Source organism: Dyadobacter frigoris (genome assembly GCF_005280585.1).
GTDB classification, from domain to species: domain Bacteria; phylum Bacteroidota; class Bacteroidia; order Cytophagales; family Spirosomataceae; genus Dyadobacter; species Dyadobacter frigoris.
On record NZ_SZVO01000009.1, the window covers coordinates 115,344 to 346,029 of the forward strand.

General features: G+C 41.0%; 192 protein-coding genes and 1 pseudogene (1 of these 193 running past the window's edge). 106 read left to right on the top strand and 87 right to left on the bottom strand.

What is annotated here, in order from left to right; translation table 11 throughout:
* The first annotated feature begins 24 nt into the window (after positions 1–24).
* The 8 genes from FDK13_RS35490 to FDK13_RS19405 all read left to right on the top strand — a co-directional run bounded on the left by FDK13_RS35490 (position 25) and on the right by FDK13_RS19405 (position 5,909).
* Entirely contained in the window at positions 25–195 is a 171-nt protein-coding gene (locus tag FDK13_RS35490; protein WP_170982848.1) for a hypothetical protein, read from the top strand.
* Positions 185–667, top strand: coding sequence for an RNA polymerase sigma factor (locus FDK13_RS19375; protein ID WP_137341665.1), 483 nt, complete (start codon positions 185–187; stop codon positions 665–667). The genes FDK13_RS35490 and FDK13_RS19375 overlap by 11 nt, the downstream gene beginning before the upstream one ends.
* A 12-nt stretch (positions 668–679) precedes the next feature.
* A complete protein-coding gene (locus tag FDK13_RS19380) occupies positions 680–1,273 on the top strand; it encodes a hypothetical protein (RefSeq protein ID WP_137341666.1) in 594 nt (197 codons plus the stop codon).
* Between the two features lie 136 nt (positions 1,274–1,409).
* The gene (locus tag FDK13_RS19385; RefSeq protein WP_137341667.1) at positions 1,410–2,387 is read left to right on the top strand and encodes a YeiH family protein; all 978 of its coding nucleotides are present in this window, start codon (positions 1,410–1,412) and stop codon (positions 2,385–2,387) included.
* Between the two features lie 40 nt (positions 2,388–2,427).
* Positions 2,428–3,321: a LysR family transcriptional regulator gene (locus FDK13_RS19390; RefSeq protein ID WP_137341668.1), complete on the top strand. Its 894-nt coding sequence runs from the start codon at positions 2,428–2,430 to the stop codon at positions 3,319–3,321.
* Between the two features lie 100 nt (positions 3,322–3,421).
* Complete coding sequence (locus FDK13_RS19395) at positions 3,422–4,480, top strand: c-type cytochrome (protein WP_170982849.1); 1,059 nt, start codon at positions 3,422–3,424, stop codon at positions 4,478–4,480.
* Between the two features lie 24 nt (positions 4,481–4,504).
* Positions 4,505–4,966 (top strand): DsrE family protein, encoded by a 462-nt coding sequence (locus tag FDK13_RS19400; protein ID WP_137341669.1) that lies wholly within the window; start codon positions 4,505–4,507, stop codon positions 4,964–4,966.
* 25 nt (positions 4,967–4,991) lie between these two features.
* On the top strand, positions 4,992–5,909 hold the full coding sequence (locus tag FDK13_RS19405; RefSeq protein ID WP_137341670.1) for a substrate-binding domain-containing protein: 918 nt from the start codon (positions 4,992–4,994) through the stop codon (positions 5,907–5,909).
* A gap of 51 nt (positions 5,910–5,960) precedes the next feature.
* Here FDK13_RS19405 and FDK13_RS19410 read toward each other — a convergent pair whose 3' ends face one another.
* The 4 genes from FDK13_RS19410 to FDK13_RS19425 form a co-directional block, all read right to left on the bottom strand.
* Complete coding sequence (locus tag FDK13_RS19410; RefSeq protein WP_137341671.1) at positions 5,961–6,980, bottom strand: GlxA family transcriptional regulator; 1,020 nt, start codon at positions 6,978–6,980, stop codon at positions 5,961–5,963.
* Position 6,981: 1 nt separating this feature from the next.
* The gene (gene gap / locus FDK13_RS19415) at positions 6,982–7,977 is read right to left on the bottom strand and encodes a type I glyceraldehyde-3-phosphate dehydrogenase (protein ID WP_137341672.1); all 996 of its coding nucleotides are present in this window, start codon (positions 7,975–7,977) and stop codon (positions 6,982–6,984) included.
* A 165-nt stretch (positions 7,978–8,142) separates the two neighbouring features.
* On the bottom strand, positions 8,143–8,547 hold the full coding sequence (locus tag FDK13_RS19420) for a response regulator (RefSeq protein ID WP_170982850.1): 405 nt from the start codon (positions 8,545–8,547) through the stop codon (positions 8,143–8,145).
* Positions 8,548–8,771: 224 nt separating this feature from the next.
* On the bottom strand, positions 8,772–11,159 hold the full coding sequence (locus tag FDK13_RS19425; protein WP_137341674.1) for a TonB-dependent receptor: 2,388 nt from the start codon (positions 11,157–11,159) through the stop codon (positions 8,772–8,774).
* A gap of 125 nt (positions 11,160–11,284) precedes the next feature.
* On the opposite strand from FDK13_RS19425, the gene FDK13_RS19430 reads away from it, so the two are divergent.
* From FDK13_RS19430 to FDK13_RS19450, 5 genes are all read left to right on the top strand, one after another.
* Complete coding sequence (locus FDK13_RS19430) at positions 11,285–12,739, top strand: sensor histidine kinase (RefSeq protein WP_137341675.1); 1,455 nt, start codon at positions 11,285–11,287, stop codon at positions 12,737–12,739.
* On the top strand, positions 12,736–13,428 hold the full coding sequence (locus FDK13_RS19435; RefSeq protein ID WP_137341676.1) for a response regulator transcription factor: 693 nt from the start codon (positions 12,736–12,738) through the stop codon (positions 13,426–13,428). The genes FDK13_RS19430 and FDK13_RS19435 overlap by 4 nt, the downstream gene beginning before the upstream one ends.
* Positions 13,429–13,536: 108 nt before the next feature.
* Positions 13,537–14,619, top strand: a complete 1,083-nt coding sequence (locus tag FDK13_RS19440) for an alkene reductase (protein WP_137341677.1) — start codon at positions 13,537–13,539, stop codon at positions 14,617–14,619.
* Positions 14,620–14,664: 45 nt separating this feature from the next.
* Positions 14,665–15,165, top strand: coding sequence for a cupin domain-containing protein (locus FDK13_RS19445; RefSeq protein ID WP_137341678.1), 501 nt, complete (start codon positions 14,665–14,667; stop codon positions 15,163–15,165).
* A gap of 68 nt (positions 15,166–15,233) precedes the next feature.
* Positions 15,234–16,247 carry a helix-turn-helix domain-containing protein gene (locus FDK13_RS19450; protein ID WP_137341679.1) on the top strand — a complete coding sequence of 338 codons (1,014 nt, stop codon included), beginning with the start codon at positions 15,234–15,236 and terminating at the stop codon, positions 16,245–16,247.
* Here FDK13_RS19450 and FDK13_RS19455 read toward each other — a convergent pair.
* Entirely contained in the window at positions 16,232–16,756 is a 525-nt protein-coding gene (locus FDK13_RS19455; protein WP_137341680.1) for an FUSC family protein, read from the bottom strand. The two genes, FDK13_RS19450 and FDK13_RS19455, sit on opposite strands and share 16 nt — an antisense overlap.
* Before the next feature lie 215 nt (positions 16,757–16,971).
* Between FDK13_RS19455 and FDK13_RS19460 the strand changes: the two genes are divergently transcribed.
* From FDK13_RS19460 to FDK13_RS19490, 7 genes are all read left to right on the top strand, one after another.
* On the top strand, positions 16,972–17,658 hold the full coding sequence (locus FDK13_RS19460) for a hypothetical protein (protein WP_137341681.1): 687 nt from the start codon (positions 16,972–16,974) through the stop codon (positions 17,656–17,658).
* On the top strand, positions 17,621–18,679 hold the full coding sequence (locus FDK13_RS19465; RefSeq protein ID WP_137341682.1) for a sensor histidine kinase: 1,059 nt from the start codon (positions 17,621–17,623) through the stop codon (positions 18,677–18,679). Before FDK13_RS19460 ends, FDK13_RS19465 begins: the two co-directional genes overlap by 38 nt.
* Positions 18,633–19,406 (top strand): LytR/AlgR family response regulator transcription factor, encoded by a 774-nt coding sequence (locus FDK13_RS19470; protein WP_137341683.1) that lies wholly within the window; start codon positions 18,633–18,635, stop codon positions 19,404–19,406. The genes FDK13_RS19465 and FDK13_RS19470 overlap by 47 nt, the downstream gene beginning before the upstream one ends.
* 420 nt (positions 19,407–19,826) lie before the next feature.
* Positions 19,827–20,228 carry a hypothetical protein gene (locus tag FDK13_RS19475; RefSeq protein WP_137341684.1) on the top strand — a complete coding sequence of 134 codons (402 nt, stop codon included), beginning with the start codon at positions 19,827–19,829 and terminating at the stop codon, positions 20,226–20,228.
* Positions 20,229–20,295: 67 nt separating this feature from the next.
* Positions 20,296–23,322, top strand: a complete 3,027-nt coding sequence (locus FDK13_RS19480) for a sensor histidine kinase (RefSeq protein ID WP_137341685.1) — start codon at positions 20,296–20,298, stop codon at positions 23,320–23,322.
* Positions 23,323–23,325: 3 nt separating this feature from the next.
* Positions 23,326–24,132: a LytR/AlgR family response regulator transcription factor gene (locus FDK13_RS19485; protein WP_137341686.1), complete on the top strand. Its 807-nt coding sequence runs from the start codon at positions 23,326–23,328 to the stop codon at positions 24,130–24,132.
* A gap of 253 nt (positions 24,133–24,385) precedes the next feature.
* Positions 24,386–24,859, top strand: coding sequence for a DUF6252 domain-containing protein (locus FDK13_RS19490; RefSeq protein ID WP_137341687.1), 474 nt, complete (start codon positions 24,386–24,388; stop codon positions 24,857–24,859).
* A gap of 150 nt (positions 24,860–25,009) precedes the next feature.
* On the opposite strand, the gene FDK13_RS19495 is transcribed toward FDK13_RS19490, so the two are convergent.
* The 7 genes from FDK13_RS19495 to FDK13_RS35495 form a co-directional block, all read right to left on the bottom strand.
* Positions 25,010–26,560 (bottom strand): sulfatase family protein, encoded by a 1,551-nt coding sequence (locus FDK13_RS19495; RefSeq protein ID WP_137341688.1) that lies wholly within the window; start codon positions 26,558–26,560, stop codon positions 25,010–25,012.
* 273 nt (positions 26,561–26,833) lie between these two features.
* Positions 26,834–29,989, bottom strand: a complete 3,156-nt coding sequence (locus FDK13_RS19500) for an efflux RND transporter permease subunit (RefSeq protein WP_137341689.1) — start codon at positions 29,987–29,989, stop codon at positions 26,834–26,836.
* A gap of 66 nt (positions 29,990–30,055) precedes the next feature.
* Positions 30,056–31,195 (bottom strand): efflux RND transporter periplasmic adaptor subunit, encoded by a 1,140-nt coding sequence (locus FDK13_RS19505; RefSeq protein WP_137341690.1) that lies wholly within the window; start codon positions 31,193–31,195, stop codon positions 30,056–30,058.
* Between the two features lie 22 nt (positions 31,196–31,217).
* Positions 31,218–32,585 (bottom strand): TolC family protein, encoded by a 1,368-nt coding sequence (locus FDK13_RS19510; RefSeq protein ID WP_137341691.1) that lies wholly within the window; start codon positions 32,583–32,585, stop codon positions 31,218–31,220.
* Between the two features lie 72 nt (positions 32,586–32,657).
* On the bottom strand, positions 32,658–33,314 hold the full coding sequence (locus FDK13_RS19515) for a TetR/AcrR family transcriptional regulator (protein WP_229216109.1): 657 nt from the start codon (positions 33,312–33,314) through the stop codon (positions 32,658–32,660).
* A 168-nt stretch (positions 33,315–33,482) separates the two neighbouring features.
* The gene (locus FDK13_RS19520) at positions 33,483–35,195 is read right to left on the bottom strand and encodes a sodium:solute symporter family protein (protein ID WP_137341692.1); all 1,713 of its coding nucleotides are present in this window, start codon (positions 35,193–35,195) and stop codon (positions 33,483–33,485) included.
* A complete protein-coding gene (locus FDK13_RS35495; RefSeq protein WP_170982851.1) occupies positions 35,192–35,335 on the bottom strand; it encodes a hypothetical protein in 144 nt (47 codons plus the stop codon). The genes FDK13_RS19520 and FDK13_RS35495 overlap by 4 nt, the downstream gene beginning before the upstream one ends.
* 423 nt (positions 35,336–35,758) lie before the next feature.
* On the opposite strand from FDK13_RS35495, the gene FDK13_RS19525 reads away from it, so the two are divergent.
* A complete protein-coding gene (locus FDK13_RS19525) occupies positions 35,759–37,240 on the top strand; it encodes a porin family protein (RefSeq protein WP_137341693.1) in 1,482 nt (493 codons plus the stop codon).
* 86 nt (positions 37,241–37,326) lie between these two features.
* On the opposite strand, the gene FDK13_RS19530 is transcribed toward FDK13_RS19525, so the two are convergent.
* Positions 37,327–38,100 carry a TspO-related membrane protein gene (locus tag FDK13_RS19530; protein ID WP_137341694.1) on the bottom strand — a complete coding sequence of 258 codons (774 nt, stop codon included), beginning with the start codon at positions 38,098–38,100 and terminating at the stop codon, positions 37,327–37,329.
* 339 nt (positions 38,101–38,439) lie between these two features.
* Here FDK13_RS19530 and FDK13_RS19535 point away from each other — a divergent pair, with 339 nt between their 5' ends.
* Together FDK13_RS19535 and FDK13_RS19540 are read left to right on the top strand one after the other, a co-directional pair.
* Positions 38,440–39,096 (top strand): RNA polymerase sigma factor, encoded by a 657-nt coding sequence (locus tag FDK13_RS19535; RefSeq protein ID WP_137341695.1) that lies wholly within the window; start codon positions 38,440–38,442, stop codon positions 39,094–39,096.
* A gap of 149 nt (positions 39,097–39,245) precedes the next feature.
* On the top strand, positions 39,246–40,382 hold the full coding sequence (locus FDK13_RS19540; RefSeq protein ID WP_229216111.1) for a BamA/TamA family outer membrane protein: 1,137 nt from the start codon (positions 39,246–39,248) through the stop codon (positions 40,380–40,382).
* Between the two features lie 18 nt (positions 40,383–40,400).
* On the opposite strand, the gene FDK13_RS19545 is transcribed toward FDK13_RS19540, so the two are convergent.
* Positions 40,401–41,459, bottom strand: coding sequence for a tyrosine-protein phosphatase (locus FDK13_RS19545; protein ID WP_220417388.1), 1,059 nt, complete (start codon positions 41,457–41,459; stop codon positions 40,401–40,403).
* Positions 41,460–41,769: 310 nt separating this feature from the next.
* Between FDK13_RS19545 and FDK13_RS19550 the strand changes: the two genes are divergently transcribed.
* From FDK13_RS19550 to FDK13_RS19605, 12 genes are all read left to right on the top strand, one after another.
* On the top strand, positions 41,770–42,375 hold the full coding sequence (locus tag FDK13_RS19550; protein WP_137341696.1) for an RNA polymerase sigma factor: 606 nt from the start codon (positions 41,770–41,772) through the stop codon (positions 42,373–42,375).
* A gap of 159 nt (positions 42,376–42,534) precedes the next feature.
* Complete coding sequence (locus FDK13_RS19555; protein ID WP_170982852.1) at positions 42,535–43,554, top strand: FecR family protein; 1,020 nt, start codon at positions 42,535–42,537, stop codon at positions 43,552–43,554.
* A 36-nt stretch (positions 43,555–43,590) separates the two neighbouring features.
* Positions 43,591–47,205 (top strand): SusC/RagA family TonB-linked outer membrane protein, encoded by a 3,615-nt coding sequence (locus tag FDK13_RS19560; RefSeq protein WP_229216112.1) that lies wholly within the window; start codon positions 43,591–43,593, stop codon positions 47,203–47,205.
* 51 nt (positions 47,206–47,256) lie between these two features.
* On the top strand, positions 47,257–48,714 hold the full coding sequence (locus FDK13_RS19565) for a SusD/RagB family nutrient-binding outer membrane lipoprotein (RefSeq protein ID WP_137341698.1): 1,458 nt from the start codon (positions 47,257–47,259) through the stop codon (positions 48,712–48,714).
* A 57-nt stretch (positions 48,715–48,771) separates the two neighbouring features.
* Positions 48,772–51,819, top strand: a complete 3,048-nt coding sequence (locus tag FDK13_RS19570; RefSeq protein ID WP_229216114.1) for an amidohydrolase family protein — start codon at positions 48,772–48,774, stop codon at positions 51,817–51,819.
* Between the two features lie 171 nt (positions 51,820–51,990).
* A complete protein-coding gene (locus tag FDK13_RS19575; protein WP_137341699.1) occupies positions 51,991–52,938 on the top strand; it encodes a hypothetical protein in 948 nt (315 codons plus the stop codon).
* A gap of 79 nt (positions 52,939–53,017) precedes the next feature.
* The gene (locus FDK13_RS19580; RefSeq protein ID WP_137341700.1) at positions 53,018–56,053 is read left to right on the top strand and encodes an amidohydrolase family protein; all 3,036 of its coding nucleotides are present in this window, start codon (positions 53,018–53,020) and stop codon (positions 56,051–56,053) included.
* Positions 56,054–56,068: 15 nt separating this feature from the next.
* Entirely contained in the window at positions 56,069–57,616 is a 1,548-nt protein-coding gene (locus FDK13_RS19585; RefSeq protein WP_137341701.1) for a M20/M25/M40 family metallo-hydrolase, read from the top strand.
* Between the two features lie 59 nt (positions 57,617–57,675).
* Positions 57,676–58,863, top strand: a complete 1,188-nt coding sequence (locus FDK13_RS19590; protein ID WP_137341702.1) for a pyridoxal phosphate-dependent aminotransferase — start codon at positions 57,676–57,678, stop codon at positions 58,861–58,863.
* A 121-nt stretch (positions 58,864–58,984) separates the two neighbouring features.
* Positions 58,985–60,079 carry an AEC family transporter gene (locus FDK13_RS19595; RefSeq protein ID WP_137341703.1) on the top strand — a complete coding sequence of 365 codons (1,095 nt, stop codon included), beginning with the start codon at positions 58,985–58,987 and terminating at the stop codon, positions 60,077–60,079.
* Between the two features lie 176 nt (positions 60,080–60,255).
* The gene (locus FDK13_RS19600) at positions 60,256–61,368 is read left to right on the top strand and encodes a serine hydrolase domain-containing protein (RefSeq protein WP_137341704.1); all 1,113 of its coding nucleotides are present in this window, start codon (positions 60,256–60,258) and stop codon (positions 61,366–61,368) included.
* The gene (locus tag FDK13_RS19605) at positions 61,313–62,830 is read left to right on the top strand and encodes an OmpA family protein (RefSeq protein WP_170982853.1); all 1,518 of its coding nucleotides are present in this window, start codon (positions 61,313–61,315) and stop codon (positions 62,828–62,830) included. The genes FDK13_RS19600 and FDK13_RS19605 overlap by 56 nt, the downstream gene beginning before the upstream one ends.
* Positions 62,831–62,999: 169 nt before the next feature.
* On the opposite strand, the gene FDK13_RS19610 is transcribed toward FDK13_RS19605, so the two are convergent.
* Positions 63,000–64,349, bottom strand: coding sequence for a peroxiredoxin family protein (locus FDK13_RS19610; protein WP_137341706.1), 1,350 nt, complete (start codon positions 64,347–64,349; stop codon positions 63,000–63,002).
* 134 nt (positions 64,350–64,483) lie between these two features.
* Positions 64,484–64,732 carry a hypothetical protein gene (locus FDK13_RS36160; RefSeq protein ID WP_229216115.1) on the bottom strand — a complete coding sequence of 83 codons (249 nt, stop codon included), beginning with the start codon at positions 64,730–64,732 and terminating at the stop codon, positions 64,484–64,486.
* Between FDK13_RS36160 and FDK13_RS19615 the strand changes: the two genes are divergently transcribed.
* Together FDK13_RS19615 and FDK13_RS19620 are read left to right on the top strand one after the other, a co-directional pair.
* Entirely contained in the window at positions 64,704–66,233 is a 1,530-nt protein-coding gene (locus tag FDK13_RS19615; RefSeq protein WP_229216116.1) for a tannase/feruloyl esterase family alpha/beta hydrolase, read from the top strand. The genes FDK13_RS36160 and FDK13_RS19615 overlap by 29 nt on opposite strands.
* 57 nt (positions 66,234–66,290) lie before the next feature.
* Positions 66,291–66,911, top strand: a complete 621-nt coding sequence (locus FDK13_RS19620) for a hypothetical protein (protein WP_181956149.1) — start codon at positions 66,291–66,293, stop codon at positions 66,909–66,911.
* Between the two features lie 56 nt (positions 66,912–66,967).
* Here the strand turns inward: FDK13_RS19620 and porV are convergent, their stop codons facing one another.
* The gene (porV, locus tag FDK13_RS19625; RefSeq protein WP_137341708.1) at positions 66,968–68,068 is read right to left on the bottom strand and encodes a type IX secretion system outer membrane channel protein PorV; all 1,101 of its coding nucleotides are present in this window, start codon (positions 68,066–68,068) and stop codon (positions 66,968–66,970) included.
* Positions 68,069–68,430: 362 nt separating this feature from the next.
* Here porV and FDK13_RS19630 point away from each other — a divergent pair, with 362 nt between their 5' ends.
* The 3 genes from FDK13_RS19630 to FDK13_RS19640 all read left to right on the top strand — a co-directional run bounded on the left by FDK13_RS19630 (position 68,431) and on the right by FDK13_RS19640 (position 72,647).
* Entirely contained in the window at positions 68,431–69,645 is a 1,215-nt protein-coding gene (locus tag FDK13_RS19630) for an alpha-amylase family protein (protein ID WP_137341709.1), read from the top strand.
* A 36-nt stretch (positions 69,646–69,681) separates the two neighbouring features.
* Complete coding sequence (locus FDK13_RS19635) at positions 69,682–71,955, top strand: glycoside hydrolase family 20 protein (RefSeq protein ID WP_137341710.1); 2,274 nt, start codon at positions 69,682–69,684, stop codon at positions 71,953–71,955.
* A gap of 71 nt (positions 71,956–72,026) precedes the next feature.
* On the top strand, positions 72,027–72,647 hold the full coding sequence (locus FDK13_RS19640; protein WP_137341711.1) for a DUF2306 domain-containing protein: 621 nt from the start codon (positions 72,027–72,029) through the stop codon (positions 72,645–72,647).
* Between the two features lie 162 nt (positions 72,648–72,809).
* On the opposite strand, the gene FDK13_RS19645 is transcribed toward FDK13_RS19640, so the two are convergent.
* Both FDK13_RS19645 and FDK13_RS19650 read right to left on the bottom strand, forming a co-directional pair.
* Entirely contained in the window at positions 72,810–73,919 is a 1,110-nt protein-coding gene (locus FDK13_RS19645; RefSeq protein WP_220417389.1) for an AI-2E family transporter, read from the bottom strand.
* A gap of 43 nt (positions 73,920–73,962) precedes the next feature.
* A complete protein-coding gene (locus FDK13_RS19650; protein WP_137341713.1) occupies positions 73,963–74,769 on the bottom strand; it encodes a transglutaminase domain-containing protein in 807 nt (268 codons plus the stop codon).
* Positions 74,770–74,985: 216 nt separating this feature from the next.
* Here FDK13_RS19650 and FDK13_RS19655 point away from each other — a divergent pair, with 216 nt between their 5' ends.
* The 3 genes from FDK13_RS19655 to FDK13_RS19665 all read left to right on the top strand — a co-directional run bounded on the left by FDK13_RS19655 (position 74,986) and on the right by FDK13_RS19665 (position 79,058).
* Positions 74,986–76,464 carry a hypothetical protein gene (locus FDK13_RS19655; protein WP_137341714.1) on the top strand — a complete coding sequence of 493 codons (1,479 nt, stop codon included), beginning with the start codon at positions 74,986–74,988 and terminating at the stop codon, positions 76,462–76,464.
* Between the two features lie 80 nt (positions 76,465–76,544).
* Positions 76,545–78,380 (top strand): cytochrome c peroxidase, encoded by a 1,836-nt coding sequence (locus tag FDK13_RS19660; protein WP_137341715.1) that lies wholly within the window; start codon positions 76,545–76,547, stop codon positions 78,378–78,380.
* Positions 78,381–78,479: 99 nt separating this feature from the next.
* Complete coding sequence (locus FDK13_RS19665; protein ID WP_137341716.1) at positions 78,480–79,058, top strand: phosphatase PAP2 family protein; 579 nt, start codon at positions 78,480–78,482, stop codon at positions 79,056–79,058.
* A 39-nt stretch (positions 79,059–79,097) separates the two neighbouring features.
* Here the strand turns inward: FDK13_RS19665 and FDK13_RS36165 are convergent, their stop codons facing one another.
* Together FDK13_RS36165 and FDK13_RS36660 are read right to left on the bottom strand one after the other, a co-directional pair.
* Positions 79,098–79,298 (bottom strand): hypothetical protein, encoded by a 201-nt coding sequence (locus FDK13_RS36165; RefSeq protein WP_229216135.1) that lies wholly within the window; start codon positions 79,296–79,298, stop codon positions 79,098–79,100.
* Positions 79,299–79,305: 7 nt separating this feature from the next.
* Positions 79,306–79,779 carry a hypothetical protein gene (locus tag FDK13_RS36660; RefSeq protein WP_374756106.1) on the bottom strand — a complete coding sequence of 158 codons (474 nt, stop codon included), beginning with the start codon at positions 79,777–79,779 and terminating at the stop codon, positions 79,306–79,308.
* Positions 79,780–80,169: 390 nt separating this feature from the next.
* On the opposite strand from FDK13_RS36660, the gene FDK13_RS19675 reads away from it, so the two are divergent.
* From FDK13_RS19675 to FDK13_RS19690, 4 genes are all read left to right on the top strand, one after another.
* Positions 80,170–80,700: a hypothetical protein gene (locus tag FDK13_RS19675; protein ID WP_137341717.1), complete on the top strand. Its 531-nt coding sequence runs from the start codon at positions 80,170–80,172 to the stop codon at positions 80,698–80,700.
* A 551-nt stretch (positions 80,701–81,251) separates the two neighbouring features.
* Complete coding sequence (locus FDK13_RS19680; protein WP_229216119.1) at positions 81,252–81,650, top strand: LytR/AlgR family response regulator transcription factor; 399 nt, start codon at positions 81,252–81,254, stop codon at positions 81,648–81,650.
* 166 nt (positions 81,651–81,816) lie between these two features.
* A complete protein-coding gene (locus tag FDK13_RS19685) occupies positions 81,817–82,677 on the top strand; it encodes a sugar phosphate isomerase/epimerase family protein (RefSeq protein ID WP_137341718.1) in 861 nt (286 codons plus the stop codon).
* A 140-nt stretch (positions 82,678–82,817) separates the two neighbouring features.
* Positions 82,818–83,630 (top strand): sugar phosphate isomerase/epimerase family protein, encoded by an 813-nt coding sequence (locus FDK13_RS19690; protein ID WP_137341719.1) that lies wholly within the window; start codon positions 82,818–82,820, stop codon positions 83,628–83,630.
* A gap of 52 nt (positions 83,631–83,682) precedes the next feature.
* Here the strand turns inward: FDK13_RS19690 and FDK13_RS19695 are convergent, their stop codons facing one another.
* From FDK13_RS19695 to FDK13_RS19710, 4 genes are all read right to left on the bottom strand, one after another.
* Positions 83,683–84,699 carry an MBL fold metallo-hydrolase gene (locus FDK13_RS19695; RefSeq protein ID WP_137341720.1) on the bottom strand — a complete coding sequence of 339 codons (1,017 nt, stop codon included), beginning with the start codon at positions 84,697–84,699 and terminating at the stop codon, positions 83,683–83,685.
* A 50-nt stretch (positions 84,700–84,749) separates the two neighbouring features.
* Positions 84,750–85,082: a Rossmann-fold NAD(P)-binding domain-containing protein gene (locus FDK13_RS19700; protein ID WP_137341721.1), complete on the bottom strand. Its 333-nt coding sequence runs from the start codon at positions 85,080–85,082 to the stop codon at positions 84,750–84,752.
* Positions 85,082–85,609 carry a Crp/Fnr family transcriptional regulator gene (locus FDK13_RS19705; RefSeq protein WP_137341722.1) on the bottom strand — a complete coding sequence of 176 codons (528 nt, stop codon included), beginning with the start codon at positions 85,607–85,609 and terminating at the stop codon, positions 85,082–85,084. The genes FDK13_RS19700 and FDK13_RS19705 overlap by 1 nt, the downstream gene beginning before the upstream one ends.
* A gap of 131 nt (positions 85,610–85,740) precedes the next feature.
* On the bottom strand, positions 85,741–86,517 hold the full coding sequence (locus tag FDK13_RS19710) for a 3-hydroxybutyrate dehydrogenase (protein WP_137341723.1): 777 nt from the start codon (positions 86,515–86,517) through the stop codon (positions 85,741–85,743).
* Between the two features lie 140 nt (positions 86,518–86,657).
* On the opposite strand from FDK13_RS19710, the gene FDK13_RS19715 reads away from it, so the two are divergent.
* Genes FDK13_RS19715 through FDK13_RS19725 form a run of 3 tightly spaced genes read left to right on the top strand, consistent with a single transcriptional unit; the run spans position 86,658 to position 92,488 of the window.
* Positions 86,658–88,034 (top strand): ligand-binding sensor domain-containing protein, encoded by a 1,377-nt coding sequence (locus tag FDK13_RS19715; RefSeq protein ID WP_137341724.1) that lies wholly within the window; start codon positions 86,658–86,660, stop codon positions 88,032–88,034.
* Positions 88,031–90,916, top strand: coding sequence for a hybrid sensor histidine kinase/response regulator (locus FDK13_RS19720; RefSeq protein ID WP_262711823.1), 2,886 nt, complete (start codon positions 88,031–88,033; stop codon positions 90,914–90,916). Before FDK13_RS19715 ends, FDK13_RS19720 begins: the two co-directional genes overlap by 4 nt.
* Before the next feature lie 12 nt (positions 90,917–90,928).
* Positions 90,929–92,488: a glycoside hydrolase family 32 protein gene (locus tag FDK13_RS19725; RefSeq protein WP_220417390.1), complete on the top strand. Its 1,560-nt coding sequence runs from the start codon at positions 90,929–90,931 to the stop codon at positions 92,486–92,488.
* A gap of 16 nt (positions 92,489–92,504) precedes the next feature.
* Here FDK13_RS19725 and FDK13_RS19730 read toward each other — a convergent pair whose 3' ends face one another.
* Positions 92,505–93,254 carry a DeoR/GlpR family DNA-binding transcription regulator gene (locus FDK13_RS19730; RefSeq protein ID WP_137341726.1) on the bottom strand — a complete coding sequence of 250 codons (750 nt, stop codon included), beginning with the start codon at positions 93,252–93,254 and terminating at the stop codon, positions 92,505–92,507.
* A 69-nt stretch (positions 93,255–93,323) separates the two neighbouring features.
* Between FDK13_RS19730 and FDK13_RS19735 the strand changes: the two genes are divergently transcribed.
* The 6 genes from FDK13_RS19735 (at position 93,324) to FDK13_RS19760 (ending at position 98,804) form a co-directional block, all read left to right on the top strand.
* Complete coding sequence (locus FDK13_RS19735) at positions 93,324–94,475, top strand: MFS transporter (protein WP_220417391.1); 1,152 nt, start codon at positions 93,324–93,326, stop codon at positions 94,473–94,475.
* Positions 94,476–94,658: 183 nt separating this feature from the next.
* A complete protein-coding gene (xth, locus tag FDK13_RS19740) occupies positions 94,659–95,429 on the top strand; it encodes an exodeoxyribonuclease III (protein WP_137341728.1) in 771 nt (256 codons plus the stop codon).
* Positions 95,430–95,456: 27 nt separating this feature from the next.
* Positions 95,457–95,900: a DoxX family membrane protein gene (locus FDK13_RS19745; protein WP_137341729.1), complete on the top strand. Its 444-nt coding sequence runs from the start codon at positions 95,457–95,459 to the stop codon at positions 95,898–95,900.
* Positions 95,901–96,297: 397 nt separating this feature from the next.
* The gene (locus FDK13_RS19750; protein WP_137341730.1) at positions 96,298–96,588 is read left to right on the top strand and encodes a hypothetical protein; all 291 of its coding nucleotides are present in this window, start codon (positions 96,298–96,300) and stop codon (positions 96,586–96,588) included.
* 127 nt (positions 96,589–96,715) lie between these two features.
* Positions 96,716–97,186, top strand: coding sequence for an Hsp20/alpha crystallin family protein (locus FDK13_RS19755; RefSeq protein WP_137341731.1), 471 nt, complete (start codon positions 96,716–96,718; stop codon positions 97,184–97,186).
* 406 nt (positions 97,187–97,592) lie between these two features.
* On the top strand, positions 97,593–98,804 hold the full coding sequence (locus FDK13_RS19760; RefSeq protein WP_137341732.1) for an inositol-3-phosphate synthase: 1,212 nt from the start codon (positions 97,593–97,595) through the stop codon (positions 98,802–98,804).
* Positions 98,805–98,959: 155 nt separating this feature from the next.
* On the opposite strand, the gene FDK13_RS19765 is transcribed toward FDK13_RS19760, so the two are convergent.
* Positions 98,960–99,688: an ankyrin repeat domain-containing protein gene (locus FDK13_RS19765; protein WP_137341733.1), complete on the bottom strand. Its 729-nt coding sequence runs from the start codon at positions 99,686–99,688 to the stop codon at positions 98,960–98,962.
* A gap of 126 nt (positions 99,689–99,814) precedes the next feature.
* Positions 99,815–100,723, bottom strand: a complete 909-nt coding sequence (locus FDK13_RS19770) for a ThuA domain-containing protein (protein ID WP_137341734.1) — start codon at positions 100,721–100,723, stop codon at positions 99,815–99,817.
* A 186-nt stretch (positions 100,724–100,909) separates the two neighbouring features.
* On the opposite strand from FDK13_RS19770, the gene FDK13_RS19775 reads away from it, so the two are divergent.
* From FDK13_RS19775 to FDK13_RS19785, 3 genes are all read left to right on the top strand, one after another.
* Positions 100,910–101,665, top strand: a complete 756-nt coding sequence (locus tag FDK13_RS19775; RefSeq protein ID WP_137341735.1) for an MBL fold metallo-hydrolase — start codon at positions 100,910–100,912, stop codon at positions 101,663–101,665.
* A 229-nt stretch (positions 101,666–101,894) separates the two neighbouring features.
* Positions 101,895–102,653, top strand: a complete 759-nt coding sequence (locus FDK13_RS19780; RefSeq protein WP_137341736.1) for an oxygenase MpaB family protein — start codon at positions 101,895–101,897, stop codon at positions 102,651–102,653.
* Positions 102,654–102,749: 96 nt separating this feature from the next.
* Complete coding sequence (locus FDK13_RS19785; RefSeq protein ID WP_137341737.1) at positions 102,750–102,995, top strand: hypothetical protein; 246 nt, start codon at positions 102,750–102,752, stop codon at positions 102,993–102,995.
* A 147-nt stretch (positions 102,996–103,142) separates the two neighbouring features.
* Here the strand turns inward: FDK13_RS19785 and FDK13_RS19790 are convergent, their stop codons facing one another.
* The 3 genes from FDK13_RS19790 to FDK13_RS19800 all read right to left on the bottom strand — a co-directional run bounded on the left by FDK13_RS19790 (position 103,143) and on the right by FDK13_RS19800 (position 106,032).
* Entirely contained in the window at positions 103,143–103,550 is a 408-nt protein-coding gene (locus FDK13_RS19790; RefSeq protein WP_137341738.1) for a cupin domain-containing protein, read from the bottom strand.
* 609 nt (positions 103,551–104,159) lie between these two features.
* On the bottom strand, positions 104,160–104,999 hold the full coding sequence (locus tag FDK13_RS19795) for an oxidoreductase (protein WP_137341739.1): 840 nt from the start codon (positions 104,997–104,999) through the stop codon (positions 104,160–104,162).
* An 88-nt stretch (positions 105,000–105,087) separates the two neighbouring features.
* A complete protein-coding gene (locus tag FDK13_RS19800) occupies positions 105,088–106,032 on the bottom strand; it encodes a helix-turn-helix domain-containing protein (RefSeq protein WP_137341740.1) in 945 nt (314 codons plus the stop codon).
* 150 nt (positions 106,033–106,182) lie between these two features.
* On the opposite strand from FDK13_RS19800, the gene FDK13_RS19805 reads away from it, so the two are divergent.
* The 13 genes from FDK13_RS19805 (at position 106,183) to FDK13_RS19865 (ending at position 126,221) form a co-directional block, all read left to right on the top strand.
* The gene (locus FDK13_RS19805; protein ID WP_137341741.1) at positions 106,183–107,061 is read left to right on the top strand and encodes a helix-turn-helix domain-containing protein; all 879 of its coding nucleotides are present in this window, start codon (positions 106,183–106,185) and stop codon (positions 107,059–107,061) included.
* 238 nt (positions 107,062–107,299) lie between these two features.
* Positions 107,300–108,139, top strand: coding sequence for an SDR family oxidoreductase (locus tag FDK13_RS19810; RefSeq protein WP_137341742.1), 840 nt, complete (start codon positions 107,300–107,302; stop codon positions 108,137–108,139).
* 159 nt (positions 108,140–108,298) lie between these two features.
* Entirely contained in the window at positions 108,299–109,330 is a 1,032-nt protein-coding gene (locus tag FDK13_RS19815; RefSeq protein ID WP_137341743.1) for an SDR family NAD(P)-dependent oxidoreductase, read from the top strand.
* A gap of 126 nt (positions 109,331–109,456) precedes the next feature.
* Entirely contained in the window at positions 109,457–110,278 is an 822-nt protein-coding gene (locus FDK13_RS19820) for a helix-turn-helix domain-containing protein (RefSeq protein ID WP_229216121.1), read from the top strand.
* 557 nt (positions 110,279–110,835) lie between these two features.
* Positions 110,836–112,062, top strand: coding sequence for an enolase C-terminal domain-like protein (locus FDK13_RS19825; protein WP_137341744.1), 1,227 nt, complete (start codon positions 110,836–110,838; stop codon positions 112,060–112,062).
* Positions 112,063–112,088: 26 nt separating this feature from the next.
* The gene (locus FDK13_RS19830; protein WP_137341745.1) at positions 112,089–112,856 is read left to right on the top strand and encodes an SDR family NAD(P)-dependent oxidoreductase; all 768 of its coding nucleotides are present in this window, start codon (positions 112,089–112,091) and stop codon (positions 112,854–112,856) included.
* 6 nt (positions 112,857–112,862) lie between these two features.
* On the top strand, positions 112,863–113,219 hold the full coding sequence (locus FDK13_RS19835; RefSeq protein ID WP_137341746.1) for an L-rhamnose mutarotase: 357 nt from the start codon (positions 112,863–112,865) through the stop codon (positions 113,217–113,219).
* Entirely contained in the window at positions 113,216–114,505 is a 1,290-nt protein-coding gene (gene fucP, locus FDK13_RS19840; protein WP_137341747.1) for an L-fucose:H+ symporter permease, read from the top strand. The genes FDK13_RS19835 and fucP overlap by 4 nt, the downstream gene beginning before the upstream one ends.
* Positions 114,502–116,232, top strand: coding sequence for an alpha-L-fucosidase (locus FDK13_RS19845; protein WP_137341748.1), 1,731 nt, complete (start codon positions 114,502–114,504; stop codon positions 116,230–116,232). Before fucP ends, FDK13_RS19845 begins: the two co-directional genes overlap by 4 nt.
* Positions 116,233–116,283: 51 nt before the next feature.
* Positions 116,284–117,630 carry an alpha-L-fucosidase gene (locus FDK13_RS19850; protein WP_137341749.1) on the top strand — a complete coding sequence of 449 codons (1,347 nt, stop codon included), beginning with the start codon at positions 116,284–116,286 and terminating at the stop codon, positions 117,628–117,630.
* Positions 117,631–117,896: 266 nt separating this feature from the next.
* Positions 117,897–120,950: a SusC/RagA family TonB-linked outer membrane protein gene (locus tag FDK13_RS19855; RefSeq protein WP_137341750.1), complete on the top strand. Its 3,054-nt coding sequence runs from the start codon at positions 117,897–117,899 to the stop codon at positions 120,948–120,950.
* Positions 120,951–120,959: 9 nt separating this feature from the next.
* Positions 120,960–122,528, top strand: a complete 1,569-nt coding sequence (locus FDK13_RS19860) for a RagB/SusD family nutrient uptake outer membrane protein (protein ID WP_137341751.1) — start codon at positions 120,960–120,962, stop codon at positions 122,526–122,528.
* A gap of 144 nt (positions 122,529–122,672) precedes the next feature.
* Positions 122,673–126,221 (top strand): VCBS repeat-containing protein, encoded by a 3,549-nt coding sequence (locus tag FDK13_RS19865; RefSeq protein ID WP_170982854.1) that lies wholly within the window; start codon positions 122,673–122,675, stop codon positions 126,219–126,221.
* A gap of 5 nt (positions 126,222–126,226) precedes the next feature.
* Here FDK13_RS19865 and FDK13_RS19870 read toward each other — a convergent pair whose 3' ends face one another.
* From FDK13_RS19870 to FDK13_RS19880, 3 genes are all read right to left on the bottom strand, one after another.
* The gene (locus FDK13_RS19870; protein ID WP_137341753.1) at positions 126,227–127,090 is read right to left on the bottom strand and encodes an AraC family transcriptional regulator; all 864 of its coding nucleotides are present in this window, start codon (positions 127,088–127,090) and stop codon (positions 126,227–126,229) included.
* 198 nt (positions 127,091–127,288) lie between these two features.
* Entirely contained in the window at positions 127,289–127,672 is a 384-nt protein-coding gene (locus FDK13_RS19875; protein WP_137341754.1) for a T9SS type A sorting domain-containing protein, read from the bottom strand.
* 382 nt (positions 127,673–128,054) lie between these two features.
* Entirely contained in the window at positions 128,055–129,401 is a 1,347-nt protein-coding gene (locus FDK13_RS19880; protein ID WP_137341755.1) for a Gfo/Idh/MocA family protein, read from the bottom strand.
* A gap of 243 nt (positions 129,402–129,644) precedes the next feature.
* Between FDK13_RS19880 and FDK13_RS19885 the strand changes: the two genes are divergently transcribed.
* Positions 129,645–129,941: a helix-turn-helix domain-containing protein gene (locus tag FDK13_RS19885; protein ID WP_137341756.1), complete on the top strand. Its 297-nt coding sequence runs from the start codon at positions 129,645–129,647 to the stop codon at positions 129,939–129,941.
* 154 nt (positions 129,942–130,095) lie between these two features.
* Positions 130,096–130,317, top strand: coding sequence for a hypothetical protein (locus FDK13_RS35850; protein ID WP_220417392.1), 222 nt, complete (start codon positions 130,096–130,098; stop codon positions 130,315–130,317).
* A gap of 114 nt (positions 130,318–130,431) precedes the next feature.
* Here the strand turns inward: FDK13_RS35850 and FDK13_RS19895 are convergent.
* A pseudogene (locus FDK13_RS19895) lies at positions 130,432–130,611 on the bottom strand (helix-turn-helix domain-containing protein); the annotation flags it as partial.
* A gap of 373 nt (positions 130,612–130,984) precedes the next feature.
* Between FDK13_RS19895 and FDK13_RS19900 the strand changes: the two are divergent.
* The gene (locus FDK13_RS19900) at positions 130,985–132,859 is read left to right on the top strand and encodes a M1 family metallopeptidase (RefSeq protein WP_137341758.1); all 1,875 of its coding nucleotides are present in this window, start codon (positions 130,985–130,987) and stop codon (positions 132,857–132,859) included.
* 164 nt (positions 132,860–133,023) lie between these two features.
* On the opposite strand, the gene FDK13_RS19905 is transcribed toward FDK13_RS19900, so the two are convergent.
* From FDK13_RS19905 to FDK13_RS19915, 3 genes are all read right to left on the bottom strand, one after another.
* Entirely contained in the window at positions 133,024–133,455 is a 432-nt protein-coding gene (locus FDK13_RS19905; protein WP_229216122.1) for a hypothetical protein, read from the bottom strand.
* A 595-nt stretch (positions 133,456–134,050) separates the two neighbouring features.
* Positions 134,051–134,491, bottom strand: coding sequence for an SRPBCC family protein (locus FDK13_RS19910; protein ID WP_137341759.1), 441 nt, complete (start codon positions 134,489–134,491; stop codon positions 134,051–134,053).
* Between the two features lie 61 nt (positions 134,492–134,552).
* Positions 134,553–135,038 carry an SRPBCC domain-containing protein gene (locus FDK13_RS19915; protein WP_137341760.1) on the bottom strand — a complete coding sequence of 162 codons (486 nt, stop codon included), beginning with the start codon at positions 135,036–135,038 and terminating at the stop codon, positions 134,553–134,555.
* A 130-nt stretch (positions 135,039–135,168) separates the two neighbouring features.
* Here FDK13_RS19915 and FDK13_RS19920 point away from each other — a divergent pair, with 130 nt between their 5' ends.
* The 6 genes from FDK13_RS19920 (at position 135,169) to FDK13_RS19945 (ending at position 144,321) form a co-directional block, all read left to right on the top strand.
* Complete coding sequence (locus tag FDK13_RS19920) at positions 135,169–136,149, top strand: GlxA family transcriptional regulator (RefSeq protein ID WP_137341761.1); 981 nt, start codon at positions 135,169–135,171, stop codon at positions 136,147–136,149.
* A gap of 282 nt (positions 136,150–136,431) precedes the next feature.
* Positions 136,432–136,854 (top strand): hypothetical protein, encoded by a 423-nt coding sequence (locus tag FDK13_RS19925; RefSeq protein WP_137341762.1) that lies wholly within the window; start codon positions 136,432–136,434, stop codon positions 136,852–136,854.
* Positions 136,855–137,540: 686 nt separating this feature from the next.
* Positions 137,541–140,828 carry a SusC/RagA family TonB-linked outer membrane protein gene (locus FDK13_RS19930; RefSeq protein ID WP_229216124.1) on the top strand — a complete coding sequence of 1,096 codons (3,288 nt, stop codon included), beginning with the start codon at positions 137,541–137,543 and terminating at the stop codon, positions 140,826–140,828.
* Positions 140,829–140,858: 30 nt separating this feature from the next.
* Positions 140,859–142,289 (top strand): SusD/RagB family nutrient-binding outer membrane lipoprotein, encoded by a 1,431-nt coding sequence (locus FDK13_RS19935; RefSeq protein ID WP_137341763.1) that lies wholly within the window; start codon positions 140,859–140,861, stop codon positions 142,287–142,289.
* A 220-nt stretch (positions 142,290–142,509) separates the two neighbouring features.
* Positions 142,510–143,220, top strand: a complete 711-nt coding sequence (locus tag FDK13_RS19940; protein ID WP_137341764.1) for a sugar transferase — start codon at positions 142,510–142,512, stop codon at positions 143,218–143,220.
* Positions 143,221–143,247: 27 nt separating this feature from the next.
* Positions 143,248–144,321 (top strand): glycosyltransferase, encoded by a 1,074-nt coding sequence (locus FDK13_RS19945; RefSeq protein WP_137341765.1) that lies wholly within the window; start codon positions 143,248–143,250, stop codon positions 144,319–144,321.
* Here the strand turns inward: FDK13_RS19945 and FDK13_RS19950 are convergent.
* From FDK13_RS19950 to FDK13_RS19970, 5 genes are read right to left on the bottom strand one after another with little or no spacing between them, the layout of a single operon-like run.
* Positions 144,300–145,397 carry a glycosyltransferase family 4 protein gene (locus FDK13_RS19950; RefSeq protein WP_137341766.1) on the bottom strand — a complete coding sequence of 366 codons (1,098 nt, stop codon included), beginning with the start codon at positions 145,395–145,397 and terminating at the stop codon, positions 144,300–144,302. The two genes, FDK13_RS19945 and FDK13_RS19950, sit on opposite strands and share 22 nt — an antisense overlap.
* 18 nt (positions 145,398–145,415) lie before the next feature.
* Positions 145,416–146,366 (bottom strand): GNAT family N-acetyltransferase, encoded by a 951-nt coding sequence (locus FDK13_RS19955; RefSeq protein WP_137341767.1) that lies wholly within the window; start codon positions 146,364–146,366, stop codon positions 145,416–145,418.
* Positions 146,359–147,360 carry a polysaccharide deacetylase family protein gene (locus tag FDK13_RS19960; RefSeq protein ID WP_137341768.1) on the bottom strand — a complete coding sequence of 334 codons (1,002 nt, stop codon included), beginning with the start codon at positions 147,358–147,360 and terminating at the stop codon, positions 146,359–146,361. The genes FDK13_RS19955 and FDK13_RS19960 overlap by 8 nt, the downstream gene beginning before the upstream one ends.
* Positions 147,357–148,529: an amidohydrolase family protein gene (locus tag FDK13_RS19965; RefSeq protein ID WP_137341769.1), complete on the bottom strand. Its 1,173-nt coding sequence runs from the start codon at positions 148,527–148,529 to the stop codon at positions 147,357–147,359. The genes FDK13_RS19960 and FDK13_RS19965 overlap by 4 nt, the downstream gene beginning before the upstream one ends.
* The gene (locus FDK13_RS19970) at positions 148,516–149,268 is read right to left on the bottom strand and encodes a class I SAM-dependent methyltransferase (protein WP_137341770.1); all 753 of its coding nucleotides are present in this window, start codon (positions 149,266–149,268) and stop codon (positions 148,516–148,518) included. The genes FDK13_RS19965 and FDK13_RS19970 overlap by 14 nt, the downstream gene beginning before the upstream one ends.
* A 178-nt stretch (positions 149,269–149,446) precedes the next feature.
* Here FDK13_RS19970 and FDK13_RS19975 point away from each other — a divergent pair, with 178 nt between their 5' ends.
* From FDK13_RS19975 to FDK13_RS19995, 5 genes are read left to right on the top strand one after another with little or no spacing between them, the layout of a single operon-like run.
* Positions 149,447–150,949, top strand: coding sequence for a B12-binding domain-containing radical SAM protein (locus FDK13_RS19975; protein ID WP_137341771.1), 1,503 nt, complete (start codon positions 149,447–149,449; stop codon positions 150,947–150,949).
* A gap of 11 nt (positions 150,950–150,960) precedes the next feature.
* On the top strand, positions 150,961–151,710 hold the full coding sequence (locus tag FDK13_RS19980; protein ID WP_137341772.1) for a class I SAM-dependent methyltransferase: 750 nt from the start codon (positions 150,961–150,963) through the stop codon (positions 151,708–151,710).
* The gene (locus tag FDK13_RS19985; RefSeq protein WP_137341773.1) at positions 151,707–152,756 is read left to right on the top strand and encodes a radical SAM protein; all 1,050 of its coding nucleotides are present in this window, start codon (positions 151,707–151,709) and stop codon (positions 152,754–152,756) included. The genes FDK13_RS19980 and FDK13_RS19985 overlap by 4 nt, the downstream gene beginning before the upstream one ends.
* Positions 152,756–154,222, top strand: a complete 1,467-nt coding sequence (locus tag FDK13_RS19990) for a B12-binding domain-containing radical SAM protein (RefSeq protein ID WP_137341774.1) — start codon at positions 152,756–152,758, stop codon at positions 154,220–154,222. Before FDK13_RS19985 ends, FDK13_RS19990 begins: the two co-directional genes overlap by 1 nt.
* On the top strand, positions 154,219–155,043 hold the full coding sequence (locus tag FDK13_RS19995; RefSeq protein ID WP_137341775.1) for a class I SAM-dependent methyltransferase: 825 nt from the start codon (positions 154,219–154,221) through the stop codon (positions 155,041–155,043). The genes FDK13_RS19990 and FDK13_RS19995 overlap by 4 nt, the downstream gene beginning before the upstream one ends.
* A gap of 3 nt (positions 155,044–155,046) precedes the next feature.
* Here FDK13_RS19995 and FDK13_RS20000 read toward each other — a convergent pair whose 3' ends face one another.
* The 8 genes from FDK13_RS20000 to FDK13_RS20035 all read right to left on the bottom strand — a co-directional run bounded on the left by FDK13_RS20000 (position 155,047) and on the right by FDK13_RS20035 (position 164,583).
* Positions 155,047–155,967: a nucleotidyltransferase domain-containing protein gene (locus FDK13_RS20000; protein WP_137341776.1), complete on the bottom strand. Its 921-nt coding sequence runs from the start codon at positions 155,965–155,967 to the stop codon at positions 155,047–155,049.
* A gap of 111 nt (positions 155,968–156,078) precedes the next feature.
* The gene (locus tag FDK13_RS20005) at positions 156,079–157,347 is read right to left on the bottom strand and encodes an O-antigen ligase family protein (protein ID WP_137341777.1); all 1,269 of its coding nucleotides are present in this window, start codon (positions 157,345–157,347) and stop codon (positions 156,079–156,081) included.
* A complete protein-coding gene (locus FDK13_RS20010) occupies positions 157,316–158,449 on the bottom strand; it encodes a DUF1972 domain-containing protein (RefSeq protein WP_137341778.1) in 1,134 nt (377 codons plus the stop codon). Before FDK13_RS20010 ends, FDK13_RS20005 begins: the two co-directional genes overlap by 32 nt.
* On the bottom strand, positions 158,406–159,599 hold the full coding sequence (locus tag FDK13_RS20015; protein ID WP_137341779.1) for a glycosyltransferase family 4 protein: 1,194 nt from the start codon (positions 159,597–159,599) through the stop codon (positions 158,406–158,408). The genes FDK13_RS20010 and FDK13_RS20015 overlap by 44 nt, the downstream gene beginning before the upstream one ends.
* Positions 159,589–160,611 (bottom strand): glycosyltransferase family 2 protein, encoded by a 1,023-nt coding sequence (locus FDK13_RS20020; RefSeq protein ID WP_170982855.1) that lies wholly within the window; start codon positions 160,609–160,611, stop codon positions 159,589–159,591. Before FDK13_RS20020 ends, FDK13_RS20015 begins: the two co-directional genes overlap by 11 nt.
* Positions 160,604–162,271, bottom strand: coding sequence for a hypothetical protein (locus FDK13_RS20025; RefSeq protein WP_137341781.1), 1,668 nt, complete (start codon positions 162,269–162,271; stop codon positions 160,604–160,606). The genes FDK13_RS20020 and FDK13_RS20025 overlap by 8 nt, the downstream gene beginning before the upstream one ends.
* Before the next feature lie 85 nt (positions 162,272–162,356).
* Positions 162,357–163,772, bottom strand: a complete 1,416-nt coding sequence (locus tag FDK13_RS20030; protein ID WP_137341782.1) for an oligosaccharide flippase family protein — start codon at positions 163,770–163,772, stop codon at positions 162,357–162,359.
* Complete coding sequence (locus tag FDK13_RS20035; RefSeq protein WP_137341783.1) at positions 163,762–164,583, bottom strand: glycosyltransferase family 2 protein; 822 nt, start codon at positions 164,581–164,583, stop codon at positions 163,762–163,764. Before FDK13_RS20035 ends, FDK13_RS20030 begins: the two co-directional genes overlap by 11 nt.
* 276 nt (positions 164,584–164,859) lie before the next feature.
* Here FDK13_RS20035 and FDK13_RS20040 point away from each other — a divergent pair, with 276 nt between their 5' ends.
* Positions 164,860–165,426 (top strand): RNA polymerase sigma factor, encoded by a 567-nt coding sequence (locus tag FDK13_RS20040; protein ID WP_137341784.1) that lies wholly within the window; start codon positions 164,860–164,862, stop codon positions 165,424–165,426.
* A gap of 109 nt (positions 165,427–165,535) precedes the next feature.
* On the top strand, positions 165,536–166,918 hold the full coding sequence (locus FDK13_RS20045) for a sulfatase family protein (RefSeq protein ID WP_137341785.1): 1,383 nt from the start codon (positions 165,536–165,538) through the stop codon (positions 166,916–166,918).
* Between the two features lie 12 nt (positions 166,919–166,930).
* On the opposite strand, the gene FDK13_RS20050 is transcribed toward FDK13_RS20045, so the two are convergent.
* From FDK13_RS20050 to FDK13_RS20070, 5 genes are all read right to left on the bottom strand, one after another.
* Complete coding sequence (locus FDK13_RS20050) at positions 166,931–168,913, bottom strand: M1 family metallopeptidase (protein WP_137341786.1); 1,983 nt, start codon at positions 168,911–168,913, stop codon at positions 166,931–166,933.
* Between the two features lie 158 nt (positions 168,914–169,071).
* The gene (locus tag FDK13_RS20055) at positions 169,072–170,532 is read right to left on the bottom strand and encodes a SusD/RagB family nutrient-binding outer membrane lipoprotein (RefSeq protein WP_137341787.1); all 1,461 of its coding nucleotides are present in this window, start codon (positions 170,530–170,532) and stop codon (positions 169,072–169,074) included.
* 5 nt (positions 170,533–170,537) lie between these two features.
* Positions 170,538–173,876, bottom strand: a complete 3,339-nt coding sequence (locus tag FDK13_RS20060) for a SusC/RagA family TonB-linked outer membrane protein (protein ID WP_137341788.1) — start codon at positions 173,874–173,876, stop codon at positions 170,538–170,540.
* Between the two features lie 513 nt (positions 173,877–174,389).
* Positions 174,390–175,088, bottom strand: a complete 699-nt coding sequence (locus FDK13_RS20065) for a LytR/AlgR family response regulator transcription factor (RefSeq protein ID WP_137341789.1) — start codon at positions 175,086–175,088, stop codon at positions 174,390–174,392.
* On the bottom strand, positions 175,085–176,752 hold the full coding sequence (locus FDK13_RS20070) for a histidine kinase (RefSeq protein ID WP_220417393.1): 1,668 nt from the start codon (positions 176,750–176,752) through the stop codon (positions 175,085–175,087). Before FDK13_RS20070 ends, FDK13_RS20065 begins: the two co-directional genes overlap by 4 nt.
* A 109-nt stretch (positions 176,753–176,861) precedes the next feature.
* Here FDK13_RS20070 and FDK13_RS20075 point away from each other — a divergent pair, with 109 nt between their 5' ends.
* The 4 genes from FDK13_RS20075 (at position 176,862) to FDK13_RS20085 (ending at position 180,473) form a co-directional block, all read left to right on the top strand.
* Entirely contained in the window at positions 176,862–179,264 is a 2,403-nt protein-coding gene (locus FDK13_RS20075) for a TonB-dependent receptor (RefSeq protein WP_137341791.1), read from the top strand.
* A gap of 402 nt (positions 179,265–179,666) precedes the next feature.
* Positions 179,667–179,801, top strand: a complete 135-nt coding sequence (locus FDK13_RS36665) for a DUF6922 domain-containing protein (protein ID WP_374756107.1) — start codon at positions 179,667–179,669, stop codon at positions 179,799–179,801.
* Positions 179,802–179,978 carry a hypothetical protein gene (locus tag FDK13_RS35500; protein WP_170982856.1) on the top strand — a complete coding sequence of 59 codons (177 nt, stop codon included), beginning with the start codon at positions 179,802–179,804 and terminating at the stop codon, positions 179,976–179,978.
* Positions 179,979–180,077: 99 nt separating this feature from the next.
* Complete coding sequence (locus FDK13_RS20085) at positions 180,078–180,473, top strand: DoxX family protein (RefSeq protein ID WP_137341792.1); 396 nt, start codon at positions 180,078–180,080, stop codon at positions 180,471–180,473.
* Here the strand turns inward: FDK13_RS20085 and FDK13_RS20090 are convergent.
* The 6 genes from FDK13_RS20090 to FDK13_RS20115 all read right to left on the bottom strand — a co-directional run bounded on the left by FDK13_RS20090 (position 180,434) and on the right by FDK13_RS20115 (position 185,355).
* The gene (locus FDK13_RS20090; RefSeq protein WP_137341793.1) at positions 180,434–181,852 is read right to left on the bottom strand and encodes an exonuclease domain-containing protein; all 1,419 of its coding nucleotides are present in this window, start codon (positions 181,850–181,852) and stop codon (positions 180,434–180,436) included. The two genes, FDK13_RS20085 and FDK13_RS20090, sit on opposite strands and share 40 nt — an antisense overlap.
* A gap of 109 nt (positions 181,853–181,961) precedes the next feature.
* On the bottom strand, positions 181,962–182,345 hold the full coding sequence (locus FDK13_RS20095; RefSeq protein ID WP_137341794.1) for a hypothetical protein: 384 nt from the start codon (positions 182,343–182,345) through the stop codon (positions 181,962–181,964).
* Between the two features lie 286 nt (positions 182,346–182,631).
* Positions 182,632–183,939, bottom strand: a complete 1,308-nt coding sequence (locus FDK13_RS20100; RefSeq protein WP_137341795.1) for a tetratricopeptide repeat protein — start codon at positions 183,937–183,939, stop codon at positions 182,632–182,634.
* A 124-nt stretch (positions 183,940–184,063) separates the two neighbouring features.
* Entirely contained in the window at positions 184,064–184,522 is a 459-nt protein-coding gene (locus tag FDK13_RS20105; protein ID WP_137341796.1) for a serine hydrolase domain-containing protein, read from the bottom strand.
* A gap of 72 nt (positions 184,523–184,594) precedes the next feature.
* Positions 184,595–184,834 (bottom strand): hypothetical protein, encoded by a 240-nt coding sequence (locus FDK13_RS20110; RefSeq protein WP_137341797.1) that lies wholly within the window; start codon positions 184,832–184,834, stop codon positions 184,595–184,597.
* A gap of 281 nt (positions 184,835–185,115) precedes the next feature.
* Positions 185,116–185,355: a hypothetical protein gene (locus tag FDK13_RS20115; protein ID WP_137341798.1), complete on the bottom strand. Its 240-nt coding sequence runs from the start codon at positions 185,353–185,355 to the stop codon at positions 185,116–185,118.
* A 269-nt stretch (positions 185,356–185,624) separates the two neighbouring features.
* On the opposite strand from FDK13_RS20115, the gene FDK13_RS20120 reads away from it, so the two are divergent.
* The 3 genes from FDK13_RS20120 (at position 185,625) to FDK13_RS20130 (ending at position 191,632) form a co-directional block, all read left to right on the top strand.
* Entirely contained in the window at positions 185,625–188,213 is a 2,589-nt protein-coding gene (locus FDK13_RS20120) for a hypothetical protein (protein ID WP_137341799.1), read from the top strand.
* A 431-nt stretch (positions 188,214–188,644) separates the two neighbouring features.
* Positions 188,645–190,285, top strand: coding sequence for a TldD/PmbA family protein (locus tag FDK13_RS20125; RefSeq protein ID WP_137341800.1), 1,641 nt, complete (start codon positions 188,645–188,647; stop codon positions 190,283–190,285).
* 12 nt (positions 190,286–190,297) lie between these two features.
* On the top strand, positions 190,298–191,632 hold the full coding sequence (locus FDK13_RS20130; protein ID WP_137341872.1) for a TldD/PmbA family protein: 1,335 nt from the start codon (positions 190,298–190,300) through the stop codon (positions 191,630–191,632).
* Between the two features lie 92 nt (positions 191,633–191,724).
* Here FDK13_RS20130 and FDK13_RS20135 read toward each other — a convergent pair whose 3' ends face one another.
* The 6 genes from FDK13_RS20135 to FDK13_RS20160 all read right to left on the bottom strand — a co-directional run bounded on the left by FDK13_RS20135 (position 191,725) and on the right by FDK13_RS20160 (position 195,682).
* Positions 191,725–192,075 (bottom strand): DUF6970 domain-containing protein, encoded by a 351-nt coding sequence (locus FDK13_RS20135; protein WP_229216126.1) that lies wholly within the window; start codon positions 192,073–192,075, stop codon positions 191,725–191,727.
* Between the two features lie 195 nt (positions 192,076–192,270).
* A complete protein-coding gene (locus FDK13_RS20140; protein WP_137341801.1) occupies positions 192,271–193,029 on the bottom strand; it encodes an SDR family NAD(P)-dependent oxidoreductase in 759 nt (252 codons plus the stop codon).
* Positions 193,010–193,303 carry a hypothetical protein gene (locus tag FDK13_RS20145; RefSeq protein WP_170982857.1) on the bottom strand — a complete coding sequence of 98 codons (294 nt, stop codon included), beginning with the start codon at positions 193,301–193,303 and terminating at the stop codon, positions 193,010–193,012. Before FDK13_RS20145 ends, FDK13_RS20140 begins: the two co-directional genes overlap by 20 nt.
* Positions 193,266–193,418, bottom strand: a complete 153-nt coding sequence (locus FDK13_RS20150) for an SDR family NAD(P)-dependent oxidoreductase (protein WP_137341803.1) — start codon at positions 193,416–193,418, stop codon at positions 193,266–193,268. The genes FDK13_RS20145 and FDK13_RS20150 overlap by 38 nt, the downstream gene beginning before the upstream one ends.
* Before the next feature lie 48 nt (positions 193,419–193,466).
* Positions 193,467–194,048 (bottom strand): TetR/AcrR family transcriptional regulator, encoded by a 582-nt coding sequence (locus tag FDK13_RS20155; protein WP_137341804.1) that lies wholly within the window; start codon positions 194,046–194,048, stop codon positions 193,467–193,469.
* Positions 194,049–194,224: 176 nt separating this feature from the next.
* Positions 194,225–195,682 (bottom strand): sulfatase family protein, encoded by a 1,458-nt coding sequence (locus FDK13_RS20160; protein WP_137341805.1) that lies wholly within the window; start codon positions 195,680–195,682, stop codon positions 194,225–194,227.
* A gap of 495 nt (positions 195,683–196,177) precedes the next feature.
* Here FDK13_RS20160 and FDK13_RS20165 point away from each other — a divergent pair, with 495 nt between their 5' ends.
* Positions 196,178–196,972, top strand: coding sequence for a hypothetical protein (locus FDK13_RS20165; protein ID WP_137341806.1), 795 nt, complete (start codon positions 196,178–196,180; stop codon positions 196,970–196,972).
* On the opposite strand, the gene FDK13_RS20170 is transcribed toward FDK13_RS20165, so the two are convergent.
* Positions 196,958–197,887: an HAD hydrolase family protein gene (locus tag FDK13_RS20170; RefSeq protein WP_170982858.1), complete on the bottom strand. Its 930-nt coding sequence runs from the start codon at positions 197,885–197,887 to the stop codon at positions 196,958–196,960. The two genes, FDK13_RS20165 and FDK13_RS20170, sit on opposite strands and share 15 nt — an antisense overlap.
* A gap of 581 nt (positions 197,888–198,468) precedes the next feature.
* Positions 198,469–198,678, bottom strand: a complete 210-nt coding sequence (locus FDK13_RS20175) for a DUF6965 family protein (protein ID WP_137341808.1) — start codon at positions 198,676–198,678, stop codon at positions 198,469–198,471.
* Between the two features lie 458 nt (positions 198,679–199,136).
* On the opposite strand from FDK13_RS20175, the gene FDK13_RS20180 reads away from it, so the two are divergent.
* Positions 199,137–199,508 carry a hypothetical protein gene (locus tag FDK13_RS20180; protein ID WP_137341809.1) on the top strand — a complete coding sequence of 124 codons (372 nt, stop codon included), beginning with the start codon at positions 199,137–199,139 and terminating at the stop codon, positions 199,506–199,508.
* Between the two features lie 60 nt (positions 199,509–199,568).
* On the opposite strand, the gene FDK13_RS20185 is transcribed toward FDK13_RS20180, so the two are convergent.
* The 4 genes from FDK13_RS20185 to FDK13_RS20200 all read right to left on the bottom strand — a co-directional run bounded on the left by FDK13_RS20185 (position 199,569) and on the right by FDK13_RS20200 (position 203,535).
* Positions 199,569–200,336, bottom strand: a complete 768-nt coding sequence (locus FDK13_RS20185) for a PIG-L deacetylase family protein (RefSeq protein ID WP_220417394.1) — start codon at positions 200,334–200,336, stop codon at positions 199,569–199,571.
* Between the two features lie 49 nt (positions 200,337–200,385).
* Positions 200,386–201,009: a hypothetical protein gene (locus tag FDK13_RS20190; protein WP_137341810.1), complete on the bottom strand. Its 624-nt coding sequence runs from the start codon at positions 201,007–201,009 to the stop codon at positions 200,386–200,388.
* A gap of 587 nt (positions 201,010–201,596) precedes the next feature.
* A complete protein-coding gene (locus tag FDK13_RS20195; protein WP_137341811.1) occupies positions 201,597–202,784 on the bottom strand; it encodes a hypothetical protein in 1,188 nt (395 codons plus the stop codon).
* A 208-nt stretch (positions 202,785–202,992) separates the two neighbouring features.
* Positions 202,993–203,535: a hypothetical protein gene (locus tag FDK13_RS20200; RefSeq protein WP_137341812.1), complete on the bottom strand. Its 543-nt coding sequence runs from the start codon at positions 203,533–203,535 to the stop codon at positions 202,993–202,995.
* 396 nt (positions 203,536–203,931) lie between these two features.
* On the opposite strand from FDK13_RS20200, the gene FDK13_RS20205 reads away from it, so the two are divergent.
* The 3 genes from FDK13_RS20205 (at position 203,932) to FDK13_RS20210 (ending at position 209,338) form a co-directional block, all read left to right on the top strand.
* Positions 203,932–207,765 (top strand): hypothetical protein, encoded by a 3,834-nt coding sequence (locus FDK13_RS20205; protein ID WP_137341813.1) that lies wholly within the window; start codon positions 203,932–203,934, stop codon positions 207,763–207,765.
* Positions 207,766–208,436: 671 nt separating this feature from the next.
* Positions 208,437–208,724 (top strand): carboxypeptidase regulatory-like domain-containing protein, encoded by a 288-nt coding sequence (locus tag FDK13_RS35855; protein ID WP_229216134.1) that lies wholly within the window; start codon positions 208,437–208,439, stop codon positions 208,722–208,724.
* Positions 208,631–209,338, top strand: a complete 708-nt coding sequence (locus FDK13_RS20210; RefSeq protein ID WP_229216127.1) for a TonB-dependent receptor plug domain-containing protein — start codon at positions 208,631–208,633, stop codon at positions 209,336–209,338. Before FDK13_RS35855 ends, FDK13_RS20210 begins: the two co-directional genes overlap by 94 nt.
* Before the next feature lie 156 nt (positions 209,339–209,494).
* Here FDK13_RS20210 and FDK13_RS20220 read toward each other — a convergent pair whose 3' ends face one another.
* From FDK13_RS20220 to FDK13_RS20265, 10 genes are all read right to left on the bottom strand, one after another.
* A complete protein-coding gene (locus FDK13_RS20220; protein WP_137341815.1) occupies positions 209,495–210,304 on the bottom strand; it encodes a T9SS type A sorting domain-containing protein in 810 nt (269 codons plus the stop codon).
* A 56-nt stretch (positions 210,305–210,360) separates the two neighbouring features.
* Positions 210,361–210,933, bottom strand: a complete 573-nt coding sequence (locus tag FDK13_RS20225) for a hypothetical protein (RefSeq protein ID WP_137341816.1) — start codon at positions 210,931–210,933, stop codon at positions 210,361–210,363.
* Between the two features lie 130 nt (positions 210,934–211,063).
* On the bottom strand, positions 211,064–211,711 hold the full coding sequence (locus tag FDK13_RS20230; protein WP_137341817.1) for a T9SS type A sorting domain-containing protein: 648 nt from the start codon (positions 211,709–211,711) through the stop codon (positions 211,064–211,066).
* A 79-nt stretch (positions 211,712–211,790) separates the two neighbouring features.
* Positions 211,791–212,075 carry a colicin immunity domain-containing protein gene (locus FDK13_RS20235; RefSeq protein WP_137341818.1) on the bottom strand — a complete coding sequence of 95 codons (285 nt, stop codon included), beginning with the start codon at positions 212,073–212,075 and terminating at the stop codon, positions 211,791–211,793.
* Positions 212,076–212,134: 59 nt separating this feature from the next.
* A complete protein-coding gene (locus tag FDK13_RS20240) occupies positions 212,135–212,473 on the bottom strand; it encodes a DUF1493 family protein (protein ID WP_137341819.1) in 339 nt (112 codons plus the stop codon).
* A 20-nt stretch (positions 212,474–212,493) separates the two neighbouring features.
* Positions 212,494–212,814, bottom strand: coding sequence for a DUF1493 family protein (locus FDK13_RS20245; protein ID WP_137341820.1), 321 nt, complete (start codon positions 212,812–212,814; stop codon positions 212,494–212,496).
* A complete protein-coding gene (locus tag FDK13_RS20250) occupies positions 212,804–213,301 on the bottom strand; it encodes an STM2901 family protein (RefSeq protein ID WP_137341821.1) in 498 nt (165 codons plus the stop codon). The genes FDK13_RS20245 and FDK13_RS20250 overlap by 11 nt, the downstream gene beginning before the upstream one ends.
* Before the next feature lie 130 nt (positions 213,302–213,431).
* Positions 213,432–213,716 carry a hypothetical protein gene (locus FDK13_RS20255; RefSeq protein ID WP_137341822.1) on the bottom strand — a complete coding sequence of 95 codons (285 nt, stop codon included), beginning with the start codon at positions 213,714–213,716 and terminating at the stop codon, positions 213,432–213,434.
* A complete protein-coding gene (locus FDK13_RS20260; protein WP_137341823.1) occupies positions 213,713–219,919 on the bottom strand; it encodes a TreTu family toxin in 6,207 nt (2,068 codons plus the stop codon). The genes FDK13_RS20255 and FDK13_RS20260 overlap by 4 nt, the downstream gene beginning before the upstream one ends.
* 658 nt (positions 219,920–220,577) lie before the next feature.
* Positions 220,578–221,303 carry an NUDIX hydrolase gene (locus FDK13_RS20265; protein WP_137341824.1) on the bottom strand — a complete coding sequence of 242 codons (726 nt, stop codon included), beginning with the start codon at positions 221,301–221,303 and terminating at the stop codon, positions 220,578–220,580.
* A 230-nt stretch (positions 221,304–221,533) separates the two neighbouring features.
* Between FDK13_RS20265 and FDK13_RS20270 the strand changes: the two genes are divergently transcribed.
* Both FDK13_RS20270 and FDK13_RS20275 read left to right on the top strand, forming a co-directional pair.
* Positions 221,534–224,989 (top strand): ThuA domain-containing protein, encoded by a 3,456-nt coding sequence (locus FDK13_RS20270; protein ID WP_137341825.1) that lies wholly within the window; start codon positions 221,534–221,536, stop codon positions 224,987–224,989.
* A gap of 165 nt (positions 224,990–225,154) precedes the next feature.
* Positions 225,155–225,529: a hypothetical protein gene (locus tag FDK13_RS20275; RefSeq protein WP_137341826.1), complete on the top strand. Its 375-nt coding sequence runs from the start codon at positions 225,155–225,157 to the stop codon at positions 225,527–225,529.
* A 221-nt stretch (positions 225,530–225,750) separates the two neighbouring features.
* On the opposite strand, the gene FDK13_RS20280 is transcribed toward FDK13_RS20275, so the two are convergent.
* The 3 genes from FDK13_RS20280 to FDK13_RS20290 all read right to left on the bottom strand — a co-directional run bounded on the left by FDK13_RS20280 (position 225,751) and on the right by FDK13_RS20290 (position 227,491).
* Positions 225,751–226,092 (bottom strand): hypothetical protein, encoded by a 342-nt coding sequence (locus tag FDK13_RS20280; protein WP_137341827.1) that lies wholly within the window; start codon positions 226,090–226,092, stop codon positions 225,751–225,753.
* 149 nt (positions 226,093–226,241) lie between these two features.
* Positions 226,242–226,862, bottom strand: a complete 621-nt coding sequence (locus tag FDK13_RS20285; RefSeq protein ID WP_137341828.1) for a Crp/Fnr family transcriptional regulator — start codon at positions 226,860–226,862, stop codon at positions 226,242–226,244.
* Positions 226,863–226,903: 41 nt separating this feature from the next.
* Positions 226,904–227,491 carry a porin family protein gene (locus FDK13_RS20290; protein WP_170982859.1) on the bottom strand — a complete coding sequence of 196 codons (588 nt, stop codon included), beginning with the start codon at positions 227,489–227,491 and terminating at the stop codon, positions 226,904–226,906.
* A 406-nt stretch (positions 227,492–227,897) separates the two neighbouring features.
* Here FDK13_RS20290 and FDK13_RS20295 point away from each other — a divergent pair, with 406 nt between their 5' ends.
* The 4 genes in view from FDK13_RS20295 to FDK13_RS20305 are tightly spaced (at most 10 nt apart) and all read left to right on the top strand, a layout consistent with a single transcriptional unit that may run on beyond the window.
* Positions 227,898–229,256 carry a TolC family protein gene (locus FDK13_RS20295; protein ID WP_170982860.1) on the top strand — a complete coding sequence of 453 codons (1,359 nt, stop codon included), beginning with the start codon at positions 227,898–227,900 and terminating at the stop codon, positions 229,254–229,256.
* 7 nt (positions 229,257–229,263) lie between these two features.
* Positions 229,264–229,623 (top strand): hypothetical protein, encoded by a 360-nt coding sequence (locus FDK13_RS35860; RefSeq protein ID WP_220417396.1) that lies wholly within the window; start codon positions 229,264–229,266, stop codon positions 229,621–229,623.
* Positions 229,512–230,324 (top strand): efflux RND transporter periplasmic adaptor subunit, encoded by an 813-nt coding sequence (locus tag FDK13_RS20300; protein ID WP_220417397.1) that lies wholly within the window; start codon positions 229,512–229,514, stop codon positions 230,322–230,324. Before FDK13_RS35860 ends, FDK13_RS20300 begins: the two co-directional genes overlap by 112 nt.
* Positions 230,325–230,334: 10 nt before the next feature.
* Positions 230,335–230,686: the 5' portion of an efflux RND transporter permease subunit gene (locus tag FDK13_RS20305; RefSeq protein ID WP_137341831.1), read on the top strand. 2,777 nt of this gene lie beyond the right edge of the window; only the first 352 of its 3,129 coding nucleotides appear in the window; its start codon is at positions 230,335–230,337; its stop codon lies beyond the right edge, outside the window.

Sequence of the window (230,686 nt, forward strand, 5' to 3'; positions counted from 1 at the left end):
TTCTTTTGAAAGCACAACATAAAAATGCTTCATAAACCTGAAAATCAGGTTTATGAAGCATTTGCTTTTTCTAATCCTGAAATCATTATCCAGCGGACTTCCAATCGGTTATTTTCAAAAAATATTATTTTCCATGTGATTTTTCCGGCCTTTTCTTCACTAATTGAGCGTAGTCACTTTCAGGATGGAAAATAAGAAAGAATTTATCGAAATCATTCAGCAAAATGAAGGCCTCATTTTTAAGGTGGCGCGGGTATATACCAACACGAAGGAAGATGAGCGTGATCTTTATCAGGAAATTATTTATCAGTTATGGAAATCTTTCGCATCGTTCAGAAGGGAATCTAAACTAAGCACCTGGATGTATCGTATAGCACTGAATACCGCAATTGCGCAGTTGAACAAAGAAAAAAGAAAAGGATATCAGATTCCGATCGATGAAATTTTGCTCAACAAAAGTGATGTGCCTGACACGCTGGCGGACGAACGAAGCGAAGTTTTATTTGCCCACATCAAAAGACTAAGTGATCCGGAAAAGGGGATAATCCTGCTTTATCTGGAAGGAAAAAATTACGAAGAAATCGCGACCATAACCGGATTTACAGCTACAAACGTGGGTACGAGACTGGGAAGGATCAAGCAAAAATTAATGTCTCAGATTAACTAAAATAACACTGTTATGGAATTGGAAGAAATGAAGGCGCTATGGGGAGAAATGTCCAGGGAAATGGAAAAGCAGAAAAAATTGACGGACTCAGTTATTGTTAAAATGACAGAATCAAGATATCACAATAAAATAAATAAAATCGTACTGCCAGAGGCCTTTGGGGCGCTTCTTTGTTACGCACAAGCAATATATATTGTACTCAATTTTCAGAAGCTTGATGGTTGGTACTTAATGATTTGCGGGATTGCAACGACTTTGATATTATGCATAATGCCGGTCTTGTCGTTTCAGGCTGTTCGTAAACTTCGCTCGGTCGATATTTTGACGAACAATTATAAGGAATCTCTACTGCAATATTCAAAAGGGAAAATCCGGTTTGTGCAGTTTCAAAAACTGAATTTTTATCTGAGTGCTTTACTTCTCGTCGTTATTCTGCCTGTGATGGTTAAGCTTCTTGGAGGAGGCGATCTTTTCAAAACATCGTATTTGATGTATTGGTATGTCGTTGGGTTTCCATTCTTTTATTGGTTTACAAAATGGGTTTTTAATTATTATGTCAGGACTGCGGCCCATGCCGAAAATGTGTTAAAAGAATTACAAGATTAATTATTGACACGGTATTATTGAAATTGTCTCTTTAAGAAAAGGCATAGGCGATAACTTTTTGTTATTGCCTATGCCTTTTTATGATAAAAACCTGACTGAAATTTCCATGACCTTTGCCTATCAAAACCTAAGAATTATGGACAATCACAAACATATAAGCGGTAATTATTCGGGATTGTTATTAAACCTGGCGGAAGGTCGGCGGAAAGTAATTTTTATCATTTGTACTGTGCTTTGTCTGACCCCTTTTGTCAGTCCGGCGGTTGCGCTTGTGATGGGACTTGTTGTGGCGCAGTTCAGCGGCCATCCGTATTTGCATCTTAATCATAAAGCAACACATTGGTTATTGCAGCTTTCGGTAGTGGGCCTGGGTTTTGGAATGAACGTGCACAGCGCTATTCGGGCTGGAAAAGAAGGCGTTTTATTTACAATTGTTTCGATAGTTCTAACACTCGGTATTGGTTATAGCCTTGGCAAGTTTTTTAAGATTGAAAAGAAAACTTCCTTTTTAATTTCATGCGGCACAGCCATTTGTGGCGGGAGTGCAATTGCGGCTGTTTCTCCGGTAATCAAGGCAGAAGAAAAACAGATTTCAGTGGCTTTGGGATGCATTTTTATTCTTAATTCAGTTGCCCTGGTTATTTTTCCAATTGCAGGCCATTATTTCAATTTGTCGGAAACACAGTTTGGAATGTGGTGCGCTTTGGCGATACATGATACCAGTTCTGTTGTTGGCGCGGCCAGTAAATATGGCGGTCATGCTTTGGAAATAGCGACTACTGTAAAGCTGACAAGAGCGCTCTGGATTGTTCCGGTAGCATTTGTTTCAGGCTTTATTTTTAGAAATAATGCAGGCAAAATAAGCATTCCTTATTTTATCGGTTTCTTCCTGTTGGCTATGATTGCCAATACCTATATTCCAGAAATCGCAGCTTTGAGGCCGTTTCTAATCTACATTTCGAAGGCAGGTCTTACATTTACTTTATTTTTGATAGGAGCGGGGTTATCGCGAAAAGTTTTAACTTCCATTGGCTTTAAGCCGTTGCTCGCCGGACTTTTATTATGGTTGCTAATATCCGCTTCGGCTTTGTATGCTGTGATTCATTTGGTATAATTACAGGTTATTAATCTGTTTTAGAAAACGATCCCAGCTCATGATCTTTGATTTCCGGTTACAGGTATTTCACACAGTTGCCCGGCGGCTTAATTTTACAAAAGCTGCGTCAGAATTGTTTATTTCCCAGCCGGCTGTTACAAAACATATTCATGAACTCGAAAGTCAGCTTAAAATAAAACTTTTTGAAAGAAATGGTTCGAAAATAAAACTGACTCAGGCAGGTGAAATTCTGCTTTCTCATGCCGAACAGATTTTTGAAATCTATCGCAACATCGAGTTTGATATCAACAGTCTTGCAAACAGGCAAAGCGGAATACTACGGTTAGGCGCAAGTACGACCAACGCCCAATATGTTTTACCGCCGATTCTGGCCGCTTTTCATAAAAAGTTTCCTGAGATACAAATCACATTAACCATCAATAATACCGAGCAAATTGAACAGGCTCTGCAAAATAAAGAAATAGACCTGGGAGTTATTGAAGGGTATTCCAAGAATTCGGGCATAAAGTATACCGAATTTTTAAAGGATGAAATTGTGCTGGTGTCCAGTACAAAAAATCCGCTGGTGCAGTCAGGTTCGGTTAAACCTGAGCAATTAAAGCAGATTCCTCTGCTGCTCAGAGAGCCGGGATCAGGGACACTTGAAGTGATTAGCCATGCTTTGAAAGTCGCCGGGATTAATATTTCAGAGTTGAGCAGTGAAATGCAGCTTGGTGGAAGTGAAAGTATGAAACTTTATATGCTGCATTCCAATTGTATGGCTTTTCTTTCTGTCCATGCAGTTTTGAAAGAGTTACAAAATAAGGAATGTTATATTGTTGACGTCGAGGGACTTAACATTGAGCGTTATTTTTACTTTGCGATATTACACGGTCAGCCGGAAGCTTTGCCGGAATTATTTATCAGGTTTGCACGCCATTTTGTTAAGTAAATGAGCTAGTAGAATCGGTACAATTATGATTTTGTTTATAAGATAAAAAAAGAAAATATAAGCTTGAAACCACAATCAGTTGCTTTTAAACTAAATTGTTATGAATAAGTTATTGAAAAAAAATCCGCAAAAAAAACGGATTCAGGTGACGACTTTAAAGATAGTCTCCGGACTTGCGGGCTTTTTTCTTTGCCTTATAATGCTATTTAATTTTTCCGGATTTTCCGGTCAAATTTCGGCAGCGATAACCGGTTCAGGAAATGGTTTGAAAAAACCTTCTTTTAAGATTTTGAAACAACAGGAAATGTGGCAGCCGCCCAAAATTGAAAATATTCCCAAAACACCGGAAGGGAAATTGATCCTTTATGGCCGGGATCTGATCGCGAATACTGCACAATATTTGGGGCCAAAAGGAAGCGTGCGGCATATCAGTAATGGTATGAATTGCCAGAATTGTCATCTGAATGCGGGTACCAAAATCATGGGGAATAATTATGCAGCTGTGTATTCCACGTATCCTAAATTCAGGGCAAGATCGGCTAGCCAGGAAACGATCATCAAACGGATTTCTGACTGTTTCGAGCGGAGTTTGAATGGCAGCAAACCGGATAGCAACAGTAAGGAAATGCGGGCTATGGTAGCTTACATGAAATGGCTGGGCAAAGGCACTGCAAAAGGCGAAACTCCCGAGGGGACAGGACTTGAAAAATTGCCGTACCTTAACCGTTCGGCAAATCCTGAAAACGGCAGAATTATTTATAAAGCAAAATGTGAAAGTTGTCACGGAGTAAACGGCGAAGGGATTCCTAACCCGGATAAAATCACTTTTATTTATCCACCTCTTTGGGGAAAGAGCAGCTACAACGACGGAGCAGGACTTTTCCGGATTTCTTCCTTCGCAGGTTATGTAAAAAACAATATGCCTTTCGGAGCAAATTATGAAAATAAAATTCTAACCGATGAAGAAGCCTGGGATCTTGCGGGATTTGTGAATTCGCAGCCACGACCACACAAAGACCAGAAAAATGACTGGAAGGATATTACCAGAAAGCCCATCGATTTTCCTTTTGCACCTTATGCGGATGATTTTTCAGAAAAGCAACATAAATTAGGACCGTTCCAGGCTATTGCTGCCGCTCAAAAGCAAAACAATAAATAGTACTTAACCTTTAAAATAAATTATATGAAAACGATTAAAACCTTATTTTGTCTGGCCGTTATGTTTCTGTCGGTGAGTGCTTTTGCTCAGACTTTAAAAGTGAATCCAGCTGATTTTCATGGTGCGGCCGCCGATAAAAAGTCTTACAAAGTTGTCTACCAGTTGAATACAGATGATGAAAAGGTTATTAAGGCAACCATGAAGAATATTAACAATGCCCTGGAAGATCCGCGTTTGAAAGGAAAGCTGGAAGTGGAGCTCGTAGTGCATGGAGGAGGCGTAGCAGTTTTCAAAAAAGATCAGCCTTATGAAACGCAATTGAAAGAACTTCAGGGAAAAGGAGTGATTTTGGCGGAGTGTGAAAATACCATGCGTGAACGCAAAATCAGCCGGGACGAATTATTTGATTTTATATCCTATGTCCCAAGCGGAAACGGTGAAATTATCATCCGCCAGCAACAAGGCTGGGCTATTGTCCATCCTTAATTTGTTTTCATTATAATGTAAAGCCATGAAAAGGTTTCTTTTTAATATTTCAACTATTATTGCTTTGACAAGTTTTAATCAGGTTTTTGCGCAGGATTACCGCTTCGATCCGCCGTGGAACAAGCCATGGTCTGATGGGCTCAATTTTACCATTCCGGGGATTGATAATGTGCCGGATTTGTATGGGGATATCGTTGATCCGCAACTTGTTGTGTTCTTTGCTGGCAACCAGTTTATGGTTGTTGATGATCTTTTGACAGCTTTTAAAAAGCAATATCCCGAGTATACCAGAATATTTGTTGAAACGTTGCCGCCAGGAATTCTTGCCAAACAGATCAAAACCGGATCGGTGACGATTGGTAATATGCGCATCACACATCAGCCAGATGTATACACGGATGGAAAACAGAAAATTGTGGAACTGACGGATATGTTCAGCCGTATTGAGCCTTATGCGAAAAACCGTCTGGCGATTATGGTACAAAAGGGAAATCCGAAAAGGGTTAAAGGGTTATCTGATTTAGGACGAAGAGATGTACTGGTAAGTATGCCAAATCCGGAGTGGGAAAGTGTAGGAAAGAAAATTGAAGAGGCTTATGTAAAGGTGGGCGGAGAGCAACTTCGAAAGCAGATTATGGTAGAAAAAGTCAACGACAAATCAACTTATCTGACCCAGATTCATCATCGACAAACGCCTATGCGGATTTTGTACGGGAAATCCGAAGCCGGACCGGTTTGGTTTTCAGAAGTTTATTACCAGCAAATGCTCAAACATCCGGTGGAAGCGGTTGAAATTCCTGAAAAAGAAAATATCGAGGTTATTTACACAGCGGGACTGATGAAAAACGCTCCGCGTCCGAAAGCTGCAAAAGACTTTATGGATTTTCTGGTTAGTGAAAGGGCAAAAGCTATTTATAAAAACTACGGTTTTACGACAGAATAGATCGGAAATCTATCTCCTGTTGAATTGAATTTTTCAATGGGGGATAGCTGATCAAACTTCGATTTCGTTTTTGGTTGTTTTAAAAGAGCGCCGGTAATCGCTTGGTGTTACCATAAGGTTTCGAAGGAAAATTCTCCTCATGGATACAAGGCTAACAAGTCCGGTCTTTTCTGCAATCTGTTCAATATTCAAATCGCTTTCTTCAAGAAATTTACGGGCCATTTCTACACGGAATTTTTCTACGAATTTGGCAGGTGTTAAACCTGTTTCCTTCAAAAAAACTCTGGAGAAATTCCTTGGACTCATATTACTTTGGATTGCGAGCTGTTCCACGCTCAAATCTTTGTTCAGATTTGAAACCATCCATTCATGAATTTTACCAATCAAATTATGCGCTGATTCTGGCTCAGGCAATAAGTCTGCAAACTGGGTTTGAAACCCTGGTCGTTTGAGATATAAAACCAGATGCCGGGCAACGGAGACCGCGATTTCCCTTCCGTAATCTTCTTCCACCAAAGCCAGGGATAAATCAGTGGCGGAGGACACGCCGCCAGAAGTATAAATATTTCCATCTTTCACAAATAGCTGCGAGGAATTGACAAGTATGTCAGGAAAATCGTTGTGCAATCTTCCGCCCTTTTCCCAATGCGTGGTGACGTTTTTGTTGCTTAAAAGACCAGCTTTGGCCAAAGCAAATGTTCCGATACAAATGGAACCGATTCGGCGAACTTTCGGATAAATTTCTGAAAGCCATTGATAAAAATCCGAAGTTTCTATAACCGGATTGTCAAAATTATAACCAGCTATCAAAAGCGTATCAATAGGCTGGCTAATGTCTTCGATTTTAAACGGAGAACTAACACCGATCCCTGATCTGGTCACTACCTGATCGGACCGATCCGCGGCTACCACCATAACTTTGTAAGCATTTTCAATACCGGTTTTTTCATAAAGCACTTTAGATGCCTGAAAAAACACATCACCCGGACCTGCAATTTCCAGTAAGGGCAGGTTCGGGAATGCGACAATTACAACAAGTTTTGAATGCTTCGGTACTTGCAGTTCATTCACTTTATTTGGAAGTGTTTATTATTTCTGAAACCAGTTCAGAAATACGGTTTGAAATTCCTACTTCATTGTCATACCAGGCAACCACTTTTACTATTTTTCCGATACTTCTTGTCAGTGTTCCATCAACAATGGATGAGTGTGTATTCCCCAAAATATCAACTGAAACGAACTGTTCTTCCGTATATTCAAGAACTCCATTCAATTCGTTCGATGCATGTTTTTTCAACACATCATTAATTTCATCGGCGGAAACCTGAGTTGCTAAATTTAGCGAAAGATCCACAATAGAGCCATCGACAACAGGAACTCGGTATGAAAAACCATCCAATTTACCTTTTAAACCTGTCAACACATCACCAATTGCTTTTGCCGCTCCGGTTGTGGTTGGTATTATGGATTGGCTGGCAGCTCTCGCTCTACGCAAATCACGGTGAGGCGCGTCCTGCAAAACCTGATCCGCCGTGAAAGCATGAACCGTGCTCATGTAACCTGATTCAATTCCAAATTCTTTATCCAGAATGTAAAGGATCGGGGCGATGGCATTGGTTGTACAGGATGCTGTGGAGTAAATATCGTCATCACCAGTAATGATATCATTATTGACACCACTTACGATTGTTTTGACACCACCCGATGCCGGAGCGGTAATCAACACTTTTTTTGCACCTGCGTTAATATGCGATTGTGCATGTTGCCGATCAGTAAACCTTCCGGTTGATTCAATAACGACATCAATTTCAAGATTTTTCCACGGTAGTTTTTCCGGATCTTTCTCGCTTAGCAGAATAATATCCTTTCCGTTTACCTTAATGCTGGTGCCATCTTCCGAAACCTGTCCGGGAAAGTGGCCGTGTGACGAGTCATATTTAAGTAAATGAGTGAGCGTTTTTATGTCAGTCAAATCGTTGATCGCTACTATTTCAACATTTTCCTTGTTTTGTAATGCGCGCAAGGTCATGCGCCCAATTCTTCCGAAACCATTGATTGCAATTTTCATTTTGTTAGCTTTTTATTACTACGAAATTGATTCTCTTTTAGAACCTGATCAGGTAACAAATGTAACTGATTTGGGAGTTGTCTGAAATGACAAAAAATATACAAATTCAGCCAATTTGGTTGAGTCTATTTGAATCTTCCCTTGGACTTTATTTTGCAGAAGGTGTTAACATACACAATTATGGCTTGTATTGTCAAGGATCCGTTCCAGCATCAACGGAGTTAACGGCTTGCATAGATATCCCCGAACAGAAGAATAAGTTTTCGCTTTTTCAATGTCATTGACGTCCTGTGATGAGCTGGATATATAGATTAGAGGATGGTAATTACTTATTTTTAACTCCTGCAGTATGTCCAGAAAATCCCATCCGTTTGTAATGGGCATATTAATGTCAAGAAAAATCAATTCGGGCAGGCTCCAAACTATTGAACGATGCTGAGCGATGAAGTCAATGGCTTCCTGACCGTTGCTGAAATGCGATATTTGAGAATCCGGTACAAGTTTCTTAATGAGTTTTTGAGCAAGAAAACTGCAAATCCGCTCGTCGTCAATAATGCATATTTTCATCATAAAATTAAGAGGTAACGTAACCGGTTGAGTAAATCTTACTTCCTTAAAAATCGTGCCATTTATATGATTATTGAAAAGGTAAAACATTTTTAAGTTAAATATGATGATCAGCTACTTTGGAAACCAGGGTTACATTTCCCAATAATATACTGCATCCGGTTTAATAATTACACCTGTGTTTCTAAGTATAATGCAAAAAAAATATTTGTTTATCAGATTTAAACTCAGTTGGCTCTTCTTTTTTCTTCTTCACTCGCTGTCGTTCTCTTGCGGGCGGCAGCTAAGGTTTTACCCAGTTTGTAAGAAAAGCTTATTGTAAAAGTACGCGTATCATTTTTTTGATAAATACCATTATTCTGTCCCTGATTATTGATCACAATTCTGTACGGATTGCCCAGCAGAATATCAGAAGCGCTCAGCCGGATTGTTCCCTGTTTGTTGAATACCGGTTTGCTGATTCCAATGCTTAAATCGTAAGTTCTCGCAAGAAGAAGTGTTCCCTGTTGCACAGCGCTGTTGTACCAGGCACTCATTTCTGCCTTCAATCCGCTGTTATTATCTATGGTAAAAGCGTGATCGGTTCTCAGATAAAAGTAAAATTGTTTGTCATTGTACGTATTCCCCGGCTGATTTGAGCTTTGTTTTCTGAAATATCCCTGTGCGGTATTATTGATTTCCCACCGCGAAGCCGGGTGATGAACGGACGACAGCTCGGTACCAATGTCGCGAATGCTGCCAATATTTTGCTGGGTATCATAAAATGTTTTGGTATCATTATTCTGGACCGTAACATTGCTGGCCATATCTTTTGTTGTCGTATATATGACGGAGAACGTATAATTTTGGTGAAGTGTGTAACTAATTTGGAGATTGTTAATGATCGCCGGTCTCAAAAAAGGATTTCCACTTTGGTAGTTATAAGGGCTCGAATAATTTTTTGCAGGGTTTAACTGTCTGTAATCGGGACGTTCAATTCTTTTGGAATAAGCAAAACCAAACTCGCTATTTTCGGAAGCTTTGTAGGTCATAAATACTGTCGGAAATATGCGCAGGTATTTTTTCACATTGATAGAATCCAGAGAGTGTGAGAATCCTCTCGTGCGGGTATATTCTGCACGTAACCCACCTTTGAAATTCCATTTACCCAAAACACCGGACATATTTGTATAAGCTGCCGCAGTATTTTCAGTGTATTGAAAGCGGTCGCTTCGGGTCGGATCCAAAACCGGCATAACATCAGGAGTGTTGTAAAAATCAAACTGGTTTTCACTGATAATGCTGGTATACTTTATACCGGATTCCATCGTCCAGATTTTGCCAAGAGTATAGGCATAATCTACTTTTCCCGACCAGATATTTATTTTTTGTGTAGAAGGAGAGGAAGTTTTATACGGAGCAAAAGCCAAACTTTCATCGGGCAAATACATGAAGTTATTCAGTTTTTGTACATTGTCCTTTGAGTATGGAGCGTAGTCAACATCGATGTTCAGACTTCTACCCATACTATCCGGTTTTATCTTATAATTCAGGTTGAAACTATATTGATTGGCATGTCCACGGCTATTACTCAATGTGTTTAGCACCGAGTCCGCTTTTGAGTTATGGTTATTATAAATATTAGTTATGGCAGTTCCGTAACCAACATTTGCAGCATTATTACCTGTAATGAGCACCCCTGCAACCTGATTGGCTGTCAGATTGTAATCGGCTCCTACGGTGTAATTACTGATCTTACTTTTGAGCACACTGATCTTATTCAGATCCCAGTAAGCGTATGAAGACGGTGTCTGATAAATCGTGTACAGATTTAAATCACGCTCGATGGCTCGGTCAGAATAACCGTAACTTCCAAAAATATTAAGCTTGTCTTTACGATAATTAAAAACACCGTTACTCGCATACCGGTTCATCTGACCACGTGTATACCCACCACTCAAACTGGCATTAAAACCATCTGTTTTTGCCTTTTTTGAAATAATATTGATGACCGCGCCACCTTGTGCTTCGTATTTGGAAGATGGATTTGGCATTACTTCTATTTTGGAAATATTATCAGACGGAATACCTTGCAAATAAGCCGAGAGGTCATCGCCAGATAACCTCACAGGTTTTCCATCCATGTATACTGTAACTTTTTTGTTGTTCGCTTTTACGCCGCCATCATTACCGGTTTGCACACCGGGAGCTTTACTTAATGCATCCCAGGCTGTACCACCGCTGGCCAGGATACTGTTTGCCACGTTGAAGACAACTCTGTCTATTTGTCGTTCAATGGTTGGTTTTTTGAAAACAATGGAAACTTCATTCAGTTGCAGATCATCATTCTGCAACTGAATGCTCAGACTATCCTTTGGCATAGTAAAAGCACGTAATACAGATTTGTAGCCTATCAGTGAAACCGCAAGGTCATACGGCGACTGATTCAGATTTGTCAGTGTGAATTTACCCATATCAGCCAACTGGCTTGTTAGCACCTGCCCGTTTTGTGAAAGTGTTATCGTGGCCGCATCCAATGGCTGCCCTTTTCCATCGTTGACAATTCCTGTCAGGTTTTGCTGCGCAAATAATGGATAGGAAAGCAGCAGCATTAGAATGTTCAGTATCGTTTTCATGTCTATTTTAGATTATGGCACAAACCTACTTCGCTGCTTCCTAAACGGGGGTTAAGTTGAGTTAAATAGAGTTAAATCGTATCTTGACAAGATGGCAGCAAATAAATTATGAGCAACTTCACAGCATGAAATGGTTTAAAGCAAAATATACCTATGTACTGATCGTGCTTTCGTTGCTGCTGAGCGGCGGTTTGCAGATTGTGTGGCTGCAACAGCTTTTTTTTGCTCAGCAAAAACAGCTCAAAGAAGATATAGAACAGTTTGTGAGCAAAACGGCGCAGACCAACATGTATTACAGTATTACCTATTTTGAAAATCCGGGAAATCTTCGGCACATCAAACAGCTGTTTTTATCTCCGCAGTGGGAACAGCTTCGGAGGGCTTTTGATAATATGAAAATGGACAACCTGAGTTCCACAGCCAGTATTTCAATTGACGATGACAGTACCTCGGTAAGTATGCATTTCAGCATAAAAGATATGCCTGTAATTAGAAAACACAGAAGACCTGTTGTGAAAGATACAGGAAAAACACCCGGGGAGCTGAGAATAAGTGATAGTTTATCGCTGGTGGCGATGAAAAAAAAGCTGGAAAAAGGCTTGCGGGAAATTGGAATAACCTCTGCTATCTATGATAATATTTATGTGTACGATAGTAATGAAGTGTACAAGAGCAATGTCCCAAAGCAAGTGGTTCCTGCTTTTGTTAGCGGCAGGTATCTTTATAACATACAAAATATTTACAGATACCAATTGATTTTACCAGCTATCGACAATGTGGTTTGGTATCGGATGCGGTACTACTTGGCTTCGTCTTTACTGATGATAATACTAACCTGCACTGCCTTTTATTTTATATTGAGACTATTGCGAAACCAGCAATTGTATGCCGATGCGAAGGCGGATTTCACCAGCAACATGACGCATGAATTTAAAACACCCATTGCAACGGTATCGTTAGCAATTGAATCAATCAAAAAATATAACCTTATCAATAATCCCGAAACGCTGCAAAACTATCTTGATGTCAGTCAGCATGAACTGAAAAGGCTGGATCTGATGGTGGAAAAAGTATTGAATATCAGTAATGGAAATGAAGTGGAACAGCCTCTCAAACTGGAACTTTATGATGTGCAATCAGGCTTGCAGCAGGTGATTTCGTCCATGAAACTGCAATTGTTAAACAGCCACGCGAGGATCCATTTTGACGCCTCGGAAGAACCTTGTTTTGTGTTTGGAGATCCGGTTCACTTGACCAATATCTTTTATAACCTGATTGACAACGCGATCAAATATTCAGGAAATGACCTGGCGATGGAAATCAGCTGCAAATGTAATCCCGAAAAGGTAACACTCATTTTTAAAGATAGCGGTCCCGGTATTGACCCGATCTATCACAACAACATTTTTGAAAGGTTTTTCAGGGTTCCGGCAAAGGGAGATATCCATGACATTAAAGGATCAGGATTGGGGCTTCATTATGTTAAACAAATGGTAGAAAAACATGGCGGAACGATCAAAATCAAAAGCGAGACCGGCAGCGGAGCCAATTTTATCATTACTTTACCCGCAGCCTCATGAGTTTAAAAGTATTGTATGTCGAGGATGAGCCGTTTTTGTCCCGCATCGTCAGCGATGGATTAACGAGCAGCGGATATAACGTTCAGCTTGTAGCAGATGGAAATCTGGTGATGGACGTCTATCTTTCTTTCAAACCGGATATTTGTATTCTGGATATCATGCTGCCTTCGAAAGATGGTTATACTTTGGCCAAAGAGCTAAGGGAAATCCAGCCAGATCTTCCAATTATCTTTTTATCTGCAAAAGTTTTGACCGAAGATGTTGTAAAAGGCTTTAAATCCGGCGGCAACGATTACCTGAAAAAACCATTTAGTATGGAGGAATTGCTCGTACGGTTGGAAGCATTGCTGCATCGTTTTGGTAGGGAAGTAATCAGTCAAAACGTTCAAAATAGTAAGATTTATTCCTTTGGAAATTGTGAGCTTGATACCGTTCAGCAGAAATTGAAAACATCATCCGGAGAGCATTCTCTTTCTTTTAAAGAATCCGCGCTGCTGGAAATGATGATCCTGCGAAAAAACGATGTGCTGGAACGACAGGAGGCACTATTGAAAATCTGGGGTGACGATAGCTATTACAATACCCGAAGTATGGACGTGTTTATGACCCATATCCGGAAATTGTTAAAGGACGAGACAGACATTCAGATTATGAATTTGAGAAGTATAGGGTATAAGCTGATCTGTTGATTATCACATCCCGCCGACCGGACTATTTATAAGACTTATAGGGCTATTTTAAGTCTTGATTTGGGCTGAAATTTGTGGGGTTGAATTTAATCTCAAAAGAATCAAGCAATGAGCAAGCTGTTAGCACCTTATAATAAAAACGGATTTTCACTAAAAAATCACCTCGTGATGGCGCCTATGACCAGAAGCCGGGCTATTGATAATATTCCAAATGATTTGATGGCGGAGTACTATGCTCAGCGGAAGGGAGCGGGATTGATCATCACAGAAGGAACTTCACCTGCGCCCGAAGGTTTGGGGTACCCGCGTATTCCGGGAATATTTTTGGATGAACAGGTAAGTGGCTGGAAAAAAATCACCGATGCTGTTCATCAAAATAATACTAAAATTTTTGTGCAGTTTATGCATACCGGCCGCATCGCCCATGTTGACAATTTGCCCGCTGGAAGTGAAGTTGTCGGTGTTTCTGACCTTAAAGCCAACGGCCAGATTTTTACTGATAAATCAGGAATGCAGGATCATTCTCAACCCAAAGCATTAACAACAGAAGAAATAAAAGCTCTTGTTTTAAGTCACGTAAAAGCTGCCGAAAATGCTGTTAAAGCCGGTTTTGATGGTATTGAACTTCATGGAGCCAACGGTTATCTGATTGAGCAATTTTTAAATCCAAATGTAAATAACCGTACCGACGAGTACGGAGGAAGTTTGGAAAGCAGGTCGTCTTTTGTGATTGAGATCGCTGAGAAAATGGCAGATGCAATTGGAAAAGAAAAGGTCGGTATTCGTTTTTCACCTTTTTCAAACATGGGTGATCTGGCCGATTATGATCCAAATGAAGTACATCAAACATACACTTATCTGGCCGAAAGGCTGAATCAGATCGGAATTGCCTATATTCACTTAGGTGTGTCGCCAAAAATTCCCAGGGAAACACTGGATGCCATCCGAACAAATTTTAACGGAACGATTATTATCTGTAACGGTTTAACGCCTGAAAGTGCTGAACAAATGTTGGTTGAGGAATCTTTTGATCTGGTAGCTTTTGGCCGTTCATTTTTAGCTAATCCTGACCTTGATAAAAGAATTGAAACAAAAGCAAATTTAAGCGAAGTTGATTTTTCGACGGCTTATACGCCAGGTGCAAAAGGGTATACGGATTATCCTTTTTTATCTGAAAATATAATTGCTTAGTGCATCAGGTATGAATTAATTATTGATCAATAAAACATCAACAAAATGGAAGAGTTAAAAAAGCCTGCGCAAATTGTAACGCCTGATGACGGAGCTATTATTTCTGTGGTCGGTGATACGTACCGGATCGTAATTTCGGGTAAACAAACCGCTGGCGCTTTTGCGATCATTGATATGCTGGTTCCTACTGGCGGCGGCCCCGGCCCACATGCACATACAGATTTTGACGAATCTTTTTATGTGCTGGATGGAGAAATTGAGGTGAAAACCGAGAACCAGAATTACATTGCCAAAAAGGGAGATTTTGTTCATATTCCAAAAGGAGGGCTGGTACATTGTTTTAAAAATAAATCAGAAGAAACCGCCCGGCTTTGGTGCACGGTTGTCCCCGCCGGACTGGATGAATTTTTTCTGGAAGCCGGAAAACCTGTGAAAAAGGGAAAATTCCTCCCTGCAGCGCAACCCGGTGAAGATGAAAAAAAGGTGCTTAACGCATTGGCTGAAAAATACGGACAGAAATTGTATCCGCCTGACTATCTCGATTAATATCAGGATTTTTTATAAAATTAACCGGTTGGATATGGGGAAATATTCAACCGTATTTTTAAATTATTATGGCTGTCGAGTTTGAATTTACTGCTGGTAAAAACTTCCACTTTACCTCTGCTTTTGCCAGTCGTTTTGATGCTGTGGTAAAAGAAGAACGCGTGTATTTGCCTGATACGCTTGGCGATGGATTTATTCAGGAGGTTTATCCAAAAGCGGGTATTTCACTTTGTATCCATAATTATGTTCTGAAAGAGGAGTTTGTATTGAAACGGCTGACTTCTTCATCGGATGATATACTCACATTCAAATTTGATTGCCGGACGGATTTCAAAAGTAACGGATCGGAAAACGGATCTTTTTTTTCTGGAAAAAATACTTGTGAAGTCGAGTTCAGTACTGGTAATTTTTTTACGGAATTAATCATTCCAAAGGAAATTAAAATCAGTTTTCTAGTCATCAGCATTTCCCGGCAGACACTTCTTGATTTGCTTCATTTAGAGGAAGGTTGTCCTATTGAAAAGCTTTTAAAACATAACAAATCCTTTGTGCTGCATGAAGAAATGAACTTGCAGATGCAAAGCACACTGAAAGAAATTACCAAGATTGATGAGACTACCAGACTGGCAACTTTGTTGTATCAGATCAAGGCACATGAGCTTATTTATCAGTTATTTGCAAAGTTGATTTCGCGCTCCGAAAGTAAAATGATTCCGGTTGATCAGGCGGATGCCGACCAGATTTACCTTGCCAAAATGCTTATTCTAAAAGACCTTAGTGTTCCTCCTGAGCTTGGCAAACTGGCTGAAAATATTGGTATGAGTCTGACTAAAATGAAACAGCTTTACCGACAGGTTTTTGGCGACAGTATTTATAATTATTACCAGACCGCCCGCATGAACGAAGCGGCGCGGCTGCTTCAATATCTATCGGTTTCAGAAACGGGTTACCGACTCGGTTTTTCCAATCTGAGTCATTTTGCACGTTTGTTTGAGAAATTTCATAAAGTAAAACCCAAACGTTTTAAAGATGACCTCAAAAATGAAAGAACGGGAAAAGTCGTATATCAATCCGTATCCTGAACAGAATCAGAAGTGTTTCCCTTTCTGACTTTTTGGATAATTTGCGTTGATCCTGATATCGAAATGTGGAATAAATAGGTGAGAACCACGCCAATAATACAACCTACTGCAACGCCGCCTGCACGTTCCAATGCTATTTCCCAAAGATATTGACCGGGCTCATGCATTGTAATGATCAGCACCGCAATCATCGCCGAACGGGTAGCGGCCTGTAATTTCAACAACTCACAAAAGGCAATGGAAAGTGCAATACCCGCGCAAATCATCGTCAGATTGATCGCATGAATATTAAGTAAAATCAGTCCGGTTGCAGCGCCGATGAAGTTTGCTTTGATGCGTGTAACAGCCAGATTCATAGCATCTTTTCGATCCGGAGCCAGTACCAATAAAATTGAAAAGAGCGCCCAGGTTCCCACAATTGGGTATAGCAGATAAATGTAATAGCCAATCGCAGTACCAATCAGGCACTTCAAAATATATAAAAGCTGATCCTTCAATTTTTCTGACACGGACTGTTTTTGTTAAATTTGAGCAAATGAAAGTCTTTTCGCCTGACAGATAAAACTACGAATTAGCTTCCAAATTCCTGTTCAATTTTTCGATTTAACATCTCAACTTTATTGAATTCCTGATCCTGTTCAGCGGTAAATTTCCTCATTTGTCGGAATGTGATTTTTGTTTACTGACAATTGCGGTTGATTTGGTAAACAGAAATAATCAACCCATGGAAAAATTACACCTTGCCAATCTTACACTGCACGTCATTGCGGGAAGCACTGCGCTGTTAACCGGTTTTGCTGCCGTTTTCGCAAAAAAAGGTTTAGGAAAGCATGTTTTATTTGGAAAATACTTCATGTGGATGATCGTGGTCGTCATCATTACAGGACTTTTCGGTGTGATTGTTTTCAACCGTAACAGTTTTCTTCTGGTTATTACATTACTCAGCGGCTATAATTGTTTTAGCGGAATCCGTTCGCTAAAACTACGTGGCCAAAAACCGGAAACATTTGATTATGTTATTCCCTTACTGGTTATGATTTCTGCGGTTTATTATTTGTATTATCTGAATTCTAACGGTTTATACTGGTCGCCGGTGATCATTTATTCAACGCTAGGCGCTTTATTTCTGGTTTCAGGTTACGACCTTTGCAAATGGTTTATTCCCGTACATTTCCTGGAAAAGGCCATCATGTACGAACATGCCTATAAAATGATCAGTGCTTTGAGTGCTATTTCGTCTGCATTTAGCGGCACCGTTTTTCCGGATTACAAACCGTACAGCCAATTTCTCCCTTCGGTTGCCGGTATGATTTACATAATCATTACCTTCATTCTTCTGTCAAAAAAATCATTTATTTTTAAAACTAAAACCATTGTCCGGCACACAAATCAGGATGCATCCCGCGCTTAAAACTTTGCTGATCTGTCTTTTGATCGGGTTTGCTTTTGGTATGTACTTATATTTCACTTACGACCAACGGCCTGAGCGTATCGCAATTTCCGTACTTTCCACGTCTTGCATCGGTTCTTTGATGATGCTTGTCATCACGTACAGGAATTTTTTTACAATGGTCACTTCAGTCCAAAGTTTTAAGATGATCATTATGATCAGCTTGTTGATTTTGGCTGCACTGGCAGGTTCTGAAATTATGTTTTTTGTGCAGTCAATTTTATGGAAGGATGGGAAGTATCAATGGTTTGGCGGAGGAAATATTTATGTGTTGAATATTCTGATTGTGCTGGTTACAGGCATACCGATTTATGTGAGTGAAGAATGGAAGAGTCTTCTGAATTCTCAGATTTTAAATCAGCAATACCGTGTTTTGGAGCTGGAACAGCAAAAAACTGCTTTTGAACTCGAACTTTTACGCGCGAAAGTAAACCCGCATTTTCTTTATAATGTACATAACACGATTGCAGGGCTTATCTCGAAAGATCCGGCCAAAGCCGAGGAAATGGTGTTGCTTTTATCGAAATTTTTCAGATTTACACTCAACAAAAACAGCGCCACTTTTCATTTGGTAACGGATGAAATTGCCATTATCCGCACATATCTGGATATGCAGAAGATACGTTTTGGAGAACGGATGAACTATAAAATTAACGTCGATCCCGATGCATTATCTTTACAAATACCATCTTTTATCTTGCAGCCTATCGTAGAAAATGCTGTAAAACACGGCATTGAAAAACGGGCAGAAAATGGATTTGTTAAAGTTGAGATCGAACTAGATGAAAATACTATGCTGATCACCATTTCTGATTCCGGACCTGAGTTGTCAGCGACTCCCGGTTCTGGAATGGGCCTGCAAATGGTAAGAAGCAAGCTGGGTTTGCTATACCCCGGAAATTTCACGATGGAATTAAATAACAAACCAGAAAAATATGTCCGGATTACTATCCCAAAAAGAAATCAGAACGTTGTTGGTTGACGATGAAGATATTGCGGTTTATCGTCTGAAAAAAACACTGGAAGCGTATCCGCAGATTAAAATAATCGGGGAGGCAAAAGATGGAAAAACAGCCGTCAGACTAATCAACGATCAGCGCCCTGATCTCGTTTTTCTTGATATTCAAATGCCGGAAATAAATGGTTTTGAAGTGTTGAATTACCTTGATTATTTACCCCTGATTGTTTTTGTAACAGCTTATGAAGAATATGCAATAAAAGCTTTCGAGAAAAATTCGCTGGATTATCTGCTAAAACCGGTTGAAGACGAGCGGCTTGCGATAACCATTAAAAGAGTATTGGAAAGTGATACTGGCGGAGATGATATTTTGCAAAAAATCAAAATGCTGATCACTGAAAATAAGCCAAAAGATATTATTACAACTATTCCGGTGAAGACAGGGAATAAGATAACTCTGATTCATGTTTCGGATATCTGTTTTTTTGAGGCAAAAGATAAATACGTTTATATCCATACGCACGAGGGCGAAAAGCTTGTCGATTACCCTCTTGGATATTTGCAGGAACGCCTTCCTGAACAATTTCTTCGCGTTCACCGAGGTTTTATTATCAATAAACTGAAAATCCGGGAGATCCATAAATACTTCAAAGGAACGTATATTTTAGTGATGAATGATCCAAAAAGTTCAAAAATAAAAAGTGCGTATTCTTATTCTGAAGAGATTCGGGCGAAGTTATTGCTGGTTTGAGGTGTGGTTTTTGTTTTAGAATTAGCGGGTGTCATCATTTTTTTTCCTCCCAAATATCAACTTATCCCCACCGGTTTCTATAATCCTGCCCCCGTTTGTCAATCTGTAAAATTCAGATCAGGATTCCGTGACATTTTTAAAGTGAATTTCAACCACTAATTAATAACTGCGTATGGCACGGGGCGAACACTTTACAAATAGAAATAGTATTAAAACAGTCAGGGAAGGTCTTAGGAGATTTTTGGAAAGAGGCTTCGACTGGATTGCTTTGTTAATTATCACTTTGATCATCCTTTTTAGTCTCGTCTTTTTCTGAAATTTCACACATTCTCAACACTTATTATGAAATCACTTCTAACATTCCTAGCCTTTAATGTAGTCCTTTTGATTTGTTGTTATGAGAAAAAATGTGCGGGCTCTATGAATGAAGCAACACATATTGAGCCTGTTAACGCGGTGGGCACTTTTACGGCAGAGTTTGGGACTGATAAAAGCCGCGATTCAAAAAGGCATACTCGAATGCACATTGTGATAATGAATGGTTTTGTCAAAGGATATTATTCCGAAGCGGGTTTAACTGAGCGCATTGATGTTGTTGGCGCATTAAGCAGTCGGAGTGAAATGATTCTAATTGAATCACAAAGGGGCGAAATAACGCGGACATTTCAAGGTAAATTTAAAAAGAAGGGAAAAGAGCTAATACTTCTTTCCGGTATTTGGCAAAGTGCAAATAACACTATGCTTACGAGGTTAACTGAGAATAAAGTTATGCCAGATTCTGATCATCCGCAAGCATTTTCATTAATCAGTAAAAAGCAGTAAATCTTGACTTTAACCTGTTTGCGGGTTATAACTTATAGCGTAATTATATCAAATCAATAGTTGGTTTATGAGGTATTTACAGGTATTCCTGCTGTTGTTTTTTACCTCGGGGCAGCTCTGTGCCCAAATGCCATCTCTGACTCTGGAACATTTGACAACAAAGGAGGGGCTTCCATCCAATGAGGTCTGGTCGCTGACTAATGACAAACAGGGGTTTTTGTGGATTGGTACCGGCAGGAATATTTGTCGCTATGACGGTTACAGTTTTTTAAGGCTCGATAGTCTGAAATTAGGATATTGCTCAGGAGTTTCAACCGACTCAAAAGGTAATATTTATACCTCCAATGATACCAGAGGTTTATGTAAAATCGATGCAAAAACACTGACTGTCACCACGCTGGCAACAAACAATTATGATGATTCTGATCCAAACAATGACCTGCACGAACAAGGGATGGTGGACAGCCATGATCAGGTCTGGGTTTGCGACTATACCTCGGTAAAACGATATAATCCTGCAACCGGGAAGCTTCACCGATATACCTTTCCCCAAACTGCTTCGGGCGGTGATATTTATCAGTATGCCAGCTTTTTTGAAGATGCAAAACGGACACTTTGGATCGTTTCAGAAATTGGTCTTTATCGCTATGACCGAAATGCAGACAAACTTGTCTGTATGCTTGGGAATGCAGCGGTTTTAGCAAAAAATAGGATACCGATACGCCTCTCAAAAGCCTGTGAGGATAGCAATGGGAATCTTTGGATAGGCGGCTACGAATACGGCCTGGTGCGTTTTTCTCCCGCCGATCAGTCTTTTAGTATACGAAAAACAGGTTTTGAACATAACCACGTTATTTGTGTCCAGGAATCACAGGACGAAAATGGTCGGAAACTCCTTTTTGTTGGTACAAATGACGGGATCAGTATTTTTTATCCGGATCGTAATGAACTCTACAATTTGCCTGAATTTTATAATAATGGAATCCGGGTCAAAACGATGTATGAAGACAAAGTAAACCGGATTCTTTGGATAGGAACCAGTGACGGTGTCTACAAGTACCGGTATGGCAATGCCGGAATTCGTACCATTGCGATTCCTGCGGGTGTGGTGAGGCTTCCGGTTCAGATTACTGCGATTTTACCTGCGCCGGATGAAACCTTTCTTTTAGGCCTTTCTCATTCGGGCGCCCTGATCTGGAAACCTTCTGAAAATTTCTTCAAATTATTGCCATATCCTACCGACGCGCTCACACAGCAAATGCGATGGATTCAGGGTCGGCCTTATGCTTTTACAGATAAGGGCGTTTTTACCGCCGATCTGAAAAAGGGAAACTTTTCAGTCTTTTCACCAGCATCGGCTTTATTTAAAAATACAGATTTCAGAGATGGATTGCTGGATAAGAAGGGCCGTTTGTGGATTGCCAATTTGAATGAAGGTTTGAAAGTAATTGATCCGTTTACGAAACAGGAAATTAAATTATGGTCTGCCAAACAAGGCCGGAAATTATTAAATCTGACTTATCTGAAGGCGATCCTTGAAGGCGTTGATGGGCGGATCTGGGTAGCGACTTGCTCGCGCGGGTTATTCTTTTTCGATGAGAAGGCGGGAGAATTCGTAAATATTGAAACGTTGCCGGAAAATAAGGGAAAAATAATCGGGGGAGATTGTATCAATGGTATGCAAAAGGGGCCAAACGGCACGATTCTGATTTCCAGCTGGGGAGGCGTTTCGAAAATTTCCTATACTGGTGAGATTTTAAGCACATTTGAGTTTAAAACAGATGCGCTCAATGATACCTATTGTGCTAACATCGCTGAAATGCCTGGTGGAAATCTTTGGTTCAGTACCAATGAGGGCATTCACATTGCTAACCCTAAAACTCATGATATCCGGTACCTGACAACGATTGAGGGACTAAAAAGCAACGCTCCGGTAGGATTTTATCGCGGCGCAGGCAATGAGCTTTTTTTGGGGCATACCAATGCAATTAATATTTTAGATATCAATCAGTTGAATACCAGTATGGTAACGCCAAGGGTTATAATCAGTTCGGTTGAAATAAAAGGCAAAACTTTACACCAGGATCTGACCAAAGAAATCATTCTTGACCCTGATGAAAATGCGATAACCTTCAATTTCTCAACATTGAATTTTGAACCCGCTTCTAAAAATTTATTCAGTTTTAAACTCGAAGGCTTTGAAGCTAACTGGATTGATCTGGGCAATCAGCATACGGTTTCTTTTACCAACCTTCCGGCAAAATCGTACCGGTTGCTGGTAAGAAGCAGAAATAGTTCTGGTAAAATAAGTGATAAACCACTCATTGTTCAGTTCCGGGTTGAGCCTTATTTTATCAATACCTTGTTTTTCAGGACACTGATCGGATTAGCCATAGCGGCTATGATCGTAGCCATGATGCGGTGGCGCGTCAATACACTTGCAGAGCGGAACCGGCTTGATCTGCAAATAGCGGAATGGCGGCTTAAAGCGCTGCAATCGCAAATGAACCCTCATTTTTTATTCAATTCACTCAACTCAATTCAAAATTATTTGTTGACAAACAGGGGTGTGGAAGGAGCAAAATATCTGTCGAAATTCTCAAAACTGGTTCGCCGGATCATGGAGAATTCCAACCACCAGTATCTTTCCTTTGAGCAGATCATTGATACGCTTCGTATGTATGTAGAGATAGAATCTTTTCGATTCAATCATGAATTCAGTTATATTTTTGAAATTGAAGATAATGAAGTGTTGCTGGATGCACACTTGCCGCCGATGCTTTTGCAGCCTTATGTTGAAAATGCTATCTGGCATGGTTTGATGCCAAAAGAAGGCGAGAAAAAGTTGAAGATAACCGGTAGCATTCGGGATAAACATATTGTTTGCACCATTGAAGACAACGGTGTTGGACGAACTTTTGCGCCGCGCACGGAAGGCCATATTTCGCGTGGAGAGGAAATGACCAAAGGGATTTTTGAATCCCTGCGCCATAAAGATAGTGACGCGAAAATTGAATTTACAGATTTATTTGATGCTGATAATCAACCTGCCGGAACACGGGTAAGCATGAAAATTCCACTTGAAAATGTATAACATATGAAACAAGATTTACGCGCTGTTATCATTGATGATGAAACCAACGCCCGCGAAGCGCTGTCTAACCTGCTCAGGTTGGTTTGCCCCGAGGTTGAAATTTGTGGTGAAGCAAAAAATGCTGATCTGGGTATTGAAGTGATAAAGGAGCAGAAACCTAATCTTGTTTTTCTTGATATTCAAATGCCGGGAAAATCAGGATTTGATTTACTGGCTTCTTTTGAAAAAGTGGATTTTGGTATCATTTTTACTACGGCTTATCAGGAATTTGCCATTCGTGCATTCCGTTTCAGTGCCATAGATTATCTTCTCAAACCGATTGATCCTGATGAATTACAGGCAGCCGTTGAGAAATATAAATCCCAGACCGCCGGCTTAAACCCACAGCAGATTCAGATTTTACAGCAGCAACTGGACACTCCGGGAACTGTGCGTCTGGTTAATCGTCAAAAGAATGATAACCAGCGTATTGCACTGCCAACAGCAGAAGGAATTCACTTTGTACAGATGACAGACATTATTCAATGTGAATCGCTTGGGTCATATACCAAATTTCACCTGATTAAAGGACCCGCCATTGTTGTTTCCCGACTTTTGAAAGAATATGAAGAGATTCTGGATAACTATTATTTTTTCCGTGTCCATCAATCCAATATCATCAACCTGGAACATATCAAGCGTTATGTGAAAGGAGACGGGGGACAGGTCTGGATGAGCGACAATACTGAAATTGAAGTATCGCGCCGGCGAAAAGAGGAATTTTTGTCTTTATTGTCAGATTTTTATGTCAATTCAGGGAAATTAAAATAAGATCCCGGGTTTATTTGTCGTTTATCGAAAGCGTAATGTTTCAAATTAACCAACAGATTTACAGTACTTTTTCAGCCATTTGTATATCATTTCTCACCGTGTTTAAAGTAAAACCTGCCTAACATATATTCTGAAATTTGAGGGCTTAATGTTGTATTAGTTTTGAAATGTCAAAGGGAAACAAAGACAAAAACACTACGGTTTTCTTGTCATTTCCCGGGTTCTCATCCTTAACAAACAACTTTATAGTGTTATGAAAACTTCTTCAATTTTAGTACTTTTTGTTATGATTTGTCTTGCAGGTTTTACGTCTTGCAGTAAAAAATCTGATGACGTCACACCAGATCCGGCCGCTACGGTTGGATTCAAAGTGAAGGTGGACGGAAATAATTATGCACCGGATTATGCCTATGCACTGGCGAGTTTTCCGGGTGCAAACGGTTATTACGCCATTTATGGAATGGATAGTAAAACCAGCGATGTCGTTGCTATTGCGCTTCCAAACTCGGCGGTAGAAGGAACTTACCCAATCAATGAAGTTAATTTTGGCATCATCACAATCAGCAAAGAAGATTTTTCAACCATTAACGGAGGAAGTGGCAGTGTAACCATAACCAAAAAAACAGCCACAAACCTGGCGGGCACTTTTAGTTTCATAGCCTATGACGCGTCTGGTACTAAAAAAAGGACTTTAACGGAGGGCAGTTTCAACGTAAATGTGCGATAATATTCCAAAAACACTTCATTCAGACTAAATTTTTTGAGGCTGCCGTAAGGTGGCCTTTTTTTATTTTTCTGGTTGGTTAGATACGAATCAGATGCTATCCGCAATCAATACGCTATTTTGAAAGGACAGATTTAAAATTAGGGATTTTACCTAATTACGTCCCCCCGGCCTGGTAAAACCATTTACATTTTGCTTATTCAATTCATCTTTCAATTTCCTGGCAATATCGGGGAATTGCTCAACCAGATTTTTACTTTCGGTTGGGTCCTTGCTAAGGTCGTATAGCTGCGATTTTAAATCCGAAGTCGCTGATTCATCTTTCGACCAGCCACCACTGCCTTGTCCGTCAACATATTTCCATTTTCCGCTTTTGATCGCAAACATTCCGTTTATGGAGTGATGTACTATACTTTTCCTTCCGGACTTAGCGGTATGATTTTCGTGAAGTATCATTGAAAAATCAAAACTGTCCTGTGCGGCATTGTCAGGAATTTTCTGGCCAGTGATGGAAGCGAAAGTTGCCAGAAGATCGGTCAGACATATTGTTTCGTTAGTAATTTGATTTGACTTAATGGTGCTTGGCCAGCTTGCAATGAAGGGAACGTGGTGCCCGCCTTCCCAAATATCTGATTTTTGTCCCCTGAAAATGTAGTTGGCCTGGTGGGTAGGATATATTTTTTTATCACCCGGTTTCCAGTCGGCCCCGTTGTCGGAAGTAAAGATGATCAAAGTGTTTTTGGTCAGGCCCAGACTGTCGAGCGTACGAAGCACCTTTCCAACAACATGATCAGTATGTGCCACGAAATCACCATAAATTCCAGCCTTGGATTTATCTTTAAACTGTGCCGAGGGTAGCCAAGGTGTGTGTGGACTTGTTAAAGGCAAATACAAAAAAAATGGTTTTTTCTTTTTTGCAGAACTTATCAAAAATTCAGAGGCCTTATCAGAAAATTGATCGAGCGTTTTTTCTATTTTGAAATTGGTAGAAGCTTTTCCTTCCCGCCAGAAAACGCCTCGGGGAGAATTTCTTCCTTCCAATTTCACAATTCCTTTTTCTGAGGGTTTTCCATTTTCAAAATAGATATACGGCGGGATGTCCAGCGACGATGGAATAACGTAGCTATAATCAAAACCAAGATTATTAGGGCTTTGAAGAAGCGGCTGTTCCACGTCAATACCTTCACCTGTCGGCCAGCCGTTTGTGGTATCAACCTTGTTGATTGCGGAGTTATCTTTATTATTGGCAAAGCCCAATCCAAGATGCCATTTTCCGATCACAGCTGTATTATAGCCAGCTTTTTTTAGTAAATCAGCGATAGTAAATCTTTCATTTTCAATCAAAGGAGCTGAATAGCCACCTAGTACTCCTTTTTTTAATGACGAACGAAAAGCGTATCGGCCAGTAATCAGGCCATAGCGGGTAGGGGAGCATACAGCGGATCCGGAATGGGCATCGGTAAATTTTATTCCATTGCCAGCAAGTTTGTCAAGGTTGGGTGTTGGGATCTGAGAATTTGGATTGAATGATTTTATGTCTCCATAACCCATGTCATCGGCAAGTATGACCACGATGTTAGGTGTTTGTCCCTCTAAATTTTCTGCACTTTTCTCTTTGTCAGTAAAAGCCAGTAACATGCTTAAAATGCAGCCAAATAATGCAAACATTAATTTTTGTCCCGAAGTCCATCGTATTGAATTCATATTGAAATCTATGTAATCTACCAATTTTATATTGTAATAATAGTACTTAATTGTCAGAAAACCTGTGAAATCAATCTTACCCGGACAAATAAAAACTCAGGACTATTTCGCAAATGGATGGAAAACCCGCTTTTCTTTGGAAAGATAAAACCTGTTTTGCTCCAAATATCGGCAGGAATTATTGCTACGGATTTCCAAATCATTCCCTCAAAACCAAATCAGGCGCGAATGCTAATGCACCCGCGCCTGATTTGGTTATATAAAGCCTGACTTTTAAATCAATCTCGACTCACGATCCTCTCTCTTTTTCTTTTGTTTGTAAGCAATTTTTTCAATCGCTACAAAAAGGACAGGTACTACAAAGATCGCCAGAGACGTTGCTGCAAGCATCCCTCCGAATACCGTCCAACCGATGGTTTTACGTGATTCGGCTGCTGCACCACTTGCGAATGCCAGAGGAAGTACCCCAAGAATAAAGGCAAGAGAGGTCATAATGATTGGCCGCAAACGAAGCTGAACCGCTTCCAGTGTTGCCTTCACCAGTTCCATTCCACCATCAACCCGCTCTTTTGCAAATTCCACAATAAGAATCGCGTTTTTGGCCGCAAGCCCGATCAGTGTAATTAGACCGATCTGCGCATAAATGTTATTGGTAAGATTTGGTAGCAATGTCAGCGTAATGATCGATCCCAATGCTCCGATCGGTACTGCGAAAAGTACAGAGAATGGAATTGACCAGCTTTCGTAAAGCGCTGCAAGGAAAAGGAATACAAAAACGATTGATATTGCAAAGATTGTTGTCGTTGCATCACCCGCTTTTATTTCTTCCGAACTCATACCCGAAAATTCATAACCATAACCATCCGGAAGCGTTTCTGCTACTTCTTTAAGTGCCTGGATCGCCTGGCCGGAACTGAAACCGGGTTTTGGTACTCCGTTAATCTCAACAGACCGGTAAATATTGTAATGGGAGATAAGCGCAGGGTTTTCTACCACTTTGCTGGTAATGATCGCCGATAACGGAATCATATTACCTTGAGAGTTCCTGACATAAAATTTATTAAGCTGATCCAGATTTGAGCGGAAACTACTGTCGGCCTGCACCATTACGCGGAAGTTACGTCCGTAAAGGTTAAAGTCATTTACATACGTACTACCCAAAAGTGTAGACAGTGTATTGAAAACATCGTTGACCTGAACACCAAGCTTTTTAGTCTTGTCGCGATCTACATCAATCTGGTAAGAAGGTGTTTTTGCGTTAAAGAAAGTATAGGCCATTCCGATTTCGGGACGCTGATTTACAGCAGCCAGGAATTTCTGAGTAACACCTTCAAACTTTTTGATATCGTCGGTACTTGTTGTTTGTTGAAGTTCAAACGTAAAACCCGATGTTTGACCAAGACCAGGAATCGCAGGTGGAGCAATGGCAAGCACCCTTGCCTCTTTAATATCCGCGGTGTTTTTCTGAATTTGTTTAATTACAGCCTGCACGTGGTGCTCAGCTCCTTTCCGATCAGCCCAAGGCTGAAGCGTAACAAACATGGTACCTACGTTGGATTTGTTCGAAAAGCTGATAACGTTAAGACCTGCAAGTCCACCGACCGTTTTTATTTCCGGGATTGCCTGCACACGCTTCATAACTTCCTTAATCATCGCAATGTTACGGGTCGTTGAAGCACCTTCCTGCATTTCATAGGTTACAAAAAGACGTCCTTCATCTTCAACCGGAATAAAACCGGAAGGTTTGTTTTTGAACAAAAACACAAGTCCAACAATCAGACAAACCATCATGATAATCACGTAAGGTGTTCCTTTAATCCATTTGGAAACTCCTCTCGTGTAAGCGTGTGAAACGCGGTCGAACCACTTGTTGAATTTGTCGAAGAATTTTTCAAGCCAGTTCTTTTTCTCGTTTGCACCTTTTGTTGGTTTAAGCATCATCGCACAAAGTGCTGGTGTCAATGAAAGGGCTACAAAGGCTGAAAGAAGTACAGAAACCGCAATGGTAATAGCGAACTGCTGATAAAGACGACCCACAATACCGGGTACAAAACTTACCGGAACGAATACAGCTGCAAGAATAAGTGCGATTGCAATAACAGGACCTGATATCTCATCCATCGCTTTCTTGGTTGCAGCTTTGGGTGACATTCGGCCGTGGTCAATATTATGCTGTACGGCCTCGACCACCACAATCGCATCATCCACCACAATACCGATGGCTAGTACGAAGGCGAAAAGTGTCAGCGTATTGATCGTAAATCCAAAAGGAATAAAGAATATAAATGTTCCGATCAAAGATACCGGAATCGCAAGGATAGGAATCAATGTGGCGCGCCAGTTCTGAAGGAAAAGGAATACCACGATTACCACCAGAATCATCGCTTCGGCAAATGTATGTAATACTTCTTCAATAGAAACCCGTACAACAGAAGCGGTTTCAACAGGGATTACGAAATCAATATCTTTTGGAAACGTTTTCTTCATCTCCGCCAGTGCTGCCATAATGCCATCATAGGTATCAAGTGCATTGGCACCCGGCGCCTGGTAAATCAAAACAAAAGCTGCCGGTTTTCCGTTAACAAAAGCATTGGCATTATAATCAAATTTACCAAGCTCTACACGTGCCACATCTTTCAGATAAACGACACTTCCTTCGGTAGGAGACGAACGTACGATAATATTGTTAAACTGTTCTTCGGTATTCAAACGGCTATTGGTAAGTACACTATATTCAAAAGCCTGCGCAGTTGGCTGAGGAGTTGCTCCCACGGTACCTGCTGCAATCTGAAGGTTGTTTTCTGCCAGAGAGGCGGTAATATCCGAAGGCGTCATATTTAAGTTCGCCAGCTTTTCGGGATTCAGCCAGATACGCATACCAAAGTCATCCGCACGCGAAACAATATCACCTACACCTTTTACACGCTGAATTCTGTCTTTCAGATAAATGTTGGCATAGTTACCAATAAACTGGGCACTGTGCGTTCCTTTTGGGGAATACAAAGCAACGGCAACCATAATGGCCGGTTGTCTTTTACGTACTGTAAGACCCAATCTTTTTACAACATCCGGAAGCGCAGGTTCAGCCACACTCACACGGTTTTGCACGTCAAGAGCGGCAATGTTAACGTCAGTACCAATATCAAAAACAACGTTAATACTACTTTGTCCGCTGCTTGTACTGTTCGAAGACATATAACTCATACCGGGCGTACCATTCACCTGCGTTTCAATAGCGGTAGTTGTGGTCTGCTCGACCGTCTGGGCGTCGGCCCCGGTGAAGACACCTGAAATGGTCACCGTCGGCGGCGTTACGTCCGGATACTGTGCAACGGGCAGCGTTGTTAATGAAATAAGGCCTACCAGTACAAGTACGATTGAAGCAACAATCGCTGTAACAGGCCTTTTTATAAAAATATCTGCAATCATTTTTTTAGTATTTAAGGAAGTCAGAAGGAGGCTGACATAAATAATATCAAGTCCTGTTTATCTATCTTATTTTTTTGCAGGGGCTGCTGCTGCTGCCGGCGGTGTTCCCGTAGAAATGGTTGCTCCTTCACGTAGATTCTGAACGCCTTCAACAGCAATTTTTTCTCCTGCTTTAAGACCTTCTTTTACAATAATGTTCGTGCCAATTGGCTCTCCTAACGTAAGTTTCCGCTGACTAACTTTACTGGAATCGGCTGCTACATATACGAAAAATTCACCCAACTGCTCAGTAACTGCCTTGTACGGAATTAGTACGGCACCTTTTGAAGCAGTATTTAAAACTCTCACCGTCCCTGTCATGCCGGTACGAAGCATATTATCTTTATTCGGGAAAGTTAAACGTGTTTTGATCGAACCTGTCTGAGGATCAACGGCACGGTCGATCAAAAGAATTTTTCCCGGATAAGGATATATCTGTGTTCCAAAAGCAATAGTGAAAGTTGAATCAGAAGATTTTGCGTTTTTTAGAAGATTTGTAAAACGATAGATTTCTTTTTGGTCAACATTGAAATCAACTGCAAGCTGTCCATCGGTAGAAACTGTGTTCAAAACCGTTTGTCCCGCTGTTACTGCCGCACCTGCTTTTACAAGTGAAATACCGATCACACCATCAAACGGAGCGAAAACTTTGGTATAACGAACGCTTGTGTTCGCTGCTGCAATGCTGGCTCTGGCTGCATCTTCCTGTTTTTTTGCTACTTCAAGTGCAGCATCAGCATTGTCTACAAGCTGTTTTGCAACTGCATCGTTTTTATCAAGTTCATGATAACGATCCGCATCTTTTTGTGCCTTAACCGTGTTTGCTTTTTGTACGTTCAAAGTGGCAACTGCCTGATCGTAATTAGCAGAATAAAGCTGAGCATCTACTGTGTAAAGCAATTGTCCCTTTCTTACTCTTGCTCCATCCTGAAAATGAATGCCTGTGATAAAACCAGTCACCTGAGGGCGAAGCTCAACTACATTCAGAGCCGTTACGCTGGCAGGGTATTGATCATGATAGACTGCATCCGTGGATTTTACTTCTTCCAAAGTTACATTAACCGCCGGTGGACCTTGCTGACCGGCCTGTTCGTTCTTTTTTGCACAGGAAACCATTACCAAAACTGATAATGCCGCTGTATAATATTTTGTTGAATTTAAAAACATGGTATCAAAGGGATTTCAATAATTAATAGTTTAACTGGCCCAGGGCTTTTTGTACGTCGATCTTATTGGCTAACACCTGATAGAGTGCGTTGTAATAATTAATTCTGGCCAGACGAAGATCGGTTTCAGAGGTAATTACTTCCAGATATGTTTTGATACCTGATTTATATTGAAGCTGGATCACATCATATACTTCTTTTGCCAGGTCAACATTGTCTTTCTGAGCCAGCAGTGTAGCGAGACTCCCTTTATAATACCCAAGGGCATTGGCATATTCAGAATTGACATTATTTTTCAGGTTCGTTATGTCAAGATTGGTTCTCTTTAACTGCCACTCTGCAGAGTTGATATTATACTTTCTTTTTCCACCTTGAAACAGGGGTAAGCTTAAAGTTACCGTAGCGAAAGATTGAGGATAGTTATTGTAGTAAAGATCTCCAAACTTGTTGTTCTGGTAGTTTAAGTTATAAGCTCCGTTGGCCGCAATCGTTGGAAGGAAACTCATTTTGTTATAACTAAGATTGGACTCCTGAAGTCTTTTCTGTGTTGTCAAAAGTTGATATTCAATTCTGGAATTCACATCCGGTCCCTGAATGGTATCAATCAACATTTCTCTTTCCATTTGAAGACTGTCGTAGCTGATCTTTAATTCTTTTTCAACCGGATAACCCATCAGTGATTTAAGATATTCGAGTTTTCCCTTCAAAATATCCTCGTTGCTTTTCTTGGATGCCTTGGTATTGTTAAGAGAAATCATCGCTCTTTTGTAGTCAATCTTGTCCGTCACACCCGATTTGTACTGGTTCTTTGCATCCTGAAGACTTCTTTCCAAACGAACAATATCTTCCTGGGAAACATAGATTTGCTGCGAAGTTGCCAGCACGTCATAAAACGCTTTGGAAACATTTACTGCAAGATCAACTTTGTTTGCCGTTGTAGTCTGGCTCGCCTGAAGCTGTACATCCCCGCGGGTTCTTTTGGCAAGAAGCACATCACGGTTGAAAATTGCCTGTGAAAGCGTAAACTGGGCAGCAGAAGTATTATTCACACCAAGTTTTACAGGGTTTCCTGCAATAATACTCGTCTGAATTAAAAAGTTGTGCTGCAAATTGTAATTGAAATTGATTTGCGGATACCAGTCAGCCAGTTTTGTTTTAACTGTATTTTCTGTAATACGTTCATCAATAACAGATTGGCGAATTAATGGCTGGTTTTTCATAGCATACTGGATTATTTCTTCCAGCGTTCCGTTTGAAATCGAACCTTGCTCAGTGCCTTCCGTTGCAGTGATGACCTTAAACTGGGCAGCTGCAAATAGGGGCGAAAGTAGCAAAAGTGTAATACTAAGTGCTAAAAGCCTTATCGTTTTAGCGTTATAATAACAATTCATGAAAAAGAGAACGTTAATTGGATAATGATAAAAATGGTGTTAAATGCATTCAGGGGTTAGTCTATTTTAGCTCTAACCGTCAATTGTGTGGTTTAATTCCTGAACAAGCGTGAAGCGAAAAAATTTTTTGAGGTGAACACTTAAATTTTGCCTAAGATGATTTTCCAATTCCTCCTGCGTAGCATTTTGAAGGCCGTGGACTTTTCGGTAAAAACGCTGCGTACTAATTGCTTGATTGATAGTGCCGAAAAGTGTCGTTGAAAGCATCAATACATCGACATCACTTTTAAATTCGCCGGTCTGCTGCCCTTCCTGAATGATTTTTTTCATCGCAGCAAGGTTGTTGCTCTTCATTTCATCCAGCAGATCAGAGATTATCACAGTTCGGGAATCACCTGCCAGCTGCTCGCGTAAAACAATGTTGTGAAAGCAGTGTTTTTCTATCAAACGGTTAAGAACCCAATCGATCATCAGGTTTACTTTCTGGACTGGCGACAGATCCAGGTCTTTTAAAAGATTATCAAGTTTTGATATAAACTCGTGCGAACGAAGGGCAAAAAGTGCTTCAATGAGTTTTTCTTTTGAACCGAAATAATAGGATATCATCGACACATTTACCTCTGCTTCCTGGGAAATATCTCGGATGGAGGTGCCGGAAAACCCTTTTTCGGCGAATAGCTTTTCGGCTACTTCAATAATCTTTAACTGCTTTGGATTGTATTTCATCATGGCTTTACCGGCACTTTATAGTACGCAAATGCCAGGTAACAGGGCAAAGGTAGACGAATAAAAAATTAAATCAAACGTTTGTTTGAAAAAATCAAACACTTATTTGATTAATAGAAATTAATATTTGTATAAGACAAATTGGAGGAAAAATAATGAATTGAATAAATATTATACCGCAGTTTCAGGGGTTGGATTGTTGTCAGATTGGGGCCATATTTTTTCAATAATAAAAGCAAAACCAATAACAAGCACGCAGCCAATTAAATTGAGCCATAAAAATGCGGTAAGATCTTTCCAATAACTGAGCACGACAAAAATTTCACCTAATACTGCCGCATAAAAAACAGCCCTGCCGCCAATCGTTTTGAAATAAAATGCGACCAGAAAAATTCCCAGAATAACACCGTAAAACAAAGAACCTAAAACATTAACTGCCTCAATCATACTACCCAAACGGCTTGCATACTGGGCAACAACAATACAGAAAATCCCCCAGAAAAAAGTAGCCCAGCGTGAAGCTTTTACATAATCTATATCTTCATTATCCTTGTGGTACATCCGCTTATAAATATCCATAACTGTACAGGAAGCCAGTGAATTGTAGGCCGCAGCAACCGAACCCATTGATGCCAGAAGAATAACAGCAATCAAGAGTCCGAGCATCCCGACCGGCAAATAATCAATCACAAAACGAAGAAAGATATAATTTACATCATTCACTTCTCCGCCATTGGCTTTGGATAAAAGCGTTTGTGCTTTGCCACGAACTTCTTTTACCTTGTTTTCGTCAGCGGCCAAAATGGTACGTGCTTTATCCACTGCTGCCTCATCTTCTTTGTTAAGCGCGCTTGTCAGAGCCAGTACGTGCGGCCTCTTTTCTTTTTGGATTAATGCGTGCTGATCTTCAAGCGTTTTGAAATCCTGGGCAAATTCGGTTTTTCTGATTTTATCTACTTCTACCTGATTGAAAAATAAAGGCGGATTGGTAAATTGATAAAAGGCGAAAACCAGTACCCCAACCAAAAGAATCAAAAATTGCATCGGTATTTTTAACAATCCGTTCATAGCCAGGCCAAGTTTGCTCTGACCTTCCGAGCTTCCGGTAAGATATCTTCCAACCTGCGATTGGTCTGTTCCAAAATAGGAAAGCTGCAAAAAGAAACCTCCGATAAGACCCGACCATACATTATAACGGTTGTTCAAATCAAAACTGAAATCGATCAGATTGGTTTTTCCCATTTTCCCGGCAACATGCAGCGCGTCGGAAAAAGAAACATCATCCGGTAAAAGTTTTACAACCATAAAACCGGCAATGACCATACCCACGGTAACAATACCCATTTGCTGCAAATGCGTATGCGAAACAGCCTGCGCGCCACCTGAAACGGTGTAAAGCATCACAATTCCACCTGAAATAATATTGGTAAGTGTGATATCCCAGCCAAGAATTGATGACAAAATCAGCGAAGGCGCGTAAATGGAAAGTCCTGTGGAAAGCCCTCTTTGTAAAAGGAAAAGAAAGGAAGTCAGCGTACGGGTTCTCAGGTCAAAACGGCCTTCCAGAAATTCATAGGCGGTAAATATTTTCAGCTTGCCAAACTTGGGTACAAAGGTGATACAAAGCACAACCATCGCCAGCGGCAACCCGAAATAAAACTGCACAAACCGCATCCCGTCCGTATAGGCCTGTCCCGGTGCTGAAAGAAAGGTAATGGCACTGGCCTGAGTTGCCATCAGTGACAAAGTGACGTGATACCAGGGAAGTGATTTATTGGCAAGAAGATAGGAATCAATACTACTATTTTCACGGCTTTTGTAAATACCGTAAGCGACAATAAACGTAAGCGTTAAAGAAAGTACAATCCAGTCAAGATAGCTCATTCGAAGTGGGTCATAAACAGATAAAAAAGAGCAATAAGCACTACCAATGTAGCAATCAGCAGTTTGTAGAGCTGTGGCCAAGAACTTACAAATGGTGGTAAACCATCACGGTCCGGGTCAGTGCTTTCTTTTTTATCCATTATAAAGGTTCAGGGTTTTGTTTGACAGCAGTTTTTACTGTTTTGCAAAAATAGAACGGTTTTTTGTTTGTTTTAGCATATAAATCCTGATGAGCAGGTCCATTAGCATTTGTTAACAAGTTGTAATGTAAAATGCCAATCGCCATTTCTCCATTACTGAAACGTCAATATTTGAGATCATTGTTTGATTGTAGAAAAGATTGGTCAACGAAATCAAAATCGTTGTCTTTCATGGTCAGCTGTTCTTTTTTCGCCACAATTGTTATAAAAACATGGTTTAACGAGTTAATTAAGCCTTTTTTTGGACATATAAAGTAGTAAACAATTGGATCTTCTTAGTTTATTCACAGTTTTACTCAGCTTGTTTCAATTGGTGACTTAGGTATAGTTGTTTGGTCTTATTGGCAAATCAAACAACTAAAAATGAAAAATTTATCGGTTATCATCATTACATTATTTAACTTATCCATGAGTGCCTACGCTCAGGAAATAAGTAAAGATTCGCTTCAATCGCTGAAAGACGAAAAGAAAAATATTGAAATCAGTAAAAGTATTAACGATCGTAAGACGGAACTTGCTAAAAACCAGAACAAACTGCTTCAAAAAAACCAGGAAGTAGAAAAAACGGCTGTGGATGCACAGAAGGCTGCAGACGACAATAATGCTTTAGCAGCCAGGTTAGGGAAAGATCCCCAAAATAAAAAACTCGCCGGCGAAGCGAGCAAGGCAGCTCGTCAGGCAGAAAGAAGTGCAAAAAAAGCAAGGAATGCGGCGGACGATCAGCAGAAGCTAACAAAAGATATAGCGTCACTTCAAAATAAAATTGCAGAAAATGAGGCAAAACTAAGCGTACAATCATCAGTTGCAAGTACAGATTCTCAACCGGTGACTACTACGAAAGGTACTCTTTTACAACCTGCTGTGAATGGTGCTGTGCAAAACACTGCGCCAGTATCTCCAATACAGCCTGCAATGGAAAATTTACGAGTGGCCCCTCAGGTAATTACACAAAACATCAATGTAGATTCGCTTCGGTCTGTGCAAGGTGCTCAGGGAATTGCTCAGAAAGTAGTTGAGTCAACCTACAAAAATTATCCGCAACAGTCCGGGCAGCCTTCTATTATTATTAACAACATCATTATCCCGTCAGATTATGAAAGACCAAAAGCCGCGACGCCTGTTCAAAACCCAGAAATGGCTCAAATGAGTGCACGGGAAAGAGAGGATTATGAAGATTATAAAGCTTGGAAAAAGCAAAGAAGTCGTTTTACTGACAATCGGGAGCAGAATTTCAATAATGAACCGCAGCCAATGCCTTCTCAAAATGACAAATTAACTTTTAAAGAACGTTTTGGAGAGAGGACGCCAAGAAATTCTGGTTTATGGGTAATCCCGGTAGTTGGTATCCATGCATCAAGTTTCAAGGCTGATTTTAGCGATGGAAAAGCAGATGGTCGTATTGGTTGGAATGCCGGTCTTGATTTTAGAATACATGAAAAAAGGTTTTTTATCCAGCCGGGTGTGCATTATTTCAGCTCTTCAATGCGAATCAGTACAGAAGATAGTTTGTCAAATGCGCCTTTGCTTTCAGGTCCAAGACTTCACTTCCTGAAAGTTCCGTTGCTGCTTGGGTTTTATTTAACCAAAGCAAATAAGGGATTCTTCAAAATGAACGTTAAAGCGGGAGCAACGGGTTCATACGTCCTTGCCGTCGATAAAAGCGATAAAAGACAGTTTGACAGAGATAATATTGAAGACTTTTCCTACGGTTTAAATGCTGGTTTGGGACTGGAATTCGGTCTGATCACATTGGATATCTCGCATGAGTGGGGGATGAATACTTTGTTTAAAGACAGCAATAACAAAAACAATGTGTTGCGAGCAACGATTGGTTTGAAGCTTTAATTTAAGTTTAAAAAAATAAAAATGCCCTGAGTAATGATTACCCTCGATCATTATTCAGGGCATTTTTATTGGTAAGAAATTCTTATTTACATGATAAAAGCATTTCCCTTGTTCTTATAACTTTGCGCTCCGCAGCTGATAAAAATAATAATAGAAGCAATGATAGCCGTATATGCCACAGATTTATTTACCTCCCAATTTGCAACAGCTACTGCAATCAGTGCCCAGACTCCAACGGAAGCAGATTCACGCAGGTTCCTGTTCCAGGTTACAAATAAGTTGATAGCCATCGCTGCCAAAATCATAATGATCGTCCAGTTTTCGGCAGAAATCCCAAATCCATCCCACTGTATTTTGGTAAGGTAAGCTGCAATATTCGCTATAATGGCAACGGTGATCCAACCGAAATAAATGGCAAACGGCCACCATTCCAGTGCAACCCGTTTGAAAGTGATCAGATCAAATTCCATACGCGTGCGGACTACAATGCTGCAAAGGGAAAGTAAAAGAGCGGTCATAATAATGACGGAAGCGCCGGTGTAATCATAAAGCCAGGTCAGAATCCACAAGCAATTGGCGACACAGGAAATCACAAACATCCATCCGATTTTCTCAACCACGGCGGGTGTTTCCTTTGTGTTAAAGAGTCCCTGACTCTGGTAAATAGCAAACGCAATTAAGCCGCTATAAATAAGTCCCCAAATTGAAAATGCGTAACCGGCCGGTGTAAATAAATTCTGGTATTTAGCCGAAACGCTGGCCATTGTACTATGATTGAAAATACCTGTATTGGACAGGTAATTCATAATAATTGTAATAATCAGGGCGATGATATTGGATAGTTGAAGAGTCTTTTTCATACGGAGATTTTTGAGAATTAATGATATGCCGCGGAATTGAATCCTATTTTGTAATAGTACGTACAAATAAACAACAAGCCAAAAAAGGATACTTTTTCACTATTAAAATTGTACCGAACGTAATATTTGTAATAAAAGCGATCGGGAATTCAGGGGTGAAAAATGGCTCTTTATCCGGTTTTTCTTTCTCTTGGTCAGAGCGGTTTTCTTTTATTGACGCTAATGATTCCCTTTGTAGCATTGAAATGCCAGACTTAACGCTCCCGTAAATTATAAACTTTTTTATGATTAAATTTTTTACAAAAAGAAACCGTAAGCATGGTCCTAAATTTGTGAACAATGAATATTATCAATTTTAGAAACAATCATAAAAGCAGCTCAAGCAGCGACGAGCAAAATTTTGAATCCATTATAGCGGGCTGTATTGCGCAAAACAGTCAGGCGCAGCGGCTTCTGTACAAGCAATATTTTGGGTATGCCAAAAGTATTTGCTTGCGCTACACGTCCTGTTCCGAAGAAGTGGATGAAGTTTTGAACGAAGGTTTTTTAAAGGTTTTTACGCATTTGAAAGAATACGATTCCACTTATCCGTTCAAGGTCTGGATCAGGACTATTATGATCAATACCGCTATCAGCTATTACCGGAAACATAAAAAACATAATGAAAAACGGGCTTCCTATGAGGATGCGCCGTATCTCGGATTTGAAGAAGATATTGTTAGCCAGATTACCGCTGAGGAAATCCTTTTGTTGATCCAAAAGATCAAACCAAAATATAAAAATGTATTTCTTTTGTATGTTGTCGATGGTTATAATCACCGGGAAATTGCGGATCTGATGGAAATGAATGAAGCTACGGTACGATCGCATTATGTACGTGCCCGTGTACAATTACAGCAATTAATCAAACAAAATTATCCGCATCTTTTCCCGGTTGACTGGTCTGCAAGAATTGCGCAGGACAGATATTCAGAAGTGATTCAGGCGGTTGGCTGATACCTTAAAATGTTTTTTGCTGAAAAGTATTCTGGTTTAATTAACCCTGCACCTGCTTTTCATTTCACTTTTCCTGGATGGATTATATACACTAAACGCATGGCTTAATTTTTTTAGTAGGAGTAAAAACTACTCAAACTAAAAAACTCTTGAAGCTAAGATACATTTGCCTGTTTTTATTAACATGTATTCCGGTTGAAGAAATTTTCGCACAGAATAAGCCTGGGTTTATAAAACGATTTATACAGAAATCCGTTTCCGATACCACATCGCCGGGGAAATCAAGTTTCCGGATTTATCCTACGTTGGCCTATGCGCCCGAAACGAGTTTTGAATTTGGATTTTCATCGCTTTTCCTCTTTCAGGCAAAACAAGATTCGCTTAACCGGCTGAGTGAAGTACAAGCTTTCACTTTTGTAACGCTGGAAGCTCAATATGGTATCTGGCTTGATAACGCCATTTACGGAGACAAGGACAAATGGTTTATTTTAGGAAGAACACGTTTTCAGAGGTTTCCTCTATTGTATTATGGAATAGGACCTGAAACAAACGGAAAAGAACCGGCATTAATTGATGCCAATTATATTCTGCTGAAACAGCGCGTATTAAGAAAAATAATTCCAAATCTTTTTCTTGGGCCGGAAGTTGATTATCAGCAATTATACAATACGAAATTTAACCAGCCCGATGGGCATGACGTTTATGAACCGCCATTAGGAAGTCATGGTACCAGAAATCTTGGTTTGGGTGCGGCACTGGTTTTTGACAACAGGCATAATGTCCTCAATGTCAGAAAAGGCTTGTTTGGGGAAATTTCATTTCTAAAATATAATCAACGGCTCGCCAGCGACTATAAGTTTTACGGGTTTAATGTCGACGTACGTTCTTCTCATAAAACCAATGACCGGAATGTTTTGGCCTGGCAGTTGTATGGTAATTTTATGACGGGCGATATTCCTTTCAATCAGCTCGCCTTAATGGGCGGGGAAATGATCATGCGCGGTTTCTATACCGGACGTTATCGTGACAAAAATATGCTGGCTTTCCAGACCGAACACCGCTGGCTTCCTTTCAAATTTAGTAAACGGATAGGAGGGACGGTTTTCGCTGCCGCGGCAGTGGTTGCTCCACAGGTTAACGAGTTCAGCTGGAAACATATCCGGCCATCAGGAGGCGTAGGATTAAGGTATTTACTATTTCCAAAAAAAGATATTTTCCTGAGACTGGATGTTGGTTTTACAAAGGAAGGGCCTGGTTTTTATCTTTTTACGGGAGAAGCATTTTAATGAAGAAAAAGAAATTGGCTAGTATGTCAATTTCCTGATCAGCTCATTTCTTGTTTTATCATCAATTTGCAATTCATTTTTGATGAAACTGTCCATGCCTCCGTACTTTTTATCAATCACCTCAAAAGTTGCATTGAGATAGCGCTCGTCCACTTTCATAAAGTTTTCGATCACTTTTGTATTGATGTGACGTTTAACCAGTTTTGCCAGTTTCACTTTACCCAGCATTTTTTCAATCTTATCTTTCCTGTAATAGTTAGAAAGAAGATACTCATCCAGAATGGTTTGTCGGTCTACTTTCAGAATGGAAAGAATTAAAGCAGTTGTCATTCCCGTACGATCTTTTCCGGCAGAACAATGATATAAAACCGGTTCATCCGATGTCAGAATTTGTTGAAGAAGATTACGAACCGTCGGAAGATTTTCCGAAACGCATCCTTTATAGAGTTCCAGCGTCAGTTCGATTGATTTTTCTTCGGAAATTTCACCGTTTAAAACTCTGCTCTTCAATTTAGTCAATAAATCGCCATTATCCTTCACAGTAGAAAAATGGACGTACTTAACATTTTCTGGCAACTGATCTTCTTTTCCTTTTATTTCATTTGCCGTTCTAAGGTCATAAACCGTCTGAATACGCAGATCGTTAAATTTATGGAATTCGTTTTTCTTCAACCCGGCCAGATTATCAGAGCGGAATATTTTCCCCCAGCGAACCGTTTTTCCTTCCATCGTTTTAATCCCACCGATATCGCGGAAATTGATCACATTTTTAAAATCAATGTGCCGATTGGAAATGGTTATCGTATCTTTTTTCGAAATTAAATTGAAGTATGGTCTGGTCTTATAATTTTTCAACAAAACAGGATCATCTGTTTTATTCCACTTAAATATCTCAGATATATTTTGAAGATTGATTTCTAAAACTTTGTTTTTATCAAAATGTAGCGTGTAATTGTTCCGGTAGTTTTCCAGGTAATTCTCCTCTTTCAGCGATTTTTCAGCGTAAGACTTTGGAAGCTTAACACTGCAAGACGAAAACAGAAGCACAAAATAAAATAAGAGAAACAGATTCTTCATCCCGGAAATAGCAGTGAGTTATCACCAAATGAAGTCTTTTTTTGAATAAATAATTCCATCAGATAAGTAATGTAGTCAACAGGATACAAATTGTGGCTTGCTGGCAAGTGATTTGGCACCGTAAGGTAATCGTTTCTTATATATAGAAAATATACTTTTTAAATTGGATTATATGAATATAATTTATATTAAATTCTGAGTTATGATTCATATTTAAAATTAAATTCGGTTCTTTATGTAAAAGAAGATGTTCTATATTGGAATAACCGGAAATTTCATTCCATTGGTCGCTAAATAATAGAATTGAAAATTGAAAAACGGCATTGAAGATATTGAGCTATGGAAATCGTTTAAAGATGGTCAGCAGACTGCTTTTTCACTTCTGTACCGCCGGTATGTCACCGTTTTATATAAATATGGATTGAAAATTACACCGGATAATGAACTTGTTGAGGATGTGATCCAGGATCTTTTTGTTGATTTGTGGAAATCAAGAGAAAATTTGACAGATCCGGATTCTGTAAAATATTATCTTTTCACGGTGCTCAGACGAAAGATTGTCCGCTGCATTAATTCTTCGGGTAATACAGAGCAGCTTGACGATGAAAATCAAAAGCACGTTATTCACGTCGAGTCGGTTGAACATCTCATTGTTAATGAGGAAGAATCAGGAATTTTGGTTAGCAGCATTCAACATGCAGTTTCTAATTTACCGGCACGCCAGCAGGAAGTTATCAATCTTCGTTACTTCCATAATTTCTCCCATCCGGAAATTTCTGACATGATGGGAATTTCTCTTCAATCTGTTCATAACACGCTGCAAAAAGCGATGAAATCTTTACAACAGCAGATCAATCCAAAACTGGATCTGATTATCGTTCTGAGTATGTTTTTTTATTCTGATCTGAATCTTTAATTAAAACCACAAATTCAGGTTTTTTGGTACTTATCGAGGTTTTAATAATAATTTAAGAACTAAATCAATAAAACAGTAAAATTATCTCTGGTGATTGGGGTAATGTGTGATATTTTATTGCTCTGTTTAATTGGAAGTCAAAATAAACATTGGTTATGCATGGATTATTCCCAATTTAAAGCAAGTGGCCTGGCTGCCGATGATTTTTTCTGCAAATGGGTTCTTTCTCCTGATATTGACACGGACGCCTTTTGGATGAGCTGGCTGGGAAGCCACCTGGAACTAATGGCACAGGTGGAATTAGCAAGGCGGATGGTGCTTGAAATGGCTTTGGAATCGGATGAAAATATTTCGGAGATTGTCATTGACAGAATGTGGGATAATATTGTAGCGCGTACTAATGAGGTTCCGCTCAAAAGTCCATTTAATTTTAGCAGATGGTTGATGCCGGTCGCGGCCTGCATCGTTTTTACGATAATTGCGTTTACAGTATATCGTTACCATTTTGACGTGTCTCACAGCTACACAACCGCCAATGGAGAGACCAGGAGAATACAACTTCCGGATGGGTCGATGGTAACCTTAAATGCGAATTCAAAACTGGATGTACCCGGCGGCTGGCAAAGACCGGATCACAGAGAAGTATGGCTGGAAGGTGAAGCATTTTTCAAAGTTAGAAAACAAAAAGAAGATGGAAGCCTTACAAAATTCACGGTACATACCAATGATGTAAATGTTGAAGTAAAAGGAACGGAGTTCAATGTAAATACAAGGAAACAGCAAACGGGAGTTTTACTTTCAGAGGGAAAAGTGGAGCTGTTTCTTAATAAATATGGCCAGGGTGATGAAGTAGTACATATGAACCCGGGCGATCAGGTTGATTTTTCAACAAAAAAACAAACACTGGTAATCCGCAGAATCGAGGATCCGGTTTCTGTTTATTCCTGGAAAGATAACCGGTGGACATTTGATAAAACGCCGCTTTCGGATGTCGCATCGCTGATTACGGATACATATGGAATTAAAGTACGCATCCAGGGAGAGTGGGTTTCGCAGCAAAAAGTGACAGGAATTATTCCTTCCGATAATCTGGAAGACATTCTTGCCTCGCTGGAAAGTATCCTGCACGTAAAAATTGATCAGCAAAACAAAGAAATCACGATTAAAAGAGAGCAATAGAGTTTATAGTAAATCTTCGTATTAAAATATTAACAAATGGAAAAAAAATACTTATTCCTAATGGGATTGCTATGTCTTTTTCGGCCTTGTGCTCCGGCTTCTGGCCAGATGATGGCTTTTTCAAAAAGTAAGGAGGCACCTTCGGCGGTACGGCAGACGCAAACCCTGCAGCAAGTGCTCAGAAACCTGGAATCCAAGCATGCTATTTATTTTATGTACGAAAGTGATAAAATAAAGGAAATGCCGGTCGACTCAAAAATGATGTCGGGCGAAAGCATTGAAACGATGCTGGACAGAGTATTGAAATCAAACGGTCTGGATTATAAAAAACATGGCAAAATCTACGCGATTTTTCCAAAAGACAGCAGTTCTAAATCAGGTAAATCGTCGGGGGCTAAATCAACAGGTATTTTTCCTTCCGGGGAATCAAATTCAGAAACTTTGCAGCAATCGGTTGAATCAACCCGCCAGACTGCCGATGATATTAAAATTACGGGAAAGGTAACTGATGATAAAGGTGAGCCCGTTCCTGGTGTCAATATATTAATTAAAGGTTCACTTGCAGGAACTACTACGGATGCCGATGGAGCTTACTCCATTAATGTGCCTTCCAAAGAAAGTGTCCTTATCTTTTCTTTTCTTGGTTTTGTCTCCCAGCATATTACAGTGGGCAATCAGGCCATGCTTGAAGTGAAATTGGCTACCGATACAAAAATGCTTAGCGAAGTGGTTGTTACGGCGCTAGGGTTTAAGGAAGCGGCTGACCGTCTGGGCTCTACAAGTAGTAAAGTGAGCGGTGAAGCCATTGCAAAATCAGGGGAAACCAGTCTTATTAACGGTCTTGCCGGAAAAGCAGCCGGTGTTCAGATTTCCCGCGCTTCGAGTGATCCGGGTGCTGCTTCATTCATCCAGATACGCGGACAAAATACATTAACAGGAAATACGCAGCCATTGGTAGTTGTAGATGGTATTCCAATCAGCTCCACAACCGAGGGAGGAACTTCGGGCGGGGTTTCGCCACAGTCGCGTTTGAATGACATTAACCCGAATGATATAGCTTCCATGCAAATCCTGAAAGGTGCTTCTGCTGCTGCTTTGTGGGGATCACGCGCTGCAAACGGGGTTATTTTGATCACAACAAAAAGAGGAGCGGAAGGGAAAATGAATATTTCCTTTACTTCCACGTATTCGGCTGATCAAATAAACGCATACCATCCATTTCAGGGAAAATTCGGTCAGGGTTCTGCCGGTATTTATAATCCAAATGGAGCCAATGCCTGGGGAGATAAAATCGATTCGAGAGCGGGTGGTGCGGATGATGTAAACACAACCGGCCAGTATTTTGAGGCTCAGGACGGAACAAAATATTACCCGATCATCAAGAAAAATTCAAAAGACGTTTACAATCAATCCAATTATGATAAAGTTTTCCGTACCGGAAGTTATTATGACAATGCGCTAAGTCTGAGCGGTGGAGATCAAAAAACTACTTTCTTTTTCAGTATTGGTGATGTTCGCCAGAAAGGTGTACAGCGTGGTAATAGTACTTACAACCGTACAACGCTTCGTTTTAACGCGGAAAGAAAATTCAATGATGTGGTTCGTCTTGCAGTAAGCGCGGCGTATACCAAAAGTTATTCCGACAGAATTCAGCGTGGTAACAACCTTGCCGGTGCTATGGTGGGTTTGGCGCGTAACCCGGCAGATTTTGATATTTCTGATTATAAAGGAAGTTATTATTCTTCGCCAACGGCCTCTCCGATTTTGAACAGACAGCGCGGATACAGAAGTTATCTGGGTGCGGTAATCAACCCTGCCAATAATAATGCACTTTGGTCTTTGTACGAACAGCAAAATTCGACAGACGTTAGCCGGTTTATGAATAGTGCTGAATTAGGAATTAAACCTGCAAAGTGGCTTGACATTATTGCCAGAGCTGGTTTGGATACTTATTCTGATGAACAGATTAGCTATTTTCCAATCAATGATATTACAGGTGCAGGAACAGGTTCTTTCCAGGATCAGATCACAGGTGAATCGCAGGTTAACGGAGATTTGCTTGCACGTGCCACAAAAGATTTCGGCAGCAATTTTACATCGACTTTTGTAGTTGGATTCAATGTGAACAATCGTAAATATAGCAATCTTGGAGCAACGATTACTAACTTTCTGGTTGCTGATGCACCTGCCAACTTTGCCAATGCCACCGCTTTGAACAGAACCCCTGTTAATAAGAAAACAGAGGTAAGGACGATCCGCAGTTATGCAACGGCAAGTTTCGCAGCTTATGATGCCTTGTTTTTAAACCTTTCCGGTGCAGCAGAATCGGCGTCGTCTTTCGGAGCTTTATCTGAAAAAACGTTCTATTACCCATCTGCGGATGTGGCCTGGCTTTTCACCAAACTTAAATTTATTGAAGATAACCGTGTGATCAATTTTGGTAAACTTCGGGCATCTTACGGCGTTGTGGGTGTGCAGCCGCTGCCTTACCGTTCGAACACCGTGTTTTCTTCAACGGTTTACACGGCTAATCCATGGGGAGATAATCTGGTTGGTTCGCAGTTCGGCAATGGTGCTTACAGCCAGGGCAGTTCTATGGGTGATCAGTATTTGAAACCAGAGCGTAAAACAGAATACGAAATCGGACTTGATCTTCGCTTTTTCGAAAGCAGATTGCGTATGGGACTTACCTATTATAACAACAAAATCAGAGATGTACTTGTGCCGGTAACGCTGGCACCAACGACGGGATTTGCTACAAAATACACCAATGCAGCTGAATTACAGAACAAAGGTATGGAAGCGGATCTTACGTATGATGTGATCAAAAAAGGATCTTTGACCTGGTCACTTCGCGGGAATTTCACCCGAAACAGGAGTAAAGTACTCGATCTTGCAGGAACTCAGTCGCTGTATCTGGTAGGTGGAATTGAAAATTTCCTGGATGCACGTGCCGTAGTTGGACAGCCCACAGGCGTTTTCTGGAGTAGCAAGTATGCTTTGAATGATAACGGAACGAAAAAACTGGACGCAAACGGATTCCCTACTGCTGATCCTGTAACAGGTGTTGTTGGTAACCCGAATCCGGATTGGATCGGTGGTTTTGGAACCAGTCTTTCTTACAAGAAATTCTCTTTGGATGTTTTGTTTGAAACGTCTCAGGGTGGAGATTATTTTAGCGGAACAAGAGGTGTAATGTATAACTTCGGAACGCACGGGGATACTGGCAACGAAGTTACCCTGACACAGGATACCAAAAATTATGCAGGCAAAACGTTGGCAGCAGGAAGTACGGTTCGTGGTAATTTGAAAGATTTTGGCGCAGGTCCGGTGTTGATGGACGAAAGCTGGTACACAACGCTTGGAAGTGGATTTGGTTCGTTGAAACAACAATTTGTTGAAGATGGCAGCTGGACACGTCTTCGTCAGCTTTCACTTTCTTACCGTTTGGATTCTGAAAAATTCAGAAAGATTACCAAGCTTCAATCGATTGAATTCTCTGCAACCGGACGTAACCTTTTCTTGTGGACAAAAGTGGTAGGGATCGATCCTGACACCAATTTATCAGGAACGCCGGCTGGCCGTAATATGGATTATTTCAACTCTCCAGGAACAAGATCTTACATCTTCTCTCTGAAAGTGAATTATTGATCAGCGTTACTAACTGATTCATTTGACCCAAAATATTAAACAAAGCATACAATGAAAAGAGCTAAAATAATCAGGATGGCAGGACTTTTCCTGATGGCAGGAATGATTTCCTGCGAATCCATGGTCGATAATCTTAACACGGATCTTAACAACCCAACCGATGCTTCGGCAACTTTGTTGCTGACAGGTGCTCAGCTGGGAAATGTATCGGTGCAGGAAGGTCACCTGGCCCGTGTTGCTTCGATGTGGTCAGGCTATTTTACCGGTACTGACCGTCAGTATAAAGATATTTACAGCTATAATGTTACCGGAGCATCTTTCAATGATGTGTGGCAATTTGTTTACCAGGGTGTGGTTGGACAAATGAAGCTGGTTATTGATAAATCTGCGGCAACCAATAACAGACTTGTTCAGGGTATCGCGAAAATTACAGAAGCGAATGCACTTGGAACTGCTGTTGCCTGCTGGGGAGATATTCCTTTGAAGGAAGCTGCTGATATTACCAAGTTTCCAAATCCTGCTTTTGAACCACAAATTCAGGTTTATGGTGAATTGCAGGCTTTGCTTGACGAGGCGATTGCCGATCTTGAATCAGGTATTGGAACGTCTCCGGGTGTTGCCGACATTCACTTTGCCGGTGATGCATCCAAATGGAAGGAAGCTGCGTACACTTTGAAAGCCAGATATTACATGGAAACAAAGGAATACGCATTGGCCGCTACGGCTGCTGAAAAAGGTATTACTACCGCAGCAAGATCCTGGATGATGGTGCACGGAACGACGCTGAATGTAAATGAAAACCTGATGTATGCATTTATCGCGAGAAACCGCGTGGGTGACATCAATTCTTCACTTGCACTGGCTCCAAAGTTTTTGAACCCTGCCAGTGCGACCTACAAAGGCAATGCAAAAACGGATGAGACAGCTCGTTACAATCACCATTTCATCACGTTGAGTACTACGGGCGTTGTCATTCCTGTTTCACCAAATACGAACAGCACGACAACTTCCCGCGGATTATTCGGACAATCTGCTCCATATCCAATGGTTACGTATTCTGAAAATTTGTTAACTGCTGCTGAATCTCAGGCACGTACAACTGGTTTTGCTGCCGGTTTGGCAAAACTGAATATCTACCGTGCTTACCTGAATGCGGGTGGTGATTTAGATGCGACTTACAAAACAGGAACTTACAAGTACAAATACGAAGCTTACGCAACAGAAGATTTTGCATCAGGCGGTATGCTTAACAAAGATGGAATCACTGCAGATCAGGCTTTGTTGAGAGAGATTTTGCTGGAACGTTATGTTACTTTCAACGGACAGATCATCGGGTTCAATGATCTTCGCCGGACCAGAACGGAATCAGTTGGTGTGAAACTTACGCCAAGTGCCGGATCGGTATTACCTGAAAGAATGATTTATAGTGAAGCGGAAGTAAACTCAAATACCAGCGCACCAAATCCGGTACCAGGTGTTTTTGTCAAAACAGCCGTAAACGCCAAGTAAAATTAAAATAGCCTGTCCATCCGGACAGGCTATATTTTGTTTAAAACAGAAACAGCGATGATGATGAACCTGCCGAATTCCTATTCCCTGATATCGTTTCAATCCTTTTCAAAAAGATTTTTTAAAACAATTCCGCTGTTACTTTCGGTTTTGCCGGTTAGTGCTGTTTTTGCGGAAACGTTACCAAAATTTACCGCTGATTCTGTTAAAGTAACCCTGACAGAAGGTACCAACATTGCCCTGACTTTATCGCCGGATAAAAAGACAATTGTCATGGATTTACAGGGCACAATTTACAGTGTTCCTTTCCAGGGCGGATTGGCAAAAGCATTAACAGATCCGATGGGTGACTGCCGACAGCCTGTCTTTTCACCAGACGGCTCCAAAGTTGCTTTCCAGGCTTTCTGGGATGGTAACTTTCATATTTACACGGTTGATAAAAATGGCGGAACGCCGGTTCAGATCACGTTCGGAACATTTGATGACCGCGAGCCAGGTTATTCACCGGATGGAAAAAAGATTATTTTTTCTTCCGATAGAAGTGGTAATTACGATGTATGGGAACTGGAACTTGCTTCCGGTGAACTGAAACAACTTACCACAGACGCAGGAAATGACTTTTTCCCTTCCTATTCTTCCGACGGATCACAAATCGCTTATGTTTCTGAAAGAAGTGCAGCACCGGGAATCTACATCATGGATCCCAAAGGAAAAGAAAAATTGTTCCTGACAAGTAAAGGAAAACTGGCCTCGCCAATCTGGCATCCAAAAGAATCCAGAATTGTTTTCAATAATTTCAATGAAGGAAAAAGTTTGCTGGATATGGCCAAAGTGGGCGGCGGCGACTGGGAGACTTTATCAGAAAATTCAGAAGACGTTTTTCCATTCAAAGTAGCCTGGATTTCGGATACTGAATATCTGTATACTTCCGATGGTTTAATCAAAAAAAGAAAGCTGGGAGATAAGTTAGTCAGCACAATACCTTTTCAGGTTCAAATCAATTTGTCACATGAAAAGTATAAATTGAAAGTCTACGATTTCAATTCCGTTGCTAGTAATAAAGTAAAAGGAATCCGTGGTCCGGTGGTTTCTCCGGATGGAAATTCTGTTGCGTTCACCGCTTTGGGTGATATGTGGCTTTTGAAAAAAGGCTCAGACAAACCGGTTCAATTAACCAATGATTCTTTTATAGAAATTGATCCTGCTTTTTCCTCAGACGGCAAACAATTGGCCTATGTCTGCGATAGAAAAGGGAATATGGATTTGTATGTCAGGGATTTAGCATCGGGAAGTGAAAAGCTGGTTTTAAATGCTGCGGATAATATTACTTTCCCTGCCTGGTCGGCTGACGGTTCCAAAATCGCTTATTATCAGAAGGATCCTGCTGCTTTTGGTCGCTATTCTTTAAAAATGATTGAGCTGTCATCTTCGAAAGAATCGGTTTTGTACGCGCCTCTTTTTGACGGATCGCAGCCAAGCTGGTCTGCTGATGGAAAATATGTGGTGATTTCCGCTTTACAGCCTTATTCATCGCGTTACCGCGAAGGTGTCAGCAAATTTCTTGTGATTTCTACGGTTGATAAAACCTTTAAATTTATCACACCGATCAACGAAAGAACATTTTCAACAAGAGGGAAAAATGGCCCTTACTGGTCGCCGGACGGAACGAAATTTGCGTTTTCAATGGACGGTGTTTTGTGGACAGTTGCGGTGGATAAGGAAGGAAATCTTTTAAACGCACCAAGAAGATTAACCAACGAACTGGCAGAAAATCCTAGCTGGACGGGCGATTCCAAAAGTATCGTTTACATGGCGACGGATGTGCTAAAAAAGATTTCGCTTGCTGACGGTTCTGTTTCAATGATACCAATTGATTTAAACTACAAAATAAAACAACCGGCTGGACAAGTTGTCGTTCATGCCGGAAAGGTTTTTAACGGCCGTTCAAAAGAGTATCTGACCAATGTTGATATTATCATCGTTGGAAATAGAATACAGAAAATCGAGCCGCATAAAGCAGGAAGGACAGGAAAACTGATCGATGCTTCAAAACAAACGGTTATTCCGGGATTGATCGAAATGCACACGCACCAGACTGCTGCGGCTGGTGAACAATTGGGCCGTCTTTGGTTGGGCTACGGCATTACCACAATCCGTGAACCAGGAGGAGATCCGTATGATGTAATTGAAAGAAAAGAATCCTGGGCAAGCGGCAGAAGAGCCGGTCCGCGTAACTTTTATACTGGTGGAATTTTGGACGGCAGCCGGATTTATTACGGTATGAATGTTGGAAACGTAGCCGGCGCACAGCTTGAACTCGAACTGGAAAAGGCGCGCCGATTGGGTTATGATATGATGAAAACCTACGTGCGTATGACGGATGCCATGCAGCAGCGGGTTACTGTTTTTGCACATAATCTTGGAATTCCGGTTTCATCTCACGAAATATATCCGGCTATGAAATATGGTGTCGATGCGGTTGAACATATGGGTGCAACGAGTCGCCGCGGGTATTCTCCAAAATTATCTGCGCTGAATAATTCGTATCAGGATGTGGTTGAACTTTTAGTGAAATCAGGAATGAATATCACACCCACTGCATCACTTCAGGGTGGACTTCCCGTATTGGTACAAAAGGATGCTGCTTTTTTTGATAACAAACAATTCAAAGCATTTTATAATGAAGATGCTGTGAATGAGATCAAAAATATGACCTCACTTCGCCTGAAAGGCAATCCGGTTTTTGTGTCTTCTTTTGGCAATATTCAGAAAACGGTAAAAGCGATGATTGATCAGGGCGGACATGTGACGCCGGGTACGGATTCGCCTATTATTCAGCCAGGATTAAGTTACCATGCAGAATTGCAATCATGGGTTGACGGCGGGATTTCTCCTTTCGAAACATTGCGTTCTGCTACACTTTATTCGGCGGAAGCATTGGGTGTTAGCAAAGATTTAGGAACATTGGAAAAAGGCAAATTGGCTGATCTGGTGGTTATTGACGGTGATCCATTGAAGAATATCAAGGATGTTTTGAATGTTACCACGGTCATTCGAAATGGAGAGGTTTTTCCGATAGAAGTTCTTTTAAAAAAGGTAAATTGATGGAGCGTTAGAATTTGATTATTACGGTGCGTTGCACCTTTGCCTTTTGAGTTTGCCTGTGTTCCTACAAATATTTCGGTGCTCCGCACCTGATCGAAAAGGTGCAGAGTACCGAAATATTTGCGGTTCGCCGTGCGGTAGATAGAAAGCACCGAATTTTATCCGTCAAAGGTGCAGCGCACCGCAATATTTGTAGATGAGGGACATGAATTTTATCCGTCAAAGGTGCAGCGCACCGCAATATTTGTAGATGAGGGACATGAAGTTTATCCGGTAAAGGTGCAGCGCACCGCAATATTTGTAGATGAGGGACATGAAGTTTATCCGGTAAAGGTGCAGCGCAGCGAAATATTTGTAGAGGAGGGACACGAAGTTCATCTAATAAAGGTGCAGCGTACCGAAATATTTGTAGAGGAAGGACATGAAGTTTATCCGGTAAAGGTGCAGCGCACCGCAATATTTGTAGATGAGGGACATGAAGTTTATCCGGTAAAGGTGCAGCGCACAGCAATATTTGTAGAGGAGGGACACGAAGTTCATCTAATAAAGGTGCAGCGTACCGAAATATTTGTAGAGGAAGGACATGAAGTTTATCCGGTAAAGGTGCAGCGCACCGCAATATTTGTAGATGAGGGACACGAAGTTTATCCGGTAAAGGTGCAGCGCACAGCAATATTTGTAGAGGAGGGACACGAAGTTCATCTAATAAAGGTGCAGCGTACCGAAATATTTGTAGAGGAAGGACATGAAGTTTATCCGGTAAAGGTGCAGCGCACCGCAATATTTGTAGATGAGGGACACGAAGTTTATCTGGTAAAGGTGCAGCGCACCGCAATATTTGTAGATGAGGGACACGAAGTTTATCCGGTAAAGGTGCAGCGCACCGCAATATTTGTAGATGAGGGACACGAAGTTTATCCGGTAAAGGTGCAGCGCACCACAATATTTGTAGATGAGGGACATGAAGTTTATCCGGTAAAGGTGCAGCGCACCGCAATATTTGTAGATGAGGGACATGAAGTTTATCCGGTAAAGGTGCAACGCACCGCAATATTTGTAGATGAGGTACACGAAGTTTATCTGGTAAAGGTGCAGCGCACCGCAATGACTAACCATTAATTACCCAAAAACGAAATAGATTTTCAAAACCCATTTCAACCATTTTAACATAAAAAATTAAAAATTAAATCAGAAAAAAATGGTAAAAGCCGCACGGTTACTCAGGTCTTTTTCAAACAAAAAACACATCAATCGTTTCCTGGCAATTACAGTGCTTTCAGGAGCTTTGGTATTCAATAGTAATCAGGTTAACGCTGCTGTTGCCGCTGATTCTATCAAGGTGACATTAACGGAAGGTACCAACATGGCCACCGATTTATCTCCTGATAAAAAGCTTATAGCCGTTGATATTCAAGGAACTATTTGGAGCATTCCTATCGAGGGCGGTGATGCAAAAGCGTTGACAGACGGTATGGGTGACGATCGCCAGCCACGCTGGTCGCCGGATGGAAGCCGTGTTGCGTTTCAGTCATTTCGTGACGGATACTATCATATCTGGGCTGTCAACAAAGACGGTTCGGGATTAACACAATTGACGTACGGCGTTTTTGATGAACGTGAACCGGAATGGTCACCGGATGGGAAATTTCTTGTTTTTTCATCAGACCGTGGTGGCAATTATGATATCTGGAAAATGGATCTTGCTACAAGAGCCATGACACAATTGACTAACGATCCGGCTAACGACTATTTCCCTGCTTACGCCAATGACGGAAGCAAAATCACCTTTGTTTCCGAACGTCCCTCGGCACCCGGAATTTACATTTTAAGTGCAGACGGTTCGCAGAAACTGGTAGTAAAAAATGCGGCAAAACTTGCCGGACCTTCTTTTAACCCGGATGGAACGCATATTTATTTCAATGTATTTACCGGCGGTTTCAGTAGTCTTGATGATGTTGAAGTTTCAACCGGTACTGCGAATACGTTGACACCAAAACTGGAAGACGTTTTTCCATTCCGAGCCAGCTGGATTTCTCCACAGGAATATCTGTACAGTGCAGACGGGAAAATCAAACGTGTAAAAGTGGGTGAAAAAACGGCTCAGGCTATCGCTTTCAAAGCAATAGCTACGGTGACAAAATCATCTTACACAAGAAAAACATACGATTTCAACAGTGGCAAACCGAAAACGGTAAAAGGAATAAAAGGACTTAATGTTTCGCCGGACGGGAAAAGTTTTGTCTTTTCTGCGTTGGGTGATCTTTGGATCTTGCAAAAAGGAACAACTACTCCGAAACAGTTAACAAAAGATGCTTTCCTGGATGCCGATCCCACTTTTTCTCCGGACGGAAATACCATAGCATTTCTTACCGACCGTTCAGGCGCGATGAATCTTTGGCTGCACGATGTGAAAACAGGAAAACAAACGCAGCTTGCCAAGACGGAATACGATGTCAATTATCCAATTTTCTCACCAGACGGAACTAAAATCGCTTTTTATCAGGCAGATTCTAAAAACTCCTGGGGCAGAGGAACACTTCAAACAATCGAGGTGAAATCGGGAAAGATTGAAAAGATCCACGAATCACTATTTGTACCAAGTCAGCCAAGCTGGTCGGCAGATGGAAAGACGATCGCTCTTTCAGGACTGGAAGTTTATTCAACCCGATACCGTGAAGGAATTAACAAGATTTTGTTGGTATCGCTTGACAAAAAGCCGGACCGTTTTGTCTCTCCGGTAGCCGAGCGTTCTCTGGGTATGCGCGCTAAAAACGGACCAGCCTGGTCGCCGGATGGTAAATCGATGGCTTATGTGCAGGATGGTTTGTTATGGATCATTGCGGTTGATCCTTCCGGAACAATTGTAGGACCGCCAAGAGGATTAACCCATGAATTATCGGAAGTGCCAAGCTGGACGGGCGACTCAAAAACGCTGGTTTATATGGCCACGGATACAATCAAAACAATCCGTGTATCTGATGGAAAAGTGGAGTCGGTACCAATGAATTTCAAATGGGATTACAAGCAGCCGAAAGAAACGATCGTGATCCATGCCGGAAAAGTTTTTGACGGAAGAAATAAGGAATATGTCAAAAATGTTGATATCATCATTGAAGGAAACCGCATCAAGGAAATCCTTCCGCACAAAGCCGGTCGCGCTGGAAAACTGGTAGATGCTTCGGACAAAACGATCATTCCCGGACTTTTTGAAATGCATACGCACCAACATGCGATGGGTGGCGCAAAACTGGGCCGTTTATGGCTTTCGTATGGTATCACTTCTTTGAGAGAAACCGGTGCTGATCCGTATGATGCTTTGGAAAGAAAAGAATCCTGGGATGCCGGGACGCTGACTGGTCCGCGTGAATTTTTTACAGGTGGTCTGACTGATGGAAGCCGTATTTATTACGGTTTGGCCAACAGCGTACATTCTACGGCGCAGCTTGATCTCGAACTGGAACGCGCTTCAAGACTGGGTTATGATATGATCAAAACTTACGTGCGGATGCCTGATATTTTGCAGCAGCGTATCACCAATTATGCGCATAAAATCGGCATTCCGGTTTCTTCCCATGAGATTTTCCCTGCGATGCGTTACGGCGTGGATGCGGTTGAGCATATCGGCGGTACAAGTCGCCGTGGCTATTCTCCGAAGATTTCTCAAATGAATTTTACCTATCAGGATGTTACTGAACTTCTGGTGAAATCACAAATGAACATTACGCCGACAGCTTCGTTGCAGGGTGGATTTTATGCCATGGCCGCAAAAGATCCAAGCTACTATGAAAACAGGCAATTCAAAGTTTTCTATTCAGAAGAATTCAGAAAAGGTTTGAAAGACGGCGCTTCACAAATTGAGAAAATGTTTCCGGGATATCTGGCCAATTTTGGTACGATTCAAAAAACGGTTAAAAACCTGATTGCAAGCGGCGCGAGAGTTACAGCCGGTACCGATAGTCCATTTATTCCTTATGCTATGAGCCTTCATTCCGAGCTTCAATGCTGGGTTGACGGAGGTATTACACCGTTTGAAACATTGCGTTCGGCTACATTATGGTCGGCAGAAGCAGTAGGTGTAAGCAAAGATCTCGGTACGCTTGAAAAAGGAAAACTGGCTGATCTGGTTATCGTTGACGGTGATCCGCTTGTAAAAATCGAAGATGCCTGGAATGTGAAACACGTAATGAAAAACGGAATTCTTTTCTCACTGGAAGATCTTTTAAAACAGCCTTAATACTTACTAAATACGATGGTTTTAAAATCGATAAAAAAATCAACAACGGCTGCACTACTTTTTGCTTTGTCAGTAGGCAGCGGACAACTTAGTGCTCAGAAAATCCCGGCGGAAAAAAGTGATGCTATCATTTCAAAACTGATGTATCCGGCTTTGGAAGAACTTAAAGATTATGTTTCAATTCCTAATGACGCGCTTGTTGCTGAGGATATAGACAAAAATCTGGCATGGTCCGAGAAAGCTTTTGCCAAACGTGGTTTCAAAACCGATATCCTGAAAACGGGAAAACTGCCTCTTTTTTCAGCAGAAAAAACTTATCCGAAAAACACCAAAACGGTTCTGTTTTATTTCCATTTGGATGGACAGGCAGTTCGCCCGACAGAGTGGTTTCAGAAAGATCCGTACATGACGGTTTTGAAAGAAAAAAGCGCAGATGGAAGCTTCAAGGAAATTGACTGGAATTTGTTGAAAGACGGTAAGATCAACGATGAATGGCGGATTTTTGCCCGTTCAACTTCGGATGATAAAGGCCCTATTGTGATGCTTTTACAGGCACTGGATATTCTGGCAGCACAAAAACAACAGCCTCCATTTAATGTAAAAGTCGTTCTGGATTGTGAAGAAGAAAAAGGATCTCCGGGATTGAAAGCGGCTTTGGCAGAATACAAAACCCAGCTGATGGCAGATTTTCTGATCGTTATGGATGGTCCGATGCACGCAACAAACCGGCCAACATTGACTTTTGGCTGCCGTGGTGGTACTGGTTTTTCGCTTACAACCTACGGCGCAATTACCCAGCAGCATAGCGGTCACTTCGGGAATTATTCTCCCGATCCAACATTCAGTCTTGCTAAAATCATTTCAACGATGAAAGATGATGATGGAAGAGTTTTGGTTGACGGGTTTTATGATGGAATTAAATTCGATGCCGAAGCTGTAAAATTAATGGCTGCCGTTCCGGATAATCTTCTGGAAATTAATGACCGTTTACAAATTGCCGAGGCGGAAAAAGTTGGTAAAAATTACCAGGAATCTATGCAGTATCCTTCACTGAATATAAGAGGTTTAAAAGCTGCTGTGACAGGAAAAGGCGGTGGGTCGATTATTCCGGAAGAAGCACTGGCAGAATTTGGAATTCGTCTCGTGCCGGAAACCGAGGGCGCTCATATGACTTCGCTTGTTAAAAAACACATTGAAAAACAAGGTTATACCGTCGTTGATCATGTGCCTACAAAACAGGAGCGTATGGCGCATAAAAAACTGGTATTTATGAGTAATGGCGGTGCAGGAAGTCCGGCATTCCGTACCGAAGTAAACTCGCCGATTGGTAACTGGCTAAGAAAATCGGTGACTGAAAATTTTACAGAACAACCTGTAATTATCCGCATTATGGGCGGCTCAGTTCCTGTTGTCCCATTTATTCAAACGCTCGGCGTTCCGGCAGTGATTGTGCCGATGGTCAATATGGATAACAATCAGCATAGTCCAAATGAAAATCTACGGATTGGAAATTTGAGAATGGGTATCAAAACCTGTCTTTCAATCCTGACCACACCGATCTGAGTTCCAAATTGATTTCAAAAAAGCTTTACAAAAGTGTCTAACGTTTAAAATAAACAAAAATGAATCAGAAAATTGACCGTCGCAATTTGTTGAAATCAGGCCTGATGGCTATCGGTGGAATGACACTGGCTCCTCATTTGAGCTTTGGTGGTGCATTCGATGACATGCCTTTAACGCTTGATCCCGAAAACCGTATTTACCGCAGCCCAATGGTTCGCGAGCATTTTCTTGACAAAAAACCGGATCTTTCCAAAATGATCCGTCTGGGTTCTAACGAAAATCCTTACGGCCCGCCAAAGTCTGCTCAAAAGGCAGCTTGTGATTCCGTAGTGGGTGGAAACCGTTACGCATGGCAGGAAATGTTTGATCTTGTTGATAAAATCGCAAAAAAAGAAGGCGTTTCCAAAGAATCGATCATGATGGGGCCAGGCTCTTCTGATCTTTTGGAAAAAGTGGCTTTGGTGCTTTTCATGCACGGTGGAAATATCGTTTCTGCTGATCCTTGTTATATGTCACTGATTCAGGTTGCGAAATCTGTTGGTGCAACATGGAAAGCAGTTCCTGTAAGAGAAGACCATTCGCACGACTTGAAAGCGATGGAAGCAGCTGTTGATAAAGACACAAAACTTATTTACATATGTAATCCAAACAATCCGACTGGCGCTATTACATCTGGTAAAGAATTATTGGATTTCTGCTCACGCGTTTCTGAAAAAGTGCCGATTTTCGTAGACGAAGCGTACATCGAACTAGCCGTTGGGGCGGATACGCAAAGTATGGTTTCGCTTCTTCAAAAAAATAAAAACGTGATCATCGCGCGTACATTCTCGAAAATTATGGGAATGGCCGGAATTCGTGTTGGATATATGGCTGCTCAGCCTGCATTCATCGCTGAAATTGAGAAAATCACACGGGGTGGAATGGGTATTTCTTATACTTCAATCGCCGCTGCTTCTGCTGCAATGGATGATAACGAATTCCAAGGCATGACCCGCAAATTGAACCACGAAGCAAAGACTTATTTATATGCAAACCTGGATAAAATGGGTTACAAATACATCCCGTCTTATACCAATTTCGTAATCTTCCCGATCAAAATCGCAGGGAAGGAAATGCTTTCTAAAATGACTGCAAAGGGAATTGTTGTACGTTCTTTTGATATTCAGAACAAACCTTGGTGCCGTGTGAGTATCGGTACAATGGACGAAATGAAGAGCTTCGTAAGTGCGCTTGGAACAATAAGCTAAGCTTAAATCGTATAGCAATGGCTGGTTTTTTATTGTTTTTCGCAAACTGCAATTTCAAAACCAGCCATTTTATTTTAATTTTTATTCGCCGGTTAATTTTCCGGTCTAGTCTCGTCTTATTATGAGTGACGCCTTACAAAAAACCATTACACTTCTACTACTTATCGCATTGGGACTTCTTCTTCGGGGGAAATTCAAAAGTAAAGATCAGACCAACGGCATCAAGGAAATCATTCTTTCTGTGGCTCTGCCTTCTACGATCTTTATTTCACTGATGAAAATTGATGTGGATTCTTCCATGATCATAATTCCGCTGGTAACACTGGTTTTCAATTTCCTGATGTTCTTTTCTGCTCCCGTCGCTTTTGCGCTTTTTGGTATTGAAAAAAATAGTCCAACAGGTCGCACGCTGTTGATGCTTATTCCATCTTTGGCACCCGGACTTTCCTGTTTTCCTTTTATAGCTGAATTTTTAGGTGAAAAAAGTCTTGCGATTGCTGCATTAGCCGATGTTGGAAACAAGTTTTTCGTGCTTATTTCGCTTTACATTCTGGCGATGAATATGTTTTTGAAAAACAGTCACGACACAGAAACCAAAATGGGAGGGAAGCTTAAAAGTCTTTTTGGCAACATGTTGCAGGAGCCTATCAATGTGCTGATCATACTGGCGCTTGTGCTTCTTGGTTTTGATATTAATTACAAAACACTACCCTTTTTTCTGACTGAAATTTTTGACAAAACGAGTGCCATGATGACACCGCTTGTACTGCTTTTTATCGGTCTTGCCGTACAGCTTAAAGAAGGAAAAAAAGCGATCGTGACCAGTATTCTGCTTTTCCGTGCAGGTAGTACGATGCTGATCAGTGCGGCGATGATTTTTGTTCTGAATATTTCAGATCAGTCCATGATTTTACTTGCTATTGTGATTCCGTTAAGTGCTGCAAGTTTCTGGCCGCTGGCACATATTTCTGCCTTTAATCTAAGAGAAGACGCCTTAGGTTTATCTAAGGAAAAAAGAACTTTTGATATGGAACTAGCTGTGTTGCTATTGGCGTTTTCCCTGCCTTTTTCGACGATTCTCATTCTTGGTATTTTGTCGACGGGCGCTATGTTTACGCATCTTAGTACTTTAATCATTGCCGGTGTCGTGCTGATTGCTCTGGGCGGATTACCAAATCTTTTTGGCCGGTTTGCACTGAAAAAGTCTAATGCCTGATTTTGAGCATATGGTCATATTTTAATCTTGTTAAATCGGTCTGACGTTTGGTCTTTTTTCGCATCACCAGCTGATTTTTAAAGCCTCATCATTGTAAGTCAAGGTGCTGTTACGTTTAGGTAATAGCACCTTTGCTTATTTCACAGGAAAGCAAGGATTTGTGCTAACTTGCATGAATGAAATATGGAATCTACATTTTCTTGCTTGCGGTTTTTCAAATAAACTTTTGTCTGGGACAAAATACAGCTTCTATTCGGGACGTACTGGACAGCACCAACAAAATTACACCTTTAAGTGCGAATATTTTAATCACTAAAAACGGTCAGCGTATTTTTGAAAAAAGCTACGGTTATGCCGATGTTGAAAAGCAAAAGTTATTGACGGCGGATAACTCTTTTCAGCTCGCTTCAATATCAAAGCAGTTTACTGCTTATGGCATAATGATCTTGAAAAACAAAGGTATCATCCAATATGACAGCCTTGTTGTGAATTATCTTCCGGAGTTTCCTTACCGAAATATCACTGTTCGACATCTTCTTAATCACACCTCGGGTTTACCGGATTTTTGGAATAAAATCAGACCAAATCTGGATACAAACCGTTCCAACGGCAACAATGATGCGCTTCAATATTTAATCAAAAATCATCTTCTGCTGCAATCTGAGCCTGGAAGCCGGTTTGAATATTGCGATATCGGTTATGATTTTCTGGCAACAATTATTGAACGATTATCAAAAAAAACCTACGGGCAGTTTCTGGAACAGAACATTTTCAAGCCTTTGAAAATGAATGATACTCATGCCTATCTGGTCACGGATATTAGGAGAATTCAAAACAGTAAACTTGCAATAGGCAATGTTTGGGATCCGGCTCAAAAGAGATTCTTGTATGCTCATATCCAGTCGAAGTATAATTTCGTTTTTTATCTGGGCGATTTTTATGGCGATGGCTCGATTGTCTCTACGGCCCGGAATCTGGCATTATGGGACCGGGCATTGACAAATTGTGTATTATTACCTTGCGATGTTCAGGAGGAATCCATGAAGCCTTACTTATTTGAAGGAAAACCAGTGATAGACAAGAATGGTAAGCCCGTTAATGTTGGTTTTGGCTGGTTCTTTTTTCAAACACCGGCTTTGGGGACAGTGATCACACATGGCGGAGGACATCCTGGTAATCAGCATAATATATACCGTATACCTGAAAAGAATATTGCATTTATTTTCTTATCCAATGCTGAATCAGACGATCATCAGAAACTTGTTGACAGGATTTTGCAGCTTTTATAAGTTGAGCATACGCGTTATCAAGCTACTAATAATGTCGGCAGGTTTTCGGTATTATGGGTTTGTATTTCTTTTATGCTCTATCAATGTAGCCCAGGCACAAACCCTCCGCGTCTGCTACATTCCGGATTCCCGTTCAACCTATCAGGATCACGGTTACACATTTGATGGGCAATATATGGCTGGGAGTGGCGCGTCAAAACTTTTAAATGCGGACAATTTTGGTAGTAACGGGATTGTAAAACAGGAGGTTGTTCTCGTTGCTTTGAAAGATATTCCAATTTCACCGGCCACTATTTCAAAGGCGAATTGTGGTGCTGTTTTTGTTGGTATGTTTTATAATCCGCAAAGTCCGGAAGTCATAAAGGTTTCAGAACTTAATGCAATCCGGGAGTGGTCTTTGCAGAAAAAGGAGAATCTGGCAGTGATTTGTGAATCACATGCGGCCGCTTGGGGATACGAACGAATGGATAGTGAATCCAAAATAAGCACAGCAACTGCGGACGGAGAAAAAACGAAAATTTTTGACGGTCCTTTTGGAAAAGTTTCGCGATTCGTACAAGGCGGCCACGCGATTGGCTGGTTAAAAGGCGGTGCGCCGGTCATTCTTTCAAAAAATGAACAAGGCAATACGTCGGTGGCTTATGACAAGGTAACGGGCGATATTATTTTGGGTGATGTTGATATTCTTACTTCACTTGGTGGAATTTCTCCCGGCAAGTCCATCAACAACGACAATGATATTCTTTTTGCCAATATCTGGGCTTATGCCATGGATCTGACAAAGAAGCCTTTGCCAAAGGGCAAGGTGAAATTATCTTTCCAGGTTTTTGATAAGATCACTTTCAAGAAAATTGTTGCCTCGGTTGTGATCACTGATAAAGCTATTGCCAGTACTGAAATTGACACAGATAGCTCTGGCTCGGCTACTGTGTTATTGACAAGCAATCAGGTATACCGGTTTCAAATTAGATTCGCAGGCTATCAGGATTACTTTACTGAGAAATATATAAGCGATACCACAAGTGGTGCATTTGATTTTGCACTTACTCCGAAAGCTCCAAAAGTGGAAAAGATTGAAAAGCCGGGACAGACAGAAAAAACGGAAACGATAGAAAAAATTAATAAACCGCTTGTCTTAAACCACCTGTTTTTTGAGCAATCAAAGTTCAATATTTTGCCGGCATCTTTTGGTGAACTTGACTCACTGGCCGACCGCTTAAAGTCGGAGCCTAATCTGAAAATCGAGCTGCGCGGGCATACAGATAAAATTGGCCCGGCGGATAAAAATCTTATATTATCTTTTGACCGGGTTAAGGCGGTTAAGCAATATCTGGTGAGCAAGGGAGTCGATCCAATCCGGATACGGACAAGAGGTTTTGGAGATACGCAGCGTGTTTATTTGGGGCAGGATAAAGAACTCAGAATGAAAAATCGGAGGGTGGAAATTGTTTTTGTGCGGTGAAGTTTAAGGTAATAAATCGCGTAAAGCTATATTCATAATTTACGTAATTCCACTGATTTTGTAAAAATCTCGATTATATAATTGTTTTCAATTCCGGTAATATTATGATATTGTGGGAATTGAATCCGATGATATTATGTAAATGGGTAATAGATCAGATCTGGCTAGTTTACAATTTACCCAATTCCAGTAGTTTCTTCTTCAACTCTTCATTGTGCAGGTTTCTGGCAACAATTTTGCCATCAGGACTTATAATCAGGTTATATGGAAACCCTTGAATGTCATAGATTTCAACGAGTTTGTTTGTACTGTCTGAAATGATTTGTGTCCAGGATAACGGATTGCTTTTCAGGAATTTAGAGAGTCTTGCAGGGCTGTCAAGACAGGCAATGCTAATAAATTCAATCTTCTTCTTGTTGATGATTTGATACGTTTTTTGAAGATCCGGTAATTCTTCCACGCAAGGTTTACACCAGGTTCCCCAAAAATCAACAAAAATATACTTGCCCTTGTAATCGGAAGTTTTGATGATTTTCCCGGTTTGAAATTCTTTGCTTTCAAAGGGTTTAAACAGATACCCAACCTGTGTGGAATATTGTTTTTTATCATTCCTTATAACTTCCAGCTGCAAAGTGTTATGATTAGGATTAACACCTTTATTACGATAGGTGACCTGACTGGATAAATCGCCTACGGAAAGCAATTCTTTTTTCCCAATCCCATCAAAAAAGCCGTATTTTTTGACAGAGTCGACTTTATTTATCAGCACAATTTCAGGAGTTTCGTAATCGGGCGCGCTGAATCCCCTTCTTACAGCAAGTTCGTAAACCCGGCCATCATGCTTTAAAATGGTTTGAGCATATTGTGGGATGCTGTATACATAATCCCGATTTTCCGGCTGACCAGGCACATGTTTTACAATCATAGGCAACCGTCTTAACTCTATTTTTCCTTCGCTGAATATTTCATAGGATACATTCGTAATCTTAGAATAGTTACGCATAGCAGGCCCGAAATTGGCAGTTTCAGGATAAAACGGATGCTCATCTTTAAAATCAAGATCATTGTTGGTGTCTATCATGACAGCCACTTTTCCGGTTTCATCAATTCCTCTGACTACGTAGACGAAACAATTGATTGGTTTTTTTGAAAGATATTTTTCATCCGGCGTCCATTCCCAGGATTTTTGTAAATCCTCATATGTTTTTTGATTAATGTTTCCGGCGTAAAAATTCTGGTAAACCAGCTGTCTCATATCGAAATTGACCATTGATTTAACAACAGTTTTCCAGTTTGATGGAATTCCTGTCACCGGTAAATAAGTTTTTACCCATATAGCTCCTCCTGGATTATCAGCAGTATATTCAGGTGAAATGAGTCCATAATCGGCTTGAAACGGGCCGAAACCGTCGACAATTGTTAGCGGCAGACTTACGATTTCGCCAACCTGTTCAGACTTAGGATTGCAGGAAAATAAAACGGTAAAAATGGTCAGGATATATATTGTTGTGAATTTCATTATCAGCCAGTTAACCGTGTTATGACGTAATGAGGAAATGCGAATGCTATAATAATATCAAAATTGTCCAGCTAATTTTATGGATCACATTAATATATACATAATTCTGCTTTGAGTCATTAAGAATAATAAATTTATTCCTTTACTTTTTTAACAATAGTAGTCCCAAGTTGAAAACCGCTTTTGTTTTTCATACCAGAAAAACGCTGCCCTATGTTTAAATTCAACCCATTTCGCTCCTCCCTATTACTATTTTTAGCCATTAATTTATTTCCCGTCTTTTGTTCTCGTATAACATTTGCACAGCAAATACCTTCCATAAGCTCCAAGGATCCCGATTGCCACTGCCAGGACTTGGCAAAACAGGCTTTTCCTGATGCCATAATTACAGCGGCTGAATGTGTTGCATCCGGAAGTTTTACGCCAAAAGGGGCCTCTGCACCAATTACTGATTTGCCGGCATTTTGCAGAGTTGCCGCCACCTTAAAACCTACATCGGATTCGAATATACGTATTGAAGTGTGGCTGCCTGAGAAAGGGTGGAACGGAAGATTTCTTGGCACAGGCAACGGGGGAGGAGCAGGTGCTATCGGTTACGGTGTGCTGGCCAATGGTTTGAAACGTGGTTTTGCAACTGCAAATACCGATATGGGAACTTCACCGGGTGCCAATGAAATCATTGATCATCCCGAACGCTGGACTGATTTTGGTTACAGGGCCACGCATGAAATGACGGTAATAGGAAAAGAGATTACAAAAGCTTATTACAAAAAATCTTTTCACCATGCCTATTTTGCCGGCTGTTCTACCGGCGGGCAGCAGGCACTGATGGAAGCGCAGCGTTATCCGGGGGATTATAACGGCATTCTGGCTGGCGCGCCAGCCAACAACCGGACACATCTGCATACCGGTTTTGTCTGGAATTATAAAGTAACCAACCAGATTCCGGGAAGTTTTCTTCCAAAAGAAAAAATAGATTTAATCACAAACGCAGTTCTGAAAGCTTGCGGTGGAAAAGATGGCGGAGCGCCAGGAGATAATTTTCTGACAGATCCGGGCGCATGTAATTTTGATCCCAAAACACTTCCTGTCTGCGCGGATGCGACCGATCAAAAAAGTTGTTTGACGCAAACACAATTCACAGCCATTTTACAAATTTATGCCGGACCGAAAAATCCCCGAACTGGTGAAAGGATTTATACGCCACTTCCGATGGGCTCCGAGAATTCGGCACTTGGGCTTGATTATCAGCAAAATCCCAATCAGGCTCCTTCTGCCCTTTTTTATCAGTACAAATGGGTTTCCGGACCTCAGTTTGATTACAGCACATTTAATTTTGACAGTGATCAGCGGCGGATGGATTCAATTCTTGCACCGATTTTGAATGCAAATAATCCTGATCTTGCACTTTTGAAAAAGCGTGGAGGAAAGATTTTGATGTATGCCGGCACGGCCGATCCTCTTGTACCGTATCAGGACGCAGCGTATTATTATGACCGTGTCATGGAAAAACAGGGTGGATTAAAACAAACCCAAAACTTCTTCCGTTTTTTTCTTTTACCGGGAATGGCGCATTGCGGCGGAGGGCCGGGTTTGAACGATTGCGGTCAGCATTTGACGTTTTCTGTTCCTCGGGACGGTGAACATGACGTGATGACGGCTTTGATTAACTGGGTTGAAAAAGGAACAGCACCGGAAAAAATTATTGCGACGGCTTTCAAAGGCGCTGATTCAAAAAACGGAATCCGTTTCCAGCGGCCGGTTTTCCCTTATCCAAAATTTCCCAAATATGTCAGTGGAGATGTTAATTTACCGTCAAGTTTCAAAGCTGCTCAAAATAGAAATTCTCACATTTTAGCTCCGGCGGATAAGTATTTGCGGTAAGGATGCGGTCGTTTTGATAAATAAAAATTACCTTTTGAATGAACAAATTATCGATCAATGAAAAAACTATACACACAGCTGAAAAACAAATTGCCGGTTTTGATTTTAACTCTTTTTTCCTTCCAGGCTTTTTGTCAAACGGCGCCACCTGCTCCGGTAACAGATTCACTGAAAATGGGATTGAAATTTAAAACAGCGCCGATTTATGCCAGGTTCATGCCATTTGCTATTTACACAGGTCCGGGCATCACAACCGACCGGATCGCACAGATGATCGAAGTTGGTAAAACTTTCAATGTTATCGATGTGGGTATTGCTTTTGGCCGCAACTCGCTCAGGCCGGATACTTCTTTATTTTTGGAAGGAAAGGTGACCATGGATGTTTGTAACATCGGAATTTTTGCCAATGAAATGACGATTGGTGCCGGCCGGGTTTTTGACAATAAAGGAAGCCTGATGCTGGAACTTTCTTATAATTTGTTTGCACAGCTTTCAAAGAATTTCGGAATTGGACTTACCACCGGATATTATGATTTTAGCAACCAAACATATGGAAGTTCCAAAACCTTTTTTGGGGTTTTCGTCCGATATGGATTGCAAAGAAGTGACTCGGGGGGAATTCTAGGTTTGGGAAGAGCGCGACCCGGTCGTCCTGGTCATCGGGGACATGGGAGATAAGAACAGCCGGGAAGAAATCAATCTTACCGGCTGTTCTTTGTAAATTATAGACTGACTCAAATTTTGCCAAGGTAGGCCGATATGGTAAAACGCATGGTTTCGGAATAGGGACTTCCTTTGACAACTGGTATCATGTAAGAGAAATCAGCACCGTAATTCTTCAGGATCAAAAGTCCGGCACCGACGGTTGCATATTTAAGATTCGTTTTATTTTTACTTTCGGTATGGTATCCGGCCCGTAAAGCAAAAGCAGATTTATACCAATATTCACCTCCAAAAGAAAGCGCTACTTCTTCGAGTTCTTCCTTTAACCCGCCTGGTGCATCTGAAAATGATTTGATCATGCCTTGAAAAGCGGACTGATTGTTGACATTCAAAGAATTCGTAGGAATCAATAACTTGCTGGCATCAACGATAAAATTGAAACGATTCGATACATTTGGAGAAATGGAAACTCCGCCGCCAAGTTTAAAGGTTGTAGGAATATATCCGCTTCTATAAGCAGGTCCATAACTTACCTTACCTCCCAGGTTGGAAAGTACAGCACCAAATGTGTAGGTAAGGTTTTTTCCATTCGGATCATTAATAATTTGTTTTCGGTAAAACGCGCTGATATCGGCCGCAATGACATTACTGGTTTCCACCGCTGTGCCCGATACGAAACCTTGGCCAGCCAAGTTGGACGAAATATATTTCATCGTCAGACCCATCGAAAAATTTCTACCAAGCTGCCGCGCATAAGTGGCGTTTAAAGAAATATCGTAGGGGTGTTTGGAATCTGTCGAATAACCGCCGCCATCTTTATAATAATTTACAGACCCGGCAATGGCCTGTCCTTTTCCAATCTTTTTATAAACACTTGCATAGCCAAGCCACAAATTATCGACAAGTTTTGGTAACCATGGCGTGTAAGAAACAGATGCACCAAAATCCCTTTCTGCAAAAGTAAGTTTGGCAGCATTCCAATACGTGGCGTTTGCATCCGGACTTGAAGCAACGCCGGTTTCACCCATAGCCGAACTGCGCGCGTCGGGTGAAATAATTAAAAACGGGACAGGAGTGTAAGGGATGGCTGCGCCATTTCCGGAAATTTGGGCAATCAATTTAGTGCCGGTCAAAAAAACAAACAGGCAGCCGCTGAGCAATGGTTTTTTCATGTCTAATGTGTTTTCGTTAGAGGTGATTTACGGAATTTATTCAGAGAAAATCAAGCCGTTTTCCAAGGGAAATAGGTGACTTTGTTGAAATTTTTTTGAACAGGAAGAGCTAATAAACTTATTACCTGTACTTTATTTTGGAACGTAACCGTTAGTGATTTATTATATACATAAGTTTAAAAAGTAGGATAAAAATCAGTTGGTTCTTTAATTTTTGAAAAAATAATAGGCCGGAAATCTTTTTCAGCGTACTGAATATACAAGTGGTAACTTTTAGAATTACCACTAAAAATCATACATCTGCTCACCAAGTTTTTTATCCTATGCGTTTTTTCAGATCAATCCATTGCCTAATAGTCGTATTGACTTTACTGACGTCCTTACAAGTTTCTGCCCAAAAGAAAAAAGAGGAATTTTTGATCAGTATTTATTCTCCTCCGCCGGCTAAATTTCTTAACGACAAGCAGTATCAAGTGTTGAAAGATGCTTATGTTGATATACTGCTTAATATCGGTCCGGGTGTTAAAAGTGACAAAGAAGGGAATTTGCAGACGCTTGATCTGGCACGCAAATATGGATTTAAGGTTTACGTTTTTGACGGACGGTTAAGTCTGGGTGATGATAAGATCCGGGAAATGGTGAGCGATTATAAAGCACATCCGGCGCTGGGCGGCTATTATATCACGGATGAACCTGATTCTGCACGATTGAAATCGGCTGTTGATCTAATGAATAAAGTGAAAAAACTGGACCCGGAAAAAGACGCTTATATCAATCATTTGCCTGACTGGGCTGTGAATAATTATGAGCACGGATTTCTGGAACGTTACATTAAGCTTGCCGGGAAGGAAAATATCAACTATCTGGCCTACGATAATTATCCTTATAAAAGAAAGCAAAAGCTTGAAAAAACGTATTTCAACAACCTGGATATTATCCGTCGGGTTGGATTGAAGTACAATATAAAAACTTCCTCCTGCCTGCAATCTTTCGGTATGTATGTCAGTGGAGTGGAAGAGCTGAGACGGCCCAAAGCTGACGAAATACGAATGAACGTATATTCCAATCTGGCATATGGTATAAAGAATCCTGTGTGGTATCCTTACTGGACGCAGGATAATATGAGTAGCATAACGATGTCACTTTGCGTCATTGATTCTGCCGGTGTGAAGACGGATATGTATGAGCCTTTCAGGCAGATGAACGGAGAAATGAAACGGCTTGGCAAAACGCTGATTAATCTGGACGCGCAGGAAGTGTATCATACAGGCGATAGTTTGTGGCTTGGGACGGTCAGGCCGCCAGCAGATTTTATCCTTAAAATTCAGGATGAAAAGGCAGATTTTATTCTCAGCCGTTTGGTAGCAAAGTCTTCCGGGGAGGAATATGTTATGGTCGTGAACCGGTCGTTTAAACAGTCGCGGAAAATGACTTTTCAGGTTAAGGATTCAGTCAAAAAAATGAAAGAGATTTCCAAAATAAACGGAAAACCTGTGAAATCATCCTTCAGGGCTGAAACACATCAGATAACCGAATCTTTCCTTCCCGGAGAAGGGAAGTTATTTCAGATAAACTAAACCTTTCGATTTGAACAAACCCTAAATCTTAACGAAATGAAATGTTTTTCAACGATTAAATTATCTGTCCAAATCTGCATTGCTGTATTAATTGCCGGATTTTTTACGACGTTTTACAGCTGTTCGACCAGTAACGATCTGGTTAAAAATGGTGTAAGCGATTACAAGATTTTTGTATCCCAAAAGGCGATTGAACCTGAAAAAAATGCGGCTGTGGAGTTGCAAAAGTATATATACAAAATCAGTGGTTGCAAACTTGGAATAACAGATAAAACTGACGCAGACGATAAGTTAATATACATTGGTTTTCAACAGGTTCCGTCGGTACTTATAACAGGTTTAGACACAGCTTCATTTAGTAATGAAGAGTTTATAATCCGTTCGGATGGGAAAAATCTGCTGATTGCAGGCGGCCATTCCCGCGGTACGATGTTTGGTGTGGTGACTTACCTCACTGATTATTTGCATTGCCGCTGGTACACGAGAGAAGTTATCAAAATACCTGCTCAGCCGACCATTACTTTATCAAAAATTGAAGACCGGCAAAAACCCACGCTGCAATATCGGGAGCCATTTTACCATGAAGCTTATGATACGCAATGGGCTTTACATAACAGAACCAATAACCACGCAATTCCGGACTCGCTGGGCGGTGCTTACGTCACTTTTCCTTTTGTCCATACTTTTTATCAGCTTGTATCTCCACAGAAATATTTTGCCAGACATCCGGAATATTTTGCGGAATCTGGCGGGAAAAGACTTGAAAGTAAAGGACAACTTTGCCTTACCAATCCTGCCGTAGTAAAAGCGGCAACGGAAACTGTTTTTGAATGGATACGTACACACCCGGAGGCAAATGTTTATTCAATCGACCAGAATGACGGGGAAGGTTACTGTGAATGCGTCCACTGCAAAGCGTTGGACATAAAAGAGGGCAGCCACTCGGGAACGCTTATTAATTTTGTGAACCAGATTGCAGATACTGTGGCAAAGGTACATCCGGAAATAGCTTTGCAAACGCTTGCTTACGATTATACGGAAATTCCGCCCAAAAACCTCCGCCCTGCCGATAATGTGATGATTCGTTTGTGCCATTATCAATACTGTTCGGCGCATCCGCTTGGAACCTGCGATAGTCATAAAGAATATATTAACCGGCTGGAACAATGGAAGAAAATTTCAAAACGTATTACGATCTGGGATTATTACACGCAGTTTGCCAGTTTTCTGATGCCTTTTCCGAATTTTGAAACGATGAAACACGATGTTAAATTTTATGCAGACCACGGCGTAGTTGGCCTTTTTGCCCAGGGAAATAATGTACCAGACGATGGGCATGGAGAATTTACCGAGCTCAGAGCCTGGGTATTTGCTCAGCTGATGTGGAATCCTGACAAAGATGCGCAGGGATTGATCGATGAATTTGTGGAAAATGTATATGGAGACGCTTCCGGTTATGTAAGTCAGTATATCAAATTAATGCATGATCAGGTAAAACCCGCCAGCGCTTATTTCAGTATCTGGACTGATCCTGAGGATACGAATTATCTAAATCTAAAATCGATCCAAAAAGCCGACAGTTTGTTTACACTGGCAAAAAATAGTACCAGAAAGGACACCGCAGTTTACAAACGGGTTGAACGTGCATATCTTCCTGTACTTTTCACTAAACTCTATTTTTATTCGATTGGCGGAACGGCTTATGTTCAGGGTGATTTGGGAAAAGAAGTACAGGATTTCAAAAGAATTATTGCCGGCAACCGCATAACCAGTTTGGCCGAAATGCCCATGGTAGGTAGCATTCCCAAATTTTTGGAACGTGTCCAATCGAAAGATCATTTTATAACAGACTGGTATATAATAGGTCCTTTTGATAATGAAGAAAGAAAAGGATTTTCTACCGTTTATGCTCCCGAGCGGGGATTTGATACCACCCGGACATACGCCGGGAAAAGCGCAGATGTGAAATGGAAACAGTACAGTGATAATACCAGCGGATACATTGATTTTGCCAAACAATTTACTCCCCAAAAAAATGTGGTTTCCTATGCTTATACCAAAATAAAGCTGGATCAGGCCAAAACCGTAAGATTTGGCGCTGGCAGTAATGACGGTGTGCGGGTCTGGATTAATGGAAAAATGGTTCTGGATCGTCCAGTGCTTCGCAAGGCCGTTCCTAATGATGATATTATTAGTGTTCCAATGGTTAAGGGTGACAATACGGTACTGGTAAAAGTAGATCAGACAGGCAATAAATGGGGATTTTATTTTGCTCAGAAAAATGGATCAGATGTGAAAAAGCAGCAGTAAATATGCTCTGTAATCGTCTTAATTGTTATAACGTCGATTGTAAATAAACCAGCAGTTTTATCCATACCCTTATGATTCGCAAAAGCCTTTGGGGAGTATTTGCAGTTCTGGCAATTCTGGTCGGACTTTACCCGGTTATATACTTTCTAATCGACAGGAAATTTGGGCTGCTTGCATCAAAATCCAACGATTTACTTGTCAGTTTTCCCTGGAACGTAGCTTTTTATACGCATATCATTTTGGCAGGCATCGCCCTGTTTATTGGCTGGGTGCAATTCAGTTCACAACTCAGGGGCAGAAACATTTTTTTGCACCGGGCAATGGGGAAAATCTATGTGATTGCTGTGCTTGTCAGTTCAGTGGCAAGTGTCTATATTGGATTTTTCGCAACTGGCGGAATACTGAATTCAACTGGTTTTATCAGTTTGGGTATTATTTGGTTTTCGACGACGCTGCTGGCTTATGTCAGCATTAGAAAGGGACAAATAGCAAAACACCAAAGACTAATGATTTTTAGTTACGCTGCTTGTTTTGCAGGAGTGACACTAAGGATTGAGCTGCCTCTTTTACAGATTTTCACTGATGCATCAACAGCTTATGCGATTGTCGCATGGCTGTGTTGGATACCCAACCTGATCGTAGCCTATTTGATTGCCAAACGATCTGTAAGATCTCAGACGGCCATTCTTTGATCCTGCTCTTTCCGGGGGAGGATTCCTTACGTTTTTATTTTGTCTTACCCGAATGGTTATATTCGGGCTGCTTACAAAGTTTTTGTCAAAAATATAGACATTCAAAAGAGCAGTTTCGGGTTTATAAACCTGAAACTGCTCTTTTGAATAGATAATGTATGGCTATTTCATTGTTCCCGGTTTTGAATCAACCGAATCTTTTTTTCTCGAATCTGCAAAAATCATCGGACTGTGTGCAGGACGTTCGTCACCAAGCAAAATTCCCCATTGGCTGAACATTTCGGTTCTGTCGAAAATGACTTTAAGCACAGCGATAATCGGCATGGAAAGAAACATACCAGGAACTCCAGCTATATTTCCACCTATAATAACGCCCAGAATAGCAAACAACGCATTGATCTTCACCTTGGATCCTACAATTCTTGGCATCAGAATGTTATTGTCAAGAAACTGAACGCCGGCAATCACACCAAGTACAGTAAATATCGGCCAGAGTTCTGTGGATGAAGTCATGGTAAGCAGTACCCCGATGACATTGCCAATCAGTGCGCCCACGTAGGGGATAAGGTTAAGAAATGCAAAAATAACCCCGATCAAAAGTGCATGTTTGATACCGATCAGCATCAAAATTCCGCCCACCAGAACGGTCATATAAGTAACCTGAATGAGAAGGCCGATCAGATAACTTTTAATGATCAGCTCACTTTCATAAATAGCATCTTTAACTTTTGGATGATGATCCTCGCTAAACCACCTGAAAATAAAACGTAACAGCAGATTTTTGTAAAAAAGGATCAGATAAATATAAATCGGAAGAAGACCCACAAATACGAAAACCGAACTGAGTGTCAGCGCGAAAGTACTCATTCTTTTGCCCGCAAAACTCAGCAACTCATTTGTGTTTTTATTGATAAAATCGAGCTGTTCTTTGGTGGAATAATGGGTAATGCCGGATACCCAGTTGCTCAAAGAATTCAAATGGATACTGACATTACTTTTAATTTTCGGAAAATCAGCAACAAGTGAACCCACCTGCGCGGAGAAGAACCATATAATACCAGCCAACAGAATAAATACCAAGAGAATCGGTACCACAATAGCAATAGCCTCGGGCACTTTATGTTTTCTCAAAAACCGGAAAATAGGAAGAAGTACCAGGCTTATGAAAAATGCCATTATAATCGGCATCAGAATACTACTTCCAATATATAAAATAGCAGTCAGAAGAACGAGCCCGAGCAGCTCGACTGATCTTCTGACGGTTAATGGCATATCATTCATTTATTAATAAATAAGTTCGGACAATAATTCAATATTAGCTTACAGGCTCAGCTTCAAGAAGTTCTACTTCAACATGTAAAGAATCCAGTGTGGCATTCCCGTATTGGGTAACCATGGCAACGTCCGCGGCATCACGGCCATGTGCAATTTCGATACGGTAACCTTCTGTATGTTCCTGAACAGCGTCAAAGGCATACCAGTTTCCACCGATGTAAACTTCAAACCAGGCGTGAAGATCCATTTCCTGTAACTTGTCCAGATATCCAACCGTCATCCGCGCAGGAATGCAAAGATTTCTGCACAGTGCGATCGCCAGATGTGTAAAATCACGGCAGACCCCTATGCGGTTTCTTAAAATATCCAGAGCCGTAGTGGTAGCGTCGGTAACTCCGTATTGGTATTTTATATTTTGATGAATCCATTTTCTGATTTCTTCAACCTGGTCGTATCCGGGCACAAAATTACCTGCAATCTCCATGGCAAGTTTGTTAATTTCCGGCAGATCGGACTGGCAATACCGGCTTGGCAGAATAAAATGCATCACCTCGTCAGGTAAATTGCCCACCAATACATATCCCGGAACAGGGTTGGGAATCGGTTTAGTCACATTCACCTGAGCCTGAACCTCGGTCGTTATTGTTACCTGTCCAACTGGCAATATAGCGCGTTGGCATGGATTTCCATATAAATCGGTATACTCTGAAAATTCGACAGATGGGTCAATACTGAAACCTTCCTGTAAAATAGACTGGCCGTCCTGTCTTCTTGGACGCAGCATCGTAGTAACATTTGTAGGCGAATAAACACTATAAGTGATAACGCTTCTTCCTCTCATTTTCATAAAATCAGAATTAAATCTTGTGGCTAAAAGTTTGCTTTAAAATTCCATGCCAACAGGATTTTAACTACTCCGGAATGCAGAAAAATCACGCAATCCGGGTATATTAATTACCCTCCTTTTAATGTTATTTTAATCTTAATAAACTGGTAATATTGGCTTGACACTTAGCAAATAGTAATGCATGTTCTTTGCATTTGTATTACTAAACAACTCACCATGTTAACTGGAAAACTTTTACTTTCATCTTCGGCGCTGCTAAGCCTTTTTTTGCTGGCAGGTTGTGAGGATCACCGTATGTCCGATAGTCCGGATATTACAGTTCAAAACCGTTCGGTCACTCCCGTACTGGCGAAGTTCTTGCCCGGCGCAGTGAACGGGCGCATTGGTGCCAGCGGTTTGAAAATGTACTCATTGCTAAGCAGCGATGATGTTTTGGAACAATCGCCGAAATATGTTTTTGGAGGTTCGGCAGATGGAGCAGGCCTTTTTCAAAATCCGGATGGAAATTATACTATTCTGGTTAACAACGAAGACAATTTTGCTGTATCGCGTATCACGCTCGACAAAACCTTCAAACCTGTAAAAGGAGAATATGTACTGAATTCAGACGGAGGTACCTGGCGTTTGTGTTCGGCAACTTTGGCCACACCGCTTGAACATGGATTTGGTCCGGTATTTTTGACCTGCGGAGAAAGCGGACAGGAGTCGCGTACACATGCCTTAAAAGTTGATGCGGATGTAAATCAGGCAAATATTTCCCGTGAGGTTGCCGGTTTAGGGCGGTGGAGCGCAGAAAATGCACTTCCGTTACCGAAATCAGCTTATCCTGGAAAGACGATCGTCATGATCGGAGACGATGATTCTGATGTAAACGGCGGACAGCTGGCTATGTATGCTTCCAATACGGTTGGTGATCTCGAAAACGGTACGCTTTATATGCTGAAACGTCCTGATAACAATCAGAAGGAAATGGACATGAAAGTGGGTACAATTTATGATGTTGAATTTACTAAAATTGATAATCACAAAACACTTACCGGAGCGCAGATTAACGCAAAAGTGAATGAATTGAAAGGTATCAAATTTGGACGTGTAGAAGATGTAGATTACCGCAAAGGTGGCGGGGCGAACGGCCGTGAAGTGATTTTCGCTGTAACCGGACAAGATAATTCGGGCGTGAATGCGGATTATTCCCGTTCAAAATACGGACGTGTTTATCACCTCGTACTTGACGCCAATGATCCAACCAAGGGAAAACTGGAAGTTTTACTGGATGGTGATGACCGCAGCGGAATTGCCAAAACATTCCAGGATCCTGACAACGTTTGTGTGACGACAAATTACATTTACATCATGGAAGATCCGAATGGGTATGGTGACGAAAAACATGACGGATATGTGTATCAATACAATTTGAGCACAAGACAACTTACGCCGATCATTGAAATTGACCACCGCAGAACGGAGGCCGATGCCGCAAAATATAATGTTGGCGGTACTTCCAAATTAGGTTCGTGGGAAACCAGCGGTATGATTGATGTTTCTGACGTAACGGGTAGGCCTAATACATTTATGCTTGGTATACAGGCACATACATGGAAAGGTGATAAATACAAAGGTGTAGACGGAGGTTCAGTTCGTAAAAATGAAGACCAGGCCAGTCAGCTTATTCTGATTGAAGGCTTGCCACGTTAAGTAAAAATAAATTAAAACCCTGGCCGAATTATATCCGGTCAGGGTTTTTGTATTTACAGCTATTTTATTTTTCGACTGATATGTATTCCAGGTTGCAATCAAGGTTTTTGAGTTACCATTCCCTTATAAAAGTTTTATGCTGGCTGACATTTCCTGTGTTGGTATTATGGCTTACGTGCTGCCGGTTTTCTACCGATTCAGAAGAAAAACTTAGCAAGGTTCAAATTGTTAAGCAGACTTTCATGCAGGATATTGACGTTCTGGACAGCGCAGTAAGTCAGCTTCAGCGTGATATAAAACAAAACCGCTCGTCGGTTCAGATGCAAACGGCATTTCGAAAAGCACGACTGGCTTATAAACGTGTAGAATTTATTTCCGCCTATTACAGCCCGGAAACTACCAAGGCACTTAATGGTCCCAATATTGATGAGGTTGATGATGATTTACGTGTGAATTCACCAGAGGGATTTCAGGTGCTGGAAGAACTTGTATTTTCAAAAATGGATTCTGCCGGTCAGGATCAGGCGATACAGCTTGCAGCGGTTATCCGTTCAAATGTCAACCGGCTGCGTAAAATTTCAGAGGGCAATGAGCTGACGGACAGTCATGTATTTGATGCGATGCGGCTTGAAATTTTCCGGATTCAGACCTTGGGAATTACAGGATTTGATTCACCGGTAGCATTCCATTCACTGCCGGAAGCTGCCAGTTCTCTGAAAAGTATGCGGAGGCAGCTTGTTTTTTATAATCTTGAAGATCAGCATAAAACGCTCTCTCAAAAACTGGAAAAAGCTTTCAACAGTGCTATTGACAAGCTGAATAAGGCAAGAGACTTTGATTCTTTTGACAGATTGGAATTTATTAAGACAGAGTGCAATCTTTTGAGCAGTCTGCTTTTAGATGCTCAGAAATCCCTGCAAATTCCTGTTTTTAAAGAAAACAGGCTGCTGTCGCCATCAGCCAGGACACTTACAGATTCCGGTGTTTTTAATCCGGATTATTTTGTTAATCTGGATGAACAGCATTCCACCGCCGACCGTATAGCGCTTGGCAAAATGTTATTTTTTAGTCCGGTTTTATCAGGAAATACAGGCCGTAGCTGTGCTACATGCCATCAGCCTGACAAGGCTTTTACGGATGGAGAAAACAAAAGTTTTGCCGTTGGTATTGATGGACAGCGCATAAAACGTAATGCGCCGACACTACTGAATTCAGCTTTTCAGGCAGTACAATTTGCAGATTCCCGCGTCGCTTTTTTGGAAGATCAGGCAAGTGATGTGATTGAAAATCAAGAGGAAATGCATGGATCTTTGCCTGAGGCTGTTAAATCATTGATAAAGGATAAAAAGTATCTTGCCTTATTTAAAGCTTCATATAAAGAAGGGGTTACAGAACATACCTTGAAAAATGCCATAGCCAGTTACATTCGCTCGCTGGTTTCACTGGATTCTCGTCTGGATCAATATTTTCGCAACAATACCGCTACGCTGACCATTGAAGAAAAGTTTGGTTTCAATGTTTTTATGGGGAAAGGAAAATGCGCTACCTGTCATTTTTTTCCTTTGTTTAACGGAACAGTACCGCCGGCTTACCTGGAAACAGAAAGTGAAGTGCTGGGCACACCGGCAACGGCTGCCGGTAAAGAAATTGACAGTGATATCGGAAAGTTTGTACTTACGAAAAGAGAACCGCACCGATATGCTTTTAAAACACCAACAGTCCGGAATATTTCCAAAACTGGTCCGTACATGCACAACGGCGTTTATCGGACTTTGGAACAAGTTGTGGACTTTTACAATGATGGCGGAGGAAACGGGCTGGGTTTTAATCTTGAAAACCAGACTTTGCCTTTCGATAAATTAAATTTAACAAATGCGGAGAAGAAGGCTCTGGTGTCATTTATGAAGGTGTTGTAAAATGATACTATTTGATAATTTTCAAAACCAATTTTATCCTCAAAACAGAAAATCTACCTCAATCTACACTTGCTAATGCTTTATTATTACTTTTAGCATATGAAGAAAGTATTTCTATTTTACTGTATTTTCTGTTTTTCAACGGCGCAAGCGCAAACGGCTGTCGATAATTTCGATCTGGCAATGATGCAAAAGCTGGAAGCCAGCCGCTCTGACGGTCAGACGAAATTTATGAGAGGTATTTCGGATGCAAACAATTATGTGAATGCCGGAATACCTGCCGGATTATTCGTTGCCGGGATTATTGACCATAACAGAAGTATGCGCCAAAATGCTTTTTATGTGTTCAGCAGTACAGCTTGCACGGCCATTTTAAACCACACGCTAAAAAAAATATTTAAAAGACCAAGGCCATTTATTCTCCACATTTCGCTGACACCGGTTTACAAACCCGGTGAATATTCATTGCCTTCCGGACATACTTCGACATCTTTTAGTACCGCAACAGCCTTATCGATGGCTTATCCGAAGTGGTATGTTATCGCACCTTCTATGTTATGGGCCGGAACGGTGGGTTATTCAAGAATGTACCTTGGCGTTCATAATCCATCAGATGTAGCAGCCGGTGCCGGCCTTGGCCTTGGTACGGCGCTGGGACTTAGTTTTATGAGGCGTTAAAATCTTTAAAAGTCTTTTGTAAATTGTTTTGGGAGCAAATCATGGATTGATAAACAAACCCAGAATGGCTGGAAGCCAATAGTATTTCGCGAAAAAATACGTTCCCGTCAGAAGGAATCCCGTAACAAAAAGCATGACAGAAGCAGCCAGCCAGTTAAATCCTTTGGTCGCTCTATTGCCACCGGACCGGATGAAAAGCTCTGCTACCATTAAATTGGGGATGTAAAAGAAAAAGGACATGATGTTGTCAAAAGGTCCGTTGAATTTTTTCAAATGTCCAAGGCCATCGGTTAGCAAAATCCAAAAACCATAATCCATCCTGTACAGCCAGGAACCAATTGCCAGCGCATAAAGTCGTAATGCCCAGGCGCTGTGTTTTTCGAATCTTCCCGATGCTGCGTGCCGATAGGTTTCTATGCCACATAATAACATCAAAAGTCCGTAAAATGATGCCTCCGCTGGCGAAATGCAGTCCAATACCGCTTGTTTGAACCAATTTTCCCTGTTGATATAATCCCGGAAGTACATTATTCCACTGACTCATATTGCCATTATACAAAGCAGCCGCATAAAAAGCGAGTATGTACAATCCGAATAATCCCGCGCTGACCCAAACCGTTGAGACAAGCAGAAAACCTGTGATACGAACAGCCGCGGCATCGTTTTTGTATATTTTTACTTCCGGTAGCGGATGTTCAATTCTATTTTTATTAACGGACATGTTTCACTTTGCTGGCAGGAGGGTTTTTAAAAGGATTAATCAAGATACTGATTTTGCGGCGAATATTTTTCAGGAGCTGTTTTGACAAATGTAATAGTTAAGATCCTACGTGAAAAAGCAGCTTTTAATTTGAACAAAAACTTGTATGTCAAAAGGGTTGAAGCCGATAAAAATCTTTTCGCTTTGCCAGATATTGATCATCCAAGAGGGTAATTCACCATGCGAAATTGTTTTGGTATGATCTGAGCATCAGTCGCTAAAATACTATAATCTGTGAGGAAAAGCTTTTTAGGCCACTTATAAATCCAGTCAACCTTTCAGCTATTTTTTGTGATAAAACCTTGGGGTATTTTTGTTATTTTATCGTATCACAATTAACACCCAATAGCCATGAAAATAGAAAAAAGTTATTTCACAGCAACTGCTTTTGCAGCCTTTATGCTCCTGACAGGTTTGAGTACCCAAGCCCAGACACTGGCCAAAAATACAGCCTGGCTTGAAAAACAGCTCAACAAACTGATCATCGAGGATGACAACCACAACCTGAAAAGTAAAGACAAAAAAGCAGTACCCAAATTTGATTTCAAAGGTTGTCAGATGAATATGGTGCTGGACAGCAAGGATGAAAATGTATCGTTTGGCATGAACATGGCATGGCAGCTGAAAGATGTCAGGAAGGTGACTTACAAGCAAAATAAAGACGGGCAGTATACACTGATACTGGATGTTCCCGCCGATAAAATTAAAATGAATATGGGTGTTGGCGGATTTTCAGGTTCTTTTAATATGGATGATGAAGATATTAAAGAATCGGGTACAAACAGCTCGTTTAGTCTGGACACAAAAGATGAGGCCCTGGTTAAAGAAATAAAACAGAAGTTTGAAGAGTCTGTACAGCTTTGCCGCAAAGCCAACAGCTGACAGGCCCGAAAATACTAAAACAGATTAACACAAAACTGTCAATTAACGATTTTATAGGTAGAGATAATTTGAACAAGAGTTCCGGGATCGGGGCTCTTGTTTTTGTGTTTAGGTCCTTGTCTTTTAGGTAATTATATCACCGTATTCCATAGTACGGTTACCGGTTTTGACTTTTATTCCACCGCGTTTAAAGTCAAAGTATCCTTACACGTATTTTCAGTCCTGAGCTTGATCTGTTGTCCTAATTTTGGAATATCAAAAGGAAGACGGCGTTGAACGGAGTATCGATTTCTCTTCTCTTTTGGATATTTTCTCAATCCTTAACAACAAACAATATCGTAATGAAAATTTTAAAAATTACACTGCTGCTTGCCGTCATAGGCGCAACTTCTGTGCTTGTAGCCAGAAAGAAACCAAGAGACATTATTTCTGTATAACCGGCAAAACAGGTTTTGAGTCAGGACTTTTTTTGCAGGATTAAGCCATACCATTTCTCAAAACATACGCCCGAATTTAACCGTCATTTCTCACTATTAAATTTTTGCTCGAACATGAAAAATTTTACAAAATCAAGTAAAAGGAAAACAACAAAAAAAGCACTTGAAGCATCAGGAACCGACATTGTAGTCCAATATATGGGGCATCCGATTGCCGTTACTACCAATACGATCACATTTTTACAGGGATCGGGAAATTATACTTTCATTTATACTGACGCTGGTAAAAAATATCTGGTTTGTAAAACCATGAAGTTGCTTGCTGAAAATCTGAAACAAAATTTTATCCGCATTCATAAATCTTTTCTGATCAATTCCGATCTCGTTGTTGAACGTATAGAGGATGACCGTTTACTCAAAATGGCCTGCGGCAGAGAAGTAACCGTGAGCCGTAGAAAAAATAAACAAATAACAAAAATCCTGAATCATTCCAATTTGCAGATAAGCGCGTAAAATTTCAAAACTCATTTTATATTTAGCTGTTGTTGATTTTATATTTGAAAGTTGTCTTAGCAGCCGATTTTGACAGGGCAAGTTCCGCTTTATGTCGTCAGTGATAATACGATGAAATATCGGCTGCTTTAACAGCTTAAAAAGTAAATAATTAACTTGTTTTGATATGAAAATTAAACACCTGACTTTTCTTGCACTGGCATTTGCTATGGGTAATAATCCCGTTTTTGCACAAAAAGGGAAACCGCTTTTTCCCGAACAGCCGGGTATGGTATCTTATACTTTTCGTAAAAGTTTAGCAAAAGATGCGGCTGCAACGCTGGATACTTTGAAGAGTCTTGGCATTAAAGACATGGAATTTTCCAGTCTGTTTGGTAAAACAGCAGCTGATCTTCGTAAATTATTGGATGAAAGAGGTATCAAAGCTTCCTCATTCGGGGTTGGCTATGCGGATGCGCTGGACAAAACGCAGGAAGTAGGCCAAAATGCAAAAATCCTGGGCGCCAAGTTTGTCCGTGTAGCCTGGGTGCCTCATCAGGGAGCATTTACACTGGCTATGGCAGAAAAAACAGTAGCCGATTTCAACCAGATCGGCAAGCGTCTCAAAGATGAATTTGGTCTTACTTTCTGTTATCATAACCATGGTTATGAATTTGAAAAATACGAAGACGGTACTTTGATGGACTATATTATCGAGAAAACCGATCCGAAATATGTAAGCTTTGAACTGGATATGTTGTGGGCATTTTTCCCTGGACAGGACCCTGCGGCGCTGATCAAAAAATATCCCGGCCGTTTCAAACTGGTACACATGAAAGATCTTCGCAAGGGCGTCCAGGGCAACATGTCAGGGGGAACTCCGGTTGAAAACGATGTTGCTTTGGGAACAGGACAGCTGGATATTCCAACGATTTTGAAAGCTGCCAAAAAATCTTCGATCGAACATTTTTATATTGAAGACGAAAGCCCGAGTTACGCCACGCAGGTTCCACAAACCATAGCCTATTTGAAAAGTCTGACGTATTAATAACAGGTTTTAATCCCGTTTTGAGACGGATCAAACCATAAAATTACCGTTAGAGCGGCAATTCAGCTTTAACGGTAATTTTATGGTTTAATTTTATCCGGAACTGTCGAAAAGAATGTTTTAAAGAAATTAACATCACTATGGATATCAGTTTTTATGCACCACAATGGGGAAATACGCTTCCTTTTGATACTTTTTGTAAAAATGTAAAAGCCGCAGGATACAATGGCGTGGAAATGAGTTTGCCATTTGATGAAAAAGAAAAGCAGGAAATCCTTGCTGTTATCGCAGATCATGACCTGAAATTAATTGGCCAGTACTGGCAATCATTTGAGCGTGATTTGAGTGAACATCTGGTGAATTATGAAAAACATCTCCGTAATCTGATCGCTGCTGATCCGGTTTTTATCAATTGTCAGACAGGGAAAGACTATTTCAGTTTCAGCCAGAATAAAATACTTTTTGATTTAGCAAAGCGGCTTTCTGAGGAATCCGGAATTGCCATCATTCATGAAACCCACCGCGGCAAATGTTTGTACGCTGCCAATATTACCGAAGATTACCTGACCAGGATTCCTGATCTTCGCATCACGCTGGATATTTCGCACTGGTGTAATGTTCATGAATCCTTGCTGGAAGATCAGCAGGAAGCAGTTGATCTGGCCATCGCGCATACTGCTCATATTCACAGCCGGGTAGGGCATTCGGAAGGGCCGCAGGTGAATGATCCCCGCGCTCCGGAATGGGCAGAGGTACTGGAAACGCATTTAAAATGGTGGGATAAAATAGCCCAAATTCACAGCAAAAATAATACTCAGCTTACCGTAACCACAGAATTTGGCCCGGCCACTTATATGCCCGTTCTGCCTTATACCCAGTTGCCGGTTGGCGATCAGTGGGAAATTAACGTTCACATGATGAACCTTTTAAAGAAGCGGTATCAGGTATTTTGAGTCGCCGGATTTATTTGTTTGGCGAATGAAACGTTGGATAAATTTAAACTTTTCAACCTGTTATTTCAACGGGTCTTCCAATTAGCGGTATGATCAGTTTATCTTTTGGATGTTCATTTTCAGCCGCAGTAAGCAACTGTTTTAAAGGCTCGCCAAGCGGCTCATCTGACAAATCAAAAGTGCCGTAATGCATTGGTATGTAATATTTTGCATTCAATTCTGTAAAAGCTTTGAGTGCATCTTTCGGCGACTGATGATTTGGGCTCATAAACCACTCCGGAGCATAGGCGCCTATGCCTAAAATAGCATAATCGAAACTGCCGAAAACGGCTGCCATTTGCTTATAATGCGTATCATAACCACTATCGCCTCCAAATAAAATCCGTTTACCTTTCGCTTCAATAACAAAACCACCCCAAAGGCGAAAGTTCGTGTCAAAAAGTCCTCGTTTAGACCAATGTCTGGACGGAACGAAAGTTATTTTAATTGGTTGATTATCTGTGTTATATTGTTGATACCAACCAGCTTCTTCAGTATTATCAGATGCTGTAAACTCTTTTACCAGTTCCTTCATATGAAGTCCCGTCAGATAGCGGACATCCGGATTTTGTTTTGATAAAATATTCAGACTTTTTTTATCGAGATGATCCCTGTGATCATGCGAAAGAAGTATATAATCCAGATTAACTAGGCGGTGAATATCTACCGGAAATTCAGACAGGCGCTTGACCGAAAGTATATCGCCAAATACAGGATCTGTCAAAATCGTAATGCCGCCGATACGAATGTAAAATGTACTGTGACCGAGCCAGACGAAAATATCATCCGTTGTTTCAAGCCAGGAATTATCCCTGAAAATCACAGGATTCCAGATTTCTTCGCGTTTTTGTTCTTTAAACGGATTGCGCTGAAATTTCCAGCGCAACACGTCTTTTAATTCCGCCGAAAAAGTATGATTCAGATTCATAAACCTGCCCTGCGCATCCACCGGCGTTCCCTGCCAGCCTTCGGGCGCTTTCGGTGTTTTTAAGTCCGGGTTACTAAGGTATTTGCTGGCAGGATTTGTCATGTATTTTGAAACTATTTAAAAATCTGAAAATAAGATGGTTATATTGTTTTTTAGTTTTCAGTGGATTTATTATCTGTGAATAAATGGATTTTTACATCGTTATGAATTTCGAAAGATTCTTTGATCAATGTTTCACTGCCGCTCCAAAGATCGTTCCGGAATGTTTTATTGTAACTGTCCTTGGATGATTTTTTTTGTTTGGGACCTTCATAATATTTTCCTGAAATTTTATCAAATGTATTATCAGTCAGCATCTTACTGAAATTTTTTGCTGATGTATTGACAGAATATACTCCGTCATAAATCCGCATGACAGGCATAATGTTTTTCCATGCCCAGATTTCCAATGCATTTCCTTCTCTGGCTAATTCCGTTCCGGGCATCAACCAAGGTAGGAAGCCAGCAATGAAAGTGGAATTCGGTTGGCCAGATGCGGGAATTTTTCTAAAAAATGCGGATACCGTGTCGTTGCGTCTTCTGCAAGCACTGGGCTTATCCGGTTGACTTTTTCGAGTAATCCTTTCGAGGTAATTTTGTTTAAAATAGCATCCCAGTTAATAATAGTTGCCGACAATTCTGCCATGGCTTCTCTGCTGAAAATGATCAGCTCACAATCTGACACAGCCTGAATATATTCAGTCGAAGGAATGTTGTAATTATAGCTGTTCAGGTCAACGGCGAAATCGTTTTCCTCGATAAAATAACGGGTAATTTCATCGCCCTTTTTGTTGTAATAACAAACCCTTAAAATACCGTCGCTTATAAAAGCGACCTGTTTGGCTATATTTCCGGCTTCGGAGAAACACTCCTCCTTTTTCAGCGACATTTTCCTGGCTTTTTGTTTGACAAGATCGATCTGCTGTTGGTTAAGTTGTCCGAATGTGAGCAGATAATTGATTAAATTTTCCATAGCGCAAGTTGCAAAAGCTGATTGATTTGAAATTTGCCAAATGACAAATTCATGGGCAGTAAGGATTTTTTTGCTGGTTTTATGTAAATGGATAAATAATCCTGAACAGGCAGCAGAAACCAAATCCGGGATTACTGCGCCGTGTAACCGCCATCTATTACAACAGCCTGGCCCGTTATACCACGGGCTTTTCCACTCGCCAGGAAAAGTACATAATCTGAAATTTCCTGAACGTCAAGCAATCTTTTCTGTGGGACAAGCGGATAAATAATCTCTTCGAGCACCTTGTCAAAAGCTATATTTCTTGACTTTGCAAGATCTGAAAGCTGATTTTTCACCAGTGGCGTATCAACATAACCCGGGCAAACGGCATTCACGGTTATCCCATATTCAGCAGTTTCAAGAGCCGCCACTTTTGTCAGGCCGATCAACCCATGTTTAGCGCTGTTATAAGCCGCTTTGCCAGCAAAACCGACCAGTCCGTTAATGGAAGCCATATTGATAATTCTCCCTGAATTTTGTTTTTTCATGACCGGAAGAATGTGTTTTATTGCGATAAAAGGAGCGGTCAGCATGATTTTCAAGAGCAGCTCAAATGCCTCCGTCGGGAAGGTTTCAATGGGAGAAATGTACTGCATTCCGGCGTTATTTATGAGTACATCCACGCAGCCAAACATGTTGAGTGTTTCGTCCAGAGCACTTATTATTTCCTTTTCGCTGGTAACGTCACAACGGATTCCGGTAACGTCAAACCCTTCATTCCGTAGGTCCAAAGCTGCCAGAAAAACCTTTTCTGCATTTGAATCACTCAGGATAACACTTGCACCCTGAATGGCAAATTCCTTACCTATCGCGTAGCCGATTCCACTTGCTGCGCCTGTAATAAAAACAACCTGATTCCGGATCATATTTTTTGGTATTAGCTAAATCAAAGCTAATGATATTTTACAAACCCGGATTTAAAATATTTTTAATTTTGGCATCGTAGCTAAACGGTGTACAGTTAATAAAATCTTGTATATTACTACAAATATGCCTGCCGTAGAATATGTCGCTTTGTAATGGAAATAAGAAGGGTGTTTTTTATTCAATATGTTTTGCGGCACTGCTGCAATTAATAACCTTCATTGTTTTTGCACAAAACAAACCTGTTCACTTCAAAAAGCTTTCCACCGACAATGGTCTTTCAAGCAACAATGTAAATTGTATTTTTCAGGACAAAAAAGGCTTTATTTGGCTTGGTACCAGAAATGGACTGAACAGATATGACGGCAGCAAGGTGATCACTTATAGAAATAACGAAAAGGATCCGTTCAGCCTGACCAATAATTATGTGACGGGTATTGTCGAGGATAATGCAGGCGATATCTGGATTGCGACGGTCGGAGGCGGATTGAATATGTTCGACAGAAGCAAAAGCAGATTTTACGCTTACAAGCATATTGCAAAAAATCATAAAAGTATTATTACGAACTACATCAGCCGATTAGAAACCGATAAAAACGGGAAGCTCTGGCTGGCTACTTCGGAAGGATTGGATTTATTCGATCCGGTCACCAAGTCTGTCACGGCGCATTTCAGAAATGATCCGGCCAATCAGAAAAGCATCAGTGACAATAATGTTTATACCGTTTTTTGCGACCGTGAAAATAATATTTGGGCCGGCACTGCTCATGGGTTGAACTTTCTGGACCGAAAAACCAATAGTTTTAAAAGATTTGTTTCTGATCAAGATAAATTTTCCCTGTCTGGAAATGATGTAAGATGTATTTTCCAGGATAGTCTGGGCAGGATATGGGTTGGGACATTTGGTGAAGGCTTGAATCTTTACAAACCCGGTGAAAATACTTTTACACATTTCAAAAATGATCCTGCCAACCCTGCATCGCTGTCTAATAACAACATTACCAGTATCAGACAGATTAGGGAAAATTTATATATAGGTACTGAAAATGGCGGACTCAATATTCTCAATATGAATAAATGGAGCTTTACTTCCTACGTTCATGACGATATTGATCAAAGCAGCGTTTCGTCAAATTCAGTTGACTACATTTATAAAGACCGGCAAAATAATCTTTGGCTTGGGATATATAGCGGAGGAGCCAATGTTTTTGTTAACAGTAATAATTTTGAACACTACGAACATAATACCTTACCTGGGAGTCTTTCCCATAATTTTGTTCTTTGTTTTTTTGAAGATGCAGACAAAAATTTCTGGATAGGAACAGACGGAGGCGGTTTGAATTTGTATGATCGAAAAGCTGAAAAATTTATGGCTTACAAACATACGCAGGCATCGAAAAGTATCAGCGGGAATTACATTCTGGCAATTGTGGAAGATAGCCGGCAAAAACTCTGGATTGGTACCTGGGGAGATGGTGTGAGTATTTTTGAGAGAAAACCGGAAAATTTACGACTATAAAACACGATAAAACCCGGGCAAACAGTTTACGCAATAACAATGTATATACTATTGCGATTACCCCGGACAAAAAAATGTGGTTTAGTACTTATGGTGATGGGATTGATTCCTATGATCCGGAAACAAAACAATTTGAACATCATTTTAATGATCCCCTGGTTCCTGGAAGTCTTTGTAATAATATTGTAAATTCGTTGTTGACAGACCATTCAGGAAGACTTTGGATCGGTACGGAAGATGGAAAACTTAGTCTGTACGATCCGGAATCCGGAAAATTCATTGCCAAAAATGTTTCCGATAAACAGGTAACAGACAATCCTATAATTTCTATTTCTCAGGATCATCATGGTATTTTATGGCTTGCTACCGTCAAGGGCCTGATTCGCTATGATCCTGAAACAGAGCAGCACAAAAGATATACAACGGAAGATGGTCTGATCAATAATCTGACGCAGGCCGTAGTCGAGGACAACCAGGGGATGATTTGGATCAGTACTGCCGCCGGACTTTCGATGTTTGATCCGGTACGAAAAAAGTTTAAGCGTTACTCTGCCGGATATGGTTTACAGGCAAACGAGTTCAAACAGAAATCCGGTTATAAGGATTCCAATGGCAATTTGTATTTCGGAGGTGTAAATGGTTTTAACAAATTTGACCCGCGCCTGTTAATTCCGGGAGAACATAGATTTCCGATTGTATTGACAAATTTAAAAATCTTCAATAAAAATATTAAAGTAAGTTCGGATGGCAGCACCCCGCTTGAAAAGGATATTTCAGAGACTTCTTCCATCACACTTTCACATGATCAGTCATTTATTTCTCTGGAATTTACGGCGCTGGATTATACGTTTTCAGGAGAGAAATATGCTTACATCCTGGAAGGATTTGACAAAGAATGGAACTACGTAGGATCGAATAATTCGGCTGTTTACACAAACCTGCCACCGGGGAATTATACATTTAAAGTCAAGGCCCAAAACTTTTCAGGAAGCTGGACCGAAGGCACTAATCATTTATCCCTAACCATTACACCGCCTTTCTGGACAATCTGGTGGTTTCAGATTTTGTGTCTTCTACTTTTGGCCTGGCTGGTTTACGCCATTTACAGGTATCGTGTCAATGCCATTATAGCCCAAAAGGCAGATTTAGAAAAGCTTGTGGAGCAACGAACTATCGTAGTACAAAAGCAGGCGGAAGAATTGTATGAGCAGTCTGAGCATCTTCAATCTTTAAATGAAGAATTGCAGGCCCAGTCAGAGGAGTTAAGGTCCCAAACCGACGAGCTGTTTATTCAGCGTGAACAGGAACAATCTGCCCGGGAAGAAGCGGAACGGGCTAATCAGGCTAAAAGTATATTTCTGGCGACAATGAGCCATGAAATAAGAACGCCTATGAACGGCGTTATTGGAATGACCGCGTTATTATCTGAAACGGAATTAACCCGGGAACAAAGAGATTATACCAGGACAATTGCTACCAGCGGAGAAGCTTTGTTAAATGTGATCGATGATATTCTTGATTATTCCAAAATTGAATCAGGTAATATTGATCTTGAAAAACAAGAGTTTGACCTGCGTGTGGTTATGGAAGAAATTATGGATCTTTTTGCCGTGCAGGCTTCCAAAAAGAATATTGATCTGCTATATTTTATAGAAGATGCTCTGCCGGATTATATCATCGGCGATAGTTCAAGATTAAAACAAATACTGACTAATCTGATCAATAATGCAATAAAATTCACAACGGAGGGAGAGGTTTTTGTTCATGTGCAGAAGCTTGTAGAAAGTTCTGACTATGGATTAAATGTCGGATTTTCCGTGAAAGATAGCGGAATTGGAATCCGGCCGGATCAGCTCCCAAATCTTTTCAAAGCATTCTCTCAGGTCGATTCCTCCATAAACCGCAAATACGGAGGGACTGGGCTTGGGCTTGTGATTTGTGAGCGTCTGGTCAAAATTATGGGCGGTGAGATTGTGGTCGATAGTGTTTTTGGGCAAGGCTCTGTTTTTTCTTTTAACATACAAACCCAGACCGGACAAAGGTCTGATGAGAAAGTTATGGAGACTGTTAAAATAACAGAGGTTTCAGGTAAAAGGATATTGCTTGTTGCTGGCAGCGAGACAAATCAGGCAATTTTTAAAAAATATCTTGACGGATTTAAACTGATCACGAGTGTAGCTTTTTCAGAGCGTGAGGCCCTTGAAATGGTGAATGAAAACAAACTTATTGAACTGGTTATTACGCAAATGAAATTGACCGGATCCGATGGATTAAGTCTGGCTCAGCTGTTGAAAAACAATGGAAATGCAAAACCTGTTATTTTACTTCATGCTGCCGGAGATGATACAGCGTTTAAGTTTCCAGAATTATTTGTTGGGAGTTTGACCATGCCTGTTAAAAAATCAGCCTTGTTAAACGCCATTCACAGGGCTTTGACAGATCATAAAAACATGAGTTTAAATCTTGTATCAGACGTAAAAATTCTTGATAACCATTTTTCAGAACAATTCCCCCTCAAAATTCTTGTCGCAGAGGATAACCTTGTCAATCAGAAGTTTATACAATATGTTCTGCAAAAGCTGGGTTATCAAATTGTAATGGCTGACAATGGTATTGAAGTTTTGAAGAAGCTGTCGGAAACGGTTTATGATGTCATTTTAATGGATATTCAAATGCCGGAAATGGATGGCTTTGAAGCGACCAGAATGATCAGGAAGGAATTTGGTCCCAAACCTTATATCATTGCATTAACGGCTAATGCGATGCAGGAGGATAGAAATAACTGTTTACTAGCCGGGATGAATGACTATGTTGCGAAACCTATAAAACTGGAAGTAATTAAAGAAGTCCTGAGAAAGGCTTATAAAATTATCTCGCAGTAAAATCAATTTGAAATGTCATTTGATAAAAATATGTGTAAAATAAAATTGGTTTGCATCGCGCTGCTTGTGGTAATTTTCAAAGGCTATGCGCAGCCACAAACACCGGTTGTTACGCCTCAGTGGAGGCCGCAATATCATTTCAGTGCACCGGCCAACTGGATCAATGACCCTAATGGCTTGTTGTATCTTCATGGTGAATATCATCTTTACTATCAGTACAATCCCTTTGAGAATCAATGGGGCCACATGAGTTGGGGCCATGCGACTAGTAAGGATCTGGTTCATTGGAAAAATCTGCCGGTGGCCATTCCCGAATTGATTACAAAGGATACCACAACGATGATATTTTCGGGGTCTGCGGTTTGGGACAAAAATAATACAAGCGGACTTGGAAAAGGCGATGGACCCGTTGTCGCTTTTTATACCGGACATTTGCCGAAACAAAAAAAACAGGCCCAGTATATGGCTTTCAGCAATGACCGGGGAGCAACGTATACCAATTATCACAAAAATCCGGTCATCGATATCAATTATGAAGATTTTAGGGATCCGGGCGTTTTTTGGCATGAAAGCAGCGAACAATGGGTCATGGTTGTATCACTGGTAAAAGATATGGAGGTACGTTTTTACGGCTCAAAAGATCTGAAAAAATGGGAGCATCTCAGCGATTTTGGTAAGCAGGGGTGGACTAAAAATGACTGGGAATGTCCCTTTATTGTGCCGCTCGCTGTGGATGGGAATCCGAAAAATACTAAATGGGTGATGATGATTTCATCGGGAGGGCCAAGAGGTCCGTTGATCCAGTATTTTATTGGAGATTTTGATGGAAGGACCTTCAAAAATGATAATACCGCAGATGTCGTTCTTACCAGTGATTATGGTGATTCTTTTTACGCGGCTATTCCCTGGAACAATGCGCCTGACAATAAAAAAATTCTTTTGGGCTGGCTACAGCCGGGAAGAAAGGAAACTTTTCCCTGGAAAGGACAAATGTCAATTCCCCGTGATTTGTCTCTAAAAACTACTCCGGAAGGTATCAGACTTGTTCAATCTGTTTCTTCAGTTATTAGCAATAACCTGGAAACACTGTCATCTGGCAGGCATATCAGCAAAAATCTGACGGTTGATGCGAGGGAAATCCGGCTTGATGAGTCAAAACGGTTTAATACAAACAGTAACTGGATTGAGGCTGATTTTTTTGTTGGACAAACCGGTAAGTGTGGTTTTAAAATCGCTCAGTTACGGGATGCTTCTGGTAAAGTTATTAAAGAAATTGAAATAGGATATGATGCCAAAAGCAGTGAGCTTTATGTTGATTGCTCAAAAACCGAAAAGGGAATAAAAGACGACCGTAATCTGCTTCAGAAAGCTTCGATGAAACCTGAAAACGGCAAAATCGAGATTCGGGTTCTTTTGGATAAATCTTCCCTGGAAGTATTTGGTAATGGCGGTGAGAAAGTGATCACGACTATGATTTTTCCGGATGAAAAAGCAAGTGGAATGTCAATATTTTCACAAGCTAAAAATATGTCGGTCGAAGATCTTAATGTGTGGGATTTGAGTAAAAAATAGAAGCTGAAATAGAAATTTACAGCACCTTGATACCTGCTTTTTTATAGGGTTCAAATATTTTATTTTGAGAATCCATTTCGGTAATTACGTAATCCAGCGATTGAACAGGACAGACCCGGTAGGGCTCAAATGTTTCGAGTTTGTCAAAAGTACTAAGTGCGATGGCCATGGAAGAATGTTCAAGCATCGTTTTTTTGAGCTCGGCTTCCTGCATATAAATGGCGGTAACACCTTTTTGCATATCCAAAGCGCATACACCCATAAAGTAAAGATCGGCCTGGAAATTTTCAGCCATTTTAATAGCCTGATACCCCACAATCGTTTCTGATTCTTTTAAATAATGCCCTCCTAAAACAATCAGTTCAATGCCGCTATAAGCCGAAAGGGCAGGTATGATCGCTGTATTGTTGGTAATGACAGTCAGTTTAATATCAGTAGAAAGCAGTGATACCAGCGTGTAAACAGAAGTCCCGCCGTCCATAAATATGGTTTGCCCCGATTTGATCAAAGTCTGTGCTTTCAGGGCAATGATTTCCTTATCGTCCTGTAAATGGCCAATACGTTCCTTGAATGAAAGTGGATTATGGGAGCGGGGAATAGCACCGCCTCGGATTTTTAATAACAATCCGTTGTCGGCCAGCATGTCAATATCACGTCGGATGGTATCTTCGGATACATTCAAATCGCTGCTCAGCTCACTGAATCCGACTTCACTATTGTTTCGCAGTTTTTCAAGAATGAAATTAAACCGTTTTTCTCGTACCATGTTAAAAAATGTTTTTGCAATATTATGCAAATTTGCATAATATTGCAAAATATCTCACCCAAAACAAAAATGAAAAACGTAGAAATTACTAATGATAAAAGAACCAAAGCGGCCAGAAAAGCCAGTTTGTTGATTTTCCTGGTTTGCGGGATTGGGCTTTCCAGTTGGGCTCCGATGGTTCCTTTTGCAAAAATAAATCTTGGACTTGACGATGCAGCGCTGGGACTGGTGTTGCTTTCACTGGGCGCGGGTGCAATATTGACGATGCCTTTCACCGGTTTTTTTATAAATAAATTTGGAAGCAGAAAAGTGATGCTTGTGGCCGCGGTCATGATTGCAATAGTGCTTCCGCTGCTTCTTTTAACAAACTCTGCCTGGCAGCTGGCAGCAGTGCTTTTTATTTTCGGAGCGGCAATCGGCTCGATTGATGTAGCCATGAATTCCCATGCGGTTTTAGTTCAGGATAAATACGGCAGACATATCATGTCCTCTTTTCATGGTATGTTCAGTCTGGGTGGTCTTGCAGGCTCTATCGGACTTGGTTTTCTGATTAAAATGGGCCTTTCGCCTTCCCTGGCTGCGGTTAGTATATCAGTCATGTTGGTGGTTATTGCGGGTAGTCAATACCAATATCTTTTTGCCAAAGCCGAAGAAAAAAGCGTGGACTCGTTTTCGTTCAGCTTGCCCACCGGACCGGTTGTAGCGCTGGGATTAATGTGTTTTGTTTTCTTTCTGGCCGAGGGCGCGTTACTGGACTGGAGTGCTGTTTTTCTTCAATTCAACAGAAATTTTGAGCCGTCCATGGCGGGGTTAGGATATGCTGTTTTCTCTGTTTCAATGGCTGTGATGCGTCTGACGGGCGATAAAATTATTCATAAAATCGGATCGTCAAAAGTGGTTTTGTATGGCGCACTGGTAGCATCGGCGGGTTATTTTATAGCCGTTTTGATCCCCTGGCCTGGCGCAGCGTTAATAGGTTTTGCGTTGGTAGGACTGGGAGCAGCCAACGTAGTTCCTGTTTTTTTTACGGCTGCCGGAAATATTCCCGGAATCGCCGCATCCGTTTCTTTGCCTGCGGTGACCACACTGGGTTATATGGGACAATTGGCAGGGCCAGCCATGATCGGATTTATTGCCGATGCTTTTTCTCTTCCTATTGCGCTGGGATTTGTTGGGGTTTTGCTATTGATCTGTGCTTTTACCTATAAGGAAAATAAATAAAACACGCATTTACGGCAGATTTTAAAGCGCGGTATGTTAAAGATACATTTTTCAAAAAGTTGAGGACACAATCTAAGTTAGCTATCAAGAAATAGCGTAATCTTCGGATATTAAGGAAGTTTTACACATAATAAATCGCTGGTGTCAGAATGGATTTTCTAAATACTTTGACCTAATTGCATCATGATCATAGCTACCTATAATGTCAATGGCGTCAACGGCCGTTTGCCGGTGCTGCTGCGCTGGCTTCAGGAAAAGCAACCTGATGTTGTTTGTTTACAGGAACTGAAAGCGCCGCAGGAAAAGTTTCCTGAAAAGGAAATAAATGATGCGGGTTATCACGCAGTCTGGCATGGACAAAAGAGCTGGAATGGTGTCGCCATTCTTTCCCGTGGCTCTGAACCTCAGGAAGTACGCAGATCTTTACCCGGCAATGACGAGGATGATCAAAGCCGTTATATTGAAGCGATCGTCGACGGAATTTTGATTGGTTGTCTTTATCTTCCAAACGGAAATCCTTCTCCCGGACCAAAGTTTGATTATAAATTAAGTTGGTTTGATCGTCTGCATAAGCACGCAGATTATCTTCTTAAAGAAAATGTTCCTGTTGTTTTGGCGGGAGATTATAATGCGATCCCAACCGGATTTGATGTTTACAAACCTGAACGCTGGGTTGACGATGCACTTTTCAGGCCGGAAACCAGAGCAGCCTATAAGTCACTTGTGGATCAGGGATGGACGGATGCGCTTAGGCACCTTTACCCAGATGAAGTTATTTATACTTTTTGGGATTATTTCAGAAAGGCTTACGATCGAAACGCAGGGCTTCGGATTGATCATTTTCTTTTAAGTCCGCTGGTTTTGGAACGTTTGGTTGCTGCTGGTGTTGATAAGGAGGTTCGTGGCTGGGAAAAAACCAGTGACCACGCTCCGGTCTGGATTGAGCTGAACTAAATACAAATCAATCTTATTCGCAATACAATGAAAAATAAATTTGATATACCTCAACTGTTTCTTCGTCTGGCACTTGGTATTGGCTTTTTACTTCCGGTAATGGATCGGTTCGGGTGGCTTGGAGCGGCCGGTTCTAATGGAAATGCCTGGGGAAACTGGGAAAATTTTGTGAGCTATACCAATACGCTTATGCCATTTTTTGACAAATCGATGGCCAATATTATGGCTGGCCTGGCTACTGCCGGAGAAATTGTTTTTGGTATTACGCTAATCATCGGCTTTCGAACAAAACTGGCAGCGACCGGCAGTTTTTTGCTGACACTGTTTTTCGCACTTAGTATGTTTGCTTTTGCCGGTTACAGGGCACCGTTTACGTATTCGGTTTTTGCAGATAGCGCCGCCTCTTTGTTACTTGCATCAGTAACAGTCTACAAATGGAGTATTGATAATTACTTTTTGTCACAAAAATAAATTGAAAGCAGCGGGATTTTCTCATCCCTGTCAAATTTCCTATGACGTTATGAACAAAAAGGTATAATATCCATAAGATATCAAATTTTTAAAAAACGCTGCTCCTGAAATGTTATTCGGGAGCAGTGTTTTTTTTTATATGTATCTGAAAATAAGATATTTGTAATTATAAAAAGTCATCCGAAAAATCAATATTTAATCCGGAAAAATCAAGAGCAGGAAATATTTTCAAAATTTTAAAGTAAAACAAATCCCATGATCGTCTACCATTTTAGAAAGGCAGAAAAGGCGAAAAATGGAAACAAAGAATAATAGCAAAAATTAGTAACTGCCTTTCGGTAATAAGTCAATTTTGAAAAATACATTTTAAATCAATCATCATTTTAAAGTCAAGAACATGAAAAATAACTTTCGTTTCATATTCCCGCGTCTTATTGGCGCCACGTTAGTAGTTGGTCTGGCCGCGTTTGTCATCACAACGTTATTCAAATTAATGTTAGGTCTCGTGCTCATTGGAGGTGTAGTAACCTTGATAAGACGTGCAGCAGGCAGAAATCAAATGATGCCCGCACACATTCGGAATGGCCAGTTTGGAAACAGCGAAGTGATCAATATTGAAGGCGGAAATCCTTGGGCGGCAAAGGCAAATGCAGTGCATACTACTTCAACGATCGTACCAATTAATTAAATAATAAACCAAGGATTGATTCTCTTTTTTGCAAAATTCCTGTCAGGGAATTGAACGGGAAAGTATTGCCCTTTGGAAGTAAAACAAGAACAATTTAATCAGATCAAAAAACTTAAAAATAAAAGCCATGTTTAATCAACAAACAACAGATTCACAGAATCAACAGGGATTTGGCCCGGGACATCACAGATGCGGCGGTCCTTTTAGAAAATTTGCAAACAAATTTGGTGGTAAATCGCCTTGGGACAATGTTTTTAACGGTTCGTTCGGAAACCGGAAGGCTGTAAATATTGAAGAAAAGGAATCGTCCTTTATCATTTCGCTTTACGCTGCCGGACTTGTTAAAAGTAATTTCAAAATATCATTCACTGGCGATGTGCTCAACATTGCATATGCTGCGCCTAAGGAAGATACCGCCAATCAGAGCACATATACTTATCAGGAACATGAACCGGGCTCTTTTGAGCGTTCGTTTCAGTTAAACGGAAAGGTATTAACTGAAAATATAAGTGCTGCTTATACAGATGGTGTGCTGATTATCACGCTGCCAAAAAATCCTGAAACAAACAAACCGGGTCAGGAAATCAATGTGAACTAAAATCCTCTTATCCGTTGAAGGTGTAACTTTATTTGTTGCGCCTTCGACGGATAAATTTATCTGATCATGACAGTCGTATAGAGGTTATGGTTATGACGTCTATCCCACTGCATAGGAGTTATAATGCAGGCTGACTTTCAAGAATCATCAAAAGGTGTAAAAACTATCCTGAAAATAAATTTTTAAATTTATTTTCAGGATAGTTTTCTTATTGTCAGATAGATATACTTATTTTTAAGTTTTTGACAAAAACAAATTAAAATCAATGCAAACGTTTGCAATAATTTTAATGTTGGTTTTAAAGCGATTAGAAAAGGATCTTATTCGTTGAATGAGCCATATGGAAAAACGTCTTTTTTAATCAGATTTAATTTTTGTAAAACTTTAAGAAACGTAAGTTAAACTCATGCAGAATCAAGCTGGAAAAATTAAAGTTGCAATTTTGGGTGTAGGCAATTGTGCAAGTTCACTGGTGCAGGGTGTTGAATATTACACCACATTTTCGGACAAAACATCCGGCCTGATGGCTGATGATATTGGAGGTTACAAGGCAGAAAATATCGAATTTGTTTGTGGCTTTGATGTCGATGAAAGAAAGATCGGGCTTCCGCTGAGTCAGGCTATTTTTGCCAGACCAAATTGTACGATTGTTTTGAATCCTGATATTAAGTCACAGGCTCCGGTTTACCGCTCGCCGGTTATTGATGGTGTTTCTCCGCAAATGGCTGCCTATCCCGCCGAAAACCGTTTTGTAATAAAAGAGGAACTTAAAACAAGTGATATTTTAATTGATCCGGTGAGCTATAACACGGATCTCGTCACCTCACTTCGGAAAGAAATTGTACAGCATTTAAAAGATCATCAGGCTGAGGTACTGATCAATTATCTGCCTGTTGGCTCTCAGCTTGCCACGGAATTTTATGCGGAAATTTGCCTGGAACTGGGTATTTCGCTTGTAAACTGCATTCCTGTTTTTATTGCATCCGATCCTGTGTGGGAGCAAAAATTTATAGACGCCGGAATTCCTATTATCGGTGATGATATGAGGAGTCAGTTTGGTGCCAGCATTGTTTCCCAGATGTTGCAGGAACTGGCATTCGAGCGCGGACATCATGTAAAAGCACACATTCAAAGAAATGTAGGCGGCAACACAGATTTTCTTAATATGGAAGATAAAAACCGTCTTAAATCAAAAAAGATATCGAAGGAAAACGTCATCCGCGCGCAAAATGATATCAGGGGTATTTCCACACATGACAGTTTTCTTCATGCGGGTCCTTCGGAATATATTGCCTATTATGGTGATAACAAGGTTGCTAATTTCCGGTTGGAGCTTGAAGGATTTATGGGAGCACCCGTCATTTTTGATGCGCAGCTATCGGTACAGGATTCTCCCAATTCGGCTGGGGTGGTCATCGATGCGATCCGTTACGTATATGTTGCGCGGGAACTTGGCCTGGTTGGTGCATTAAGAGGTCCATCCGCTTCAACACAAAAAACACCACCACAACAAATGATGTTCAGTGATGCAATTTACGAATGTCATGCTTTGGCCAAACGTGAGTTAACTGCATCAACAAGGAAGCAGATGAAGCAGGCTGCTGTTTTACAGCCTTAAATATTGAAATTGGGAAATGTGATTTTGGGTTGTGTTTGCCGTGCTATTGCCATTTCACTTTTCCGGTTTTGAGAAAGATTAATGCCAGATCGATTTCGGTTTGGCATTAATGCTTTTTAGGTTGGGGGATTTGTCGTGGATTTGATATTTTGTATTCACTCCGGCAAATAATCTCCCAGCAAATTCCAGTCCATACTGTTACCCCAGCCTTGTCCGTGATCGCTGGTGCTTTTAATTTTATACGTTTCACTGATACGGTGCCCGCCGTATGTTAATAATAACAGGATTGCGCCGGGTCTTAAATGTTCACTAGCCCAGGTTAAAGGAGAATCTCCGTTTATGTCTTTTGCTTCTTTATCTGCTCCATGCGCTAATAAATATTGAATTGTTTGTTCATCCGCATAGGCAGCGGCTCTGTGCAACGGCGTTTCTCCTTTGGTCCTCACATCACGCATAAAGGCTCCGGTTTCTATTCCCGGAACAGTTTTGGCATTCACATCTGCACCTTTTTCTACAAGAAGTTTTACCACATAAAAATAATAAGGCCGCCCCGCTTTGGAAAGCGCACTGTGCAACGGCGTTTCATCCGTTTTTTCGACCCGTGCATGTACATCTGCTCCATTATTGATCAGAAAATCACAAACTTTCCAATGCCCAAAAAATGCAGCATGTCCCAACTCCTGATTCACATTTATACTTTCAAGATTTCCTCCGGCTGATAAAATAGCTCTTAGGCCCGTGGTATCATTGTAATAAACCAGCCATTGCAAAGGTTTGATTTGTCCCTCGTGAAGAATTTCCTGCCAATTCGGTTTCTTCATCAACTCAATAATCAGATCCGTTCTCCCATGGCTGATTAATTCCAGGATTTTTTCAACTTCCATAACCGGTAACCGTTAAAAGTAAGGTCAAACAAGTTATTGAAATTTTAAGTCAGTGCCAATAATCAAACTGAAATATTATTTTTGTTTTTTTCAAACTGACTATACATTTCGTTTGTCAATTAGCTGTTATTGAACTGGTTTGGTTAGTTTGTCGAGCTCTTCCAGTTCAGGAGTTTTTGTCCGGATACCATTTTTGGGAACCTTAATCCGAGCGGTCCAGAGAATGGAATTCAGTACAAGCATCCGAAAATTATCATTTTTCCAGTTCGCGTGCGTATGTCCGCCTGTGAAGCCAAAACCGCTTCCCCCGGCTGGTCGTTCGTAGGCCCAGGCAATGATTTGTGGTTCTTTATTTTTCAATACCGCTTCTTTTACAAACTGATTATTGGTATGTGTTCCTTCGGGACGGCTCAGCGTGGAATCGGGTGGGAGGACTTCCAGGATAGGTGTAATGTTTTTCATATCCTTTACAAAACGAATGTGATAATACCACTCGTCCTGGACAGCAAAAGGTTTAACCCCGTTTGTTGTCGGATGGTGAGGCAACTTCTTAACATCCGGTGTCCAGAAAGGATTTACAGACCAGTCCGTTTCAAAATATCCGCCAACAAGATCACGCACTTTATCCGCGTCAGGGCCTTTGGGAATTTCCAGTGTAAAATGAAGCATCACGAGCCCGGTACCCTTATTCATCAGGTTTTCTATTTCAGAAAGATGTGGAATGATGATATGTCCCTGAGCGCCCTCACTAAAAATAACAATGGTACTGGCGTCTTGTAAAGCGTTGGGATTTTTTGGCCAGCCGTTATGAAATACAGCAGTGTCAATGTCTGGCATGGCCTGTTTTAATTTCTGTGCAAGAAAACTAATGCCGCCATTGTACTCGTGTTGCCCCTTGGGATGACTATCAACGCTGGCGATAAAAATCACTTTTTTTCGACTTTCTGATTTGATATTTCGCTGTGAATCCGCAGGGAAGCCTATCATAGTAATAATAAAAATCAGAAAACAAAACAGGTTTTTTGTCAATGTCATGATGCTTGGTTTGGTTCCAAATCAATAGCGCAAAATCCTCTGTCAATGAATGGTAAAAAACCAGACCAAATTCGTATATCTATTAAAATTTTATTAAATCAGTGATATAACCTTCAAATAAATGGCTAAATGCAATGCCGGAAAGCAATGCGTAATTTATCTTTGATTAAACAAATCAATTAAAATATGAAAATCAGACTTACTTTATTATTGCTGACCATATGTGTGGCGTCATGGGCGCAACTTCCCGCAGCTGATGATATCAAAACTTCAAAAGGACCATTGAAAATTCAGCCTCTTAACCACGCTACCCTGGCACTTACCTGGAACGGAAAAACCATTTATGCTGATCCTTACGAAGGAGCAAAAACATTTGAAGGAATTGCAGCACCGGATTTGATTTTAATTACAGATATTCACGGAGATCATTTCGATCCTGCCACACTGGAAGCGCTTGATTTGAGCCATGCGATTCTGGTTGTACCTCAGGCTGTTGCCGATAAAATGTCGGATAAGATAAAATCCAAAGCAGTAGTCATTGGTAATGGACAAACCATCAGCAAGCTGGATATTTCTATCACAGCTATCCCGATGTATAATCTTCCGGAAGCGGCAGATTCTAAACATACCAAAGGAAGAGGTAATGGTTATGTGTTAAAAATAGGTGGTAAAGCCGTATATATCAGCGGTGATACAGCCGGGATTCCTGAAATGAGAAGTTTGAAAAATATTGATATTGCGTTTGTTTGTATGAACCTGCCTTATACGATGGACGTTCCGGAAGCGGCTTCTGCGGTTCTTGATTTCAAACCAAAAATTGTTTATCCATATCACTATCGCGGTGCAAACGGATTGAGCGATACGGAGGCTTTCAAAAAACTGGTTAATGATTCCAATAAATCGATTGATGTACGGTTACGTAACTGGTATTCGAAGAAATAATTTCGAAGAATATTGTTTAATAAATCCCTGGTTTTCACAGTTCGCTGCAAAAACCGGGGATTTGCTTTTTATGTTGGATCATGTCGGTCATAAATCTTTCAAAATCATTCTTAATTCAAAATATTAACTTTGTAATTCAAAGTACTTTTTATAATTTTGATTTGCTGTTTTGACCGAATACTTTTTTGAACTGATAAATGATTGATAAATAATTTCCTCCCGCCGGCATATGAAGTATTTTGTTGAAGAGTCATCCGTTGTAAGGGAAATTTGGGGTAAGGCGGATTCCATACTGTTTATTTTTGCAGGTGCATCTGCCGAATTTGCTTTAAATAAGGCAGTCGACTGGCTTTATTTTACGGGCCGTCTTCCAGCTGATCCGCTGGGAAGGCTTTTTTCTACGGTTGCCTATGCCCGTCAGATTGTTTTTTCTGAGTATAATGCGGCATTAACGGCAATTGATAAAATTACTGCCATTCATCAGGGGGTTGAACAGCAGCGTGGTGCGCAGATACCGGACTGGGCATACAGGGATGTTTTATTTATGCTTATTGATTACTCCATTCGTTCTTTTGAACTTTTGGAACGGAAATTAACAGAATCTGAAAAAGGAGAAGTGTTTCAGACTTTTTTACAAGTAGGGTCAAGAATGAAAATTTCAGGACTTCCCGAAAGTTTTGACGCCTGGAAAATCATGCGTGCGCAACATCTCAGGGATGATCTTTTAAAGGGCGATTTTACATTGGATTTATACAAACAATATAAAAAACATCTTGGTATTTTCAGGTATTATATGTTGATTCAGGTCCAGGTATTGGTAGTACCGCATCGTGTAAATCGACTTTTATCACTTGGTAAAATACCGTGGCTGCTTCCTATCATCGGCGGTTATAAATTGACACGATTAATGGGTTTTGAAAAATTGATCCGCAACGCCATACTTCCCGTTGATTACAAAGCCCAGGTTATCGCTTTGGACGAAGTCTGAAAAAATTGACTTACGGTTACAACTAAATTTTACCTTAACAGCGGAAAGCAACTCACGCAGTGGCCGGAAAACCTAAGTTCAGAATCAGCTGTCCGCGTGGGTGATCTGGCTGAAAAACTCTATGGGGAATTTGTCAGTATTCGTAGTAAAAGTCAGTACGCGTCAAAATTTGAGCGTATTTTACTAGCGACCAAGGATTTATCTTTGTCATATGATCCTTTGATGGCAAGATCACCACAATGGTATTTTGCATATTCGGTTGGAGCGGATGTACATGAAATGGTAAAAATAAATTTTCTGGGAGGAAAGGTAAGTTACATCATCGTAGAACGATATAAGTAATAAAAGTCCGTTTTGTCAAAAAGTTTCCCTGATATTCCTGAATCAGAATTCATGCTGATCCGGATTTCAAGGAAACTTTTTCATTTTTTTGGGGCTGACAAGTGCCAGTCATGTTAACGATTTTCTAACTGTTCTTCCTGTTGCTTTTTAAATAGCCGCGTATTGCTGATCCGTTACGGGCTCCAGCCAGTTGACAATCCCTTTTTCGGTATTAATACCAATAGCTATGTGAATCATAACGGCTTCCGGCGAAGCGCCGTGCCAGTGTTTGATTCCGGGCAATACATTGATCACTCCGCCGGTTTCTATTTTTTGAATGGGAAAACCTTCTTGCTGATAGTAGCAGGTTCCTTCCTTCACGATCAGAATCTGGTTGCTTGGGTGGGTGTGCCAGTTATTTCTGGTACCGGCCTCAAAAAACACATCGCTGATCACGCAGTTTGTATTTTCATCCGGCACCACCAGACTTTTTAGCCAGGCTTTTCCGCTAAAATAATCCGCTGGAACTGGTTTATATCCTTTCGCGGCCATTTGATTATCTTTCTCGTTCTCCATCTTTCTAAGTTTTTTGCGACTAAGGTAGCACAATAACCTTTTTTGGGTTTTTCTGGCGCTATTTTATTTGAATTTTGAAGCAGCAAAAGTACTTCAAATGTTATATTTGGGGTTAATAATTTTCAAATAATAAAGTAATGATATCAAATAGGTTGTGGCTGGATGTCCGTTTTTAAATTATGAATATTAATAATTGCCTTGATTATTCGTTGTTTTCAAGGTACTGATTTCAATAATTTACGGTTCTGAAACGATACCCAAAGTATTATAGAAGTTGTAGAAATTTCTAAGTGCAGACTTAAACTAAGCAGTTTGCGAAGAATACAAAGCACAAGGAAATTATCAAAAAATTGTCACGTTTAAGAGAAGTATAGAACACTTAATTGTAAAGTAGACAGGTAAAAATGATGTCCTAAGCAAAATCAAAATGCCCTCCCAGCAAAGCCTCGGGGTGTTAAAATAAATTAAACAAACACGGCATCAATCGTGTACGGTATGGCCTTTTCTTTATTCGGACCGTTAAAAAAAACAGTCTTTTTTTAAAAAATGCGTAGTGTTCAAAGAACACTACGCACCACCGACGAAATTGTCAAAAAAAATCAACCTTACCTAAAAATCCGTAGAAACCGTTACCTCCCTATTCGCCTCAATTCCATCCCGCAGCATCTGTATTTTATAATTGGCAAATTGCAGTGCGTCAGATCCCAGCAACAGCCGAAGTGGTGGCTCGCTTAATTGCGATGTGCTGATGATGACCTCGGCTACTTTTTGTGGATCACCGATCTGCGTTCCCGGAACTTCTTCTGTGTGTTTACGTTTTTCTTCCTGGATTGCAGTATAGTCCGCAATTGGGTTTTGTGGATGAGCGATTGAGCCGCTTTTTAAGAAATTGGTACGCACGTAACCTGGTTCAATAATAGTGACGTTTATACCAAACGGTTTAACCTCCTGAGCCAAGGCTTCGGATAATCCTTCCACCGCGAATTTGCTGCCACAATAAAGTCCCCAGCCAGCACCGGCAATCAGGCCGAAAACGGTGGATAAATTGAAGATATGGCCGGATTTTGCAGCCCGCATATGTGGGAGCACGGCGCGGGTAACATTTAATAATCCGAATACATTTACATCGAAAATCGCCTGCGTTTCCTTGGCCGAAGTTTCTTCAATTCCGCCAATTAAACCATATCCTGCATTGTTAACCAAAAAATCAATGGATTTGAAATGTTCAATAGCGGAGTCTACGGCTTTACCAATGCTTTCTTCATTTGCAAGTTCAACTTGTAACGGTAAAAATTGCGAAGAATAACTCCCAACGGCACTTTTAACCGTTTCCAGATTACGGCCTGTTACCACTACATTGTGACCGTTTGCTAATAATTGTTGCACCAATAAAAGGCCAATTCCCTGTGAACCACCTGTAACGAACCATGTTTTCTTTTGACTTTCCATTTTCCTTGTACGTTTAAGATTTGTAATACAAAGGAACTTCCCGCGGCCAGATAAGCGCTTGTCCAAATCATAGGGATACTTGCGATTTTCAACTATTTACTTGTGAAAGGACGCTTTTTCTGAAAATGGAGGGAGAAATGTGCTCTTTCTTTTTGAAAAAGGAAGTAAAAGCAGCGTGTCCTGAAAATCCCAGCCCGTTGCTAATATTGCTAATATCCCAGTCCGTCTGTAAAAGCAATGTCTTGGCTTCATACATCAGTCGTTCCTGAATATGTTCTCTTAGCGTTTTGCCGGTGTGCTCTTTAACCAGGGAATTCAGGTAATTGGGGTGCACATGGAGTTGTCCCGCAAATTCAGCGGCTGTCTTAAGTTTTACAGAAACATCCTGTCCATGAACCTGAAAGGAAGATTCAAGCAGTGACAAAAAACCGTGGATATAGCCATAACTTTCAGGTACAGCAGCATCAGCCAGGATTTTACCGGCCCGCTGCGCTTCCAGAAGTATCATTTGCAGATGCAGAAGTATGGCCTGTTTTTTATCATCATTCGTACTTTTTTCTTCCTCTACAATTGATTTGAAATGCTGATTGACCATTGCTGACTGGTTTGCCGACAATTGAATAACTGCTTTTGAAGCTTTGAAATAGGGATACATTCGCAATGATTGCAGGATATGGTCGGCATCGCGTTCAAAGTATTTGGGATGAATAAGGCAAAAGTGCCCGCCTGTTTCTTCGGAGGTTGTCTGCCAGGACATGATTTCGTCCGGATGTAAAAATGCAATATCACCCGGACCGAGAGTATATTGATGCAACCCGACAGTAAGTACTCCTGTTCCCGCTGTCATATGAAATATCTTGAAAAACTGCCTGCGGTTAGGAGAAATGTAGTCAACCACAGGATAATTTTCCCTGTTCTCTATACTGAAATAGTTTGCATCGAGCGGGTAGTGCTGTACTTTTAGAAAAGGGACTTTGTAATTTACCCTGGCAAATGACTCTAATGCGAAACGTGGGATATCTGGCTTTTCCATATTGGAAGTTACAAGATTTCGGTTAAATAAGTTTCTGTCTTTAGTTGTGATAATGAAATGTTATATCGTCAACCTTGATAATTTCTTCTTTGTCGCAATTGTTTATCTATTTTTGTAAAACAAATGGTTTGAATATATTAATCATGATTCATGAAAAAACCGGAATCTGTAAGCGAATATTTTGGCGACAAATTACCTAATGCCGGAAGCAGGTTTAATATTTACGAATGTGACGACTTCCGGGCGAAACCCGTACCTTATAACCGCAGGGACTTTTATAAGATAACGCTTCAATTTGGAACAAGCCGCCTGGAATATGCGGATAAGGGTATACTGATCGATAAGCCTGCGCTGTTGTTCACAAATCCGCGAATCCCTTATTCCTGGGAACCGATATCAGAAGAACAAAAAGGATATTTTGTATTGTTCACAGAAGAATTCCTGCAAGATACGAATTCTGATTTTGCGATTGAAAATTCTCCTCTGTTCAGGCTGGGAGCGGATCCTGTTTATTATGTAAGCCCTGAACAGGTAACTTACATCTTGCAGATCTTCCAAAATATGCACAAAGAATTTCATTCCGATTATGTCCATAAATTTGAGTTGCTACGTAATCATTTGAATGTGCTTATGCATGAAGCCATAAAAATGCAGCCGGTAACAAATTATTTGGAAAATCAGAACGCGTCAACACGGATTTCTTCTCTTTTTCTGGAATTGCTCGACAGACAGTTTCCTGTGGACCTTCAAAGGCCTTTAACACTACGAGCGCCGAACCAATATGCGGAGTTATTATCCGTTCATGTTAATCACCTCAATCGTGCTTTGAAAGAAGTAACAGGCAAAACCACAACGGAGCATCTAAATGGACGTATTGTTCTGGAAGCAAAGGCTTTAATCGTTCATACCGACTGGAATATCGCCGAGATTTCGCATAGTCTTGGTTATGAATATCCTACCTACTTTAATAACTTTTTCAAAAAACAAACCGGCAGCAGTCCGACCTTGCTTCGGGAGCAAAATGCCTGATTTTTATTTGGAAGCAGTAGTTTTCCGCCTGCTAAATTGTTTGCTTAACTTAATGAGATTGCGTATGAATTAATTGTCGGACTATTTGTTTGAATGTCGTAATGATCTGTTTGAATATCATTAACTCTCCATCTGTTTCCTGCAGTAAGTTTGTATCGTTATCAGTTCTCGATCTGAGTCATTAGGATAATCGGGGATCTGGATTTAATAGCTCTCAAACTAAACAGAAAATAATAATATGAATAAGCAAAAAGTTTGGCTTATCACAGGCGCCGGGCGTGGGATGGGCCTTGACATCGCAAAAGTTGCTATGGCTGCCGGTCATAAAGTAGTGGCTACCGGGCGTAATACTGAAAAATTGGAACAAGCACTGGGAGCGTCTGAAAATTTGTTGATCGTAAAACTTGATGTTACCAATTCTGATGATGCGGAAGCAGTCGTTAAAGCTGCGGTTGAGCGTTTTGGAGCCGTTGATGTACTGGTCAATAATGCGGCAAGTTTTTATGCAGGCTACTTTGAAGAGCTGACAATGGACCAGATTCAAAAGCAGTTTGCCGTTAGTGTGTTTGGGCCTATGAAGGTTACGCGGGCTGTTCTGCCACTTATGCGCAAACAGCGTTCGGGGCAAATTATTACGATCTCATCAAGTGCCGGCCTGGTAGGTTTTGAGTTTTGTACTGCCTACGCAGCTTCGAAATTTGGTATTGAAGGCTGGATGGACGCTTTAAAATCAGAGGTCGAGCCGTTTGGTATTCACACGATTCTTGTCAATCCCGGTTTCTTCCGTACCGAGCTTCTTACAGAAGAGTCGACAACCTATGCTAAACCAGTCATAGTCGATTATAATGAACGCAGAACACAGCAGATGCAATTTTGGAATGGCGCAGATGGCCAGCAGACCGGAGATCCCGTCAAGCTTGCCGAAGCTCTGATGATCATCTCAAATCATGAAAATCCACCGCATCGCTTTATTGCAGGTGCAGATGCCATCGGCATCGCCGAACAGCAAGTTGTAGAAAGGCAGAAAGAGATTGATGCCTATCGTGAGCTGTCAACTTCGCTGTCATACGAATCATGACAGTCAGTAGATCTCCAATCTGGCATTCTAAAATAGTAAACTTTTCCAATCAAGTAATCTGATTGGAAGTGGTCCTTAAAACAAAGAAAATCGGCCTTTAAAACAAAACCCTCCATACCTGATCCGCCTACTTTTGTTCCAAACAATAATACATAAATCATGGAACAAAAAACAAGTTTAGACAATTATAACGGGACCTTGCAAAAGCCAATAGGTTCAGGTTTTACGGCTACTTCAACCACGGCGGATGTCATTAAAGGAATTGATCTTAGCGGAAAAATCGCAGTTGTAACCGGCGGATATGCAGGAATAGGTTTGGAAACAGTAAAGACTTTTGTGGAAGCAGGGGCAAAGGTTCTTGTGCCCGCCCGTGATGTTAACAAAGCCGCAAAAAACCTGGAAGGGATTCGCAATGTGATCATTGAAAAAATGGATTTGATGGATACTGCATCCATTGACGCTTTTGCAGAAAAAGTCCTCGGTGCCAATCATTCACTGGATATTCTGGTTAATAACGCCGGTATCATGTGGGTACCTTTGCAACGTGATGCACGAGGCTATGAATCTCAGTTAGCCACAAATCACCTGGGTCATTTCCAGCTTACCGCCCGGCTTTGGCCTGCCCTTAAGAAAGCAGTTGGCGCAAGGGTGATAGTAGTGTCTTCTTTTGGTCATCAAATGGCCTCGTTTAATTTTGAAGATCCCAATTTTGAACACCGCGAGTATGAAACCTTATTAGGTTATGGTCAATCCAAAACGGCAAATAATTTGTTTGCAGTAGAACTGGACCGTCGTGGAAAAGGGGCAGGCGTTCGAGCCTTTTCACTTCATCCGGGATCTGTTAACGGGACTGATTTGGGGCGGGTTGCCCCCATGGATTTATTTCAGCAAATGGGAACGCATGATGCAGAAGGTAATTTATATCCTGATGTGGCCAGGAAGTTAAAGACTATTTCACAAGGTGCAGCTACAACCGTTTGGTGTGCAACGAGCCCACAGCTAAATAATCTGGGCGGAATATATTGTGAAAATGCAGAGGTAGCAGAACTGGATCTTGAAAACATTGACCATAATTATAACGATCCGTCAACACTTCGCGGGGTGAAACCTTATTCCATCGATGCTGAAAACGCAAAAAGATTGTGGACATTGAGTGAGGAGCTGACGGGGATATCGTTTCAGGCAAATTAGAAATTTGTCAATTAATATCGAATTCTAACTAAAAAAAGGCAGGGTTTACACGCTGCCTTTTTTGGAATGTTGATGCCGGTACTATTTGTTTTACAGACCGGTTATCCCGAGTTTTGTTTTGTAACTATGGCTTTAAAAATCGTGGCGCATCAGGCATACTATATTCACCCGGACTTAAAGCTATCGAGCTTTGATACTAAGTTTTACAAAGCCGATGTGCTTTTTGAGCAACACTTGCTGGTATGGTTTATTTCAGGAGAAACCAAGATTGTGCACGGGGATCATGTGCATTGGTTTGGAGCCGGGGATATTTTGCTGTTTCCGCGGAATCAGCTGGTGACGGTCATTAATTATCCCAAAGACGGTTTGCCTCATCAATCGGCAGTTATGCATCTTTCCAAAAACCGGTTAACTGATTTTTATGCCAAAAATAAGGTTGACGTCAAGCAGATGCAGCCTCCAAAATTTCACACTTTCGGCCAGCATCCGCTGCTGAAAAGTTGTCTTGCCTCCTTAATTCCTTATTTTGAGCTGAATGAATCGTTGCCGGATGTTATTGCTTCCATCAAAATAGAGGAAGCAATAACGATTCTCCGAACCATTGATCCCGATATCGATCATTTGCTGGCAAATTTTGACGAGCCGGGAAAAATAAGTCTTGTCGATTTTATGGAGCAGAATTATATGTTCAATATGCCGATGGATAAATTCGGTTATCTGACTGGGCGCAGCCTGACTACGTTCAAGCGTGACTTCAAAAAGGTTTTTCGGACTACGCCACAAAAATGGCTTATGGAAAAGCGGTTAGAACTGGCGCATTACCAGATCCGCGAAAAGAACCGCAAACCTTCAGATGTTTATCTTGAAGCCGGATTTGAAAATCTTTCCCATTTTGGCTATGCCTTTCGAAAACGTTACGGTTACGCTCCAACCGGAATTACGGGTTGAAATTTTACTAACTTCTGACGGTCAGATTTGGCTCCTTGCCGATTATTCAATCGGCAGTTAATTTTTCTTTTTTAATTGAAATGATACATAAAGTTGAGCTTGACAAAAGTTAGGACAACAGCTTTTTGTAAGTCAGTAAATCTTTTTTTCGCAGGTCGGCCAGTATATAATTCTTCATTTTTTTTGAAATAGCTTCTAAATATAAGCTCCGGGTAAAGGTAAATTTTTTAGCAGTGAAAATCACTTTTAGTCCAATGTGAAACCGGTTAATAATGGTCGGGGCAGTTGAGTGCCTGAAAATTTAAAAGGTTATGCAAACATAGTATTACAAGATATCAATCTGAAATCAACTTAGTGGATTAAACGGTAATATATTTGTACAATATCTGTAAGTGATGAGCCGGATAGAAAAGCCCTTAGGAACATTTTAAGCTGAATATACTTTTATGTTGCTCATTATAAGGTGTCTGATCTCAGGATAAATGCGGTATTTTCTCTTAAGATAAATTGTTTTTTACGGTCCTTTTCACTGGTAGCATATTGACATATTACTCTAAATGTATATTACATCTATCGAAATAAAGGATAAAAGATTTGATCTTGCCGAGGGTGTTGGTTCGGATGCAACACACACCACGCCGCAATATGCGTATGCTGTTTGTTGTCTTAATACAGACGCGCAGACGACAGGTATAGGCTTGGCATTTACATTGGGTGCCGGAAATGATTTGGTCTGTAAAGCCATTGAATATCTTTCAGTTGGGTTGGTCGGACGGGAAATCGAAGAGCTCATGTCCGATTTTGGAACAGTCTATCGCGGTATGGTCGATTCGCCCTCATTCCGGTGGCTTGGCCCGCACAAGGGTGTGGTTCAGCTTGCATTGGCGGCCGTTGTGAATGCCTGTTACGATCTGTGGGCTAAATCCCGTCAGGTACCGCTTTGGAAATTGCTTTTGGATCTAACGCCCGAGCAACTTGTCAATACATTAGATCTGAGTTATCTGGAAGAAGTGCTTACCAGAGAACAAGCTATAGCGCTGCTAACAGACAACCTGTCTACCCGTAATTCCAGGAAGGATGTTTTGATAACGGGTTACAAAGGATATGACACTTCCGTAGGATGGTTTAATTTTTCGGATGAGAAAATAGTCGAAAATACGAAGAAAGCGATTAGTAATGGTTTCACTGCTTTAAAGCTGAAAGTCGGTTCTGACGATCCTTTACGGGATATTCGCCGGGCTTTGCTGATACGGAAAACGGCCGGTGATGAGGCTACCATTATGGTCGATGCCAACCAGAAATGGAATGTTCCGCAGGCTTTGGATATATGCAAACGGCTTGGCGAAATAAATCCTTTCTGGATTGAAGAACCAACGCACCCGGATGATGTTTTTGGCCACCAAACCATTGCCAGAACCATTGCGCCTTTGAAAGTTGCAGCCGGAGAACATATCCCTAATAAAATAATTTTTAAAAACTTTCTTCAGGCAAAAGCAATGGATTTTTGTCAGGTTGATGCCGTAAGGGTAGGAGGTATTTCCGAGTTTCTTACAATCAGTCTGCTCTCTAAAAGTATGGGGATTCCGGTGGTTCCGCACGTTGGTGATATGGGTCAGATTCACCAGCATCTGGTGCTTTTTAATCACATTGGAATGAATCATGAGCATTTATTTTTGGAACATATCCCTCATTTAAAACAGTATTTTGACAATCCGGCAGAGATTGTTGATGCTTATTACCAGATACCACAAACGCCAGGCAGCAGCAGCGATCTGAAAGATTAAAATAATCAAAAAAAGAGTTTTAAAATATGAGTGTATTAGCTGATAAGGTGATTTTTCTTACAGGAGGCGCTGCCGGCATCGGACGGGAATGCGTGAAAGCATATCTGAAAGCAGGTGCCAAAGTGGGTGTAATGGATTCTGACCAAATTGCATTAAATGAAATTGTAAAAGAATTTGAAGGTTCGGATTTGCTTGTCTGTGTTGGCGATGTCCGGCTGGGAAATGATGTACGGATGTCGATAGAAAAAACGATTGAAGCATTTGGAGAAATTAATGCGATTCATAACAATGCAGGAATCGCAAGTCCTTCCAAACCGATTGATGAAACATCTGAGGACGAGTGGGATAATCTGTTTTCTGTAAACTTGAAAAGTGTTTTCTGGACAACGAAATTTGGGATCAATTCTTTGAAAAAAACAAAAGGCTGCATTTTGAATACCAGCAGTATAGTCGGTGAAATGGGTCAGGACAATCATGCCGCTTATGTAGCTACCAAAGGAGGAATGAACGGGCTCACAAAAGCGATGGCACTGGATTATGCGCCATTTGAAATCAGGGTTAATGCCGTTTGCCCGGCTGGTGTCTGGACGCCGATGCTTAGAAAATGGGCAGGCGAGCAGTCGGATCCAGCACAGATCGAAAATTATCTGGACAATATTCATGCACTCGGTTTTTGTCCGGAAGGAGATGTAATCGCCGATGTTGCGTTGTTTCTGATTTCGGATGCGGCGCGGTTTGTAACAGGTTGTATTATGCCGGTCAGTGGTGGTGCTGAACTGGGTTATAAAAAATAAAAGATCATGTCAATACAAAGAACCTGTATGGCTCTGGACCTTATCGATGACGAGAATCGGATCCTGGCATATGAGCAAATTCATCGCCCGGAATCCATCTGGCCTGAAATTCCTGTGGGAATCAGGGAAGCCGGAGTTGTCGACATGCAGATCTACCGGGTTGGAACAAGGTTGTTCATGATTGTTGATTATGAGGAAAATACAAGCCTGAAATCGGCTTTTGAAAAAATGGGTACCATGCCAAGACAACCAGAATGGGCAACGCTTATGGCAAGTTTCCAGAAAGAACTTCCGGAAGCCAAAGCAGATGAACATTGGGCAGCGATGACACCGGTTTTTCTACTAAACGACCACATCCAATGAAAGATAAAAACACCGTGGTTGTTCCTTTGCTGGTCGTAATGAGCCTGATGTTGATCTGGAACCTGAGCCGCAACATCAACGATATATTGATTCCACATCTTAAAAGAGCCTGCCAATTGACTGACTTCCAGTCTTCTTTGGTGCAGTCTGCATTTTTTGGAGGGTATTTTTTACTGGCACTTCCTGTTGGAAAATTTATAAGTAAATATGGCTACAAAGCTGGAATGGTCACTGGTCTGCTCACTGCTGCTGCCGGTGCTTTTTTGTTTTTTCCGGCTGCTGAAACCCGCTATTATCCACTTTTTCTGGGTGCGCTTTTTATTATGGCGGCGGGGTTTACATTTCTGGAAGTTACCGCGACGCCCTACATTTCCGTACTTGGAGATCCCGACCGTGCATCGAGCAGGTTAAGTCTGGCTTCGGCTGTGGGTTCTGTGGGTGCAACGATCGGACCATTTATTGGAAGCCGGTTTTTACTTCACGCAACCGAAGTTTCTCCGTCGATCGTAGCTAAGTTTGATCCTGTTGAATTTAATCAATATCTGGATTCAGAAGCGCAGCTTGTCAAAACGCCTTACCTGAGCCTGGGGTGCCTGTTTGTAGTAATTGGACTGCTGCTTTATTTTATCAAACTTCCAAAAATAGAACAAGGCGATGAAACGGCTGGCAGTTTAAAATCGGTGTTCAAATTCAGACATACCGTTCTGGGTGCTTTGGGAGTTTTTTGTTATCTGGGAGCGGAAGTCGGGATTGTAAGTTTTATGATCCGCTACGCAAAATCGTCCGGAATTGCCTCGTTGACAGAACAGAACGCGGCTTTGTTCATTACTTTTTATATGGCGTTGGTTTTGATAGGCAGACTTGCAGGCGCTTACTGGCTTCGCAGTTTAAATCCGTCTAAAATGCTGGCGGTCTGCTCTCTTGCAGCGATCGTTCTGATTTTTATTTCAATCTCAAATACAGGCTATATTTCCATTTATTCAATATCCCTGATCGGCCTTTTTACCTCCGTGATGTATCCTATTCTTTTTACGCTCAGCATCAAAGATCTTGGTATTCATACCAAAACGGGTTCTTCGCTTATCATTATGAGTATTGTCGGCGGAGCCATTATTCCGCCAATTATGGGTCTTGTTTCCGATTCGTATGGAATCAAACCGGCCTTTATTATTCCTGTCATCTGTTATGCTTATCTGGTCTATTATGCCAAATCCGGTCATAGGATTTTGATGATTAATGCGGAAAAGCAATCTGAAAATATAAATTTCAATAGTCCGGTTTTATGAAAAAATTTATTCTCACACTACTTCTGGCAAGTTTCGGTTTTCAGGTTTTTTCGCAAAACCAGATGCCGCTTTCGGAACGATTAAAATGGTGGCAGGATTCCAAAATGGGCTTATTTATTCACTGGGGGCCTGTTTCGCTTATTGGAAAAGAAATCAGCTGGTCGCGCCAGGAATATGGCGCTGAAAAATATGATGCTCTTTATAAAAGATTTAATCCCAAACAATTCAACGCAAAAGAATGGGTGGCGCTGGCGAAAGCTTCGGGAATGAAATACATCGTGCTAACCGCGAAACATCATGACGGCTTTTGTCTTTTTGAAACCAAAACGACGGATTACAACATCATGAATACGTCGTTTGGACGCGACTTATGTAAAGAACTCGCGCAGGCTGCACATGAAGCCAATATGCCAATCTGCTGGTATTTTTCCGTGGCCGATTGGAAAGATCCTGATTGTCGTAACCCTAAAACGAATGATGTTTTTGCCGAGCGAGTTTTAAATCAGGTAAGTGAATTGCTTACCAATTATGGAAAGATAAGCCTTTTATGGATTGATTTTGAAGGCTGGCCAAGTCCTGTTGCTCCCAAAAAAGTATTTGATCTGGCAAGAAAATTACAGCCCGAAATTATCATAAATAACCGGCTGGAACCTTTCACTCCCGATGAGTCGCACGGTTATGTTGGAAAATATGCAGACTATGCTACCCCCGAAGGATTTGTAGCCGGTTATGGTAAAACCGCCTGGGAGACCTGCACAAATTTGGGTCATCAATGGGCCTGGAAATTCAACGATCATCCACGTAGTCTGAAAGAATCGGTTCATACCTTGCTTCGCTGTGTCGGTGGAAATGGGAACTTGCTTTTCAATATCGGTCCGGATAGCTCCGGGGTTTTTCCTTCTGATTTTGCTGCCCGTGCGCGTGAAATGGGAAGCTGGATTGAGAAAAATAAGCTAGCCATTTATAATACAAAAGGTGGTGTTTATACGCCTTCCAGGGATTATGTCAGTTCCTTCAAGGGCAATAAGTTATACATTCATTTATTGACTGATTCCCGGACGGAATTAATACTTCCTGCCATTTCTTCAAAAGTTAAAAATGCGACTTTGCTGGATGGAACAAAACTTGATTTCACGCAAAGTGGCAAAGGTTTAAAATTAAGTTTTCCAAAGAGTAAGATTGACTCGATAGCAACCATTGCGGTTTTAACGATGGATAAGGATTTGTCGACAATAAATCCCATCATTCCCTTTTCAACTTCCGGCTCAATGGCTTATGGCAAAACGGCCAGCGCATCCAGTTCTGTCGGACAGTTTTACCATGATCCTTCCGCTGCATTTGATGATAATCCTAAAACAAGCTGGAAAATAGGCCGCAGAAAAGATATTGATTTTGACAAGATCTATGGTAAGAATATTCACTATTTATCTGATGAAGTATTGGCTTTGTACGAACCTTCGGGCTGGCTGGAAGTAGACCTGGGAAAACCGCAGCTGGTAGGTAGGATCAAACTTGGAGAATCCAGATATAGTGACTCGGAAATCAAAAAATTTGAGGTGCAGTATCTGGCTGGAAAAGATTGGGTTAGTCTGGCAGCGGATACTAAAATGGGCGATTGGAATAAAGAAATTAAGCCTGTTACAGCCCGTAAATTCAGATTGGTCATCAACGAATATCACAGATATTTTGGCGTAAACGAGTTTGAACTTTTTCCTCCGGAAAAGTGACCCGTCTGCTGATAAACCGGTTTCAAACAAAAATATAAAAATATAGTCGCGATGAACTTTTACAAAATCCTAACGGCATCATTACTCTTTTTAATCATTTCAATTCCCGGCTCGGCGCAGCTAAGAGGAGGAGGCGAAGCATATCCTGATCTGCATCCGGATAAAGAGGCGATGGCTCGTTTTCAGTCAAATAAATTTGGCATGTTTTTGCACTGGGGACCTGTAACCTTGAGGGGAACGGAGATCGGCTGGTCGCGAGGGAAAATCGTTCCGATTTCAGATTATGATAATCTTTATAAGGAGTTTAATCCGGTGCTTTTTGATGCAGACAAATGGATCAAAACGGCAAAAGATGCCGGCATGAAGTATTTTATTATCACCGCCAAACATCATGATGGTTTCTGCCTTTTTGATTCCAAATTCACTGATTATGACATCATGTCAACGCCTTATAAAAAAGATATTGTAAAAGCGCTGGCAGTCGCCTGCAAGAAATACGGAGTTGATTTCGGGATTTATTATTCCCTGGCCGACTGGCATCATCCGGATTATGCAACACGTTACGGCGGCGATCCCCGACCAGTTTCGGGGTCTGTTATGCCAAAATATGTGCAGTATATGAAAGATCAGCTGAAAGAAATCATTGTCAATTATGATCCCAAAGTATTGTGGTTTGATGGCAGCTGGGAAGAATGTCTGACGCACGAAATGGGCATGGACCTGTACGCTTATCTGCATAGTCTGAAAAGTAATGTGATTATCAACGACCGGATTGATAAAGGATTTCAGGGAACAGAAGTACAAAATCATGCTAATCAGGAAAAATACGCCGGCGATTATGCCACGCCGGAACAGCGTATTGGAGCTTACAACGTAAACGAACCCTGGGAAACCTGCATGACAATCTGCGAACAGTGGGCCTGGAAACCTAATGACAAAATGAAGCCGCTGGAAACAAGTCTGGAAACTTTGATCAGGACAGCTGGCGGTGGCGGCAACTTACTTTATAATGTCGGCCCGATGCCGGATGGACGTTTCGAGCAGCGTCAAGCCGATCTTTTAGTACAAATGGGAGACTGGATGAAGCAAAATGGAGAGGCAATTTACGGTACCAAAGGTGGACCATACGAACCGACACCTGATTTTGTTTCCACCAGAAAAGGAAAGATCATTTTCATTCACATTTTGAATAAAAACCTTTCAGATTTAACCATTCCGGTTCCTTCGGAAGTGAAAATAATAAAGGCCAAATACCTGAATGACGGTAAGAATATTACAGTAAAAGTTGAAAACGGAACCTTGAAACTTATCCTGAATAAGGACCAGAAATTACCTTACGTTCTTGCGCTGGAAACTTCGGCGGATACAGGAAATCTGGCAACGATAACTCAAAAGTAACTACTCACTGATTTGGAATAATGAATGCTTTTAAATTAAAACAAATCATCGATTGAAGTTTCAACTTACTGGTAGCCGCCTATGCATATACAAAACTTTCATAACACATCAGATAATCCAAAGTTGATTTAGGCCAGTCCAATCACTTGATGAGATGCATGCAAAATCCATCACCTGGATTGTATGTAAATTTTATATTAATTTTTGAATTGAATTAATTGGTTAAAAATTATGAAAATATCAATAATTTAACTATACCTTAACCTATGAGATACTTATTATACCAGTTGATTATCGCTGTTGCCTTTTCGGGGGCAACATTTGCGGAAGGTGCGCGTACTCTGCTCCCCGATTCGCCGGTTGGAAATGCCAGGGCAATTTATGGACAAGTTAAAGATGGGCTGGGTGCAGGCTTGCCAGGTGTGAGCATTGTCGTTAAAGGCACGCAGCGCGGTACCGTTACAGATGAAAAAGGAGAATTTAATATTGAAACCCAACCTGAGGACGCCGTACTTGTTTTCAGTTTTGTCGGCTACAAAACCCTTGAAGAAACCATTGGGAACCGGTCGGAAATATCCGTTGAAATGACCAGTGAAAACCGGTCTTTGGATGAGGTTGTCGTAGTAGGATATGGTACCCAAAAAAGACGTGACGTAACCGGTGCCGTGGGCAGTGTAAAGGGAAGTGATCTTAAAACCGTTATTGCTGCTGATGCATCCAGTTTATTACAGGGAAGACTGGCCGGAGTTACCGTACAAAATGGTGGTAGTGCTCCCGGACAAGCGCCGGCAGTCGTGATCAGAGGTACAGGAACCTTCGGAAATGACCAGCCTTTGTACGTTATCGATGGGATGATTGCTGCGTCGATGGCCTATATAAATCCGAATGATATCGAATCAATGGAAGTCCTTAAAGATGCATCGGCCGCCGCTATTTATGGTAGCAGGGCATCAAATGGTGTTGTTTTGGTAACGACAAAATCGGGTAAAGCAGGAGACGTAAAAATCAGCCTGAATATAAAAGGAGGTATCCAAAGCCCAAGTAAAAAATTGAAGTTTTTGAACGCGCGTCAGTATGCCGACTGGAATAATATGGCTCACGACAACGACGGCCAGCCTCATGCACCAGGTAATGATTCAAAATTTGACCCAACCATTGACACAGATTGGCAAAATCTGGAATTAGGTTCTGCGCCGATGACGGATTACAATCTTAGTCTTTCCGGCGGAAGTAATACAGCTAAATATTTTATTTCGGGTCAGTATTTTAATCAAAAGGGAATTGCAACGGATTCGTATTTCAAAAGATATAACCTGCGCGCAAACTCGGTGTTTACCAAAGGCCGCTTTAAGTTTACTGAATCTTTGAGTTTGTCACGAGGTGTAAATAATCCTAATACGTATGTGGGCCGGGAAACAGGTCCTTTGCCAACCATGGCTGTTAAAAATCCTTCAAATCTCGGAGGTTATGCAGGTCTGGATCCTGCTTTTGCAGGTGTTTCCCGCGTTGTAAACTGGTATGGTCTGGCTCATCTGGATGATAATCGTTACACAACAGATCAGATACTGGGAAATATTGGTCTTGAATACGAGATTATTGACGGATTGAAATACAAACTTAATGTCGGTCTTGACTATTCGGTTTATCGTCAATATGATTTCACACCGGCCTTTTTTATGAGTAATTCTCAGGAGGCATTTCAGCAGCAAGCCACATTGAATGATTCTTACACGCAGTCATTCACTACTTTGGTAGAAAATACATTAACCTACAACAAAACGCTGGGAGACCATAATTTTGAAGTTTTGATAGGGTATACTTCACAAAATGGTAACGCTACAAGTTTGGGTGCAACAGCTGCTAATTTCCCTTCGAACGATCTGAGAGTAATTAATGCAGCGATTAACAGAACGGTTAATACCACGGGTGATTTGCAGCAATTTGTTTTGCAATCGGCACTGGCGAGGATTAACTATAACTACAAATCAAAATATCTGTTAACCGCAACGATCCGTAGAGATGGCTCTTCCAAATTCCTTTATCCATCCAATACTTTTGCAACTTTCCCGTCTGTTTCGCTGGGATGGCGTGTAAGCGAGGAATCGTTTTTTCCAAAGAATGCTGTGGTTAATGACCTGAAAGTAAGAGGAAGTTACGGAACGCTGGGTTCTCAGAATATTAACAACTACCTGACTTCACCAACATTTAACCTTACTTCGGATTACTATTTCGCAGGAGGTGCACAGCCAGGAATTGCTGTGACGCAATACGTGAACCCGGCGCTGAAATGGGAATCTACCAAAACTGGTGATGTTGGTGTGGATTTGAGTATGCTTGGAAAATCGATCGTGATTTCTGCTGATTATTTTGATAAAACCTCATCGAATGTACTTGCTAATATTCCAATTCCGGCCTATGGAGGCGGCGGGAGTACACTGACAAAAAATGCAGCTACAATCAATAATAAGGGATTTGAAATGGCTGTAACGTACATCAAGCCTAATAAAAATGACAACGATTTTAAATACAGTGTTACCGGAACATTCAGTGCGATCAGAAATAAAGTAATCAGTCTTGGAGATGGCGTGAGCCCAATTATTGCGGGTGGTTTTACCCAGCAATCCCTGCAGTCTACGCGTACGGATGTTGGACAGCCAATCGGAAGTTTTTATGGATATAAGGTTTTGGGTATTTATCAAACCAAACAGGAAGCAACCGAAGATGGCCGTACGGATGCAGGAGCTGGTGATTTTAAATTCAGTAAAGAACAAACCTATCTTGGAAGTCCTTTTCCGAAATTCAACTATGGGTTGAATTTCAATGCAACGTATAAAAATTTCGATTTTGGTGTGTTTTTTCAGGGCGTATATGGCAACAAAATCTGGAATGCCAAAGGACGTTTTCAGTACATTCTTGACTACGGGAGCAATAAAAGTCCTGAGGTGTTAAAAGCCTGGACGCCGCAAAATACAAATACGGACATTCCAAGAGCTACCCAGCTGGATCCGGCCAATAACAAAAGATCGTCGTCCTTTTATGTTGAGGACGGATCCTATACCCGTCTTAAAAACGTGACGATCGGATACACTTTGCCTGCGGGAATTCTTCGTAAAATCCAGGTTAGCAACGCCCGTTTCTACGTAAGCGGACAAAATCTTTTGACCTTCACCAAGTACAAAGGATACGATCCGGAAGTTGGTCGTAATAGCAATGGAGGCAGTAATCCAAATAGAGTTGGAGATTTGCTAAACAACGGCGTGGATCAGACGGCTTATCCAAATGCGAGAATTGTGAGTGTAGGGATTGACTTAAACTTTTAATTTACTGACATGAAAAATATATTCAACAGGGCAAATAAGGGCAAGTTTCTTGTTCTTCCGTTGGTATTCGTGGTGATCGTTTTTATGACGCAGACTTGCAGCGAGGACGATCTTGATCTGACCAACCCAAATGCTTTAAGTACAGCCAATTTTTGGAAAACACCGGATGATGCCGAAAAAGGATTGGTTGCCGTTTATGGTCCGCTAACAACAACGCAGGGATGGGGACGTATGATTGGCGGGATTCTTACCATTCAGCGCGGGGATGATGCTAATGCATTTTCCTGGCCGGCGGTAAATGATCCAGGGACTTTCACCGTTGTGCCAACCGATGGCCGTGTTGGTGAAGGTTGGGGAGAATTGAATGCGATTGTGGCCAGAGCCAATTCGGTACTGTTTTATGTGCCAAAAATTGACATGGATGCTGCGCAAAAGACAAGAATTTTAGGCGAAGCGTCTTTTTTGAGGGCACTCGCTCATTTTTATTTGCTGAACATGTGGGGGAATATTCCATTGATAACCACGCCGGTTGAACAGGTTAGCGATTTGTTTGTTGAACAGGCAACGCAGGAAGCTGTATGGGCATCGATCATCAGCGATTTAAAACTTGCACAAAGCTCACTGCCCGAAACAGTGGAGGCAAAAGATGTTGGAAGAGCGACCTGGGGAGCCGCTACCGGTCTGTTGGGAAAATCTTATTTGTTTACCAAAAGCTGGGCTAACGCCGCTGCGGAATTCAAGAAAATTATCGATAAGCCAAATCTTTATAGGTTGGTAACCAATTATCAGGACAATTTCCTGACGGCTACCAACAACAATACCGAGTCGATCTGGGAGCTGCAATATGAAAGTAACGTAAATGCCAGCTGGGGTACAAGTGGTACGCCAAACGTCGGAAGAGGACAGGCATATGAGCCGGATATTGCTCCGCCAGCGTATTCGAGCCAGGGTAGTATTTCTGTCAATAAATGGGTTTTTGATGCATTTATGAAACAAAAAACCAAGGATGGAAAGATAGATCCACGTGCTTATGCAACGATGGTTTGGAATTATCCGGGTGCAAAAATTTATCAGGATGCTTTCAAAACAAAAATGACCGGTGCAGATACCAATAGAATCTGGGACCGTAAATATTTGAATTATGACCGGGAAAGTTCGCTCGTTCCGGGTTCCTGGTGGTATGCTTCCAACAACCGCAGAATGATCCGTCTTGCTGATGTACTGCTCATGTATGCAGAAGCACAAAACGAGGCGACAGGTCCGGATGCGACTGCTTATGCCGCTATCAATCAGGTGAGAGCACGTGCCAATATGCCCGAAATTACGCCAGGACTTACCCAGACCACTTTCCGCACAGCCGTTCGTGATGAAAGAGTTCTTGAACTTTCTCTGGAAGGTGACCGGATTTTTGATCTGCTTCGCTGGGGTACGATGGCTGATGTATTCTTGAATCATCCGGAATATCGTTCCAATAGCGGCGGGAAGTTTATTAAAGGGAAAAATGAGTATTTACCAATACCATTTAATGATGTAAGTGCAAACCCGAAAATAAAACAGAACCCGGGTTATATTAATTAAATGTCTGATTGAAAGCGATCTGGTAGGTTATTTTCAAAACCTTCAGATGTCGTTTTGAGATTATAAAAGCTTGCTTTTCCAAATGAAACAAATCCCTGTGTCCGCGTAGGGATTTGTTTCGTTTTAAATATGATTTTGAGTGTGATGGAAAAAAACTTCTTGCGAATTGGTGCTTTCTTTTTTTTTCTGCTTCTGGCGGCTGGCTGTAAGCGTAGCAGCTCTGAGCTTTTCAGTAAATTGTCGCCGGATGATACCGGTATTGATTTTGTGAATCAGGTCAACGAAAGTGATTCCATCAATACATTCACTTATTATTATTGTTACAATGGAGGCGGCGTTGGTATCGCTGATTTTAATAATGATTCACTGCCCGATATTTTCTTTACGGGAAATATGGTTTCCTCCAAGCTTTATATTAACAAAGGCAATATGAAGTTTGAAGATATTACCGCTTCCGCCGGTCTAACGACCACAGACTGGATCATGGGTGTATCTGTGATTGATATCAACCATGATGGCTTCATGGACATTTATCTCAATGTAGCAGGACCTCGTTTTGCCAGAAAACATCATAATCTGCTTTACATCAACCAGAAAAATCTGACATTTAAAGAAGATGCCGCAGGTTACGGTCTGAATGACAGTTTGTTCTGCGTACAATCTGCCTTTTTGGATTATGATCGTGATGGTGATCTGGACATGTATCTGCTGACCAATGATGTGGACGATGTTGAAAAAACACTTATCGTCCCTAATACATATCCGATTACAAGAGGAAGAACAACCGATATTTTATACGAAAATGTTGGTGACACACTCGGACATCCATTATATAAAAACGTATCTAAAAAAGCAGGAATTGTTCAGGAAGGTTATGGACTTGGTCTTGCTGTCAACGATCTGAATGGTGACGGCTGGCCTGATGTTTACGCTTCCAATGATTTCATGCCCAACGATCAATTGCTTATCAATCAGAAAAACAAAACCTTCAAAGAGTCGGCCAAAGAAAGTATGCGCCACCAGACTTATAATGGAATGGGGGTTGATATTGAAGATATTAACAATGACGGAAAGCCGGATATCATGGTCATAGACATGCTTCCCGAAAATAATGAGCGCCGAAAAACGATGATCGCCAAGGCGGATTATGAGAAATTTTTCCTGCGCAAAAAGGCTGGTTATGTGGATCAGTATATGCGAAATACTTTACAGCTTAACCAGGGAACAGACAAAAACGGGGTAACCTTTTTTTCTGATATAGCACAGTTTGCAGGAGTTCATGCGACGGATTGGAGCTGGGGAGTACTTTTGGCTGATTTTGATAATGACAGTTTCCGTGATGCGTATATTACAAATGGTTTTGTAAAAGACATTACCGATCTGGATTTTCTGAGCTACAATACTGACAGTAACATGTTTGGTACCAATGAGGTAAAAGCAAACAGGACAAAAGAGTTGCTGAGCCTTTTAAAAGGAGTGAAATTGTCAAATTATATGTACCGGAATACCGACGGATTGTCTTTTGAAAATGACACAAAATCCTGGGGTTTAAAGTATGATTCGTTTTCCAATGGAGCGGCTTATGCTGATCTGGATAATGACGGAGATCTGGATCTTGTTGTCAACAACATCAATGAAAAGGCTTTTGTTTTTGAAAATAAAGCATCATCTCAGGAATTGAAAAACAACTATCTTCAATTGATTTTAAAGGGTAGTGACAAAAACTTAAATGCCATTGGAGCGGCTATCACGGTTTACTGTGGTGCCGAGAAATTCTATACTTATTTTTCCCCTGTCAAAGGCTATTTATCGAGCATGAGCGGGCCTTTGCATATTGGTTTAGGCAAAAATACGAAAGCGGATTCTGTTACGGTTCTTTGGCCGGATGGTAAATCACAAACGATTAAATCGGTAAAAGCAAATCAGAGTCTGACGTTGCAATATAGTAAAGCGACCAACAAATCGCCTTTCCCGTTTATAGCAGGAAAGTCGATATTTACGAATGTTAATGATTTGTATGGCGTTCATTTCAAGCACGTTGAAAATGAATTCAATGATTTTGTTGAAGAATCATTGCTTCTTTCAATGTATTCCAGAAAAGGGCCGGGTATTGCCATTGGTGATGCCGACAATAAAAACGGAACGGATTTTTTCATCGGCGGGGCTGCCGGGATTTCCGGAACGCTATTTAGTCAGGGAAAAAAGGGCGTATTTGAACAAAAACAAATCAATAACGAGGACGCGAAATTTGAAGATATGGGCTCCTTGTTTTTTGACTCTGATAATGACAAAGATCTGGATCTTTACGTGGTCAGTGGCGGGAGTGAATTCAAAAATGAGCCCGGTGCTTACAATGACCGATTATACATTAATGACGGAATCGGGAATTTCAAAAAACAAACTGGCTCGCTTCCGTTTACCACGTCGAGCGGAAGTTGTGTGATCGCAGCAGATTTTGACAAAGACGGCGATCTCGATCTTTTCCGGGCAGGCGCAATTTCATCGGGTACTTATCCTGACTCACCGCGCAGTTATCTTTTGATTAATGAAAACGGGAAATTTAAAGATGTCACCCAAGAACTTGCACCCGGTTTGACAAATGCCGGAATGATTAATGCAGCCGTATGGACTGATTTTGATAATGATGGCTGGACAGATCTGATCGTTGCTGGAGAATGGATGCCGCCGACTTTTTTTAAAAATCAAAAAGGAAAGCTGGTTAATGTTACAGGACAAACAGGTTTGGCAAATGTAAACGGATGGTGGAACAGCATTTATCCGGCCGATCTGGACAATGACGGCGACATGGATTATGTGCTGGGAAACATGGGAAATAACGTTGATTACCGTCCATCCACCAACCAGCCGCTGGAACTTTACTATGGAGATTTTGCAGGAAATGGAAGGTTTAAACCCCTGGCAACTCATTATATTGTTGATAATTCGGGTGAGAAAAAAAGCTATCCTGTCACATACCGTGATGATCTTTTCCGTTCGATGCCGATTCTCAAAAAAACATTTGGTACCTACGAGCCTTTCAGTAAGGCACATCTGGACGATATTTTCAATAAGGATGTCATTGCTAAGGCAAAACATTACAGTGCAGATACTTTCCAAAGCTGTATTTTGATCAATAAGGGCGGCGGCAAATTTGAGGTAAAATCATTGCCGTCCCAGGCCCAGTTTTCATGCATTTTTGGCATTCTGACTACCGACTTCGATGATGATGGAGAACTCGATATTCTCATCTCAGGAAATTCTCATTCCAATGAAGTGGTTTATGGTTTTATGGACGCATCACTTGGACTGCTGCTAAAAGGTGACGGAAAAGGGAATTTTCAAGCGGTCGATGCTGAAAAAAGTGGTTTGTTTCTTCACTGTGCCACCAGAGGTATTGGCTCACTTTATGACAACAAAGGACAACAAATGTTTTTGGTCGTAGCGAATGCAGACAGTTTGAATATTTTGAGAAATAATAATCAGCCGCTTACGAAAATTATCAGAGCCGAGCCGGGAGATTCTTATGCGTTGATCACTTTCAAAAACGGTACCAGACAAAAGCAGGAATTCTCATACAGTGCCGGTTATTTGTCGCAGCAGGAAAATGCAGTACGTATTTTTGATACAATAAAAACGGTGCAGTTCTTTGATAACAAAGGCAAAGGCAGAACCGTTTATAATGGCCGTAATTAAGGTATTTAATTTTTTATCTGATTGGAATTCCGGTAATCCTTTGGAGACACTTTGTTGATTTTCTTAAAGCATCGGTTGAAATAAGAGATATTGGTGTAACCGCATTCAAGTGCAATCTGCGTGACAGGAAGGTCTGATTGCAGCAGAAGTTTGCTCGCAAATCCAATACGGACTTCGTTCAAAAAATCGGAAAAGGTCCGGTTTGTAAGAGATTTAAAAAACCGGCAAAAAGAGTGGATCTGCAATCCTGATACCGATGCGGCCTGCTGTAAGGTGATTTCCTGCTTGAAATTCTGCTGTATAAAATGCATCAGTTTGTGCACACGGCCGGGAGCTTGGACATTGTAAACCGATAGCAGATTTGGTACATTGAGCCAGACAAGTTCTTCCGGATCAAGCAGGTAATGTAAAATTTGTATGAATGACGCCAATAATTCAATGTTCTTTTGTTCAGGCATTTGCATTAGAATATCGGTAATCAGCGCCTTTTTTACACCGCAAACACTGATTCCCCGTTCGGACTCCTTAAAAAATCGCCGCAGCTCTTTTGTATCGATCAGTCCTTCGAGTTTTTCGCTAACCGCTTCCGGATTAATATACAATGCGACGGACATAGATTCATGAGCAGACTGCGATTGACTATACCAAACGTGCGGCACATTTGGGCCGACAAAAGCCAGGTCACCTTCTTCAAAATGTTCAATGGAATCGCCGATAATACGTGTGCCGGAGCCCGACAAAATATGTACGAGCTGGCATTCGGTGTGAAAGTGAAAATCCGTTGAAAAGTAGGGCCTCACAATTTTTTTTACCAAAAACGGCTTGCGTGCCTGGGCAAAATCAGGTAAAAGTGCAAAGGTCGCTTTCATTTCTTAAAAGATTTGATCGGTTATTCAGCCATATAATAGTAAAGATCAATTTGAGCGGACTTACTGGATTAAACGGCAATAAATTTGTATAATATATTTAAGAAGTGCTCATGGCAGTCTATTTTGTCTGAATTCTTTTAAAACAAAAATGCCATCACAGATACGTCGTGATGGCATTTTTCGTATTGTATTTTGGGATTAACCCATTTTAACGGTTCTGAAATCATTGGTATTAAGCGTGATTGGTTTGATAAACTTCGTTGTACCGTCTGTGATAATGACCACATAGTCGCCATCGGTAAGATTGCTCAGGTCGAAACGGGTACGGGTATCTTCATCATTTTTAACGGTTACGCTGGCAAGCGTTTTTCCGGTTTGGTCGATCAGCCGGATCAGCCTGTTTTTTCCTTCTGATTTTTTGATCGTAACATCAATTTTCCCTGAAACAAAAGAAGTGACTGCAATTTGATTATTTGAGTCGGGTGCTGTGTTATTGTCTTCTGATTTTGTAGTTCCTGCAAAGCTGCTTAATGAAAGCATAAGAGAGAATGCTGCGGATAAAAAAAGAGTTGGCGTTTTCATGATATCTGTTGTTTAAATGTTTTGCCGGCAGCGTTTGCTGCCTTCCGATGATGCAAGGATACAGCTGAAAACAACAGCAAAAAATTCACTTCGACCAAGAGTGAAAGTTCCGTGATAAAGGGCGGGTTTATGTCTTTTAGTGTTAGTTAGTGTGTTTAAAATGAGGTGATTATGTATTTGTCGATGTGTTTTAGGGATTGAAAGGGAAAGAAGTGGGTTTCACCGGTAAAGTTTCGAAAGTGTCTTAACGGGGTTATCTTTTTATGGAAAGGAGAGGAAGAAATCGGGAGCCAATTCAAAAGAGATTTTTCTGATTTACTCAACAAAAGAAAAGCCGGAAGGTCAGCGATTTGATCCCTCCGGCTTTTTAGAAAATAATATATTAAACAACCGGTTTCCAGCCCTTTTCATAGTCTCTCGACCATAATTTCTCAGCCTCGGAATTACCGATAATGTGACCATTTTTCGGATCGATTTTCAAATCCCTTCCTACACGCCAGGCAATATTGCCAAGCTGCATGGCTACAACACTTTTAAATCCGATTTCGACATCGCAATTGGGCTTACGATTATTTTTGATCGCGTCCAAAAAATCCATCACATGCAGATTGTCCATGCCCAGGCTTGGGCTGGCCGTATTGCGCCCTTGTATATCCGTCGCCTGATCCACCGCTTTTACTTCCTTTATTTTTTTGCCGTCAAGATCATAAACCGTGTAACTGTCTCCGCCGGTATCCAGACTTCCGTTTTCGCCATAAAAGATAATTCCCCGGTCAAGCCCTTCAATTTTTCTTCCATTTGAACTTCTGGACTCCCATAACAACGAAACGCGGCCAGGATAATCCATTGCTACGACTTGTGTATCTGGCGTCTCCCAATCATCCTTGAACTCATATCTGCCACCGACCGAGCTTACCCGGGTTGGGAAATCTACGCCAAGTCCCCAGCGGGCTACGTCCACTTCGTGGGTGCCATTATTGAGCGCTTCGCCGGTTCCCCAATGCCAAAACCAGTGCCAGTTGTAATGGATCAGCCCTTCTTTGTAGGTCATTCTTGGCGCCGGCCCCTGCCACAGGTCATAATCCAGCCAGGATGGAACCGTGCCTGGTTTGAGAAAGGTCGATTTCCTGTTGTTGGTATACCAGGTTTTTGCAAGATAAACGTGGCCAATTATTCCCTCGTGAAGCTCTTTAATTCCCTGTGTCAAAACGGGAGCGGAACGTCGTTGGGCACCCATTTGCACCACCCGTTTGTATTTTCGAGCTGCTTCTACGGCCAGTTCGCCTTCTCTTGGATTGTGGCTAAGCGGTTTTTCAACATACACATGTTTGCCTGCCTGACAACCCATGATGGTCAGTGGCGCGTGCCAGTGATCGGGCGTCGCGATGTAGATTGCATCAATGGATTTGTCTTCAAGTACTTTTCTGCAATCTTTTTCTGATTTGGGCGTAGCATTCGGTTTTACTTTTTTGATCTCTTCGATTGCCAATGGAATTGCTCTGGAATCAACATCGCAAACCGTACCAACTTCTGCATTTTTCTGTCCGGCAAATGTGGCCGACATGCTTTTTCCTCTGCTATTGACACCAATAGTTGCTACACGTATAAGTTCATTGGCACCAATAATACGATTGTAGCTTTTCGCACTGAATCCAAATGCGGAGCCGCCTATGGCAATACCTGTGGAAGCCACCGTTATTTTCTTTAAGAAATCCCTTCTGTGTTCCATAAAATGATTTGAAATACGTTTTTAATGATATCGGAAATTCTATGTTTTAAGAAAGAACATTTTCCCGGAACGTCATTTCAAAGGAAGGCGAATTTGGAGGAAATTTACTTGGAATGGGGTGAGTAGATTTACCTTACAGAAAAATTACAGTCTGATGCTTTAAGGAGTTTGATACCAAAAGTATTAATATTTTGTTGTTTATTTTCAACAAAAATATTAATTTTGTATATAATAATCAACATTATGAATTCCAGGAAACAAACACTTCTCCCCAGATTTGTAAAAATACTTGAACAGTTGGGCGAAAATATAAAACTGGCAAGGAAGAGACGCAAGTTAACTACTATCCAGGTTTCGGAAAGGGCAGGTATCGACCGTACTACATTGTATCATATTGAAAAAGGTAGTCCCAGTGTATCCTTAGGAGCATATTTTAATGTGCTTCGTGTACTTGGATTGCAGGATGATTTTTTGAAATTGGCAGCAGACGATGTGTTGGGAAGGAAATTGCAAGACTTGGAATTGATCGGAAAATCGTAATATGGCGGATAAGAAAGATATATGGGTTTATGCAGACTGGATAGGGATGTCGGGTCCAAAGTGTATAGGAGTATTAGCTGCCTAACAAGCTAAGGGAAGAAAAACTTTTAGTTTTACATATGACTATGATTGGATAACATCCAGTGAGCAATTATTGCTGGATCCTGATATTGCGTGGTTTGGCGGTGTACAATACCCAAATCAGAAAGAAAACTTTGGAATATTTCTGGATTCGATGCCAGATACCTGGGGACGTACTTTGATGAAAAGAAGAGCGTCCGTTAGAGCGAATGAAAAAGGCATGTCGGTACAAACTTTGTATGATACAGATTTTTTGTTGGGTGTTCATGATGAAAGCCGCTTGCTCTCAAAATAGGCATACCAAGATCAGAGCAAATGCTAATGGCCTCTGCTTTCCGATTGTGATATCTCTTAATCAAAAATAGTGGCATCAGGTGAGGTCTTAAAAGCATATCCGCCTGGTCCTGCATCATATTATTTTTTTTCGAAATTCTGTAAAACTGGTTCCGTTGCAGCTTTTAAAGAATTTGCTGAAATAGGCGACATCTTCACAGCCAAGCTGAAAGGCAATGGCTTTCATGTTTATTCCCGGATTCAAAGCCAGTCTTTTTGCTTCAAGAACGACCCACTTTTGCATGTGATAACTTGTGGTGAAACCAGTTCATTTTTTAACCACTTCGTTAAGGTAATTAGGGGATACAAAAAGATTTGATACGTAATCGTTAACCATTTTTTTTGCAGATGAAATTCTTATCTATTCTATACGATCATATCAATTTCGTTTTGCAGATTGTTATCCAGTTGTGTGGCCGGAAAAATGTTTCGGTCTCTATAACTTTTAAATCCCATGGTGGATCTGATTTTGAATCATGAAGTCTTCGAACAACATTTAAGCCTTTGTAGTTAATATAGTCTCCGGAATATTTTAATGCGCCGTTATTTTTATTTGTGGATCAGAGCAATTCTGGCTTGTTAATGGCGTTTTTGCTGATAATTAATACGATCTGTAAACCCTTTGCTTAATGAATAAAACTTTGAAATTTCTTCTGTTTTTTAGCATATTCTTTTATCAAAATGTCAGTGCGCAAATTGCTTTGCCCGTAGCCTCTAACATTAATAAATCCTATATAAAAAAGCAGCGCGACCCAAATGGTGCGCCAGGAAAAAACTATTGGCAAAACAGATCTGATTATTATATCAAGGTGAATTTCGATCCATCGACTGCAAAATTGAAAGGTGTTATCACGATTGAGTATGTCAACAATAGTCCTGATACGCTGAGTAAAGTTGTATTTAAACTATACCCCAATATTTATCAGAAGGAATCCATACGTGCCGTTCCTGTGCAGGCGCAGGATTTAACAGACGGCGTTGCGATTGAAAAATTCAGTTTAAACGGTCAGGAACTTGATACAAAACAATACAGTATCAGAGGTACAAATATGACTGTACGAAGCAGTAAAATACTACCCAAACAAAAAGTGCAGTTTGATATTGCCTATTCGTATGATCTGAACCGTGGCTCCTTTATCCGAGGCGGTCAGATTGATTCAGGTGCTTTTTTTATCGCTTACTTTTTTCCGCGTATAGCCGTGTACGATGATATTGACGGCTGGAACGAATATCCGTACACGGGTCAATATGAATTTTACAACGATTTTGGCCAGTTTAAAACAGAAATTACGGTTCCGGGTGATTACCAGGTTTGGGCTACGGGTGAGCTGAAAAATGCCACTCAGGTTTTGAAACCGAAGTATGTAAGTCTAATCGATCAGGCAAATAAAAGTGATGAGGTCGTTGATATTATCAGTGAGGCTGATCTTAAAACGGGTTCTTTATCAGACAATAAACCGGTTAAAACCTGGGAATTTCAAGCCGACAATGTTACGGATTTCGCTTTTGGAATCAGCAATCATTATGTGTGGAAAGCATCCAGCTTAATCGTGGATCCGGTTACGGGTAGACGCACGCGGGTGGATGCCGTTTTTAATCCAGACCATAAAGAATATCTGCCTGTCATAAAGTATGGATGTAAGACTGTCGATCTAATTAGTAATAGATTTCCAGCTGTACCTTTTCCATTTTCACACGAAACCATTTTTGACGGACCTACCGAAATGGAATATCCGATGATGGTTGTAAATAGTCCGCTTGAAAAGCCACAGGAAGCCATAGAGCTCACGGCACATGAAATTTTTCATAGCATTTTTCCATTTTATGTAGGGATAAACGAGACGAAATATTCCTTTATGGATGAAGGTTTTGCGACACTTTCTGAATTTTTACTGCATCCGTTAATTGATTCTACGGTCAAATTAAATTATGATGTAACCGATGCCAATGCGGTGGTGGGTTCCGAGCAAGAATTGCCTATTATGACACTGACGCCTCAATTGGCCGGGCGTGCCAGATATGTAGCAAAAAACCTGAAACCTGCACTGGGTTATTTTTATGTAAAGGAGATGCTGGGTGATGCCTTGTTCAACAAAGCGATGCATTATTATATTGAGCAGTGGAAGGGCAAACATCCTACGCCCCACGATTTTTTCAATTGTATTAATACCGGTTCTGGTGTAAACCTGAACTGGTTTTGGAAAAGCTGGTTTTTCGATAAAGGCGTGCCGGATCTGGCGATCAGTAAAGTGAATAGCACTCCAAAAAAACATGAGATCAGGATCTCAAATCTGGGGAACCTGGCTGTGCCTGTTCATCTGACGGTTTATTTCAAGGATGGTACTCAGAAAACAGTCGATTCAAGCATTGTGTGTTGGTCGAAGGGAAATAAAACAATGACGGTTAGTGTAGTCTCCACTAAACGTTTGGAAAAAATAATTTTGGGTACTGCGTTTGATCTGGATGTGCAGCCTGAAAATAATATTTGGGTGTCGCCGAAGTGATTTTTGTTTGTAATATATAGATAATGAGTAAAATATATTTTAAAATAGGTTGATATACAAAAAGCACCTGCGCATTTAAATGTGCAGGTGCCTCAGTATTCAGGATATCCGACTAAGATTTCCTTTATGTTTTATCAATTGTAAGATGAAAAATTATCAAATCCTTACGCGAAGAAACTTGGTTTTTGAAGGTAACCAGGTTGCCAGCTTGAATCTCTGCGGCGTAAAGCGCGGGAGATTGTCAGGATCTCATCAAGACGGCTGTTTTGGTCGCTGTCAGAATCCTGGCTGTGAAAATATTGTCCGATGATTTCCCATTCAAATGAGTCAGTCTTTTCATCATAAATTCCTACCGGAATACGATTTCCATCTGTCATCAAAAGTCCTAATACCGATTGTGCTTCTGCCTGAGAAGAGCAGCCAATATGGTGATACTGTGCTTTCAACGTATATAATACTGAGTAACGGTTTTCAGAAACGATGTTCTGCTCTCCTTTGGATTTACCTTTTTTTGTATAGGTCGAAAGAAAATTCTGAAACGAATTTTTAAGATCCGATAGCGGAGATTTGGCTGTATATTTTTGTTCTTGTGTCATAATCTTACTGGTTTAAAGATCAAATAGCTTAGTAAATAAAATTGTAGAACATTTAAAGTTTTTCCGTGTAGAAAATATTGTAAATTGTTATAGTACAATTTTACCTTTGAGTGTCAAGTCAAAATTCTGAATCAGACCTGAATTTTACTATGCTATTTCAATCCGTTTTGTTATTAAAATAGTTATGTGAATGATTGAATAATTATCTTTTTATTTTTGTTTAAATACTTCCATTTATTACTAAACGTCTATTGTTAATCAATAGTTTATGAAAAATTCGGGTAACTTGAAATATCTTTAAATCTGTAAGGCTTTTTATTTAAATAGTACTATTTAGAGTGCGATTTTGATGAAATTTTCGGATATTTTTTTGCGAGCGAAATTCTGATAATCCTGCTTGGGGAAGAAAGTGTATATAATGAAATAGTTATATATTTACATTATAAGAGGAGAGTTTGTGCATTATAATGACATCAAACATTAGGGCATTAAATGTATGAACAGCGGCGTCTGTTTGGGACAAAAGTGGTCCTCAAACAGATGTAGTTTGTGTAGAAGTTTATTGAATTGCGAAATCTTGTAAATTCTCTTGCTCTTACTTTAAATTAGGTTTTCCTTTACCAGTTTTGAGGTACATTTCCAGGCTTGCAAGAAATGTATTCCAACCGTTTTCACAGACGTCGTAACATTGAAGGTTTTGATTTAAGCCTTTGTGCAGAAAAGTCAATTCGGTTGTTTGCTGAACACTAGTGAACTCCCAAATTAACTCAGTGCCTTCCCATTCGGACTTGTTTTCCAAAGAAGCCATGTCAATATATGCCTCAATGCAAGTCCAAACTATTTTCTCACTCGGTATCACTTCGGAAATTTCCATTGTTTTTTTAGTCTTGGCAAATGCAATAGTGAATCGATCACCGATCTGACTGGCCGAACCAGTCAGATCATTGCTCCACCAATCTGAAATATGTTCTGTTACAGCAGCGAAGACTTCATTTATCGGTCTTTCTACGATAATGCTTTTTTGATAATCGTTCATGGAATTTTTTTAATCATTATTGATTATTATAAAAACCATATTTCCGGTAACTATGCAATATCTATGATGAACGAAGCCTTTCTTCATCTTCGGTTGTTGGTTTACCACTGGCATTGGGCTGACCTTTTCCTTTCGAAATCAGGTCTGCCAGGCTATGCTGAATATATTGTGTCCATGCATTTTGGCAGATTTTAAAGCACTCGTATTCAGGTGTCAAACCTTGCTGAGTGAACCGAATCTGCGTTTTTTTATCTTTTTCATCAATTTCGAAACTGATTTTATTACCTATCCATTCGCTTTTATCGTTGGTAAATTTAAAGTAATTTTCAAGCACCAGCCAAACAACCTTTTTGTCCGGAATGACTTCAATTAACTTCATTTTGCAAAGATGGACATCTTCAAAATGATAGTCGAATTCATCATCCAGCTTGTCTGTATTTCCTTCAATTTCCTCTGACCACCATCCGCGAACATTATTGATGGCATTGAATGCTTCCTTTGGAGATTGGTCTACCGTTAGTGTAGTTGTGAAATTTGATGCAGCCATTTTATTTTGATTAAAAGGTTATCAATATCACAAATGTATTGTCTAATTATCAAAACGTTAGGGTGTAAAATGGACTTTCTGGTGGGTTGATTTGGACAACTTGAATTTCTACCTTTGTAAGAAAACCGCGATGAAACAAGTTACGATTGTTGTTCCCGAAGGCTACGCTAATCTGAGCAGTATTGCCGGTGCATTTCAAATTCTCAATCGCGCCGAGGGATATTGGCAAAAGAATGGAAATAGACCTATGATGCAAGTTCGGATTGCCGGTTTTGTATCGGAATTGAAACTTGATGCCGGATTTTTTTCAATTCATCCGGTTGACATAAACGATATTAAGAAAACCGATCTTTTAATTATTCCCTCGGTTTCGCACGAATACGATCAGGTGATCAGGAGTAATGCAACACTTATTAACTGGATCAGAGAACAATATAAAGGCGGCGCTGAAATTGCCAGTATCTGCACGGGTGCATTTTTACTGGCCGCGACTGGTTTGTTGGAAGGAAAAAGCTGTTCGACGCACTGGAATGCAGCCGATGATTTCCGGCGTCTTTTTCCAAATGTTAATCTTCAACCCGATAAATTACTTACCGTTGAGCCGGGTATTTACACAAATGGAGGTGCCTATTCCTTTCTGAATCTGATGCTATTTCTGGTTGAAAAATACTATGACCGGTCTACCGCTATTTTCTGCTCAAAGGTTTTTCAGATTGATATTGAAAGAACTTCGCAATCGCCTTTTTTTATTTTCCAGGCACAGAAAAATCATGGTGATGAAATTGTCAGTAAGGCGCAAAATTACATCGAAGAAAATTTGAGCGAAAAAATCTCTTTCGGCGATCTTGCCTTAAAGCTTGCAATAAGCAGGCGAAATTTTGACAGACGTTTTTATAAAGCTGTGGGCAATACACCCGTAGAATATTTACAGCGCGTAAAAGTGGAGGTTGCAAAAAAGACTTTGGAGAAAGGAAGAAAAAGTATTTTTGAAGTAATGAGTGAAGTGGGTTATTCCGATGATAAGGCTTTCAGGGAAGTATTTCGAAAAATAACGGGTCTCTCGCCATTGGATTATAAGGCAAAGTATACGAAGGAGTCTGTTTTTTTGTAGTGTAACATTTGGGATTTGTAAGAAAAAAGTATAAATTTTCTTGAATATTCACCAAATTTAAAAACCAGAATTATGAATTCATTATTGGTATTATCCGGGATTATACTTTTGTGGTATTGTGGTAAGGAATCTTTAAAGGACAAACCGAATTGGAACAGGGCCGTTGTGTCCGCGCTTTTTTGGCCGTTCTCTATTTTCATGAGAAACCGTTAAGGATTAATTTGTATGGAAATTTTAAGTCGACTCTTGATTAGGCGCCTTGCTTCTACGTTTCCATTTTTAATGTTAATACTGGTTTGGAACTGCAAACCAAGTGAGCCTTATGTATATGTTTGCCATGACGGACTAATTGACTATGAGAAGGTAGAAAGTCTAAGGCATTTTCAGAGTATTATCAATCCAAATGACAGCCTGGTAACCCTGGTCATTAGAACCGATGAAGATTATAAAAAGTATATAGTCGACAGGCAGGAAAAAATAGATTTTTCAAATAAGACCTTACTTGCCGGGCGAATTCGAACCCCTATGTCAGGTTATATTGCCAGGCAAAGCGTAAAAAGCTACTGCATTTCTGGCGAAATATATTTTGATGTTCAATATGTAGTTAATAAAGATGGAATAACGGTGTTTTCAGAAGTTCCGTTTTATGCTATAATTCCTAAGATTTCAGAGGAGACGAAGGTTCGGTTTATTATTCATCCCTGATTAATGGTTTGGCTTAACAATATTGTTTTTTAGACCAAACTGATACCGAATATCTTCAATTAAAAGGAACCAGTTACTTACCTTCTCAATTTCTAATTAAATTCTTCTAAAAAACCTCAGACTAAGGAAAAGTATTCCATTGCTACTCATAGTTTGTAATCCCATCAACCTTTATCAAAACCACCGTTAGAACTATAATTCTAACCATTAGATAAATTATAAAAAATACAAAATTGACGAGACTGGAAACGTATATAGGTGTAAGTTTGGATTTTTTTCTGTTATAAACTGTCAATTTCTATTAAGTCGGAGACTTTTTGCCGAATTTCCCCAGATGGTGTAATTTTTGGAATATTAAGAATTAAAGTGTAAATTATTTACGAACTAAATTATATAATAATCCTTACTTATATATTTATTTTATGGTGTAAATGAGTTACTTAGTAAAAATTTAATTGTAAATAACCCATTTTGAGTCGCGGCTAATATTGCATTGCTACGCGGTAATTTTAATTCTCTCAGGTTACTTGTTTCAAAAAGAATTTAATAGTTCAATTAATTTTAAATATTATTATATAATAAAAATATAATATTGAAATTATTGGTTATTGTAAAATATTGTATGTAAAATTAATCATTACATAATATTAAATTTCGTTTCAGTATTATTTAACCTAACTATTTAGATGAGAAAAACTCTATTACTGAGCTTGCTCTGCTTTGGCATGAGCTGTCTGGCCGTTTATGGTCAGGATCGAAAAATCACCGGAATTATATCGGCCGAAGATGCGGCTGATGGCTTCGCCGGTGTATCGGTTGTTGTAAAAGGGACCAACATTGGAACCATAACCGATACAAAAGGAACTTACACTTTGATGGCGCCAGCCAATGCCAGTATTCTGGTTTATTCCGCAGTTGGAATGGTGACTGTTGAGGAAACAATTAGCGGGCGCGCGGTTATTGATGTAAAGTTAACAATTGATACGCGCCAATTAAATGAAGTGATCATTACCTCGCTTGGGTTAAAGGAAGAACGGGATAAATTCGCTTCCTCCGTCTCAACGGTTAGTGGAAAAAACATTGCAAAATCAGGCGAAACCAGTCTTTTGACGGGATTGAGCGGCAAGGCATCGGGTGTACTTATTACCCGAAACGGGGGAGATCCGGGAGCAGGCGCTTACATTCAGATCCGTGGTCAGAATACTATTAATGGTAACGCCCAGCCATTATTTATTATTGATGGAATTCCTGTCAGTAATTCAAGCGACAACACAGGTACTGCCGCCGGAAATGGTATTGTGCAGCAGTCCCGTATCAACGATATTAACCCAGAGGATATCGAAAGTATGGAAGTGCTCAAAGGTGCTTCTGCAGCCGCTTTATGGGGAACGCGCGCCGCTAACGGTGTAATTGTGATTACCACAAAAAAGGGAAAGGACTCAAAAGGCAAAGTTAACATTTCCTTCAAGTCCACGGTTTCTTTTGACCGGGTGAATAAGATGCATAAACTTCAGCAAAATTACGGACAGGGCACCGGCGGACTCTATAAACAAGGTAACAAATTCACTTTCGGGGATTTGATCTCGGATCGGAAAGGTGGTGAAGACACTTTCATTACTGCTCCGGGTGCGGCCGGTTATAACGGTTATCTGACATTTCCCGACGGCTCCAAACGTTATGCTATCGGTGGGGGTACCACGGCAAATCCACACGGAGGGAAAAATTCAACCGAAACCTGGGACCATGCGAAAGATCCTTTCCAGACCGGCCATTTTATTGATAACAGCATTAACATAAGCGGGGGAAATGCCAAAACTAATTTCATGCTGAGTTATTCTAATCTGGATCAGGATGGGGTTGTAAAACAGTTTAGTACCTACAACAGAAATACGGCAAGAGTTAATGTTACCAGTCAGTTTACATCCTGGTTCCGTGCTTCGGCCAATATGGCTTATACCAAAACCTATTCATCAAGGGTGCAGCAAGGCGATAACCTGGATGGTATTTTACTTGATGCGATGCGTACACCCGGAGATTTTAATAATAATTTATACACCGGGACTTACACGAATCCAGCCGGACAAATTTTTAATGATGCCCACGTTTCCTTCCGGAATCCACTGGGCGTTGATCAGAGTACCATTTATTCTAACCCGATCTGGAATATCCATAACAACAAAAATACGACTGATGTAGACAGAACTATGGGCAATGTTGAATTAAGCATCACACCATCTTCCTGGCTTTCTATAACAGGCCGGGCAGGAATTGATAATTTCCTGGATGATCGTCTTGAAAGATTCGCACGTAATTCAGGATCATATCTGGGCGGTTTTTTATCAAAAAGCTGGATACATGAAAAGCAGTTTAATACCGATGTTTTTGCCAATGCAACCAAGACTTTCAACAACAATTTCAACGGGTCGTTTTTGGTGGGTGTTAATTATAATAACCGCAGAAAAACACTTCTTCAGGACGGAATTACCAATTTGATTGTGCCGTCAGCACCCGATATTCTTTCTAACGCCCTTAACTCAAATCTTACTGCCTACAACTATACTTCTTTAATCCGGACATACGCGTATTATGCGCAGGCAGAAATGCAGGCTTATAATATGCTCTTTTTGACATTGACCGGCCGTAACGAAAGTGCCTCTACTTTTGGTTCTAAAACCAAGAGCAGTTTCTTTTTCCCATCAGCGGCACTGGCCTGGCAGTTCACTAAATTAAAAGGTCTGGACAACAGTTCAGCATTGAGTTTTGGTAAACTTCGCCTGACCTGGGGACAGGTTGGTATTCAGCCTCAGCCTTACCAAAACTTTACTTCCTTTTCTCCTTCTTCCTATTCAGATGCCTATGCGGGTAGTTTGCAATCTGCCAGTGCATTATATGCGGGCGGGTATACACGTAGTTCTACCGCGGGAAATGATCTGCTTCGGCCCGAAAGAAAAACTGAAAGTGAAGTGGGTGTAGATCTTCGCTTTTTAAATAACAGGATCAGTTTCTCAGGAACTGCCTATGATAATAATACCAAGGATGTAATTCTTTCGCTTAACGTTCCTGTGGAAACAGGGTATTCGATCCGTAACATCAATGCAGCCAAAATTCGTAATAAAGGATTAGAATTTGAAGCCGGCGGCGATGTGATTACGCTTGGCGATTTCAAGTGGAATTTATCAGCAAATTTTTCCTTAAACCGTAACAAAGTAGTATCACTTGCCGGAGCAGAATCCCAGACTTTAACTGATAGTTACCAGGAAAATGCATCACTTATTGCGGGCAAGCCTTTTGGTGTATTTTATTCGACTGATTTCCTGAAAGATGAATCCGGTAAATACGTTCTGGATGCAAACGGCTTCCCTCAGGGCGGTACAAGCAATGAAATAATTGGTAATCCTAATGCCAAATGGCGTGGAGGTTTGGGTAGTACATTTTCATGGAAAGGTGTTTCCCTTTATCTGTTATTTGACCGGGTAGCGGGCAATGATTTTTACAACGGAACGAGAGGGGCGCTTTATACTTTTGGTGTCCATGCGGATCAGGGCAATACTGCCGTGGCTCCTGCCGGCGGCATCAAGGATGTTGAAGGAAAGACTATTGCAGCAGGGACTAAGTTTCAGGGAGAAATCAAGGACTTCGGCTCAGGGCCTGTCGCGCTCAACCAGGCCTGGTATCAGGGACGGGGAACCTCTTTTAACTCTGCTTCTTACAAACAGTTTATTGAAGACGGAAGTGTTTCCCGCTTGCGTGAGGCGACATTATCTTACAGTCTGCGTAGTGAAAAATTCCGACGGTTTACTCATTTATCCAGCGTTGATTTCAGTCTGACAGGACGTAACCTGGTATTGTGGACCAAGTACACAGGAACTGACCCGGAGGTAAATATCACGGGGGCAGGCCTTTCACGCGGCCAGGACTGGTTTACCAATCCTAATACAAAATCGATCTTGTTTTCTTTGAAAATCACGTATTAGACAGCTTCCAATACTTAAACTTCCAGAATTATGAAAAAAATATTTGCATATAAAAATACAGTTTCCCTGCTGGTGCTTTTGCTTTTGGGCGGATGTAAAGAAATGTTCAATGAAAGCGATATTAAAACCAATCCCAATGCCGTAACGGATGTGGATGTGGCCACACTCTTGTCAGGAACGCTGGTAGGCGTTTCGGAGCTGCATGAGGATACAGACGTTCGTATCTCGGCGATATGGGCAGGAGCATTGAACGGACTTAGTCGTCAGCACCAGGGTTACGCAGATTATATTGTTTCAGCGCAGAATTTCTCATGGGATCCGCTTTATCCGGTAGCTGGTCAGGCCAGACTAATTCAAATCAAAGCTGACGCCGCAGGTGATAAATGGACAAAAGGAGTGGGGCAGATTCTGGAGACATTACTCATTGCCAAAGCTACGGATTTGTATGGTGATGTGCCTTATAGTCAAGCTTTTGATGATGTTAAATATCCAACGCCGGTTTTTGACAAACAAGTTGATGTTTATACGGCACTGCAAGCCACACTGGATGATGCAATTAAAAATCTTTCCGCTACCGCCGGGCTTTCATTTTCCAAGCAGGATTTTATTTATGGAGGGAACGTTTCCAAATGGACAAAGGCTGCCTACACATTAAAAGCCCGGCTTTATCTGCATACAGGAGATTATACAAAAGCGGTGGCCAACGCTACACTGGGCATTAACAGCACAAGCGGAGATGCACTGATTCCGCATGGCAGCAGCCAGGGAATTGATGCCAATCTGAACTATGTTTTCTTTAAGCTGAACCGTCCTGGTGACACCGGTTTTGATAATGCCTATATTCCAACAATACTGCAATCCCGCATCGGTTCGGTTAATACAAAAACAGATGAAACAGCGCTTTACAATCATTTTATAACTGTTGGGATTACCGGAACAGGAAGTCTGGATCCGAATGTGGTTGATGGCGCTTTTACACTCGATGCGCCTCATCCGCTTTTAACCTACTATGAAAACCAGTTAATCATTGCAGAATCCCAGGCTCGTCTGGGTAGTAATGACAAGGCATTGGCGGCGTTGAACCTGGTTCGCAGCAGTCTGGCTGGCGGGTATATGAATGGAAAAACATTTGCAGCTACGGGAAGAAAATATGATGCTTACGTTCTGGATGATTTCGGTACTGCCGGATTGGCTAATATCACGCATAAAACAACAGTTCAGACCGCCTTGTTATATGAAATTATCAGTCAGCGTTACATTTCCTTTTTGATGCAATATGAAGCTTTTAACGACATCCGCCGTTTGGAAAAAGCTCAGCCTGTGGTACAATTGCCGATTCCGCTTTATGCAGGTGCAAAGAAACCGGAAAGGTTTATATATCCGCAAAGCGAGATCAATACAAATCCGAATGTACCAACGCCTATTTTAGATCAGTTTCAAAAATTACCCATCTATCAGTGAGGAATGAGATCTGAGGATCTGGAATAAAATTACTGCACTATTAATGTTTTAACTCCCGGCAAAATTTACCGGGAGTTATTTGTTTTGAGCTAATTATCTAACACATCATTACCAATGACGCGTTTATTGCAGGTGAAATAAATGATCTGATTTCTTTTCCTGTTTAAAGCAACCAAAATGAAATAGTCCACGTAATTGATTTAAACATTACCGGGAAAAGATGGAGAATGAGACGTATGATGATGTTGTTGCATTAGAACTTCCCGCACACGTCGTCAGGAAATCAGTATCAGAGAAAAGAATTAAACGCATTTTTGATTTCATATTTTCGCTAGTGTTGGTAGTCCTGATTTTTCCGTGGCTTTTCCCTTTGGTGGCATTACTGATCGTTCTTAACTCCAAAGGAGGGGTTTTGTTTATTCAAAAACGTACAGGACTGCGCAATAAGGCATTTAATTGTATCAAGTTTCGCACTATGTATATCAACGATCAGTCGGATACTGTTGCGGCCCGGGAGAATGATAGCCGGATTACCAGCATAGGCAAGTGGTTAAGGATTTATGGTATTGATGAACTGCCGCAGCTGTTTAACGTACTTTTAGGAGATATGAGCATTGTTGGGCCAAGACCACATATGCATAGTGACAATGTTAAATTTGAGCAGATCGTAAAAAATTACCAGCGCAGAAATCAAATCAGGCCAGGGATTACCGGACTTGCGCAAGTAAAGGGATACAAAGGGGATTTCACAGACAGCCAGGAGATTGAAATGAGAGTAGCCCTTGATCTGATTTATACAGATACGTATTCTTTCATACTTGATCTTAAAATAATCATTAGGACAATAAAAGTGACGTTTTTCAGAGGTAATCAGAATAAGCGAATAGGGACCCGTGTGGATCAGACCTTGCCATGTACGGCGCAGGTTTAGTTTGTTTGAAATAAATAATTAACTACGATGGGACAAAGGGTAAAAACATTTGTGATCCTGAGTCCGGGTTTTCCAAAAGACGAAAACGACAGCACTTGCATTTCTCCGCAACAGCAGTTTGTACAAGGCTTAAAGTTGAAATTTCCAAACCTTAATATTATTGTGCTGGCCTTTCAATATCCGTTTTTTAAATCGGAATATAACTGGAACGGTGTAAAAGTCATAGCCTTCGGAGGTGAAAGTAAGAGCAAAATGTTCCGGTTGGCGATCTGGATAAAGGTTTGGCGAACATTGCTGCGGTTAAATGAGCAATATGAAATCGTCGGTTTGCTTAGTTTTTGGCTTGGCGAATGCGCATTTGTTTCTGATTTATTTTCAAAATATAAAAAGCTAAAACACTACTGCTGGCTATTGGGACAAGATGCCAGAGCGGGCAATAAATATGTAAAGTGGATACGACCGGAAGGGAGAGATCTGATCGCCTTATCTGATTTTCTGGTTAGGGAATTTGAGAGAAATTATTCCATCAAACCGAAACATATTATTCCGGTAGGTATTATGCCAGCGTTATTTCAATCGGCAGCAAAAGACAGGAATATAACTATTCTGGGAGCCGGGTCACTGATTAAGTTGAAACAGTATGAGTTATTTGTTGAAGTTGTTAAAATATTAAAACCTGAATTCCCTTACTTGAAAACAATGATCTGCGGCGACGGACCTGAATTGGAACGATTAAAGATGCTTTGCAAAGAATCCAATCTCGAAGACGTGCTTTCATTGCCCGGAGAGCTGCCTCATTCAAAAGTTCTGGGATTGATGCAGCGGTCTCAAATTTTCCTTCACACTTCTGCTTATGAAGGTTTCGGCGCGGTTTGTCTGGAAGCACTTTATGCGGGGGCGGGTGTAATCAGTTTTGTAAAGCCGATGAATGAAGAGATACCAAACTGGCATATTGTTGATAATGTGGACGATATGGCTAGTGAAGTTCGTGATATTTTAAACAATCCGCGCAAAACATCCGAGCCGGTAATGCCTTACGAGATAAGTAAAAATGCAGAAAAAATGATGGAGCTTTTTAATTATAAAGAGCCTGCAATCTGATTGATTTGTGAAGCAATGGCTTGAAAGGAAAGATGATCCTGGAAATAGTCCAGTGTGATTCTTTGTTTTGCCTCAATATCGATTTCCTCAATTTTTTTTAAAACGGAAAGTAAGGCGTCTGCATTTCCGGGTTCGTAAAGAATTCCGCAAGCTCCGTCATTGGTGATCATACGAAAAGAAAGAATATCAGTTACCAGGGGAATGCAACCACACGACATTGCTTCACAAATGGCTGTGCCGCTGCCTTCATAATGAGATCCGGAAAGTATAAAATCCGCGCTGTTAAACCAGTATAACAGATCAGCATGTGGTACTTTTCCAACCAGGATTACCGAGTTTTTATACCGCACACCCAGAAGACTTTTTATTTCTTCAAGCAATTCCTCGGTATGATAAAGCATGTAAAGCTTTGCGTTCTCATTTAATTCCAGATACCTCACAAATGCGCTGATAACCGTAAGTGGGTCTTTGTTTGCGTTCAGGCGGCCTACCCATAGAAATACAGGATTTCCATTCACATTTGTCCGAGCTTTGGCGACCTCTTTTTCCATAGGGTAAAAAACAGAAGAGACTTCCATAACTTCATGAATTTTTTCAGCAGAAGCCAGATTGCCAGCTTTTATCCATTGCATACCCATCGGATGTGATGCAAAAAGATAGGTGTTGATGCAAAGATCCGCAAGTTTTTGCAAATACTTTTTTAGCCCGCCAAATGGTTTCTCAGCATGATTCTGTGCGATGATTTTGGTTTTATTACCAAGAAGCAGACGCAATTGAATCACCTGAAACGGATAATGAAGGCCCTGAATCACAACAACATCCGGTTGGAGCGATTTAATATAGGTGTTAAGTTTAAAAGGGAAAAAACGCAGAGCACCTTGACTGAATCGCTTGAAATGATAATCAACACCTTTGTTATGAAAATGTCCCTCATAATTAATTTGTTCAATGCTGATAACCTCGTTATCCTGACTCAACGCTTCCGGAATTCCCGTGTAGGCATTGATCCGGATCAGCCATGACCTGGGATCGTCAAATTCAGGCGTATACACATAGCTGGCGAAAATAAATTTCATTGATTTCCTGTTTTAAGATCAAAAAATATCAATATCAGCGAATGAAAATTGGATTTTGGAAACATCAATCCCCGAACCCAGATCTTTAATCATAATTGGAAAAGAAGCGGCCGGATCAACGTGCCCTTTCAGTAACTTGTGCAACCGGTTTTTTGTACTTTCCTGAAACTGTAATTGATGAACTCCAAGTTTGACACAAAGCTTTTTTAATTGCAGGATTACTTCTTCAAAATCATTATCAAAGCCGGAAATATCTCCGATAATCAAACCATTCTGGATTTTGATCCAGGCACAGGCGTTCCCGATTTTAATGGTCCGGCTTTCGTTGTAGGTTTTGTACTGAATATATTGATCACTTTTTAACAGAACCACATGTTCACTGGGCGTAGGGAACTTGGTAAGGTTCTGATTTTCAATAATATATTTTTTTAAAATTATCCCTGCATACCGGCGATACAGCTTTTGAGAAAAAACAGATTGACGAGCGATTTTTTCCAAAGGAAGCGTATTAACCGGAAAAGTAAATCTTTCCAGTTCTCCAATCTTTTGCCAGTTTAGCTTAAATAAACCAGTCGTTGAGTTTTGGTTAGGGAAACCGTAAACAAGGCGAATATGCTCTTTGCGGCAAAGCACATAGGTCATGGTTGCCAGCTCGAAAAATAAACCCTTTTTTTGGTGATCCGGATGCGTCATCGTATCTGCTGACTGAGCTGCCAAAAGCGGTACGCCGGAAACAGACATGAAACATGGAATTACGCCATAATAAGCGGCAGGTAAACCGTTTTGATCGTAAGCTATATAACCAATAAAAACGTGCCCAGTATAGACCGAATCGTATTTAGCGGCCAGATAATCAAGGGATAATGATTTTTTGTAAACTGCTTTATAGAGCCATGCAAGGTCAGTAAGCCCCTGATGACTTAACCGTTCAAAACGGTAGTTCTCTACAAGATGTGCTGCACTACGCATAGTTTCCCTTTATGATGGCAAAAAGCTGATTGGCGGTCGAAATGAATGGATTGATCGTCAGTCTTTCCTTCATAAAATCATCATTATGATCCTCTTTATTAAGAAAATCGGTTGCCAGAATCATTTTGTATCCGGCATTTTTCGCTGCTTTCAAAGACTCGCCGTGGTAAGAACCATACGGAAAAGCAAAACTGGTGATTTCCTTCCCAATCAGGTTTTCCAAATATTGTTTTGATAAAACTATTTCCTTAGTCGCATCCTGCAAGTCGGTCTGCGACAAGTCATTGTGATAATATCCATGTGAACCAATCAAAGCATAAGGCGAAGCGGAAAGCGACTGGATCTGCTCTTCACGCATCTGTATCCAATATTCCTTTTGCTCATCCATTTTTTCAATGTCCAATAGCGGCCACAATTGATCGATCAATGCCGCCTTCAAATTAAATCCGGACGAACGGAGTTTTGTAATCAGGCTTTTGCCATCGATGGTATAATACTTTCCATGTCTGTTTTTATAGTAATCTTCATTCTGAAAACTAAATTTTTCAGGACCATATGTACCGGCAAGCGCCAGAAGATCATTCCATAAAATCGAATAACCTGACGCCTGTATTGCTGTGATAAAAAAAGTGGCGGGTATCTGGTACTTTACCAGGAGCGGCAGAACGTAATGGTAGTTATTGGCAAAACCATCATCCAAAGTAAGGCAGATATTAAACCGGTCGGTAGCGAAACGACCGGCGTAAAAATCTTCCAGAGAAACCACGTTGAAATACTTTTTGTAAAATTTCAAATGGTTTTCAAACGCTTCTTTTGTCACAAACAACGTATTAAAGCGGGTCGGATCCTGGCTGCAAACACCATGGTAAAGCAAAATTCTGCATCCTTTGGACTGTTTGTAATGACGATTGGCAAGACCAGAAAAATGAATTAAATCCCACATGATATAGCGCAGCTTTCGAAAGACAGCTTTTATTTTGACCAGGATCTTCATTGTTCAGAATCGTTATTGGCAGAAAGTCGCATGGGGAAACTGGCATCTGGCTTGTACTTTTTTATCTCTCCCACCAGATCGGCAAGATCTCCCTGAACATATTTTATACGATCTCCCAAATAAATCTTACTAAACCACTGCGATTTGAGATTCGGAAGCTGTTCAAATAAAGATGCATCAAAAAGCCGGATTTTTCCCTTGTGAATAACAAGCAGAATATCTTCCGGATTTAAATTATAAAAGGTATCCCAATCAGTGTCATTCCTTTTTTGCCTGGCAACAACAAGATCAGCGTCAAATCCTTCTGTAATTTTTCCAGTGTTTAGTTTCCATACATCAGCCGCCGTGCCCGTAAGGGATTGATATAATTCAGAATCGGTGAGCATACTGGTTTTTCTGGCAAGTCGCATGTGATCCCAAATATTCCAGGAGCCGGTAAGCGTAGAGTCACTTCCAAATAAAACAGCTGTATGTTTTTTTAATTCTTTGATCCGGGCGGTTTTGTTGAGAAGAAAATAATTCGACTCGGGGCACCATACCAAAGCTTTAAAATACACGGCCTGCCTAGCTGACATCGCAACGCCATGTACACCAATAAGTTTTCTTTTAAGCAGGTTCCAACGGATAAGTTTGGTGATTTCTTCGTGTGCCTCCTGGTTGGTTCCTTCGCCCGTATGAATCACAACCGGTTGCCTAATTTTAAGCGGATTGTTAAGTTTTTGCTGCCATTTTTTTTCAAATTGAACGGAATGCAGTGTTTGGAAATCTTCAATCACGTTAATAAGCTCTGTCTGGTCAGTAAATTTTTCACTGTGATTTACGACCGTCGTCACCCCGCAAAGCATATTTTTATACAATCCCCAACGCTCACGAAGCGGAAAAGGCACTTTAAGTGCCGACGCAATCTCTTCCTTATAATTTTTATGAATATAACCTCCCCATTCGGTGTAGCTGTTGTATTGTGTATCTCCCAAAGCTGCAAAAAGATTAAAATCCAGATGATCATGGGAATTAATTAGTCCGGGAAAAATTATGGCATCCGAAAAAGTTAGCAGCAGTTTGTCAGTATCCTGAAAAGGGTCTTCTCCAACCTTTTCGATTTTACCGTCAAAGATTTTAATACTGGCCATTTTGCCGTTTTCAATTACCCGCACATTATTTAATATCATCGCTTCTTTTTAGATGCAGGCCGTAAATAATGGGAAAGCCCTTGTATTTTTCATATACATGCATTGCGTTCCGGTCTGCGTAGTAATGCTTCATGGATTCATCGATCATGATTTCCTGCTTGACAACCATTTTGAAATTGTTTTTCAGCAAAATGTTTTCAATCGTACTGATCAGATGCACGAAATTTTGAACGGCGATGTGTTTTTTATGATGCCGAAAAGTTCGTTTTCCTCCCTGTGATAAAGTTCCGGGATGAAAATCGGTAATAATAATTTCTCCGTTTTCTTTCAATATCCGGCACCAGGCCTGCAAAGCCGCTTCAATGTTAGGTATATGTGCCACAGTAAGTGTTGAAATGACCAGATCAAAACTTTCAGGAACAGTATCCAAAAAAAGATCGTCGGTGACCTGATGGGTTTGCGCAGCCGGGAATTTTTCGATTAAACGCGCAAGCATACCTGCCGAAACATCAAACCCGGTTAAAGTCAATGGTTTGTTTTTCAGTATATTAGTCCAGTAGCGCCCTGTTCCACATCCAATATCCGCTACTTTTTTGCCTTCAACCATTTCTTTTGTCAAAAGTCGGTTAAAAAGAATTTCATCCAGATCCAGCATCAGATTTCCCGGCTGATCATCATAACTTTCCGACCAGATATCATAGGCTTCGACAGCCCCTGTTTCTTTGATAGAAGGCGGGAAAATGTTTTGTCTTAGATAATTTTTCAGGAATGCAATCACGAGTCGGATGTTAGTAAGGCTATCAGGTTTAAAGTACTTACGTGCAAGCGCGCGCGAAGGTTGCCGGCGTTTGTTTTTTATTTCTGTGCTCAGGCAACCCGCGTGTATTTGTCATCGTACTGGTTGTATGCAGTTGAATGGGCGGTTAATGGACACAACGTGTATTGCGCGATAAAAGATGAAGAAAATAGTATTATTCAACCCCAAAAGCGCGGTTAACAAATACCGCATTCCTAATTCGATTCTCAATATTGCGGCCTCCGTAGAAGGCAAATATGACTGGGTGATCGTGGATGGAAATTGTGAAGCAGACCCGCTCGCCAAAATTGAAGGTTACCTTGCGACAGGAGAATTCGGGTACCTGGGTTTTACCGTGATGCCGGGGCCTCAGCTACGGCAGGCCATTGTTGCGGCCAAGGAGATCAGGATCAAATTTCCCGAAACCAGGATGATCTGGGGAGGTTATTTTCCATCCAATCAACCAAATGCAGTACTGAATTCAGGTTATGTGGATTTCATCATTAACGGACCGGGAGATCATGCATTTCCACAATTGATTGATGCGCTGGAAAACGGTCAGTCTTTCGAATTCATAAAAAACATCATTTATAAAGCTGATAACGGAAAAATCCGCAAAACAGCAAAGCAGGATCTGATTGACCAGGATAGTTTGCCGCCTTTGCCTTATGATAAACTGGCCGGTTTTTATCCTATTGCCAAGTATCTCGGAAAAACCTATTTAGGTGAAAAAACGCTCGCCTATCACTCCAGTATCGGCTGCCCTTTTACCTGTTCATTTTGCGCGGTTGTACCGATTTATGAGGCGCGCTGGAAAGCAAAATCGGCATTAAATGTTTACAAAGATGTTAAATACATCAAAGATAAATGGGGTGCGGACGCCATTGAATTTCACGATAACAATTTCTTTGTTTCCGAGAAAAGAGCCGTTGAATTTGCAAGACTTATCAAGCCTGAAAATATGACCTGGTGGGGCATGGCCCGTATTGATACCATGCACAAATTTAAAGATTCGTCTTTGGCTGCGATACGCGAATCGGGCTGTAAAATCATTTTTTTTGGCGCAGAAAGTGGAAATAATGCAATTTTAGAACAGCTCGACAAAGGTGGGACGCAGACCGGGGACCAGATCATTGAATTTGCTGAAAGACTAAAAAAATTTGATATCATTCCGGAATATTCCTTTGTGCTGGGAACACCGGCGCCTACGCAACAGCAGGTTAAGGAACAGATTGATTTTGAAATTGACTTTATCAAACAGGTGAAGGATGTGAATCCTAAAACCGAAATTGTCATTTATACATACAGTCCTGTACCTACCGAGGGATCGGAATTATACAAACAGGTTTTGGCCAGCGGATTTAAATTTCCGGAAACACTTGAAGACTGGATCAGCCCCGCCTGGGAAAGTTTTGATCTCCGGAAAAATCCGCTGACACCCTGGCTGACCTCGCAGATGATCGATAAAATCAGGAATTTCGAAACGGTTCTCAACGGCGTTTATCCTACGGTAACCGATATCCGGCTGAATAGTTTAAAACGCGGAGCCATAAAACTGGTGGCTGGCCTTCGTTATAAAATTAATATATATCATTATCCATACGAAATCAAGCTGCTTCAAAAGGTTTGGCGCTACCGTCAGCCGGAAGTACAAGGTTTTTAATTTCCGAAAAGATGGATTTGACGGTAAATCAAAAGGAAAAACAATCGAATATAATCAGCCAGGATTTCGAAGATCTTTATCTGGCGGTGAGAAGTCTGGAGCAAAGGGTTTATTCTGATGAACAGCTGCTGCTGTTGCCAGATATCGATAGTTCGCACATTCACAGTCAGGAATGGAAGATTAGAAAACGGTCGTGTGATGATTTGATGAAATATATTGGCAAGAAAAACAGATCTCTGAGGATTCTGGAAATCGGTTGTGGCAATGGTTGGTTTTCTGCAAGACTTGCAGAACTGAAAAATACAGAAGTAGTAGGGTTGGACATAAACCGTGTAGAAATTGAACAGGCGAAAAATGTTTTCCTGAAAGAGAATCTAACCTTTAAAAACGAAGTTTTTGAGCCGGAGAATTTTCCTGATATGAGCTTCGATATCATACTCTTCGCTGCGGCGATACAGTACTTTTCATCTTTAAACGATATACTTGAAAAGGCGCAGCTTTGTCTTGCCCCCTATGGCGAAATCCATATTTTAGATACCAATTTTTATTCAGCGGCAGCAAGTACTCAGGCAGCGCTACGCACAAATGATTATTACAAAATAATGGGTTATCCGAAGATGTCGGATTTTTATTTTCATCATCAACTGAGCGGCCTGAAAAGTTTTGATTACAAGATTGTATACAATCCCAAAGGTCTGTTCAACAGATTACGAAAAAAAAGTCCCTTTTACCGGATCATAATTAATAAGACAAAACGATGAACAGGCAGGGTTTATATCACACTTTCCAGCGTTTTCGTACACTTCAAACCGGTACGATCTCTGCCTTGCCTATTGTCATTTTGATGCCGCATAGTGCCTGCAACTGCCGCTGTGTGATGTGTGATATCTGGAAGGATAATAAAAATGTGAAGCAAATCACAGAGCGTGACGTGAGGGATCTGCTGATATCGTTCAAAAAATTTGGCGTTCAACAGGTTGTTATGTCCGGTGGTGAGGCTCTTTTGAACCGTAATTTTTTCAGTCTTTGTGCCATTTTGAAACAACAAAATATAAAAATAACACTGCTATCCACAGGTTTATCGATTAAAAAGAATGCATTGCAAATCCTTGATTACATTGACGATCTGATTGTTTCTTTGGACGGAGATCAGCTAGTGCATGATCAGATCCGGGATGTTTCGGGTGCTTTTGACAAGTTAAACGAAGGCGTTGAACATCTTCGTTTACTTGCTCCGGCCTATAAAATCACGTCCAGAACGGTGATCCATAGGCTCAATTTTAGAAACTGGCGTGCAATTATCGAAGCCGGTAGGGAAATGGGTTTAAACCAAATGAGTTTTTTGCCAGCCGATGTCAGCAGCCAGGCTTTTAACCGGGAAACAGCCTGGACTGAGCCCAGGCAGCACGAAATTTTACCTTCCGAGTTTGAGCTTCCCTTGTTTAGGGAAGTAGTCCGGAAAATGTCTATTGATAATAAAAGTGATTTCAGCAGCCGTTTCATTGCAGAATCACCGACTAAAATTCAGGATATTTATCATTACTATGCGGCCTTTTATGGCCATAATGAATTTCCTTTCAAGCAGTGCAACGCACCCTGGGTCTCAACAGTCATCGAAGCGGATGGGAGTGTGAGACCCTGTTTTTTCCATGAAGCGGTTGGCAACATCCACGAGCATTCACTGGAAGAAATTTTAAACGGAGAAAAGGCTGCGCGTTTTCGGAAAACGCTGAATGTCAGGCAAAACCCGACTTGTATAAAATGTGTATGTTCATTAAACCTGTCGCCGTTGGCAAAGCTTGATTAATGATGGACGAGATACTTTTTTCGCATTCTTATTTTCTGCGTTTTGACCCAAAACAATGGTCGCTCGGGCAGCCATATCCGCCACTGGGCACATTATATGCGGCAGCATTGATGCGCGAACGCGGTTATCAGGTCCGTTTATTTGATACCATGTTTGTTGAAGATCCCGAAGAGGTTATTGAGGCTCTGGATGTGAGCACGCCGGATTTTTTTGTACTGTATGATGATGGCTTCAATTATCTGACAAAAATGTGCCTGACCAATATGCGGCAGGCAGCTTTTAAAATGTGTAAGCTCGCAAAGGAAAGAGGATGTATGGTGATTGTTTCCAGTTCAGATTCAACCGATCGTTTCTCCGAATATTTATCAGAAGGGGCTGATTTTATCCTTTTGGGCGAAGCTGAGCAGACTTTGTTTGAATTAACAGAAGCAATAAAAAACGGTGAAACAGATTTTCAATCGGTTAAAGGGTTGGCGTATCTGAAAGGTTCACAACCTGTAAAAACGGCTGCACGTCCGGTTTTAAAAGAGCTGGATTCTTTGCCGCTTCCTGCCTGGGATCTGGTGGATATGAACTTATACCGTGAAACATGGAAAAAGAATGCAGGATATTTTTCAATTAATATGGGCACCACGCGCGGCTGTCCCTACAAATGCAACTGGTGCGCCAAACCCATTTATGGAAACCGTTATAATTCCCGCAGTCCGCAGCATGTGGTGAGTGAAATAAAGCTGCTTAAAGCTAATTATGACATTGAACATATCTGGTTTTGTGACGATATTTTTGGTTTAAAACCGGGTTGGATTATAGCGTTTTCCAGGTTATTAAAAGAAGAAAATATCAATATCCGTTTTAAGATCCAGTCAAGAGCGGATCTTCTTATTGAAGACGAACTGGTGACGGCTCTGGCGGCGGCAGGTTGTGAAAATGCATGGATCGGCGCTGAAAGCGGATCACAAAAAATTCTTGACCGGATGGACAAAGGCATCACCATTGAGCAGATCCACAGGGCAAGCCGCCTGATGAAAAAGTATGGTATCAAGCCTTCTTTTTTTATTCAGTTTGGCTATCCGGGAGAAACTAAGCAGGATATCGACTTGACCATTGAGATGATCAATGCACTGCTGCCGTTTGAAATCGGTATCTCGGTATCTTATCCATTGCCCGGAACTGTGTTTTACGAAAAAGTTAAAGCCGATTTGAAATCCAAGACCAACTGGACAGATTCGGATGAAATGGCTCTGATGTTTTCCAGTACTTATCCTGCCTATTATTACAAACAGCTGCATAAATATGTACATAAGAATTACCGGAAGCATCTGGCGAAAAACAGCTTTTCAAACCTGGTTGCTAATCCTCTTACGATTTCCGGGGGTAATCTAAAGAAAGCGCTTTCTGTTTTTTACTATACGCCACTGACCTATATTGAAAAAGTGAAGCTCAACCGATTTGAAAAAACTGTATGATGAAAACGACTGGTCCGGCGAGTAATGAACAATTTGCACAGGCCGCTTTCAGCAGTCAATCGGTTATTTTTGATGCAATTTATTCGGAAGATACCATCATCTGTTACAAGCGGAAACGGGTGCGGGAACATGTACTTCAATATGTTAAACCCGGCAGCAGCATTCTTGAACTAAACAGCGGGACAGGAGAAGATGCGCTCTTTTTTGCGGACAAAGGCTTTACCGTTCATGCCACTGATATTTCGACAGGAATGCAGCATGCGCTGCAAAAGAAAGTCGTCAAATACGGTTTTCAAACACAGATTAGCCAGGAGATCTGCTCTTATACCCAACTGGATTCTCTACAAAACAAAGGACCTTACGATCTTATTTTTTCAAACTTTGCAGGGCTGAATTGTACTGGCGAGCTTGACAAAGTTCTGGATTCTTTTGCAGATTTACTCAGTCCGGGCGGTTTGGTGACACTGGTGATTTTACCGAAATTTTGTCTTTGGGAAACGCTTCTGCTATTTAAAGGCAAATTCAAAACTGCATTCCGAAGATTTTTTAGTAATAATGGACGTAAAGCGCATCTGGAAGGTATTTATTTTAAATGCTGGTATTATAATCCTTCGTTCATTGAAAAACATCTTTCCCCTGGATTCACTTTATTAAAAACGGAAGGTTTGTGTGCTATCGTGCCTCCATCATACATGGAAGGCTTCGCGGAAAAACACCCGGTACTTTTTAGATCTCTTGTAGGCTATGAAGACAGGTTGAAAAACCGCTGGCCATGGAAATATATCGGCGACTACTACATTATTTCCTTCCAAAAAAAATAGATTTCAAAAGGCGATTTTGTTAGCTGTTTTAAAAAGAAGTGCAGCTTTTTTTTGCTGGTACTTTTCAATCAGTTTGTTCTGAAAATTCTGTGGATCTGGTTTTGCGCAGTGTTTACTGGCAGCCATGCCCATGATAGTACCGCGCATATTGAGCTTTTTTGCCCGTGTTTTCTGGCGCCATCTGTTGGACGTAATACGCATCAGATAGTCGTCGAGCTGATCTGCTGAGGGAGCGTTAAATAGTCTTTCAACAAAATTTTTAACCGGATTTTCCTTCAAAGCGCGGGCGGATCCGGCACCGGTACAATGATTGGGCAGCAGATTTGTGATCCACTGATTTGCCCGGTAAAAATCCTCAAATACCGCTGAGCCCTCCAACGGAATTATCGTTGCCACTTCAATAGCCGTATAAATATTTTTCTCTTCGATTTCCAGTTGTTTTTCATCTACGTAATAATTCATGCAAAAGTGATGCTGTTTTCCAATCAGAAACGTCAGTTTTTTAAAGACATGCATCAGCGTCCGGGCTATCCAGAGCCTGTTTTTTTTAGTGATAATAAAAAGATCAATGTCAGACTGTTTATCAGCGTAGTTTTTGGACAAGGAACCTGAAATACCTACGCCGCGTACAAATGGAAATTTAATTAAAAACCGGCTTACCTGCCTGGCTGTAATCATCAACTCCGTAGCTTTTCTATTTCCCTTTTTTCTTTTAATTACCAACTGATAATCATTTTTTAAAGCGTAACAGTTTTCAAAATTGAAAATCGTTTGCGTAGCTGCAAGATCATTGATCGCGCCGTCAAAATCACTTTTAGAATAAACATTTGGAAGAAACAAGAAGATCTCATCCTTTATAAGAGGATAATCCCACATGTCGAAATAGGCCAAAGCCGCCAGGATATCTTTTCTGATTTTTAACAAAATCTTGTCGTTTTAATGACTGGTTTAATCTTTTTTTAACGCTCGTGCATAGTCAGGTCCTTAACATAATGACGGGAGAAAGGAGTATAGGGTTGCCTGGAATTCAATCATTTAGATAACTTTTTCTTCTATTGCTTTCTTGTCCGGATTCGATCCGGAGAATATTAGCAGTGAAAAGAAAACACTGTAAAAAAAGATCCCTTTATCAACGTCCAGAAAGTTTTCAGAAAATGAAACAGCGGTAATAATGGCGATGAAACAAAACAGCATTAAGTCTCTACGGATCAAAGAAGTTTTGAATCCCCAAAACAAAACAGCCAGATAGATCAGCAGGCCGGTAATGCCGGTTTTGATAAAAAAACTGATGTATTGATTATGCGAGTTCAGTTTGTATAAAAACGAACGGTAGAATTTTTTTTCATAAAAGCGTTGTCCCAAAAGTTCAATTTCAGAGCCTGATCCGTAACCGATAAAAGGTGATCTTGCGGCCAGTTTTATAGCCACTTCCCAACGGGCCAGCCGTGGATCTGTCAGCTCATTGGCTGAGGCCTCGCTAAGATCTTTTTTCAGATCATCAACGTAACGCTCCCTGAACTGATCCATTTGATAAACGCCGGTTGGCAATACTATCCAGAGGAAAACCGACAATAAAATGAACCTTACTTTTCTGATATTTAACAGCAAAAAATAAGGAATAGCAAAATTGATGATCAAAAGTAAAGCGACCGAAACCGATTTCGAGCTAAGCTGTACAATCCCGGCAGCCAATATAATACAGCAAATGGAATAGAAAATTTTTGACCTTAGTTCTCTTATACTAATGACTGTGGAAATCAAAAAAACGATGGCAAGCGCAATTTGCATTGAAAAAAACGTGGCGTGCATTTCAATAGGTCTGGCGAAATTGTGGTTTGTAAAAGCAGAGGTAAATAAAGCAGAAAGTGGAAATTGATAATATTGAATCGTCACTAGTGCTTTGCTGTACAGGTACAAAACGGCGAAAGTAGTACTCAGCGAAAATAAAATAAGCAGGTTATTTCGGTACTTTTTTAAATCGAGTGAATTCATACTAAACAAAACCGGGATCAAAAAAATACTAATCTGTTTTTCCCATTCCTTAAATGCCTCTGGCCTATTGGCCGTGTAAATTGTGCCAAACAACGTTAAGAAAAATACAGATTGAAGCAGCAGATTTTGCAGGGTAAAAAATGGCTTAACCGACTTTTTGTTGAATTGAATGATCGTGTGAACGGTCATGCTGATCAAAATTAAATGACTGAAAAACCGGTCGTATGGTAAGCTTAAAAGCAGTAAAACCAAATGGTAATAACTGGTCTGATTGCCGGTACTATCTTCTATCCATAGTAGCTTTTTCATCATGATGCGTGTTGAAGCATTTCAGTATAAATTCTTCGTATTCTTCAATAATATTTCCCCAATTGAACTGCTGCTGAATTTTTTGAACATTGTTTTTCACCATCGTCCGCTCAGGATCTTTCCATTGTACATTCTCCACGAGCGCTTTCACTTCGGCGGCATTATTGAAATAAAATGCATCTGAACTCAGTACCGATTTATTGAAAGGATTGTCATGCGCTGCTATTAATGCTTCGCTGGCCATCGCCTCCAAAAGTGAAGGATTTGTACCTCCCACGCTATGCCCATGAAAATACAGATGGGAATTGTTTTGCAGGGAACGAACGGCGGTATTATCAAAATTCGCTCCTTTGAATTCGATGCGTTCGTCATTTTTAAATTTTTGGGTAATGAATTTGCCAAACTTATTTCCCGTATCGCCCAGTACCTTGAAATTTCTTTGTGAACTGCTTTGATTAAAGCCGTCAAGGATCGTTTCTATATTATTTTCTGGCTCCATACGGGCCATCAAAAGGAAATAGTCGTCCTTCAAAAGCCTGTTTTCACTGTCGTGGTTTCTTTCCCGATCTGAAAATAAATCAGCACCATAAGGAATATAGCGGCTGTCAATCTGATAGGTATTTTGCAAATAGGTTTTGATCACCCGTGAATCGGAAATGTAAAAATGACTATGTTTCACAGCCAGTTTTTCTGCATATTTCAAAAACTTCTGTACTGGTTTTGAGTATTTTGAGCGTTTCCATTCCAGCCCGTCCATGTTGCTGATGATGACACTTTTTTCAGGATAAAGCTGTCCCCAGATCGAGCTGCTGGTATATCCCATCAATAAAATGACATCGAATTTTCTTTTCCTGGCATCCATGATGCAGTTGAAATCATAGGCAAACTGTCCCGCCGTACCGATCAGATATTCGGGATCATAGCAATGAATAATTTCAACTCCGTTCCAGGAATCTCTCGTATAGGGGTGATTATGAGAATTATAAACAGAAACGGAATGTCCTTTTTTGACAAGACCTTCTGAAACATATTCCGAAATATGCTCAAAGCCACCGTAATGATTAGGTATTCCGCGTGTACCTAAAATCGCTATCCTCAGTTTCATATACCGTTTGTTTGTTAGTATGATCTTGTAATAAATCGTAAAATTTCTCACTGCTTTTTTTCCAGTGGTATTGCTGCTGAATCCGTGTGGCTACCCTGGAAATGAAAGTTTTATCCGGGGGGAGAGACAGCATCATCAAAAGTTTCTGCTCAAAATCACGCTCATCAGAAGGATCAAAACGGTAGGGTTCAAAAAAAATAAAATCCTTCATAGCCGTTGCCGAAGAGCACAATACCGGCGCCTGACAAACAGCCGCTTCGAGTGGAGGTATGCCAAACCCTTCTGCTTTTGATGGATAAACGAAGAGCCGGCAAGCTCTGTAAAATGCTGCCAGATCAGCTTGCTGAACCTGCTTGAACCAGAAAAAATATTTCCTTTGTTCCTGAGTTAATTCATTGATCAGTTTAGTTAAGGCAGGTATTTTGACTGATTCACTACCAATAAAAACCAGGGCAATACCTTTTTTATACAAATCCAGTTTCAGATATTTTTTCAGAAGCAAAAGCTGATTTTTGCGGGGTTCGAAACGGCTTGTGTACAGGATAAAATTCTCGACTCCGAATTTTTGTCTGACAAGGCTAACCGCTTCGTGCCTTGAATCCTGAAAATGCATCAACGAATCATTTACACCATTCCGGATCACGTGAACCTGCTTAGCCGACAAATTATAATGTTGGCAAATCCTGCCTTTGGAATAATCCGAAACTGTTGTTTTAATATCGGCCCTTCTTATGCTCCGGCCAAATAAAACAGAGCGGGTGAGGCGGTAAATCAGGGAAAAGTCGTTTTTGTAATCATTAAACAGCACATCATGCAGTGTCACGATATACCTGCAACCGGCCTTTTTCTTTGGTATAATGTATTGAAAATGAGCAAAATTAAACTGATATTTTTCTATATATTCCGGTATGTCATAAACAAAGCGGAGTAAGCTGATTTTTCTGTTTTTATAGGGTAAAATATTTGCAGAAGGAAGTTCGGGAAATATCTTTTGAATGTTTGCGGTGTTACTTGCTCCAAAATAGATATCAAGTTCCGGGTGATCGGACATCAGCTGCGTGTACAGCTCACGGATAAAGGTTTGCGTTCCCTGGAATTCCTTGTCAAAAGAGTGCGCATCTACAAACAGTTTGATTTTGTTATCTGTCATAATCTAGTAACTCCTTTCTTTCTGTTAGAGGGTTATTGGGTAGTATCGTGTTATTTGCAGCACTGATTTTTACTGCCTTGTAAAAGCTCGTTAACGCTTTTTCAGGCAGGAATGACAATAGCAAAAGGAAGTAATTTTTGACATGAAAAGGGCTGATCGATAGTGTTTTGAGTAGATTTGTACGTGCCTTTTGCGGTTGATAATTATTCCACAAATATTTCTTGCCAAGCAGAGCATAATACGCGCCTTCCTTGATTCGGTGAGAATGCTGTTTTTTGCCGATTTCCAGAAGTTTCAGCCCTTCATTTTTTGAAATGAAACATTTTTTTAATGTGCTGTACTTAATGCTGCGAAAGGTATTTGTACGCCATTTTTCATCAATGGTGACTGAATCCGGATTTAAACGCACCTTGATCAGCGGTTGCGCCAGGTTACAAACCTTTTCATTTTTCAGGATATTCGCCCACAAAAAGTGGTCTTCATAGGTGTAAGCACGCTCGTTATAACCGCCATAGCCAAGAATTGTTTCCTTCTTGTACAGAACGCCGGAATGAATAAAAGGACAGATTTTATAGCTTAGCTGCTGAATTTGCGCATTGGTAAAACCGTCAGGCTGATGCGTGAAAACATAATTTCCGTACAAATCAACATAATCGGCACCTGAGCCGACGATGCTGAAATCAGGATTTGACGTGATGAATTCGTACTGAATTTTAAGTCTGTCAGGATAGCAGATGTCGTCCGCATCAAATCGGGCTATGTAAAAGGCTTTTGCATAACGCAAACCGATATTCAAAGCAGCAGCTATGCCTTTATTAGCCTGGTTAATAACGGTTATCCTTTCATCGTCAAAAGTTTGAATTACAGATAAAGTACCGTCTGTCGAACCGTCATTCACAATCAAAAGCTCAAAATCAGAAAATGACTGACCGAGAACAGAACGGATAGCTTCTCCGATGAATTTGCCTGCATTATAAGCCGGCATTAAAACGGTAATTTTCGGCTCAGACATGCCCATATACTTTTGAGTTTTCAGGGTTGGTTTCTTTGATATTCAAAAGAAGAAGCAATTCAAAAAGCACCAGTATGGAAAGCTGCTCAAACCAATAGTCAACAAAAAGGACGGCAGTTACCAGCAGTAAAATAGGAATTCCGTAAGTTAATTTCTTGTAATGCCTGGCAAAAAACAGCCAGTAAAAAATCAGAAATGAGATCAATCCTGTAAGCCCGTACTCGGACATAAGCTGGTCGTAGACTGAGAAGGGGCTGTTTGTGAGGGAATGATAATCTGCTCTTTTGCTGAAAAAGTTAAGATACAGATCCAGATGATTCTGCATGAAATTATTGCTGATGTAGTCGTACCGTTTTGGAAAACCACCTGCGATTGACAGGCCGGAAACCCGGAAAGCAAGTTTAGACGAGAAATTTCCCATTCCATCACCCAGAAATATTCTGGCTGGATGCTGGCTGTAAAATTTCAACGTTTGAATCAGCGCTGTTGCTTTACCAGGGAGTGTCGGAACGGCAATGGCGTTGGAAGAAATCGGTAACCACCTTTTATGCAAGGAAATAAAATGCTGTAAAGGTTTTTGAGGTGCAAGCGGTACTTTCAGACTTTGATAAGTTGCGGAATGAATGTCAGCCTGCGGCATAACAATAGTGCCCTGTTCAGTTCTGATGATGGGTTTTTGACTGACAAGCGGATGTTTTTCTTTTTCCTCTAATGCGGCAGCCAGACTCAGACTATCCAGAAATAAGGTAGCTGTTTTTATTTTTCTCTCTTCGGAATTAAGGACAGAATCCGGCCGCTGGGCAATGGGAAGTATAACTGTTTTGTCGGGATAATGAAAAACGGTGTCCTTGTCAAATGTATCTTTAAATGTTTCAGCAACGTAGCGATTATTTTGCGGAGAAACCTTGGCCATGAACACAACCAGAAACATCAGACAAGCCAGAATCATACTTTTTTGATCACGGTTGCTTTTTAAAATAAACAGGTATAAAAAGATCAGCAGGAGCAGTATATTGATAAAATTACTGCCCGTCAAAAGAAGGCAAACCATGCAGGCAAGAAGCATTGCAACCTGCTTTCTTACTAAAAAATAGATGACTCCAAAAGCATTGATCACCGCGTTGGTGACCGAAGTATCAAATGTGATCCCTTTGATATAATCGCCGGTACTGATGAAATACTTTTGGAATTGCCCCTGATATGTATAGGGATTCAGCTCACTGGTATTCCAAATGATAACCAGAAGGTTACCGGCAGAAAATACAGCGTTGATAATGAAAAACAGAAGCAGTGTATGATGGATGGTTTCAGTCTGGTGGCTTTCGACTGATAATTTCACCTGGTGAATAGCCAGAATGCAAAGAATCCAGAAGAATATTCCGGTAAGAAAAACCGCAGCATAATTCGGATTCAGATAACTTTTATTAAAAGCCAATCCTGCAATGGGAATCAATAAGGCTAACAGGTAAAAAAGCGGCAATCTTGAATTTTTCAACCTGAAACCGAAGCGAAAATCAAATTGCCAAATATAAATCAGGACAATGACGGGAATTTTAACTGCCAGTTTCACATTAAGAAAAAATACCAGAAGTATAAGCAGTTTCCAGTCTGCATAACTTCGCCATTTTTCCCAATCAAAACCTTTCAGGCTAGAAATCATTTCCTGTCTTATTAGCTTGTCAACTTACTTATATTGACAATACGGTCAGGAAAGGGCAATGGTTGCCTGCATCAGTGGCTAAAAATTATTTACTGAAAACGTTGCGGACTATTTTACGGTCGCTTATTTTAACCTGGGATGTCAAAATAAGCAGCAAAAGAAATAACAGGACAGAAGAAATCAAGGCTATGAGAAAATGAGCAAAAACGGCTCTTGACACAAAACCGCTAAGAATTGCACAGCCACTGCACAGGACTACGTGATGCCAAACTTTCCCTAGTTCCCGTATTTGATTTTGACTCGTGTAAAAAATAGCCTGCACGGCACATGCGATCAGAAAAGCCATGGCGGCGCCTTCATTTTTAAAAAACGGGATCAGTAAAATATCCAGGCCAACGTTCACCGTAAAAGTGATTGCAAATCCTTTTAAAATCATTTTTATGCGGCCCTGAGCGAAATAAATTGTCCAGAAAAAATTATTTAAATATAAAAATGGAAGGCACAAAGAAAGGATAAAAATGGTGTTGACATTGACCAGTCCATATTTTCCGGCGGTCGCGGTATCTACCACCTGTACCCAGGTTACGTTTAAAATAAGGGCCGTCAATGCGGCGACTACTAGTTCAATCCGGATTAAAAATGCAAGTTCTACTGCACCCGTTTTTTCCTTTTGAAAGAATTTCGTAAACATTGGAATCAGTAGTGGCGCAATAGCCAAAAGCGGAAAAGTAGCCATTTCAAGAACCTTATATGCAAAGCCATATTCCGCGAGTTTAGCTGCTGAAACCATGAAACCAATAAAAATCCAGTCAAAGCGTGCAATGGCTGAGGTCAAAATGGTAACACCAGTTTGTGGCAAAGATTGTCTGATTAGCTGAAAATATTGTTTTTTATTTCCGTTGATTCGTATTGCAATTTGCGTGCTTCGCCTGAACAGGAATATGCAAAGTAAAAGCTCCGTAAAATCACCGGCAATAAAAATAATAATTGCTGTTTGCAGAGATAGAATCTGAAGGAAAAATAAGATAATCAAACCACAGCTTCGAACCAGATTAGAGACAACAAGCATTAGCGATAGGACCTTGAAACGTTCAAGACCGCTGATGATCTGTTTGAAAGGTGTGGCAAAATAAATCATGAGCTTTCCTGCACCCAAAAGCAGCAGAAGCGGATACAGCCCTTTTGGCGTTTGAATGAAAATACTGCTTGCTAAAAGTAATATGTAAAACACAAAACCAGTAATCAGCACGTGAAACAGATAAAGTGAAAACACAGATTCGGCGTCTTGTCCGGCAGCAACTTTTCTGACACTAACCTGCTCAATGCCAAAAGATAACAAATTGAAAGAAACGAGCAGTATAGCCAAAGCCAGATTGAGTTGTCCGTAATAGGTCTTGTCGAGCCCGGTTGATAAAATGTAAAAAATAACCAGCCCTGACAACTGGTTTATAATCAGTTGCAGCGTATTGGCAGAAAGATTTTGAAGCAATTTATTTTTCAAATGGATCGATGTTCAAAAACAAATGCTGATGATGCGGCAGGTTTTCATCCCTTACAAATTTACCTTGTTCATACTGCTTTAAATAATAATATTTCAGCCTCGTGTTTTTAAACATCATTTTGGCAATAACAAGCCCTTCCCATCCATCCAAAAAGCCCAGGCGAAGAATGTAATTCTTTACAAAAACAAATGAAGGAGAAAGGTAAAGCTTTAAAAACGAAGCTTTATTTCCATTTTTCGCATATTGCGCGGCGCTAAGCCGGGCGTAATAAATGGCCTTGTTATGGCATTCGAAAATATTTTGAACCGAGAAATGATGAAGCCTTCCTTCCGTTTTTTTTCTGATCGTACCCTTAGGCAGCAGCAGTGTTTCATGCACTTTTGCCTTAGCCCATTTTATTTGTGAGCGGTTAAATAAGCGGACATGATGATTGCGGCCCCATTCGCCAAAACGGATGGGCTTTTTTCCAAAATAGGATCTGAATTTAATATCATATACAATCCGGGGATCATCAAAATCCAGATTATGTAAACTCCGGATTAACCGCCGGTCTGCAATCTCATCGCCGTCGATACTCAAAATCCAATCGTAATGGGCGAGTGCAACACCTTTATTTTTATTGGCACCATAGCCCTCCCAGTTTTCCTGATATATGCGGCAGCCATACTGACGGGCAATTTCAAGCGTACCATCAGTACTTCCGCTATCGATCACAACAATGTCATCTGTTATTAAAGCAGCCGATTTCAGGCATTCTCCAATTAGCAGCGCTTCGTTTTTAGTAATAATAACGATAGAAACCGGAATCATCAAATCATTATTTAATCAAAACCATCAGGACAAAATTCAACTTTCACTTATTAAGTATATCGTTGATTCTCCGTCTATGGTTGCCTGATTTTGTGAAAAAGGCGGAAATAAATTCTCAAAAGAATATAAATTTCTATAAAGATTTGATTTTGAGTTGTATATGGAAATAAATCTTTTTTGGAATACTGGCCACGCAACCCTTCCAACAACTAATTACGTAATACAGACAGATGCGTATGGTTTGATTTACAGCTTTTAATGAAAAGGTTTAAACTTATGAGCGAAGAAACGTTATCTCAATTGATTAATGGCTGTCTAAAACAGGATAGAAAATCCCAGAAGCTACTTTATAAGGCATTTTATGGCTTTTCGATGAGTATTTGTATGCGGTATGTCGGCAACCGGCAAGAAGCAGCGGAAGTGATGAATCAGGGATTTTTCAAGGTTTTTACAAACATAGATCGTTTTGACGAAACGAGATCTTTTCAGGCGTGGCTTGGACGTATCATGATGAATGTGGCAATTGATTATTACCGTGCCAATTCCCGTGTAACCCGTTTACAGGATATCAACTATGCCGAGCAAATCAGCAGTTGTGAAGCTGCGGACAAGAATCTGAATTATCATGACCTGCTTGCTCTTATTCAGAAATTACCACAAGCTTACCGGACTGTTTTTAATCTCTTTGCAATCGATGGATATTCGCATGAAGAAATTGGAAAGATGCTTAATATCAATATTGGAACATCTAAATCCAACCTTTTCAAGGCAAGACAAAAGCTTCAGCAAATGGTATTAAAAACAGAGCAGTTTTCGGTGGGCCGCCCGTTTTTTGGTTGTTAACGCAAGTGTTTGATGATATAAAAACTGCTCTCAACAGGCGTTTTGAAGTAAAAAACCTATATTTACAGGAAGTGGGTAGTAGTTTTTTATGTTATAGATTCATGCAGTAATGAAGCGTACAGCTATTTTATTATCAGTTTCTTTTTTTATTACGTACAGCATTCCGTCATTTGCTCAGCAGAAATCCACAGCACGTCCCAATATTATATTTTTACTTACCGACGATCACCGCCGGGACGCATTAGGTGCAATGGGAAACCGTATTATACAAACGCCAAATCTGGATGCGCTCGCCGGGCGTGGAATTCTTTTTAAAAGAGCATATATTACCACATCCATTTGCTGTGTGAGCCGGGCCAGTATTTTGAGTGGTAAATACGAATCCCGTCACAAAATCAATGATTTTGATACCGATTTCAGCAGGCAAGCACTTGCCGAAACCTATCCGGCCTTGTTAAAAAAGGCAGGTTATAAAATTGGCTTTATCGGTAAATTTGGCGTTGGCGTTAAAAATATCCCCGACACACTTTTTGACTACTGGGCTGCTGAAAAAACCGGACAGCCGGTTTATGAGCTTAAAAATAAAAGTGGGAATCTCATTCACCATACGGACAGCGTTGGAAAAGATATCAGCCAGTTTCTTGGCAAATTTGCCGGAAAAGAACCGTTTTGTTTATCGGTAAGCTTTAAGGCCCCGCATGAACTGGACGGCAATCCGCCTACGTATCCGGTGCAGCAGCGTTACCTGGATCTGTATAAAAATGTCAGTATTCCTGAGCCATTGACTGCCGATCCTAAATACTGGAATAGTTTTCCGGAATTTTTCAGAACAGATAAGAATATAGCCAGAGAGCGCTGGAAACCGTTGTTTTCAACGCCTGAGCTGCATCAGGAAACGGTCAGGAATTATTACCGGCTGATTACCGGCGTGGATGAAGTTGTTGGGGACCTGGTTGCGCAGCTTAAAGAGCTGAAAATTGATGAAAATACGATCATTATTTTCATGGGAGATAATGGGTTTTCGCTGGGCGAACATGGACTGGAAGGAAAGTGGTTTGGTTATGAAGAATCGATAAGAGTTCCGATGATTATTTCAGGAGCACCTTTGACGAGAAAATTAAAAGGGAAAAAATCAGATAAAATCGCCCTGAATATCGATATCGCTCCAACAATTCTTTCACTCGCAGGAGTAGCAATTCCTCAGACGGTTCAGGGAGAAGACCTGCTTGAAATGACATTGAAAAAGTCAGAAGACAGGGATGATTTCTTTTATGAACATACTTATTTGGGCAGTCCCCGTTTGCCAAAAGTGGAAGGTGTTGTAAGTCGTGACTTTAAATATATGAACTACATCGAACACGGTTATGAGGAGCTTTATGATACAAAAAATGATCCGCATGAAACCACAAATCTTGTTAAAGACCAGGCTTATAAAACCAAGTTGGAGCAGCTGCGTCAGCGTTATGGAACGTTGAAAGAATTGGTGAAATAAAAGTTTTTTATGTTATTTTAAAGTTTTTGATTTCAAATTTGGACTATTTATTTGCCAACGGTTATTATCAACTTTTACATCAGGAAATACATTTTGGGGATCTATTACGACCTTACTAACAGTGCCGTCAGAATCGGGAATGAAGGAATAGGAGGGGCCTTGTTCCCAGATTTCTACCGGAAAGTTGTGTGATTCTTTCTCTCCGTTTTCAAAAGTAACTTCGATTAATAAAGGCATGGCAGCCTTTTCAAGATTTTCTACAGTGATTAGTGCTTTCTTTGATTTTCCTTTTTGAGGGTTTACAACATTGGCTATTTTCTGGTCAAGTTTGTAATTTTCCGAAAACATGGATTTCCAAAACCAGTTCAGATCTTCACCGGTTGAATTGTTGATGCTGCTGAAAAAGTCCCATGGCGTTGGATGTTTGTAGGCCCAGTCGCTGATATATTTCCGAAATGCAGGATCAAACCGTTCTTTTCCCAAAATCTGTTCTCTGAGAAGCGTTAGTAGATACGCTACTTTTTGATATTGAATTGTATAAACCTGATTTCCGGGAATGATATCAGGCCGGGTCATAATAGCTAATAGAGAATCTGCAAAAAGCGCTTTTACCGGAACATCAATTTCCGGATAACCAGGGAATTCTCCACCATTAAAATCTTTGGTAGCCATATTATCCATAAAAGCATTAAATCCTTCATCCATCCAGGCGTGTTTTCTTTCATTGCTTCCCACGATCATCGGAAACCAGGTATGCCCAAGTTCATGATTGACAACCGCCCAGTACATATTTCCTTTGTCTTTTGCAGCACAAAAAACCAGTCCGGGATATTCCATTCCATCCAGATTGGAAGCCACATTAACGGCTTTGTTGTAGGGATATTCGTACCATTGTTTTGAAAAATACTGCAAAGTAAATTTGATATATTCTCCCGAGCGTTCCCAACTATTGCTTAGCTTGGATTCGATCGGATACAGTGAACTTCCTAAAACTTTTTTTCCGCTCGGTAAAGCAATTTCCTGACCTTCCCAAACAAATGATTTCGAAGCTGTCCAGGCAAAATCTCTTGCGGAATTTAATTTGAACTTCCAGGTGCAAAATGGTTTTGATGGTCGGGATGCAGGGTCGGTAACTTCTTCAACAGTCCGGATGAATACTTTTTCGGGTGATGATTTGGCCTTTTTCCAACGTTCTAATTGGACGCTTGTTAATACTTCTTCGGGATTCACAAGATCGCCTGAGGCTTCAACAATGTACGCCGACGGAAGGGTGATATTGACATCGAAATTTCCATATTCAAGATAAAATTCTCCATTGCCCAAATAGGGGAGGGTGTTCCAACCGCTTACATCATCAAGCACACACAGGCGAGGATACCACTGAGCAACCGAATAGATATCTCCATTTTTAGTGGAAAGAATATCGGTTCTGTTTACATTGAAATCAGCATTCCTGAAATTTCTCGGGAATTGATAACTGTATTTGATCTGGAAGGAAATCTTTTGTCCGGAAGGAAGCGGTTCCGCTAATTCGATACGCATTCTGGTATCATGTATAGCAAAAACCGCCTTGTCACGATTATTTAATATTATTGATTCAATAGTGAAACCGCCTTCAAATTCTTTACTACCACTGCTGAGAAATAATTTAGAATCAAGTCCTTTCGAGTGCTTTTTGTAAACATTCTGATCCATTTGCAGCCATAGAAAAGTTAGTTCTTTGGGGCTATTATTGGAATAGATAATCGTTTCAATACCCGAAATAATTTCAGCCTTATCATCCAGCGATAAATCGATTTTATAGTCCGCACGGTTTTGCCAATAATCTGGTCCTGGCTCACCCGTCGCAAGTCGGTACGAATTTCCGGAAGGCAAAAACGACGATGCAGAAAACAGGTCAGAAGCATCATATTTTGATTTTGACTTTTCTGCCAACTGACCTGAAACAGTGAAATAAGAAAGAAAAAGGCAAAAGGACAGGAGAAAACGATTCATAAATATTTTACGGGCAGAGATGAATAGGTTAGTAATCCAAGATAGCGATTTAATGTAAAATTCACCTAATTATTACATTGAATTTTAGACATAAAAAAGAGACAATATCCAGGCTTTCGCTTTCGATATTGTCTCTTTTTTATGGGAAAATCAACCAATTAGTTTGTAACTGTACGCGTGTCCCACCACATTTTTTTACCCCAGAAATTGTCTTTTATTTCTGCAATAAATGAAGCACTATTACCCGCATTTAAAGTGGTTTCTGTGGGTGGATAAGGATAACGGAACGGTGGGCGGGTATGTCCCGTGAAAGGTGAACCCGTCGCAGCCGGCATTACAGGGATGTCTGTGCGTCTGGATTCTGCCCAAGCCTCGTTGCCGTTTTTGTAAAGAGACAGCCATTTTTGGGTGTACAATTTGGTTGTCGTATTATCCCATTTCACATCCGAACCGGTAAGATACGTACTGATGACAGTTGCGTCCGTAATTCCATTTTCGTTGAGTGAAGCAGTTATACCTGAATTATACAAAGTTTCGGCAGTACCGGCGCCTGTCTTCCAGCCTTTTTGAGCAGCTTCCGCCAGGATGAAAAGTACTTCGCTGTACCGCATCATAGGTGAAAATCCTGTTGGGTCTTCACGGAATTTCGGGCCAATTCTTGAATAAAGAGAGATCACAGGAGAAGTTGGCGGGCCAATTTCCACACCTCTGTATTCGCCGTCGCTTGGTGCTGGTTTAGCATAAACTGCCAAACGTGGATCTTTTAGTTGTTTAAGGGAATTGATCAAAATATTACTTGGACCATGATCGTCACGCGTCATAAAGTTAGCGTTCCATGGTTCAATGTAAGGGCTTGATCCTGTCCATTTGAAAAACGCATTGTCCGTGTTCGCGGCCAGTACCGGATAGGTTGCAGGTGCAGACGTAATCTCTTCAATAATTGGTTTGGCGGTAGCAGGACTAACATTCGAGATTCTGATCGCAACACGCAGTCTTAACGAGTTGCAAAGTTTTTGCCATTTTTTTACATCCCCGCCATAAAGCAAATCTCCTTCTCCCAAAACGTCTGTTCCACCTGCTGCATATAAATCAGCAGCTGTTTTTAACTGGGTGACAATGGCAGGATAAATGGTTTCCTGCGTATCATATTTTGGAGTAATAAAACCTGCATCACCTTTGAAAGCTTCGGTAAACGGAACATCCCTCCAACGATCGGTTGCAATCTGCAAAATGAAGGCCTGTAAGGTTAAACCTGTTGCTTTCATGTTTTTTGAGCCGGTTTTGTCTGCCTGGTCAATGATCGCCTGGGCATTTTTCAGGTCGCGGTAAATAACAGTCCAAAGCGTATTGATGTTCGTTGAGGTAAACATGTACCGCGAATCATCAATATATTGCAGTTTTCCCAAATGTCCAGCATAGGTTGAAGGCTCATTCATATCACCAATGACGCCAAAATAATTCATGTTGAAATCGCTAAGCACATAAGCCAGCACATTGGTAATAGGTGCCTGAACCGGGCTATTGGGATTTGTATTTATTTTCTCAAAATCGTCGGTACACGACTGCCCGGTGAATGCCAGGAAAATAAGTATGAGTAAACAGGTTGATATATTTTTCATATGGATCAGAATTTCACATTTAATTTAACACCTATACTTCTGTTGGAAGGAATCTGGTATTGTTCGATTCCTAACCCGTCATTTCCAACCCCAAATCCGGTTTCAGGATCAATGTGGGCAACGTTACTTTTCGAAGTGTAAAGCAAGGCCACGTTACGGGCAAACAGAGAAATACCCGCTCCTTTAAGCCATGGATATTTGGAAGTGAAAGCAGAAGGCAGTTGATAACCCAATTCAATCTGGCGTAGTTTTACAAAACTTCCGTCAACGATTGCAGTTTCGCGACCGCCCCACAGACTTTGGAAATAATCTCTCGCACCCACACGTATGGTGTTAGGCGTTCCGTCTGCCATGGTTACTTTTTCATTTTTAAGCACGTCTTGTCCTACAACTAAACCGTTTTCACGAATACCGCCTGCTACCGTTGGAGCAGTTACGCCGGATTGTAAACCGAACCATTGTGTCACGCTGAATACGTCGCCGCCTTTTCTCATATCCAACAAAAAGTTGAAATTGAAATTTTTGTAAGTAAAGCTGTTGGTAATACCACCAACCCAGTCAGGCATCACATTTCCCACTGCCGTTGGTGTAGAATTGTAAGTTGGTAAACCGTTGCTCCCGACTATGATTGCACCGGTTGAAGCATCTCTGGCGAAAGTTGATCCTCTCATCACACCATATGCCTGGCCGGGAACCGCATCCACAGTAAGTCCCCAAACCGAAGTGATCGTATAAGCTTCCAGTTTCTGGCCTGTTGTCGGATCCTGATAAAGCTCGTTGACCATACTTTTATTTTTGGCCCAGTTGGCACTGATATCCCAGTTAAATCCACCTGGGTTGCGGATGATTCCGGCAGTTAATTGTAGTTCAATTCCTTTATTCTGGATTTCACCTGCGTTAAGCTGCATCGCGCTATAACCGGAAGCTCCGGAAATATTCACCTGCATGATCTGGTTGGTTGTGATTTTGTTGTAATACGTTGCATCCAGACCAATGCGACGGTTCAGGAATTGTAGTTCAAAACCAACTTCTGTACTTTTTGCTTTTTCCGGTTTCAGATTAAGTGGAGGTAAGGTGCTTGAAATACTGTAAAGTGTGACACCATTAAAAGCGGTAGCGTTAGCAGGGGTAGCATTAGCAATGTACGTGGATTGCAATTGATAAGGACTTCCACCGTTACCAACACTGGCCCAGCTTGCGCGAAGTTTACCAAAACTTAATATTTCAGAGTTCACCGGAATCACGTTTGTGAACACCCAGCTAAGACTTGCCGAAGGATAAAAATATGACCAGTTTCCTCTTGGCAATGTAGAACTCCAGTCATTTCTTGCAGTCAAATCCAGGTAAAGATAATCTTTGTAACCCAGTGAAGCTTGTCCGTACACACTGTTGGTTCTCAGCTTGTTGGTGGTCATTGCTGTTGTTGGGCTGCCTTTTGCATTACTGATCGTAAACAAATCGGGAACGGTTAACTGTGCTGCGCCAAGTGAGCTGTAATTGTAGTTGTAGTTGCGATAATTGGCTCCTGCTGTGTAACTTAGTGTAAGATCTTTTGTCACATTTCCATGACCTGTAAGGATAAGATCAGCATTTATTTCATTGATATTATATTTTGATTCAGTGAATTTTCCACCGCCCCAGGTTTTGTCGGCCATACTTGTCAAGGTTTCGTTCGACTTGTTATGGATGATTTCCTTACGCTGCTCAGCCGACCAGTCTGTTCCGATTCTGGCCATAGCGCTTAGCCATTCACCAAATTTATACGTAGCACTAACATTGCCAAAAACGCGGTCTTTATAGCGTGAATGTGTATTGTTATTTACATTGAAATAAGGGTTATCATGGAAATTGTTGTTCCAGTTGTAAGGCATACCGTTGGCAAAAGTTTCGTTGGAATGCGCTTTAAGATCTGCCATATCAACTTGGCGGCCAAACCAGCCACCGATGGATTGCATTGGATTATTTGAATGATATCCCTGACCAACCAAGTTGTCATTTGCAGTACGCACATAATTAATCAATGCGTTTGTTTTTAGTCTTTTAGTGATATTCTGCGTAGTATTCAGCTGGATTGTGTAACGTTTTTGATCCGTGTTTGGGATAGTACCAATCTGTTTTTGCTGACCAAATGACAAACGCGTATCTCCGGTCTCAGAGCTGGAAGCAATCGCTACTGAATTATCGATGGTGTAACCGGTCTGGAAGAAATCTTTCACGTTATTTGGATGTGAAACCCAGGGTGTTGCCGTACGGTTTCCGTTAGCATCCAGCGGACTGTTATACTGCGGAATAAGAAGACCTGCGTCCAGTCTCGGTCCCCAGCTTTCATCAACACCATCGTTGATCCCATTACCTAAACCGTCCTTGTAAGTGAAACCTGTTGAGGTCGCGTAATCCTGATAAGACAGGCTGCCCCCATTTTTTTTCCACATGTACTCTTCTCCATATACGCCTTGCCCGTACTGGTTCTGATACTTGGGAAAAATGTAAGGTTTCTCGTAAGAAAATCCTCCTGAATAACTTACCGAAGTTCCTTTGCCACTGCCTTTTCCATTTTTAGTTGTGATCAGAATTACACCATTTGCTGCCTGATAACCGTATAAAGCCGCGGCGTTTGCACCTTTCAGTACCGACATGGAAGCGATATTGTTCGGATCAATTTCAGCGACTGCATTTCCATAATCCACGCCACCACCTGAGGATGTGTTTGTTGAGAAATTGCTGATCGGAACACCGTCAACAACAAAGAGAGGCTGGTTATTTCCAAAGGAGTTATTACCCCGTAAAACGATTCTTGTACCAGATCCAACCGCGCCGCTACCTGCTGTAATTTGTACACCGGCCACTTTTCCTGAAAGTGAATTTAACACGTTCTGCTCGTTACTGCGTGTAAGTTCGGCTCCTTTTACCTCTTGTATGGAGTAACCAAGTGATTTTTTTTCTCTGGTAACTCCAAGGGCCGTTACCACTACTTCGTTAAGAAGTCTGTGATCGGCAACCAATGTCATGTTGATTATACTTTTTCCGGCTACCTGGATTTCCTGCGTTACATAGCCAATAAAACTGACAATCAGCGTGCTGTTTTCGGAAGCTTTTAAACGAAATTTTCCATTTTCATCCGTCGTAGTACCGCTGTTTACGTCTCCTTTCACCATCACGGATGCACCTGGCAGTGGGCTGCCGTCTTCTTTGGAAGTAATCACACCGGAGATTTCAATTTCCGCTGTCCTGGAAATCTGCCTTGCACGTTCTGCCCTGGCGGTATTATTTGCCGGGAGACAAAAAAATACGGCTCCCGCGACCAGCATGGTACGCATGGTAAATTTTAAGATAGGTCGTTTCATACTTATTGTAGATAGGTTTTGATAATTAAATCCATGAAAATATTTGACCGTCCGGGAAATCTTCGGGCAGTAAGTCAGAAATCAGTAATGAAACCCAGTTTTAGTTCAACCGATATTGAGCCGGACAGATTTTGGGATAACCAAAGGATTGTTCATATAGCGTCGGTTAGGTGCACTTATGCCTTAATAATAGGATGGAGTTATTATTTGTAAAATTACTTGTCGCTAATTGTAAATTCTTCGTGGTAATTGCCGGATAGTTTACCAATATTATCTTTCTGTTTAACTAATTTTGGTAAATCTGGATTATGTAGTGATTTCTATGGAGTATTTTTCAAATAGACGAATTATAATGCCTCAAAAATATTTGATGCAGTTTAATAATTTGAAGAGCGGCTGTTGATATCTGTATTCTTGTGATTTGAGTTTGGGCGTTGTGTTATTGATTACAACTCTGTCTTATTGAAGTTGGTGGCTGGCGGCGTTTTGAAAATATACCAGCGTTGTGGTGCACTATATCATTTTATCCTTTAAATCCTTATACCTGGATCTCCCCACTGGCAGGATTTCTCCGGTTTTGAGCAAAAGGCCGTAACGTCCGCCGGGCTGTATCAGAATCCGCTCCGCCTGGGCAAGTGAAATAAGATACGATTTGTGAATGCGTTCAAAGGTATCCGGCAGTAATTGTTGCAGTTTTTCGAGCGATTTGTCATGCAGTTCCTGTTTTCCGTTTTGGAGGTGCAATTCACTGTAAATCCCAGCGCCTTTAATATAATGCAACTCGCTTATATCAATAAGCCGTACCGTGCCGGCTTTTTTTACAGCAAGAAATTTGATATTTCTTTCGACACCTTTTGTGGGGATGGAAATCCGCTTGAAAGCCATTTCTAATCGGGCCTGATCAAAAGGTTTAGGGACAAAATCAAGCACGCCATAAGTGAAAGCCGTGATCGCTTTATCTGTATAAGCTGAAACGATAATCGTATGAAAGGATCCGGCTACAACAGATTCGAGCAAGTTAAACCCATTTTGGCCATTTAGATTTAAATCGAGCAATAAAAGGTCAATCGGTTGATTTTCAATATAGTCAATGCCTTTTTGTAATGAATCACAAATAACAAGAACCGAAAGGTTTTCTTCAAAAAAACTCCGTGTTATCCGTTCCAGTCTGTTGGCTATTCTGGCTTCATCTTCAATAATCAATACCCTCATTTGTAATAAAGCTTAATAGTGGATAGCCATCCTGTGGGGGAGGCTTCTGAGGAAAATTCCCAGTTGTCTCCATAACTTTCGCTCAAACGTGCCTGAATATAGCGGAAACCCGTTCCGCCTTTGCCATGCCTGGACGGTATTCGGTTTTCAGCAATTGTTTCAAAGGTATATTGCCGGTAAATATTAGTTTTCACGAAACGTAAACTGAACCGGATTCCGCAGTCAGCGATTGGAATACTATGCGTTATACCATTTTCCAAAATTGTATGAATAAGCGCGGGAGGAATAAATTCAGCTTCATCAATCCCGAATTCTTCCCATTGGTAATTAATTTCTTTTCGGAACTGCATGACGGTAAGGTGGACTTTGCAGAGTTCTATTTCCTGTCTGACCGGAATAAGTACCGCTTCCGAAATGGTATTCATGATGTCAAATTCTGCGGCCAAAGCATGGATAAATTTAGCGCCTTCTTTGGGCGATTCTTCCACCCAGTCGATCAGTGACGTAAGTGTATTTTTAAGAAAATGCGGCTGAATATTCTTTTTAACCAGTTCGAGCTGCAATCTTGAAGAAAGAAGCATTGAGGAATGGTATTCATCCTCAATGACCCTGCTGCGAATGGTATGCAGGTAAAGCATACACAATACGATGATCGTAAAACCGATAAACAAACCAAAATCATAAACCAGATACTTATTGACCACAATGCTACACAGCAGCCCGGCCAGCACCAGAACCGCACCTTTTTCTTTTTGCCGGATCGCCGTAAGTACCACCATCGTCGAGGAAATCAACATACATATGCTATATAACTGAGCGCTGTAGTCGTAATGACGGTAATTAAAAACGTAGATGGCAATCAGAGAAATACTTAAAATTCCAAGCAACACTTTTTTTCTTTTGAAATTAAACTGAATGGTAAAATAAAAAGGTACCAGCACGGCAATGATCATTGTTAAAATACCAATGGCTTCCAGTCTGATAAAAAATTGGGTGTAAGGAATGTCTATATAAAACTTTATGAATTCAAGAATCAAGAGCGCGAAAAAAAGCAGACAAATCATGGCAAAGATCAGGGTCGTCCACTGCCGCTTGCTGCTGTTAAAATATAAAAAGAAATAATATAGGGAAGCGATCAGAAAAGCGCCGGACATCAGATTCATCAGCGAGGTTATGATCAGCGGCTGTGTTAATAAATCTTTGTACAGATCCATTTTTACATAGATCCCGCGCTGTTCTTTTGTCAGATAAGATTGTGACGCCCGGAAGGAAACAACGTGCATTCCCGCTCTGGATAAAGAATCTGGCAAACTGAAATATGTAATTTCTGTGCCCGGTATTTCGGGCGTGTTTTTGTCAGAAACTTTACCGTTAGTACCAATAAACACGCCGTCCCAATATATTTCGAAGGCTCCAAAAGCATTTACCTGCACACCCGGCATCGCCGCCGGATTTTCCAGGATTTTTATCCGTGTCCTGATCCAGAAAACAGAATCTGCACTTGATGTTTGGCGGGTCGCCCAAGCCGAGTCATCATAATTTTTATTAGCCCATAAGATACTGTCACCGTTTTGATACAAAACCGGATATTCCTCATAAACCACATCGGATTTACAGGAAATAAAAAAAGGCAGAATGGCTAAAAGAAAAAAGAGGCGTTGCATAAGGCAAAGGTAACAGGAAGATAAATCACAAAAGTGCATTTCAAAAGGATATAATGCTGTTGAAATGTTTTTTGATTTCGCACTGGCCTTCACATACTAAACTTGCTCCATGAAAAAACGATATACTCTTTGCTTATTTCTCTATTTGTGCTGTCTGGAAGGTATGGCGCAGCAGTCTGTTGTTACAAAAACTCCGGGCTCCATTTTTGGCTTTGCAGTGGATTCACTGGTAAAAACTCCCTTGCCCTTTGTGACAGTCAGTATAAAAGATCAGTCCTCAAAAATCCTTACCGCCTCGGTAACGGATGAAAAAGGTTATTTTGAACTGGTAAATACTGAGGAAGGTGATGTGGTAATCCAGCTGAGTTTTGTCGGATATAAAACGTTTACAAAATCTTTAAGAATAACAGCTTCTTCCAAATCCGTCGATGCGGGTACCATCAAGATGCAACAGGATCTGATTCAGTTGAAAGAAGTTGCTGTAACAGGACAAAAGGCATCGGTTAGTCTGGAACTTGACAAAAAGATTTTTGAAGTAGGAAAAGATATTTTGTCGCAGACCGGTTCGGCGACGGAACTTTTGAATGGCGTTCCTTCTGTGAGTGTTGGTCCATCGGGTGCCATAAGTTTACGTGGCAACAGCAATGTTTTGATTCTGATTAATGGCCGGCGCAGCGGACTTACTCAGGCGAATGCCCTGGAACAGATTCCGGCAGATCAGATTGAGCGGGTTGAAGTGATCACAAATCCGTCGTCCCGATACGATGCGGCGGGTTCAGCGGGAATTATCAATCTTATTTTAAAGAAAAACAGAAAAGCAGGTTTTAATGGACAATTGCGGCTGGTTGGTGGTATGCCTAATGATAACAGAATAAGCCCGAGTCTTAATTTTAAATCAGATAAAGTGAATCTGTTCGCAACGCTGGGCATCCGGTTTTCAGATTATGTCGGCCTTTATAAAACCAGACAATTTACAGAAGATAATGAAGTGAGTACTTTTTTAAATCAACGGCAGGACGAGAAACGGCATGACGATGGAAGGCTTGTGTACGTTGGGGCTGATTATCTTTTAAATAACAAGAATACGATTACAGCCGCTTTCTTTAAAAATGCCACAAATGATCATGATAAAACCGCGCTGCGATACGACTATTCCAACATAACGAAAACCGACAGTACGTTGCTTCGAAACGGAGAATCCTGGGAAAAGCGAGACTACAACCAGCTGGAATTTAACTATACAAAACTTTTCAGCAAGCCGGGAAAAAAGTATACGGTTGACATGCAGTATGATTTCTGGAATAGTGATAAGGATTGGAATCTGTCAACAAAAAAGTTATTCCCAGCTGAGCAAACGCTTGCTGCTATCCGTACAGGTTCAATCGGTTCAAGCAAGGATTTTTTGCTGCAAACAGATCTGGTTCAGCCACTGGATAGTAATGCGGTACTGGAATTTGGACTGAAAGCAGAGAAAAGAAATGTAACCTCATTGTTTAAAGCAGAGCAGCAAATTGATGACCATTGGGATATTATCGAAAATATTGATAACGAGCTGACCTATGATGAACTGATAGGAAGCGGATATATTCAATTGAAAAGTAAAGTGGGGAATTTAGCATACCAGCTGGGTATGCGGACGGAGTATACCAGGATTGAAATTCAGGATAGAGATCATATTTATGACCGGTCGCGAAATTATACCCGTTTTTTTCCAACGGTGAACCTGACATACCAGCTTGCCTCAGGTGCAACTTTTCAGGCAAATTACAGCAAAAGAATAAACCGGCCTTCGCTTAATCTTTTGTATCCGTTCAATGAGCTGACCGACTTTAATTCCCGCTATGTCGGCAATCCAGAGCTGAATCCTTCTTATGCGGATGTGTTTGAATTTGGATTTTTAAAAGCCGGTAATGGGCTGACTATAAATCCGTCCGTTTATTATCAAAACAATTCGGGTATCATTCAGGATTATACTTTCAGAAACCAGCAGGGAATATTCATCACTTCTCCTGTCAATATTGACCGTGAAATCCGCAGTGGATTTGAACTATCGGTTTTGTACAATCCGCTGAAAAGTTTACAGCTTAATGCAGAATTGAATGCGTACAGATTCAAACAAAAAGGGTGGTATCAGGAGCATAATTTTGATTATTCAGGTAATGCTTTAACCAGCCGCATCAGTGCACAGCTCAAACTTGACCATCAGCTCAGTTTTCAGTTCCGCTACAATTTTACAGGCGCCCAAAGCAATGCCCAAAGACATACTGCCGCAATACATTATATTGATTTTGGGATAAGTAAAAACTTGTTAAAAAACGCAGCAACGGTTGTTTTCGATGTTACAAACCTGTTCAATCTGCGCAACTATAAAACCACCACGACAGGAAACGACTACTTACAAACCCAAATAAACCGGCCGAACGCTGCGCGTTACAGATTAACGTTTTTATATAGGTTGAATGGTAAGGGAAACCAGGCGGTAAGGCAGGCAAAGAGAGGAAATCGGGAGTAGGTTAATGGTCGTTTTTAAATGTAAACAAATTTGTTTGCTTTTAATACAGGGAAAAGACGTTTGAAAAATATAAAGGAGTTCATCCGGGAATTGTTCTTGAACTGGAATTGAAAAAGCGATCGCTAAAACAGCGGCCCATTGCGCTGTCGATTGCAGAACATCCGCAAACTTTCAATGCCATCACCAAGGGAAAGCGAAATCGGAATACTCCGCTTGCTCTGAAAATTGAAAAGGAGTTGTAGTTGGAGGAAAGGGCGTTGGTCTTTTTGCAGGCTTATTACGATATAAAAGAAGAAAAGAACAAACAGGGCAATACTACTCCGGATCTATCTCTGTTAAGACAATCCCTTTTCCGGATATTGATATCAACCGGATTGATCGGTCACGCAATATATTACCGTAATTGAGAGCGTATTTGAGCGCGGAAATAGTGAGGAGAAAGATGAGATAACCCGTTTTTATGGTGAAGCGAAAGTGCAATCGGTACTTATGGCTCAGCAAAGAAAGCTTCCTTTAATCAATCGGAAAAAACTGTAAATGGTTACATTATACTACAATACCGTAAGTCATGACAAAGATCTGATCATTCATAATTTTATAGATTTCGATAAGGCGGACAACGACTTCGATCCAATTTGTTTGAGAGGGAAATACCGGGAGTTTATAAAAGAAGATATTGAAGAGGCAGTTGCGAAGTTTGTGAACAACATTTGAGCCTAAAAATTTCCTCAAACCTGTTAGCCTGGTAAATAATTGAGGAAATATTTGTTAATGGAATAGTATTTGCAGTCTCCCTTAAAAAACTAAAAACCGATGAAACAGGAAGACATAAAAACAACGGCAAGAATAATTCTGGGAGCAGGTTTAGTATTTGCAGGAATAAGCCATCTCACATTTGCAAGAAAGGAATTCCGGGCACAGGTGCCGGATCTGATTCCACTCAAAAAGGATGATACGGTTGTCTATTCTGGTATAGCAGAAATCGCCATGGGAAGTGCTTTGATTCTCGCGAATAAAAAACATAAGGAAACAGTCGGAAAAGTTGCTGCTGCTTTTTTTACTGCTGTCTTTCCTGGCAATATTGCGCAGCTGGTTAATAAAAGAAGCGCTTTCGGTTTGGATACGGATGGGAAGCGTTTCGCGCGATTATTTTTTCAGCCGGTTCTGGTTTATTGGGCACTTAAAAGTACAGGTAAGTGCAATAAGTAGTTGTTTGTATCAGGAATTTTTACTTTAAAAGGATTTTTGGCCGCAAAATTAAATATCATCTGCATCATATAGTGATTGGCGGAAATGGGTTTCAAGTCTTGTTTAATTTGATGAAAACCTTTTTTAATATCACTATTTTGTACATATCCAATGCCTGTCAGCCGTCCTTTTTCTACCCAGATACAGCTTTCCTCATTTTCATTTCTGCCGGTATCAAAAATCACAAAACCGGGAAGACTTTCTTTAAAACTGTTTAGGGCAGCAGTCACGGAATCATTATATTGTTTTGCAGACATTGATTGAAAATCGGTACCGATCTGCCCGGGTTCCGGTGAATCTGTACTGAATAAGGGATAATACCCATAAGAACATTTACCCGGATTGAGACTGAAATCCATGACCAGCTTACGTAACATCCTGATTCCGTCCGCTTCTCTGTCAAAGATGTGTATACCCTTCTGGTATTTGCTGTGTTTTCCGATCACGAGCCTTAGAAAACCTTCTCCGTCTTCGTAAGAATATAAGGCAAACCTGGATTCTGGCCGTTTTAAAGCGCGGTTGTAAAGCGGCCAAAGCCGCTGGATTTCGGCTGCCTCCAGGATCAGCGCCATCAGCTCATTGCCGCAGGCTTCAAAGCTGATAGAAAAGATATTTCTTAGAAATTGCTGGCGCTGCTGATTGGGGTTGTGGCCCGTAAAATGCTGGCTTACCCTTTTTTTAATGTCAAGGGCCTTGCCAACATAGATTTCCTTTCCTGACTGATCTTTGAAATAATAAATGCCAGGGCAGGAGGGTAACGCCATAAAATTATCCTTGGCAAGATTGGGAGGAAGCTGCTGTTCCCTGGACGTTTTTTTGAGCATCGCCTGAATATCGCCCCGGATATCCCAGTTTATGAGCTTTTCAAAAAGTATAGCGGTCGCATCTGCATCTCCGCCTGCACGATGACGGTTTTGTATAGGAATGCCCAGTGCATCACACAGTTTGCCAAGGCTGTATGAACGCAGTCCCGGTTTGATCTTTCTGCTAAGACGTACCGTGCAAAGTTTAGGTGTATTGAGTTCATAGCCAGCCAGATGAAGGTGGTGTTTTACAAAGGAATAATCAAAATTCACATTGTGGGCAACAAAAATACATCCGGAAAGAATCTGGTAAATTTGAGCGGCCTTCTGGCTGAATGCCGGACTGTCCTTAATCATTTCATGATTAATACCTGTCAGTGATTGTATCGATAAGGGGATGGGCAAGCCTGGATTCAACAGCGTTTCATAGCTGTCAATAACTGAGATACCGTCATGGATCCGGATGGCAATTTCGGTTATGCCGCTTGCGGAGGCAAATGATCCTGTCGTTTCAATATCTACGATAGCATAATTCATTTTTTGATTTTTTAGGACGCTGATCCTGTCTGGAATCAAGCCATTTTTACAAACCGCACTTGTTATATTTTGAATTATATGTGCTTCTGTTGACTTTTGGCTGATGTGTTTAAAACGTCTCTGCCAGCTGCGCAAAGCCGATGTAGTCTGAATAAATAAAATCTACAATGGCATCAATTTGTTTTGATTTCATCTTTTTTTGCTCGAATCTGTTTTCAAGGACCGCTTCTGTATCTTGTCTGCTGAGAATGATTTCTTTTTCAAAACAGACCTGATCTGCATCCAGGTCAAAGAGTTGCAGGTGAATAGGGAGTTTTTCCATATCGGGCCAAATGCCAATCTTTCTAAAATTAACCGGGACGGCAAGCACTTGCCCAGGCTGGCTTAGTTTAAAGATAAGAATGGGGATATCGCATAAAGAGCGCACTTCAAAACTGACATCGGCAGGAAAGTCACCATCCGGCTGATGCTGTTTGCGGAAGATTCTTATCACTACTTTTTTTTCGCCGGAATTATTTTGATCGTTTCCATCATTTAAAATGCACTTTGAAATTAATTTTTACTGATCTGCGGCTTAAATTTTTAAATGTAAAAGTCTGACAGACAGCTTTAATCACATAAATGATACTATTAATATCATTTATGTGATTTATTTAGTATCAATGATAAGGGAAATTCTTTTAAATGGCAAATAATCATTATCCGCATAAATCTTTTTTCAAGCCTTCAAGTCAAATTTTACTTTCAGGATTTAAGTGGCATCTACAAAGTGCTGTCACCTATTTTAATTTCAGGTCTTTTCGCACCTTATCAAAATAAATATTTTTGAAACCTAACTTTTCAAATTCTTTTAAATCCTGGGCCAGATTTTCTTTGAATCGGCGTTTATCAGGCAATTTTTCGTTTTTATGCGCGCGGTAAATTTCGATGGCCGGATCAAACTGGCCCGTTAAAAGATAATAGTTTCCAAGATTTGCAAGCAGATATAAGTCCTGTGAGTCCTTGCCCAGGCCCAGCGTGATATTTCTCTTTGCTTCTTCATTTTGCCGTTGGCATAACAGATTAAAAGCCAATCCATTGTAGACCTGCGGAGTTGTTACGCCGAGTGAAATCAGCTCATTGTACGAAACATTAAGTCCTGAAAAGTCTTTTGTAATCTTTTGTCCCTTAATTAATTGAAAGATTTCTTTTATACGGTCTTCTTTATCCGGGAAACCGAAGGAACCCATTTTTTTTGTACAGCTTTTGATGTTGTCTTTGATGATCTTATCCTTATCCGGACTTGAAAGGCTGACAAATGCGGAAGGAATATAATTGATTTTGATCTGATCTTTTGTGCAGTCGCATATCCTTTCGCTGGAAGCGTCCTGAATGCTGAATTTTGCCAGGCAATCATTATAAAGTGATTCCGTATTTTTTGAAGACCAAATCTCCCTGTATTCCTTGCTCGAAACAATCGCAACTACGTCCAGTGAAACGGCGACACCTTCAGTCACACTTGGGTTTCTCAGGCAAAGCGAAAGGTCTTTTCGCACAACAGGGATTTGGAAAACACCGTTTCGGCTGTTTTGCGCGGTGCCTTCCTTATAAAAAACAGGAGCATTAAAGCTATACATTCCTACAAGATCGGTTTTCTCAAATTGTTTTAAACCGTTATTATCTGTCAGATAAATATCGACCGATCCGCTTCCGGAGGGCTTAATAAGCTGTGCGACAACGTTGGTTACCAAACCGGCCCCGATCAGATTCAGCGCACCATCTGTAATAAGCCGGGCAATCTGCATTTCCAGACCGGAGCTTTGCACACGCTGACCAGCGTTACTTGTAGCAACGGTGGCAAAGGAATAATACCAGGCTACGGTATTAGCCGGAAGCTGTATCGGGATTACCAACCGGTTTTTTCCGCCAAGTCTGGCCTTACTGTTAAGATAAATCGTCTGTCCATTGATCAGGCTTTTTTCCTTTAAAACAGTGGTGGTGGATTGCGCCGGTAAAAGGCAGGAGTTGAAAAATAAAAGAAAAATAAGTAATGTTTTATTCATTTGGTAGTGCTGGATGATCTCACAAAGTGAATCAATATTTTTCATTTTAACAGAAAATATTGATTTTCGCGCTGAAATAAAGCTGATCCGGATTCGCTTCTAAGAATTATTTCTTCATTTTTGTTGAAGACGGAATATTCAGCTTTATGAGTTACACCAAGAAATTATTTTAATTGTCAGGTAAATAATTGTCCCATTGTTCCGTAGGTGCTACCGAGCGCATTACTTCACCGATAAAATCGGGATGATTGGAATTGGTCAACACAACAACGCCATATCCTTTTTCCTTGTGGGCGATTAGGTGACTTGAAAAACCTTCATCCCAGCCTCCGTGTTGAAAATAAATATCACCTCCGGTTTTCAGCATATCCAGCCCTAGTGCGTAAGTGCCTAAAACGGGTGCCAGCATTTGCTCAACAGCACTTTTGGATAAAACCTTATTACTTTTTCCTTGTATGGAAAGTTGTACATCAATCGCAAATTTGGCAAGATCTTCGGCTGTTGTCCACAGACCTGCCGCTGCCATTTCAGGATAGGTGTACCGTTTCCCTTTGCTCATCGATCCATCGGGCAAATATCCTGTTGCTGCCAATTTTAATTTTTCCGAAAGGGGGGGGGGGGCGGTCATAAGTACTGTTTGCCATATTTAACGGATGGATAACCTGCTCTTTCATAATTGACGGAAAAGGTTTTTTCAATATCAATTAGCATTGCTGTATAATGGTGTAACCTCCCCCTGAGTAACGCCAGTCTTTGCCCGGTGCAATATCCACACGGATAGCAGGACTATTGGCCCGAGGCTTACCATTGAGTGCAGCAGCGTTGGCACGGGCAAGTCGGTGTTATATCCTAAAAATCCATGTACTGTAATTTCTCTCGCCTGGCTGAGTAAATGTTTGATTGATACCTTTTTGTCTTTTGTGAATTCATTGTCAGGCAATTTTTTGAATTTTAATCGACCTGAGATAATCTTGATTTTCCTGCCAAGGTGATGAACATATCCTAAATAAATAGGCTGTCTCCAGCAGGAGGCAGCCTATTTATTTAAAGCGAGAGAGAAAGGAAAGTTGAACACAAAATTAAAAATTTAACAAATATAAAAATTGATTTTCGATGTGCTTTTGCTTGGCGGATAAATTTAGTTAACAGGTGGCGGACGTAAAATCTTATTTTCATCGTAATTTGGATTTAGGTGGATAGCCAGGTATTTCATTGTAACAATTAAAAGTTAGCGTGGAAGAGGATAATAATTGCCAAAGCAATGGCATGCTCAGTAACAACCCCAAGTACCAGACGAGTCCAAGTGATCAAATCTGCTACCATCATCCAAAATTCATCCACTAATTTTTCTACCGTTTTTTTTACTGGTCCTTTTCTTGATTTAATTCTATTTTTCTTTACTGGTTCTGTGCTCTTTTTGGAGCTTGTAGAAATACTTTGCATTTCATTTTTCGTTTTCATGATACAGTTATTTAAAGAGTTAATAATGAATAAATATAGTTTAAGTAATGGTATATTTAATTAAACTCCCAATAAAATTTTGTATAAACTTTGTTTTGTAGAATTTGCATAATTGTTATTGACAGATGTTGAGGCAATGAATAATATATTTTTAAAAAAAATCATTATTGCTTTTTTACAATTCTGTAAAGTATATTGGAAGAATGTGTATTGCATAAGACATTGAATTTAATTATTATGCAATGCACAACGTAACCAACTCACTCTCAATGGAAATAATGGACCCTTGGACAATTGCCTTGTATCGGATTATTCACTACATCACTAAAAATATTAAGGACACTGATGTAAAAAAACCTACGACAGTTAAAATAAACAAAATCGCAACCTGGATGAAAGAAGAGAATCTGAAGCAACCAGCGCCGCGAAATTTCAAGGAACTGCTTAGCTTAAGTAAAAAGGATTTGTATATCGAATACCTTTCGTTTCCCAACAATGTTAAAACCGAAAATCTGCCCAAGCTTGAATTGTTTTCAAAAGCGATCTTACAGCAAAACGAAAAGGTCAAAAAGCATGTAAAAGGTAGTAAGGGGGTACAACCTTTATCTTATGAGAAGTGGTCAGAAAATTGCGTTGAGGAAAATTTAAAGGTTTTCTTCGATTACACCATCAAATACAAAGCCTTAGAAAACGGGTCTAAAATTCCCGATCTGACAATAGACGGAAAAGTTCAGTTTATAAATTATCCTGTTAGGAAAGAAAAGTTTACAAAAGGGAAGGATGATAAATATTATCTGGCATATTATTTACGGGGGGAGTTAACTCCAAATGTTGCGATGGTTACGGTATCATGGAAAATGATAGATAAGCTATACAAACCACTTTCGGCCACATTGGAACAAGCTATTGCACCTTTTGGAAAAGACGACAATCTGATTACTTTTAAAGCAAAGGATCAAATTGACCCCCTTCCCAAAGAAAAGTCAGATTTGATTTATTTCAAGTTTGAAGTCGCAGCACCCAAAACCCACGCCGGTGTAGTCTTTCAATGTGCAATTGACTTTCTGAATTATCCAGTTCTAGCCGATGAGTTAGAGGGACAAAATGATCAATTGATTTTTGGGACCTATTCTGCTATCCGGAAAATGGATACCAAACGTCCGGTTGCCGGAGGTGTCATCCTTGTTGAGACTACAAAAGAAAGACTTAAGCGAGATTTTGACATTATAAGGAGATTTATCAGAGAAAAACCGATAGTAACGCAGCCCGATGTGCTAATCGAAAATTTTCTGAAATCTTATTATTATTTGAGCGAAAAAATCGTAATAACACCTGACCTTACCTATGATCACAAAGACGAGAGCGTTTTTGCCGGCTGGAAAGAAATAGCAACGAATCTCGCAGGAAATTATTTAGGGGTATTTTATGTCGAACAAAAGAACTCGGATTTGCGTAAAGAAGTTTTTAGACTAAGAATTAATTCTTTGGGACACGCGGGAATAACCCTTGCCAGCCGGGGGCTGCAATACCATGGTCTTGTTAAGGTTGATTCAGATTCCTTTAACTTACGATTTACGAATCCTGAGGGCCCCGATTTTAACTTTGTATTAAGGTATACCCAGGTACCTGAGCGCCATCTTGGAATTTACTTTGGCTATCTGCCTTTTAGAGGTATTAAAAATAAATTCAATTATGGTACCTTATTTCTTGACAAGGTGCCTGACAATCAAAATACCGAAGGTGATCCGGTTGAAACAGATGCTGACCAAGGAATTTTTAACGACAGATATAAAAGCGCAGTCATTTCAGGTGATAAAGATGTTTACCGAAAAGAACTGGATTCCTTTACAGAATTTATTAGCCAAAACTCTGAGCTATTGCCTGATGGCAAAATGCTTGGTATGATCCTGTCGGAGCAAAGTCCAATTTTTAACAATAAAAGTGTTAAAGATCTTAATTTACCTAAACATATGAAGTATATAACTTTTCGTGTTCCCGAGAAAAAGAAATATGAAGAGGAAATATACAATTCAATGTTTCGATTTGAAAAATGTGATTTAACCTTCCATAATGACTATAAGGATGTAAAATTATTATCTCCGAGTAATAATTTTAATGGAAAAGTCTATTTCAACGGTAACGTAATCCTGATGATTCTTAACCCTGTTGACGAAAATGAAAAAATACTTTATACCGACAACTTTTTTACCATTCAATTGGATGCACACAAAATTGCCGGTCATAAAATCAGTAATGTCAATACGTTATTTGGAACATCAACCTGGCGAAGCGATGAGTACATTGAATCCAAAATGATAGTTTTACGAAAAGCGGATGATAATGATAATTTGCCTGGTGTTTATCCGATGGGAGGCCATGGAGTTTCACCATCTGAAAATGAAATCGAGGCATTAAATATTCAGGACAAAAAATATCAGGGTGCCTTTTCATACTTGTGCGGCCGTTTGAACCGTCACATTCATGTGTCGTCCGGAAATGGTAAAAAGGACCTTTTTCGGCCTAGAGATACCTCAAGCCGGGAGCCTTATATCTATGCCGCGCTTTATTTAATTAAAGAAATCAATGAGGAAAATCAAGGACAACTGTTGCCTAAAATTAAGAGTTATCTAAATGAAGCGCTGATGCACCAATTTGCCAGTACTCATTTTGCAGGTGAAATACTTGATTACGGCCTGATTGAAAACAATGATACCGTACAAAACACGGAAGCAGTTGAAAGACTTCGTGAAATCTTAATTGAGCAGAGCGATTTAAAGAAAAAATTTAGTGACATCCCTGAGAAACTAAAAAACGTAAAAAATACTATGCAGGAGCTTTGGCCTTTCTTGAAAAATTAAAAAAATCAGATCAAAATCTTGAAACGCAGTGCACTGAACATATCGGTTGAGTTTTTAAATGTAAAAGCACTGGAAGGATTTTTTTGTTATAAAATGGTCGAGGTGGGACGATTACGGCTCCGATTGACCAACATGGAAATTTTTGAGTAACGATTTTCCGAAATGCTGAATCGAAAGTTCATTAAGTATAGGTAATCTGGTCAATGGGATCTTTTCTATATTTTAACAAGATTTTAACAAATTTTAATTTTCTATTTAATAAAAACAATAGTATTTTTCTTCTGCATTTCTTATTGATGTCAAAATATTATTTTGACATCAATAAGAAATATCTATCTTCGTAGATCTGAGGATCTGTCTCTGTTTTAGCGTCGATCTGACAAAAAGGATAGTTACTACAATCATTATTTTAATTTAACCGCCACAAAAGCTTGAATCGTCGAGATTTTATGCAGGCAACAGGACTGGGTGCCGGTTCGTTGATGCTGTCGCAAATACCCGTTTTCGGACGGCAGGTTCCGGTTGAGGCGCTTTTAGTGCCAGGGCTGGACATCTCCATTAAAAAACGCCTGGCTGATGCGGCTCTGAATGCCGCCAAATCCAAGGGAGCATCCTATGCCGACGTTCGCATTGGCCGTTATCTGAATCAGTTCATTATCACCCGCGAGGACAAAGTCCAGAATATTTCCAACACAGAATCCTATGGCGTCGGTGTCCGGGTTATCGTGAACGGCTGCTGGGGATTTGCCGCTGTCGGTGAGGCCAAAACTGAAGCCGAACTGGCCAGTGTTGCCGAAGAAGCTGTGGCGATGGCCAAGGCGAATGCATTACTTTCGGATGAACCAGTTCAGCTGGCTCCGCAAAAAGGTTTTGGAGAAGTCAGCTGGAAAACGCCTATTGTAAAAAATGCTTTTGAAATACCTATTAAGGAAAAAGTGGATTTGCTGATGGCAGTCAATGGCGCTGCGCTGTCCAACGGTGCAAGTTTTGTGAACTCGCAATTTTTCCTGGTCAATGAGCAGAAATATTTCGCATCAACCGATGGCTCCTATATTGATCAGGATGTTCACCGGCTATGGCCAAGTTTTACGGTCACAGCCATTGATCCAAAAAGCGGAAAATTTGAAACCAGAGACGCATTAAGCGCCCCGATGGGTATGGGATATGAATATTTGCAGGTAAATCCGGCAGATAAAATAACCGGGATAACAACGCGCTACAATAAAGGCTACGATATGCTGGAAGACATCACACTGGCCGCCAAACAGGCAAAGCAAAAACTATCTGCCAAATCAGTAGAAGCCGGAAAGTATGATCTGGTTCTGGACCCGTCGCACACCTGGCTGACTATTCACGAATCGGTTGGGCATCCGCTGGAACTGGACCGTGTATTGGGATATGAAGCCAATTTTGCAGGAACTTCGTTTGCTACGCTTGATAAATGGAAATCTAAAAACTTTAATTACGGCAGCAAGGAGGTTAATTTTTTTGCTGATAAAACCCAGCCCGGATCGCTTGGCGCGGTGGGTTATGATGATGAAGGAGTAAAAACCAAGCGCTGGGATTTGGTTAAAGATGGTATTCTGACCAATTATATGGGCATCCGGGATCAGGTACATATCCTGGGTGAAAACGAATCGCAGGGATGTTGTTATGCAGATAGCTGGGGCTCGGTACAATTCCAGCGGATGGCTAATGTTTCGCTTGCGCCGGGAAAAGAAAAACTTTCGGTTGAGGAAATGATCAAGGATGTTAAAAGAGGGATTTACATCATTGGAGACAGCTCTTATTCGATTGATCAGCAGCGTTATAATTTCCAGTTCAGTGGCCAGCTGGCATACGAAATCAAGGATGGCCAAATCGCAGGAATGCTCAAAGATGTGGCTTATCAATCCAATACACAGGAATTCTGGAACTCGTGCGTGAAAATATGCGATGAAAGCGATTACCGTTTGGGCGGATCATTTTTCGATGGGAAAGGTCAGCCGATCCAGTCTAATGCGGTGACGCATGGCAGCTCAACCGCTCGTTTTAATGGTGTCAATGTGATTAATACCGGTCGTAAAATTTAAGCTATCCCCATGATGATTTTATCAGAAACAGAGGCAAAATCCTTACTGCAAAAGGTTTTGAAATACTCAAAAGCAGACGAATGCGAGGTTAATTTGCAGGGTGAGAAGTGGAGTAATATCCGGTACGCACTTAATAAAGTATCAACCTGCGGATCGAAAACCTATAAAGTATTAGCAGTTCAATCGGCATTTGGCAAAAAAGTCGGTGTGGCCACAATAGATGAATTTGACGATGCCTCTTTGGAAAAAGTAGTCAGGCGCTCAGAAGAGCTTGCTCAGCTGGCTCCTGAAAATCCTGAATATACGGGTCTGCTTGGCCCGCAGCAGTATTTGCCGCCAAGTGGTTTTATTAATTCAACAGCAAGCCTGACCTCAGTCGATCGTGCCAAAGCAGTAGGGCAAAGTATCCAGGTGGCCCGTTCTCAAAAGCAAACCGTAGCAGGTTATCTGGAAGACCGTGTCGGTTACTCGGCGATGATGAACAGCAAAGGATTATTTGCTTATTACCCAAGCGCGAAAGTCAATTTTAGTGCTACGATACGCACCGACAATGGAACGGGTTCGGGTTACGCCACACAGGGCGTTACAGATTTTGCCAAACTAAACACGGCATCGGCCACACAGATTGCACTTCAAAAAGCGGTCGGCTCGGTTGGTGCACAGGCTATTGAGCCGGGAAAGTACACCGTTATTCTCGAACCGCTCGCGGCTGCGGTATTGCTGGAACATTTATTCAGAAGCCTGGATGCCCGAAGTGCTGACGAAGGCCGGTCTTTTCTAAGTAAAGCGGGTGGGAAATCAAAACTGGGTGAACAGATCGTCGACGAAAGAGTAACGATTTATTCTGATCCAACAAACGAAGACCTGCCTTCTTCGCCATGGTCAGCCGATGGCAGAGCTCAGGAGAAAATAAGCTGGATTGAAAAAGGGGTTATTAAGAATCTTTTCTACTCACGTTACTGGGCGCAAAAAAAAGGGGTTAAGCCAGTGCCGGCGCCGACCAATTTCATGATGGCAGGCGGAACGGCTTCGTTGGAAGAATTAATCAAAAGTACCCAGCGTGGTATTCTGGTGACAAAATTCTGGTATATCCGCTCGGTTGATCCGCAATCACTTTTGGTTACGGGACTGACACGTGATGGTACTTTTTATATTGAAAACGGTAAAATAAAACATCCGGTCAAAAATTTCAGGTTTAACGAAAGTCCGGTTATTATGCTTAACAATCTGGAAACCCTGGGGAAAGTGGAGCGCGTTGTAAGCAGTGAAGGTTCGTTTAGTAATTATCTGGTACCTGCCATGAAAATCAGGGAATTTACATTTACATCGCTCTCTGATGCGATTTGAAAAAATAAAAAATATCGCATAAACCAAGTGGAAGCCGGACTTAATCTCTTAACTCCGTCTGGCTTTCATATGGTTTATCCTTTAAAGAAATGCTATTTCCTCTCATCAATCCAGACGAGTTTTTCATTCGAGCGCTTTTCGAAAAAATCAGGACATTTACCATCGCCACCTCCGCCTGGGCCACCATCCGGGCTGCAAAGCGGGTTACAGTTCTCATCCAGCAATTCACTTGGGATATCACAGCAGCGGGGCGGTATATAATATACAATTGTTCCATTGTAGGTATAACTAAAAACTTTCGCTGGCGGATTCCATACTGGATCTTTTCTTATTGAATTAATTTTTTCAACAATACAGTCCGGCCCCGCAGCCTTTTGTACATCTTCTTTTCCGCAGCCGGTAATGAAGAAAATTAATAGAAAAACAAGACTATCATATTTCATGAGCAAGGAATTAAAATGTAAATCTAATTTTATAGGATGACAAAGTTTAGATGGATTTGGTTGTGACATGGAAGAAAATACAAAAAGAGGCAGTTCATTTGAACTGCCTCTTTTTGTATTTTCCAGACAGGGCTCGGTATAACATTTTAGCCCCTTTGATTAATCAGAAATCTCAGTCTTTTTTTGCTGCGTTTACTAGGCGTTCATTCCACCATCAATAACCTGCGTAGTGCCTGTAATAAACTGGCTGTCATCACTGGCAAGAAATAATACTAACTGACTGATTTCCTCTGGCTTGGCATATCTGCCTAGCGGGATCGTTTTTTCCAGTTCTGCTTTGGCGGCCTGCGCATGTCCCGGCGCAAAGCCTTCTTCCAATGAGCGCATCATTCTGTTATCCACTGGTGAAGGGTTAATGGTATTGACCCTTATTTTTCTGGAACCCACTTCCAGCGCCAGGTTTCTCATCATGCCCACCACCGCATGTTTGCTTGCAATGTAGGCTGAGACATTAGCACTTCCTGCAATACCGGCAACCGAAGAGGTCATAATAATACTTCCGCCATCGTTCATGTGAGGCAGCACATATTTATTGCCCAGCCAGATGCCTTTTACATTGACAGCAATCACTTTGTCAAAAATATCCTCAGGATAATCAACCGTTGGTTTGACCACACCTTCAATGCCTGCGTTGTTAAAAAAGATATCAATCTTTCCAAAAGCACTGACAGCATCGTTTACGTAACGCTGCACATCTTCTGCTTTTGTAACATCGGCAGCACTGTATTTTACATTGGCCGTGCCGAGTTCTGTAACCGCATCACGAAGCGATTCTTCATTCAAATCTACCAGCAGGACTTTGGCGCCCTGTTCCAGGAAAAGTCCGGCAGTTATTTTTCCAATACTTCCGGCTCCGCCGGTTATGACCGCTACTTTATTTTCTAATTTTTTCACTTGTTCTATATTTATTTGGTGATAAATAGCAAGGATTAGTGTGCTTATATATTGCCGTAACTATTGGATTGGCCTCCATCAAAGGCGATGGTTTGGCCGTTAACATAAGAGCAGTCCTCGCTAATCTCTCAATGCGCCCAAAGGTTTTGAGCGTCATTTCAACATAGGCTTTTACTGCGGCTTCATCGGAAACATCGGCTATCATTGTAATGAGTTTTACCTGGGGAAACTGCTGCTTAATGGCTGTTTTTTGTCTTTTCCAAAGAGGCTTCATTAAAATCTATCAAGGCGAGATTTGCTTCTTTTGCTGCACACTCATACGCCGTTGCAAGTCCGGGTCCCATCGCAGCACCTGTAATAACAATTGTTTTATCTTTAAGATTACTCATATCCAAATTGGTTTTAGTTGAAAATGAATTCGGTTAAACGTTAAAATTTTACTGTGTAATCCCTCTCCAAAGCAAGTCAAAGCAATCGTCAAGGACTTGCTGCTTTAACGGAAATAATTTTTGAACAATCCCGGTGGAGCAGGAGCGTACTGCTCCATCAAAAAAACTGATGAGCATAATGGGTGCCAGTATTTTTATAATACCTTCCTGTTGTCCTTTTTTGAGCAGATCGTAAAGCGGTTTATTTTGATGCTCAAATTCATCCATCTGCCTGGAAAAATTGAGCTGTATATAGTTAGACTGTATATATTGATCTATAAATACGGTTTCATCATAGTGATTGAGTCTGTAATTGAGCATGTTGATGTAAATCTGTTTCAGCGATTGCTTCACGGGCAGGCTACTATCGAATTGTGCATACATTTTTTGTGTCATTTTATCTTCGACACTCGCGTATGCAGCCTGAACAATATCTTCTTTACTCTTGAAATAAGTGTACAAAGTGCCTGCACCTACGCCGGCTGTTTTGCTGATTCCGGCAATATTAACACCGGCAAGTCCGTGTTTGCCGGTAATTACAAATACCGACTGAATAATTTTTTCCTGTTTTACGGAGTCCAAAGGTCTCATGAAGTAAAGTTAACCGAAATTTTATTCGGTTAACGTGGAAATACGAATTATAACTTATTTTTAATTTTAAAGGATTTTTGTTCGAGGATGTGAACGGTTACGTAAAATCAGATCTAATTGAAAGAAACCGCGGCAAGGTAACTTTGCAGTCTTTTTCACAAGCAACTTTTCCGGCATCAAATCTTGTCCAGATATGCTGATAAATCAAGCTGGTCATGCATTAATTTTTGCTGCTCAATCATCTTTACTTTCAGATCTTTCAATATTTTCTTACTGGATGTTTTATCAAAAATATCGCGCATTTCGTTTGGGTCGCTTGCCATATCAAACAATAGAATTTTAGAAGCGGCCGGGTAAATGATCATTTTATATTTGTCTGTTCTTACCATACGCTGCGTGTCCATATAGCAGCCGTAAATATTCGGGTAAGGACTTGGCCTGGTTTTGTCACGGATCAGGGGCATCAAACTATTAAAAAATACATGGGAAGGTTTTTTGATGCCTGCCAGCTCATAGGAAGTTGCCATCAGATCCTGCATGTACACATGCTGATCTCTTTTCTCACCTTTCGGGATATTGGGGCCATTAATTACCAACGGTGGCCTGATGCTATGGTCAAACATACTTTGTTTGCCCATAAGGCCGTGATGACCAACCGACAAGCCATGATCAGCCGTAAAAATAATATACGTATTTTCAAGTTTACCACTCTTTTTTAAAGCATCCAGGATCCTTCCAACCTGCTCGTCCATATAGGAAATGCTTGCATAATATTCCTGAATATTCTTTTTAACAGCGTAATGTGTCCGGGGAAAAGGTGCAAGCTGTTCATCCCTCAGATCAGTTCCGCAGCCCATTTCAGTTTTATAAGGGTAGTCGTCCAGATAGCTGACAGGTAGTTTGATCTGATCGACGGCGTATTGGTCAACCCATCTTTTTGGAGCTTGCCGCGGATCGTGCGGAGCATTGAAAGCCAGGTACATAAAAAAAGGATTTTCTTTTTTTGAGGCCTCTTGGATATAACCCACCGCGTCATCTGCTACTACTTCACTCCAGTGTTTTCCGCCTTTCCAAAAACCTCCGTATTCTTCTTTCCATGGCTGCCAGGTTGTGTCTTCTCTCGAAAGTGGCCGGTTGTATCCCTGCGGCGTCTGGTTGGCCATGCCTGGTCTTATGTTGTTTGCATGATCAAAAAGTTTTTTAGCGTCTGTATCAACGTGCCATTTTCCTGTCATATACGTTTCATATCCTGCCAGCTTCATTTGCTGAGGCCAAAATCCCTTCGAATCTACAAGCTGCGCATAACTGGTTTCCTGCTTTTTGGCATCCCAAACAGATAATCCCGTTACCAGCATCGCCCTGCTCGCTACACATACGGCTCCGTGCCAGGCGCCCATGTTATAGGCGTACGTAAAAGTGGTGCCGTTTTTTACCAGGCCATCCAGATTTGGCGTTATGACCTGGTCATTTCCCAGGGCATGGACCGTGTTAAACCGCTGGTCATCTGTAAAGATCAGGATGATGTTTGGTTTGCTGTTTTCAGACTTTATCTTTTTGGGCTTGCTTGCTGTTGTCAGCACCAAAAGTAGCAGGCAGCCTAACACTTTAAAAACCGGAATTGATTTATTTACCATAGTCGTTGTTTGGGAAATTATGACTTCATTTCAATTATTTTTTGTCCTGCCGGGATTTTGAGTTAAGTTTTTATTGGGTACCGATTTGTCCGGAGACATGTGGGTTTGTTAAGATTTTCGCATTTGAAACTGAAAATTCAAATCAGCCAAATCACCAATAAAAAATTCAAACTACAAAACTTATAGATTAAGTCTGATTATTATTTTAAATCAAAAAAATTGACGGGCTTATTCTGGCATAGCGCCATGGATATAACGAGTACGAAACTGAAAATTACATTGTCTGCATTAGTTGAGAAACCATTCTTATTTTACAGTAAATCCTTCTTTAATGATAATTTTTAATGATTTCAAGATAAATAAGTTCCGGGTAATTTAGTCATTGATTGGTTTGGTGAAAAAAATTAATAATTTGATAATTTTACTTATTTGGTAATGTCAAACTCCGGGAAAAAATGACTAAATTAAACTCCTGATTTTGTTTTATCCGTATTTATGCTTTTGAACGCTTTTCCCACTGAACAATTTGCTGCAACGCATGTTTGGCAAGAATTTCTTGCTTATCAAAAAGATGAATTTCTTAAACCTGTTTACCGGGATACGGGTCAGAAACCCGATCGGATGAGGCGTCAGATCTTTCATTCTTCATTTAATCAAACTTATTACATTCACCAGCGTGATAGCCGATTGGATGGGAAATACCATGATACGTTCATGCAGGCAAAAAAGGAATATTTTTGCTACCTCCACGCGGCTACACTGGGATTGAATCTGCCGCAGCAGGTGGCGCTGGGTTTTCATCAGGAAGATCAGTCCGATATTGTGCATATGGTTTTGTCTAATCAGGAAGTGGCCGGAACGCGCCTGAAAGAGGTTTTGGAAGACATCTCCACGGATGAGCAGCAAAGAAAGGAGCTGGGCGTGCTGGCTGCTTACGATGCGACCAAGATTACGCTTTGTTATGCTGACAACGACCGCAAACCCAAGAACATGATCGTTTCCGATCCTTTTACTGAAAACTGCCGGTTTTATCATGTGGATTTCGAATATACCATGCAGGAAAATTATGTCCCGTTGATTGATACCTGGTTCAGCGAGGATGTAACAAGAGAGTTTGGAGAAGATATCAGACTGGACAGACTGGCTGTTTATGATATGGCTGCTGAGCTTTTGGAAAAGGCGCAAAACCTGCCCGATGACGATTTCAAAAGGCAGGTGATCAGCAATTTAAATCAATGTATTCCCGTAATCAAAACACATCACGCACTTTATGGATCAGCGATGATCTGAAAGGATTTTGGATCTGGTGCAACTGATGGCAATTTCATTGAAAACGTCTCCGATGTCTTCAATGTGATCTATTTGTACAACCGGGGATTTACATTCAAAGCCAAGATCCATTCTGCCGACTTTTAGTGCCAAACCAACTTCTTTTAGAAAAACATCCATCGGCGTATCACCTGCGCCGATGAAATGATGTATCTGGCGGTCAAGATGTTTAACCATATTTTTAGCGCCGGATGACTTATTTACATTTTTTGCCGTATAGAAATCCTTGTGATCCGAATGTCGTGCAGGAATACCTGAATCTTCCCGAAGGTCGAGCAGAAATATCATACTGATATCTTCATTTCCCAAATGTTGGTCCAGTGATTTAATATCTCCGGCATGTACATGGGATGCGCTTTTGTATTTCTGCTTTGTTTCTGCGACTTTGTCCGGATCGGCCGTCCAGATAATTTCGCCTTTTTTCCAGTCTCTGGGATAGTAAAAAGCAAGGGCGTTACCACCACCTTCGGTAATATTTTCAAGATCAGAAATAAATGAAGCGAGCTCTTTTTGACCCAATGGAAAGGATTCAACTTCTTCAAAAGTAAATCCGCCTTTTTTGTCTTTATGAATATAACCTGTCTGGCTTCCGTTCAGCGTTACCAAAGGGACGGAAACCTTTGAGATCGAAAACCACTGCTTTGCAAACGTATTAATGACCGATAATGGAAAGCGTATAGAATTGATAACAACAGGACAATTGGTGTTATAGATACCCTGCAATCCGGTGCTGACAGGATCAGGCATAAAATATCTGCCTCCGTCCTGGCGGATCAGGGTTCCGTCAAGATCGGTGATCAAACCTCCTTGTTCTATTAGATCAATACGGTCAGAGAAATCAGAAATTTGTTGTTTCTGCTGGTTTGTAAGAGGCATAACTGGGTTTGTTAATTGCATATAAAGATAACGCCTTGGCACGTAGGTTGGTAATCTTTTATATTTACAGGCCGTGGACATCTTAAAAGAACTGAGCCATGGGTTTGTTCTCAGGAAGAATACCTGTCTGGAAGGATTTGTCCGCTTACTTCAATTATACTGTGTACAATACAGTATGTGCCCACTTTCATACAATCGAATTAACGTCAGTAGCCAACAACGCATAATGGGAAAATGCTTTTGGATATGACAACTTTACCCCATGAAAATCTAATGTCAATGCTGATTTGCTAACGGTCTGGCGTAATGGTTTGATAATCAGCGGGCTGTTCTGAGACCACTCTGAAATAGGACTGCGTTTTAACGTATACTGGTGTAGGTTCACTTTTTTTGTATTTAAAAAATGATTTTATCTTCCTAAGGAAGTTATGCAGGTTTTTACCTATAAACAGATTATCACTGCACAGCTTAAAAGTTCGCTCAGCGAACTGGATTTTCGGTCCGTTTATTGAAAACCTATTTATATTGCCTGTCAAGCCGGTACTATTTGTGAACTGTGGCCGGACCGGGCAATCCGTTTATCAGGACTGGTTTTCCAGCCACTGTTTAAATTCCATCAGTCTTAAATACGCGCTGGTTTTTTGAAAATTTACCGGTTCTCTTGTAATGATGGCAAGCTGGGCTTCTACAAAAACTTCGGAATCTTCAATGGTGGCATAACCGTTAATTTTGACTGGATTTTCAGGCAATTTCGCTGTTGCAAAGTAATCTTCAAGTTCTTGAGCGCTCATTGGATTTAGTGGTAAGTAATAAATGCGGTATTCAGACAATCCGATCTGGCAACGCAGCCAGGCCACTTTAAAGTTTCATATCTCCTGATAAATTGAAATAACCAAAGTCCAATTCAGCCAAATCTCAGCACTGTTTTCAAAAAATTCATAACGGTTATATTGCTATGGATTAAGTCAGTTGGCGGATAAGTCATGATTTTATTTGAAGTCCGGTAAAATCAAAAATATCATTCAAAATGGAATGAAAGCACAACATCAGCCACCGTGATTCAATTACAACCATTTAATCTTATAACAATGCACCAAATAAACAGCAGCGGCGCAAAAGTTTTGGAATAGCAGTTGTGAATTTGAGCACTTATATATACCGGCGCAACTTTTTTTTACTGCAAGCTTTTAGATATATTTACGAAAGGTGTGACAGTCGTTTATTTTAATTAAACAAACATATTTTATTTATGAAAACAAAGTACTGTTTTGTAGCGATTCTAATTGCGTCGGTGTTTTTCGTGGCGGCTCACAGGGCTATGAAAGCTGATGAACTGGTGGGTAAGTGGAACTACACAATTGCCAATGTTCCTCCTGAGAATGAAAGTGGCCAGATGACCTTTGAATTAAAGGACGAAAAAATAATTGGCTACCTTGGAGAAATAGAAAAGCAACAAATGAAAGAACTGACAGTTGATCAGGGAAAGATTTCGTTTAAAATGGATTTTGAGGGAGGTCTGATAGATTTTAAAATGGTCCAGGATGGAGAAAAACTTAACGGGACAGTTCTTACAAATTATGGAGAATTTGCCATAACAGCTGTGCGTGCTGTCAAAAATTAAGCATTTTAAATCGTCGTTTTCCCATTATACCATTTGCCGCTTGCGGTGATTGTTAGCTTTTCAGATAACCGCACTTTTTGCAGTGGTTAATTTGATAAAAGCTTCGGCGCCTTTTACCGAGATCGAAATTCCACGAAAGTCTTCCATGATACCGTGAAATCTTTGATAAAATGCATCCGTGACAAATCCCTGACTGGCGTGACAAAAAACAGCCTTTCTTTTTTGCTGTTGGGTCTCGGTGATATCAACATAGTCTGTGGGATGGAAATTCTGGGTTTGGGAACCGGTATAAACTTCAAAAAAGTACAGAGGAAATTTTTGTCCCATCTGTATGCAGGCTTTTTGTGTCAGGATACTGGCGGCCATGTGGTCTTTGTGAGAATCCACGGGCCAGTGTGTAAAAACAATATCAGGATTTTCGTCTTCCAGTAGTTTTTGGATTTTGGCATACCACACATTATCAACAACCGAGCTCCCGTCTACCTGCCCGGCAAAAACCGGTTTGGCATTCAATATCTTACAAGCATTAATAGCTTCTGCGGTTCGGATCTGAGCCGTCTCCACAGGTTTCTTTCCTTTGATTCCTGCATCCCCGTTAGTCAGATAGATGATCGTTACCTGGTGACCGGCATTAGCAAATTTTGCCAGCGTCCCTCCACAACCGGTTTCAGGATCATCCGGGTGTCCGCCAACACAAACCACTTTAAGGGGCCTGGTAAAATGGTGGCTTTTGTCAAAAACAGAAGCGAGTGGAAGAGAACCGATTCCGGCCAGGGAATTATTGAAAAAACTGCGGCGGGAGATTTTTCCTTCTTTGATCATCGTCATAAAAGATATATGTGATGATACTCCATTATGGATTTATCAGGCTATCCGCCTACAAAGTATATCCAATTTTTAGTGTCATATAATCCCGGTTATAAAAGACTTTTTCATCAATAAGGTTCATTTCAATTGAAATTGAAAAAGATTGAAGATTGATCCCAATCCTGGGCGAAACACCGAAACGAGTTCCAAGGTTTTTTCTAACGACCGGTTGCTGCTCAGAAGTAGGAAGCTGACCGGCCGGGAACTGTCCGTAACCCAGGCGGTAAAATCCTGCGCCAATGCCAATGAAAGGTGCGTATTTATGGTTCCAAAGTTTTATAATGTCAGCAGTTGCAGATAATGAACCGATAGGATCTGCCTTCACTCTTCCAACTTCGCTGACGTACGGACGCATAAAAGTATACTCACCACGCAGCCCGACAGCGATGTAATTCGTTAGCCGGTAAGATGGTTCTGCGGAAATGGAGAGTGCACTGGTTTTAAGGAAATTTGCCTCGTTGCGGTAAGTCGCTCCAAGCCCGGCACTGATTTTGAGGTTCCAGCGGTCTCTGTATTGAAGAAAATCGAGCGAATTCTGATCGTTTGTCAACGGGCGTAGCGTTTCACTGCTGTTTTGCGCCTTCGCGGCCTGAAAAATAAAAAATGCAGATAGCGTAAACAGTAACTTTTTCATTAATAAGCTGAGTTAATTAGGCTTGATTCAGGAAGTTATTCAGAAAGGCGGAAGGGGAGTAATTATTCCTTATACCAAAACTCGTGCCAGATAAACTTAGGGTTACATTAAAACCAGTGTTGGCTTCGCAGTGGTGATTAGAAAAATCCAATCATTTTGTTAACTATCCGCGGTAGACGAAAACGGACAAAATGTACCCTGTTTTCAACTAAGGATACAGAAAGGTACAGGCTGGCTTAATTTAGGAAGACGGGTTATTTTCACAGAATCTTACCAACTTCATGGGTAATCTGTAAAGTTAGTAAGATGGCGTAAACGGATACTGATTTTTTGCGTTACCCTTTTTAATGTTGAAAAAAGCAACAGTTTAGGCCAAAAGTTGCCCTTGTTGTATGACAGCTTGTATTGAGAATGTACTAAGGCGCCGATGCGAATGTCTGTGGAAATATTTTTTAAGATGGTTTGAATTTAGTGTCTTGTAATAAGAATCAAGGCTTTACTGGTTGCATTGTTGGCAGAAAAAAAATCCCGGAGAACAGTGAAGTGTCTCCGGGAAAAACATGAAAGTGCATGATTTATAATGCGTATTATTTTAACACGGGTAAGTGAGGAACTTTCTTTCCGCCAAAACGGAACGAGTAACTAAGGCTAATGGAATAGTCAGCAAATGCAGCATCGCCTTGAACGTGTACTTTTTTTGTCTCATCAGTAATTTTAGAGTTTTGAAGATCCTGACTCGCGATATCTGCGGCACTCTGTATGCGGTTTTTGATGAAGTTGTAAGGGACAAAAAGGCTAAAAGTATGCTGACCGGTGCGAAAGGTAACCCCAGGTTCAATGGCAACCACATAGCCAGGGCGGCGGTAAGCACGCTGACCACCGAGTAGATCATAAGCTGGAATTCCTTCCATTCTGCCTGCCAGTGACACGGTAAGTTTCTGGGCTTTTCCCAAAGCCGCCATAAAGCCTGCCCTTGCGAAATACTGATCCGGGGACGCATATACATTATAACCTTCCAGCCCTTTCTCGGGGGCAGATTTAAATGTGCCGTTGGATTCTCTTGGATTTAACAAATAATAGGCGTTGGCAAAAGCGTAAATATTGCTGGCCAGTTGTCTGAAACCCTGAAATTCAAGTGAAACACCCAGGCCGCCATCACCTGGCTGAATGGCCTGATCCATCACAACGCTAAGTTTTGATCCGTTAGCCTGCAAAGCATCATCCATTACATTGTGTTTTCCTGTGGGCAGTTTTACACCAAGGCCGATCATTAAATTGCCATGATGAGCCTTGGCAGGATCAATTACCCAATAGTTAGCGCTCAGGCGAATATCGCCCAGTCCCTTTGCGTAAACACTATACCGGGTTGTGTCAATGATGGTCGATTTCAAAACCTGTGAACGTTCATTATGAACGTAAGGAATACTCGCATTTAGTTGTATGCGGCTTGTAAGTCCGTAAGAAACGTTGAAGTCCAGCGCATGGGAATAAATATTTACGGCATTTCCGCGATCTTTCCCGTCGGGTCCGTGGCCGCCCCCGGTGATTTGCCGCTGAGGCTGCTCTTCCTTACCCACAAAATGCCTCCAGGAGTGAAAATACCGGTAGCTGGCGCCCACCTGAAACTGATTTTTTTGAAGATTGTAGGAAGATGATCCAAGCATAGGATTGATTCCGCCCATTTGGCGCACCGCCACACAACCTTGCGCTGAGGCCTGAAAGGAAAGGGTAAGCAATAACAAAAAACTGTATAGGGAATAATAAAAATTTTTCATTTGAATGGGGGTGACAAAGGCTATTTTTCCTGAATACGAAGCGTCAGGGAATAAGCCGGATAAATGAATTGAATACTGCAAAATTTTCTGCCATGGAATCCATGCAGGTTTGGTCCGTCGCCGGAGACTTTCAGCTCAGAACGGCTGCTATTTTGACAAAAGGAAAATATTTTTCCAGCCATGAATAGTACAACGAAACCTTCACAGATCAGGATTGCGGAGGAGGGGAGAAAACAACAGGAGATGGAGATTTTAAGAAAATTTGCCGGTAATGGTAACATGCCATTTTATTTAGGAATGTCTGCTGCATCCCGAAAGTATAGGTGGAGTGATTTTGCCAGTAATTTTTTGAAAGATTAAGCATCGATCTGATGGTTTTGCCAAAAGGCGACTGACTCGCAGCATTGTCAGTTGTCCCACTTGTGATCTGATCTGCAAGTTCCAGAAATCTTTCCCTGGCGGAAATATTCGTCTTTAAAGTGATATAAGCCGTATCGTTTTCAACTTTCTGGTTTACAATGTTATAGAACTCGCTGTGCTGCCGGAAAATCCCTTCTATCTCCGCTTCGTTTTCCCAGGCAGAAGAATAGGGCAATGTCAGGACAGGAAATTTTATCAGTTTGTACGAATCACTTTTTTGAGTTGCGGAGGCCAGACGGAAATCGTTTTCAAATAGAAATATACTTACGGCCAGTCCAAACATGTTGTACAGGAGCAAAAACAAAAGGCCGAAAGCTAGAATTCTTTTCAAATGGTATAATTTTGTATAAAAATAGCACCAATGTTATGCCGATCCTAGAATTTGGAAAGATATTCTGATAAAATTTTAGTTAGAAATCCTGGTTTACAAGCAGATTTCCTTACAATAAATGACCAATGCACCCGTAGAAAAGCCGGGCTTAAAAAAAACTCTTCTGCTTTTATCATGGTCAAATGTGAAATAACAGTCGTGTGAATAACATAATCAACAGGGGTGAAAACATTATTATCCGCGGCCGGCGAACTTTTTAATATATTGATCCCTATATTATTCATTCATAAACAGGCAGTCCTTTGGACTTATTTCCAATAAAATTGGTTATAGATCGTAACAGGAATTGCATTCCGGAAATCAAGTTGGTTCATTTGGGGTTATGCCGGTATTTTAATGAAACACCTTTTCAAAAACATATTCAGATTTGCAGCAATCAGCATTGCTTTTTTTGCTATTGTATTGTTATGCATTCACTTTTGGTTCAAGTACAATTCTGAAAGAACAATTGAGCAGCTCATCAGCTGGGGCTCTGGTGGAAAGCTGAAATGTTCGATTGGAAAAATCGAGACCAATTATTTTCATAATGCAATCCATGTCGAGGGGATCAGCATTTTTACAGTCAATTCTTCCAATCAATCAACCAGTTATAAGTTCAACGTTAAAGATTTTCATTTCCGGACACGTTCAAGGTGGGATCTGTTTGTTCACAGGCAACTGCTCATTGATTCCATTGTTTTCAACAGTCCTGAAATTGTCATTGGGAAAAGGGTAATATCGCAAACCGACAGCACCAATAAAATTGCTTTGCTGGATGATCTTGAAAAATTATACAGCTCCATCTACAAATCCCTTAACGTGCTTAATCTTCAACTCTTTAAGATCAATGAAGGGAAGCTTATAGTCAGAAATGAAGACAACCCTTCCAAACCGCCGCTTGTGGTAAGCCACATTCATTTTTCGATTAATAAATTGAAAATTGGTTCATCACACAGGAAAGATTCCTCCCAATTCATTTTCTCCGAACGGGTCATGCTGCGTATTGCCGATCAGAAAATAATGCTTCCCGATAACAAGAGCAATGTCAGCTTTAAGGAGCTTTTGATCGATTCCAAAGATAAGCTCGTTCGACTTTCCGGCGCGGCAGTTCGTATTTATCCTTCCCTAAATCAACGAAACAGCACCGATATTAGGGCCAGAAAACTCAGTATCCTGGGTCTGGATTTTAATCTGTTATACCAAAAACAATTAGTGAAGGCCGATTCGGTTTTTCTTGAAAATCCATTTATTACTTCTGAGCTTTTTATTGGGGGTAAGGCCAGAAAAAGTGGAAATGACAAAAAGGCTTTGTTTGACAGCACCTTAAATCAGTTGCCGGTCGCTTTTAATATTGGCCATGTAATCATGCAGAAGGGCGGAGTAGCTACAAATTTGCATCAGGGAGGGAAAATAACACGGTTTTCTGCGGCGAATGACAATGTGAGTATTTCCGGTTTTCACCTGAATGATTCGGGGAAAAAAGAGCTTAAAATTGGCGGTTTCCACTACACGGTGCGCAACTATACCGGCTTTTTACCTGACAGCATACTTCAGTTGAAATTTGACAGTCTGCAATTTATAAACGATAAAATTGTCCTGCATAACCTGATCGCTTCCACGCCCCGCAACAGAAGAAATAAGGTACTACGGGATTATGTAATACCACGTTTTGAGGTCACAGGGATGGATTGGCTCGCTTTTATTTTTCACAATAATTTTAAAGCGCGTGATGCTGTTTTGTACCAACCAATTCTGCGCTCAGAGCAGAATGTTTTTTTGACTTCAATGCCGGCAGGTAAAGCCAAAAGGTCCATCTATCAAAATCTGTCGCTGATGGATAAGATTATTGATCTTGAAAAACTTCGGATCGTGGATGGTGATCTCAGTTTAAAACAGGGCAGCACCTTGGAGTTACGACTTCAAAACCTGAATCTGAGCGTTCACGTCGGTAAGCTGGGCAAAGCCAGATCGCCCGGCGAACTTGTCCGGTCCATAAAACAATTATCGTTCGGAACGGCGGCTGTCACTACTCCCTCTGTGATTGTTACCACGGGCCCTTCTGTCTTTAATGAAATCGGACAAAAACTTGTTTTTGACAGTATACGGGTTGATACAAAAAATGGCGATATCGGCGGGACTTTTAAAAAGGTAGAGGTTCAGGATTTTTCTTTTGAAAACAATCAGCTTGATATAAGCAGACTGCAGTGGGAGGAAGGCTCGGTTTCGGTGGATGCGGCCAGTTCCGGCGCGGCAATCCGGACGAAATCAAACCGGACGCTCTGGTTTTTTATAGAACAAATGAGCGGAAACAATACAAAGCTGCATTTTAAGGGCAATGGCGTCAAAGCTGAAGTCAATCTGGAAAATCTTTCTGCCAATAAAATTTCAAGAGAAAAAGGCAGTTCGCTTCAAACTGAAGGCCTTCGGCTCATGGGTACTGATGCCAGTATTAATACTCCGTCAGGCGTTTTGCAGCTGGGTGATTTTGATATAGGGGATAAGGAAAATTCGACGGTTCGCGATATCGTTTTTCGCCGCCAGAATCCGGGGGATACTATACTTGTCGATGTTCCGGTTCTGGGCTTTAAGCCTTATTTGGAAAAGACGCTTCTTACCAAAAGACTAACGTTGGACTCGGTGAGCGTAAATCAGCCGCGTATTCTGTTTTCCGCTCAAAGGCGTGAGCGGAAAGATACTATTTCCTTGAAATCAGCTGCTTTACCCAATTTTAATATACACGAATTTTTTGTCAGGGATGGTTATTTTCTGGCAGGCTTGGCAGGCGACAGTACTGTGGTTAAGCGTATTTCGATTTCTGCCAAAAGTATAGCAACACAGCTTGACAGTTCCCTGCTAGCCGAGCGGATCAGCGTTGATGCCCGTGCTATTTTGCTAAGCAAAAACAGCGGTGAACGTGCGGATGCAGATGGTGATTTATCAGCAGAACTGGATCATTTTAAATACCATCCTGGCCTTGGGACCTGGGCTGTGCAGCTGGACAAATTTAAAACGAACCGCATTGGTTTCAAAAGAAATAAAGCCGAAAAGCATACCCGATTGTCTTTGGAAAGGTTAAAGATTGAAGATCTTACTGCGAATCAAACCGACCTGGATCAGGGCCTTTCCTGGTTTATCAACCGTTCCGGCGCGCGTCTGCAACTGGATTCTTTATCTTTACAAACAGAAAAGAGTTTTCTCGGGTTAGGCCAGCTGCGTTTTGATGGAAAAGGGCGTCAGCTCACCATGCGTTCATTTTCATTGAATCCGGCAGTAAGCAGATCCGACTTTTATGAGGGCCGTGTTTACCGTAAAATTTATTTGACAACCCAAACCGGAGAAATACAGGTAAACGGGCTGGAGCTTAAAAAAGAAGGTCTTCAAATGTCCTATGTCGGGATCGATAATAGTGCACTTACAATCTATGCAGACAAGCTGAAAAAATTTGGCCCGCCCATCATTCAGCCTTTACCGGTAGCTGCTTTGGCCAAAATAGGCTTCCCATTCCAAATTGATGAAATATGGCTTCGCAATGCCCGTGTGCATTATACGGAACTGAATCCTGTTTCCAAGGATACCGGAAGTGTGAATTTTTCATCGATCAATGCCAGCATTAGAAATGTATCCTCAAACAGAACAGTGGGCGCTGATAGTCTGCATGTCAAGGTTTCGGCTTTGTTTTTGGATAAAATGCAGCTGCAAGTAGCGATGAGCCAGTCTTACCGGGACACCTTGGGGGGCCTGCGGCTGGATATTGAACTTGGCCCGGGAAAATTTACGGAACTCAATCCTTTTCTTGCTCCATTACTTTCTGCGCGGGCCAGGTCGGGTTATCTTGATTCCATGCGTATGACAGCGGTTGGCAACGACTATATATCCAAAGGCTTTATGAATCTGCATTATCATAACCTTAAGGCCGACTTACTGGATTCAGGTAAGGTGGACAAACAGAAATTTCGTACCAGACTGATCGGTTTTTTTGCAAATAAAATTGCGATACGAAACAGTAATACAAAAAAGGAAGCATCTTTTATTTTTGTACGAAACAGACAAAAACCAGTCATTGTTTATTTTTTGAGAATGGTTGTGGGCGGGTGTGCGGGCAGCATTGCTCCGATCTCAAATGTTTTTTTTCGAAAGCAGTATAAAAGGGCTATTAAAAATGTTCCCAAACATACTGAACTGGTTTTGTAACCTTAATTTAAAGCGTCTGATTCTTGACCCATAAAAGTTTTTTATGTACCCAGACAGGCTTATTTTGGTTTCAAGAAATAAATTAGAATAAATGTGATTTATGTGTATTTAATATAACTAAACATATAATCATATGCATTGTCTCATTTAGAATTGTAGAAAGTTTGGTAAAGTTTTCCTAATAACTTTACTTTGTCTATATAATTTATAGAATAAGATCTTTGTGTTACCACCAGCACAAAGGATTTTGTTAAAATCTAAAAACAATATGAATAGAATAAGAAGTTATTCTTCGCTTTGGTGTGTGTCTTTTCCCCGGTATCCGGGTCTATACCTTCACCTTCTGTGCTGTTGTTGACTTTTCATCTACTGCTATGAGCCCGTTTATTTTTTGACTTTCATTTGAGATTTTCAGGGATTGAAGTGGAATTTAAAAAAGAAACTGGTCGGCCCTTTTTCAGGCCCAGACTGCCAGACAAATGGCTTTATGCATAAGATACTTCACTAATAGCCGCACACCGCACCTTAAATCACTTTGTATCCGGAACGCGCGATTTTCATCTGGGAAAATAAATTACGTATATACTTTAAAGTTAGTATTTGTTCCTGGATTTCTCAGCATTTAAAACATAATTATCAACCCATTCCTAAGCAAAAACCAGTTGAATATGATGAAGAAATACCTTTACATTTTTATTTTTTTAATCTTAACCTTCCGGTATTCCCAGGCTCAGAATCTGGTGAAAGGGGTAGTCAAAGATGGTTCGGGACAAACCATTCCCGGAGCCACTGTTATTTTAAAAGGAACTTCCAGATATGCCAGTACAGATGTTGATGGAAAATTTAACATTGCCCGGCCAAAAATTTGCCTTTCACGCTGCAGGTCACACTTACGGGTTATGAGCAGCAGGAAGTCGATATTTATGAATTATCCTCTGAGCTGGTTGAAATCGCTTTAAAAACAGCCAATGTACTGGATGAGGTCGTTGTGATCGGTTATGGAACGCAGAAAAAGGGAGATTTGACCGGGTCAGTTTCTTCGGTTCCCCAGCTTGCACTAAAACAACCCATCAGCTCTTTTGACCGCGCCTTGCAGGGAGCCGCAGCCGGTGTTCAGGTAACACAGGTTTCGGGCCAGCCCGGGGCGGCTGTAAGTATCAGGATACGGGGTGGTAATTCGATCACCGGGGGTAATGAGCCTCTATATGTAATTGACGGATTTCCGGTATATAACAGCAATGCTGATGCAAGTGCCGGTGTTACGGCAGGTCCGAGCATCAATGCGCTGGCCAGTTTAAATCCCAGCGATATTGAATCGATTGAAGTACTTAAAGACGCCTCTGCCACAGCTATTTATGGTTCCAGGGGAGCTAACGGAGTTGTCATCATTACAACAAAAAAAGGGAAAGCAGGGCAGAATACTTTTACTTACGACGCTTACTATGGCAGTCAATCCATATTGAAAAGAGTAGATGTGCTACAAAAAGACGACAAATCTGCTGCTGAATGTACCTATTCCCTACACGACCGGACAGTCCACAGCTCTGCAAAATTACGGCTCGGTGGAAAGTAAAGGAATCGAGCTGGGGATCAATACCACGAACTTTTCGGGGCCTTTTTCCTGGAACACCAATTTTGTATTTTCAGTCAACAGAAATAAAACCCCGAACATTACCTGTCAGGAATTGTGCATGTAAATGCTTTAATTTCTTCTATAAATATCTGCTCTTTATTCTTTTAAAACTTTTCCGGTATGGATCAGGCCTTTATGATCTGTTATTTTCACAATATAAATACCAGGAGTAGTTGCTCTTAGATCAATATGACTGAATGGAACGCTGCGCTCATAGACCAGCTTGCCGCTCACATCATAAAACTTCACTGCCTTCACTGATCCGTTTATATATAAAAAATCTTTAACAGGATTGGGATAAAATACAAAGGATGACTCTACGCTGTCAGAATCTGAATTATCCTCACTATATGGTTTATCGGTTAAAGAAGCTCCCCCCTGAATCGACATACTCTTTCTCAATGAAGCATTGTCTTGAATCCGGATACTGGTACCAGCTTTACTAGTTTCTCTTTGACCCGAAAGTGCAGCACTGATAATGATTGGTACACGCTGTTCGGAAACAGATACCATGAGTGCCTTAACCTGGATCAAAGCAGTATAGGCACCTTCGGAAGGACCAGTCGCAGGAAACTCTCCGCTCTCGTTTGAAATGATGACAGTGGTTCCCGTGACGGGATCATAGGGGCCAATATTTACAGTCAGGAAACCTTCAGCCGAAGGGTCATCAAAATTCACAGTTAAGACTGGTAAACCTGCTGGAAGCTGAACAGTCCAAATCGCAGGAGTTTCGCTCTGGATTACACCAGATCCCAGATTGAGCAGATCAGCACGAATTATGACCGTTTCGCCAGAAAAGACAGGTGACCTATCAGGATTTATCCCGGCTATTGAAGGTATTTGCGCAAGTGCTATTCCAGTTAGAAACGACAATTGCATTACAAAAAGAAGTATATATTTCATCATTCTCAAAATTGACAGACCGTTAAATAATATCTCATAGTAAGTATGCCTAAGTTTATTTAAAGAGCATTAATTACCCTTGAATAAATATTATTGGCATCCACTGTATCATAAACCTGGTGCGTAGGATCATTTATAATAGTAACAGTCATGATTGCCGTACTTCCCGGTTGAGCAGAGCTGCGTTGTATTGTAAATCCGATAATAGAATTGCCTAGCGCGGGTATGATAATTCCTGTGTTGGCTTGAAGAGTGAGCTTTCTGCCACCCAGTGCGGTACCTATGACAGTCCATTCTGCGTTTTTAACTAGTACCGATGCTGCTGCTCCCGACGGTGTTATCGTCGTTTGCGTTTGGTCAAATCCAAGAGTATATCCCGTTGGGATGATAATACTGAACTGGATATTTGCGCTTGTTGCTGCCGAGTTCACCTCATACAATCCTACAGTAAAGTTTTTAGTTGTACCATTACTGGCAAAGTTAGCTGATGGTAAGTTGATCGTTGGAGTCAGGTCCGGACCTGAAAGTCTTTTTACCCGGTTCCCTGCGCTATCATATTCAAAAACAATATTTTGCGCTTGTGAAGTTATTCCAATCAGAATAGCGAAAAATAAGAATAAATATCTTATCATAGTAGTTTTACTTTTAAACACGAGAAGGTTTTGACTCCTTTATAAATACTCTTGGGGTTCATCCTATCACACTTTTAAAAAATCGACAATTGAGGTGTATTGCGATAAATATCTCCCCTAATGTGCCGATTCACTGTTTTACAATCTTCTTTATTGTTAATAAACCATTAGTAAGGGTGATTCTAACCAGGTACACACCCGAGGGGAGATCGCTAACATCAACTCCATTCGCAGGAATGTTACCCAAACTCAAAACCGATTTTCCTGAAACATTAAATAACTGTATCACCCCGGCTATAGCTCCCTTTATTTTTAGCAGATCTTTAACGGGATTTGGGTAGAATGATATTTGAGGATCAAAATTCAGGCTCTGTATTCGGCTATATGCAGATGAACCATCCTTATCAATCATTTTCAGCCGGTACAGGTTTTCACCATCCGCAGGGGATTTATCAATGAACGAATAATAACTGCTGGAACTTTTGTCACCGTTTGCCTTAACATCTCCGATATTCAACCATTTCTTTCCGTCCTGGCTACGCTCAATTTTGAAGTAGTCAGAATTGATTTCAGTAGATGTTTGCCAGCTTAGTACCCCGCTGACTTCTTCGGAACTACTGGTGGTTTTGATAGCTACAAAGCTAATCAGGGTTACAGGTAAGGGAGCATTTTGTTTTCGTAGAATGCGGTTGCCTGCATTGTCATATTGATATACGATAGTTTGGGCAATTAATGGAGTATTAAAAAGAGCAAAAAATATTAATAGATGTAGTCTCATGAGTTAGTCAGAATTTAAACGGGAGTTATAATTTGGGATCTATCCATGTACCTGCCTCGATAGCACGTAATCGAAAATATTATTTTAATTTTTCTTGGGTTTCTATTACTTTTCTTCTCAGCTCAGCTTCATTGTAATAGGCACCTGGATATTTTGCTATATCATCCTTAAACTGAGAAAAACGACTTGATATCATACTTAAATCTGAAAATGCTTTTTGCTCTTCAGTGGTTAATGAATCGGTATCAATTTCCAAATCATAAGAATAATAAAATTCATCGCAAAAAACGGGCGCTGTTATTTGCCTTAGAACATACATGTCAATTAATTGATATAGTCTTCTTTTATCATCTTTGCTATACATATTATTTGGGGATTGCTTGTAAAGGACCTCTCATGAGTTAGCCAGAATTTAAACGGGAGTTATAATTTTGGATCTATCCATGTACCTGCCTCGATAGCACGTACTAAGTCGCCTAGTGTAATATCGTATATTGGATTGCTTAAGCTTTTGGCACCAGTAAATTTTCTAATTATAGCACTCAAGAAAAAAATATCAAACCCTTCTGAATGAAAATACTTTCCTGTATCGAAGTCTTCGGAATGAATGTTGAATTTTTTAAAAAAAGCATCCATAAACTCATCTGTATCATCACCAGTAATACCTAAATCTTTCTCCAGTGTGGTTTTTATAGAAAACGGCTTTGCATATTTTCCTCTATCTTCAATAATAAACTCCTTGAGTATTTCCAATGTATCCATTTTTAATTTATATCAGTCATTTATGGAATTTCCCATTTTCTTTTAATAGCACAAGTGACTAGGTGAGCAACAGTTATAGGCTTCTTTTTTTTTGAAGAAAAAAGGCTTCTTAATACCATAATGGGATTAAAATTCTCTTCTCCAAAATAATCTAAAAAATGAAACTCCGATATATCTATATTGTACAATGAAAAATATTCATTGAGAATTTCTTCTGCATCGATTCCATCAATTCCAAGGTCTTTCTGCAAGCTAGTGGTTGGAGTTATTATATTATTTAATTCTCCTCTGTTTTTCCGAATGATGACAACTATATTTTTGAAAATTTGATTATCTTCCATTTGCTGTAATTTTATTATAAATGAGTTGAGTGTTATATAGAATCATGCCGGTGTCATACGCTAACATTGCGGTACTAATCCATGGAATCCATCTGGCAATGAACGCGGCCTTCGAAGCTGTTTTGGATAATACGTTATTTAAAGTAGGAGCCCATTTTGCTTTCTTAAATGAGCCTAAACCCACTTTTCTCAAATTTTCTGAAAGAATTGAAGTTTTTGAACTAGCGCCCTTTGCTACAAAACGTTTATCCACCAATTCCATTCCAGAAACAGTGCCACCAAGTGCTATAATGTCTTTTATTCCAAACTGTTCCATAGATTGATCAGCTAAGATGGCCGCATATAATTCTGCCTTAGAAGTATAGGTATTGCCATTAAAATCGTATTCAGGATTATCTAAGAGTCGATGCGCCGCATGATTAAACCCGGCAATAATTCCAGCCTGAGCAGCACCATTCCAGAAATTACCACCACTAAATTCAGCCACGATCCCTCCAAAAGCAGCGGAAGAAGCTACCTGTACAGCCGTCCTCCATCCGTTTGTTTGTATACCTGGGATTAACCCTGTAAGCGAACCCAACGCAGATCCTGCGGCTCCAGTAAGTGCATCTGTTTGTTTATTTTAATAATTCTTGTAATTTTTTAAGAATCTGTTCTTTTTCTTTTTCCTGATGTGGATCCAAAAAACCTTTTAGTAATTCTTCCCCTTTTTCGTAATCTACTAAATGAATTCCCAACCAACCGGTACTCCAAAAATCAATTTCTCCACCTTGACTTTCTGAATTGAATTCCACTTGATTAAGTGACCCAAAATCTCCTTTCTCAAAAAATTTATATTTAACTTCATAACCTTTTAAACCAGGCTCTACCTCCTTTTTAAACCAGTTGACATCTTTCATCATATTATTTTACTTTGAGAATTGGGGATAAATTTTTTATTTGTGGGAGTATTCCCCCCCCCTTGTTTTTGTAACATAAATAACTGAGACTTACTTGCATTGGGCCCAAGAATGCTAAACCAATTAGAATGTCCTCCTTGTACCAAACTACTGGTTGGTACTTGAAATTCTGCGTATACTGATCCCTGTGCAGCACCACTAAATGACTCAAAACCTCCTGTTGCTACTGAGGTTTTACCTCCAGCACCTTCAACCATGCGCCCTGTACTTTTCATTATATCATACTCTGCCTGAGACATCCAGCGCCCTACGGTGGTAACTCCTACCTCAGCTGCTCCGCCGACAATTCCTACTCCTGGAAAGAGTCCAAATTCAGCAAGTATCCGCTCGAACCTATTCAATTTACGTCCAGAACCCCATAACATCTTTTGTCCTTTACCAGGGCCTTCCAAAATTCTATGCGCCGCATGATTAAACCCGGCAATAACTCCAGCCTGAGCAGCACCATTCCAGAAATTACCGCCACTCAGTTCCGAAACAATTCCTCCAAAGGCGGCGGCAGATCCAACCTGTACAGCCGTCCCCCATCCGTTTGTTTGTATACCTGGAATTAACCCTGTAAGCGAGCCCATCGCAGACCCTGCGGCTCCAGTCAGGGCACCTGATACAAAACTTCCTCCTGTTAGCAAGGAAGTTGTACCATTAAACGCGCCGTACACTCCGACTTGTATTGCACCTGCTCCAAATGAAGATAAGGTTCCTGCCGTAATGCCTGCACCGACCGCATCACCGATTACAGAAGCAAAGCCCGAGGTCATAGCGCCTACAACGACCGAACTTGCAAACCCGAACCAGTTCCAGTTTTTAAAACCACCGTCACTGAATGCAACGCCCAAAGTGTAACTAACCGCTCCGATAATTGCCCCAATGATCGGATTATGTCCATCCGGATCAGTGTAAAGAAGCGGATTATTTTTGGCATACGAATACCGGTTATAATCCTGGGTAAAACCTGCATCCGAGATGTAATTATCAGGAGACAGCATTCTTCCTAGCACAGGATCATATAACCGGCCGTTCATGTTGATGAGCCCGAAGTTATCCAAATGCTCATGCCCAGTGTAGCCGCGGTACAACCAAACCTGGATATTAGGTACCGTTGCTGTAGGTGCAAGCAGTGCCCAAGTATCGAAAATTCTTCTCCTACCCCAGGCATCGAAACTTTGCTGGGCTTCTACGGCTGCGGAACTATTGGTTACCGTGACAATAGACCCTAAATGATCCGTGTAGGTATAATGAACTGTATGACTGCTTCCTTGGCTTTCCACAATGGCCACTAAACCCGCAGGGGAGGAAATATATTGAATATAGCGTGTTGTCCCTGCCGTAACGTCCTTTTCAAAACCTCCGGCAAAGTAATACCTTGTATTGATAACAGTGCTATTTTGCTTTGTAACACTCATTATCCTCTCATAATCAGCCCCGTATGTATATGTTAATTCGTTTCCATTCTCGGTAATAACATACGGCTGCAAAAATGCCGTGTAGGAAATATCCTGTTGCATCAGGGGTATTGGTGACGGGCTGGGGTTTGTTACCCCCGTAACGGCGTTGACCTTTGTAGCATCGTAGGAATAAGTACCAGCGTCTGTTTTTGTGGCAATATTTCCGTTGGAAGCATAACTGGTAGTGAAAGAACCTGCTACACCGCTGATGGTAGAGCCGGTCAGGCGGTTCAGGTTGTCATACGTGAATGACTCTGTTTTGTTTATCGCAGCCCGCGCATCATTCCGGCTGGTCAGGTTGCCCTTTTGATAATCCCAGGCCATGTTCAGGTCTTGAATACCCGAAGTTTCAAATTTGGTGGGAAATCCGTTAACATAGGTATTCGTAGATGATTTTCCATTACCCAGGGAATAAGTCATTACCTGCCCCTGACCGTTCATAGTACTTGTGGTATAGATATCGGTGCCGGCGCCCTGAATTTTGGACAGATAGCCGTTGGTATCATATACATTGGTGACGGCCAGGCCGGAGGGGTAAGTAGTGGTGATTACATCCCCGAAATTGTTAAAGGAATAGGAGGTGGTATGATCTGCTGCATCTATTTTCTCAATGACCGAAGTTGCCCGTCCCAGTGCGTCATAGCTGTAATTGGTCTGATTGCCAGAGGCAAAACCTGTTATTTGCTTGATCTGATTTTTGGATTCCCCGCCGGAGTTTGAGCTACCGTAAATATAGGAGGTCGTTCCTTCCGGGCCAGTGCGTGTTGTAAGCTGCCCTAGCAGGTTGTAAGCCATTGTGTGCGTATATGTGGGTCCCTTAGCATTAGTCTGGGATGCCAACTGGCCAAGCGCATCATAATCGTAGGTCGTTGTACCTGCATTGGCATCGATCAGTTTGGTTTGTCTACCATATATGTCATACTCATTAGAGATAATGGTGACATTATCTCTAATGACCTGATTCAGACCGCCATGATTGTAATAGGAATAAGTGAGCGTGCCCCCGTTATCGGTAGCAGAAGTTACTTTGTCACTGGCATCGGTGATCTTAGAAGATGTTCCGGTTGGTGCGGTAGTAGTGAGTGTAAGCGCCCCAGCTGAGTAGGCATATGCCATGCTGGTGGTACCCCGTGCACCCTGATCAACAGAAACCAGCCAGTTGTAATCCGGATGGTATCCATTTGTGGTAGTAATATAGGTCTCTCCCGATTTATAAGGCTGAGTGCTGGTCTTTATATTACCTTTTGCATCATAGGTCTGAGCCTGAATGATTGTGCCGCCGAAACCTTCGGTTTCTGTCCGGATCTGCCGGCCAAGCAGGTCATACCATGTTTTAGAATCAGGCTTTCCCTGAGCTGGATAGGTCAGATCACTTCGCCAGACTGCCCCGTTGGAGCTGTCCCAGACATAAGTTTGATTGGTCGTATAGGATCCTGGATAGGTCGTAGTGGTTGTTCTGCCAAATCCGTCATAAGTAGAACTTGTTGTGAGTCCATCAATGCCGGTTACAGTTAACGGTTTACCCCATTTGGCGTCATAAGTAGCGGAAGAACCCTGGCTTAAAGCATTGGAGGATGATTCCGGATAACGTCCTTTATTATCGAATACAGAAGATGAAGATCGGGCTGTCATCCCCGACGGTGTTACCGTGGTGCTTGTGAGGTTTCCAAAGGAATTATAGCCATAACTGGTAGCCACGGATTTTGCCGTACCTGAAAAATCCGTTTTGGAAGTGAGCTGTCCGATGCTGTTATAGCCAAAAGTTGTAACAGTACTGTAAGCAGGGCTTTGCCCGCCACGGGTTTTGGCAATGGTTACAGATGTTGGTTTGTTAAGAATGCTTCCCGGAAAGGCACCGTAAGCAGTGGTTGTTTCGGTAATTTCAACACCACTGTTGACGTCCATTTTACTGTAAGTAATATTGCCATTGGCATCGTCATAATTACTGGTTGTGTTTACCAAACGGCCTGTCAGGCTATTGCTCTCTAAAAGCCCGGTTGTTTTTATCCAAAAGCGTTTGGGTGCCGGTGAAACAAAAGTGTTGGTAAGGGTGGTCGTGTTAAGTATGACGGTACTGATACCCAGATAGGTTGTAGTCTTATAAGGAACAGCGGTATAATAGGTGGTATTGAGCTGGTTTTCTGTAATGGTTCTTGTCCCTGTAGTCAGATCGGCAGTATAAATATATTTAAAACCTAAAAATCCTTTACCGGCCCGGTGTAACCTGGCTTCTTCGTAACTGTATTGTACCGTTGAAGTTCCCCCAATCCCATTTGGGGCTTTAAAATCAGAAACAAGAATAGCTGTTGGTTGAATAATATTAAAAGGGTATACAGAAGTACCTGTTCCCCTGCTGTAAAAGGAGCCGTTACCCACCAGGCTTTTATAATTCCATTCGGTAACGTGGTTAAGTCCATTGGAGACCTTTTGTAAAAGGTTATTCTGCCCGTCTTTATTAAACAGCTTATAAGAAAAATTTGAACCACCCGAAGAGACCAGGTCAGTACGCCCATCCCCGTTTAAATCCATCGGAGAGTCTACGATATAGGTAACTGTGGAAGGGCGACCTAAACCTTCTTGTATTTGCTCGAGATAACTGAGTTGTTTATATTTAAAAGAATCTCCCTGGCTATAGTAGATGTCAGTACCTGTATAGTTATGAATGTCGTACCCGGTGGAGTTTGGATAGTTCATCGTCCGGTTCCATTTATAGTATAGATCCGACTTACCGTCTCCGTTATAATCTCCTATTATAATATTATCACTCTGTCCTGTTACGGGCTGGCTGGTTGGCCAGGGCTGGACCAAAGTTAACGTGCTTTGGTTGAATTCTGTCCCCGTTGCAATAGCTTTAGTAACGGATGAGAAATCAAGAGCGGCCTGGATTAAATCCGTTTTCCCATCTCCATTAAAATCACCAATGTAAAGGAATTTATTAGAAGCGGGGAAGGTACCGTTATAGAGCCTAACAGCTGTATTTCCCTGAAATGTAAAAATCTCACATATGTTGTTTTTGATCAGCATCAGGTCGGTCTTTCCATCACCGTTAAAATCAAGTGTACTGATATTATCTGAAGTGGTCCAGGTGTTCGAAGGGAAACTGGTTGTACCGGGAATACTTATGCTTCCGCAGGCACCACCGGTAATATAATTACTGCAAAGAAAGGGTTCGTAGGTTCCTGATACATTACCGAGAATTGTAATGTATTCTGAGATTCCATCTCCATCAAAATCTCCTGGATAGAAAAACCTGTTATTTAAAGGAATACGGTAATAATTGGGCTGTATCGACCGGACATGGGGTACAAACGAAGTTCCTCCGTTTGTACTTTCATAAATAATAACATTTTCCAGTTTAGATTCTGTACCATTATTGGAGATATTCAAGGTAAGTATGTCGTCTAAACCATCCCCTGTAAAATCGCTAGGGATAAAACTTTTGGAATTGGGGATATCGACCTTATTAACAACCGTATAATTTGTAGGCAATGTCTGATAAGCTATTTCAGAATAGCCAGTACCCGCAACATCAGCTTTAAATACCCTAAAACTATCGAAATAAGGAATATCAAGTGTGGTGACTGATACGTGCGCTGAAAGGACTTCGTCTTTCCCGTCCCCATCATAATCCCCGGACATAGCCTGGATGTTGGCTCCCGCGCCGATCGTAGTATTTAGATCCGTTATTTCCACAGGGGTATCCCCATATTTGAAAATTGTAGGATTAAGTTGTGAATTGTCACTGCCGTATTCTGTTACAGATTTTAGGTAGGAATTAATATTGTCATGGCCATACCCAAGCTGGTATTTCTTCACAATTGCACCTTCTGCCTTTACAGTAACCAAATCGAGCAGATATTTACTCAGGATGGAAGAGCCACCTTCATAGGTGGTCCGAATATCGGAAAATGTTACCGGAGAGCCTTCCTGACGTACTTTATATGCAAATTCAATCTTGTTATAAGGTGTTACACCTGCAGAAGCATTACCTGTATATCTTATTTCACTAATCCGGGAATCCCGTTCGGTCGAGGTGTCAGTAAATACATATTCAATGTAGTTTCCGTCGGGGTATATTAATTTATTGATCCGCCAAAACATTACGGTATTACCTGTCTGGCTCATAAAACGGGAATCGGCCGTGTTGCCAAACTCCATTTTCACCCCGTCCTTGGTAAGGACTTCAAATGACAAAGGTCCATTACCTTGGGTACCAATGGCGGTCACAGTGGAAAAGTCCTCTACCTCTGTTCCATATGTCGAGCTTGCTGCCCCATAAGTCCCTGTTTTCACTATAAGCCTTGACCCATCCATTGCGAAGCGGTCGTTAGCCGAAAGTTCGACCGGTCCAGAAGTCCCATCAAAATAAACATTGCGAGCTACCCGTGAAATCGCAGATAAACCGGATATATTCCAGCCCATGCCTGCAATCCCGCTTCCCCCCAACGAATTATATTCAATTGAAACAGATGGTACTACGTTGTTTGAACCTGGTGGTATAGCAATAGGGATTGAATAAGAGGCACTACCATTTGCTGATACGTTTCCTGCACCTGGTGTACTTCCTACTGCAAGAGATTGAACAATGGCCTTACTATTAAAAGTAGTATTGTCATATAAAGATGTGTAACTGACATTCTGTGAATAGGCAGTTACACCATTTGTAAGAACCAGTAAGATTAATAAGTAAATTTTTCTCATGAGTGCTATATTGTCGTTTTTAAAGCAATTTTTATTGTTAAAAAGCAGATATTGAAGTGCTTAGAGCGCAGATATTGTAAAGCGGCCTTTTACAGGTCGTCAAAATGAAGTTCCATAAATTGCATTCAGATGGGTTGGTAGCTGCATATCTCAGCTTACCGATTTTGTTACGTTATTATATGGCAACAAAATGGAGGTCTTTTAAGCAGTAGTAATATTTTTTTCATTTGATTGGAGGATAGTGGTGGTAAGTAATACTATGTAACTTGCTCTAAACCTATGACTTTTATTTTACATAGTTTGTAGAATAAAATAAATTTATTTTTTGGTCAAAAGCAAAAGCGCCGGTCGATTCCAATACTTGTTCCTGATGGAGCGGACGTCGCGGGGGCGAAGCCCTATTCACAAAGCAAAATGAACGTCCACGCTTGCATGTAGGCGCCTCACCCCTTACTTTTCTGTGTACTTCAATTCCCGAATTTTTAGGAACAGGAAAATTCCAGCGATTGTATCGTCCCGCATTTACTTTACAGTATTGCTATACTGTGAAGTAAAAACAGGAAAGTGTTCTTTATTGGCCTCATTAGAAAGAAGAAAAAAAACGGAAACAAGTCGCCTGGAAGGTGCTCATCCATTGCGGGAGCGGTTCGAATGCTGATTATTTCTTAATTCGATATAAAAATGGAGCTTTGTTAGCGGCGCCCGTAAATTTCTTTTCAAGGCGTTCTAAAACATTTAGGTCCAGAATTTTTTTCTGGAAATTATTACGGGCAAAAGGTTTGTCAAAAATGGATTCGTAGAGCTGCTGAGCTTCCTTCATGGTAAAGGTTTCAGAAAGCAGGTTGAAAGCTAACAGCTTTTCATCCAGATTAAGCCTGAGGCTGTCGAGCGCTTTTGAAACAATTGCATTGTGGTCGATTATCATGTGGGGCAAATCTTTAATGTTATACCACTTTATTGATTCATCAATATCTGTTTTTTGGGGAACCACCTTATTGATATCGACCAGCGCGTAATAGCCGATGGAAACAAATCTTTTTGTAAACCAGTCGTACTCTTCTTTATTTGGCTTACCCTCAATGGTCATTTGTGGGTTGAGCGCAATTAATGCATCAAGGAAATTGAGATTGTTTCGGGCTGCGTTGCCAAAAACATAAAACTGGTCCAGATAGATTTCGCTTATGCCTGTGCGTTCGTGAAGAATTCTGTTTGCGGCCTTGTCAATATCTTCATTCTGATAAACGAAGCCGCCGGGTAAGGCCCAAAAATCTCCATTGAAATTGAGCTTGTTGACTAATACCTGGAGTTGATTGTCGTCATACCCAAATATCACGCAATCAATAGAGAGCTGCTGAATGAAATTCTGTTCACTTGGATTATGCATTCGTAATTGCTTTTATTGATGTAACGAAATTACTGTTTTCTGATTAGTACCGGAAGTAAATTATCCGCATCAGCACAGCAGCTTCAAATTAGTGCTGCCAAATATCGGGATACTCATTTTATAACTTGTACAATGTAAATTTAAAACATAAAAATATTTATTGTCTAATTTATAGACAATATTAAAATAAATCATACTTTTACTCATCTATAACTTAAAATGTTTTCAAGATGCAGGTAAAACCGATTCTGTTCAGGCTAATTTGCCTGGGGCTATTTCTATCAGTTCATTTTTCTTTTGCCCAGACGCCTGCAATCAATATTCTTGTTTTTAGTAAAACTGCATCTTTCAGACATGCATCCATAGGAGCGGGCAAAACAGCACTGACCAAACTTTCGAAGGAGAAAGGCTTCACGGCCGGCTTCACCGAAGATGCAGCGCAGTTCACAGACAAAAATCTTAAAAAGTATAATGCGGTAGTATTTCTGAATACCACGGGCGATATTTTGAATGAGGAGCAGCAGACTGCTTTTGAAAGATATATTCAGGCAGGCGGAGGTTATGTGGGCATCCATGCGGCTACGGATACAGAATACGGCTGGCCATGGTATGGGAAACTGGCTGGAGCTTATTTTCTGGATCATCCGATGACACCCAGCAATGTGCAAAACGGGAAGTTCATCGTGACTCAAAAAAATCACTGGGCTACACAGGGTATGCCGGACGAATTCGAACGTAAGGACGAGTTTTATAGCTTCAAAGATATTTCTCCTAAAATAAATGTCGTCCTGAAAATTGATGAAAAAAGCTATACAGGGGGCAAAAATCCCGATTTTCATCCGATCAGCTGGTATCAGGACTTTGATGGAGGACGCTCGTTTTATACCGCCATGGGCCATACCGATGAAACATTCTCAGAACCTCTTTTTTTGAATCACCTTTGGTCAGGAATTAAGTACGCTGCCGGTGGCGACGCACCCAAACCGCTGGATTACACAAAATCAAGACCCGAAGAAAACCGTTTCACCAAAGTGATTCTCGAAGAAAAGCTGGATGAACCCATGGAACTGAGTGTGCTAAACGACGGCAGGGTTTTATTCATTCAGCGAAAAGGAGATGTGCGGCTTTACAATACAAAAACCAAGGAGCTGAAAACCATTGCTAAGATCCCTGTCAGTTTAAAATACAAAAACAAAGAAGGAAAAGAATCAACGGGTGAAGACGGGCTTTTGGGCCTTAACAAAGATCCGGACTTTGCTCAGAATCACTGGATTTATCTTTATTATTCAGCTGTGGAAGAACCTAAAAATGTACTCGCCAGATTTGAGCTGAAAGGTGACCAGCTTGTGATGGAATCAAAAAAGATACTATTAGATGTCCCCACGCAGCGCGAGGAGTGCTGCCATACGGGCGGCTCGATTGCCTGGGATAAAGCGGGTAACTTGTATTTATCCACGGGTGACAATACTAATCCGCACGGTTCGAACGGTTACAGCCCAAGCGATGAGCAGGAGGGAAGAAGCGCCTGGGATGCGCAGAAATCATCAGCAAATACCAATGACCTCCGTGGTAAAATAATCAGGATCAAACCACAGCCCGACGGAACATACACGATTCCAGAAGGAAACCTGTTTGGGAAAGGCACACCTTTGAGCCGTCCGGAAATCTATACGATGGGACACCGTAATCCTTTCCGTATTTCAGTTGATCAGAAAACAAATTACGTATACTGGGGAGAGGTGGGCCCTGACGCTGCCAAGCCGGATTCGACAAGAGGCCCTGCGGGTCATGACGAGGTGGGACAGGCCCGTAAGGCCGGTAACTTTGGATGGCCGCATTTTGTAGGTGATAATAAAGCTTACAACAAATACGATTTTGCCAATAAAAAATCTCTGGATAAATGGGATGTGAATGCTCCGTCGAATACATCACCTAACAACACCGGACTGAAAGTGCTTCCAGCCGCACAAAAAGCATTCATCTGGTATCCTTATGCGGTATCAAAAGAATTTCCACTGGTGGGCTCGGGCGGAAGAAATGCGATGGCGGGCCCTGTTTTTTACGCGGATCAGTTTAAGAAAGCTCCGGGTGTTTTTCCAGATTATTACGATGGTAAGCTGCTTGCTTACGAATGGATGCGGGGCTGGATTATGGCAATCTCGATGGATCAGGACGGGAACTTTGCTTCTATGGAGCGTTTGATGCCCAGCTATAAATTCTCGAATCCAATGGATATGGAATTTGCTGAAAATGGCGATTTATATATGCTTGAATACGGGACCGGCTGGTTTTCTGCCAATAATGATGCGCGGCTGATCCGGATTGAGTACAACGGAGGTAACCGCAAGCCGCAGCTGCAAATGACCGCTAACCAAATGGGTGGTGCGGCACCGATGGCCCTTAAACTTAGCGCAAAAGGTACGGTGGATGCCGATGATGATGTGCTTACTTATTCGTGGAAAATTTCCTCCAAAAACGGTTTTCAAAAAGTGGTAAAAACTGCTGATGCCAGCCTGATACTTGCAAAAACGGGTATTTACAAAGCCACGCTTACGGTGAACGATGGCAAAGGAGGTATCAGCTCGCAATCCATGGAGATAACCGTGGGAAACGAACCACCCGTGCTGAGTCTGGAAATGCCTGGCAGTAATAAATCGTTTTATACAGCCAATAAATCCTTTAATTACGATATTAAAGTAACCGATAAAGAAGATGGTGCGTTGGGCAAGGGTATCGATCCGGATCAGGTCGCTGTCAATATTGATTATCTGGCAGAGGGTTTTGACAAGATCGCTATTGCCCAGGGACACCGTTCTGCGGATGCAAGCGCCCTGTACGGAACCGGAAAAAAACTCATGGAAGCCAGTGATTGCAAGGCTTGTCATAGTGCAGACAAAAAATCAATTGGCCCTGCTTACCGGGAAGTGTCGGCAAAATATAGAGGCGATAATTCAGCGGTTGAAAAACTGACCAAAAAAGTGATTTCCGGTGGCGGCGGTGTTTGGGGTGAAACAGCAATGGCAGCGCATCCGCAGTTGTCAGCAGCTGATGCTTCGGAAATGGTTAAATATATTCTCAACATTGCCAATGAAAAATCAAAGGAAAAATCATTGCCGGTAAAAGGCACTTACGTTGCAAAAGTCCCATCGGGTGATAAAGGAAAAGGCATCTTTATTGTGCGGGCTGCCTATGAAGATGCAGGTGCCAGTGGGCTGCCGTCTGTAAAATCGGAACAATCCTTTGCGCTGAGAAATTCAAAAGTAGATGTGCACAGCTTTGATGACTATGATAATATCATGAAGATTTCTAATGGCGGGATGAATCTGGCCATTGCTTCCAAGCCAGGAGCCTATATGGTTTTGAAGCAAATAGATCTAAATGCTATTTCTGAGTTGCAGTTGCAGGCAATGGCTCCCAAACCACAGCTGAACGCAGCAGGCGGAAAAGTGGAATTGCACATGGATAGTCCAACAGGCAGCTTGCTTGGAGTATCTGACTTTCTAGAACCATCCGAAGCCCTTGATTTTAAGCCAGCAACGCTTAGTATACCTGTAAAAATTCCGGAGAAATCAGATGCGAAACTACATGATGTCTATGTGGTTTTTGTAAATCCCAAAGCAGAGGAGCATTCGTTGATGATTGTTATGGGAGCAGAATTCAAGTTTCACGAAAATGACCAGCGTTAAATTGCCGTCCACAGAATTCACCTTTAAACTAAATCCTGTTGATATGTTTTGGGGAAATTCGGGCAGATTACCTTTAGTGCATTTTAAGACACGGTTAAAACCGAAAAGAGAATTTAAATAAATAATGTCAATAACTGTTTAATATCAATTTTAACGACTGCAACGATGAGAAAATTAAGTTTAATCTGCTTGTTTTTAATGCTGGGTGTTGTTTTCAGCAGTAATTCTCAAAGCGCCGCACCGGCCGATTTTTTTGCCGGGAAATGGGAAGTTACCATATTTGGTACGCCAAATGGAGATTCCAAGATGATCGTGGACCTGGTCAGAACAGACGGAAAACTGACCGGACAGATGTCAAACCCTGCCGAACCAACCGCTGAAAAAGTTCCTGTTACTGTTGACGAAAGTGCAGATTTATTGGATCTGGCATTTAATGCACAGGGTTATGACGTAACGATCAACCTCAAAAAAGTGGACGATGATAATCTTAAAGGCAGTTTGCTGGGTATGTTTGATGCAACTGCAAAAAGGGTGAAATAAGTAATCAGGGTGCACAGCAGGGATGAAGTATAAGGAATGCGACGAACCATCATTGCAGTCCTTATACTTCTGATAACCCTGCTTGTAAATTGACTTGCCAAAAATAGCATTGTAGAAAACCATCAGGAAACTCTCCGTGTTTTCGAATTTTGACTCACGTATTACAAAACGCGGGTCAAAATTCGATTTCTACACACATATATGGAAAGAAACCCGCATTTTCAGGCTAGGCCAAGCGCACCAAAATAACTGGCCAGATAGAAGGACATAAGCACGCCGCCAGCAAATACGGCAATCCAGATCCATTTTGTACGCTTATTAATTTTGGCAAAATAATAAATAGAAAAACTGATCAGAAAATTAATCGTTGCCCACAAAACATTAAGCACAGGTGAGGATAACCCTTTGCCGGGAGGATCGGCAAAAGGGGTTGGAAAAGGTTTTCCGGTGATGCCGTGAATATAATGCGGCAGAATATTTACTAAAAAGATTCCTGCGAAAAATGCAAAAATATAGTGGTACCACCGGGTTTTTAGTGGGTTTTCATTCTGAGCATTTTCCATTTATAAGCTGATTATGATTTGCGAAGTATTGCTTCATACCAAAACGAATGGCAGGAATTATCCAAAAGCCTTCCTTTATTAATGTCGCCTTGGTAAAATTCAAAATTAGCGGATTAACCCGGGCTCATGCTGAGACAAAAGTCCCGAAATTATTTTTTTCCCCTGATACGGGTTAGCGTTCTGCGATCGATTCCCAGATAGGAGGCAAGGTTTGAAAGTGAAATACGTTGCAGAAGATCAGGATGATTTTTCTGCATATGCGTATAACGTTCTGCCGGGGAGTATATTTTCGAAAGGAGCTCGTTGTCGTTCAAATTAAGTGCTATATGGCTAACCAAACGTCTTGCAAAAACCATGATTTGTTCGTTGGCGTAGCAAAGCTCTTCGAGCTTTTTCCGGTTCAAAATCCATACCTCGCTTTTTTCTCCCGCTTTTATTGTGAATTTTGAAGCAATACCGGCCTTCGCATTTCTATGATCTGAGCTCATAGAACCATCCATGTGGAAGTATAGATTAATTTCTGTGCCACCTTTATCATAGCATGTGCGCAGATAACCACTTTCAACGAAATAAAACGCAGTACAGATTTCGCCTTCCTTTAAAAGAATATTCCCTTTTTGAAGGATTTTACTTTCAAAATTGCCAGCTAGCAGCGATACACTTTCCTCGGAGTTAAGAGTTAGTAATCTAAGGAATTCGAGAAGTTTTACATTGGTCATAGCCAAATATACAAACAGATGGAGTCGGATGGCAATTATATAATCATTCATCCACTAAGAGCGTAAGATATAATTGACCCGCCGGAGCAGCATCAGAAAATATAGAAAATACTTACCTGAGCGACCGTGTTTGTAAAATCCTTTTTCACAGCTGAAGTCTTAAATGCGCCAACCGGGGAAAACCCGTAGACATATCTGGCACCAATACCAAATCCGCTTTTTGACTGAAACCCAAGTCCCCCGGCTACGCCGAAATCAAGTTTTTCTGCGAAATCTTCGCCTGTGATCCCAACCACGTCCTCTTTAACTTTAAAACTGGCCTGTGGTCCCGCTTCGAAGTACACTCCCGATTTAGTTCGGTATTTCAACAGAATGGGTATGCTCATGTAATAAAGTTTAAGATCTTGTTTTTCCAGAAAATCTCCTTTAAGTTTAGCGCCCTGCTGCGAAAACAGGAATTCTTCCTGGATAGAAAGCTTGTCATTAATTTTGAATCCCAGAATCAGCCCTGCGTGAAATCCAGGTAAACCTTCGGTATCAAAATCAGCATTCATAAAGTCACTATAATTTCCTCCCGCAGTGACCCCTACCTGAATCCTTTTCATAATGTCCTTCATTGTTCCTTGTGCAAAACCGTTAACAGATGCAAGCATTAGACTGGCGAAAACTAATTTTTTCATGATCATATTTATTTTAAATGTAAAGTGTCAAGCCCCCGCTTGATTTTTGTTGGGTCAAAGATTGCACCTGGCCAGGAATGGTAAAAAGAAAAGGAAGGGGAAGCGGGCAAAGTCAGAACCGAGGCGGAATTAACAGGCAAAAAAATAAACAGGTAAGTCAGGTAGTTTCATATTCTTGTCAATCAGCACCAGTCACTCAAGGAAGTATTTTAAGTGAGCGCGGCCTTTTTTGCAAGTCCATTTTTATAGAGCCAAACGATCACATCTGCTCCTTTGGACTTAGTTTTAAATGATAAAGGTCATTCTCCTGTGTGTATTTCCCGGCTCATTTTGCCCGCTTCGGTCACGAATTATAACGTGGTTCAAAGGGTTTGACGCAATTTTGAAGGAATTAAACATGCACCTGATGTGCCCGATAATCCCTATAAAGAAGTCTTTTTATATACTGATTTTTGCTGCTTTGTCCTTTTCCGTCCGGGCACAGCAGCGACTCACTTTGAAGCAGTGCATTGATTATGGCCTGACCCACCACCGCAGCACAGCAGTTTACCGCAATGATGTGGATGCGGCCGGCTATAAGGCCAAAGAAGCCCAGGCCGCTTATCTGCCGTCGGTTAATATTACCAGCACAATAGATGATAATATAAAGGTGCAGCAGCAAGTGATCCCGGCTGGCGTATTCGGGCCGACCGATATCAAAGTGGCCTTTACCAAGCGTTTCAATAGTAATGCATTTGCCCAGGTGGATCAGACTATTTTTGATAAATCTTTACTTACCGGGCTGAAGGCTAACAAGATCGCTTTAAAAGAAGCTCAGCTCACCGGCGAGCAAAACGAAGAAACCCTTATCTATAACATCAGTAATGCCTATTACCAGATTTTTGTCTACCGCCAGCAGCTGGCCCTTCTGAAAACGAATCTGGGTACCTATCAACAGCAGCTTACCATTTCAAAACTGCAACTTGAAAAGGGCGTTGCAATGGAATCAGATGTGAATAAAATCCAGGTCAATTATAACAATACGAATTCCCAGGTCTTGTCCGCAGAAAGTGATCTTGAGCTGGCGCATAACCAGCTCAGGAATGCCATGGGTTATGCAATTAATGATTCGCTTCAAATTGAATATTTTGTCCTGGATGAACCTTCGGCAGACCAGGCTCGGACGGCTTTGGGTGACTTTTCTTCTTTTAACGCTGCCAACCGGATTGATTTTAAACTTTCCGAAGTTAAAATCGCGCTTTTGGATATTGACCAGGCCAGGATCCGGGCAACAGCAATCCCCAAACTGACTGCTTATGCTAAATACGGGGGTATAGGGTTTGGGGATAATCCGGGTGAATCCTTTTCATCGATCAGTGACTACGCTGCTGTGGGGATCAAACTTTCTATTCCTGTTTTTGATGGATTTAAACGGAATGCCCAGTACAATCAGGCCCGCATCAAGCAGGTTAATGCACGGGAAAACCTGAAAATTGATCAGGAGACTTTTCACCTGGAATACAACAATGCCCGCACGAAACTAATCAAAGCGCAAAGCACGCTGGATAATGATAAAGGAAATATAAGCCTTGCCGAATCGGTCTTTAAAAGTACGGATCTTCAATACCAGAAAGGTGTGGCCGGTTTGACCGACTGGCTTAATTCCCAGTACTCTTTGAAAGAGGCGCAAAGTAATTACCTGAATTCGCTCTATAATTTTCTGATCGCTAAAATCGATTTGGAGAAGGCTAATGGCACGCTAAAAACATTTCACCACTCGCTGTAAAAACTTTATGAAACGAAAATACATTATCTCAATCGGGCTTTTTGCCATAATCCTTCTGATCGCTTATAAACTGACTGCCAACAAAAAGACGATCAATGAAAATAACAAGCCGGAAAAGGAGGTAGCAGTTAAAATTCCTGTTAAATACGCAGCAGCCAAAGAGCAGCTTTTGGAGGTAAGTCTTATCAAAACCGGAAATCTGGCTCCTTTTAAAGAATCCAAAGTGATCACGACCACCAGCGCATTTTGCAAAACGTGCGCTTTGAGCTCGGTGACCAGGTGCGTCAGGGACAGGTTTTGGCTGTCATGGATAACAGGGCAGCTCAGCTCGATTTTCAAAAAGCAGAGAGTAATCTTGCCAAACTGAGAGCAGACCTTCAGACTTACACAGAACTTTATGAAGGGAAAGCTGCGACAAAGGAAAAAGTAAATCAGCTCCGTCAGGATTATAATGACGCCTTGGTGCAGGTAGACCAGATCAAAAAACAAATGAGTGATGCCTCGATCAAAGCACCAACCAGCGGGACGATCTTGGTCAAAAGCATGGAAGCAGGCATCTTTGCGAACGCAGGTTCAGAGATCGCCACAATTGTCAATCTTTCCCGCACCAAAGTGCAGGTCAATCTGACCGAAGCGGAAGTTTATCAGGTCAGAACCGGGCAATCTGTGAAAATCACGACGGACGTATATATGAACGCGGTATTTGCGGGTAAGGTCACTTTTATAAGCCCCCAGGCCGATGTAACCCATAATTATATGGTAGAAATTATCATTGCTAATCCTTCAAAAACCCCGCTGCGCTCAGGCACCTTTGTTTACGCAGATTTCTCTCAGAAATCCCGTCAGAACATCTTGACGATCCCCCGTGAAGCGCTGACCGAAAGTGTGAAGAATGCATCGGTTTATGTAATTGGACCCGGTAATAAGGTAGCGCTCACACCGGTACAATCCGGTAGGGAAATGGGCGGCTCCATTGAGGTTATCAGTGGACTGAAAACGGGCGACCGGGTCGTTACCTCCGGGCAGATCAACCTGAAAAATGGGACAGAGGTTAGTTTATCAAATTAATTAGAGCCGCATGTCAGTATCAGAAATCGCCGTCAAACGGCCCTTGTTAATCGTTGTGATCTTTACGGTACTCATTTTATTTGGGGTGCAGAGCTATTTTCTTCTCAATTACAATCTTTTGCCCAAAATCCAGGTCAATGTGGTGAGTGTGAGTACGATCTATCCGGGCGCATCCGCCGCTGAGGTAGAAAGTTCTGTTACCAAAAAACTCGAAGATGCTTTCGCTTCCATTGAAGGCCTTGACCAGATCAGCTCCACTTCCCAGGAAGGGGTTTCACAAATCACAGTCACCCTGAAAAGTGATGCGGATGTCGATAAAGCCGAGCGTGATATTCAGCGTAAGGCGGATCAGAAGCAAAACG

What these genes read in the sequence shown, in the direction of transcription:
- FDK13_RS35490 (WP_170982848.1), top strand. Translation starts at nt 25, where the DNA reads ATGCTTCATAAACCTGAAAATCAGGTTTATGAAGCATTTGCTTTTTCT.
- FDK13_RS19375 (WP_137341665.1), top strand. Translation starts at nt 185, where the DNA reads ATGGAAAATAAGAAAGAATTTATCGAAATCATTCAGCAAAATGAAGGC.
- FDK13_RS19380 (WP_137341666.1), top strand. Translation starts at nt 680, where the DNA reads ATGGAATTGGAAGAAATGAAGGCGCTATGGGGAGAAATGTCCAGGGAA.
- FDK13_RS19385 (WP_137341667.1), top strand. Translation starts at nt 1,410, where the DNA reads ATGGACAATCACAAACATATAAGCGGTAATTATTCGGGATTGTTATTA.
- FDK13_RS19390 (WP_137341668.1), top strand. Translation starts at nt 2,428, where the DNA reads ATGATCTTTGATTTCCGGTTACAGGTATTTCACACAGTTGCCCGGCGG.
- FDK13_RS19395 (WP_170982849.1), top strand. Translation starts at nt 3,422, where the DNA reads ATGAATAAGTTATTGAAAAAAAATCCGCAAAAAAAACGGATTCAGGTG.
- FDK13_RS19400 (WP_137341669.1), top strand. Translation starts at nt 4,505, where the DNA reads ATGAAAACGATTAAAACCTTATTTTGTCTGGCCGTTATGTTTCTGTCG.
- FDK13_RS19405 (WP_137341670.1), top strand. Translation starts at nt 4,992, where the DNA reads ATGAAAAGGTTTCTTTTTAATATTTCAACTATTATTGCTTTGACAAGT.
- gap (WP_137341672.1), bottom strand. Translation starts at nt 7,977, where the DNA reads ATGAAAATTGCAATCAATGGTTTCGGAAGAATTGGGCGCATGACCTTG.
- FDK13_RS19420 (WP_170982850.1), bottom strand. Translation starts at nt 8,547, where the DNA reads ATGATGAAAATATGCATTATTGACGACGAGCGGATTTGCAGTTTTCTT.
- FDK13_RS19425 (WP_137341674.1), bottom strand. Translation starts at nt 11,159, where the DNA reads ATGAAAACGATACTGAACATTCTAATGCTGCTGCTTTCCTATCCATTA.
- FDK13_RS19430 (WP_137341675.1), top strand. Translation starts at nt 11,285, where the DNA reads ATGAAATGGTTTAAAGCAAAATATACCTATGTACTGATCGTGCTTTCG.
- FDK13_RS19435 (WP_137341676.1), top strand. Translation starts at nt 12,736, where the DNA reads ATGAGTTTAAAAGTATTGTATGTCGAGGATGAGCCGTTTTTGTCCCGC.
- FDK13_RS19440 (WP_137341677.1), top strand. Translation starts at nt 13,537, where the DNA reads ATGAGCAAGCTGTTAGCACCTTATAATAAAAACGGATTTTCACTAAAA.
- FDK13_RS19445 (WP_137341678.1), top strand. Translation starts at nt 14,665, where the DNA reads ATGGAAGAGTTAAAAAAGCCTGCGCAAATTGTAACGCCTGATGACGGA.
- FDK13_RS19450 (WP_137341679.1), top strand. Translation starts at nt 15,234, where the DNA reads ATGGCTGTCGAGTTTGAATTTACTGCTGGTAAAAACTTCCACTTTACC.
- FDK13_RS19460 (WP_137341681.1), top strand. Translation starts at nt 16,972, where the DNA reads ATGGAAAAATTACACCTTGCCAATCTTACACTGCACGTCATTGCGGGA.
- FDK13_RS19470 (WP_137341683.1), top strand. Translation starts at nt 18,633, where the DNA reads ATGTCCGGATTACTATCCCAAAAAGAAATCAGAACGTTGTTGGTTGAC.
- FDK13_RS19475 (WP_137341684.1), top strand. Translation starts at nt 19,827, where the DNA reads ATGAATGAAGCAACACATATTGAGCCTGTTAACGCGGTGGGCACTTTT.
- FDK13_RS19480 (WP_137341685.1), top strand. Translation starts at nt 20,296, where the DNA reads ATGAGGTATTTACAGGTATTCCTGCTGTTGTTTTTTACCTCGGGGCAG.
- FDK13_RS19485 (WP_137341686.1), top strand. Translation starts at nt 23,326, where the DNA reads ATGAAACAAGATTTACGCGCTGTTATCATTGATGATGAAACCAACGCC.
- FDK13_RS19490 (WP_137341687.1), top strand. Translation starts at nt 24,386, where the DNA reads ATGAAAACTTCTTCAATTTTAGTACTTTTTGTTATGATTTGTCTTGCA.
- FDK13_RS19495 (WP_137341688.1), bottom strand. Translation starts at nt 26,560, where the DNA reads ATGAATTCAATACGATGGACTTCGGGACAAAAATTAATGTTTGCATTA.
- FDK13_RS19500 (WP_137341689.1), bottom strand. Translation starts at nt 29,989, where the DNA reads ATGATTGCAGATATTTTTATAAAAAGGCCTGTTACAGCGATTGTTGCT.
- FDK13_RS19505 (WP_137341690.1), bottom strand. Translation starts at nt 31,195, where the DNA reads ATGTTTTTAAATTCAACAAAATATTATACAGCGGCATTATCAGTTTTG.
- FDK13_RS19510 (WP_137341691.1), bottom strand. Translation starts at nt 32,585, where the DNA reads ATGAATTGTTATTATAACGCTAAAACGATAAGGCTTTTAGCACTTAGT.
- FDK13_RS19515 (WP_229216109.1), bottom strand. Translation starts at nt 33,314, where the DNA reads ATGATGAAATACAATCCAAAGCAGTTAAAGATTATTGAAGTAGCCGAA.
- FDK13_RS19520 (WP_137341692.1), bottom strand. Translation starts at nt 35,195, where the DNA reads ATGAGCTATCTTGACTGGATTGTACTTTCTTTAACGCTTACGTTTATT.
- FDK13_RS35495 (WP_170982851.1), bottom strand. Translation starts at nt 35,335, where the DNA reads ATGGATAAAAAAGAAAGCACTGACCCGGACCGTGATGGTTTACCACCA.
- FDK13_RS19525 (WP_137341693.1), top strand. Translation starts at nt 35,759, where the DNA reads ATGAAAAATTTATCGGTTATCATCATTACATTATTTAACTTATCCATG.
- FDK13_RS19530 (WP_137341694.1), bottom strand. Translation starts at nt 38,100, where the DNA reads ATGAAAAAGACTCTTCAACTATCCAATATCATCGCCCTGATTATTACA.
- FDK13_RS19535 (WP_137341695.1), top strand. Translation starts at nt 38,440, where the DNA reads ATGAATATTATCAATTTTAGAAACAATCATAAAAGCAGCTCAAGCAGC.
- FDK13_RS19545 (WP_220417388.1), bottom strand. Translation starts at nt 41,459, where the DNA reads ATGAAGAATCTGTTTCTCTTATTTTATTTTGTGCTTCTGTTTTCGTCT.
- FDK13_RS19555 (WP_170982852.1), top strand. Translation starts at nt 42,535, where the DNA reads ATGGATTATTCCCAATTTAAAGCAAGTGGCCTGGCTGCCGATGATTTT.
- FDK13_RS19560 (WP_229216112.1), top strand. Translation starts at nt 43,591, where the DNA reads ATGGAAAAAAAATACTTATTCCTAATGGGATTGCTATGTCTTTTTCGG.
- FDK13_RS19565 (WP_137341698.1), top strand. Translation starts at nt 47,257, where the DNA reads ATGAAAAGAGCTAAAATAATCAGGATGGCAGGACTTTTCCTGATGGCA.
- FDK13_RS19570 (WP_229216114.1), top strand. Translation starts at nt 48,772, where the DNA reads ATGATGATGAACCTGCCGAATTCCTATTCCCTGATATCGTTTCAATCC.
- FDK13_RS19580 (WP_137341700.1), top strand. Translation starts at nt 53,018, where the DNA reads ATGGTAAAAGCCGCACGGTTACTCAGGTCTTTTTCAAACAAAAAACAC.
- FDK13_RS19585 (WP_137341701.1), top strand. Translation starts at nt 56,069, where the DNA reads ATGGTTTTAAAATCGATAAAAAAATCAACAACGGCTGCACTACTTTTT.
- FDK13_RS19590 (WP_137341702.1), top strand. Translation starts at nt 57,676, where the DNA reads ATGAATCAGAAAATTGACCGTCGCAATTTGTTGAAATCAGGCCTGATG.
- FDK13_RS19595 (WP_137341703.1), top strand. Translation starts at nt 58,985, where the DNA reads ATGAGTGACGCCTTACAAAAAACCATTACACTTCTACTACTTATCGCA.
- FDK13_RS19600 (WP_137341704.1), top strand. Translation starts at nt 60,256, where the DNA reads ATGAAATATGGAATCTACATTTTCTTGCTTGCGGTTTTTCAAATAAAC.
- FDK13_RS19605 (WP_170982853.1), top strand. Translation starts at nt 61,313, where the DNA reads ATGCTGAATCAGACGATCATCAGAAACTTGTTGACAGGATTTTGCAGC.
- FDK13_RS19610 (WP_137341706.1), bottom strand. Translation starts at nt 64,349, where the DNA reads ATGAAATTCACAACAATATATATCCTGACCATTTTTACCGTTTTATTT.
- FDK13_RS36160 (WP_229216115.1), bottom strand. Translation starts at nt 64,732, where the DNA reads ATGGCATCAGGAAAAGCCTGTTTTGCCAAGTCCTGGCAGTGGCAATCG.
- FDK13_RS19620 (WP_181956149.1), top strand. Translation starts at nt 66,291, where the DNA reads ATGAAAAAACTATACACACAGCTGAAAAACAAATTGCCGGTTTTGATT.
- porV (WP_137341708.1), bottom strand. Translation starts at nt 68,068, where the DNA reads ATGAAAAAACCATTGCTCAGCGGCTGCCTGTTTGTTTTTTTGACCGGC.
- FDK13_RS19635 (WP_137341710.1), top strand. Translation starts at nt 69,682, where the DNA reads ATGAAATGTTTTTCAACGATTAAATTATCTGTCCAAATCTGCATTGCT.
- FDK13_RS19640 (WP_137341711.1), top strand. Translation starts at nt 72,027, where the DNA reads ATGATTCGCAAAAGCCTTTGGGGAGTATTTGCAGTTCTGGCAATTCTG.
- FDK13_RS19645 (WP_220417389.1), bottom strand. Translation starts at nt 73,919, where the DNA reads ATGCCATTAACCGTCAGAAGATCAGTCGAGCTGCTCGGGCTCGTTCTT.
- FDK13_RS19650 (WP_137341713.1), bottom strand. Translation starts at nt 74,769, where the DNA reads ATGAAAATGAGAGGAAGAAGCGTTATCACTTATAGTGTTTATTCGCCT.
- FDK13_RS19655 (WP_137341714.1), top strand. Translation starts at nt 74,986, where the DNA reads ATGTTAACTGGAAAACTTTTACTTTCATCTTCGGCGCTGCTAAGCCTT.
- FDK13_RS19660 (WP_137341715.1), top strand. Translation starts at nt 76,545, where the DNA reads ATGTATTCCAGGTTGCAATCAAGGTTTTTGAGTTACCATTCCCTTATA.
- FDK13_RS19665 (WP_137341716.1), top strand. Translation starts at nt 78,480, where the DNA reads ATGAAGAAAGTATTTCTATTTTACTGTATTTTCTGTTTTTCAACGGCG.
- FDK13_RS36165 (WP_229216135.1), bottom strand. Translation starts at nt 79,298, where the DNA reads ATGTCCTTTTTCTTTTACATCCCCAATTTAATGGTAGCAGAGCTTTTC.
- FDK13_RS36660 (WP_374756106.1), bottom strand. Translation starts at nt 79,779, where the DNA reads ATGTCCGTTAATAAAAATAGAATTGAACATCCGCTACCGGAAGTAAAA.
- FDK13_RS19675 (WP_137341717.1), top strand. Translation starts at nt 80,170, where the DNA reads ATGAAAATAGAAAAAAGTTATTTCACAGCAACTGCTTTTGCAGCCTTT.
- FDK13_RS19680 (WP_229216119.1), top strand. Translation starts at nt 81,252, where the DNA reads ATGAAAAATTTTACAAAATCAAGTAAAAGGAAAACAACAAAAAAAGCA.
- FDK13_RS19685 (WP_137341718.1), top strand. Translation starts at nt 81,817, where the DNA reads ATGAAAATTAAACACCTGACTTTTCTTGCACTGGCATTTGCTATGGGT.
- FDK13_RS19690 (WP_137341719.1), top strand. Translation starts at nt 82,818, where the DNA reads ATGGATATCAGTTTTTATGCACCACAATGGGGAAATACGCTTCCTTTT.
- FDK13_RS19695 (WP_137341720.1), bottom strand. Translation starts at nt 84,699, where the DNA reads ATGACAAATCCTGCCAGCAAATACCTTAGTAACCCGGACTTAAAAACA.
- FDK13_RS19700 (WP_137341721.1), bottom strand. Translation starts at nt 85,082, where the DNA reads ATGCCCGGAACGGAATTAGCCAGAGAAGGAAATGCATTGGAAATCTGG.
- FDK13_RS19705 (WP_137341722.1), bottom strand. Translation starts at nt 85,609, where the DNA reads ATGGAAAATTTAATCAATTATCTGCTCACATTCGGACAACTTAACCAA.
- FDK13_RS19710 (WP_137341723.1), bottom strand. Translation starts at nt 86,517, where the DNA reads ATGATCCGGAATCAGGTTGTTTTTATTACAGGCGCAGCAAGTGGAATC.
- FDK13_RS19715 (WP_137341724.1), top strand. Translation starts at nt 86,658, where the DNA reads ATGTCGCTTTGTAATGGAAATAAGAAGGGTGTTTTTTATTCAATATGT.
- FDK13_RS19725 (WP_220417390.1), top strand. Translation starts at nt 90,929, where the DNA reads ATGTCATTTGATAAAAATATGTGTAAAATAAAATTGGTTTGCATCGCG.
- FDK13_RS19730 (WP_137341726.1), bottom strand. Translation starts at nt 93,254, where the DNA reads ATGGTACGAGAAAAACGGTTTAATTTCATTCTTGAAAAACTGCGAAAC.
- FDK13_RS19735 (WP_220417391.1), top strand. Translation starts at nt 93,324, where the DNA reads ATGAAAAACGTAGAAATTACTAATGATAAAAGAACCAAAGCGGCCAGA.
- xth (WP_137341728.1), top strand. Translation starts at nt 94,659, where the DNA reads ATGATCATAGCTACCTATAATGTCAATGGCGTCAACGGCCGTTTGCCG.
- FDK13_RS19745 (WP_137341729.1), top strand. Translation starts at nt 95,457, where the DNA reads ATGAAAAATAAATTTGATATACCTCAACTGTTTCTTCGTCTGGCACTT.
- FDK13_RS19750 (WP_137341730.1), top strand. Translation starts at nt 96,298, where the DNA reads ATGAAAAATAACTTTCGTTTCATATTCCCGCGTCTTATTGGCGCCACG.
- FDK13_RS19755 (WP_137341731.1), top strand. Translation starts at nt 96,716, where the DNA reads ATGTTTAATCAACAAACAACAGATTCACAGAATCAACAGGGATTTGGC.
- FDK13_RS19760 (WP_137341732.1), top strand. Translation starts at nt 97,593, where the DNA reads ATGCAGAATCAAGCTGGAAAAATTAAAGTTGCAATTTTGGGTGTAGGC.
- FDK13_RS19765 (WP_137341733.1), bottom strand. Translation starts at nt 99,688, where the DNA reads ATGGAAGTTGAAAAAATCCTGGAATTAATCAGCCATGGGAGAACGGAT.
- FDK13_RS19770 (WP_137341734.1), bottom strand. Translation starts at nt 100,723, where the DNA reads ATGACATTGACAAAAAACCTGTTTTGTTTTCTGATTTTTATTATTACT.
- FDK13_RS19775 (WP_137341735.1), top strand. Translation starts at nt 100,910, where the DNA reads ATGAAAATCAGACTTACTTTATTATTGCTGACCATATGTGTGGCGTCA.
- FDK13_RS19780 (WP_137341736.1), top strand. Translation starts at nt 101,895, where the DNA reads ATGAAGTATTTTGTTGAAGAGTCATCCGTTGTAAGGGAAATTTGGGGT.
- FDK13_RS19790 (WP_137341738.1), bottom strand. Translation starts at nt 103,550, where the DNA reads ATGGAGAACGAGAAAGATAATCAAATGGCCGCGAAAGGATATAAACCA.
- FDK13_RS19795 (WP_137341739.1), bottom strand. Translation starts at nt 104,999, where the DNA reads ATGGAAAGTCAAAAGAAAACATGGTTCGTTACAGGTGGTTCACAGGGA.
- FDK13_RS19800 (WP_137341740.1), bottom strand. Translation starts at nt 106,032, where the DNA reads ATGGAAAAGCCAGATATCCCACGTTTCGCATTAGAGTCATTTGCCAGG.
- FDK13_RS19805 (WP_137341741.1), top strand. Translation starts at nt 106,183, where the DNA reads ATGAAAAAACCGGAATCTGTAAGCGAATATTTTGGCGACAAATTACCT.
- FDK13_RS19810 (WP_137341742.1), top strand. Translation starts at nt 107,300, where the DNA reads ATGAATAAGCAAAAAGTTTGGCTTATCACAGGCGCCGGGCGTGGGATG.
- FDK13_RS19815 (WP_137341743.1), top strand. Translation starts at nt 108,299, where the DNA reads ATGGAACAAAAAACAAGTTTAGACAATTATAACGGGACCTTGCAAAAG.
- FDK13_RS19820 (WP_229216121.1), top strand. Translation starts at nt 109,457, where the DNA reads ATGGCTTTAAAAATCGTGGCGCATCAGGCATACTATATTCACCCGGAC.
- FDK13_RS19825 (WP_137341744.1), top strand. Translation starts at nt 110,836, where the DNA reads ATGTATATTACATCTATCGAAATAAAGGATAAAAGATTTGATCTTGCC.
- FDK13_RS19830 (WP_137341745.1), top strand. Translation starts at nt 112,089, where the DNA reads ATGAGTGTATTAGCTGATAAGGTGATTTTTCTTACAGGAGGCGCTGCC.
- FDK13_RS19835 (WP_137341746.1), top strand. Translation starts at nt 112,863, where the DNA reads ATGTCAATACAAAGAACCTGTATGGCTCTGGACCTTATCGATGACGAG.
- fucP (WP_137341747.1), top strand. Translation starts at nt 113,216, where the DNA reads ATGAAAGATAAAAACACCGTGGTTGTTCCTTTGCTGGTCGTAATGAGC.
- FDK13_RS19845 (WP_137341748.1), top strand. Translation starts at nt 114,502, where the DNA reads ATGAAAAAATTTATTCTCACACTACTTCTGGCAAGTTTCGGTTTTCAG.
- FDK13_RS19850 (WP_137341749.1), top strand. Translation starts at nt 116,284, where the DNA reads ATGAACTTTTACAAAATCCTAACGGCATCATTACTCTTTTTAATCATT.
- FDK13_RS19855 (WP_137341750.1), top strand. Translation starts at nt 117,897, where the DNA reads ATGAGATACTTATTATACCAGTTGATTATCGCTGTTGCCTTTTCGGGG.
- FDK13_RS19860 (WP_137341751.1), top strand. Translation starts at nt 120,960, where the DNA reads ATGAAAAATATATTCAACAGGGCAAATAAGGGCAAGTTTCTTGTTCTT.
- FDK13_RS19865 (WP_170982854.1), top strand. Translation starts at nt 122,673, where the DNA reads ATGGAAAAAAACTTCTTGCGAATTGGTGCTTTCTTTTTTTTTCTGCTT.
- FDK13_RS19870 (WP_137341753.1), bottom strand. Translation starts at nt 127,090, where the DNA reads ATGAAAGCGACCTTTGCACTTTTACCTGATTTTGCCCAGGCACGCAAG.
- FDK13_RS19875 (WP_137341754.1), bottom strand. Translation starts at nt 127,672, where the DNA reads ATGAAAACGCCAACTCTTTTTTTATCCGCAGCATTCTCTCTTATGCTT.
- FDK13_RS19880 (WP_137341755.1), bottom strand. Translation starts at nt 129,401, where the DNA reads ATGGAACACAGAAGGGATTTCTTAAAGAAAATAACGGTGGCTTCCACA.
- FDK13_RS19885 (WP_137341756.1), top strand. Translation starts at nt 129,645, where the DNA reads ATGAATTCCAGGAAACAAACACTTCTCCCCAGATTTGTAAAAATACTT.
- FDK13_RS19900 (WP_137341758.1), top strand. Translation starts at nt 130,985, where the DNA reads ATGAATAAAACTTTGAAATTTCTTCTGTTTTTTAGCATATTCTTTTAT.
- FDK13_RS19905 (WP_229216122.1), bottom strand. Translation starts at nt 133,455, where the DNA reads ATGACACAAGAACAAAAATATACAGCCAAATCTCCGCTATCGGATCTT.
- FDK13_RS19910 (WP_137341759.1), bottom strand. Translation starts at nt 134,491, where the DNA reads ATGAACGATTATCAAAAAAGCATTATCGTAGAAAGACCGATAAATGAA.
- FDK13_RS19915 (WP_137341760.1), bottom strand. Translation starts at nt 135,038, where the DNA reads ATGGCTGCATCAAATTTCACAACTACACTAACGGTAGACCAATCTCCA.
- FDK13_RS19920 (WP_137341761.1), top strand. Translation starts at nt 135,169, where the DNA reads ATGAAACAAGTTACGATTGTTGTTCCCGAAGGCTACGCTAATCTGAGC.
- FDK13_RS19925 (WP_137341762.1), top strand. Translation starts at nt 136,432, where the DNA reads ATGTTAATACTGGTTTGGAACTGCAAACCAAGTGAGCCTTATGTATAT.
- FDK13_RS19930 (WP_229216124.1), top strand. Translation starts at nt 137,541, where the DNA reads ATGAGAAAAACTCTATTACTGAGCTTGCTCTGCTTTGGCATGAGCTGT.
- FDK13_RS19935 (WP_137341763.1), top strand. Translation starts at nt 140,859, where the DNA reads ATGAAAAAAATATTTGCATATAAAAATACAGTTTCCCTGCTGGTGCTT.
- FDK13_RS19940 (WP_137341764.1), top strand. Translation starts at nt 142,510, where the DNA reads ATGGAGAATGAGACGTATGATGATGTTGTTGCATTAGAACTTCCCGCA.
- FDK13_RS19945 (WP_137341765.1), top strand. Translation starts at nt 143,248, where the DNA reads ATGGGACAAAGGGTAAAAACATTTGTGATCCTGAGTCCGGGTTTTCCA.
- FDK13_RS19950 (WP_137341766.1), bottom strand. Translation starts at nt 145,397, where the DNA reads ATGAAATTTATTTTCGCCAGCTATGTGTATACGCCTGAATTTGACGAT.
- FDK13_RS19955 (WP_137341767.1), bottom strand. Translation starts at nt 146,366, where the DNA reads ATGCGTAGTGCAGCACATCTTGTAGAGAACTACCGTTTTGAACGGTTA.
- FDK13_RS19960 (WP_137341768.1), bottom strand. Translation starts at nt 147,360, where the DNA reads ATGAAGATCCTGGTCAAAATAAAAGCTGTCTTTCGAAAGCTGCGCTAT.
- FDK13_RS19965 (WP_137341769.1), bottom strand. Translation starts at nt 148,529, where the DNA reads ATGATATTAAATAATGTGCGGGTAATTGAAAACGGCAAAATGGCCAGT.
- FDK13_RS19975 (WP_137341771.1), top strand. Translation starts at nt 149,447, where the DNA reads ATGAAGAAAATAGTATTATTCAACCCCAAAAGCGCGGTTAACAAATAC.
- FDK13_RS19980 (WP_137341772.1), top strand. Translation starts at nt 150,961, where the DNA reads ATGGATTTGACGGTAAATCAAAAGGAAAAACAATCGAATATAATCAGC.
- FDK13_RS19985 (WP_137341773.1), top strand. Translation starts at nt 151,707, where the DNA reads ATGAACAGGCAGGGTTTATATCACACTTTCCAGCGTTTTCGTACACTT.
- FDK13_RS19990 (WP_137341774.1), top strand. Translation starts at nt 152,756, where the DNA reads ATGATGGACGAGATACTTTTTTCGCATTCTTATTTTCTGCGTTTTGAC.
- FDK13_RS19995 (WP_137341775.1), top strand. Translation starts at nt 154,219, where the DNA reads ATGATGAAAACGACTGGTCCGGCGAGTAATGAACAATTTGCACAGGCC.
- FDK13_RS20005 (WP_137341777.1), bottom strand. Translation starts at nt 157,347, where the DNA reads ATGATGAAAAAGCTACTATGGATAGAAGATAGTACCGGCAATCAGACC.
- FDK13_RS20010 (WP_137341778.1), bottom strand. Translation starts at nt 158,449, where the DNA reads ATGAAACTGAGGATAGCGATTTTAGGTACACGCGGAATACCTAATCAT.
- FDK13_RS20015 (WP_137341779.1), bottom strand. Translation starts at nt 159,599, where the DNA reads ATGACAGATAACAAAATCAAACTGTTTGTAGATGCGCACTCTTTTGAC.
- FDK13_RS20020 (WP_170982855.1), bottom strand. Translation starts at nt 160,611, where the DNA reads ATGTCTGAGCCGAAAATTACCGTTTTAATGCCGGCTTATAATGCAGGC.
- FDK13_RS20025 (WP_137341781.1), bottom strand. Translation starts at nt 162,271, where the DNA reads ATGATTTCTAGCCTGAAAGGTTTTGATTGGGAAAAATGGCGAAGTTAT.
- FDK13_RS20035 (WP_137341783.1), bottom strand. Translation starts at nt 164,583, where the DNA reads ATGATTCCGGTTTCTATCGTTATTATTACTAAAAACGAAGCGCTGCTA.
- FDK13_RS20040 (WP_137341784.1), top strand. Translation starts at nt 164,860, where the DNA reads ATGAGCGAAGAAACGTTATCTCAATTGATTAATGGCTGTCTAAAACAG.
- FDK13_RS20045 (WP_137341785.1), top strand. Translation starts at nt 165,536, where the DNA reads ATGAAGCGTACAGCTATTTTATTATCAGTTTCTTTTTTTATTACGTAC.
- FDK13_RS20050 (WP_137341786.1), bottom strand. Translation starts at nt 168,913, where the DNA reads ATGAATCGTTTTCTCCTGTCCTTTTGCCTTTTTCTTTCTTATTTCACT.
- FDK13_RS20055 (WP_137341787.1), bottom strand. Translation starts at nt 170,532, where the DNA reads ATGAAAAATATATCAACCTGTTTACTCATACTTATTTTCCTGGCATTC.
- FDK13_RS20060 (WP_137341788.1), bottom strand. Translation starts at nt 173,876, where the DNA reads ATGAAACGACCTATCTTAAAATTTACCATGCGTACCATGCTGGTCGCG.
- FDK13_RS20065 (WP_137341789.1), bottom strand. Translation starts at nt 175,088, where the DNA reads ATGAGGGTATTGATTATTGAAGATGAAGCCAGAATAGCCAACAGACTG.
- FDK13_RS20070 (WP_220417393.1), bottom strand. Translation starts at nt 176,752, where the DNA reads ATGCAACGCCTCTTTTTTCTTTTAGCCATTCTGCCTTTTTTTATTTCC.
- FDK13_RS20075 (WP_137341791.1), top strand. Translation starts at nt 176,862, where the DNA reads ATGAAAAAACGATATACTCTTTGCTTATTTCTCTATTTGTGCTGTCTG.
- FDK13_RS35500 (WP_170982856.1), top strand. Translation starts at nt 179,802, where the DNA reads ATGGTTACATTATACTACAATACCGTAAGTCATGACAAAGATCTGATC.
- FDK13_RS20085 (WP_137341792.1), top strand. Translation starts at nt 180,078, where the DNA reads ATGAAACAGGAAGACATAAAAACAACGGCAAGAATAATTCTGGGAGCA.
- FDK13_RS20090 (WP_137341793.1), bottom strand. Translation starts at nt 181,852, where the DNA reads ATGAATTATGCTATCGTAGATATTGAAACGACAGGATCATTTGCCTCC.
- FDK13_RS20100 (WP_137341795.1), bottom strand. Translation starts at nt 183,939, where the DNA reads ATGAAAAATATTGATTCACTTTGTGAGATCATCCAGCACTACCAAATG.
- FDK13_RS20105 (WP_137341796.1), bottom strand. Translation starts at nt 184,522, where the DNA reads ATGACCGCCCCCCCCCCCCTTTCGGAAAAATTAAAATTGGCAGCAACA.
- FDK13_RS20115 (WP_137341798.1), bottom strand. Translation starts at nt 185,355, where the DNA reads ATGAAAACGAAAAATGAAATGCAAAGTATTTCTACAAGCTCCAAAAAG.
- FDK13_RS20120 (WP_137341799.1), top strand. Translation starts at nt 185,625, where the DNA reads ATGGAAATAATGGACCCTTGGACAATTGCCTTGTATCGGATTATTCAC.
- FDK13_RS20130 (WP_137341872.1), top strand. Translation starts at nt 190,298, where the DNA reads ATGATTTTATCAGAAACAGAGGCAAAATCCTTACTGCAAAAGGTTTTG.
- FDK13_RS20135 (WP_229216126.1), bottom strand. Translation starts at nt 192,075, where the DNA reads ATGAAATATGATAGTCTTGTTTTTCTATTAATTTTCTTCATTACCGGC.
- FDK13_RS20145 (WP_170982857.1), bottom strand. Translation starts at nt 193,303, where the DNA reads ATGAAGCCTCTTTGGAAAAGACAAAAAACAGCCATTAAGCAGCAGTTT.
- FDK13_RS20150 (WP_137341803.1), bottom strand. Translation starts at nt 193,418, where the DNA reads ATGAGTAATCTTAAAGATAAAACAATTGTTATTACAGGTGCTGCGATG.
- FDK13_RS20155 (WP_137341804.1), bottom strand. Translation starts at nt 194,048, where the DNA reads ATGAGACCTTTGGACTCCGTAAAACAGGAAAAAATTATTCAGTCGGTA.
- FDK13_RS20160 (WP_137341805.1), bottom strand. Translation starts at nt 195,682, where the DNA reads ATGGTAAATAAATCAATTCCGGTTTTTAAAGTGTTAGGCTGCCTGCTA.
- FDK13_RS20165 (WP_137341806.1), top strand. Translation starts at nt 196,178, where the DNA reads ATGCTTTTGAACGCTTTTCCCACTGAACAATTTGCTGCAACGCATGTT.
- FDK13_RS20170 (WP_170982858.1), bottom strand. Translation starts at nt 197,887, where the DNA reads ATGCCTCTTACAAACCAGCAGAAACAACAAATTTCTGATTTCTCTGAC.
- FDK13_RS20175 (WP_137341808.1), bottom strand. Translation starts at nt 198,678, where the DNA reads ATGAGCGCTCAAGAACTTGAAGATTACTTTGCAACAGCGAAATTGCCT.
- FDK13_RS20180 (WP_137341809.1), top strand. Translation starts at nt 199,137, where the DNA reads ATGAAAACAAAGTACTGTTTTGTAGCGATTCTAATTGCGTCGGTGTTT.
- FDK13_RS20185 (WP_220417394.1), bottom strand. Translation starts at nt 200,336, where the DNA reads ATGACGATGATCAAAGAAGGAAAAATCTCCCGCCGCAGTTTTTTCAAT.
- FDK13_RS20190 (WP_137341810.1), bottom strand. Translation starts at nt 201,009, where the DNA reads ATGAAAAAGTTACTGTTTACGCTATCTGCATTTTTTATTTTTCAGGCC.
- FDK13_RS20195 (WP_137341811.1), bottom strand. Translation starts at nt 202,784, where the DNA reads ATGAAAAATTTTTATTATTCCCTATACAGTTTTTTGTTATTGCTTACC.
- FDK13_RS20205 (WP_137341813.1), top strand. Translation starts at nt 203,932, where the DNA reads ATGAAACACCTTTTCAAAAACATATTCAGATTTGCAGCAATCAGCATT.
- FDK13_RS35855 (WP_229216134.1), top strand. Translation starts at nt 208,437, where the DNA reads ATGAAGAAATACCTTTACATTTTTATTTTTTTAATCTTAACCTTCCGG.
- FDK13_RS20220 (WP_137341815.1), bottom strand. Translation starts at nt 210,304, where the DNA reads ATGATGAAATATATACTTCTTTTTGTAATGCAATTGTCGTTTCTAACT.
- FDK13_RS20225 (WP_137341816.1), bottom strand. Translation starts at nt 210,933, where the DNA reads ATGATAAGATATTTATTCTTATTTTTCGCTATTCTGATTGGAATAACT.
- FDK13_RS20230 (WP_137341817.1), bottom strand. Translation starts at nt 211,711, where the DNA reads ATGAGACTACATCTATTAATATTTTTTGCTCTTTTTAATACTCCATTA.
- FDK13_RS20235 (WP_137341818.1), bottom strand. Translation starts at nt 212,075, where the DNA reads ATGTATAGCAAAGATGATAAAAGAAGACTATATCAATTAATTGACATG.
- FDK13_RS20240 (WP_137341819.1), bottom strand. Translation starts at nt 212,473, where the DNA reads ATGGATACATTGGAAATACTCAAGGAGTTTATTATTGAAGATAGAGGA.
- FDK13_RS20245 (WP_137341820.1), bottom strand. Translation starts at nt 212,814, where the DNA reads ATGGAAGATAATCAAATTTTCAAAAATATAGTTGTCATCATTCGGAAA.
- FDK13_RS20255 (WP_137341822.1), bottom strand. Translation starts at nt 213,716, where the DNA reads ATGATGAAAGATGTCAACTGGTTTAAAAAGGAGGTAGAGCCTGGTTTA.
- FDK13_RS20260 (WP_137341823.1), bottom strand. Translation starts at nt 219,919, where the DNA reads ATGAGAAAAATTTACTTATTAATCTTACTGGTTCTTACAAATGGTGTA.
- FDK13_RS20265 (WP_137341824.1), bottom strand. Translation starts at nt 221,303, where the DNA reads ATGCATAATCCAAGTGAACAGAATTTCATTCAGCAGCTCTCTATTGAT.
- FDK13_RS20270 (WP_137341825.1), top strand. Translation starts at nt 221,534, where the DNA reads ATGCAGGTAAAACCGATTCTGTTCAGGCTAATTTGCCTGGGGCTATTT.
- FDK13_RS20275 (WP_137341826.1), top strand. Translation starts at nt 225,155, where the DNA reads ATGAGAAAATTAAGTTTAATCTGCTTGTTTTTAATGCTGGGTGTTGTT.
- FDK13_RS20280 (WP_137341827.1), bottom strand. Translation starts at nt 226,092, where the DNA reads ATGGAAAATGCTCAGAATGAAAACCCACTAAAAACCCGGTGGTACCAC.
- FDK13_RS20285 (WP_137341828.1), bottom strand. Translation starts at nt 226,862, where the DNA reads ATGAATGATTATATAATTGCCATCCGACTCCATCTGTTTGTATATTTG.
- FDK13_RS20290 (WP_170982859.1), bottom strand. Translation starts at nt 227,491, where the DNA reads ATGAAAAAATTAGTTTTCGCCAGTCTAATGCTTGCATCTGTTAACGGT.
- FDK13_RS20295 (WP_170982860.1), top strand. Translation starts at nt 227,898, where the DNA reads ATGTGCCCGATAATCCCTATAAAGAAGTCTTTTTATATACTGATTTTT.
- FDK13_RS35860 (WP_220417396.1), top strand. Translation starts at nt 229,264, where the DNA reads ATGAAACGAAAATACATTATCTCAATCGGGCTTTTTGCCATAATCCTT.